The sequence below is a fragment of the Neobacillus sp. YIM B06451 genome (assembly GCF_032667185.1).
Classification (GTDB): Bacteria; Bacillota; Bacilli; order Bacillales; family Cytobacillaceae; genus Bacillus_D.
This window is the reverse complement of record NZ_JAVFKJ010000002.1, coordinates 173,015-403,700: the sequence shown is the minus strand read 5'-3', so window position 1 is coordinate 403,700 and position 230,686 is coordinate 173,015. Positions and strand designations below refer to the sequence as shown.

The window sequence follows — 230,686 nt, the reverse complement described above, 5'->3', positions numbered from 1 at the left end:
ACAAAGGGAAATTTACGATATCGTCCGAAAATCAACCGAAACTGGCGTTGCTGCAGCTAAAGCAGGTATCCCCATTGGCCAAATTGATCGTGCCGCCAGGAATGTTATAAAGGAAGCCGGGTACGGACAATATTTTAATAACCGGGTAGGCCACGGCCTTGGAATCGAAGTTCATGAAGAACCTTCCGTGCACGAGAATAACGAGCTAGTGGTAGAGAGCGGACTATTATTTACCGTCGAACCGGGCATCTATATTCCTGGATTCGGTGGGGTGCGAATTGAAGAAAATGTCTATATCAATGAAGACGGAACCGCAAGATTGCTCACTACATTTCCAACAGAGTTAATGAGAATTGGCTAGGCGGTGAAAAAATAGAAGTCAACGGTACGATACCGCTGACTTCTTTTTCAGGTGAAAAGTTAGTTCAGCTAAAAAAGCACTGCAAAACAGAGTCGAAGGAAACTCTGTTCGCAGTGCCTTTTATGTTTAATAACTCAACGATACTTTTACCGGCTCGTCGCCGAATTTTACTTCAAAGTGGTTCATATTTTCGCTTAGCGGGCCATATGCAATCTGCCGGACAAGTACGTTTTCTTTGATGAGACCTTCAAACCGCTGGAGTATGTCCTGTGTCGTTTCGGTTGCCAAGAAGGCAATGCCGATATACTGTTCAACCGACAAATCCATTTTTTTGCGTGTGTCCTGGATTGCCCGGATTAAATCCCGAACCTGGCCTTCTTCGAGGAGTGCAGGGGTTAGTTTTACATCCAACAAGACCTTCAGCTGCTGATCGCCCGCAATTTCGAACCCCGCAGCAACAACGTGGTCGACTTGGACGTGTTCCTTATCCAATGTAACCGCCTGTCCGTTGGCCTCAACTTCCAGCCTGCCAGTTTCCAGCAAAACCTTCTTTTCTGAGGCGGGAATGTGCTCAACATACTCTTTGACGAAATTTACAAGTTTTCCGAACGCCGCACCCGCTGTTTTAAAATTAAGTTTTAAAACGATGGATTCATACTTGGACAAATCGTCCGTATAAACAACATCCTTCACATTCAGTTCATCTTTGATGATGCCAGTATAGCCGTCCAAAGCACGTTCTCCGTCCTTACGCCACACAATGAGCTGCTGCAAAGGCTGCTTAACCTTCAGATTGCGGGCATTGCGGATGCTGCGGCCAAGCTCGACAATTTTCAAAACAGCCTGCATATCTTCCTCAAGCTCTGGAGCAATCATTGACAGATTGGCCTTCGGATAATCCTGCAGATGCACACTCTTCTGGTGCAGCTTCAAATGGATATCCTCGGCAACATAAGGGACAAATGGAGCTAGCAGGCGGCTGAGTGTGCTCAGTGTTTCAAAAAGTGTTGAATAGGCACCAACCTTATCCTCCGAAAGTCCGCTCGCCCAAAATCTCGTTCGCGACCGCCGTACGTACCAATTGCTCAGTTCGTCAACAAAAGCCGCAATCTCACGGGCAGCTTGGGTGAATTGGAACCGGTCCATATGAGTATTAACTTCCCTGACTGTCCGATTTAACCTTGAAAGCACCCATTGATCCAATATTGTCCGCCTGCCTGTACGGTCCGGATTATAGGAGAAGCCGTCGATTTTCGCATACAGGGCAAAGAATTTATACGTATTGTCCAGTGTATCAACGAGTTTGGATTTGGCATCCTGGACAATCTTTTTCGAAAATCGCTTCGGATTCCACGGCGAACTATCGACTAGGAACGCCCAGCGCAGGGCATCCGCCCCGAATTCCTTCATAAGCTCATCCGGGTCCAGAGCGTTTCCTTTGCTTTTGGACATTTTCTGGCCTTGTTCATCAAGGACATGGCCAAGCGACAACACGTTTTTATAAGACGCTTTTCCTGTATAAAGAGTCGAAACCGCCAGGAGGCTATAGAAGAATCCTCTTGTCTGGTCGATTCCCTCGATAACAACATCCGCCGGGAACTGAGAATGAAATTTCTCCTTGTTTTCAAACGGATAATGGTACTGGGCAAACGGCATTGAACCGCTATCGAACCACACATCGATGACCTCAGGGGTCCTGTACATAGCCCCGCTGCATGTAGGGCATGTGCATTGGACATCATCAATATACGGCTTGTGAAGCTCGATATCGTCCGGCACTTCGGTTACCGCAAGTTTTTGGAGGGCGTGGATACTGCCAGGCGCTTCCTCATGCCCGCAAGTTGAACACACCCAAACATTTAAAGGAGTTCCCCAATACCGGTTCCGGCTGATGTTCCAGTCCACGAGGTTTTCAAGGAAGTTCCCGAACCGGCCCTCTTTAATGTGGTCAGGAAACCAATTGACTCCGGCATTGTTGGAGAGCATTTTTTCCTTCAACGCGGACATCTTGATAAACCAGCTGTCGGTCGCATAGTAAAGCAAGGGAGAGTCGCAGCGCCAGCAGTGCGGATAGCTATGTTCGTATTTCTCTTTATGAAAAAGCGTTCCTCGTTCGGCGAGCATTTTGATGATCTCGACATCGCAATCCTTTACAAATTTTCCAGCGAGCTCCGTGACTTCAGCTGTATAACAGCCACGCGCGTCGACGACATTGACAAAAGAGAAGCCATTTTGCTGGACGGTTTTATAGTCATCCTCGCCGTAAGCAGGGGCGATGTGGACAATCCCGGTCCCGCTGTCCTCGGTCACATACTCCGCCATCACAACCTGGTGGCCTTTCTCAACCCTTGCATAATTGAATGGCGGAACATAACGCGTCCCCTCAAATTCACGGCCACTAAGTTCACTCAGAAGCTCGTAATCCCCGAGCACCTTTTCAGCGAGCGATTTAGCAACCACATAAACCTCGCCATCCTTTTTTGCCCGGACATACGCCAAATCCGGATTCATTGCCAGCGCGACATTTGCTGGCAGCGTCCATGGCGTAGTCGTCCAGCCAAGGAAATATTCATTCTCCCGATCTTGCAGCTTGAATTTCACGGTGGCTGATAAATCCTTCACGTCTTTATAGCCCTGGGCAACCTCGTGCGAGCTTAATGAAGTCTGGCAGCTCGGACAGTAGGGCGACACCCGGTGGCCTTTGTAGAGAAGGCTGTCGCTGTGCACCTTGCCGAGGATGTTCCAAACACTTTCGATATAATCATTGCTAAGCGTTAAATATGGCTGATCCATATCGACCCAATAGCCCAACTCCTCTGTAAAAGAACGCCATTTTTTCTCGTACGTGAACACGCTCTCCTTGCATTTTTTGATAAAATCCTCAACGCCGTACTTCTCGATTTCCTGCTTTCCGGAAATGCCAAGCTGCTTTTCGACGCCAAGCTCGACAGGTAGTCCGTGTGTATCCCAACCAGCCTTTCGTTCAACGAGGAATCCCTGCATCGTCTTGTAGCGGGCGACCACGTCTTTAATTGTCCGTCCAAAAGCGTGGCCAACGTGCGGAAGCCCATTGGCTGTTGGAGGCCCTTCGTAAAAGACAAACGGAGTATAGCTTTGCCTCAGCCGAACCGATTCCTTGAAGGTATCCTTTTCCGTCCAGTAGTTCCGAATCCGTTCCTCACGCAGGACAACGGATTCCTGTTTTTCATTAGAGTTCATCGATATCGCTCCTTTTTTAAAAAAGTATTATAAAAGCACACAAAAAAACCCGTCCCAAGCAAGGGACGGGGTTAACCGCGATACCACCCTAATTCTATTGATCCGATCAATAGCACTTAGCAACGTACAATCATACGCGTTCCTTGTAACGGCGGACTCCCGTCCAGGCTTACTGCATGTTCAGCCTGGCTTCTCAGAGAGGATATTCACGTAACACTCGAACGCCGGCTTGCACCAAAGTGCCGGCTCTCTGTGGATCAAGACGAAACGCTACTTTTTTCTCATCAACGAATTTGTATGCTTTTATTGGAATTTATTGTAACAATTTAAGGTTAGACCGTCAAGATTTTAATTTAAACGGCAATTATTGAGTATAGTTTATGTTAAAATTAGTCAAATGTGATTTTCTAACGGGCAAACGAATGTTTTCGGGAAGTTTTTTTAGGGAGTCCGGTAGTAGGTTTCGGCAAAAAAACGCCGAGATTGCGTAGGTCTCAGCGCAAAGAAAATAGAATTGTGAGGTTGGTAAATCGCTTTTGATACGGTTTAGGGATTATGGCTGAACGGCTAGGCTGCTTGATTTTGGAAACAGGTTAGTACCAAATTGTGGCTCCAATTATGATTAATAAGATGAAAAGAACTATGATTAGAGCGAAACCGCCACCGTAGCCAAAGCCACCTCCATAACCATAACCGTAACCGCAGCCGCCGTAACCAAAACCACCACCATAACCGAACATGAACAACACCACCTTTAGGAAGAAGATACCATACCATATGTCACGATTCTGGGTTAGGTATAGGCATAAGCGGAGCATTCGAATTTTAAAATCATAAACCTGGGAGAACCCCTAATCCAGGTTGTTGGGCATTGCTGCGTTGTTGCATAAGTTTCATAAAAATCTACCGTTGGGAGAGAAACCGTGTGAATCAAAATATAGAAATTAGGACGGCAACGGCACAAGATGTTGGCGGACTTTATGAATTAATGAGAAAGTACATTGTCGATTTTTATAAGCAGCCTGATCCTGGTGAGGAAAAGTTAAAGGGCTTGATCACTCATTTACTTGAGGCGCCTGCGAGTGGGCTGCAGTTTGTAGCGGAGGAAAATGGAGAGTTGATTGGGTTCGCTACATTGTATTTTACATTCAGCACCCTGAAAGTAAAGCGGCAGGCAATCCTGAATGATTTATATGTAATTCCAGGGGCGAGAGGGAAAAAGGTTGGGGAAAGGCTGTTCCAAGCCAGTTTGGAGTACATCCGTGAAAACGGCTTCGCGTCCATGACATGGGAAACCGCAAAAGACAACCTGGTAGCCCAATCACTTTACGAAAAAATGGGCGGAAAGCAATCGGAGTGGCTTGTTTACGAAATTAACTAAGGCAAAAAAGATGGAGGGACCAAATTTCAAAATGGCAAAAAAACTGATCTATTATTTCTTTATCCTAATCTTTTTTGTGATCTACTTTAATATTTTTAGTTTTTTTTACAGACGTATTGGAATGTTAATTGATCCGTCTTTTCTACACGTATTGGTGATGGTGCATATTTTTGTATCAATCGTTATTATTGTCCCTGCTTCAGTTGCCACGACAAGAAAGGTTTTCGATATTATTAAAAGCACGTAAGTCTCAAACTCCCTGGAGGCAGTAATGAGGAAAGAGGATTTTTAATTCTTTTGTCCGTGTCCGATTTTCGTCCTCTTGTTCATTTGGTTTGGCGATTTACCAAAGAGATCGATTCTTCCGCTTCAGGAATGATTAGGTTCTCGTTCTCTTCTGTCGATGAACTTTTTGGGGAAATTAGGCCGCGTGTATACAACTATATGAATCCCCGTGTCAGTAAAAATATTTGACATTTCCATAGGGAGTATATTATATTTGCATTAAATAGTTGAATAGTTCTCCTAAAGGGGAGTAGCTTTTACAACAAAGTCGTCACTGCGGAATGCTGCCATTCCCGGCTTTGTTGGCAACATAACCGTTGTTAGCAAGACCTTTACCTATTGGTAGAGGTCTTTATTTGTTTAAAAAACCTTTACCACATCTGGTGAAGGTTTTTTTATTGGGTAATTTTCAGTCGGGAGGTAAGAAAATGGGAAATAGCCTGCGCTTGCTTTTGGCCGTAGTGAATGAAGTCATTAACTAAAACTGTTTGGTAAATGACGAAGTAAGAAAGTAGACGATCTCAATCAACATCACAACAACAAGTGAAAGGGGAAATAGCGTGATGAAAAAAGTAAAATTATCTTTTTCCGAACTGATAAAGAAAAACAAAGAAGAGCTTCTGAAAGATAAGGCACAAATAGAAAAAATTGAAAAGCGTATTGATGATAAATACGTTAAGTCCAACTCATCAAGATTCTAAAGGAGGAATAAGTCTAAATGGAACTTTCGATTTTATTAGAGTACGGCTGGGTGCTATTGCTTTTAATTGCACTAGAGGGACTATTAGCCGCTGATAATGCACTTGTTTTGGCTATTATGGTCAAGCATCTTCCAGAAGAGGAAAGAAGGAAGGCACTGTTTTATGGACTTGGAGGTGCATTTGTTTTCCGTTTTGCGTCACTATTTGCGATTTCCTTCCTTGTCGGTGTATGGCAGGTCCAAGCGATAGGTGCCCTGTATCTGTTGTTTATTGCGATCAATCATATTGTTAGAAAATTTGTTGTAAATAAAAGCAAAGATATGAATGAAGGAGTGGAGAAAAAGAAACAATCAGGGTTTTGGGGCACTGTTTTAAAAATAGAATTGGCCGATATCGCGTTTGCAGTTGACTCTATTCTTGCAGCAGTTGCACTTGCAGTTACACTTCCAAATACTAAACTTCCCCAAATCGGCGGACTAGATGGAGGGAAATTCCTCGTTATTTTTGCTGGAGGAATTATAGGTTTAATTATAATGCGCTTCGCTGCTAATTTCTTTGTAAAATTGCTTAATACGAAACCAGGCTTGGAAATTGCCGCTTTTCTCATTGTCGGTTGGGTTGGGGTAAAGTTGTCTATTTTAACATTATCACACCCAGAGGTGGCAGTATTGCCTGAAGGATTTGCTCATTCACCTGAATGGAAGATAACATTTTATGTTGTACTCGTTCTAATAGCATTAAGTGGATGGTTCCTTTCAAAGGATAAAAAAGAAATACATTCCGGAGAACAATTGCATGGAGATGTTTAAATCTCTAAGTTTTATAAGTCCGGGTTATATAAATGAGCATCTGAACAATCTGGAACAAATTGAACAGTGCCGGAGGAAATATATAAAAGCTTAAACGAATGAGGAGGGCATTCCTTGTTACTGAGGAAATTAATGTCACGTTTAGGGATAGGTTCAGCACAAATCGATCTTATCTTGCCTAAGAAAACTTATAAACCTGGTGAAAGGGTTCAAGGGTATTTCTTAATCAAAGGCGGTACTGTTGAACAAAAACTAAAACGAATCGAATGTGATTTAGTTATGATTGATCGCTCTAAGGGTAAAAAAAAAATTATAGATTCAGGCACCGTCTTGTCGTCCAGGGTTATTTTTTCAGAAGAATTGAATAAAATATCCTTTACTTTTAATCTTCCAACATCTATCCAGGTTTCTACAGAAGATATATCGTACTATTTTAAAACAAAGCTCATTTTTAACGAAGGTGTGGAGAGCAGAGACCAGGATATTATTCAAATTTTCTACTAAATCGTTCGTAAATGTACATTGATTGGACGCTATGTGGATAACCGATATTCTTTCACGAGACTTTAGACAAGTAAAGCAGGGTACACTAAGTTGGACGTAGTAATTTTTATATTTTGTCCTTTAAATTATGCCAGGCTAAACAAAACAACAAGATCTAAAAAAGATGAAAAGAGGTAAAAAATGTTTAAAAAAATAATGAGGCAGATCAAACAACTCACCCGAGGCAGCAGCGAGCGAAGACATGGTCATTATTACGGGGGCAGCAGTAGCAGCAGCCGAAAGTACAAACGTTCTCCAATGAGTGGAAGTAACCGCTACAAACGGAAGGGCCGGAGCAGTAGCTAATCTTCCCCTTTTATGGTTTATGTGATTTTTGTATAGCTTTAAGTGCAGAATGAATATCTGCAGAAATCTCACTAATATTCGAATAAGGTTCGCTAATTCCTAAAAGCCGTTTCAGCAAATGTACAGTTTCCTTTTCTAATGAAAGTTCTTCCGTCCAAGGAAGAGCTTTCTTATTTTTTGAAGAGTAGGTTGTATAAAGCAGATATAAAAGTATTTCTCCTAAATCATAGTAGTCCTGTTGTTTCAATTCTAAGATACCTTCTTGTTTTTTCGGTAAAGAATTAATTGGCGATTGAACAGAAGAAACCGAGACTCTCTGCTTAGACAACCCAAAATCGATTAAAAAGGGCTCGTTATTTTTTAGTAAAATATCTGGAATACGTAAATCTTGATGGTAGATGTCTTTCTTATGCAGATAATCGACTAATTCGAGCAGCTGACTGAGAATTAGTAGTGACTCTTTCTCGTTAAAAGTTTCCTCACTTAAGAAAACTAGGTCTTCCAAATTGTCACCTTCAATGAAATTCATTACATAAAATAAACAGTCATTATCTGAAAAAGCTTCATATAGGATTGGCATATTTTGATGATTCAGTGTATGCAACAAAAGGGTTTCACTTTTAAACAGCTCAACCTCTTTTTTGTTGCGGCGTTTACTTGGACGAAGCTGTTTGACCACTCTAGTCTCTTGTGTCTTCATGTCTTTGCAGAGATAAACAATGCCGTAACTTCCTGCCCCAATAGCGCTCAAAACCTTGTAGCGGCCGTTTAATATCGTCCCTTCTTTAATAGGTTTATCAATAAAAAACTGGAAAATTTTTCGGATTAAACGCAAGATTGAAACTTCCCTCACCTCTTCTTTAAAAAGACCGTATCAATCGTATCAGCCGATATCTAGGTAGCTTATTCAAGTTTTATAACTGTCATTCCTCGAGAAACTTGGAGTTAGCCTGAATTGATTTTAGCTGATTTAACCCCGTTTCTCCAGCAAGGCATTCATTATGTCAGTATCTGGGAAAGGGAAAGATAGTAGCCAGCCAAATAGAGAAGGATTAATCATCTAGACAAAGAAAGTATTAATAGCAAACATTTAACCAATTATATTACATAGTAGGAAAAGGAGCTGAATTCCTAATGGCTGGTTTTACTAGAGTTAAAGATATCTTGGAAAATTATCAATCTTCGGTTTATGAAAAAGATGTTGAAAAATTCTTATCTGCATACTCTGCTGACATCCATATGTATGATTGTTGGGACAACTGGGAGGTTAAGGGGGTTACCGGATTAAGGGACATGGTGACAGGGTGGTTTACTGGTTTAAGTGAGGAGGGTGTTTATCTTAAAGTAACGTTTACAGATTTAGTAGTGGAAGAAAACTCGGATCTGGCATTTGTCCATTGTGCTGTTACATTTGCGGCTCATAACGAAGAATTTGGAGACAAACTCCGTGAGATAACAAACCGTTTCACCTATTGTTTGAAAAGAGAAAATGATGCCTGGGCCATTACTCATGAACATTCATCACTGCCGATCAATGGTGAAACTGGGACAGGGGTTTTTAACTTGAGGTAACACTTTGGAAGTACAACATTCGCACGATAGATTATAGCTGCCAATTCTCCAAAAAAATGAGTGGCAATCGGATATTTCGAAAGCCACTCCATTCATTTTCTTAGATATGATACGCGGCGCAAATCAGCCCGAAATAAGTGGGCACTTCATAAGAAAGGAATTCGACCTTTCTCTCCTCAAAAGGAATGGCCCCCGCGAGAATCAGCGTTTGCCAGATTCCGTCCGGCTTTGCTGCTTCGATATAGTCCTCTTGAAATTCAGCCATTTTCTCCAAATTATTCGCTTTGATCAGTTCAACCGTTTCTTCGTCAAACTGCCGTGCTGCAGGGTCAAAGCCATACGGTCCATTGGCGTCATGGGCATGTGCCCAATCGCAGCTCGCAATCAGACCGACCCGTTTCCCGGATTGTGTGACAGCTTTCTGCATTGATTTTCCAAAATCGATATGTTCCTCGAACGACATCTCCCTTGACGGCGTAATTACAACAACCGGAACATCCGGCATAAAGCGGAGCGGAACCATCGCACCCCAGTCGAGCGGGAGGCAGGAAATCGGGCCTGCCGACGTCCCATAATTGATTGTCGAAGCCGGCACGCCGTCAGCCGCCGCCTGTTCGTTGATCATTCTCGCGAGCTCCCGGTCAACCTTTTTCTCCATTGAAAAGCTTTCTTCATTTTCTTCTAAAAATCCTTCCATCCTTTCCGAATCCGCTATCGAAAACCGTCCGTTGATCCTCGTCCCATGCGGCGTCAAGACGATTATGCTGTCTGGGCGGGCGCTGCTCATCCATTCTCCGAGCTTCACCATATTTTCTCTCGTTTTAGCCATCCGTTCAGGGTTGGCGCCTTGCAATTCAGGAATAATTTCGCCTCCGTGCGGAGTGATACACGCAAATACAAATGGATTCATGCCAACAACCACCTTAAAGAGTATGATTTACTAATTTGCTTAGGGTAGGGCAGAATCCTTCTTTTAAAAAAGAATCAAGTAGTAAGGCTTAAAGAGGGGAATTTTGGAAAAGTGGCGAATAGGTATGGAAGGAACAAGGACTGGCTAGAGGCAATTTTACTAGAGATTGCACGACTATAAAATTTCTAGGAGGAAACGTATGTTCATCGTAAATGTGGAAGGCGCAATCAATAAGAATGGCAAATGGCTGCTAGTTAAGCGCAGTGAAAAAGAGGAGCATGCAGGGGGTTTGCTTTCCCTGATCGGCGGCAAGGTGGAGAAGGAAGGAGCTTCAATTGATATTTTAGAGAGAACACTTCACAGGGAAATCGGTGAAGAAGTGGGCATTGAAGTCGCCAATCTGCGATACGTTACGAGTTCTTCTTTTGTAACGGATAGCGGACTGAATGTCGTTAACGTAGTTTTCGTTTGCGACTATAAATCCGGCGAGGCAATTGCAAAGTGTCCGGATGAAGTGGATGAGGTTGTGTGGATGTCGACACAGGAAATCGTTGGCCATCCCGCTATACCGGTCTATTTGAAGGACTATATTAATCTTGCGGATAAACTGGTTGGGGGAAATCCTGCTGCGGTTTTGTAAGAGAGGGTGATTCAGATGGACAAGGCAAACGGGTAATCCCTGTTACTCATCCTGACTGAAGTGTCATCGAATCCGAAATTTGGGCATACAAAGTCACACATCCTGATTTGAGTGACTTCCTATCCGGAAATTGCTCAAACAAAGTCACACATCCAGGTTTGAGTGACTTCCTATTCAGAATAAGCACAAACAAAGTCACACATCCAGATTTGAGTGACTTCCTATCCGGAAATTGCTCAAACAAAGTCACACATCCAGGTTTGAGTGACTTCCTATTCGGAATATACTCAAACAAAGTCACACATCCTGATTTAATTGACTTCTTATCGGGAATTTGCTCAAACAAAGTCACATATCCTGATTTAATTGACTTCCTATCGGGAATTTGCTCGAACAAAGTCACACATCCTGATTTGAGTGACTTCCTATCCGGAAATTGCTCAAACAAAGTCACACATCCAGGTTTGAGTGACTTCCTATTCGGAATATACTCAAACAAAGTCACACATCCTGATTTAATTGACTTCTTATCGGGAATTTGCTCAAACAAAGTCACATATCCTGATTTAATTGACTTCCTATCGGGAATTTGCTCGAACAAAGTCACACATCCTGATTTGAGTGACTTCCTATCCGGAAATTGCTCAAACAAAGTCACACATCCAGGTTTGAGTGACTTCCTTTTCAGAATTAGCCCAAACAAAGTCACACATCCCGATTTGAGTGACTTCGTTTTCAGAATTTGCTCAAACAAAGTCACACATCCGGATTTGAGTGACTTCCTTTTCAGAATTTGCTTCAATCAAGTCACACATCCCGATTTGAGTGACTTCGTTTTCAGAATTTGCTCAAACAACGTCACACATCCGGATTTGAGTGACTTCCTTTTCAGAATTTGCTTCAATCAAGTCACACATCCCGATTTGAGTGACTTCGTTTTCAGAATTTGCTCAAACAACGTCACACATCCGGATTTGAGTGACTTCCTTTTCAGAATTTGCTTCAATCAAGTCACACATCCCGATTTGAGTGACTTCGTTTTCAGAATTTGCGCAAACAAAGTCACACATCCGGATTTGAGTGACTTCCTTTTCAGAATTTGCTTCAAACAAGTCACACATCCCGATTTGAGTGACTTCCAATCCGGAATTTGCTCAAACAAAGTCACACATCCGGATTTGAGTGACTTCCTTTTCAGGATTTGCCCAAACAAAGTCACACATCCTGACTTGAGTGACTTCCAATCCGGAAATTGCTAAAACAAAGTCACTCATCCGTGGGTTATGGGATAACCAGGGGGATTAAAATGCCTAGGGAGGTTTATCAGGTGATTATGACGGGTCAAAATGCCAGCTTCAGCAAATGCCTAGCAAAAATGAACAAATTCCTTATCCCCCTAATCTTATTTTTGGGGATTAAAGGGACAATCTTTCATACTGGCTCATTTATAGACTTGGTTATTGCATTATTTTTATTGGCTGTTTTATGTAGTTCAAACGGAATTATAGGAATTCTAAGTAAAACCAACAAACAAGAAATAATCGGAGAATTCTTTGTAGCGGTGGTTCTGGTAATGACCTGTGCTTACTTTGTGCTCATCTATTTGTCAAACCCCCTGGTGGAGTAGACTTTTAACGGGAGGAAAATATGTCTACGTACTATTACTTTAAATGCAATAAGTGTAAGCGAATTGGCGGATTTTATTCTCGTCAGGCAGGGGGCTGGGGGAACTTTGATATTATCGATTCCTTTAAGTTTTTAGCCCTGCATACCGATATGTGCGGCCCGAAATTTATCAGGGTGATATCGGAACACGAAGAAGATTATGAAATGGATACGAACGCGGAGAAAATGGATTTTTACCGCAGCCAAAGTATCAACTATTTTCCAGGCTCGAATGATTGGGAGTTTATGAAGAAAAATTCTCGTAAAAACTTTGATACTATCCATGCATTATGGATTAAAGAGGAAATAAAGAATCTTTTCCCCGATAATGAAGTCATAATTAAAGGATACATAAATGTTTGTGATTTCAAAGTAACTCGAAGCGAGCAATATTTTTATAAAGCAAGTATCAAATCTGAGGACGGCAGGGAGTTTACCTTTACAAATAGAGGTAAAGAATTGCCTGATGAGTATACAAAGTACATCATTCACGGTGAAGTCATTCCAAAAAATCGACTCCGCCTTATTCGTAAACACATTGGTAAAATTAAAGGGGAGTATGTGTCTGTTTTTGATATGAAAGTAATTAGGGGTTAAAGCGTTTTTGAATATACCCAAGGGGTCATTTGTTCATGTTTAGGGATGGAGGAGAACTGTTTGAAACTCGGTAACGCTAACCAAATTTCTTCTTTATGGGGAATTCAGGTTCAAGAATGTAAAGCTTTATCGGAAAGAGCAACACTAATAATAACTAGCGCCGAACAGAAGTTCATTTTGAAAAAGAAGGGTAGCACCCAGGAAATTCAGAGGGAAATAAAACTGCTAGAACATCTGAAAGATAATAAGTTCATCGCTCCATATCCAATTACCACAAGTTATGGAGAAGTTTATGCCTCCTGGCAAGAGCATAACTATTGCTTATATCCTTTCTTGGAAGGTAAGTCCTTTAAGATAAAAGAAGCTTTGGAAAATCCAGAAGTTCCCCGCCTTCTAGGTGAAACGATTGCTCATACGAACAAATTAATGAGCAACTTTGATAGGGTTGAAGATTATCCTGATAAAAACTTATATAAAATGGTTTACGGTTATGCGGTCAAAGAAATCGTTAAGGCCCAGGAATCCAGGGACCTTAAGATGCTTTTTAAAGAATTAGAAAATGGCCTAAAAGAGCATGTTGGAGAGCTGCCAAGGCAGCTCATTCATCGCGATGCACACATACATAATATATTATTTTTCGACAATAAACTTAGTGGGGTAATAGATTTCGAAATAGCTGAGGTTAATGTCAGGATTTTCGATATTTGTTATTGCTGTACGAGCATCTTAAGCGAAGTTTTCCATAATGAATCTCTAAGGGAAAAATGGATGCTTTTTGTTGGGGAAATTGTAGCAGCATATAACCGGGTAAATCCTATATCGATGATTGAGCTTAAATCTATCTGGTATGTAATGCTTAGCATACAAACAATATTTATGGCTTATTTTATAAAAGATCCAAGTGTATATGAATTAAACAAAGCTATGTTTAAGTGGATTTATGGCCACAAGGATAGGATAGACACAAAGGTGTTATTTTCTTTTTGAAAAATCTCCAAAATTCATCACAGTAGTATATTTTTTGGTCAGGAAACCCAACTTTCATTTTCATTTATTTTTTCATAATTGACGTCAATATTAACCTAGTTTTAACTGGATGGGTATTGTTGATGATACAAAAACTCTCAAGATTCTATTCTGGGTTGAACAATCTCCTTAGAGAAAAAAACCGGAGAACCAGTTTGATAGGACAAGCTTTTCAAATAACAATTTGAGCGTGTAAATTTTTTTAAGGTAAAAAGAAATCCTCCCCTGTTCAACAGGGGAGGTTTGATTAAAAATTCCCGAAAAGTGGCCTTCTTGGCCCAAGGTGTCTCCTTCGGTTTTCGGGCTCTTTTTTTTGATCTTTATGCATTAATTCCTCCAATTTTTTAATGGCGAAGGAAAATTCTTCGTTGGTCATTTCTTTTCTGGCTAATGAGGAACAGAGCAAGGCATATGCAATTGCCTTTGTATCAATTTGGATGTTTACATTCACGTCTACATTGGAGTTTCCGCTATGCCCGATTTTTGAACTGTTTTCATTCTTATCCTGGGATTTCGTGATGATCTTTTGGATTTGGTCTTCGGAAACCTCGACATTTTGCCTTTCCGAAATCTCCACATTTTGCCTTTCCCTTGACTCTGACATACGTTTCCCCTCACATTCCCAGAACCTTAGAAATCAAAAGATTCCCTTTGATCCTGTTCTTGTTCTTGGTCTTGTTCGGTTACGGCACTAGAACGTACCCTTGCCGCGGAATCGGCATCTACGTTGATGTCCAGGCAAATTTTCGCGTTGCCGCTTTTCCTTATTCTTGCGATGTTTTTGTTTCGGTCGAAATTCGTTACGTCGTTTTCATTTTCTACATCTATTTCATTTTCGAACTCATTTTCGACATCGACGTCAACATCAACTCTTTCCCTGACGTTATTATTTCTATTTCCAGATGAGAAATTACGACTGCGACTTTCTGACTCATCATGAAAATTCCTAAATGAAGAACTTTCCTCAACCCTTGAATGTCTGTCCCTGCTCCTCCTGTCTAACCCGGGAAACCAGCCTTCCATAGATATTCCTCCTTTTTCACTGTATCTTGGCCCCATTGATGGATACCATACTTCTCCCATAGAAAAAAACCTCCTTTGCATGTTTATTACCAATGTATTCCGTATATGGGAAAGAGTATGGACAGCTGCATCAGAAAAGGGGATTTTTTTTATTATATTCAGGATTTTTATTTTTGTTTTTTCCATGTTTGTACTAGGATAAATGTCCATATCTTTTCGGGATCGATGAATAGACTGTAATTACAAACGATAAGGAGGGAATTATATTGGCTGGAAGACGAAGGAATGAAACTGATATCAGGACAGATGTGGACGTCGATTTTGACAATCAGTTAGACAACAGGACCGACGTTGACAATGAGAACAGGGTGAAGAACCGGGATTTCAACACCAACGTTGCCAAAATTGAAGACAGCGGAAACGCGAAAATTGATTTGGATATCCGGGTGGATTCCGATTCTAAGGCTCGCGTGCGTTCTCGTGCGGAAGCTGACCAGGATCAAGACCAGGAACAGCGTCAACGCCTAGAGGACTAAATCAATTTATACGCCCGCCATGTTGCATGGCGGGTTTTTAGTTGTTTGAAACTATCCAACCATTTCCATAAAAATAGTTCCGAGATCATATTCACCTCCTTATTCAGGATGATTTATCCTGCCGCGGCCAAATAGAAATCCATTCCAATTATCCAAGTAATTCTCCCCCTTTTCAGTTCCTAATAATCTAATCTTTGAAAAACTAATTGAATGGATAAAATGCCGAGGACATGTCCACATTTTTTGGAACATGCCTTAGCTGCCCAAACCTGCGAACTGAACTGCGTAACAGACCTACACAACTGCGATGATGAAAAAAATGGGGAGGATTATCGAAATTTTTGTGGAATTTTATAACAAGGGTCAACGTGTTTCGACACTATTTTTCACAAAAGCAATATACATAGAGGAGAAGGACATTTTGGACAAAATTAGAGAATTGGCACTCCCCATGAGTGGACGGGTGATTGTAATCTCGGATATTCACGGGGAAATCGGGCTTTTAAAAGAGCTTTTAAAGAAAGTCGAGTTTAGCAGTGATGATTATTTAATCATTAATGGTGATCTTTGCGAGAAAGGCGGCAACAGCAAAGAGGTTGTGCGTTATGTGATGGAACTCGCGGCCGCTAATCCCAATGTGAATGTCATAGAAGGGAATTGCGATGCGCTCGTGGAGCATCTGCTAAAAGAAAACCCGAAGCTGCTAGATTATTTGGCTGCCAGGGGAAATACCCTTATTGGGGAATGGCTTGATGAGGTTGGTTATGAACTTAATGAACATTCGACCATCCAGGAAGTGAAGGAAGTATTGCTCCGCCACTACCGAAAAGAATTGGAGTGGCTAACCAATTTGCCGACAGCCATCGAAACGGATCGCTACATCTTTGTCCATGCCGGCTTGGAGGACAGGGAGGATTGGGAGGAGACCGAGCGAAGCAATGCGCTGGCCATGCCTTCTTTTTTGGAAAAGTCGCACCGCGCTGGCAAATTTGTGGTCGTTGGGCATTGGCCTGTTGTGAATTACTCAACCGATATTCCGTCCGACAATCCAATTATTGATGATGCGAAAAAAATAATCGCCATCGACGGCGGCAACGTCATCAAGCCAACCGGGCAATTAAACGCCTTTATCATCGAGCGGACTGCGGAAGGCGATTCGTTTTCCCATCTGTACGTGGACAAGCTGCCAGCCAGGGTTGTCACCAAGGACTTCGTTGCCGAGGAGGCAATGAAGGGATCCATCAACTATCCGTTCTACACGATCGTTCCTGTTGAAAAAGGAGAATTCTTCACTATGTGCAGGCAACCCGAAACGGACAAGCTCCTTCATGTAAAAAACGAATATATCATACAAAATGAAAATGGAGATTTTACAATAAAAGCGGATGTATCCTGCGCCCAAATCAGTGTAAGCAAAGGGGAAATCGTGTCTGTCATAGATGAGGGCTGCGCCGGATATGCGCTAATTAAAAAAGGCGGCAAGACTGGGTGGATTCCGAGTGAGTGCCTGGGATAAGATGGACATTGTAGATTTACTTAAAAATAAAACCATTAAAGTACGAGAATTGCCGAAATGGGGAGCGTATTTACGTAAGGAATGGGAAACCCAGTTCGCAAACCATCTAAGTGACGAAGAAAAGAGCGCAATCTATTTATTTAATCATGGCGGGTATTGCGGCTATTTATGGCTCAGTTATAAAAAGAAAGATTGTCTTGAAGCTGAAAAGGCCGAAGAAGCGTTTAACAATGAACTTAAAAATGAATGTTATGTCTTCTATCAAAGATCAGATTATGCATTGCAACTTGAGAATGCAAGAACGCTAAGTACCTCAGACTTATTTCATGAAACAGACATTGATATGTACATAGTAGATAAACAGTTTCGTTGGACTTTTGTCATAACCCACGAAACAGGGTGGTGCGGTCCTTATTTTAGCAGAAGGTAAGGACTGTATCGTTGCTAAGTGAAATTCCGTATACTCTTTGGAAAGAACGGAGGCAAACGTGATTATCCCAACAATTCTTCGTAATACTTTAGGAATAATAGGATTTCCTTTTACAATATGGAACTTGGCGATGGATCGGAAAAATAGGGTCAAGCCGCCTGGCCAGATTATTAAAACGAAAAACTCGGATATCCATGTGATTGTGACGGGTGAAGGGCCGATAACAGTTATTCTGGAAGCTGGATATACGTCTGTTTCAATTGATTGGTGCTATGTTCAGCCGGAGATTTCCAAGGTTGCCCGTGTCATTTCTTTTGATAGGGGGAACTATGGGTGGAGCAGAACAAAGCGGAAAACAATGACTTCTTTGGATAGCGTTGAGGAAATACGAGAAGTGCTGGACCAGCTTAAAATCAAGCCGCCATATATTTTGGTCGGACATTCTTATGGCGGTCTTTCAATGAGATTGTTTGCAAGCATGTATCCGGATGAGGTGGCCGGACTTGTTTTGGAGGATACGGTCCACGAAAGCCAATACTTGTTAACACCGGAGAATGCAAAGCGAATCAATAAATTCAGGAGACTTGTAGCTACCGGGTATGTTACTTCCCTTGTTGGTATTCCGAGAATGTTGAAACAGAAAATCGGCAGGAAGTTTCTCGAAAAGAGGTATGGTCAATCGCTGAACTACATCGGGTATACATTAGGGGCCTATCAATCTGCCTATCGTGAATACCTAGATTCCGAAAAGTCTGCCCAACAACTCATTAACGCCAATCCTCTGAGGCCAAATTTACCCGTCTTCGTGATAAGCGCAAAAAAACAGTCGGAAAGTTGGAAAAGGGACCAACAGTTATTGTTGAATTTAACGGAAAACACCGAGCACATTGAAGCAGACACCGGACATTCCATTCACCTTGAAAACCCTGGAATTGTGATAGAGAGTATTAAAAAATTAATAACCAATAGGCCAGTTTAGATGAGATTGTTTTTAGGGGGGCAATATTAAAATGACTGAATTGAAAACGTCTATAGACATAGATACACATAGGAAATTAGCAATCAGCTTATTCAATTATACGTGGGACTTAATCGAAAAGATCGAACGGAGTGAAGCAGACAACGAATCTATGATAAATGCAGCCCATGCTTCGCGTTTTCATTGGGGAATAGCGGGCAACCCGCTGAATTTTGCGAGGGGCGAATGGCAAATTTCACGGGTATATTCGCTCATAGGGAGAGCTGAACCCGCACTCTATCATGCGAACAAATCCTTGGACCTTTGTTTAAAAAATAATCTTGGCGCATTTGATTTAGGTTTCACATATGAGGCGCTGGCCCGGGCCTATGCCGTACAGGGTGACAAGCAAAAACGGGACGAAAACATTTCATTGGCCAAGCAGGCAGCTCAGAAAGTACAAGAGGACGGAGATAAGGTATGGCTTTTGAAAAACATAGATACAGTTGCCTCGCTTTCCCTTCCAAAATGGGAGTAACCGCTAAAATGTAGAAATTTCGAGAGGTGATGGGGCAGTGGTTTATTTTCTAATTCTTATTTCCTTTATTATATCTTCGGCGGCCTCTGTCCTTTTTTTGAAAAAGAATAACAACAAGTGGTTAGCATTGTTAGTGGCATTTTGTTTAAACACCTTATTATTAGGAACAGCAACGTGGGTTTTCTACCTGACAAGAGATGAGGTAAGACTATTTGGCATTGGGACGACTAACGTTTCACAGTTGATACTATCAATCCCACTCATCACTTGGATTAATTTGTACATACTCGAAATTGCAAAACGTAAACTGGTGAATAACAAGGCCCTATAAACACTTTTTGAATGTTGGAACATTTAGCCGCCTTTTCGTATATAGGTAGAAAAAGGAGGGGTTTTTTGAAAAGGTTCCTTTATTACTTAACAAGCACAATTATTATCTGGATTATATTTTATATGGGAATGAAGTTTCATATCCAACTAAAAAAGGAAGCTGAACTCACTTTCAATATGTTTCCGACTTTGATTTTTACAATTGTTTCCCCTGTCGTGATTGGGATGCTGCTGCGGATTCCAAAGCTGATTCTGGAGATTTTTGCAAAAAAGAAGTGGACGTTTGATTGGGTTAAAATTGTCGTAGTTGGGCTGCCCGCACTTTATGTGGGGATGGCACCGTATTTATATTACACTCCAATGGGAGACTACATGCCTTTTGCGGCAGTGTTCGCATCTTTAGGGGCTTCCACCATAACGACAGCGGCTGGGGTTGTTTTTGGATATGTTTTATTGGACAGCTTGAAAGAAAACGATTGAATCTATGTAAAACGTCCGCCAGAGTTCTCTTGGCGGACACATTTTATGAAGTTTTCCACTTAACTTTTAATAAAAGAAAAATGGAGCAACAGCAGCGCCGGTAAAGCCGCCGAGGAATCCTCCCGCAAATCCTCCCGCAAATGCCGGACCGAAACCGCCACGGAAGCGAGGACCGTATCGGTAAGGAGGATAACCCCTGAACCTAGGACCATACCCATATCGATAATAACCCATTCTATTCACTCCTTTAATAGATTGCGTTGCTTTCACCAAATGGGTCAAGCAACCTTACTCCTACTATATGGAATTCACCTTGAGCCTGTACTCAACAAATGCGGAGATAAGAGATATATTTTTAAAAAAGGCCTTTGAAGTAGGGATCGATCTACTGTTTCATTGGCAAAAGAAATGGGTGCTTTACGATGAAAGATTTTCACTGCTGTGCGACCTGCAGGCATTTCCGGACCGAAAAAAAGGCGGAAGGCATGAAATATTCATGTAGCCGGCTCGGGTACGAAACAAAACCGAATTATAAATTCAATTGCTGGACTCCAAAAGAGCATGTGCAAGAGCTGATCAACAAGGGAAACATGGACAAGGCGGGTGGTTAAAAGAATCCGTATATAATAGGGCGTTCCAAAGAGGAATACGCCTTTTTTTGTGGAATAAAGTTAATTAGATAATGGGTTATTTTTCCTTAAAGGGGGTTTCTTTTGAGTAGCTGGCTGTGAGGCCAACTTTGTTGGGGATAGTATGGAATCGCCTCATTACACCCAGCCGCAAAATTGGCCGCGGGTGAGCAGTTTGGCTGGGGCTTAAAAATCCGGCCTGCCCACTATTTCAAGGGGAAAAATAGAGGGCCAGGGTTAGCGTGGCGAGACAGGGATTTTAACTGAACCGATAAATATTTTTTAGGGGGATTTATGGAAACCGTATTTCAGAACGAATACACCGTAACAAAAGAGCGTTTCATGGAATGGGCCAAAAATCCAATCCAGAGAAACTATTTCTCCGTATTTTGGCTTTTATTCACAATAGTAACATTTGTTCTTTCTATTTATTATTTCTTCATTCATGACACTGCATTTTCTTTTTTCTACCTTGTATTAACGGCATATTGTGTCTACAGAGGTTTTTTTAGGACAAGAATGTTCACGGCAAGACAATATAAAGCTCTAACAATCGTTCAGCAAGGTAAAGAGTGGGACCGAGTAATCCAATTTGCGGACACTATATTGGTTTCTGATGGGAACAATACGATGACTTTGCAATGGAATCAAATAGTAAAATTAATTGATCAAAAGAACGAATTGATTTTAGTTTTTCCTAAGGGGATGGGAATCAGGCTTGATAAATCAGGTTTCACAAAAGGTTCTCAGGCCGAATTTTTGGAAGTCATCAAAAATAAAAATATTCCTATTACTACAAGAAGATAATAAAAGAAATAGAAAGCCTTTTTCCTGGGAAAACACCTTCTCTAAAAAATTGAAGTTGTTCTCTAAAAAAAATAAATGTTATTCTAAAACCGCCATATTGCCACTGGGTATGTTATACTGTAAACAACCTTTTAAGCTTTAAATTTTTTAACATTACCGGCACCATGCCCCTGCTCGAACGTTGAGCAGGGGTTTTTTATTGAGAATTTTTTTATAACAAAAAAACAGGCCCTCAGAGAGCCTGTTTTGAGTATCCAAATTTATGATTAAGCTTTTTGAACGTTCGCAGCTTGAGGTCCACGAGCGCCTTGCTCAACGTCGAAAGTTACTTTTTGGCCTTCGTCTAGAGATTTAAAGCCTTCACTTTGGATAGCAGAGAAGTGTACGAATACATCGTCACCGTTTTCGCGTTCGATAAATCCAAAACCTTTTTCTGCATTAAACCATTTAACTGTACCTTGTTCCATTTTTATTGCCTCCTAGTGCGTTAGCGCACAATGTGTTACTATCTCTGCCCAAAGTGACTTCAAGACGAAAAGTCGAAACTCATACAATCCTTTACACCGAACAAAAATAATTCTTCTTCATCATAACAGTAGTCAGAAGAAATAGCAAATGAGCCAAATAGACTATCTTCGGTCAAGGCATTTATTTTAATGAATCGATCGTGTGCCTTAATGCCTAATCAAAGGATTTTCTCGAAGTTTAATATACATCTTTTATCAAAGTGGTTGGAATTATTATGGTAGGAATCCCTCCTTCTGGTAAAATAAAGGTATAGGATGAAAAGGGGGCAGAGTTATGAAAGTTTGGATAAAGCCACTTTTACTGATTGCAGCTGCCGTACTACTGTCGTCAGGTTGCGAAGCCAAGGCCGGAACCGAAGTCCAAATAAAGATGAAAAGCTTTGAGGAACAAAGAGAAATTTTGGAGACGTACACACTGGAGGATTATAAAACCATTTATGAAAATGTCCTGAATGAAGCGAGCAGGCTGGAAAAGGACGAGAATTTGCAAAAGTGGGTTATCCGGACATTGGTCCAGGAAAATTTGCTTTTTAATACAGACTTATCCGATAAGCAAGTGAAGGCGCTCGCCAAACAGGCCATGGAAAAGGATAAACTATGGAAATCAATCGCTAAGGATCAATATGAAATTAAAGCCAGTGATGCCGAAATCGACCGCTATATCGAGGCGGGACCGGACACAAGCGACCTGCCGCAGCATCTCGCCATTGCGGAAACCATGAATATGAACCTGGTTGAGTACAACCATAACTTCGACCGCGATATTTATGAAAAAGCAGTCATCTGGCAAAAGTTAAAACCAAAGCTCGAGAAGAAATATAACACTACAAACAACGAAACACTTGTTGAGAAATTCGAAGAAGAAGTAGAGAAAAACTATAAAAAATAGTTTTTTTAAGAGGGATTGGCATAAGCCAGTGCCTTTGCTTTTTATAAAGGATAGCAAGTAAACGTGTTTTGACCGCGGAGGTGGGGAAATGGCCATCCTGAATGCTATTAATCTAGTTAAACATTACGGGAATGAAGGCGATGAAGGCTTTACGGCTGCGTTGCGTGGCGTGAGTTTTTCAATAGAAGAAGGAGAATTCATTGCGATCATGGGCCCATCGGGAAGTGGTAAATCAACGCTGCTTAATTTACTCAGCGGTATTGATAAGCCTACTTCAGGTGAGGTTGTGATTGATGGACAAACTATTAGCATGATGGAAGGAGAAAAGCTTGCCTTGTTCCGGCGGAGGCAATTGGGGTTCGTCTTTCAGGATTTTAATCTCTTGGATAGTTTGACAGTGAAAGAAAATATCATTCTCCCAATGATACTCGAAAAGAAAGAAGCCGAAGAGATTGAAAAAAAAGTTCAGGATTTAACAACCCTTTTTGAGATTGATTCAATTTTAAACAAGTATCCCCACAGCATATCGGGAGGCCAGCAGCAGCGGACCGCTGTTAGCCGGGCCCTCGTAAATGAACCCAGTATTCTTTTCGCTGATGAACCGACGGGTAACCTGGATTCTAAATCAGCGGCAATCATTATGGAATGTTTTGAGAAAATCATTCATGAGCTTTCAACTACGGTGCTCATCGTAACGCATGATATTTTTACGGCAAGCTACTGCCAAAAGATTGTCTTTATTAAGGACGGCCTCATCCATTCCACGATTGAAAGGAAGGGAAACAGGAAAGAATTCCTGGCTCAGATTATTGAGAACCTGGACATTGTGGGAGGGAAAACCCATGTCCTTTAGTAAAATCGTTTGGAAAATGGCGAAAGCTAATTATCAAAAGTACATTTTTTATCTCTTATGCAACAGCTTTGCAGTCATGTTTTTCTTCATGTTTTCAACCCTCTATTTCAATAGCCAAATAGTCCAGGTAAAGGAATCGCAATCGATTCAATATGTTCTCGCCGTTCAGGGGGCCGCGCTACTCGTATTCACTGTTTTTTTCATAAGCTATGCGCATGGCATTTTTATAAAAAGAAGAAAAAGTGAGTTTGGCCTTTTCATGACATTGGGAATGTCGAACCGGGATATTACAAGATTATTGCTGTTGGAGAACGGAATCGTTGCAATGTTATCCATTCTATCGGGCATTTTCGCTGGTGCCCTGTTTTCGGGTCTATTCTTTACCGTATTAATAAAAAACATCGGGATTCAAACCATCTCTTTGGAACTCACGGCAAAAATGTTTCTATCGACTATCCTTGCCTATTTAATGGTCTTTTTTACAGCGGTAGGAAAGTCACTATTCCAAATCCTTAAAGGAAACTTATTGCAGACCATGAAAAGCGACAAGGTTGCCGAGACTATCAAAATGAAAAGCCCAGTTATTGGCGGAGCAGGATTTGCGATTGTGATTGTGTCAATCCTGGGACTTTATTATACATATTCGGATTCTATCCACGGCGGCGATTATTTGCTGATTTGGGCGATGGCAACCTTTATCGGCCTGTACATTTGCCTGTTTCAATTCACAAGTTTTTTAATTGGACTAACGAAAAAAAGCAAACCATTCTATTATCGCGGCATGTTACTACTGTCCAGTTTGAATTATAAGTTTAGGCGGTTAACCTCTATCCTCATGCTCGTTACCGTCCTAATAATGGTAACAATCCTGTATAGTACGCTTATTTTATCAACATACATACTGGACGAAAAGCGGGTGATATCGGAAAATCCATTTGATATAGCCTACAGTGAAACTGAAAACCAAACTGCACAACCCTTTTTTGATTCGGGGAAAAATCCATTGAAAACACATCTCCAGCTGCCTGTCTTTCGTTATGATCTTTCGTCAAATGATTGGTCGGAAGGAGAGTTTGTTTTCATGCCAGTGGGCGAATTTAATAAAATTTCTTCACTCAATATGGACCTGAAACGAAATGAATACATCTATTTCGCCAATGTGGACCCACAGAATTTGGATGTAAGCAATGCGGCGGAGCGGGAACTAAGTTTGCAACATCCTAATGGAAGAATCACCTTCATGTTGAAGGAAACCATTGCGGCAAAAAAAATGAACAATTTATCAGCTCTCTACGAGGTGAGAGTTGTAAATGATACTGATTATGAGCTGCTAAAAGAGTCGATGGCTGGTGAGGAATTAAAGATTCATTTACTGAATGTGGCCGACTGGACAAAAACAGGCCCGTTCGTCGAGGAACTGGCCAACAGCCTCGGCACTGGACTAGTGGCTTCGAAAATTGGCGATCACATACATAATAAACAGTCAAATGGCATCCTCTTTTTCGTATCAACCTTTTTAAGCGTTTTATTTTGCTTCGGTTCGTTTAGCTTGCTGTATTTGAATTTGTTTTCCGACATTGATCGAGAAAAAGAGAAGTATAAGAAACTCAACTCCATAGGAATTACTCCAAAAGAAATGAAGAGAAACGTTTCCTGGGAAATTACACCCATATTTTTTATTCCGATGGTTGTAGGGACAACGTTGGCTCTTCTGTACTTTATCGCCATGGCCAAGGACATTGGAGGGATAATGAAAAACCAGGAATTGCTGCTCCACTTTTTCCTCGTTGCCGGCATCTATTTTTGCATTCAACTAGGATTCTTCCTTTTTACAAGGAGAAGAATATATGTTCATCTAACATCTTCATAAAAAATGACTGGGGGAAATAGCATGGCAATGCCAACACATATCGCAGCAGCTGGAGGAATCGTCGAGAACACACAAGGAGAAATCCTTTTGGTGAAAACACACAATCAAGGATGGGTATTCCCTGGCGGGCAAGTCGAAGTCGGAGAAAACCTGATTGATGCGGTAATCCGGGAAGTAAAGGAGGAAAGTGGTATCGATGTTGAGGTTTCCCATTTGATTGGGGTTTATTCAAACACGGCCACTTATAAATGGTATGACGGCGTAACGGATGTACCGACTAAGGTCATGTTCGATTTTGTTTGCAAATTCGTTGGCGGTGAGTTGGGGATATCGGATGAAACGACAGACAGCAAATGGGTTCCCAAGGAGAGCGTCCTCGATTATATCGAAACGCCTGCAATCCGCACCCGCTACCAGGCATATTTGGATTTCGACGGGAAAACCACTTACATGGAATATGTGACGAGTCCCGAATTTGTTGTGAAATTGAATCGGACTGTTTAAGAAAGAAGAAACGCTTGGGAATTACCTGGGCGTTATTTATTTATGGTAAAATTCGGTTTAAATAGTGAGCGGCGTTTGCCTGAAGGAGTGGCTAGTTTGTTAAAGGTGTTGAAGGAAAAAGTAAGGAATCTCAGTGAAAACGAAGCGAAATCCCTTTTATTCCTCATTTTGCTGAGAATTGAAATGGCTGAGGAGACAGAAGCCTCGGATGAACAATTAAGTAAAGTTCTAAGAGAAATTTATGCTGATTTTTTGAAAAATAATGCTGGCCATTCCAATAGCGAGAGCGTTCAAAGTCCGGCTGCTTTTCATATTGTGTTTGGCGAATCAACTCTCCACATGCTAAAGCATGTGCTGAAAACAGCGGGAAAGGCTGATAAGGAACAAGTTATCGGGTTTCGGGATTTATTTGCAATCGGGCCTTTGACCGGGCTGGATGAAGAAGCCGGTATAAGCAACAGGCATGAGTGGCTCAAAAATCATATTCATAACGACCGGGATTACCTTGATGAATATATATCGAAGATGAAAAAAGCCATTGAAGCGCTTAAGGCTATACCTGAAGGCGTTCCAGTTTATGTGTGGGCTGGGGAAAACGCGCACGAACAAACTGGTGTCGGGTTCGCCATGCATTTGTTAAGAGGAAAAAAGAATGACGTCTCGCTATTCAATACAACAGCACGCTTTAGAGATAAATATAATACTGAAGAAATAGAGTACAGGCCGTTGCATACCGGCGAATGCCACCCGGAAAAATTGTGGTCCATTTTTGAGGAAAATAGAAACAACATGTCAATCACCATGGAAAATCGGCTTAAATTTGAAAGCGAATGGAAGGAGATATCAGAAGGGGATGCTGTCCTAAGGATTTGGGAAGCGGGGAAAGTATGCAATGTTGGGGAAGATTATTTCGATCAGATTTTAATAAGAATAGCACAGGAGCTGAGTCGCAAGAAATTGGAAAAGGACTTTTGGATGGCTGCGAGGATTATTGGTGAGGCAATCGGCCAAATTGAGCAATATGTAGGTGATGCTTTTTTGGAATACAGGCTGAAGCATCTAATCGCGGAAGGCGTTTTTGAAGTCCGGGGCTCGACGCAGGGAATGAGGTATTATAGTGTAAGGCTACGGTAGGGGAATAATGGGTATTTTATTTTCTTCACTACTGTTTGAGACATAGACTGCCAAGCGGTCCAGCTTTTTCTGGAAATAATAGTTGTGAATCGGGACACAGGGGGTTCCTAGAACTTGGTGTGGGTCCCGATTCTTGGTTTTTCGGGACACAAGCAGGTACTAGAACGTGATTTGAGTCCCGATTCTTGTATTATCCGGAACCAAGCTCGCTACGAATGCAATGTGGAGATTCTGTCCCCTTCCTCACTCCACTTTTTTGCGTATGAAAAAGGCGATGATGCATAACAAAATCCCTAAAAGTGTGGTTACGTACGGGTACAGCATAGGGAAGAAGAGGGTTGGGTACATCTGCAAAATATCCGATTGGTAGCCCATTGCCATTCGTGAGGTACCGGAAGAGTTAATTAACCGGACTGCTAGCGGATTTTCACTCCGAGAAAGATAAGAAACTTTCTCTTCTTTGATTTTTTCATCTATCCAAATGATTTTCCAGGCGCGGTCATCCATTGGGGCATCATCATCGGTAAGCCGTTGGACAATGGCGATCCTGTCGTTTACTGTTAAAACTTCGAACCAGGAATAATAGCGCCCTCCTTTATCGCGGTTGGATAACCAGATTTCATCCGGATTCGTAACCTCTTTCCCATCCACCAGTAGATGCAGTTTCACAATATCGCCTGCTGGTACTCCTTCTTCCAAATCCCAATGAGTTAAAGAGGCTTTTTTCCCAGTCGGCTCTTCAACGATTTTTATTGAGCGGCCGTTTAATTCAATATCCTGCGTATTAATATGGCTTGGAAAGCCTTGTTCATAATTGGCAAGGCCAATTTTAAATTGTTTCATTATTTTCGAACCAATCACGTGTTCTCTGGCCATCTGAAACATCGGCGACGCGGAACTAACAATCAACAACAGCCCAACCAGCAACAAAAACTTCCGCATTCCAATCCCTCCTAATTAAACCAATTATACTAAACTATTATAGGCGTGGTGTTATATAATGTTAAAATAGTAATAATGTGGTTTAATGAAGCGGCGGCGCATCCTATTTTTCATGTACTAGTAGCAAAATTCCCTCTAAAATATACAAAAGGCATGTGGAGGAGGTATTTCAGTGGCTGACAAAAAGAGCATTGATGTTGAGCAATTGAATATTGTGGATGAAAACGGGACGGTGAGGCTGCGGCTTTTCAACAATCAGAATATCCCGCCGGCAATCATGGACGGGGAAGACGTCCTTCCAGGTCATCGACAAAATGATCCAATCGCGGGACTGATGTTTTATAATGCTGAAGGTGACGAGGCGGGTGGCCTTATATTCGGAAGCGAGCGGGATGAAAATGGCAATTATACATCGTCCGCAAGTTTGACGTTCGATCAATACAAGCAGGACCAGGTTGTTCAAATGCACTACTACGGGGAAAATGGAAACAATACATATGGCTTTTCAATTTGGGACCGGCCCAACAGCTCGTTAAAAGACCAGATTAAAAGAGACCTTGAAATCAAAAATTCCAACATTCATGAGGACGAGAAGCAGGCAGAACGGGACAAGGTGTGGCAAGGCCATACCCACCGAGCATTTATGGGAAAAACAGCAAATGGAGATGTCAGGGTTCAGCTCTCTGACAGCAAAGGACAGCCGAGAATCCGCATGATTGTCGATTCGAACGATGTACCGAGAATGGAATTCCTCGACGGAGATGGGAACGTGATTTATAAATTGCCTCCTGAATAAGGGAAACCTTTTTATTTTTTTACTTTTTTCCATGCCAGCAAAACGGCGATAACCTGCGGAATCAAACTTATAAGACTGACAGTGAGCAAAAGTGAATTGGCTGTAAAAGGTTTAAAATAATATCCCCATCGATCAACCCCGGCCATCTGGTTGGAAAAGTAAAACGATACGCCAGCCGACAAAAGGTTCCCGATTAATATAAGGAATGGGTAGCCTTTCAATTTGCTAATAAAAGCAAGGATGGCAGGCCCTAAAATCAGCAGCAGGTAACCAAGCATGGAGCCGTCTTTGTAATCCTGATACATGGCAAAATAGCCAAACGGAAAGCAATAAGCAATCAAAATGAAATAAACCCAAATCTTTTTCATTTTGCACCTCTTTTTGGTGTAATTTTACACTAATTGTAACTTATTTTATTGAATTATTCAATTATTTCCAATCGTTTGTTTTGAAAAAATTGAGGGGGAGACCAAAATCATGTTTTTTCGAAGGAAATTTTATATCGTGAAAAACGAGTTTGTAGAAGTTTTTAATAAGCATTTCAATGAAACGAATTTGCCGAACCAATTAAAGCATGGGGCGCGGCTAGTCGGCAGATGGATGGTGCCGAACGACGAAAACACAACCGAGATTTTTGCCATCTGGGAATATGATAACTATGAGAAGTACCAAGAAATCGAAGCCAATGTACGGAGCGATCGCGAACATGTCAAGCGGGTCAACCGGTGGTACGAAGCAAACGGCGGCAGGGATTTTGTAATAGGAAAATATATTTTGAATGTAAGAAACGAAGAGTTGAAGACTACTTTATTTTTAAAATGAAAACCTCCCAGCTTGACCTAATAAAAAATTCTGACTATTATTGTTGATATATCAACGTTCTTGCGGAGGCGGGTCCATTGGATGAAAACAAATACATTGGACTCTTAATTCGGAACGCGGACTTGACGATAGCGAATTACGTCAAGAAGCAGCTCGAGCCGTTCAACCTTGCTCCCGAACAGAATCTAATCATGATGATGCTGTGGGAAAAGGACGGGATTTCCCCGAACGAACTGTCCCTGCGCCTGAAAAAGGACAAGGGCAATATCGCGCGCATGATCGGAAGCCTCGAAAAGAAGGGGTACATAAAGCGAATCGATGACCCTTTCGACAAACGCACGTTCAAAGTTCATTTAACGGAAGCAGGTAGGCAGCTTGAATGCAAGGTGGCCCCTATTTTGGATGAGGCCAGCCGGACCGTGATGAACGGGATCAGTGCGGAACAAACGCTGCAACTTCAAAAGATTTTAACAAAAATTATACATAACATTTCTGGAGGACATTCATCATGAAAATCGTGGCAATTGTAGGAAGCATCAGAAAAGATTCATTGAACATGCAACTGGCAAAAACAATGCAGGAACGCTACCAAGACAAGCTCGACATCGAAATTGCGGACATCCGCTCGTTGCCTTATTATGATCAGGACGAGGAAAACAACCCACCACAGGCAGTGAAAGAGTTTAAACAGAAAATCGCAAACGCGGACGGGGTCATCATCATCACCCCTGAATACAACTGGTCAATTCCAGGAGTTTTGAAAAACGCCATTGATTGGGCTTCCCGCGTCGAGAAGGTATTCATCGGCAAGCCGGTATTCCCGATGGGCGTAACCATGGGTGCGCTCGGAACGATCCGCGCGCAATTGCATCTGCGTGAAATTTTGACTGGCCTTCAGGCAAAACAGATGCCGCCTGCAGGAAACGAAGTGCTCATCGGCTTTGCCAACCAGAAATTTGATGCCCAAACAGGCCGCTTGGTCGACGAACAAACACTCGGCTTCCTCGACAGCAAAATCGAAGTGTTCATTGATTTGATTAAAACGGCTTAACCTAGTTTTGGTGTTACTGCTAAAAAAACAATGTGTATACGTTGAAATGCGTTCCCATTATGAATGGGGGCGCATTTTTATATTTCGTTTTATAAAATTTGCTAGCTTATGTTTGGACAGTAAAGTGAATTTTCAAGGGATAGTTGTCCAAAGATGCCTCATTCTTGGACAAAGAAATGAATTTTCATAGGTTGATAATCCAAAGTTGCTGGATGTTTGGATACAGAAAAGGGGTGGGGATTTAGACAGAGCCACAGGCTTTCTAATTGTCCGAGTTCAATCTGTTTACAATCTCTTTTTTCCAAATTTTATGTTATCATTTATTAAACAAATACACATAGGGCATTTAAATTTTCAACAATAAACCGCTCGCTCAATGATTTAATTTCCTCACACAACAACAACCGTTCTCCATATTTAAGCGCTCTTCCGAATCGGGCAGTTTAAAACTTAAAAAACCCTCTTTTAACTTCAAAAAAATTAAAAGGATGTGGGATCGTGATTCATGCAAAAGATGTTTTATCCGATCAGCTTCTGGCCAATGCGAATGACCCCAGCTGGTATATTCCTTTTTTACAGTCAGTGGAAAATTTGAGTGAAGAACAAGCCTTTTGGATACCGGATGAAGGAAGCTTCAGTATAGCAGAAATCGTTCAGCATCTCCTTTACTGGAACCAAACGTGGCAAAACCGGTATCAAAGCGGCAATGTAAACTCTGTGCCACCCCTTTCAAGCAATCAAGAAAGCTTTATAATTCCGGACAATCAAACGTTTGTTGATTTAAAGAGCGAGTTAGTAAACGTGCTGCTTCGATGGCAGGATCTATTAACAATCGAGAAAGTGGAAAGTGATGCAGTGGGTTTCCCTGTAAATGCACAGTGGTGGGGAATACTCGCAAATTTAACAACCCACAACGCCTATCACATTGGCCAAATTATATATATTCGTAAATTGCAAAAGAGTTGGCCGATCGAATTATAGTTAAGAACGAGTAATGTAAAGGTGCCACTTCTGAGGGGATGTTTTTAATATGACCAGACTACCATCCATAAAACTAAGGCCGTTAACCATGGATGACTTCAACTTTGTTTTAGCCTGGAGCATGGACGAGAGATTTTGCCTTGCAAACGGCTGGGAACAAAACAGGGACAAAGATAAACTTTACAAATGGTGGCTTCGTTGTGTTAAAAATGAAGCCGACGACTTTATCCGTATGGGAATTGAATATAATGATAGGTTAATCGGGTATGCGGATTTGGCCTCCATACAGGGGCATACGGCCGAATTGGGAATCGCGATTGGTGAAAGTGGGCTATGGGGACAGGGGATAGGAGTAAATGCAGCACGGTGCATGATGGAGTTTGGTTTTGAAAAGCTTGGCATTACTGTCTTTACCGCCGAAACACACGAAAGCAATGTCCGCTCAGGAAAAATGCTTAAGAAACTAGGCTTCAAAGAAATCAGCCGGATTGGCTATGAAGAATACATGGGAACGGATAACCGGCTGGTTCAGTACCAATTTAAAATGGTATGAAGTTCTGACAATATAATGAGATTTAAATGATATAATTTATCTTCCAAGGCTATAGACTAGGCAGGTTTGAAATGAAGTTATTTACATTAAAGACTAATTTTCATGGTTATAAAAAAGGAACAGAGTTTTATCTTATCGCGGAGTCGGAATTCATCGGGGTGAAGGATTTTGTTCTAAGAACGACGGATTTAACGGGCCGGGTATCGATCAGTGAGGATGAACTTCGTAAGAATTTTCTTTTTGTAAAAGACCTTACAACGAAGATTTATTGAAATCCAGCTACAAATAGGCCTCCTCATTACAAGGCATTAATCTCTAAGGTCTATTTGTTAATTTAATAGGAAATTTAAAAAACATTCCTTTGAAACGAAGAATGTTTTTTTATTGCTCATAATGCTGTATAACGATAATAAAATAACAATAAATGATAATAATTTATTGTAAAACGATAAATATCCTGTTAAAATAAATTGAAAAATGAATATGTGAGGTGCTTTTTATGAAACGCGGTTCAACACTTTTTTTAAAAACAGCTGTTATGGTTATGGGAATTCCGGTTCTTGCTTTGGGTATATTCGGGTTGTATTGGTTAGTAAGAAATCCAGCGAATCCAGATTATGCTCATATCCTGTATCCTATTGTCGCCGGCATGTATATATCAGTTATCCCGTTCTTCGTTGCATTGGTTCAGGCATTTAAACTGTTAAGCTACATTGACAGGAACGAGGCTTTCTCCCAACTGTCTGTTAAGGCTCTGAGGAACATCAAATTCTGTGCAATGACAATCAGTGGTTTGTACGTAATTGTTCTGCCGTTTGTTTTTATGGTAGCCGAACTTGACGATGCCCCTGGTCTCGTCATTATTGGAATGGTCCCAATCTTTGCTTCAATGGTCATCGCGGTCTTTGCCGCTGTTCTCCAAAGACTTTTACAAGAAGCGATCAATATAAAATCAGAAAACGATTTAACGGTCTGAGGTGATAACAATGGCGATTATAATCAATATTGATGTGATGCTGGCAAAAAGGAAAATGAGTGTAACAGAGCTCTCAGAAAAAGTTGGAATCACCATGGCCAACCTTTCTATATTGAAAAATGGAAAAGCAAAAGCGATTCGCTTATCCACATTAGATGCAATTTGTAAGGCATTGGACTGTCAGCCTGGGGATATTTTAGAATACCAAAGTGACGAAGACAGTGAAAGATAAAAGCAGGGATGCTATCCAATTCAATAAACAATTGCGTTGATCCAGGAGGATTAACGCTTTTTTTATGGAATAACTTATTGAGCGGGGGTTGGATTTTTATGACGAATGAAAAACAAAGACAATTATTTGAAACTCTAAAGTTGATTAAAGACCAGTGGGTAGAGATCTCTATCATTAAACATGAGAACTGTTTAGAAAATAAAGAAGCCCAAAACGAAATTATTGAAGCAGTCCTTTATTCAGTAATGGAAATGATAGATGGTTACAATGATAACCTCACCTTTTCTCTTGATTTAATCGACAAAGATACAAAGCAATCACTAAAAGAAGGCATTGAACTCCACGATCAGTTCATGAACTATTTGTACGAAGCGGAAAAAGAACGCTATTGAACAGGCAAAGCAGCATTGGAGGAAATCCGTATGTCGGATTATGTAATTAAATTAATCCCTAGGCAACCTGAATTTACTCCAAGTTTGAGCGAGCTTAAAGAAGCTGAGTTATTCATTCAAACTATTACGGAATACTTCAGTGACATACAAGTAATACTTACTGATGAGGTGCGATTCATCGACCAGGGCGAAAATTGTGAAAGTATCAGCTGTCAATTTTGCCATAATGGCTTAAGTGTTGATTGGTGGCAGGATGCAATGGCAGAAGCATATACGTCTCAATTCAATAATCTGCAAGTAATTGTTCCTTGTTGCAAGAAGGAATCTTCGCTAAACGATTTACACTACAAGTGGAATGCGGGATTCGCCCGGTTTTCAATAGAATTTTATAATCCCATCGCTGCTGATTTTGACACCATATCCACTAAATTAGAAGAGGTACTTTCCTGCAAGTTCAGAAAAGTGTTGGCATATTATTAGGTGGCGAAGCATTGAGTTTAAGGTAAAGGGTAATAAAATGCTGAATATTTAGGTTCTCTATAAGTACAAAAAGGGTGGGGCATAGTAAGCCTGACATAAAATTAGAATACCATTTCAGAGGTAAATCCAATTTTGAATAAGATTTTAATTTTCCCAGTAAAGGATGTGATGAATTGAATAACGAATCGGAAAAACGGATGAAAAAGAAGTTGACCGGGCCTGAACAAGTTGCGGAATTTATGGCTAAACTTGACCATCCTCTTAAGGAGGAAATTGAGGAGGTCCGGAAAATAATCTTGAATAGCGATACCCGAATTACAGAACATATTAAATGGAATGCACCGAGTTTCCTCATTGAAAATGACGATCGAATAACGTTCAACCTGAAGGGAAAAGGGTTTTTTCGCCTCATTTTTCATTGTGGGGCAAAGAAAAATCCGGAAACCAAAAAGGAACCACTGTTTGTTGACCACACGGGGCTATTGGAATGGCAGACAAATGACCGTGCTTTAGTGAATTTTTCTAATAAAAATGATGTGAAAGCTAAGGAAGAAAGGCTCAGAACAGTAATCGGGGAATGGATTCGGATAACTGTTAATTAAGGAAGTGCCACATGCCGCTTCCGATGGGTCGGGGATGTTAATCAACCCTGATTAATATTTTTTTAAAAAAACAGCCCTTTTAATGAGAGCTTAGCAATAAACTACCAACAGTTTAGGCGTTTATTTGGGCTTCAGCAGGGAATAACCAATTAAGATGCATAAAATTGGGGACATGACTCCATAATTAGTAAGAAAAGAATTAGGGGGCATTGGAATGGCGAAAAAAAGAGCTAAAATCGGTGATCAAATATCATTTACGCGTAAGGACCACGATTTAGAAGGAACTGTTGAAATTGTAAGAGACAACAGCGTGATAGTGGAGGTTTCTAAAGAATTCGCGGATAGATTGGGCTATGATACAACTAAAACTGTAGTCAAGCATTCGAATTACATGATTGTATCCTCTCCGGAAACGGCATAGGACAATGTCATGGAAATAAGTTCATTATGGATGAAGTGCCAGCTATCTAACATGGCTGGCACTTTTCAATGTGTTTTGATTGTGTTTATTAAGACAGCTTCAGAAGAGTTTCCCTCTCGAAACTTTCTTCCTCATCATTAAAAGAGTAAGCGTACCAGTGTTTCATTTTCAAAGTAGAACCTAATATTCATACCCCACGTACGTTCCGCCAATGAAATCGTGAACGGCTCTCTTGTCCTCTCGGAAAATCACCATAAACAAACTCACAAGGCTTGAAATACCAAACGTTACAGAGGACAAAAGGAACTTGCCGACAATTTCACGTAAAATCATATTCTTTAACGTTAGTGGCTGATCATCTACTCGCATAATTCTTATTTTCATCATGCGTTTCCCGACAACATAGCCATTCCATACAAGGGGTAAAACCGTTAAATACAACAAATAAATCAAATTAGAGGTCCAACTTGTTCCTGAGCTATCCCAAGCCGCTCCTGATAACAAGGCAATCAACAAACCTAGTGGCAAAGCAACAAGTAAAAAGTCTATAATATCCGCAAAAAACCGTAATCCAAAACCTGCTGGCGAATAATTCATTCAGTTCACTCCTAACATAAGATGTTTTAATATTTCACTCCGTTTTAAGAACTGCTGCGATAACCCAAATTGTAATGTTTACGAAAAGGGTGATGAAAAAAATAAAGTAAATCAATTTTTTTGTGCCCCTATCCTTTCCGGCTAAAAAGAAAAGAATATTTATAAGGATTAGTAAAAGCCCAATGCCGCCAAGGATTTTGGCGAGTAAAAATAGTTCCATCGGCACTCCTCCTACCGCATGGTTCTAAAAGCTATTTTAAAAATACTCCTACACATTTCGAATAGGGAACGAAGCCTTACACTTCCTGTTACTCTTTAGCCCCTTTCCAAATGAACAAGCCGACAATTCCTGCAACCCCCACCACTGGAAGCCACATCAGAAGGGTACGGACTGGCACTGGCCTCTCCATCTCTTTCCGGAGATCCACCTGTTTCACTGGGGAATCACCCTGACCGAGGAATGTTAAATCCTCATGGGCTTTTTCCACTTCCACAGTCCTGTTACATACCTCGGAGGTTAACACTTCCTTATTTTTAAAATCGGGATTTTCCTTGGCGTAGACCAAGTACTCTTTACCTTCATTAAAATCAATACTGCATGAAGTTTGAATGAACTCGAGAATAACCTGGGACTCTGAAACGCCTTTCCACGTGCCACTAACCTCAAAAAGAACTTTTTCAGTTGGAGAAGTAGATCCAACCCCTTTTTCCTCTTTAATGCCAATGACTTTTCCCGTGAAAACGGCAGCCGACTTTTCAAACTCTTCTCCTACAGGTCGCAGATCCGCACACTTGCAAGCATAGCTCACCGAGGAACCAACCGTAATCATAAAGACCCCAACAGCCAAACAAGCAGCAAAAACACAAAACCTCTTAACCATTCAATCCCTCCTAAATACGGTGAAACTGGGGAAGTATCGTTTGCTTCATTTTTCGGAAAAAAGAAGAGGAGAAAAGTAGAACAGGGGGTATTCTGATTTTCAAAGTAAAGATTTAAAAATTTGTAATATATGTTATAATTTTACCATAATTCGGAATTTAGCAAAACTTTACGAGGGGAGGACACATTAGCCAGCAATAAACCGTAGGACAAATTTTAAAAGGGGGCGGAAAAATGATAAATCTTGCAGGTATAGAGAGAAAAACTTCGCAGTACATACTGGTCATTTCCATCATGCTATTCATAGGAAGCCTATTCATGCCATTTATTCTTGTTAATCTCATCCAGAAAGCGCTCTACAACACAAAGGAAATTATGTATTTCAAGACCCCGCCATCATCTTACGTAACGTTCGGGGTAGGAATGATGTGGATTGCACTTGTCCTGCTGGTCTTTGTGATAACTAAAAAGAAATTTGAGCTCGGGAAGCTTAAGTGGCTGTCGCTTTTGTTTATCCCGCTTAGCATCCCATTCTTCATGTTCAGCATCGAGAACTATTATTACCTTGACAAAGAAGGGATTCATTCAAACGAACTAAGCAGTTATAAATCGGTCGAGACGTTCCGATGGGATGAAATAAAAGAGGTAAAGGAAATATACGCAAATGAAAAAGGGATGACCAAGACCAAGGCATACAAATTCATCACAAAGGATAACCGCGTGTTTGAATTGCCGCATCATAAAAATATAATTCCATTCCGAGCCGGATTAATGGATATGCTGCGGGAAAACAAGGTAACGATAACCGATAATTACGATGAGTTGTAAAAGTGTCAATGAGGAATCCATCCTTCCTTCAAACTGCTTCATAATGTGCTATTCTTATGGGAAAGATAGCTTGAGGAGTGGTGAGTGATGGGCATGATTGCTAGTTTTTTTAGGGTTTCTCCCAAGGCGCTGCAGGTTTTAAAAGCAAATCCGGACGAGGCGGCGGACCTGATTTTTGAAATGGAAGAAATCGAGGAGCTTGAGCTCGACATCGATAAATCGTGGCATGGCATTTACTTTTTATTGAGCGGAGTGGCAGACCTGGATGAGCCAGCTGACGGGCATATTGGCAGGGCAGTGCTTGGCGGACACGAACTTGGCGAGGACTATGGCTACGGACCGCTCCGTTATTTTGAACCCGATGAGGTTGCGGACATTTACAACGAATTAAAAGAGATTTCTCCGGATGAGTTTGCCAGCCGATTTGATCCGAAGAAGCTGAGCGATCACGGAATCTACCCGATGCACAAAAAATGGAGCGAAGACGACAAAGCGTATCTCGTCGAAAACTACGACTTCCTCCTCCGCTATTACGAAACCGCGGCAAACAACAACGAAGGCATGCTGATGTTGATTCAATAAGGGCCGTTTTTTGTGAAAAATACAATTAGTATAGGTGAAAATCTTTTTTCATCCTATTTGTAAAGGAAGCCTTCCAAACGAAGGCTTCCACTTTTTTACCTATTATAGCCATTTGAACCTTTTACAATAGAAGCGTAAAGCTCAAGCGCCGGCCGAACAACGGAGGGGCTAATCCCTGTCCTAGTGTAAATCCGTTCACTCCATTCTTCATTCGAAGTTAATGGAGAGTCATGAAATAAGCCTGCATTTGTGCTTAGAAAACTGCCCCAATTGTAAAATTCCCAATGCTGGACCTCATCTTCGCTGTGTACCCGCATTTCGCATAGAGGTGGGCTTAATAAATTTTGTGAATAGTGGCCGGCTTCAAAAAGCTCGTCTTCTTTAATTTTACTTAAGGAGTAACTCTGGCGGCTAATCTTTCCGTTAGGACGATGATACGTAATCTCAAAGTCAGTTGCAGAAGAACTGACTTGCACGTTCGCTGCCGGGAAAAAACCGGATACAGGTTCCCGTGCAAAATCCGGACTCGAGCTGTCGATTAAAATTGGGAGGATCCATTGGTCCCCAAGGTCGCACAAATAGCGGTACCCATCGACATAGGCAAGAACCCCGACATGGGCTTCGGGGGTACCGAAGTCTGAGCCAATCGCATGCGCTTCAATCCCGACATCCTTCAATTCATGCAAAAGCCAAATCGCTAAATCGAAACAGTTTCCACTCGTGCCAAATCGGCTTCTGTGCTCAATCATCTCACGAACAGTCCGCTGCCTGCGCCCCGATGGCTGATTATAAAACCAAGCCTTTGTCAATGTTTCCATAGGAAACCCATCAAACAACTGCCAAACCTTTAATAAAGAATCTGGTGGAACCAACCGAACCCCTCCTCAAAATGTTTACTTAATTTTACCATGCAGTGAAGCAGGGGACGTACCTCAAGCTTCAGTAGTAAAATGGCGTATTTCTTTTCGGTAAGCGAAAAATGCAGGTGGCAGATATAATTAATGAGGCAGGATACTTACTCCTGCCTCATGATAAAGCCAACGTAAAGTCGACAATTACTTGCTCGGATACAATTTGATAGCCCAAGCTTTCATACACCTTAACAGCAGGAATGTTTTCTGCCAATACTCCCAAATAAACATTAGATGAAAGCTGTTTGCCCAGGTGAGTGAGCTGGCTCGTTAGGAGTTTAGCGATTCCTTTTCCTCTGTGATCCTCCCGCGTAACAATGTTTCCAAGCTCTACAAGCTGAGAATCATAAAAATGGAAGCCACCAACTGCAATAAAATCTCCACCATTCTTAATGCCGAGGAAAGGGCACTTCTCAAGTTCGCTCTGTGTAAAAAATCTCATACCTCCTTTACACAAAAAATCCATTACCTGGGGAAACTCCTCATCTTTGACCAGTTTCGCTATATCCGATGTTAGCAGTTTCGACTCATCTTGATGCTTCATCGTAAAAAACTTTTTCGGTCTGCCTGCGATGAGGCCAAAGGAATGAAAAAGTTGAAGATCACTTGGGCAGAGAATTGTTCCACAAATAGCATTTTTCTCAAGTTGAAAAGTATCCCGTGTAAAAGATACGAGTTCCGGGAAAAAGACTTTTTCCTCGTTTATACGGTGAAAAGAGAAAGCGGGAAAGGACAGTTCATTTAGGTAGGCAAGGACAGCCATGAGATTGCTGTCTACAAATTGACCGACAAATTGAGCTTTTTCTTTTCGCTGGCTTAAATAACTATAAAATAACAGATGCTTGTCACTATCTATCGTACCGATTATTTGACTAACAGCTTCGTGTGTAAGCAATCGATGAGAAATCATTAGAATCCCTCTTATTCAGTTAAACTTTAAAACTAATTATACCAATTAAAATTTTTCAAAACTCCCCCGTTAGCGTGACAAGAAATTGACAACTAAAAAAGAAGACTACGAGTAGCCTTCTCAAATGAATGATTCATACCGGGATTTACCCCTATCATTATTACTTCTTTTTTAAATATGAAGCAGCGGATAGATCCGTCCTCGCTTCAAACTCCCAAAATGAAACTCGGATTCTGCCTCATGTTCTTAGAACATCGGCTTGGCAGGGTCGAGTGCCAAAACAGGCTGGCCGTCTACCTCGATCCAATAGTAATAGTGGTCGACTTCTACGCCTGTTGCATCAGTTAAACCAGTATGTACAGATTCCTGAAGCTGGAATGTCGTATCGGCAGTTTTCAATGAAGGAAGTTTAAGGCCGGTTTTAATCGATATGGTCTTGTCGGACCCACTTAAGTAGGCAGCTCCCGCCGTCCCCGCGAATACGGTTTGTAGTGCGAACGCAAGCGTCATAACCAATATAAGTCTCTTCATGCAAATCACCTCCTTTCAAGTTAGCTTTCTTTTAAAATTGAAAAAAACGCATCTATGACGTCCGGATGGAACATGGTGCCTTTATTACGGGACAATTCCTCAAAGGCCTCTTCACGGGTCATCCCTTTCCTGTACACGCGGTCGGTCGTCATCGCGTCAAACGCATCCACTACAGTAATAATCGCAGCCTCTGTCCGGATTTCGCGGCCATTCAGCTGATGAGGGTAGCCCAACCCGTCAAAGCGCTCGTGATGCTGTTCCACAATTTCGCCGGCCTTGATTAAATCTGGATTGTCCGTTTCGGCTAAAATTTCTCTTCCCCAAACAGTGTGCATTTTGATAATGTCATACTCTTCGTTCGTCAGCTTTCCAGGCTTATTTAAGATTTTATCCGGAACTTTGACTTTACCTATATCATGCAAAAAGCCGGCCAAATTCATAATATAAAGCTCATCCGAATCCATTCCCATCACTTTGCCGAGCTTCATCGACAGTTCCTTGATTCGGTCGCAATGGTGGGACGTATAGCCATCCTTCTCCTCCACACGGATGGCGAGGTCCATCATATCCTTCACCGAATTACTATAAAAATGGAACTGCGGCTGAGAGGTAACATATAAAAACTCCACTTCCGTTTCGGCTGTGAAAATCATGTGCTCCTTCACCGGGCAGGCATTCACCGAATCACCATGCTCCAGCACGACTTCCCCGGCGGACGACGCCATCAACAACCGCCCCGACATAACAGTCAGATGCTCAAGAGCCGTCCAGTCATCAGCAGGTGCCATCGCCCAGCGAGCGCCAGCATACAGTTTATGGAGAATGATCTCCGTCCCGTCCCCGGATGCGAGCAGGGAGAGTTCCATATTTTTCATCATCACTTTATTAAGCGGATTTTTCTTCACGATGTTCATACAAATCCCCACTTCCAAACCCTTTTAATTTTGAAAGAAAACCATGTAGAAAAGGGGTGATTACTGTCAAAAAAATTGTTAAATAATGAATATAATACCATTATTATTACAGTAAAAACAGGGGGTATTCCAAAAAATAAACCACCTCCAAAAAACTCGCCAAATCCGAATCTTCAGATGCATGATAGAAGCAAAGTGAAGCAGGGGACGTTTTTTCTCAACCATCTAAATTAAGAGAGAAATGGTCTTCCAATAGGCAGTTAATTACCTGTTAGGCATTAAAACTTCCTAATTAGGCATTATTAATGCCCGATTAGGCAGAATTCTTTAAGAAACTCTCCCATATCGGTTTAGGACAACAGAGTGAATCAGATCCGTCCCTGTTGCACCAGCATCACTTATTTGTTGCGCTAATTTTCAAAATATTTTATTATTAGAGGTAGCAGAACTCATTATTTTCCAGTGCAATTTTTTTTGCTGAAAAAATGAATGAGTATTCATTCAAATTTTGCCGAAGGGGGAGACACTTGTGATTCAACCGATTAAAAAGGCTGCCGTGCTTGGCTCGGGGGTCATGGGCTCGGGAATTGCCGCCCATCTCGCCAACATCGGAATCCCGACACTCTTGCTCGATATCGTCCCGCGCGAGCCAAACGACGCCGAAAAGGCGAAAGGCCTGACACTTGAGGACAAACAAGTCCGCAACCGCATCGCGGCAGAAGCACTCCAAAAGCTGCTCAAGCAAAAGCCGGCCCTGCTCACCGTCAAAGAAAACCTGAACCTCATCGAAGCCGGAAACCTGGAAGACGACCTAGCCCGCCTCAAGGAAGCCGACTGGATCATCGAAGTCGTCACCGAAAACCTCACCATAAAGAAGCAAGTCTTTGAAAAAGTCGACCAGCACCGGAAGCCGGGCAGCATCGTCAGCTCGAACACATCCGGCATCTCGGTCGAAGCGATGGCGGAAGGCCGTTCCGAGGACTTCCAAAAACACTTCCTTGGCACCCATTTCTTCAATCCACCGCGCTACTTAAAATTGCTTGAAATCATCCCGACACAGCACACCGACCCAGAAGTCCTCACCTATATGAAAACGTTCAGCGAAGATGTGCTCGGCAAAGGGGTCGTCATCGCGAAAGATACGCCAAACTTCATTGCGAACCGCATTGGCACGTACGGCCTGCTCGTTACCTTAAGGGAAATGCTGAAGGGCGGCTACTCGGTCGGCGAAGTCGATTCTGTCACTGGCCCGCTCATCGGACGCCCGAAATCCGCAACCTTCCGAACACTGGATATTGTCGGCCTCGACACGTTCGTCCACGTCGCAAAAAACGTCTACGACCAGGCACAAGGCGAGGAAAAGGAAGTATTCGACGTTCCTCCGGTCATGTTGAAAATGCTTGAAAACGGCTGGCTCGGCAGCAAGTCCGGACAGGGCTTTTTTAAAAAAGAAGGAAAAGATATTCTCGAACTTGATCCAAATACTCTTGAGTATGGCCCGCGAAAGAAGCTAAAGACACAGGCCACCGAGCTTGCCAAGCAGGAAAAAGGCTCAGCGAATAAATTGAAAACGCTTGTATACGCAAAGGGCGACCGAGCCGGAGACCTGCTATGGAACATTTTTAGCCCGGTCCTGCTCTATTCCGCCGAGCTTCTTGGAAAAATTGCCGACGACATCCCGTCGATTGACCGCGCGATGAAATGGGGCTTTGGCTGGGAGAAGGGCCCATTTGAAACATGGGATGCGATCGGCGTTGAGCGCGCCGTCGCGAAAATGAAGGAACAGGGCGAGCAAATCCCGCAATGGATCGAGGATATGCTTGCAGCAGGACATACTTCTTTTTATAAAAACAATACGTACTATCATAACGGTGAATACAAACCGCTTGAAGTGAACCCGAAAGCAATTGACCTGAAACAAATCAAAGAGGAAAAAGGCGTTATCAAAAAGAACTCCGGCGCAAGCCTGATCGACATCGGGGACGGCGTCGCGCTGCTCGAATTCCATTCGCCGAACAATGCAATCGGGCCTGACATTCTCCAGATGATCAACTGGTCGATCGACGAGGTTGAAAGAAACTACAAGGGGCTCGTCATCGGTAACCAGGGAAAAAACTTCTGCGTCGGCGCGAACATCGCGATGATTCTAATGGAAGCCCAAGACGATAACTTTTACGATCTCGACATGGTCGTCCGCCAGTTCCAGAATACAATGATGAAAATCAAATACTCAAGGAAGCCAGTCGCCGCGGCACCATTCCAAATGACACTCGGCGGCGGAACCGAAGTCAGCCTGCCTTGCGCCCACATCCAGGCATCGATGGAAACGTACATGGGCCTCGTCGAAGTCGGCGTAGGACTCATCCCGGGCGGAGGCGGAAACAAGGAGCTTTATCTCCGGTATTTGAACGCACTCCCGAAAGGCGTCGATTTCGACTTAATGAAAGTTGCCTTCAAAGTATTCGAAACAATCGCCATGGCAAAAGTCTCAACATCAGGCGACGAAGCCGGCGAACTCAACTTCCTGAGGCCATCCGATGGCATATCCGTCAACCCGGAGCACCAGATTTACGATGCGAAGCAAGCGGTCCTCGCCCTCCATGAACAGGGCTACAAACCGCCAGTCCGAAAGAAAATCCCGGTCGTCGGCGAAACTGGCTACGCGGCACTCATCCTTGGCGCACAGGCGATGCAGCTATCCGGCTACATCTCCGAACACGACATGAAAATCGCCAAAAAACTCGCCTACGTACTAGCCGGCGGAAAAGTCCCATTCGGCACCGAAGTCGACGAACAATACTTGCTGGATTTAGAGCGAGAAGCATTCCTAAGCCTCCTCGCCGAACCAAAATCCCAGCAGCGCATGCAGCATATGCTCCTAAAAGGCAAGCCACTGCGTAACTAAGATGAAGCAGGGGAAGGATTTAGATTTTAATAACCAACCAGTTTACAAGTGAAACAGCTTCGTGAATCGCAATCAATATAACCGGCTTTTCGTTTACAAGCTGGCGGATATACTCGTTTAATCTGACCAAATTAAAGTGGCGCGAATACTGATAAAACCAATTGCTGATAAAGCGCGTTTAATTACTGATAAACCACCGCCGTTTACTGATAAACTATCGCCATTTACTGATAAATCGTAGCTACTTACTGATAAACGGTTTTCAATTACTGATATACGCATCGAACCGTTAACACCCGGTTGGACCTAGTGAACTTGGTAAAGGATGCATTTCATCAGTGAGTTACCATCAATAAAGCTGGCTTTTCGTTAACAAATTGGCGGGTAACTCAGGAATCAACTAAATACTGATAAATGGTCGGCGAATGCTGATAACCCTCTGCTGTTTACTGATGAACTACTGCAATTTGCTGATAAACAGCAGCCATTTACTGATAAGCCGTCTTCAATTACCGATAAATGTGATAAACGCGCTAAACCCGTTGATAATCAACCAACCACCAGATTAATAGAACACTAGAACGAAAGAGAGGGAACCCAATGAGAGAAGCGGTCATCGTTGCCGGAGCCCGCACCCCGGTCGGAAAAGCGAAGAAGGGCTCGCTCGCCCAGGTTCGCCCCGACGACCTCGGAGCGCTCGTCATCAAGGAAACCTTGAGGCGGGCCGGCAATTACGAAGGAAACATAGACGATGTCATAATCGGCTGCGCGATGCCGGAAGCGGAGCAGGGCTTGAACATGGCGCGTAACATCGCGGGCCTGGCCGGGCTCCCGTATGAAGTCCCGGCCATCACCATCAATCGCTATTGTTCGTCCGGTCTGCAGTCAATCGCCTACGCCGCGGAGCGAATCATGCTCGGTTACGCAGACACGATACTTGCCGGCGGGGCGGAATCGATGAGCATGGTGCCGATGATGGGCCATGTCACCCGCCCGAATGTAAAGCTCGCCGAGACGGCCCCGCAATATTACATGAGCATGGGCCATACCGCAGAAAAAGTCGCAGAAAAGTTCGGCGTCACCCGCCGCGATCAAGATGAATTCGCCGTCCGCAGCCACGAACGCGCCGCTCGCGCCCTTCAGGAAGGCAAGTTCAACGATGAAATCGTCCCGGTCGATGTTACTGTCCGTTCAGTCGGCAGCGACAACAAGCTGAAGGAAAAGACGTTCCAGTTCGCACAGGATGAAGGCGTTCGCCCTGATACGAATCTTGAAACACTCGCAAAACTGCGCCCGGCATTTGCACTGAACGGAACCGTCACAGCTGGGAACGCCTCGCAAACAAGCGACGGTGCAGCCGCAGTCATGGTCATGGAGCGAGAAAAAGCCGAATCCCTAGGCCTGAAGCCGCTCGCAAAATTCAGGTCGTTCGCTGTTGGGGGAGTGCCGCCGGAAATTATGGGCGTTGGCCCGGTCGTCGCCATCCCGAAGGCGCTTAAGCTCGCCGGCCTCGAAGTAAGCGACATTTCGCTGTTCGAGCTGAACGAAGCTTTCGCCTCTCAGGCAATCCAGGTCATCCGCGAGCTGAACCTTGATGAGAATAGAGTCAACGTGAACGGCGGCGCGATTGCACTCGGCCACCCTCTTGGCTGCACAGGCGCAAAACTCACATTATCCCTAATCCACGAACTGAAGCGCCGCAACGAACAATTTGGTGTCGTCACAATGTGCATCGGCGGCGGCATGGGCGCAGCCGGAGTATTCGAACTGCTTTAGCCGGACAAACGATTTCAGCCACCCCGGTGCGCCGGGGATGGCTTGTTTAAAAAGAATTTGAACCAAGCTGGTACAGCGGCCAGGTTCATAAATCTTCAAATCGGTTCATAAAAGTGCAAAACCGGTTCATAAATTTAAGAATCGGTTCATAAATCGCATAACCCGGTTCATAAATCCATAAACCCGGTTCATAAAAGCTAGCAGCTACTAGCACCCAAACGAACAAAGTACAAAAAACACACCAACTCGGGGCAGCCAAACCCAAAACCCAAAACCCAAACCCAAACCCAAAACCCAACCCAACTCAACTCAGACCCAATCCCAACAAAGTCACGCCCCAACCACCAAACAAACTTTTCTTAAAAAGAAACGGAGGAATCACAATGACGACCAACCAGCTCGGCGAATCAATTAAAGGCGGCAGCTTTTTAATCGAAGACGTACCGTATGACCGTGTCTTTACCCCTGAAGATTTCACCGACGAGCATAAAATGATTGCCAAAACCACCGAAGAATACATCGAAAAAGATGTCATGCCGCATATTGAACACATCGAAAACCACGAGTTCGACCGCTCCGTCAAGCTGCTTAAGCAAGCAGGCGAACTTGGCCTTCTAGGAGCCGACGTCCCGGAAGAGTACGGCGGCCTTGCTCTTGATAAAATCAGTTCCGCCCTTATCGCCGAAAAAATGGCTCGTGCCGGCGGCTTCTCAATCTCCCACGGTGCCCATGTCGGAATCGGTTCACTGCCAATCGTTCTTTTCGGAAACGAGGACCAAAAGCAAAAATACTTGCCAGACCTCGCAACTGGCGAAAAACTGGCGGCATACGCCCTGACCGAGCCGGGTTCCGGATCTGATGCACTCGGCGCGAAAACAACCGCAAAACTGAACGACGAAGGAACGCATTACGTTCTGAATGGCGAGAAGCAATGGATCACCAACTCTGCCTTTGCCGATGTTTTCATCGTCTATGCAAAAATCGACGGTGAGCACTTCTCGGCATTCATCGTCGAGCGCGACTTCCCAGGAGTATCCGTTGGAGCCGAGGAAAAGAAGATGGGCATCAAAGGCTCATCAACCCGGACACTTATCCTACAGGATGCACAGGTTCCAAAAGAAAATCTATTAGGCGAAGCGGGCCGCGGCCACATCATCGCCTTCAACATCCTGAACATCGGCCGCTACAAGCTCGGCGTCGGCGTCGTCGGCGGAGCAAAGCGCGCACTCGAAATCACAATCGAGTACGCGAACCAGCGACAGCAATTCAAAACGCCAATCTCGCAATTCAACCTGACAAAGGAAAAATTCGCGACAATGGCTTCGAAAATTTATGCAGCCGAAAGCTCTGTCTACCGGACAGTCGGCCTATTCGAGGACCAGATGGGACGCCTCACCGCGGAGGAAGCGAAGGACGGACTCCAAGTCGCAAAATCAATCGCCGAGTACGCGATTGAATGCTCGCTTAACAAAGTCTTCGGCACCGAAACACTCGATTACGTCGTCGACGAAGGCGTCCAAATCCACGGCGGATACGGCTACATGGCCGAATACGAAATCGAGCGGGCCTACCGCGACTCCCGCATCAACCGAATTTTCGAAGGAACGAACGAAATTAACCGCCTGCTCGTCCCAGGCACCTATATCCGTAAAGCAATGAAAGGCGAGCTTCCGCTTTTCCAAAAAGCCCAGCAGCTTCAGGAAGAACTCATGATGATGATGCCGGAAGAACCGGGTGACGAGCCGCTCGAGCAAGAAAAGCATCTCGTCCGAAACGCGAAGAAGATCGGTCTTCTTGCAGCCGGCCTCGCCGCGCAAAAATATGGCAAAGCCCTTGAGCAGGAGCAGGAAATCCTCGTCAACATCGCCGATATCATCTCCAACGCCTACGCAATGGAATCGGTGGTACTCAGGACTGAAAAGGCAATCGCCAAATCAGGCCTTGAAAAATCCAGGCAGAAACTACTGTACACTCAAATCTTCTGCCAGGAAGCATTCAACGAAATCGAGCAGCACGCAAAAGAAACACTCGTCGCAACCGAAGAAGGCGACACCCTGAGGATGCTCATGTCTGCACTCCGTAAATTCACGCGCCACACGCCAATCAACGTCATCGCCAAGAAACGCCAAGCCGCCGACCGCCTCATCGAAGCCGAGAAATATGTAGTCTAATAGATTAAAAAACCCCACTTTACCGAAAAGGCAGAGTGGGGTTTTGTATTTACATAAACAAGGAGGCTTTATTATCTTTTAAGTATGGTAGGGCTTCACAGCATCAATAATGAGAGAGGGAAAAACAAGTTTATCGTGGTTTCGAGGGTCATACTTCTTGGAACGAAAAATTACACCATCAAATCCATACCATTCATTTTGATGAAAATTCCCCTCCTCATCACAGTATTCAAGCAATTTAACTTTATATCCAGCACTTTCAAACATTTTGGTTAATATCTTATAATTGTAAACTATTTTATGGCTTGCCGCGGGGTGGTCATTTGGGCCAGGCCCTCCGACTTGTACAATATTTTGATAAGATTCATCTGAAAAATAACCATCAGGTACTGCACAGCGAATATAGCCAAAAGGTTTTAGATAGTTAAAACATATTTTTGCCGCCACTAGACCTTCCTCATAAGTAAGATGTTCCCAAACGTGTTCAGCCAGAATAGCTGTTAATGAACTTTTATTGAACTTGTCGTGCCATGTATTTTCGTCTAATAAATTTAAATCATCTTCCTGTGAATGATGCCAGCCTGGATTATTATTATACTCCCCCGCACCAATTACCAGCTTAATTTCTTTCTGTTTAAAATCCCGCTGTTTCATACTTAATGCTTTATGAACCGCCCAACTTTGATGTTCGTGGAATAAAATTTTTATGGCTTTAATCGGTTCTATCCATACAAGAAAGTTATCTTCTTCTGTTGGTTTACTTACCTGCTTACCAGTTTCACATAAATAATAATAACCTTCGCTAAGGTAATATTTAAATTCATTTGTCGAATAAAAATATCTTTGGGCACATCCTAAAAACTGGCCAATCTCAATATCCATTCCCATTTCTTCAAGGGCTTCCCTTTTTAAACATTCTTCGTGTGTTTCATTATTTTCTATCCCGCCACCAGGCAGAAAATACTTATGATCACCTGTTTGGATAAGGGCGATTTTCTCCATCCTGCTATCAAACATTAAACAATAAACAGCAGGCCTTTTTATATAATCGATACCTTCTTCTTTAAGCCCAAATGTAATGAAATCCATAATTTAAATCTTCCCCGCCCATGTACAATTTAGCTAGCTGTATTATTTTTACGGAAAAAATCTTCATGTATGCCTTGTCATTGCTTTCTCTGATATTTAAATACACAACAATCTATTAACCTGAGCCAATGTTAAAAGTTCAAACCAACGTGCTGTCTTATTTCATCCAGCAATTCTTTATGCTTTGAAGTTGTGACGAGAGGATTTTCTAATGGTTTGTCGACATCCTCGTGTGTAAAGATGAATGTCCCGTCACCTAGCACAAAAAAAGAATAGGGCACCATTTCCCCTCTCTCCGAGTCGTCCCCTGTATGGAAGCTGAACATATACGTATCCGGCGACTCAATACGAACTTTTTCCTTGGCTTCCTTAACTTTTAAGCCTTCAACCATCGATAAGATTTCCTCTGCCTTTTGAGGGTTTTTAACTGTTCTATTTTTTATGTCTGAAAGATTTCCTATTCCCTTTTGAATAACGATCTCTTGCAATTGAACATCCTTATTCATTGAAATACTTACTTTCTTACCGGTATACCAATCTATCAGGAATACGATTAAAAGCAAGCTGATTATAAATACCACTACGCTTTTTTTCCTCACCCGAACCTCCCCCTATCTCTATACAATTTTACCATAATTCGACAAAGCTGAAGGGTAATTTCGAATGAATAAACTCGGGGAAAACGGTCTGGCTCGCCATTTATCATAAATTCCAAAAAAGAAGAGAACAATACGGAAAGAAACAATCTTTACAACCCCTAATGACTTTGCTATGATATTGAATAATTTAAAATCCAAATACTGTAATCGCGATGACGAGAAGAGTAGATAATACGAATTCTTCACAGAGAGCTCCGGGTGCTGAAAAGGAGCAAGAATTGTTTATCGAACCAAGACTCTGAGCATTCACATTGGAACTTCCTTGGAAGGGATAGTGTGGCAGGAGCTCCTGTTATAGAGCTAGGGTATAAGTATCAATTGATACCGTACCCGAAGAGGATAATATGGAGACATATTATCGAACTGGGGTGGCACCGCGAATCATAAATCTCGCCCCCAAGGCTGAATCGTCTTGGGGGTGGGATTTTTTTATTGGAAAAAAAGTTCAACTTTTTAAAACGGAGGGATAACGATGAATAACGATGAAACCTACAATAGTCTTGAAAAGATTGTGGACGAAGATGTTCGGAATGGTGCGTATAAGAGGAATGTTTGCACAAGATTTCCGCCCGAGCCAAACGGTTATCTTCATATCGGAAGCGCCTATGCAATTAATATGAATTATATGATTGCCAAACGATTTAATGGGGAATTCAACCTTCGCTTCGATGATACCAATCCATTAAAAGAAGATATCGAATATGTGAATGCAATTATTGAGGATATCAATTGGTTGGGCTATTCCCCAGGCAATCGGATATTTTATGGCTCGGATTATTCGTATGATCTATTTAACGCGGCGATTCATTTGATTAAAAAGGGCAAAGCGTACATTTGCGAATTGTCACCTGAAGAAATCAAGGAATACCGAGGGACTTTGACTGCGCCGGGTAAAAAAAGCCCTTATCGAAACAGGCCAATTGAGGAAAACCTTGAACTATTTTTAAAAATGAAAAATGGCGAATTCCCGACCGGTTCGAAAGTGTTAAGGGCAAAAATCGATATGGGGTCGCCAAATATGAACTTAAGGGATCCGATTCTTTATCGGATTATCCATGCAAACCACTATCGAACAGGGAGCGATTGGTGCATCTATCCAATGTATGATTTTGCCCATCCGATCCAGGATGCGATTGAAGGCGTTACCCATTCATTGTGTTCCATTGAGTTCAAGGACCATCGCCCGCTTTACGAATGGGTTCTAAACGAACTGGGAACAGAGGAACCTCCAAAACAAAGGGAATTTGGCAGAGTGAACATAACAGGTGTTGTCACAAGTAAACGGTATTTGCGGGAGCTGGTTGCAGGAAACTTCGTTGATGGGTGGGATGATCCAAGGCTGCCAACATTAAGAGGCCTTAGACGGAGAGGCTTCACTCCCGAAAGCATCCAATCGTTTGTGAATGAAATCGGCTTTGTGAGGCACCAGAGCATAGTTGACTTTGCGATGCTTGAAAGCATACAGCGCAGCCAGCTAAAAACGAAAGTGAATAGTGTAATGGCTGTCCTAAATCCCCTTAAAGTTACAATAACGAATTATGATGAAACCCAGACCGAACTTTTATCGATTGAAAACAATGGAGAGAATCCTGAACTGGGCAGTAGGAAAGTGCCTTTTTCAAAAGTCATTTATATTGAAAAAGACGACTTCATGGAAGTTCCCGCAAAAGGTTATAAACGATTGTCCCCGAATGAGGAAGTTCGCCTAAAAGGAGCCTACATTATTAGGTGCAATGAAGTGATCAAGGATGAGAATACAGGGGAGGTAATTGAACTTCTTTGTACGTACGATCCAATAACGAAAAGTGGAACTGGTTTTAACGGAAGGAAAGTGAAGGGCACGATCCATTGGGTATCAGCCGAAAACTGTGTTTCCGCTGAAGTAAACCTGTTCGATAAATTATTTGAAAATGAAGAAATCGTAAAGGATCCCGAAAAAACATGGAATGAAAAAATTAATCCATTGTCCAAGATTGTCCTAAAAAAATGCAAAATCGAATCCTCTATCCTAAACGCAACCATGGAGGATCGGTATCAGTTTTTCCGGCACGGATACTTTTGTTTAGATAAAAACTCAACAGACAAAAAGTTGGTTTTCAATCGCATCGTCTCACTGAAGGATTCCTGGAAGGGAAAACAAGGATAAAAAGGGGCACTGAAGCAGGGGACGTATACCCTGCTTCATTTTTCTGGGCCCACGTTAATAATTATTCTTCATATGCACCAGAAGGACTAACGCTTCCAATTGTTGAATAATTGAGGAAGGAAAAATGGTTAAATGACGAAGTGGAGGCGAAGGAATGTTAAACGAGGTTAAAGGAAAAGGAGAGACTATTGATTTATGTTAAAAGAACTTCAAGATGTTTCTAATTTGTTCACGATTGATAAGTATGCCAATTCTTTTGGTAGATTAATAAAAATAACAGCAAAAGAAAAGCTTGTCCACGCCGATAATATTTCTTTATTTAATAATAACTTTCTATATTCCTTGAGAGTAAACATTAATGAACTCCATAACGTTGTATATATGGAAATGGATCCACTGGGTAAAATTGTGAGAGTAATCAAGGAAACAGAAGGAATTTTACCCAAAGTATTTATTGCGCCAAACAACACTATATGGTGCTGCATTCTTGATGCTATCGATGAAAGAGAGCTAGTCATTCCACTATTAAACCGTCACGTTTTGGGAAAGGTTCAAAAATACCGTTCCTTTGTCGGTGACTGGATAGGAAATAGTAATAACACAGTGTTGTTTTACAATAGAAATCTTTTTGGAGACAAGCCAGATCAACTTTTGAAACTGGAATTTATGGGGGATTCCATTATAAAGAGGGAAATAGTCAAAATTCCCAATCCACCAAACAATAATGCTTTAATTGAACAAAAAAACATCCAATTGATTGGATGGGATAAAGGGAGAGTACTGCACCGTGTTGTAGATTTAAAGGGCCATATTATTCAGGAACGGTATCTGGAACTGGATGACATGGATGATGTAGTTGGAGTGAGATTGAGTTTTAAAGAAAATTCAACGCTAATTGGTTTTAAAGAAAATATGCTATTTATCTTTACTATTGATTCTGATGGAAGTGTTATCAAAAGAAAGCTAATAGAGTTAGAAGAATCTGCAGGAATCTTCTATAGCATTATTACGGTAAAATTGATTAATTCAGAAAGCTTTTTAACTAATTTTGTAGGCGAAAAGTTTAATGGGTGGGCACTTATTAGCAATGACAGCATCGTGGAGTGCTATATGAGCAATGAGGGGGAACCTTATTATAAAGACATTATCTCTAATACGGTAATAGAACTACCTGAATTAGATGAAAACAAATTAATTGTATCTGGTTTAAATGTAAATAAAGGAAATACATATCAGGTAGCGATATATAACAAACATGAGGAAAGAGAACTTTTTATTCTTTCAAGGAATTTTTAGTTCTTAAATCATTTCAAAACAAGGGGACAAATTGATGCGGACGATTTATGTTAATTGGGGTGGACATCATGTAAAACTTACCTGGATTCCCCGGATGGTACTGACTGAGTCTACCAAAATTACAAGTGTTCATGCAGTGTGCATGAAGGATGGTAAGGTTTTATTGGCTCATATAAATGATAGAGGTTTTAATTATCCAGGTGGGCACCTTGAGGCAGGGGAGAAAGTGGAGGAAACGATAGTAAGGGAGGCCTACGAAGAAGGATATGTAAAGGGAACGATATCATACATAGGTTCTATCGAAGTAAGCCATGAAGAAAATCCATCGTTCGATCCAAATGGAAAATACCCTTTAATAGGATATCAGGCTTTTTTCAGAATGGATATAGTTGAATGTTTGCCTTTTCTGCGTGAACATGAATCCCTTTTCCGAGTCTGGGTCGAACCCTCCGAAGTGCCATTCGTCTTAAACGATCATGAGCTTTCAAAAATAATCTTACATGATGCTTTAATATTAAATTCTCAATAACCCCCTTTTTGGGCTACTAAAGATTGTTAATGAGATACATAAAAGGAATTTGAATTTTAGACTTTTAACAAAATTGAAAGCGAGGGTTTGCAATGCTAGAATTACAGGATCGTTTAAAAGAATTCACTGAAGTGCATGATGAATTTATCCGGGATTGGAACGATGCAATGAGTTCAGGTGACACGTCTTCAGTAGAGAGAATGGCGGAAGATTATTATGTTGCTTTTTTTAGAAGTGGAAATGAAAAACCGATTATATATTCCAAACAGGAAGCGGTAAATGGCATGGAACAATCGGTTAAACACTTCTTGGGTGCAAATAAGAGGTTTGAGAACAGGGTTATTCGCTTAAGGAATAACGAAAATACTGTGGTATTTTACGAACAGCTTATTGTAAAAGATGAAGAAGTCTTGGCAAGATTATTTACTATTGAAAATTGGCAACGAATTAACGGAAAATGGATGATAATAAGGGAAACGGAAGAACATATTAATTAGCCTTGCTTCAATAAACCTCATCGCCAAAAGCGCCAAGCTACCCGAATCCGCATCGAAGCAAATAAGTATGTTATCATGCTAAAAGAAACAAAAACGAAAAGGGGCAGTAAGTTGCTGCCCCTTTTGCTTCACAACTATTATAAGGAGGCAACAAAGTATGAACATAATTGTTACAAGTGTATTCGTCCAAGATCAAGACAAGGCCCTGGAGTTTTATACTGAAAAGCTTGGGTTTGTTAAAAAGACAGACGTGCCCGCAGGCAAATATAGATGGATTACGCTCGTTTCTCCCGATAACCCAGATGGTACCGAGCTTTTACTGGAGCCCAATGACCATCCTGCCGCCAAGGAGTTTCAAGAGAGGATTTTCGCCGATGGCATCCCAGCAACTATGTTTGGGGTTGCGGATGTTCGTAAAGAATACGCTCGATTAACGGAAAAAGGCGTGAAGTTTACGATGGAGCCGACTGAAATGGGGCCAGTCACCATAGCTGTCCTGGACGACACATGCGGCAACCTGATTCAAATCGCCCAAAAGTAAATGATTTCTTTGTTTGAGCAAATGGCTGTCCCTAGGGCGGCTTTTTTTTTGTTGAACAACTAACTAGTAAAAAGGATAATAAACCTATAGTTAGGAAGGAGTTTATGGCGAAAATGATTTCTTTGAGAAATGTTCAACCTACAGATTTAGAACAGCTTTTACATATTGAGAACGAAGGGTTTTCAAAAGAGGAAGCGGCCACGAAAGATGCATTTGTGGAGAGGATTCGGTTGATACCTGATACATTTATCGTCGCGGAAAAGGATGGGGAAATCCTTGGATATATTAATGGTCCTATAATTAATCAACCTTACATAACCGACGACCTCTTTGAAAAAATTACAGAGAATCCGAAAAGTGGAGGCTTTCAGAGCGTCCTAGGATTAGCTGTGTCCAAACAGGCAAGGAACCAAGGCATCGCAAAAATCTTGCTTAATAAAATGGAACAGCTTGTAGAAGAAAATGATCGAGAAGGAATCACGTTAACGTGCAAACAGGATTTGGTGCCGTTTTATGAAAAATATGGATTCTTTAACCATGGCCTGTCAGAATCGCAGCATGGCGGAGTACGCTGGTTCAACATGGTCAAATTAAGGGAGAATATGGATTAATTGCCCCCCTGAGTAGTAATGCGAGGAAAAAGAAAAACCGTTCAGTTGCCTGAACGGTGAAATGTGCACTAAATACAAGTTAAATCCCGGTTTTAACCCCGAAACCTACTAAAATTAAGCCAGTGGATTTTTGGAATACTTTCTGGAATTTGGAGCTATTCAACCATTTTTTTGCGTAATCCATTACATACACAAGGATTAGAAACCATATTACAGCGAGTGATGTAAGGATGGATGCCAACACAATCAATTGCTGATTGACATTTCCGTTCAAATCGATGAATTGAGGCATCACTGTGATATAAACCAAAACAGTCTTTGGATTAAGGACATTGCTAAGTAATGCTTGCATAAATGACTCTTTATTTTTCCGGTTCGAAGACTGGGTAGGTGCATTTATTTGTCCTTGGATTTCCTCTAAAGAAAACGTACTTTTTGAAAAAAAACTTTTAATTCCCAAATAAATTAAGTAAGCAGCTCCCAAATATTTAATTGTACTAAAAAGAATGACGGACTTGGCAATGACTACAGATAATCCAAGAATGGCAATTAGCGTCCAAAAAGAAAGTCCTGTTGCCATTCCAAGAACCGTATAGCGTCCAGCCCTTGTACCGTAACCGAGGGTGTTTTTCACCAGGAGCATTGTATCTGCACCAGGTATAACAACCATCATGGCAACAATTGAAATGTATGTAAGTAAGCTATCCATATTTATTCCCCTTTCTTTTTAGAGTGGCTACTCTGAGAACTAATTTAAATGAGTATATCAGAGAATTAAGAAGTACCCAACAATTTTGTTAAAATAATAGTTACTAAGAGAGCAGCCATTTTATTCCGAAGGGGTTATAAAAGAAAGTTTTTTCGATACATTAAAGAATCAAAGTTTTACTGAATAGGAGGCGAAGTGTATTAACTAAAGTGACATATTTGTAAAGTGTTTCCTAACAAATGAATCATACCTTAAGATAAAAGGAGCAAATGAATATGGCTTACATTGAAGGCCTTGAAGGGTTCGATATAAAAATTGCTACGAAGGACGATAGCAGCGAAGTTATTAAAATGTTAAAAAGAATTGCTCAATGGATGAAGGATAATGAAATAAACCAGTGGAGGTTTTTGTTAGAAGGAGGTGACGATGAAGAGATTGAACAAGCCATATCCAATCATGAAACGTATATTGTTTTGAAAGATAACGATATTGTGGCTACATTTACTCTCTTATCTGAACAAAGTGAATGGGACAGGGATATTTGGGGAGAGGATAATTCCTCAAAAACACTTTACCTGCATAGGCTTGCTATTCTCCCAGCCTATATGAAGAAAGGGTTAGGCAAAAGTATTTTGGCCTGGATACAAAACAATGCAAGTGACAAAGAATATCTTAGATTGGATTGTGTTGCTGAAAATATAAAATTAAATAATTTTTATATGAATAATGGATTTGAACTTGTCGATTTAACGGACGGCCACAGCAAATATCAAAAATCTTTAAAAAGAAATTAGGAATTATTCGACTAACAAGATGCGGGGATCCCTGAAGGATTGCCGCATTTTTTGTTGAACTTCTTTCATTTATCAAATGGAAAGAATAATGAATCCATCTGGAATTTCATACGTATAGTATTGAACAACTATTAGGGGATGATGCTGTGGATATAGCTGATATCTATTTGTTGATTGTCTTTTCAGTACCGATATATGTACTTTTAATTTTGACATATTTTTATCCGGAAGAAAGTATGTTGTTCGGTAGAAGATGGATGTTTAAAGAAGAGCCAGAAATAAGTGAAGGGGCAATCCGATACACCAAAATAGCGGCAATTGTTTCATTAGTTGTGCTTACAATCGTATTGGTAACAAACATTTTCTAACAAAAAGGAGTTTTACTAGAGAGCATGAATTAGGCGTCTTTTTTAGTGTAAAGCAATAACTATTCAACTTTCTTATGGTAAAATCAGGTTATATTGTTAGACGAAATAAAGGGAGGATGTAAATGGCAAAGAAAAAGAGTGAACTGTATGAATGGGTTAAAACAATAATAATTGCACTTCTTATAGCTTTTACTGTTCGGACTTTTATCTTTACCCCCATTGTAGTTGACGGTGCTTCAATGGAACCTACTTTGCAAGAAGAGAATCGGATGATCGTGAATAAAATTGGAGAACCAAAAAGATTTGATATTATTGTATTTCACGCACCTGATGGTAGGCAATATATAAAACGTGTAATCGGGCTCCCAGGTGACAAGATAGAATATAAAGATGATGTCTTGTATGTAAATGGGAAGGCATATAAGGAACCTTACTTAGAAAAATTCAAGAAAAAACTAGGTGGCGGACATTTAACAGGGTCTTTTACATTAAAGGAAACAGCAGTAGGTGCTGATACAGTTCCTAAAGGGCATCTTTTCGTTTTGGGCGATAACAGAATAGATAGTAAAGACAGCCGAGGTATCGGGGCAATCTCGATGGAAAAAGTAATAGGAACAACAAAACTGGTTTTTTATCCAGAAATTAAAATTATTAAGAACTAAATAATCATCTAATGCAATCATCTGTGATTGCGCTTAATTATTCAATAGGGCCTTGATCCAAAAGGATTAAGGCCCTTTTTTGGACCATTGAAAAAACAATTAAGGAGAATAAAATAGAATGGGCCCCAGCTGGACCCATTCTCCTTTCTACCTCTATTGTCTGATCAACTGTATTTCTTTAAATGCTTGATGCAGATTGGATTTAACCGTTAATTGATTAAGGCTTAACCCAAGACTCACAATCGTTTGGGCCACCTCTGGACGTATCCCGGTAAGGATCGTTTTTACGCCGATGAGCGATAAAGCACTTATTACCTTTAGCAATTGATCTGCCACCATCGTATCAATGATTAGTACCCCTGATACATCCAATATTAAATGCTGTAAATTTAATTTGCTTGCCTGTTCCAGTGTCTTTTCCATTAACAATGCAGCTCTTTCCGTATCGATATTGCCTATCAATGGAAGGACGCCTACTCCTGGTATAAGTGGAACAATTGGGACAGACAACTCCATAAAGGCCCTTTTGGCATTGTTTAAGGATTGTTGGAAATGATGGACGAAAGTTAAGCTAAAGTAATAGACTGCATGATCTAGTAAAGGATCTATTAATGAAATGATTTTAAAAATAGAGTCAGCTGACAGATCCATGTCTGAGCTGAATTCTTGTATAGATTTCCAAATGACCTTCCTATAATCGCTGGAGTCTTTCAATGCCTCATCTAAAGGCGCACCTAGATTAAAGATAAAACTACCCGCTCTTTCTCCCCATTCCTTAACACGATCAATGGATAATTGTTCATTGTTATCAATAAGGGCTCGTCCAAAAATCTCAATAAAGTCAGCCCTCACCTGCATAATTTGCTGTTCAATCTTTTGAAATTCTCTTTTTTGTTCAGGTGTTAGCTCTAACTTTGAAAATCTTATATTATGTACTTCTTTAGCAATGTCATATTTATTATTAACAATGGCCTCTCCTAAAAGTGCTAAACGCTCGCTCATGTCGTCCCCCTACAAAAATAATTTGTTAATATTCTGTTTTTTATTATTACATATCAAGATTCTTTTGACGAATATAAAGACAGTAGGAATGTTGTTAATGAAATAACAAGATACGGGTATCACCAACCAACGAATGTGTTGATTTAGAAAGGATTAACCGCTGTTTTTGTTGAACTGGTTACTATACAAGAGGGGTAGGAGGATTGAAGAAGGAAATTCTCCAAACTTGGAAGAATCTATATTCAAAAATATGTTAAGGAGATTGTGAATTATATGGAATCCAGTAGTAAAAGCGAAGTGAAGCTAAGAGATATCACAGCGGATGATCTTCCTATCTTTTTCGAACAACAATTAGATCCAACGGCGAACTATATGGCTGCCTTTACACCTAAAGACCCAACTGATAAGGACGCATTTTATGACCATTGGACAAAAATTATCGCTGACGAGACCATCACAATTAAGACTATATTATTCAATGGCATTGTCACTGGACACGTGTCGAACTTTGAACTGTTTGGTGTACCCGTTGTAAGCTACTGGATAGGGAAAGAATACTGGGGTCAAGGTATTGCAACTAGAGCATTGTCAGAGTTTCTGAAGCATATTAATGTTCGTCCGCTCTATGCCCGTGCCGCTAAAGATAACCTTGCCTCCATTAGGGTATTAGAAAAGTGCGGGTTTATAATCACTTCTGATGATAAGGGTTTTTCCAACGCAAGAGGTCAGGAGGTTGAAGAATTTATTTTGAGGCTAGAACGTTAGGTTATGTTATTAATACGGAAATGCGTTTGGGGAGGTTGTTGACTAAGGAACTTTCTGTTTTTTTACCTAACTAATACTTTAATCCAGGAGGGATTAGCCAACAGCAAAGCGAACAACCGTTAAAACCAAATGTAAGAAAAGCGACATATTCTTCCGAATGATTGGCTCTCCCAAACAGTTATAATTTGTTTAAAATTTCCTTTTGGGAGGGGCGAGAAAATGAATGAAATAGAGGCTTGGTACGATACTGCATATGACGAATGGCAAAGGCTGGAGCGCCATAGAATTGAATTTGATATTACGAAACGGTACCTTGATGATTTCATTAAAGGGAGTAGCCTGGATATTTTTGATATAGGCGGCGGCCCAGGCCGGTATGCGATGTATTTGGCAGAAAAAGGCCATAATGTAACCCTATTGGATCTATCAAGTAAAAACATTGAAGTTGCGAAAAGAAAATCTTTTGAGAAAAATATCACTTTGAAGGATTATATACACGGGAATGCTCTGGATCTGGATGAATTTCAGCTTCCATTCGATGTCATTCTTCTAATGGGTCCACTGTATCATTTGACAAAGGAAGCCGACCGAAAAAAAGCGGTTGAAGGGGCATTAAGATTATTAAAGCCAAATGGAATAATGATTGCCTCATTTATTTCAAGTTATGCTCCGATTCAGGATACCTTATCTCACTTATATCCGATAGAATCGGTCCAAGGGTTGATGGATTATTTGCAAAACGGTGAAAATAAGGATGGAAAAGGCTTTACGACCGCTTATTTCGCTGCCCCACGAGAAGCTAGAGAATTCATGAACAGCCACGGATTGAAGGAGTTGCTATTTGCAGGTATCGAGAATATCCTGGGCTGTAAGGAAAACGAAATCAACTCCTTGGATGAGTGTGAGTACAGGAAATGGCTAGACATATGCTACCATCTCAGCAGGGATGAAAATTTATTGGGCACTAGCCAACATCTTTTGTATATTGGACGAAAAGAAATGCTATAAATGCTTAACCGTTCGGGTGGATTAATCCAAGCAGGATTGTCGCACTGTATTGTTGAAAATTGTTATTGATAAAACGCAGTATGAAGTAAAAAAACCAAATTTATAATTAGAAACAAAAGGGGTAATGGGATTCGTGTCCCATTACCCCTTTTTATTAGGGTTGATTTAAGTAAGTGGAAAACAAGAGGAAATAATCTCTTTTTGTCGAATAACCCTTAATAACAAAAAAATCAAAGGAAATGAATGATGGTCCATACTTTATCATTTGAAAATTTTCAAAAAGCCCGAAGTTATCTTATGAATCACGGAAGAGATTTAGAGCAGGAGTTGTTTCGTTTTCATTTTGAGAATGGGAATCCACAAAACGCGGTCGCCTTATTACTGCGATATCAAGGGGAAAACGGCGGATTCAGGAATATGGGAGAAGGCCACTCAGCGATTCCAAATGGAATAGATACGAGTATGGCATTTCAGTGCCTTAGCGAAGTCGGCGCATCTTCGAGTGATGAGGTTGTCCAAAAAGGCATGCAATACATTATGGATTCCTATGATCATGAACTGGGATGCTGGCATCCGAGGCCAAACGAAAGAAGCAAGGGGTGGACGGACAACCCTTGTGCTGAGCTAGTAGGCTTCTTGTATGAGTACCGGGATTTGGTCCCGGAAGATTTTCTAAAGGATGTTACGGAACATGCCATCGATAATATGAGCACCATCCACACCTCGGAAGAACCAAGGCAATTTTACTTCCTGGAAGCGCTGAGTTTGTTTCGGTTGGCAATTCGAATTGATGAGCTATTCAAGTCTTTTATTTTGGAAAAATTAAAGAAAGATATTATGGAAATCATTGAAACGGACTCTAGCAAATGGTCCACCGTCTATTGCGCGAAACCATTCTTCTTTGCATCTTCACCTGAGAGCCCACTGTTCCTTCCGATAAAGGAGCATGTTATTAAAAGCTTGGAGAATGAAATCAGCACTCAATCAGAGAACGGCCATTTCATTTTGAATTGGAATACCGACGAAGAAGGGGCGAAAGTTTGGAAAAGCATTTGGACAATGGATGTTTTGAAGGCTTTGAAAAACCATAAAATGATCGATTTATAATGACAAAAGAGAGGTTTAATCATTGAGCAACTTTCCTGAAAGCAGTTATGAAAAAGCCAAAGTTTTCATAAAGTCAAAAGCACGGGAGCTAGAACGTTCCCGGTTCGAATTTATTTTTGAAAATGGTAGCAAGGAGAGCGTCCTGCAAGAACTTGAAAAGTATCAAAATAAAGACGGGGGCTTCGGACATGGCATTGAACCGGATTTTTGGCTCCCTCTTTCATCTCCAATGGCAACATGGGCCGCGGGTCAGATTTTGATGGAAATTGGCGCGGATAAAAATGAACCAATCGTTCAATCGATGGTTTCGTATTTAGCCAATTCAATTGATAGTGAAACTGGAATGTGGCATTCAGTACTTCCCGAAAATAACGATTATCCGCACGCACCTTGGTGGCACTGGCATGAGGAAGTCCAAGAAAATTGGTCGTTTAATCCAAGTGCGGAACTGGCTGCGTTTCTTGTTCATTGGTCGGCTGAACAAAGTGAAGCGGCGGAACTCGGTTGGCGTGTTATTGGAAAAGCGATAGATCACTTAATAAGCAAAAACGAAATGGACAAGCATGAAATCAACAATTACCAGGCATTGGTGGAAATAATGAAACCTCATCAGGCCACTTTTGCCTCAAAATACAATTATTCTTTGAATGAAGTTTCCGAGCAAGTGATGATGCTTGCGGAGAACTGTGTAAACAAGGATGTTTCAACCTGGACTCAAGGCTATCAACCACTGCCTTTGGATTTTATTGATACCCCTGAACATCCCCTTTGTAAAAGGCTGGGCTCATTGCTTGAGGAGAATCTTGATTTCTATAGACAGCAAATGTCCGACGAAGGAATCTGGGATATCTCATGGAGCTGGGGGAGCTATCCAGAAGAATATGAAATCGCACGAGGACATTGGAAAGGGATTCTAGCAGTTAACAGGTATAAGCAATTAAAGGCGTTTGGTAATTTGAAATAATGTTTTGCAGACTTTCTTGTTGGATTCAGAAAAAAATACTCACTGTAAATTCCAATGTAGATTATTGACAATTGGAGTATAGTGTATTAATGTATCACTAATTAAAACCACATATTGTAAAATGCGATGAAGAGGAAGAGTAATTAATCACTCGATTAGTAGAGAGCCCATGCCGGTGGAAATTGGGTATTCGAGCTTAATGAAAGAAGCCTTGGAGCAGTTGACTGAAAGATAGGAGTAAGTCTGCCGGGAATTTCCCGTTAATGGAATGTGCAGCAGGAAATGAATTGCTGCATAATAAGCGGGTTTTTAACCAATTTAGGTGGTAACGCGGAAGCAAGCCTTTCGTCCTTTACAAGGATGAAAGGCTTTTTATTTTGATCGAGGGGGATTTACTATGTCAAATGAGAACATGGCAGAATTGTTATTTCCAGATGTCCAACAGTTGCCTGCGGATATATACTCACAGTATCCGCCAAGAAATTTGTCTTCATCGGCTTTTGTAACACGCTTTGCACCGAGTCCAACTGGTTCTTTGAATATTGGCGGGCTTTATGCAGCATTAATTTCCGAAAGGTTAGCCCACCAAAGTAATGGAGTCTTCTTCCTAAGGATTGAGGACACAGATAAGAAACGTGAGATAGAAGGCAGCATGGAAAACATCATCAATGCTTTGTCGTATGCAGGGATTGATTTTGATGAAGGGCCCCTCCTTTCAGGTGACGAGAAGGGGGCGTATGGACCGTATAAACAAAGCTCCCGGATCCAAATCTATAAGGTATTTATTAAGCATCTAGTCCGAAACGGATTAGCCTATCCTTGCTTCTGTGATGCAGACGATTTACAAAAAATTAGAATTAGCCAGCAGAACTTAAAAGCAACAACAGGTTATTATGGCGAATGGGCTAAACATCGGGACATTTCTTTTGACCAGGCGAAGGAAGAGATAAAAAATGCCAAACCGTTTGTTATAAGGCTTAAATCCCCCGATTCGTCAGACATGCGAATAACGTACCACGATTTGGTGAAAGGCTCGATTGAGTTCCCTGAAAATGATCAAGATATTGTGATTATGAAAATGGACGGTTTACCAACCTATCACTTTGCCCATGCCATAGATGATCATCTGATGGGCACAACCCATGTCATAAGAGGCGATGAATGGCTTTCTTCAGTCCCAATCCATCTTCAGTTGTTTGAAATTCTTGGTTTTAGGACACCGGAATACGGACATATTGCGCCAATCATGAAGCAAGTCGGATCTTCGAAACGCAAATTCAGTAAACGGAAGGATTTGGATGGAACCGCTGAGTTTTACAAAGAACAAGGCTACCCAGGAATCGCAATAAGCGAATACTTCATGAACCTTATCAATTCCGGCTTTGAAGAATGGCGGATGGCAAATCCTAATAAATCATTCAAGGACTTTAGTATCTCTACTAATAAAATGAATGCCAGCGGTGCTTTATTTGACATGGATAAACTAAACGACATCAGCAAGGATGTTATCTCCAGGCTGCAGGGTAAACAAGTATTTGACGATTTATGCGCGTGGACAAAGGAATTTGATCCTGAGTTTTATACTGTAATTGGCAAAAATGAGGAATACACAGTAAACATTCTCAATATTGGCCGAACAACCGAGAAACCGAGGAAAGATTATTCAAAGTGGTCAGATGTGAAGCCAATGATTGCTTTCTTTTACGACGATTTGTTTAAAGTGGATATACAGAGTGGCTATACGTTACCCGCAAATGTAAGTGTGGAGGCTGCGAAAGAAATAGTACGGGGCTTCAGCAAAACATACAGGTTCAATAATGAAAAGGACGCCTGGTTCCAAGAAATAAAGGAACTTGCCGGGAAGCTAGGATACGCAAAGGATATGAAACAATATAAAGCGAGTCCTGACAATTACAAAGGGCACGTTGGCGATGTAGCAATGGTAATTAGGGTAGCCCTAACTAATAGAACCAATACACCTGATTTGTTCGATATTATGAAAATAATGGGGGAAAAAAGGGTTCTTTCAAGAATGCAGAGGTTTTTAGGCGAATCCATTTAATAGTGTCCAAATTTCCAAACATAAAAGGCTATTATAATGGCAAGTGAGTCCCAAGCTGCCTCATGTTTGGACAATAAAGTGAATTTCCAAGGGAAGTGTGTCCAAAGCCACCCGATGTTTGGACAGCAAAGTGAATTTTCAAGGGAAGTGTGTCCGAAGCCACCCGATGTTTGGACAGCAAAGTGAATTTCCACGGGATGTCTGTCCAAAGCCGCCCGATGTTTGGACAGCAAAATGAATTTCCAAGGGAAGTCTGTCCAAAGCCGCCCGATGTTTGGACAGCAAAATGAATTTCTAAGGGATGTCTGTCCAAAGTTGCCACATGTTTGGACATAGACTCTAAAATTCATAGCCTCTAATTCCAAAGCAGTTCCTTTTCATTATTTTGCAGAGTGAAACCACCCATCGATTGCCGAAGGACTGGCAAGCTGAACATAAGCTTAAACGGAAGGGGAAACCTAAGGTCTGGTTTTAAAAAGAAATACTATATACCTGGTGAAAATATCAAAAGATTGATTGACTCCAACGAAGGCTGTATTGCTACCAACAGAATTACAGTGGACGGGTGCAAAGTTGGTTTTATGTACCGAGATGAGCCTTACCAAAATGGTAATCCGGATAGTGGCTGGAGATTCATGGCGGGTGATGAAAGTGACGAGTATATGGATAACCCTGAAAACCATGCGGTCTATAAACTTAACACTATTTGCAATTTCGACAGAGACATAATTCCGCTGCTGAACTCAGCTCCAGGGGACTGCTTATATTCGTGATGAAAATGGGGAACTGGTCCTTGATGATGAGTGGGAAAGAACAGAAGAATAATTTATGAGAACAAGCCGCCGATTTAGGCGGTTTTTCTATGCCTTGTACAGTAGCAGCCGCTATCAAAAGATCAGGTTTCTTACCTTAAAAATAAGAGGATATACCCGCTGTTTATAGAATAATTCAATGAAGAAACAATTAATGCACACATTGAAAAATCATTAGGAGAACGTGCGATGCTCACACTTTATATCACCAGACACGGGGAAACTGTGTGGAATACGGAAAGAAGGATGCAGGGGTGGCTGGACTCTGCTCTAACGGAAAATGGCATTGGGAATGCAGTCTCTTTAAGCGAGAGACTAAGAGATATAGAATTCCAAGCAATCTATTCAAGTTCAAGCGGGAGAACGAGGGCTACCTCTGAGCTCCTAAAGAAAAACATATATATTCCTGTAATCTACGATGATAATCTTAGGGAAATGAACCTGGGAAAATGGGAAGGCCAAACCCTTGACTCAATCCAGGGGACGTATCCAATTGAGATTGACCATTTTTGGAACGCTCCCGAGCGGTTTAAGCCTGTGGGTGGAGAAACCTTTAGTGCCGTTTACGCAAGAGCACTAATGGCCCTGGAAAGGATTAAAGCGGATAATCAAGTTGGAAATATTCTTATCGTCACTCATTCAGTAATGATAAAAACCTTGCTGTCTATTTTCAAAAACTCGCCAATTGAAAATTTGTGGGATCCGCCTTTTATACACGACACAAGCCTTACAATCGTTGAACTGGACGGAAGAGAATACAGGCTAGTGTTGGAGGGAGATATCTCTCATAAGACGCCTTTTGTAGTTTAAATCATTTTATAGGAAACAGCATGGCGCGGATAACATCCCTAAAGGACATCTTTTCGTCCTGGGAGATAATAGAAGGATTAGTACAGACAGTCGTGACATTGGTGCAATATCGATGGAAAAGGTAACAGGTACAACTAAACTTGTTTTCTATTTGAAATAAAAATCATTAATAACTTATTTCTGCGGAGGGGGTTCCAATTAAATTGTTAAAAGAAAATGGATTTGCGTTTCTCGATTTTATTAATATAAAAGAGACAAGCATAAAAGACTATAACCCCTTGGCAGGTTCCTTTGCAGTATTAATGTGCGAAGGAAAGTACCTTTTATGCTATAACACCTTACGCAGGCAATGGGAACTCCCCTCAGGGAAAAGAGAAAGTTATGAAACCCCAAAGGAATGTGCCATAAGAGAGCTACATGAAGAAACAGGACAGTATGTTACCAATCTAGAGTTCAAAGGTTTATTAAAGGTGAAAAATACATTGAACGGCAACATAAAATATAACCCCGTTTATTTTACAACAATTGAACAACTGCAACCTTTCAAAGAAAATGAAGAAACATCTGAAATAAAACTTTGGGATTTAAATGAAGAAATAGGCTACATCGATTCGGTCGATGTAAGAATTTTTGATTACCTTTGAAATTAAATAATATGGGCCTGGTGAACTAGGGATATCTAAAAGATGTAAAACTCTTTTTGCCGGAAGGGAGGGGCTCCTCTGAAAATAAGAAGGGTCTTTGTACTGCTTTTATTTTTAATTTTACTAATCGGCTGTGAGAGTGAAGAACAAGGTTTTAAGAAAGCAATCCCAGCTGATAGAATTGATTCTATCGTCCATCTCGAAGAAGTTAAGCACGGGAGAGTACTTTTTTATGTACCAAATATAAAGGGAAATCCGCCCGCTAAGGCGAGTTTTGAGGCCCTATTTATGAAAAATAACCTTTTTGGGTGGGAGCCAACCTTTGATAGGGGCGGAACATCCGGAACATTAGAGAGGAATCTATACAGTCAATACCTTCCGAAGTACAGTCCCAAATCTCCATTCCCGATGCTTTTTGGAGAAATAACGAATTCAGCAATTAAAAAGATTAAGATTGAATATGGAAATACGCCAAGTGTTATAGAGCCTAAAATAGTCACAAAAAATGAAAAAACATTCTGGTTTGTGTTTGTTGAAGAACCGGAAGAGAAAGAAACCTATATTATCAAGGGATACACAAACAGTGATGAATTAATCGAAACCATTACACAAGAATCAGATTAGCTAGCCGCACTTCAGTCAGCCTGGAGTGCGTTTTTATTTTCATGGATAAACCTTGTGTCTATTTTTCCAAGTACAAAGGCTTGTGGATAGACCGACGAATATGATGGTGACACAGGATAACAAAAAGGTATCTTTTGAGATTAATAGTCCGCCCAAAGCAATAACAAGAGAATCGATGATAAAAATCATAAACCCAACATTGATGTTAAACAACTTGGACAAAAATTGAGCCAGTAAATCTGTTCCGCCTGTGCTTGTATCAAAGCGGAGCATGATTCCTATACCCAATCCGACAAAAATCCCTCCAACAATCGAACTTAACACAGGAGGTATAAATGGAGTGTGGGAAGCTGCAAACAAATCGATAATAAACGATGAGAAGAGCATTCCATGCAAACTATTATAAAAATAACTTCTGTTAATGAACCAAGCCAATGTAAATATGGGGATGCTTAAAATAATGATTGAAAAACCCGCTTGAATCCCGGTCAAATAGTTGATAATGAGGCCAATCCCAATGATTCCGCCATCAAGCAACTCAAACGGGACAAGGAAAAAATTAATCCCGATGGACAAAAAGGAACTTCCAATAAAGATTACGACCATTTTTTTGAAAAAGAACATAATAAGCCATCTCCATTGTAGGACATGTCCATATTATATGTTCCTTCATCATAATTCTTGATCGGTTTAGAACCTACTTTCCGAAAAAAACACTTCCTGTCAGCCCCCATAGTAAATAAAATTTAAAGAATACAAGCTTCAAAGAATTTTGGCGATTTTTCCGTTTAAAGGGGTAAGCAATTGATTTTATAGTTCGTTTTGTTTGATAGGTTACGTCCTTCGATGTAAAATCAAGCAATAACCATAACGTTATAGTTTGGAGGGTTTCACTTGGGAACGAGAAATTAAAGATTGGTGAATTAGCTGAATTGACAAATGTCACCAAAAGAACCATCGATTATTATACAAACATGGGTCTTTTAAAAGCAGAACGTTCCGCTTCAAATTATCGGTATTATGATCGAAGTTCAATTGAACGAATTGAGCTTATTGAACAGCGTAAAAAACAAGGGAAGTCATTGGATGAAATAAAAAGGGAAATAATAAGCAAGTATTCTGAGGAAGTCGATATCCTTGAACTTCGGTTAAAAATTAAGCACCTGGACGAAGATGTAGCCAAGGTTATTTCCAAGCTACAGGAATTCGACGATGTTAAACCGGAGGATATAAAGAAGAGCCTATCTAAAGAAAGTATCTCTTTGATCCAATCACTGCTTGTATTGCTCAATAATACATAAGGGCAATAATGTGTGGCCTGGTTTGAGCCATAGTAAATTCAAATACATTAGGAGGTGTATGTCTTACTAACGTAAGACTGCTCGTTGACGACAATTAACTTATTTCTTATAGCTTTATTGATTGCTTTAACCGCTTTTTTCGTTGCCACCGAATTCGCGATTGTAAAAGTAAGGTCCTCTAGGATAGACCAACTCATTGCCGAAGGGAGAAAAGGTGCAACAGCGGCCAAAAGGGTAACAACCCATCTTGATGAGTATCTATCTGCCTGCCAATTGGGAATCACCATTACAGCATTGGGACTTGGATGGCTAGGGGAACCGACTGTGGAAAGAATGCTACACCCGGTTTTCGAGTATTTCCAGCTAAACGAAGCCATAACTGGGGTTTTGTCTTTTGCAATCGCCTTTGCCCTTGTAACGTTCCTGCACGTAGTGATTGGGGAACTGGCCCCTAAAACGGTAGCCATCCAAAAGGCTGAAGCAGTCACGCTGGCCTTTGCCGTACCAATCATTTGGTTCTACAAAATCATGTTTCCATTTATTTGGGCATTAAACGGCTCTGCCCGTGTCATTATTCGTTTATTTGGCTTGAAGCCGGCATCCGAAAGTGAAACCGCCCATTCAGAAGAAGAACTTAGAATTTTATTATCTGAAAGCTATAAAAGCGGTGAGATAAACAAGAATGAATTGAAGTACATGAACAATATCTTTGAGTTTGATGAAAGAGTAGCCAAAGAAGTCATGGTTCCCCGTACTGAAATTGTGACAATCTCTATTAATGATTCTTTTGAGGCCATAAAGAATATTATCCAAACAGAAAGATACACACGCTATCCTGTCGTGGATGGAGACAAGGACCACATCCTGGGTTTCATTAACGTGAAGGAATTTTTAACAGCAAACTTCACCAAGAAATTAAATCCAGAACAAATGAACCTTCATATGTTCATAAACCCTGTCATTTACGCAATTGAAACAATACCAATCCATGATTTGCTCATAAAGATGCAAAAGCAACGGACGCACATTGCAATTCTTATCGATGAATACGGCGGTACATCAGGGCTTGTCACGTTTGAGGATATTATCGAAGAAATTGTAGGAGAAATCAGGGATGAGTTTGATGAAGATGAAGTGCCCAATATTCGAAAATTAAGCGAGGACCATTACATTTTTGATGCCAAGCTTTTAATAGAAGATGTGAACAAGCTGCTGCTAACAAACTTTTCTCATGAAGATGTAGGTACCATTGGCGGCTGGTTCTTGTCTCAAGATGCCGACACAGACATTGGCAGTGAAATTGAGGCTGAAGGGTTCAAATTCAAGGTTATAGAGATGGATGGCCATCAACTTCGCTATTTAGAAGTCGTGAAAATATAAAGAATAACCAAATGGACAGCGTAAATCATCAACATTACGCTGTCTTTTTTATGTTTGGAATCTTCGACCGCTGTACATATTTGGCTACATATAGTGGTGGTGTCTTTTGGATTTAGTCCTGGAAGGATTAAGGCACCTCTTTGTTGAAATCTTTAATAAGATAAATAACATGGGGAGAAGAATAATGAGGACAACTGAATTGCCAAAAGTCTTATTAAGGGAATTGACTCTAAATGATGTAGAGGATCGATACCGATGGTGTCTTGATAAAGAAGTAACGAAACATTTAAATATGCCTGAAAAGTACCCTCCGTTCAGCAAAGAAGAAACTGAGGCTTGGATTAAAATGTGCATAAATAAAACAAACGGGTATGAACAAAAAGCAATTATGACTGAAGAAGGTAAACACATCGGTTGGATAGATTTAAAGAATATCGATAAGTTAAACAAGCACGCGGAATTAGGAATCGCATTAGGAGAAAAAAGTTATTGGGGCAAAGGATATGGGCTATCCGCGATGCATGAAATGCATCTTTGGGGATTCAATCAATTAGAGCTTAACAAGATTTGGCTCAGAGTAGAGATTGAGAATGAAAAAGCGATTAAATCTTATAAGAAAATGGGCTACGTAGAAGAAGGAATCTTAAGACAAGACAGATTAAGAAACGGCCAATTTGTGGATCGTCTAAGAATGAGTATTCTAAAACAGGAATTCTTTAGCTGAAAACTTCGTTTGTTCCTTGTGGAGCAGTTACATATTAAACTGCATTCCTGCATCGGTTGGAGGACATTCGCTAAAGGAGAGGTGTACTTAATTTAAAGAGAATCAGATTGTGAGAGGAAATAAAAATGTCTATATATAGGAAAAGCAACTTAAACCTAGTCCAATTTGATAAAAGTGATATCCCAGGTTTAATTGCATTGTCTGGGTCTGTTCGATGGGATTATGATCAATATGAAATTGCAACTGTTATGTCATCGGGAAAAATATTTGGCCATAAAAATGGTAAAGGGGAAATTGTTTCTAGTTCCGCAATTATTCCATATGATAATAAATTGGCTTCAATTGGGATGGTAATAGTTAATAAAGAATTCAGAGGACTAGGTTTGGGGAAGGATGCAACACAAAAATGCATCGACTCTGTTTCACCCGATTGTTCCATCATGTTAATTGCAACTGAAGAAGGAAAACCTCTATATGAAAAAATAGGATTTAAAACAGTCGGCCACGTTCAAAAATTTCTGTGTGATAGCTACATAACTCCTAAATCTTTAAAACCGAACAGTGTTTCCATTGTAGATTACAGTGAAAATGACTTTATTGAAGTCTTAAATTTGGATAAAGCGGCTTTTGGGGATAAAAGAAGTAACTTTCTTCATTACAGAATTAATCAATCTAAACAATGTTTAGTAGCTAAAGATACCAAAGGAAAAATTGTTGGTTATGGACTATCTATTTTAGGACCAGAGAATCTGCTGTTAGGACCTATTGTGGCACCTGACTTTCAAACAGCTGCTTTATTGCTTGATAGGTTAGCTTTTAAACATACAGGTAAATTAAGGATTGATGTGCCAACTGGTAATCAGGATTTTCTGCGCTTTTTGGAGCAATGCGGTTTTAAAAACGTTGCCACACCGCCAATCATGATGCTTAATTCTGTTAGTCTTCCAGTTAGAAACAGAAACTATTACGGAATTGCCGCTCAAATTTTTGGGTAGAACAGGATTATCAGATAGAGCCCAAAGAGGTTCTGAACGTTTACGCTATGAACCTAGTATAATCGTAATCGAAGGGGGCAATAATTATGAAAGAAGAACAATTATTTGAGCAAATGAAATTGTGGCGTAAATGGACAGTTGAATTGCTTCGTACAATTCCTGAGGAGATCGTGGACAAGATTCCGAACAGCCATAATAACAACATCCACTGGAACTTTGGACATATTTTAGTAGGCTGGGACCACACGATGTTTCCATCGGTCAATGAGGAGAGGCGACTCCCATTGTCTTATCATCTCATGTTTCCGAGAGGGAGCAAGCCGGAAGATTGGACAGAGCAGCCTCCGTCAATGGATGAATTAATCACTCTTCTGGAGGAACAGCCGAACCTTATAGAAAAAGCATGCAAGGGCCATCTCGATAAACCATTAAAAGAACCTTTCTTAGGCCTGAAAACAGTGGGAGATATGCTTGTTTTTCACATGAACCATGAGAATCTGCACATGGGAACAATAAAAAGTATGAAGCAGATTCTTTTAAAATAACTGCTTTGGTGGGTTGGTTTAAAATCACTAAGTAATATGGGGGACTTTATGAAACGATTAGTAACACTGTTAATTGGTATTGCCATTATAACTGGAGCAGGTTTTTATTATTATGAAAATGTAGATAACCATTATCATACTCTACAAGACTTTTATGATTTCCCAGTTCCCAATGATGCGACTTTGGAAAACGATAGTGTAAAAGGTAAACATTATATTTGGGAGCCATCATCAGGTACAAGTGTCCCAATTAGTTATCGCTTTGTAATTAAAAAGAACGGTTGGAAAGAAATAGACCAGGACGGCCATCTTGTTACTTATGAAAAGGGTGGGCAACGAATCAATCTAGCTCTTGCACCAGATTATATCGGTATTCTTAAAGTGTCTAATCAATAACCACGGGTTATCAAATTCAAGTTATTTTACAACAAGCTGGCAGGAATCAGTACGATAGACCGACTTATACAAAGGATAAAGAAAATAATCGAGAAAGCCAAGAAGGAAATACATAATAACTAATAACCGATACCTTGAACCTCGGGGTTTTAATTGATTTCTTTTAAGTTTTTGAAAAAGAGGTGGCTCATTGAAAAAACCAAACTTATTAGATATTGCGGCTTGGATCTCTGCAGGGGCTTTTGTCGTTATAACGGTTTTATATTCAACTAACTTTCCTGAACTATTACCCTTCTGGAGATTTTCCCTCATACTGTCTTTTACTTTAGTTGGTATAAGGAACTACAAAAACAAGAATAAGAATGGATTAATCGTGATCGTTATCTGTTTCGTTTTATATGTTTTAATGGACTTGGTTTTCGGGGTTTTTAAATAATTTCTTATTCAGCGGTGATTTGATTCAAGAAGGTTTAAGGTCTTGTTTTGTTGAATTCTCGAAATATAACAATATACGGTTATCCTCAACCAATAGAGGTGTGGATCCAGGAAGGATCAGCCGATAACGAGTACGTGAGTTAATGCTGCCATTTATGGCGGCTTTTTTGTTAATAGACTATGTTTCATCCATCCTACACCACTTTTGAAATTAGGATAAGTAAAAGTAAATTAAACACAGAGCTATACCTAAGTTGTTACTAAGCTATAATTAGAATAATCAATAAAATAATAAAAATCGCTACTTGCTAAAAACGGGTGATAATTATGTATGAAGGTAAACGCATTTTAATTATTGAAGACGATCAAGAGATTAGTAGACTACTGAGTGTAATTTTGGCAAAATCGCACATGGAACCGGTCGCAGCTTATTCGGGTACAGAAGGTTTGTTGCAGCTGCAAAATAACACGTTTGATCTAATTTTATTGGATTTGATGCTACCGGGCAAAAGTGGGGAGGAACTAATAAAAGAAATCAGAGAAAAGAGTTCTATTCCCATTATTGTCATATCAGCCAAAGTCGATATTGAGAATAAAGTAAACGTATTGAAAATGGGTGCGGATGATTACATAACCAAACCATTTCATCAGGAAGAAGTGATGGCCCGAGTCGAAGTCCAATTACGAAAGGCAAGTTCCCAACCGGTGCTGTCAGCGGAAATAGGATGGCGTGAGCTCAAAATCAATACGGAAAAACGGTCTGTAACGTTAAAAGAGAATGAGCTGCAGCTGACGAATGCTGAGTTTGATATTTTAACATTTTTCATGAACAATCCAGAGCGTGCCCTTTCGAAAAAGGAGATCTATGAAAGCATCTGGAAAGGGACGTATTACGGGGATGATAATACGATCAGCGTCCACGTCTCTAACCTCCGCAAGAAAATCTCCGAAATGACTACTGAAGAATATATTAAGACCATTTGGGGAGTAGGTTTTATGCTAATTTGAATTCTTTAAGATTTCTTTATGTTTTGCTTAAAGGATTTTAAAGGCTTCTAAGCTAAACTGGAAACAACAAGGGATTAGTGAAGGAGTCGAAAAGATGAATACCATCATTCAGACGTATCAATTGACGAAAAAGTTTAAGGATGATGAGGTCCTTAAACCTCTTGATTTCTCGGTAAAAAAAGGGGAAATCTGTGCGCTAATTGGAAAAAATGGCGCAGGCAAATCAACGTTATTCAAAATTCTTGCAGGCCAATTATTCCCGACAACTGGGGAGATTCAGCTCTTTGAGAAATCTGGTAAAGAGAGCGAGAATGAGAAAAAAAGAATGGGTTTTATGATTGAAACACCTGCATTTTTCCCGGACTTTACCGCAGTTCAAAACCTGGAATATTTCCGGATTCAACGGGGTGTCATTGAAAAGAAACGGATTTATGAAGTCCTGGAAATTGTCGGTCTGGCAAATGAAAAGAAAAAACGATTTAAAGATTATTCCATGGGGATGAAGCAGCGATTAGGTATAGCCCTTTGTCTCTTAAGCAACCCCGATTGTTTAGTTCTTGATGAGCCCATCAATGGGTTGGATGTCGAGGGGATTATGGAAATCCGCAGATTATTGTTGAAGCTCAATCAGGAAAAAAATATAACGATAGTAATTTCCAGTCATATTTTAACGGAATTGAAATTGTTAGCGACTCGTTTTGTTTTTATCAAAAATGGTGTAATCGTTGATGATTTAAGCAAGGAGGCTCTGGAAGAGAAGAGCAGGAAACAAATTCTCCTAACGGTGGATGATTCAGTGAAAGCAGCACAATTATTAGAAAGAGCCTATGCAGATATCCAGTTCAAAGTCCTTCCAAATCATGCCATCACGATCCAAAATCATGTAGAGAGCAGTGGAGCTATCAATCGCCTTTTAGTTGATAATGGTGTGATGGTGAAGGAGTTTCGCATCGAAGCTCTGAATCTAGAGGAATACTTCTTAGGATTAGTGGAGGGGAATAAAAATGATTAATTATCTGAAAAGCGAAAGTTATCGTCTGCTGCGTAAAAAAGGGCCGCATCTAACAGGTGTAATATGTTTATTTCTGATTGCCGCTGCAGCCGCCGTCCTTTATTTTTCTGGTCAGTCTGATCCGAATTTTCGTTACGCGACCAGTAAATTTTTCTATTCAAATGTGGTTGGTAGCGGATTAATGATTATAATCGTAGGGCTAATCTATAATTCATTTCTCACTGGAAAAGATCTGACTCTGATGAAGCAATCGATTTCTTTCGGTATTTCTCGAAATACTATCTTCTGGTCTAAGTTAATCCTGACGTTAAGTTATTTTCTGCTGATCTGTGTCGTTGGGATAATTTTTATGGCTGTATTAGGTGAGAATATATTTGCTGGGGATAATCAGGCGATAAGAAATTTTCTGCTAGCGTGTGTCAATATGGCACCAATTGTCCTAAGCGGATTTTTCCTAACTCATACGTTGAAGATGCTTAGGGTTGGAGATGTTTACATTATTATCGTGGTGTTCTTTATTTTTGGACTTTCCGGGAACATGCTGCGGGTTTTCCGTCCGATTTCAGGCTTAAACGAGTTATATAAATATGCACCGCATTCATTGTTAAAGGATAACTTAATGAGTTTCTTGGATGACGCAGTCCAATTCGATTACAAATATTGGGTTGTGGGTATCGGCATTTCCGTAATTTCTTTACTCATTGGAGCAAAAAAGTTCGCAACTAAAAACATCGATTGATGGTGAAGGGATGATTGAAAGTGGGCAGCTGGCTGATTATACTGATTTTGGTTTTCCTGTTGATTGTTGCCGTCTGCATGCTTCTGCTTTTCCATTGGGATGTCAAAAGGATGACAAAGCAATTAGAGGAAATCAGTGAAAATTTCGGGACAAATGAATTAGTTCGTACAAATACCCATAATAAAAACTTGGCCCGATTTGCTGCGGAAATCAACCAGCTGATTCACTTATTCAAAGAGAACCAGCAGTCCGTCGAGAGAAGAGAAATGGAACTAAAGCAAGAAATCACAAATATCTCCCATGATTTACGAACGCCTTTAACATCGATTAAAGGATTTTCAGAGCTATTAACAGACCCATCTATATCTGAAGTAGAAAGGAAAGAGTTTTTAGAAATTATTCAGAAGAAAATCGATAATCTTACTATGATTGTAGATTTGTTTTATGAACTCTCTCAACTCGATTCCTCGGACAAGAAATTGACCATTGAAAAACAGTTTCTAGATCAAATTGTTGTGGAAACGATGCTAATGTTCTATGAAGATTTTGAGAAAGAGCAGCTAGAGGTACAAATGGATGAAGGTCCTGTACCCGCTGTTCTTGCTGACAACAAAGCAACCGTACGGATTGTAACCAACATTATTCAAAATGCTTTAACATATGCCAAAAGTTATTTGAAAATTAGCTTCGTAGAGGAAGAAGACTATATTTGGCTAAGGGCAGTAAATGATGTTGAGAACATGAATGCTGCGAAACTCCAAGAGATATTTAATAGGACATTCAGGCTGGATTCTAGTCGAACGGGTACTCATCTTGGATTAGGGCTTCATATCGTTCAGCAACTTGTTACCCAGCAAGGAGGAAAAGCGGTTGCTAATGTCCATGAAAATGAATTTATTTTAGAAGTATCGTTTAGAAAGTGGGATTAGGTAGGTTTTGATAAGCAGGTTTTAACTTAGTCGCTTTAGTCCACGAAGGATTAAGGCCTTTTTAATGAAAATGGGCTCCGGCTGTTTGCAGGAATCGTTGTTGGACATATCCATGACAAAAGGTGTGATTTTAGCCTTTTGATTGTCAGATACCCGAGCTTATTCTGATGAAATACATAATAACTAACCTAACTAGAAGGAGTTGAGGTTTTGAAAAGGTTGGTCATTATTACAGTAGGTAAAACCCATTCCGGAAAAACTACATTTGCAAGGGCCTTAGAAAAACAGTTACATAACTCTTTTGTAATGGACCAGGATAACCACGCTGAATTTATTAATACTTTTTATAAAAATCTACAGCCAAAGCAAGGACCTAATACTCTTAAGCATTCTCTTTCAAAGCTTATTGTCGATTATGCCAAAGAAAATACGGATTTTCACCTGATTCTTTGTAACTCAAATCGAAGTCGAAAAGGACGATACTACTTGCTTGAAGAGTTGTTTGCTAGTGAACAGTTTATTCGAATCTTGGTTCATTTCGATATTCCTGATGTTGTTCTGCATGAACGAGTGATTAATAGCCAAAGAAGTACGAATATATTCCGGGGGGCATATTCAAATTTCGAGGAAGTTCTGGTTAGACAACAAATTGAATCTTTAAATGATGATGTTGTTGATCCAATAGAAGGTGATGCAGACCATTTATTTGTAATAAAAGATAACGAAAATGTTAGTCAGGTTATAAATAAAATTGTTCAAATTGCTGAAAGGTCACACTCGGTAAAATAAGTCGGTAAAAAAATTTGTTTAATTTCCCTTATGAGGAGAGTAAAAAAAAGCATATAGCGGAGGGGATATCTTATTGATACTTTGATTTTGCTTGTAGTTATCTTCATCTTAATACTGCTTAATGTTACTTTTGTTATATGTTTCAAAAAAGGAAAATTAAGTCTATATGTATCGGGCACCATTATAATTATACTCGCACCAGTCATTGGATTATCCAGTGGCGCATTATTCCTTCACTTTTATGACTGGAGTTCCGGGGGGACAGGAGAAGGAGCCGGCTATGGCGGTGCTATTTTGGGTCTTTTAACTTTAGCGAATGGAATTCTTATTCTCATAATTGGATTCATACGATCAATTGTCATGTGCGTGAAAAAAGAATATTGAAAGTTGTCACTGGATTAAAAGTGGAAGAAGCAGGTTAGGTTTGTGGGAGACAAATAAAGATTAAGTTTCCAAGATTTTTAAATAATTTCTTTTTGAAAGGGTGCGATGACCAAGGAAGGAAATCCGCCTTTTTTTGTTGAAATTATTACCAGGACGGTTTTGCTCAATATGAGTAAACCTCTTTACGAACCCAGTTTAGTTTATTGGGCTTGCTAAAAGTAAAGTGCATACCATTTAATCAGTTTACAAGCAGTTGATAAACAGAAATGCCTGATAAGCGTTGGGGGAATCGAGTAATGAGGGAATTATTCAGAGATAGAAAATTTGTGTTTCTTTGGTTGGCTCAAGGGGCTTCGGGTTTAGGAAGCACTTTTGCAACTTTTGCTGTATCGTGGCTAGTCTATGAAATGACAGGTTCAAAGATAGCGATGGGGAGTATTTGGCTAACCTTCATGCTTCCTAATATCGTCATTCAAATGTTTGCGGGCCCGTATTTGGATCGATGGGATCGTAAAAAAGTAATGATCTTTTCAGAGTGGTTTCGGGCAGCCGTATTTCTCATTCCAGCCATCCTATTACCGCTGGGTTTGTTGGAATTCTGGCATTTGTACATGGTATCAATTGCTATTGGGCTGGCGCAGCCTTTGTTTTATCCTGCTAGCATGGCCTATACTGCTGATATTTTACCAAAGGATAAATTATCGAAAGGGAATTCGATTCTAGAAGGCACAGGACAACTGTTGACTCTTTTGGGTCCAACATTAGGGGGCATCATGATATCCGCATTTAGTGTCGAGCTCGTTCTCATCATCCTTATACTTGCGTTAGGAGCTGCAGGATTATTACTAATGTTTAATCCCAGCTCTACAAAACAACGTGTTGAACAAAAGGAAAGCTGGTTTATTCAATTCAAAGAGGGGCTTCAATTTTTTCGAGTTTACCCTGTATTATTTTGGGTTGGAATCATGATGATGGTCTTTAATTTTTGCTCAGGCGCTGCACAGCCAATGTTTTTGCCTTATATTACCGATGAATTAGGTGGAACGGCTTTTCAATATGGATTGTTTACATCAGCCTTTTCATTCGGTATGGTGTGTGGTTCATTGCTAATGGGAATAGTGAAGGAACCCAAGAATCGGAAAAAGGTCATGCTAGGCTCGTTACTTCTGAATGGTTTATTTTTAATCGGGTTAGCTTGGACCCCCTATTATGGATTAGCGCTAGTTTTTTCACTTGGGCAAGGTTTATTTGCGATTATTTTTAACATCAATAATACAACACTGTACCAGCGCAGGGTTCCTGAACATTTGCGGGGCAGAGTCTTTTCAGTGAGGATATTACTTGCCCAGGCAGGGGTTCCTTTTGGTGCGGCATTAGGAGGATTGTTTGCAGAAGCCTTCTCCATTCCCTTATTATTTACGGTTCTTGGGATCATCACCATAATAACGAATATAACGTGCTGGCTACACCCTATTTTTGGAAAACTAAACGATCAAGAGATACACTTGGAAATAGACAGTAAATCCTTATCATGAAAATGTCTCCATCACCTGCTTTGATCCCGTGGATTAAGGCGTTTTTTTTTGAATTCCTTATTGGAAGGTGAATTATAGGAGACAGCCTAAAGTCGTAGTTTATTTAAACCAATTTAATGAGGTTATGAATTGGCTTCTGCAGTACAATATGGCTAAACTTATACAGAAAGAGCGTGTTAGTATGAAAAACGGTATTTATTTAGCCTATTTGAGTGCCTTAACGAATGCTTCCATTGTTGGATTATCATTTCTGTTTACTAAGAAGGCTGTCACACTATCTAATCCATTAGATACATTAGCTTCCCGTTTTACGATTGGTTTCTTCACGTTAACATTATTAATTGTGTTAAAAATAATAAAGTTAGAGTTTAAGGCCACAACATACAAAAAACTGTTACCCTTAACACTCCTTTATCCAACCCTTTTCTTTGTCTTTCAGGCTTATGGTCTCGAAACGGTTCAGTCATCAGAAGCAGGCATACTATTCGCAACGATCCCTATTTTAACCACAATATTAGCTGCATTTTTTTTAAAAGAACGAACGACAATTTATCAAAAAATCTCAATTTTCTTTTCCGTATTTGGAGTCGTATTTATATTCATTATGAAAGGAACTTCATTTTCTAATACAAATTGGAATGGGGTCCTTCTCCTTGTAGCCTCCTGTTTATCATTATCAGGATATACTGTCCTTACCCGCTCTTTAGTAAAGTCATATAAACCAATTGAAATCACATATTTTATGTTAATGGTAGGTTTTTTCTTTTTTAACACACTATCGATATCCAGGCATTTAATAAGTAAAAATTTAAATTCAATGTTAATCCCATGGTCTGATTTAAACTTCTTTGGCTCTATTCTCTTTCTCGGGATCTTAGCTTCATTCGTAACTTCATTGTTATCTAATTATATTCTATCTAAGATTCCGGCTTCGCAAATGAGCGTTTTTTCGAATATGTCTACCGTTATTTCAATCATTGCCGGGGGATTAATTTTGAATGAAGAAATATTTTATTTCCATATAATCGGCTCATTATTCATTATTTTTGGCGTAATCGGGACGAACCTATTAAGGGAAAAAACAATTCGTAACAAAGTAAAAAAGAGTGCCTAGCAATGATCTTGGCTAAAGGGCCGCTTGCGAAGAAAATTAATGAAGCAATAGGTAAGCATTCCTGTAATGAAGGTATTTGTAATCGAATATTGCATACTTTGTTTTATATACAAAGATATCAAAATTTAATTAGTCCAAAGGAGGAATTAATTTGAGCGAACTTAAACTGATTAATACTTATAAAAATGAGCTTCAAAAATACTCTTTGGAACAGCTAAGATATAAATCTGAAGAAGAGGTTTGGTCTATTGGGCAAATGTATGACCATTTAATCCTCGTTGCCCATGAGTATCTAGACAATATGGAAACATGTGCCACGTTAAATAAAGAACAGCCCCTTGGGAAGACGGAGTTTGGTGAGCATTTATTTAAGATTGGAGGGTTTCCGCCAATTAAAATTAAATTACCGGATGAACTAAACGCTCCACCCAATAATTCAGATAGCAATCACGTTCTTATCAGCAGATTGGATCAAGTAATTCTAAGATTAAGTCAATGGGAATCGAAAGTGGATAAGATAAACCCAAATTATAAAGTCGAACATGGAGGGTTCGGATGGCTGAATGCAAGGGAATGGTATGATTTGGTCGGAATGCATTTTCGTCATCACTTGCGCCAAAAAGATGAGTTAGAACAAAGGCTTGCTTAGTGAGGTTGTTTATGATGAAAATTAACGCATTTTAATGCTTGACCTAAACCAGGCTAGGTAAGAATCGTACTTAAACCATTGGGTAGCTTTAGTCCAAGGAGGATTAAGGCGCTTTTTTGTTAAAAATTCGCGTAGGTTTCCTAGAGTAAATTAATTCGAAAAGAGGCTTTTAAATGAGTGTCAACTGTTTTGAAAATAATTTGGAGAAGTATGAAGATCCCCTGAAATACGATGAATTATACAATGATTACAAAGAGGACTTGAACTATATTTTAGAATGTATAGAGCAGGAGACTTCTCCTATTATTGAATTAGCCTGTGGAACAGGACGTTTAACCATTCCTATGGCTAAAAGAGGCCTTAAAATGGTCGGTGTCGATATTCATGCTGGCATGCTAAATTTAGCAAAACAAAAGGCCGAAAAAGAGAGGTTAAACATTCAATTTTTGCAGCAAGATTGCACGAAGTTGAATTTACATGACAGGGTACCTTTGATCTTTATGACCGGAAACTCATTTCAACATTTCTTAACAAATGAAAGTCAGAACGAGCTTTTTCAATCGGTAAAGAGTCATTTGCAACCAAACGGCGAATTTATTTTCGATACACGAAATCCAATATTAGCTGAATTGGCAATTGTGGAAGAATCGGAAAAACGCTATACAAATAGTGATCATCAGCTAGTAATTGAGAAACATCGCGAAACCTATCATCATCAGACGCAAATTTTGCACTGTACGACAACATATGATGTGGTAAAAGAAGGGCAAATAATTGAATCAAAACAGGATTCTATTTCCCTAAGGTATACTTTTCCGATGGAGTTAGAAAGAATCTTAGCCGAACACGGATTTGAACTGGTTTACCTGTATGGGTCGTGGAAGAAGGATGCATATACTAAAGATAGTGTTTCGATGGTTGTCCATTGTAGGCTTGGAGCTTAACTTGTAATTCCAGGAGGATTAAGCACCTTTTTTGTTGAATTCCTTATTAGCGTTGAGCGGTTCCCATGACGAAATTAAGGAGGGCCATAATGAGTAAATTCAGTTTGTTCGGTAAGTTTACGGTACAAGAAGGCGAACGTGACACAATGGTAGATATTTTGTTAGAAGCAGCAGAATCCATGAAGAATCTTGAGGGATGCGAGATCTATCTTGTAAATATTTCTGAAAGTGAACCAAATTCTGTGTATGTTTATGAAGTGTGGAGCAATGAAAATGCCCATCAAGCGTCTCTTAGCCTTGAAGCTACCCGAACATTAATAAGCCGTGCGAAACCACTTATTACCGGAATGGAAAGAATCAGCACCTTAATTACAAAAGGTGGGAAGGGCATTTCATCTAATTAAAATTAAACTCCATAAAGTAGAACGGGCGGTCATTGTGGCATCTTTAGAAAACAAGTAGTTGGTTAACTTTATAATACGATAGGATAATTAGGCTACCTGTTCGGGTAGTCTTTTTTTCCAATATTAAAAGGAAATTTTTTAGCTGTAATACTTTGAAAAAATTATACCATCTTCAACGCTGAGCACTTTGATCCGAAAAGGATTAAGGCGCCTTTTTGTGGAATTCTTTAAGGACAATTTTTTAATAATGATTAGTTTGAAAAATTCATTAAGAATATAACATGTACTAATGAAGGAGAGATTATATTGGATTTTTTTTCTGAAAAATTCCCTGATGATGCAGATGGACAAGTTTTGAAAAATCTATATGAGGATGGCGTTGATTTTAAACAACCTCAAAATGTAGATTTTTTTGTTGCGGTTCCAGATAAAGAAAGTGGTGAAGCAATATTAAAATTATTGAGGGAGGATGGATTTAATAGTGAATTAGAACAAGATGAAAAATCAGAAGAGTGGACTTGCTACTGTTTTGTAAGAATGCTGTTAAATCACCAAGATATTATTGATATACAAAAACGTCTTGATGAATTATCCGAACCTTTTGGGGGATATTCGGATGGATGGGGAGTAATGGTAGATTAAAGTATATATGCTTCTTAACTATTATGGTGCTTACCTTAAGGGCTGAATGCCAAAAATGCAGCCTTATCTTATTCAATTAATGAAGGTGATTTAAAGTATCCATGAAGCTGAGCCTCATTAGTGATTATCCCGTTTTTGAAGAAGTCCTAATTGTTTAGTTTAACCAGATAAAACTGTTTTTTAGGTGGGGTAATATGATCTTGACTTGGCAACCAAACTGGTATGAATTAGACCAAACCATAATTATCGGTGATACAGATTACTTCTATCTAGATAAAGATGAAAAAACATTTGCAAATGATTTAGTTTCCTCTGAAGACAAAGAAGTTCGCGGGGAAATTATACAGATTACTCATCGTGAGCTAGGAGAACGGTTGGGGGTACTGACGATTGGTTTAAGCTATAAATTCTTTTTAAAAGATGGTACATTCATTCAAGTAGATGCGGAAGAGAATATAGGTGAGATTGAGTACCCAAACGATATTAAAGTAAATGATTGGATTTTAAATGTGGAATTAAATGTTCTTGAAGTGACCGGTTTGTCATCTCTAGAGAGATCAAAAAGAACAATGAAACACGAACGATTAAGGCTGGAAAAGGAAAGAAGAGAAAGGTATAAACGCTTATTGAACATTGATAAGTTATAATGCTTGTTAAAACCGATGCGGTGATCCATTAAGGATTACCGCATATTTTGTTAAACTTCTTTTTAAACATACGAGCAGTTCAATGGAACAAGGGTTTGAAAGAATCAATGGTATAATTTCGAAAAGGAGTGTTTTAAAGATATGAAATTAAAAATTTTAGATCAAACTTTTTCCGTTTTAAAATATCCTCCAACCGAAATAATACCATCTTGGGCATTAAACTCTGATGTATTCTCTATTACGAGAACAGATGAGGAACTGTCTATCGTATGTCCTTCAGAATGTTTGCCCATGAACGAAGTTTTTACGGATGCTGAAAACGATTGGAAGTGTATTAAAGTAGAGGGAGTTTTAGACTTTAGCTTAACTGGAATATTATCTTCATTAGCAAATCCATTAGGCGAAAATAACATCAGTATCTTTGCTATTTCAACCTTTAATACGGATTACCTGCTTGTTAAAAATCATTCAATTGAAAAAGCAAGAGTCGTATTAGAGAATGAAGGTCATACTTTTCACGATATTGAAAAGGTTCTTCGCACTAACTGATCCTTTGGTTTAAGATTTTGGCTGTTAGTTTTAACAGCCTTTTTCTTATTAACGGTGTATAAAAAAATGGTAATGGGTGGTAACTAAATGAACACCATCTTAAAAAGGAAATGAAGCTGCACACCTCTCCTATTTATGAAGTGAATTTGTTGTTTAGCATTCATCTTAAACCAACGGGTGTAATCGAGGAAGTTTAACCGGCCTTATTGGTGACCTCCTTATTAAACAGCTAGGGGAGTTTTGTTTAACAAGAATAGTGACATAGTTTTAATTAATCAAAAATTAAGGACGATGTAGGGCGTCCCTTTGGAAATTGAAAACATGGTAGAAAACTGTATAAAAACAGCAATTTAGTTTGGTGTCGCCACTTATGAAGCTGGGGAAAGTCTAAGAAAAAGAAATCATTTATACGATAAAATTTAAAGTCGTAAGAAGTAAAATCGGGTTGACAGTTGATGATAAATAAAATATTATTGATGTATTAAATATCGTTAAATCCCGATATAACGAATTGTTTAAAAGGAGGAATAAATATTGATAAATGAAGAAATCCATCAATTTCTTAGAGCACTTGCAAGTGAAAAGCGACAGGAAATTATGTTTTTGTTTTTGGAGAGAAATGTAGTAACTGTAAATGAAGTTTCAGATTTAGTCGGTATAGGTCAATCCACTGCCTCCGAACAATTAGCGATATTAAAAAAAGCAGGTTTACTTTTATCTCGTAAGGATGGAAAGGTTGTATATTATTCACCCCATAAAAACAAAATTATGCAGCTATTGCATGACTTTAATCAATTAATGACTAACTGCTGTAAATAGAACATGTAGGAATATCTATATGTTCATTTTTTGATAAAACATATCGTTAAATTGCGATATATAAAGGGGCATATTAATTGATGAAATCATACGATTCAATTGTAATAGGAGCAGGACAGGCGGGTTTAGCAGCGGCGTATTACTTACACAAAAAGGGTTTAAAGTATCTTGTTCTTGAAGATAGTAATCAAACTGCTGGTTCTTGGACTAAATATTACAATAGTCTTAGATTATTTTCACCTGCACGATACTCATCGCTTCCAGGATTCAAATTTCCTGGGAATCCAAATCGATACCCCACAAAGGATGAGGTTATTTCTTATCTTAATCAATATGCCAATCATTTTAACTTAAATATTCGAACTGAGGAAAAAGTTATAGAAGTGAGAAAAGAGGGATCCTCTTTTGTAATATCAACAGAAAATGAAAATGTATATTATTCAAAAACCGTCATTTCAGCTACTGGTGCTTTCTCTTGTCCAAATATACCAAAAATTGATGGAAGTGAAATATATAAAGGGAAAATAATTCACTCTAGCCAATACAAAAATGCAGATGAGTATGAAAATCAAAACATAGTTGTAGTTGGTGGCGGTAACTCGGCTGTTCAAATTGCCTATGAATTATCAAAAGTTTCAAACGTATCAATCGCCACTCGAAATCCGATAACATTTAAACCCCAAAGAATTCTTGGAAAGGACATTCACTTTTGGTTTAAAGTAACGGGGGTAGATATTCTTCCTTATGGTCGAAAATTCTCTATGAATACTTCAATTATAGATACGGGGATATATAAACAAGCCATATCAAAGGGGAATCCCGAGAGGAAAATTATGTTTAAAAAGTTTACTGAAGATGGGATAATATGGGGTGACGGAAGGGAAGAAAAAGTGGATACAATTATTTATGCCACTGGTTTTCGTCCTAATGTCAACTATCTATCATCTTTAATAAATGCAATTGATTCATTTGGAAACCCAATACACAATAAAGGTGTAAGTACCACAATCTCTGGCCTATATTATATAGGCCTTTCTGGACAACGTTCATTTTCTTCTGCAACCATACGTGGAGTTGGATCAGATGCAAACTATATAGTTAAGAAAATAACAAAGTTAACCGTGGTAGCATTCTTGTAATTAAACTTAAGTATGTGGAGGCATTTTACCGAACCCCCGGGTAATCTTGCCGAATCCCGTGATAATCTTGCCGAATCCCCGGGTAATCTTGCGGAACACCCGAATAATCTTGCCGGACCCCCGGGTAATAATGCGGAACACCCGGTTAATCTTGCCGAACACCCGGGTAATAACGCCGAACACCCGGATAATAACGCCGAACCCCCCGGGGAATCTTAAACACAGAAAAGCAGTGGATTCTAATCGTATCCACTGCTTTCCATTTTCCTTAATAGACTCTATCACCGTTAAAAATCGAATTCTTTACTATCGCATAGTCGACGTTCCGGATGGCGGATAGCTTGTTACCTCCAGCATACGAAATCGATGATTGAAGGTCCTGCTCCATTTCAATGAGAGTGTCCTTGATCGGGCCCCTATACTCAACATGCATTTTCTTGCCTTCGACGTTCTTTCTTTCGCCTTTTTGAAATTCGGAAGCTGAGCCGAAATATTCTTTATAAAGCTTTCCGTGAATTTCAACTGTTTCTCCAGGTGATTCTTCATGGCCGGCAAAAAGCGAACCAATCATGACCATTGACGCTCCGAAACGGACCGATTTTGCAATATCGCCATGTGTACGAATACCGCCGTCCGCAATAATTGGTTTGCTCGCGGCTTTTGCGCACCATCTTACCGCAGCCAGCTGCCAGCCGCCGGTTCCGAAACCTGTTTTAATTTTCGTAATGCAGACTTTCCCAGGTCCAATTCCAACCTTTGTCGCATCCGCACCCGCATTTTCCAGTTCCCGTACTGCCTCTGGTGTTCCAACATTGCCTGCAATCACGAAGCTTTCAGGAAGAATCTTTTTTATATGCTTGATCATACTAATGACCGAATCGGAATGGCCGTGGGCAATATCAATTGTAATATACTCAGGAATTAATTGTTCCTCTGCCAATTGCTCAATGAACCGATATTCGTCTTCTTTTACCCCAACACTAATAGAAGCATATAAACCACGAGATCTCATATCTTTTACAAAATCAATTCGCTTCTCAGGCTGAAAACGATGCATGATATAGAAATAGTTGTTCTCTGCCAATTTAATTGCCAGGCTCTCATCAATAATGGTTTGCATATTTGCCGGTACTACTGGCAGCCTAAACGTACGACCGCCAAAAACTACAGATGTATCACATTCAGAACGGCTTTTTACAATCGATTTCGCCGGAATAAGCTGAATATCCTCATAATCGAAAACAGTATCCATTTCCTAAACTCCCCCTTTGAAGTCGTAAAGAAAAAAACAAGTTAATTTCTATTTCATTTTAGATTTTAAAACACAATTATCAGTTTAATAGACGAATGATTTATTGTCAAATAACATGAATGTTCGTAAATTAGTCGTTATTTAATTTATTCGAAAATTTGACCATCAATAAGAATTCAGGAGCTTTATTCCAAGAAGGATTAACCCTTTTTTTGTTGAATTCTTTAAGAAACCGGTTCGTCGGAGTTATAAAGAGGTCAAAAAGGCGACTTTGAAAAGGAGGAAATGTTGATGTTGTTTATGCTGATTGTGAAAGCCTCGAAGAATTCGGAAGCAGGAAATCTTCCGAGCCCTGAGCTCATGGAAGCGATGACGAAGTACAATGAGGAATTAATTGAGGCAGGCGTACGGGTTATGGCTAAAGGGCTCCATCCAAGTTCAAATGGGATGCGCATTTCGTTTCCGATACCAGGGGAAAAGCCTGTGATTACGGAGGGGCCGTTTACGGAATCGGATGACTTAGTAGCCGGGTTCATTCTGATTGATGTGAACTCGAAGGAAGAAGCCATCGAATGGGCCATGAGGATGCCTGACCCGCAAGGCCATGGCGAAGGCCAGATTGAATTACGGCAAGTATTTTAGGCACGGTAGCTGACCGAGGATTCGTAAGACTAAGGTACTTGTTAAAATAATTCCCGGGTGGCGATGCTTTTATATGGTTAATCTCGCTGACATAGTATCTAAACTGGACACTGAACTCGAAATACAAACATTTGGGAAAGATGCTTCTTTCAGCCGGTTCATCCCGATGGTTTATGAGCCTATTGGTTTTGATTGGAAGGCAGCTTTTGAAAAAGACTTCGTAGAGTTATTTAATGGCTTGATGATCAAAGGGGCTGAAAATGTCGAGAAAATTTTCCTAGCTGTTTTTCCTACCGATCAGGTATTGGAACGGTTTATTGAGGAAGCCGATAGCGGTGACTTGCTCTTCATGCACCATCCCTTATTAATGGAATGTGGAGATCCCAGAGGAGACTGGGGACGAGGCTTCGTGCCAATCCAGGAGAAATACATCGAGCAAATGAAAGCGAAAAATCTCTCCGTTTATACTTGCCACATCCCATTGGATTGCCATAAACAATTAGGGACAAATGTTGCTATCGCAAAAATGCTGAACGCGAAACTTCTTGATGAAGAATCAGTAAGAGCGAAAAGTGAGTATGTCTTATATTGTACGATCGAAAAAACAAGCACCGACAATCTGATTGCTGATTTGGAAACTATTTTCGAAATTCCCTATGTTGATTTTGAGGGTAAGAAGAAAACCGATATTGAAAAAATTGCGGTCGTTGCCGGCTGCGGTGATGTCGTGGATTGGATGAAGGAAGCCGAAGAAAACGGCGTTCAAGCTTATATTACCGGCGAAATCCACTGCCATATTGATAATGACTATGGCAGGCAAAAATACAAACGAATGATGGAGTATGCTTTGAATACCTCAATGTCATTAATCGGCGTTTCCCATTCGGCATCAGAATATCTGGTCCATAAAACCCTGATCAAGGATTGGTTTGAGGAAAACTTTAATCTAAAAACAGTTTTACTCCCTCAGGAAAAATGGTGGTTTTAGCTCCATAAATTCAAACAAGAAATGGAGAAATTATTTGATGGTAGGTATGACGCTCTGTCTGATAAAGAAAAATAATGAACTGCTTTTATTAAATAGAAACTCTTCGCCAGCGAAGGGGCTTTGGAATGGTACAGGCGGGAAGATAGAGGGTGATGAAACTCCGTTGGAATGTGTAATTCGAGAGGTTTATGAAGAAACATCAATAGATATAAGGAAGTACCAAATAAACTACAAAGGGAAAGTCACTTGGACAGTAGATAACAATGACGCTGGAGGTTTTTATATATATCTTGTTGAGGTTCCATCTGACTTTAGTTATAAAACCCCAATAAAGACGGAGGAAGGTATTTTAGATTGGAAAAGCATAGATTGGGTGCTATCCGAAAATAACCTCGGTTTAGGTGAAGCAATACCGAGATATCTTCCTTTTGTTTTGTACGATGACAGCCCATATGATTTTCATTGTACATTATTAAAAAACAAACTAATTGATTTCACGTACAAAATAATGGAGGAAACCGATTGTGCAGTAAATATTTTAAATGAAAGGGTGCCTTAAACCAGGAAGAATTTAGGCGCTTTTTTTGTTAGGTTTCTTATTGAGCTTAAATTGGCCGGTTTAAAAAAGAGTTTGGTAGCAAACGGCCTTTATACAGTTTCATTTGCATGTTGGTATTTCATCGGAACCAAATTTCATCCGGCTTTTTAGTGGTTGGAATTCTTTTCTGATTCCTGGAAAATTTAATTGCAAAACGGCATCTTAAGATTTAATTTATAAGACACCTCTTTAACGGGCATATTAAATAGCATTAATTTACCGTTTTAAATTTGGAGGTATAAAATGCCTTATGTAACCGTGTTAGGTAAAGGAAAGTTTGAAGTCGAGACGGGAAAAAAGTTAGTTTTGGCACTGGAGGAAAATGGGGTACATATACTTCACCGCTGTGGAGGAAAAGCAAAATGTACAACTTGTCGAGTAGAAATTTCATCAGGTGAATATTTGGATGTAACCGATATAGAAAAAGAAGCCTTTGACAATAAAGATATAGACTATCAATTGATAGATGATTGTTTACGGTTATCGTGTCAAATCCGTGTGATAAGCGATATTACGGTTCGCCCTATCATGACAGTTGAAAATTCCGGGCTTGATGCAGGCCCGAGACCAATGGATTGAATGAACCCAGAAAACTCTAGTTTCTTCAGCCAAAAAACCTTTGGGCAAAACCTTCAATTTTATAAAAGCGAGTTCGATGCCAAAAGCACCGAACTCGCTTTTTTTATAGAAGGTAACCTTTCACTCGCCAAAACCATGTGATCGAAATTTCTTTCTTATTTTTAAAATTTGCATGAACGCTTCTGACAATACCAGTCCAACCGCAATGCTACCTGCCGTCATAATGGCTTTTACGGCATTCTGAATTCCTAAGTTGTAATGGTCTTCAACAAAATGTCTTGTTGCCTCAAAGGCTAAGCCACCTGGTACTAGCGGAAGGATACCTGATATGCTAAATACAATGACCGGGGTCTTATAGAATTTAGCAAATATCTGGCTAATGACGCCAATGGAAAATGAGGCGATTAATGTAGCTTGCACTGTATCATAATCATGGTTCATCAACGCACTGTGCAACAGTCTGCCTGCCATACCAACAATGCAACATTGCACGATATTCTTTTCCGGTACATTAAATATTACGGCAAAGGCACCTGAAACAATGAAATTTGTGAACAGCTGTATAATCATAACCGTGTTTTCCTCGATTTAATTAAAGAGTGTAAAAACAACCGCTACACCCGCCCCAATGGCAAATGCAGTTAAGGTTGCCTCTGCTCCTTTTGATAACCCAGAAACAAGATGGCCGGCCATTAAATCTCTTACAGCGTTAGTGATCAGAAGGCCAGGTACTAGCGGCATTATACTTGCGACAATAATGTTAGGAAGGTCATGTCCGAAACCAATATAAGAGAAAAGATAGGACGTTAGGGCCACGATTAGAGCGGCTAAAAATTCTGTAAAAAATTTAATGTCTACTAAATGATGTATATAACTTACACATAAAAAACCAGCACCACCTGCGATGAATGCAGAAAAAAAGTCATGCCATTGCCCATTAAACAAGACGAGGGAGAAGCCACTCACGACGGAAGCTGCGAGAATCTTTACGTATTGAGGATATTTTAGATTTTCTTTTTCGATTTTCCTTAAAGTACTGTAGGCCTCCTCAGCTGAGATTTCTCCGGTACTAATTTTCCTGGATATACCGTTTACGATAATGACCTTGTATAAATCAGTAGACCGTTTTGAAATTTGTGCTAGTTTCGTTTGGCCAGCTCCACTTAATGAAAAAACAATACCGGTCGGTGTCACATAACTGTTTGTGTAGTTTGCCCCTAAAGACCATGCAATCCTCACCATTGTATCTTGAACCCGGTATGTCTCAGCTCCGCTTTCCAACATAATTTTTCCGGCAAGTAAACACAATTCCCCTAATTCATTAGGATTCATTTCTTTATCCAACTGTTAACAACTCCTAGATACATTCGTTCGACTTTTAAAAAAGACGATAAACAGCGTATTTGGTGGTATTGTCTCCTAATGGTCAATTTTACATTCTCATTAGGACCATCCGGGAAAGTTGGATAGTTTGGGAAGAGAATCGGTTAACAAACTGGTTCTCTTTTCTATTATTAAAAGAAGTCTTCATCATGAAGTTCTGCGGTTCGAAAAATCTCGGATTCAGGATACTTTCCTTGTGTTTTTATCACTTGATGCGTAAACTGATTGTAACGAAAGGAAGTGAGTCATATTGAGAAAAAGCACCCTTGGTTCACTCATTTGGTTGCGGATTGCCCGGTTTACACATCAAAGTAATTTATTATCAAATGATTTCCTAAAGCAGTTTGGAATAACGGCTGCACAGTTTGATGTATTAAATCAGATTTCTACCTATCAGCCGATCACACAGAGTCAGCTGGCTGTAAAAGCAACGGTGTCGGAGGGTGGGATTTCACGTATGCTCACCCGGCTTGAGCAAGAGGGATATATACAGCGTAAGCAGGACTGGAAAACGAAATGGATTACCCTTTCTTCAAAAGGGGAAGCTAAAATGCATGAAGTATTTGAACACCAGCTTGCCTTCCAAACTTCGATTGTCAATGATTGCTTGACAGAGGAAGAGCAGAAAACACTCTATATGCTGATGACAAAATTACAAAAACATACGGAAGATAAAATCAGAAATTAAGTATCAGTGCTAAGTATCATTTTTTTATCTATCACTTGATTAGTAAACCGAAAAAGGAGGAATAGCTAGCTATGTATAAAATTCCGGGGCATCATCACATTTCAATGATTACAAAAAACGCGAGTAAAAATAATCATTTTTACCGGCACGTGCTTGGCTTGCGCCGTGTGAAAATAACAGTGAACCAAGATGAGCCCTCGATGTATCACTTATTTTACGGAGATAAAACAGGCAGCCCGGGTACTGAACTATCATTCTTTGAAATTCCAGCAGTTGGCCGTACTCACCGAGGTACAAATGCTATTACTAAAATTGGTTTACTCGTACCATCAGAAGCTAGTTTATCCTATTGGAAAGCGCGTTTTGAGGAACATGGTGTGTATCATGGCGAGGTTACAACGTATGCCAATCATCCAGCTTTACACTTTGAGGATCTTGAAGGTTTACGTATGGTCCTTCTCGTCTCAAACGGTGCGAAGGTAGAGCACTGGGAAACGTGGGAAAAATCCGAGGTCCCTGCCGAACATCAGATTCAAGGAATGGGCTCTGTGGAAATGACGGTAAAAAGGCTGGATAAACTGGCACATACCCTGACAAACATGTTTGGCTATACCGAAATAAGCCGCACCGATGACGAAGCCATTTTTCAATCAGTCAAAGGAGAGGTATTCGGAGAAATCGTCGTGAAGTATTTGGATGGGCCGTCTGAACGGCCAGGCCGTGGCAGTATTCATCATTTGGCGATTCGTGTAAAAAACGATGAGGAGCTCGAATTTTGGGCAGACCAAGTACGTGCACGCGGATTCCATTCGTCCGGTATCGTAGATCGCTTCTACTTTAAGAGCCTCTATTTCCGTGAATCAAATGGAATTCTCTTTGAAATCGCAACCGATGGGCCAGGCTTCACAATTGATGGAGACATCGAAACACTTGGTGAAAAATTGGATTTACCGCCATTTTTAGAAGAACGTAGAGCTGAAATTGAAGAAAATCTAAAACCCATTGAGGAGTATTAATTTTTTAAAGGAGTGATCTAAAAGTGACTAGTAAAATCGTGAAAATACAAAAATTAGGATTTCCATGGGAAACAGAAGATCCGTTCCTTATCACAGTCCATCACAAAGATGCATATCCTCCAGGAAATGACGAGCAGGGACCTAACGTTTCATTGGAAGGCAGGAATCTTGGCCAGGACTTTACGTTGCGAGATGGTTTTAGAATGTATCATGGCACAACGGTACCGGGATTCCCTGCACATCCCCATAGAGGTTTTGAAACCGTAACTGTCACTCTTGAAGGTTTAATTGACCATTTTGATTCATATGGGTCCGCAGGGCGATTCGGGAACGGCGATGTTCAATGGATGACAGCAGGGAAGGGCTGCCAGCATACTGAAATGTTTCCCCTCGTCAATCAGAACAAAGGCAATCCACTTGAATTCTTTCAGATATGGCTGAATCTGCCTGCAAAAAATAAATTCGCTGAACCTGAATATAAAATGTTATGGGCTGAGGATATACCCGAAGTACAATCGGCTTCTGCCAATGGACAGACAACGACTGTTAGAGTGATTGCCGGAAATATGATGGGTAAGTCTGGTTTAGAACCAAACTCTGCTTCCAGGGCAAACGATAAAAACAATCATGTGGGGATTTATGTTATTCGTATGGAGCCAGAGGCAGTCTTCACCCTGCCGTCCGTTTCAGCGACAATGACCAGAAATCTATACTATTATCAGGGAGATAGACTAAATATAGACGGAACAGTGATTGAAAAGTACAATCGTGTAAAGCTTGCTGGGAATGAGGAAATCACGATTACAAATGGACCATCTGAAAGTTATATGCTGCTGCTGGAAGGTGAGCCGATACAAGAACCTGTCGTATCCTATGGACCGTTTGTAATGAATACTGAGCAGGAAATCCGCGACGCACACACGGAATATCAAAAAACACAATTTGGAGGCTGGCCATGGGGCCGCCCAGATCCAGTGAATAAGCGTGACTCAGGAAGATTCGCACACCATGCCGATGGAAGAGTTGAAAAAAGGTAACCACTATTTGTGAGGTTAGTACTATGAACTAAAACCTTTAACAAAAGATAAAAAGAAAGCGGAAATTCTTGTGTAAAACTTAGCTAAGAAAAACACGAGAATTTTATTAGTTAAATCCTGCAGATTACAATGTCTCTAGAAATAAAACTCCCCCAAACATTGCTTAAGAAAGTAGTGATTGGGGGAGTTTTTCGTAAATTAACAATCCTAATCTCAATTTCCCCAACACTACGACCTTTTAATTGATTAAATAAATTTCAACCGGAAATTAGTTGGATGACGAGTAAGTACTTTAATCCAAGAAGGAATAAGTACCTTTTTGTTGAATTCCCTAATAAGGTAAAATGGTCATTTTTTGACGAACTGGAGGAACCGAATGAAGAAAGGACAAATCCGTGCAATCGCTATTTGTGTGTTCAGAAAAGATGAGTCATTCCTAGTATGTGAAGGCTTCGACGAGGTAAAACAAGAATACTATTATCGGCCGATTGGTGGAGGAATCGAGTACGGCGAAACAAGTTTAAATGCATTGAAGAGAGAAGTGCTTGAAGAAATTGGGGCAAGCATTACGAACATCAACTTCCTAGGGGCAGTTGAAAATATATTTACCTATAACGGTGACCTTGGACACGAAATTGTCTTTGTATATGATGCCGAATTTGTTGAAAAGTCCTTTTATGAAAAATCTTCTTTCGTGGGGTACGAGGATAACGGCGCACCCTTCACATTGTATTGGAAGCCAATAAGCGATTTTACAAAAAATCAATTAAGGTTGGTTCCAGAGGGATTATTAACTTTACTAAAGAACGCACAATAGGTTAGAGTGGAAAGATTTAAATTCTTTTAATCAATCGTAAGATCTTAGGGAGCAGGGAAACTGGTGGTGAGGTGAGATATGGGCATACAGGTAATAGAGGGTTCAAATCTTAGTTCGGTTATTTTTATTCGGGACTACATTCAATTCGTATTTGAAGGAGACGAGGAATCATATATTTTAACTTCTTTAGTGGATGAAACAGTTGTAAAAGAAAATAGCACTTTTACAAGGCAAAATGAAGGTTGGCGAGACGCATTATGCTCTTTAATTAACAAGGTTGTAAAAATAGCAATCGAGGATGAAGGAGTCTCCCTTCATGTACTATTTGAAGATGGAGATAAATTAGAGGTTAAGTTGATTCAAAAGGATTTAAGTTTAAAAGGAAATGAAGCTGCGCACCTTTCCTATGGAAATGAAATGATGGTTTGGCATTCTACTTAACCAAACGTGTGATCGAGGAAGATTAATCGATCTTTTGGCGAAATCCTTCTTAAGCTACCGCAGGTTTTTTACAGGAATAGTTTTAAATAACCAATAATTAAGGCCGATGGAGGGCTTGCCTTTGGAAATTAATAACTTGGTAGAAAACTGTATAAAATCAGCAATTGAATTTGGGGTTGCCACTTATGAAGCTGGGGAAAGTGCAAGAAAGAGAAATCATTTATACGATAAAAATTTTAAAAACTTTAAAACATTAAAAAGCCTTGGAAGCAAAGGAATTGATGAATTAGAAAAATTGCTTGAACACTCAAGTGACTACGTTAAATATAGTGCTGCCACACATTTACTCTCAGTAAAAGAAGAAAAGGCAAAAATGGTTCTAAACAGACTGGTTAGCAAACCTAAAGGTTTTGGATTCAATGTTGATATGTTAATAATTGAGTGGGATCAAGGTAATTTAAGAGAATATCTTGGTTAGGAGATAATCCAATAACCTTTTATATAAATTTGTTTTTAAAAGGTGGTTTTATATGGAGTTATATGAGTGGATAGAAAAAGTAAATAGCCGAGAAGATTTAGTTAAATTCATAAATCTCTTAAGAAAGGATTTACAAATGAATAAGGATGAGTGGGAGAATGCAAACCTCGCCGATTTTTTGGAAGCAATGGAGGCTTGGGTTAATGATATGGAAGGATTTTATCCGAATGCCAATCAAGCAGTTTCCGAAAAACAATCCTGGAAGATGATTGCTAATATCCTTTACGCTTCAAAGATGTATGAATAAATTGATTAGACTAGTGCTATTCTTCGAGAAGGAGAATAGCTTTTTTTTAACGAAATAATGGGTAGGATTAATTACTATTCATAAAATAATTCCATACAAGAAACAGAGGAAATATAGAAAAAATTATTAAGGGAATAGGATGAGTACTCATGGCAAAGTATGAAAAGACAATTATTGGCCAATTCGAAAAAGTGGTTAATCATTTGCAAAGAGATATTGGGAATAGTGGAATTAGTATGAGATTAGTTGATGAAAGCAACTACACGATTGGAGATACTAAAATAGCGGTTCGAGTTTATGATAAGTATTATATGAGAAATGGCAACAGGGCAAGTTTGAGCCTTACTGTAGTAGGTGACAACGGTGCTATTTTTATTTCGGCAATTGGTGCTGGCGGAGGACAAGGTGTTTTTCTAAATTTTAGTCTTGGTGCGGAAGCTGATATGGTGGCAATAGTTCAAAACAGTATAGAACAAATGGAATAATAATCGCAGTTTTCGTATAATGCGAACTGGTGCTTCGATCCAAGAAGGATTAAAGTGCCTTTTTGTTGAATTCCCTTTTGAGCTAAGTGGGGGCTTAGAGGACCAAACAGAAAAAGCATTGGAGCGAAAAAGAATGGAATTAGAAAAGGCTATTGCTTTACGGAAGAGTGGTCAACATAAAGAATCAAATAAATTGCTTAGGAAACTTGTGCAGGAGTTCCCTAATGATGCATCAATTAACTACCAATGTGCATGGAGTTTTGATTTGTTAGGTGAAGAAGCGAAGGCAGTTCCCTTTTATGAAAAAGCGATCCAATTAGGGTTACCTTCAAAGGAATTGGAAGGAGCCTTATTAGGATTAGGGAGTACATATCGGACATTAGGCGAATATGAAAAGTCAAAAAGTATATTTCTAAAGGGGATTGAAGCATTCCCAGAAAACAGGGCCCTTCAGGTGTTCTGTTCGATGACCTTATATAATTTAAATGAACATAGCAGAGCAATGGAGTTGTTGCTGAAATGCCTAATCGAAACAACAACCGATGATGAAATAGTAAAATATAAAAGAGCAATTGATTTCTATTCAGATAAATTAGATGAGATTTGGAAGTAATTTTTGAAAAGCGGTTCTTAAGCTTTAGAAGAATATTTAATAAAGGAAGTGCAGTATGAAATATACGTGTCCTTGTTGCGGATATAAAACCTTAGACGAAGAGCCACCAGGTACGTATGACATTTGCGGTATTTGTTTTTGGGAAGATGATGGAGTTCAGTTCAATGACCCGGATTATGAGGGAGGAGCCAATTTCCCCTCTTTAAGGCAAGCTCAAAAAAACTTTCTTCTATTTGGCGCTTGTGATGAATCTTCTATTGAATCTGTTAGAAAGCCAAATGCCAACGACGAAAAGGATCCAAATTGGAGACCATTTGTATAGTGGGTTTTTTTAAAAATAAATGCATGGTTACTTATTTTCAAGGAGGTAAAGCATGGATTGCTTTTCAATGAAAGATCCAGCGTTAAAGGAGCAAAGGTCGCCTAAAGATACCCTAGCGGCGGGTCGGCGCCATACCATTGCGCTTAAATCTGACGGAACGGTGGAGGCGGTTGGTGATAATAAATATGGCCAATGTGATGTAAGCGGCTGGCGGGATATTGTGTCGGTAGCGACTGGTAATGTTCATATGGCGAAGAACACAGGAAATGCTCATACAGTCGGTCTTAAATCTGATGGTACTGTAGTAGCTGTCGGTTGGAATAAGCATGGCCAATGCGATGTAAATGACTGGCGCGATATTGTAGCGGTAGCGGCGGGTTGGCGTCGTACTATTGGGCTTAAAACGGATGGCTCGGTGGTAGCAGTGGGCCGGAATAATGAAGGTGAATGCAATGTGAGTGGCTGGCATGATATTGTTGCGGTGGCGGCGGGTGACTGGCATACAATCGGCCTTAAATCGGACGGTACAGTCGCGGCTGTGGGTAATAATCGGTATCACCAATGCAATGTAAATAGCTGGCATGATATTGTTGCGGTAGCGGCGGGTTACCTACATACAATCGGCCTTAAATCGGACGGCAAGGTGGCGGCTGTTGGTGATAATAAATATGGCCAATGTGATGTAAGCGGCTGGCGCGGTATTGTAGCAATAGCGGTGGGCAGTAATCATACCATTGGGCTTAAAACGGACGGCACGGTGGTGGCTGTGGGATGGAATGAGTATGGCCAATGTAATGTAAGTAATTGGCGCGATATTGTGGCGATTGCTGCGGGTTGTGGGCATACCATAGGCCTTAAAACGGACGGCTCGTTGGTTGCTGTCGGTGATAATGAATATGGCCAATGCGATGTAAGCGGCTGGCGGAGCATTTATTTTCAAGGTTCTCAACAATGATTCGCCAGCCCATAAAAGCTAAACTTATTGCTGAGGCTCCGGTAACTAATAGTAAACATTTCATTGAAGTATAAAACCGAATAATATTAGCGGTACTGAATGAGGGGGGTAAAAGTCATCCAATCCAAAAAATTGGACGCTCAAAAACAGGGACAATGAATCGCCCCTGTTTTCCTCTCAAAATAACAATACTCTCATTAAGATTGCTATTACCCAATATGGAATAAGGAAAATGCCGTACGTTATGAATAGCTCAGTAAACTAAATTGTTTTATTTTTTTAAAAAAGTGAATGAGCATGGGGATGGAACCGACGGTGTTAAATACAAAGGAGCCCATTATAGCACTTTCCAGCCAGTCATTTTTTTCGGTGGACATATAATATCCCAATGCCATCGCACCCCATAGTAGTAGGTGTAAGGGTAAAAAATGCTTATTATAGCGGTAAAGATGATTAACCATGGGCTCCCTCCTTCGAAGAAACCTTTGCTATTACTCCTCGAATTCCACATCACCTTGAATGACATCAACTTTCTTCTTGGCCTCAATAAATTCAGTCATTTCCTGCACTGAGGATTTGGCCAGTTCAAACGTTCCGCCATCGGAAGAATCCAAACTTTCCATATAGCCTTTTCCGTTTGATGTAATCCATAAGTGATAGCCTGTGTAGTCTCCCTCATTTGACAAAATATTAATTGTCAAAGACGGCTTAGTACGTATAATTTTATCGGCATCCATTTTCTTAGCATCATGAACGGCATCGACAAAAACACTTTTGTCTTCCTTGTGCAACAATACTTCAACTTGTTGGTTCTTTACTCCGTTTTCCCAATAGTTAACATCTACCTCAACAACATTATCGACTTCGCTTGTAAAAACGGCTAACAAAAATATAACGATACGAAAAAGAAAGAAAAGATGTAGCATTAAGCTCTCTCCTTAAAAGTACTACTTAATTGTTCTATAGCTAAGTGGGCGTCTGGTTCACTATTTCAATTTTCTTTTGTAGATAAACCATTATCTCAATACCCTTTTTAACGGACAAGACATCATTCATGCTTTTTGAAAGATTATTTTCAACAATTCAGCAATGTGGACGAGGAAATTTAAAGGATTTGAAAAAACTAACAAGTCCTGCTTAATTCCGCCTTGTAAATTTTCCGCTTTTGGACAAAATATGGTACGGGACAGTGCTGCCGTAAAAAATTGCACTTCCCTATAAAAAATATGGGAGTGAAATATGATGGCTGATACCAATGGTAAACGTAAGACTAATGATGTCGGGTCAATCGCATTTAATGTTGGGGCTGTTCCTGGTGATACTATGGCTTCTGCTCTTGATCCATTTGGTTCCGTTGCAGGTGCTCCTACTGCTGGCCGATCGCTTGAGAACAGGTCGGGGGTAGGCATTGTTGATGCGAACGTGGATGGGTCCAAAACAAAAGATTCGAATGAATAAAGCCATCCTTTAACCGAGGGGTTATGGCAGACGGTGGACTTCCTAAATGGGAGTCCACTTTTTTTCAATTTTGGCAAGCGGCCAGCAGTAAAATCTCCGGATATCCTCTCTTCGAATAAAACTAGCGTGTTGGTTTAGGAAGGATTAACGGCCTTTTTGTTGAATTCCATTATAATGCAATTATTTCATGTTCCTGGTCGGTCCAACAATCTGCCTCAAAATCGGCCATAAAAAGGATGGGGAAAGATGAAAGTTTTGAAGAAGTTAAGGGATGGATATGTAATTAGGCATGCGAATAATATTAAGATACCTCAATTTCCTTTAGATAATCGAATTAGAAAGAGAATAGTTTTTTCGGGAAGAGTGCAAAAAGTAGGATTTCGCCTGGAGTTATTTTGTATTGCCGAAAGATTGAAATTAATCGGCTGGGTAAAAAATTTAGAAGATGGAAGTGTTGAAGCTGAATTGCAGGGGGAAGAATCGAAAATTCAGTTCTTGGTCGATTGCATGCAGTCATTGAAACGTGCATCGGTAAAGCAATTGAAAATTATTGATGTCCCTATAACTGAGGATGAAGAAAGCTTTAAAATAGTTAGATAGAGTATGGTTATTTAGCACTTACAAAAAATATAGATTTAATTGTGCAGGAAATAAAAATAGGAGGGGATTTTTATGTTTTTATCGTCTTTCCCAAGTCTTTATACGGTAGACATCAACCGTTCTTTGGCATTCTACCGGGATCTTCTTGAATTTGAAGAGACCTTTCGCTTTCCGGATAAAGGAGAGCCCGAACATGTTGAACTTCGCCTTGGGAACTCCTTAATAGCCTTGACAACCTATGAAGCAGCGAAGGAAGGCAGCGTGTCTGCGCCTACCCCGGGCCACCCTTTTGAGCTTACAATTTGGGCTGAAGATGCAAATCAGGCAATTGATCGTCTGCGTACGGCCGAAGTACCAGTAATCATCGAACCGAAAGTTCATAAGGCCGGAATTACTCGTGCGTATGTATCGGATCCTGATGGTAATTGGATAGCGATCGTTTCCCGCAAAAAGTGACAAGGTGATTGGTTAAAAATTCGCATTATGAGGCTAACCAATTCTTCCAGGTTGGCCTCTTAATACGAACGCAGTAGAAGTGAAGTAGAATCCTTTACGAAAACAGCTAATTATAAAAAGGAGTTTTGAAAGGAAGATTTATATGAGTTGGGATACTTACCAGCGAGCCATTTATTTAATGGAACAATATGAAGAAGAGTGTGATTTTGTAGGGGCACGATCAGACGAACTAATTAGTAAAGCTGAAGATGCATTAGGTTTTCTATTTTTACCTATATATCGGGATTTCCTTAAAAAATACGGTGCAGGAAGCTTTGGTTCACAAGAATTCTATGGTGTTATAGACGATGATTTTAAAAACTCCACTGTTCCAGACGCAATATGGTGTACCCTTACTGAGCGTGAAGATAGTAACCTTCCAAATCACCTACTTGTTATTTATGATACTGGGATGGGTGAATTGATTTGTTTGGATTTTAAAAAGATTAATGAAGTGGGCGAACCACAAGTAGTTTCATATTTTCCAGGGTTTGATTTGGATAAACAGGATTTTACTGTTGTTGCTCATGATTTTGGTGATTTTTTATTGGACATGGTTAATAGAGAGCTTTCTTATGGAACAAATGGGGGCTAAGTAAGCAGAACTAAGATGCAGAGGGATATAACCTCTTTTGTGGATTTTTTACTCGAATACAGGATCAAAAAAATTAAACCGAATTAGTCATGGGAAAAAGTGCGGTGAATTGGTTGAAAACCTTCAAAAAAACGTTAAGGAAAATTACTGTAGAGAACAGACAGTATTATTATCTGGTTAATGATAACCCAAGTTCAGAAAAACAAAACATTAAAATCTTTCCATCCAAATATAAATCTACTTTTATCGAGGTGTTTTTTAATTGGGGCAAAGATGCCTGGTCAATTAATCTTCATAAACCAAGCGTTTGTGCAGCTTTAATTAAATATGCATTAACTCAAGGGTGGCAACCGGAACAAAAAAATAATAAGTTTAAAGTAGAAGATGGCCATTCTCTAATTAGCTTGTTAGAACTCGAGAAATTAAGTAGGGAGAGGTAAAGGGTTCCAAAAATATTAATAATGAGCTATTTGCTAGCTTCGTTAAGAGATAGGGTGAGTTTTATTGTTAAATCGTGTGATTCAACAGTTTGGGTTACAGATACATTCACTCAATGAAGTAGAAGATTCCCATAGTTCAACAGTCTATAAATGTTCGTTGTTTAATGGTGAAACTGTTTTTGTGAAAATACCCTATACAAAATTAAAATTTCAGCGGGAGTTAGAGGCCTATGAAATATTGAAGGGGAGGGTCGCTATTCCAGAAATGTTGGAGTATTGGCCTGGTGATGATGAGTGTCCGGGTGCTTTTTTATTATCTAAATTGAAAGGAAAGCCGTTAACACCTGATACTTCGCACAGAGTAGCATATGAAGTTGGGATCCTTCAAGCCGGGATGCATTCGATTCATCCGCCTGCAGGGAAAGTATTAACTGGCATAAAAAATGAATTTCCAAACTGGTCTAATTTTATTGAACGTCAATTTTATAGTTTTGCAGAAGACGTAAAGGACGTATTAGAGCCCCGGCTATACGAACAAGCCATTGTTAAATTTGAGACAATGAAACATGAACTTCCCTCTCCAGATGGTCCAAGTTTTGTACATATGGATTTCCGTCCGGCCAATATCATTGTTGATGGCAATAAGGTTTCCGGAATCATCGATTTTGAGAGTGTACGGTTTGGTTCAACAGAAATTGATTTCACCAAACTGTACCGTGATTATTTAAGCTTCGATCCTGCATTGTATCAGTTCTATCACGAAGGTTATAACAGTGTGAGGCCATTAATTGATTTGAAAATCGTGTTGCCTTTTTACCAGTTTACAGATGCCTTCAATAGTATCGGGTGGTGCAAACGCCGGGGGATTGAAAAGAATGCTTTGTTCTTTGAGAAGAATGTAGCGCTTTTAAAGAGTTTTTTACATATCTAATTCCTCACCAAAAAGCCCCTTTGACTCAAAATGAATCAAAGGGGCTTACTTATAATCTAATTATGTACCTTTTTAGTATCTATTCGACTCAGACAGCAGAAAGCCTATAAGCCATGGGCCGAACCCCAACATCTAATCCTTAAAATGTGCTATTTTAGAATTTGATTATATTTACTTAGAGATTCTTCAATTTCTTACCCAGTTTTGAAATACAAAAAGGGGAAAATCTAATGATTACAAGAGAAAAACTTGAAAACAATCAAGTTTGGCTATATGCCATGGTACTAATAATAGCAGCCGGCTTTGGATTATTGTCTCCTGATGTTGGAGCAAAATTAGATAGTACGATTTCTTTCGTCATCGCCATCCTCATGTACAGTATGTTTTCACAGATTCCATTTGTTTCTTTAAAGAAAGCATTTGTAAACCGCCGTTTCATAGGGGCTTTGCTGACTGTTAACTATATTGCAGTACCGGTTGTAGTATGGCTTCTTTCAAAGATGCTGCCAGATCATCCACCGTTGTTACTTGGAGTCTATTTAGTTTTACTGCCCCCTTGCATCGACTATGTCATTGTTTCACTGCACTTGGCCGCGGCAATGAAAAGCTGATCCTGATGTCAACTCCAATCCTCTTCATTACGCAAATGCTCCTTTTGCCTCTCTATTTAGGGCTGTTTATGGGAGGGCATGTCGCAGGAATCGTTGAACCGGGTCCATTTCTGGAAGCCTTTTTCGGACTCATCGTCATTCCCCTGGGAATTGCTATTGCCGTTCAGCTGCTTGCAAGAAAAGCACCTGTGGGCAATGTATTGGAACTATCGGCCTGGTTGCCTGTTCCGTTTATGGCACTTACTCTTTTTGTTGTCGTTGCGTCTCAAATTGGAAAATTATCTGCCTACATCGACCTAATTATTAAAGTCGTTCCGATATATGTAGCTTTTATGATCATCGTACCGATTGTTTCTCGATTTATCGCCAAGTGGTTTAAGCTCGATACAGGAGCAGGCCGCGCCCTTATCTTTAGTGGTTCAACACGCAATTCGCTTGTCGTTCTTCCTCTCGCCCTGGCGTTGCCAGACGAGGTAAGCACGTTGGTGGCGGCAGTAATCGTCACCCAGACGATTGTTGAGTTAGCGGGTGAATTAATTTATATACGAGTAGTACCTAATTTCATTTTACGTAACGAAACAATTTAATTTTTGGTTCTTCATCATAAGTGTTGGTTTATTATTTAATTTCTTTAATATGACGATTGGAGCGGAAGATGCAGCAACAAAAAGTTTATTTTCCAAGAATGTGTATCATTTTCATGCTTTTCTTCTTGATTGTTCCCACTGTATTAACTGGGACTGGTGATCCGGCTTTGGAAAATAATAAGAATGGATTAATTCATTTTTTGGAAAAGAAAATACCGAATTTTGATAAAAGCAAAATTATATATGTTGTGGCTGATAAAAATATGGCTAAACATGATAAGACAGAACAACTACAAAAGGCTTTAAAGCAAGGAGCTGGAAAAGTTATCGTTTTGCCATATGGCAGCTCTTTTAGAATCAGTGGCTTAGAAATACCCGAGAATACTACTCTAGTTGGGTATGGAGCAAAACTATACAACGATGAAAAACATCAAACCCTTTTGACAATTGGCAATGGGGTAAAGTTATATGGGATTGAGCTCCACGGTGCGGGCAATACAAAAGCAGATCCAAAGGGAGTCGGAATAGCAATTCGAGGAGCAGACGCAGTTAACTATGTCAAAAATATTGTTATAGAAGATTGCTTTATTCATGATGTTGGTTTTTATGGTATTCTTGCAGAATTTGCAGATAATGTAAGGATTTCAAATACAGTTATCCGTGATGTTGGTTTTGCTGGAGTAGGCGGATTGTCTGTCCGTAATATGCATATTAACAAGAGCCATATAAAATCAATCTCGCCAGGAAATAAAGGAAATGCATATGGAGTCTTTTATTCTCGAAAGGGTGCTGAGAGTAACTTAAAGGCGCATCCAAGGAGCACAAATAGTTCGGTGACGAACAGCATCATTGAGGACATACCGTTATGGGAGGCCCTTGACACTCATGGCGGGGAAAATATTACGTTTAACAATAATACGATACGAAATACAAAGGTTGGCATTGCATTTGTAAACGCAACAGGAAAAGGCGGGAAGGAGCTATTTAGTTCCCAAAAATGTACGGCAAAAGGGAATCGGATTGAAGGAATCGGTAAGGGATATGGGATCATTGTGGCTGGTGCTCCATATGATAATAGTAGTGGCTGTACCATTGAAGGTAACCATTTAATAAAGGCGGGCCAGCAGGGAAATAGTAGCTCTGGCGCAATCCAGGCTTCCTATACTAGAGGGTTGGTTATAAAAAATAATACATTGGTAAAGTCCTACGCAAATGGTATCCACCTGTATACTCATAATCAGCAGTTTTCAGTTACTGAAAACAGAGTGGAGGATGTACAGGATTCTTTGTATAGGACGCCTTCTGCGATTGCCTTTCGTTCTGGCCATAATTCCGGTACGATTGCTGGGAATAATCTTATAAAGAAAAACGAAAAATTAAATCGCTACGTATCGATTCGTGGAATCAATATAACCACAAACACAAATATGAACCTGGTCATAGGCAAGAATACAAATAACTATGTTCTTCCTATAGCAGGAGGAACAGGTAACCATGTAAAGTACAGTTCAAAATAATTATTTTACCAGGTTCCAGTTATAAGCCAGTTTATATAGGGGGTTACCGAAAAACGGTAGCTCCTTTTTTAGTGCAGTAAGTAAGTGTTACATGTGGTAAAAACAATCATTAATCCCTTCACTGCAACCCTATATTGTGATATTTCTAGGTGATATATCTAACTTGGCGAGATGATGTAATCGTTTGCATTTAAATGGAATTATGAAGTAAAATGAGGATAATTCTATTTGGATGGAAAGGATGCAGGAGAACACGTATGCCAACATTTACTTTGTAATGATCAATAAATTGGATAGCATCGCCCTCAAAAAAACCAATGTTTTTTCCCAAGGGGGTAGTATGCCCATTTTACTCATTACAAAGGAACCAAGCGATCCTGTAGTCTCGTTACGAAAGGAGGTCCTTGTGTAGGATCTCCTTTTTTATTTTTCCAATTTAATTTTATGGTGGGCTGCAAGATATCCAAATAGATGCTTGCGTTCCTTTATCTTTTTAAGAGGTGAAGGATTAATGTCAAATATAACACTCCGCTGGAGACTTTCTCACATACCAGAACAAGCTGTAATGAAGCACTGCAAAATGTGCGGCAAATTATCAGTTTTTACGGATACAAATGTGCGAAGGCATAACGCAAACGGAAAAAGCATATACCAATTTGCGATTTACAAATGCGAAAAAAATCATACGTGGAACAAAAAGTTAGCTATATATAAAACGTTCTCAGAGCATGTTGTTGAAATTGAGGAGCAGAAAGAAGAATCTTCAATTATGTCAGCCATTCCAATAACCAGCATGGCAGAACAAGGAGTAAAGGAGATACACATTGTACTAGATGATGTGATAGGAAAACATAGAATTGATAAAGTGCTTGCAAACCAAATTGAGGATTGGAGCCGATCACAGATCGTAGAAAAGATTGAAAAGGGTTCGATTCAATTAAATGAACAAGTCATTAAACCTAGTTCAAGATTGTCAACGGGTGAACGTATTTCTATTTTCATTTGATAAGAAAATTTAGCAAACGAACAGGGGGTTAATCCATGAGGTTAACCCCCTTATTGTTTTTTCCTGTTCAAACAGGGAGGATAGTGCAAACTAAATAACGAATACTTCTCTATAGGATATATTTAAAGCCGGATTGAAAAGAGAGGTAGCAATGAATAGGCAAATTGAAATTACCGAGGCCATCAACTATATCCAAACGCACCTATATGATCAAATAACTCTCGACAAATTGGCCAGCCATGTATCATATAGCCCTTATCATTTTAGCAGGATTTTTAAAGAGGAAACGGGCCTGCCGCCTTTGTATTTTGTTTCCTCGATGCGCTTGCAGCGGGCAAAGGAATTGTTGTTGAACACAAACATGAGTGTCCGGGATATTAGCCTGGAAATTGGACAGCAAAGTTTAGGGACCTTTACGACCAGGTTTACGAACAGTGTCGGGGTAACGCCCGCGCATTTCCGCAATACCCAGGATGAAGCGGAAATCCTTCTGAACTCCCTTCAGCGGCTGGATGGAAAAACTGACCCTCTACACAGTGCCAAAAATCCCTTATCTGTAAAAGGAACTGTTTTTACGGATGAGGAGTTTGAAGGAGTCATTTTGGTCGGATTATTTCCGAAGCCTATCCCGGAAGGCATGCCGCTTTATGGCACACTTCTTTTTTCGCTTGGTGAATTTCAGTTTAACAACGTAAAACCCGGGCTTTATTATTTATTTGCAACCTCTGTTTCATGGGGGATGGACCCGAGATCCTTCCTGATTCCCCACACAACGTTAAGATACAAGCCAACAGGTCCCATATTGGTTAACGGGAATGAACAAGTCCCGCACCAGGATCTACACCTCCGAGCAGCCCAACTAGACGATCCCCCGATTCTCATCTCGATTCCCAGATTGATGAATAACTTCCTTCAACGAATAAAAGATAGCAATCGAAAAGAAATACGAACATACTGACGGTGTTAATATAGGTATATAGTTGATTCAACTCTAAATTGAAAGGTGGGTAGTGGTAAACTAAACCCCTTGTCCATTATTGAATGATGCGAGGGACAGAAATGTTTTTTACCTAGGAAATCCCATTAAAAACATTTAATGAAAGAGGTTGAAAAAATGTTTACTCTAGTTGGCCAGATCATGCTGTATGTAAATGACCAGGATGGAGCGGTGAAATTCTGGACGGAAAAGGCTGGATTTGTCGTAAAATCAGACGAAAATAACGGCCAAATGAGATGGATTGAAATCGCCCCTGCGAATGATGTTGAAACAACCATTGTCCTCCACAACAAAGAACTTATTGCAATAATGGAGCCTGAATTAAATCTTGGCACCCCTTCATTAATGTTCTTTACTGATAATCTGGACAATTTATATGAGAGCTTATCATCGAAGAACGTAACCGTCGGGGAAATCGTAAATATGCCTTCAGGCAGGGTGTTCAACTTTGCGGATGATGAAAGCAACTATTTCGCGGTAATGGAGAAAACCAAATAACTAATACGAAAAGTGGAGGGATAAGAAATGGGAGTCCAATCCAATCAAATTTTTGTTAACCTGCCAGTAAAAGACTTAAACAAATCAATGGAGTTTTACAAGCAAATTGGGTATGAATTTAACCCACAATTCACCGATGAAAAAGCAGCGTGCATGATAATTGGCGAAAACATTTATGCAATGTTGCTCGTCCAGCCTTTCTTTCAGTCGTTCACGAAAAGGGAGCTGCCAGATGCAAACGAAACGACTGGAGTAATCCTAGCCCTTTCCGCTGCAAGCAGGGAACAGGTGAACGAAATAGTCGACAAGGCTGTGGCAGCCGGTGGAAAAGAGGCAAGCGAGCCAAAAGACCAGGGTTTCATGTACTACAGGAGCTATCAGGACCTGGACGGACACTATTGGGAAGTCATGTATATGGATCCTAATGCAGTAAACAGTTAAAAAGGTTCTTCGCACAAAAAAACCACTCCTCGGAGTGGTTTTAGCGCTGTATTATACTGTTGCCCGGTTAAACGATGCAACTTGCTGAATGAGCTGGTATTCCAGCTCTTCGTTTTTCTTTTCAATCCGATTTCCGATTAAGAAGACATCAATTAGAGCCCATAATCCCAAACCGCCTAATGTTAATGTCATTCCAATTCCCATACCGATGTCGCCCGCATAATAACGGTGACCGCCAATACCTCCCAGGAAGAACCATAGGGCATACGCAATACCCTTTGATTTAGCCTTCTTATTCATTTCGGATTGGACCATGACCAGCTGTTCAGATGATAAATCCCGTTTAAGCAAAAGATTGTTATTCATTTTTTCCCCCTGGAGATTTTATGTAGTAAAAATATAAAAATATCATTACAGGAATAATTATACAGCATCGAAACTTGTAAATAAATATCAAATCTTGGCAAAAGTTGAGGTTTTAATCATTTAGAGCTTGGAAATAGGTAACGGAAGCTCTTTAGAAACTTACCAGCAATGAAATAAATACAGCAATTGAGGGTGAATGACGGTGAAAAAGTACATACTTTATCTATTTTCATATGTCCTGGAATACCTCTGGTTTCCCTTTTTTGTATTGTTGTCCTTTTATTCCAAAAGAGGAGGCGATCTCAACCTAATAATTCACTTCTCCGAGTAATCCTTCAAATTAAACCGGCCCTTTATTAACCAACTGCCAAAACAGAGGAGTTTACGTTTAGCTAAACTTTATCGCTTAAACGGATTTTGAGTGACACCTTTTCAGGATTTCGGCAAATCTTTGTCCCTCATCCGGATTTTTCTCGTTCAAATAGGGAACCTCCAAGCCTTACGGCTTTGGTTCCATTCAATTACAAAATAAAAAAACCCCACTCCAACCAAAAAGTCGAAGTAGGGTTCCTAAACCAATATTTATTCCGGCCGCAGCTTATTACATCCCAGTCCCAGGCGCCTGCATATCATCAAGCTCAATCCCGCGCGAGTGCTTCGTAGGATTCCAGCTTTTATTCTTAAACGTAATCAAGCTCCACACAAACAACGGAATGTAGCTAAGGTTAAACAGGAACATGCTAATAAAGCTCCACACAAAACTCACCTTTTGCAGCGAATCCTTCACAATCGTAAACGCCACATAGTAGAACTGGAACAAGAGCATCGTTACCCAAACATACCACGGCATAATTGGAGTGAACCAGTCCGCATCCATAAAGATGGACAAGTAAATCACAATAAGGGTCATCGTATTAAGCACGATCTTCCCAGGGTTCAGCAAGTACAGCACCCCGTCGAACGCCTTAATATCCAACTTCGAAACACTTCTCCACAGCAATTTCGGAGTGTATTTGAAGCACACATCCCAGTGGCCGCGGGCCCAGCGCAAACGCTGAACACAGGAAGCAACAAAGCTTTGGGGCTTCTCATCAAACACCCTTGCGAAGTGGCACCAGTGAGCTTTTACGCCTCGCAAGAGACATTGCATTGTAAACTCCAGATCTTCCGTCAATGAACGTGCCGACCAACCGACCTCGTTAAAAAGCTTCGTTTCGACGACGAAACCAGTCCCGCCGACCGCATTCCCAAGGCCAATGTGGCTCTTCGCCAGCTGCCAAGCCCTGTTCATGTAATAATAACTTGCCGCATACGACAGGCTGACCCAGTTGTCATTCGGGTTTTTCGAATCCAGATAACATTGGATCAAGCGGTGGCCCGCATGCAAATGATTGTTCATTTCCTTCAAAAAGTTCGGAGACACAAGGTTATCCGCATCAAAAAACGAAATCCCATCAAAATCCGTTACCAAGCGGTCGCCATACGTATCCACCGCATACTTAATCGCATACGGCTTACCTTTTGGCTCACCGGGAAGATAAGAATGCTCGAGCACATTTGCACCCAACTCACGCGCAATCTTCGCGGTATTGTCATCACAGTTGTCCGCAATGACGCAAATCTCATACAACTCTTTCGGATAATCCAGTGACTTCAAATTCTTCACAAGCTGCCCAATCACGCTCTCCTCATTATGTGCCGCAACCAATAGAAGGAACCGCTTCGATGGAGCGAACTCCTTCAGCTTCTTTGGCTTTTTAAACCCCCAGAAGCTAATCACCAACCAATACGTCCAGAAAAACAACAACACATACTGCAATGTGTCAATAATAACAGGAACCGCCATTTCCTTTATGAACCCCTCTCAACCGTATTTTTATCTATATCAATATCATCACGCCGTAAAAACGCGGCGCCTAAAACCCGAAGCCCAAACCGCGCAACAGGCACCAACTTCCGCAACCGCGAAGGATTCGAAAGCATCCTGTAGCCCCACTCAAGCCCAAGCCTCTGCACCCAAACAGGAGCACGCCGCTCTCTCCCCGCAATCACATCAAAACTCCCGCCAACACCCATCACCACACGCGCACCGAACCGGCGCTTATACCGATGAATAAACAAATCCTGCCGCGGAAACCCCAGTCCAACCAACAACAGGTCCGGACCGAAATCACGAATCCCCTCGACAATTTCGTTTTCTTCATTTTTTGAAAAAAAACCATGGTGATAGGCGAACGAAACAAGCGGGAAGTCCTTCTTGAGCCTCGCCGCCGCATCGTGGATGGCAGATTCCTGCGAACCAAGCAGGAACACGCGAATCCGTCGGTGCTCGTTCGCGCGAAGAAGCGCCCAAATCAGGTCATAGCCAGTGACTCGCCCCGGAAAAGCGCCGCCGGCCACTTTGCCGGCCAACAGGATGCCCACTCCGTCCGGGGTTAAAAAATCGGCCCCGTCCGTAATCTCTTGCAGTTCCGGATCCCGGAGGATTTTACCGACGATTTCGGCATTCACCGTCATAACATGGAAGGGACCAGTGTCGGGGGCCGCCAGTTTTTCGGAAATAAACTCAGTTGTCTCCGAGAAATCCTTGTCGGAAACCTCCAATGAAAATATCCGCGTCATCGAACGACCCCCTTTACAATTTGTTTTTTTATTTGAAAATTCAAACGATTTAGGTCTATTGGATGATAAACAACAAACTACATTATATTACGATATAAAAATAAAAAACAATGGATTTGTTTCCACTCTGGGTAATTACTGTATATTTAAGCGTTTTCATGATGTTTTGAGTAAATTTTTTGTTACATGGCTGTAAATTTTGTTATACTTGAAAAATAATGATATAGGAAAGAATGCTCACATTCCTCCCGGCAACAAACCCGGGTAAAAAGTATGAAAGCACCAGGTGCAGTTGAAACTACAACTAACCTGCGAGGTTTTCAGACCCTGGTATTTAGGGTTAATAGATCATTGAGTGGAGAGATGAAGTTGTCAAACGAGAAACTGAAAATAATGACTGTATTCGGAACGAGGCCAGAAGCCATTAAAATGGCGCCATTGGTTAAGGAACTGGAAAAAACAGCGGAAATTGAATCAATTGTGACGGTCACCGCCCAGCACCGGCAAATGCTCGACCAGGTGCTGGACATATTTCAAATAACCCCAGACCATGACTTGAATATAATGAAGGAACGCCAAACACTTGCTGGCGTGACTGTAAGGGCGCTCGAGGGGCTGGACAGCGTTTTAAAGGAAACGGAACCGGACATGGTGCTTGTCCATGGCGATACATCCACGACCTTCGTCGCGAGCCTCGCCGCTTTTTACAATCAAATTCCAATCGGCCACGTCGAAGCTGGCCTCCGAACATGGGACAAGTATTCCCCGTATCCAGAGGAAATGAACCGGCAGCTGACCGGGGTAATGGCCGATTTGCATTTCTCGCCGACAAGCCAGTCCCGGGAAAACCTGACCGAGGAAAACAAGAAAACCGATGCCATTTTTGTCACCGGCAATACCGCTATCGACGCGCTGAAAACGACTGTGAAGGAAACGTACACCCATCCGGTCCTTGAGAAGCTCGGCACTGACAGGCTCGTCCTTATGACCGCCCACCGCCGCGAAAACCTCGGCGACCCGATGGAAAACATGTTCCGCGCCATCAGCAGGCTAGTCGCGGAGCATAGCGATATTCAGGTTGTCTACCCTGTCCACATGAACCCGATCGTCCGCGAAACCGCGAACAGGATCCTCGGGGACAACCCGCGCATCCATTTAATTGAGCCGCTCGATGTGATTGATTTCCACAACTTCGCGGCCCGTGCGTACCTCATCCTGACTGATTCCGGCGGGGTACAGGAGGAGGCGCCGTCATTAGGCGTGCCTGTCCTCGTCCTGCGTGACACGACCGAGCGGCCGGAAGGAGTAAAGGCGGGCACGTTAAAGCTTGCCGGCACGGATGAACTGACCATCTACCGTATGGCGAACGAATTGTTGTCCGACGAAGCCGCCCACGAGCAAATGGCCAAAGCGTCAAACCCGTACGGCGACGGACAAGCCTCCGCCCGGATTGTTGAGTCAATCCTATATTACTTCGGCCTCAGAAACCAAAAGCCGGAAGACTTTCAAGTGGAAACCGGAATCCAGCACGTTCAGCAATAGGGAAAAAGTAAAGTCAATTTGAGGGTTCAGTAAACCTGAATTGGTCAATAGGATGTCTCTAAAGAACAATTTGATGGTTCGTTATGGATGGTTCTGTCAATAGGAATTAATCTCAAGACCGATTATTGGGTTCATCCTGCATTAATCGCGATATAAACCAGCCACTCCCCGGCAGCACCGCTTAGCGGGGTGCGGTTCATAAAATGCCAATCCTGGTTCATAAATCTAGAATGTCGTTCAAAAAACAGTCAAACCGGTTCGTAAATCCAGAATGTGGTTCGAAAAACAGAAACAGGTACTTTAAACTAGCGCATGCTACCGCCAATCACTTAAAATAGAGAGAAAACACACCTTGGGAGAACACTACACAATGAAGAAACTACTGATCATACTAGTATCCCTCTCTGTGCTTGGCGGCGGCGCTTACTGGATGGTTGTTTCGCAACCGAATAAAGCCCAAGACATACTGGTTCAAGCGCCGAAGCCTGCGGTTGCGAAGCCGACCAAAGAGAAGCCAACGAAAGAGAAGCCGTATGTGGAGGAGTTCACCGGCGGGGATTTTTATGTTCTTTGGAAAAATGAGCAGAAAAGCCGGACGCTTAACCCGGACAACGTAACCGCTATTACGAGTACAGCTACAACCACCACTTACACCAACAATTGGAACGGCTTTCAGCTGAGCTTCCCAAAAGACTGGGAAATCGACATTCGACAGGCGTCCAATTACACAAGGCTGTTCACGAAGGATTTCCGGATCGACCTGACCGTGCAAAATGTCGACAAAGCGTGGACCTCGCCAGTTGGCTATATCACATCGACAATCGAGACGCTAAAGCCAAACATCACCGCCGACAAACGGTGGAATCAGCAAGGCTTCTCAGCACGGCAAATCAATTACACGAGGCCGGCCATCACGGGTATCGACCATGACATGAACCAGTACAGCTATCTGTTCTTAACAAAAGGGAACCGGGTGTTCTCTTTCCAGTTAAAAACGGACGAGCAGCATTTCGAGTCGATGAAGGCCGCGCTGATCCAAATGGCATCAACCTTAAAAATTGTTTCTCCCATCGAGATGGACCTGAATACTGCGATCAAAGCGAACCCGCCCAACCCGGAAGTACGGCTAAAGCATAAATTGGATTCGCTCATCATCCCGAAAAACCATTTCGTCATGGGGGCTTACCTGCCGAAATCGAGGGACATTGACGCCCTGAACGAATACCTTGAAAATCCGCTCGGAGCGCAAATGTTTTATAAGCCAATTGACAACGGCTATGACGAATACACGAAAGAGCTGCTCGATAACGACCGGCTTCCAATCGTCACCCTTTTATATGAAAAAGCCAATTCAACCACCAACGCTGATGTCGTCGAAAACATCATCAATGGAACCTATGATAAAAGTCTGCTCACCTGGGCGGAATCAGTAAAAAGTTTAGATGGCCCGGTCCTGTTCAGGCTTGGCAACGAAATGAATGGTGATTGGTCCGAGTGGTCCCATAAGAGCACATACAACGATCCCGACCTGTACAAGCTCACTTTCAGGCATATCGTCGAACTGTTTAAAAAGAACGGAACGGACAATGCCTACTTCGTCTGGAACCCAAACCATGTGTCATCCCCATACTTTGAATGGAACGAAGCGCACATGTACTACCCTGGCGATAAATACGTTGATTTCGTCGGCATGACATCGTACAACTTCGGTAAAACCCAGTGGAACAATTACCAGAGCATCCATACACTATACGAAGACCTATACTGGGAATACTCCCGCTCCTATTATGAAAAACCATTAATGATAGGGGAGTTTGCAGCCGTCGAAACTGGTGGCAACAAAGCAGAATGGATAACATCCGCATTTGATGAGATCCCGCGCTCTTATCCAAATATAAAAATCGCAGTCTGGTTCGACCAGGCGCATGGTCCATTTGATTTCCGTATCCGCACCTCACCCGCCAGCGCCGAAGCGTTTAAAAAGGGGATGGCTCAGCCGGCGGTTGTGAAGGGCTTGAATTTTAGGGAATAGCCAATGTCTTTAGAGCAATAAAGATGTGTATATTACGTTAGTAAGTTCTAAAGATGAGAAAAGGAATACCAAATTTGAATGAAAAAAGCGGGATTCGACAACTAAATAGGACAAGCTTTTCGTTTATATTCCTTTATACTAATCGCAAAAATGTTAGGTCGGTGGTCATAAATGGAGAACCCTTTTTTCGTAAGAGGATGTTTTTTTGGAATTTTAATCTCCATACCACTATGGTTACTAGTGATTTTCGTCATTAAATGGATTGTCTAATTGTATAACTGAATGCAAAAAAGAGCAGCCGGATTAAATATTCCGTCTGCTCCTTTTTTATATTGAACTCTTACTTCCCCGTAAAATACTTAATCAAATACTCTCCCCAAAGTTTATGCCCTTCGGCGTTTGGCTGGCTTGTCTGCAGGTTAAGATACGATTTGATTTCCTCACTGTTTGGGTCGGGCCATTCTTCCCAATGGTTAAGGTAGTCTAGGCCTTTTTCTTCTGTGTAAGTTTCCAACTCCTGAACCTGTGTGAGATAGTACTTCGGCTTAAAGATCGGATTCGCTGGCTGCAGGATGAATACCGTGTCAGGCAATTCAGCATTTACTTCTTCGATGATCGTCGTTATGTTCCTTAGTGATTCTTCCATGAAAACTTCGCCATTGTCGTTAAGGAGAAACGGCTCCCACACAACCATGTCGGCTCCGGAATCAATAATCTCCTTCTGCCACTCTGCCGTGAGTGCATCCCTTGTATTGGTGTTCGTTTCAACCACTGTTATCTCAATATTTTTCTCTCCATATGTACTGACCAACTCATTCTTAAGCAAGAACGCCCATCCATCAGGTTCTTTGCCTAGAGCATCTGAACCTGCAAATACAATTTTAAACGGACGCTTGGCTTCCATCGCATTTTGAAAGCTTTCCCTGCTATCCGCCGGCCAGTTCACAGTAGCATCCTCGAATTCCCATCTAGGTGCAGCCTTCTCGGTAACAGCCGTTTTTTCAGGAGGTTTAACCGCAGTGGCTGTTGGATTGCCTTCCTCCTTGGCGCCAAGTGTCCTCCAATGCACATTCCCTGCTATTAAAATAGCAAAGCAGGCAATAGCCAAAAGCGTGACAATAAAATTTTTCATAACCGTCCCCCGCAAAATCTAATCTTTTTCCCTTTTTTATGTGCAATTAAACTAACAAATTTACCCATATTAAAAAATATCTTTCTTTTTTCTCAAGAAATTGTTAAATTAGCATAGAATGGATTTAAAAAATCTGCCAATTTATTTTAAATTATGACAATGAATGATAAATTTTACAACAAAAATTTCGAGCTGGGGGAGCAACATGGAAGAAACAATCAGTTTAAAAGAATTACTCGAGACTTTGAAAAAACGTATAAGGATGATCCTTGGTATCACATTTGCGGTAGTCTTCATTAGCGCGCTTGTGAGCTATTTTGTTTTAACGCCAATTTATGAGGCTTCAACGCAAATCCTGGTCAATCAGGCCAAAAACGAACAGAGTGCGTATAACTACAATGAGGTGCAAACAAATTTGCAGCTGATTAATACGTACAATGTAATCATTACAAGCCCGGCAATTCTTGATCCGGTCGTGGAGAAATTGGACGGCGATTATACGACAAGCCAGTTGCATTCGAAAATTACGGTCGGCAGTGAAAAGCAGTCACAGGTTGTTAATATCACCGTCCAGGATGAAGATCCACAAACAGCCGCTAAAATTGCCAATACAATCGCCGAAGAGTTCAAAGACAAAATCGTCTCAATTATGAACATCGACAACGTAAGCATTTTGTCGCCTGCAACCGTAATGGATGGTCAGGCGCCTGTAAAACCAAAGCCGCTACTCAATGTTGCAATCGCGTTGGTCGTGGGGCTCATGCTCGGAGTAGGCCTTGCATTCCTGCTTGAATACATTGACAACACAATTAAAACAGAACAAGATGTCGAGAAACTATTGGAAATGCCTGTGTTGGGAGCAGTCGCAATTATTGGGGATACAAGAGAATTGGATAGTCGAGCAGAAAGAAAATTAAGAGCTTGAGGTGTGAATAGTGGTTTTGAAAACAAATAAAAAAGCAAAATTCGAGAATAAGAGAAAGCTAGTTACAAAGGTTGACCCAAAATCGCCGATTTCCGAACAATACAGGACAATCAGAACGAATATCCAATTTTCATCAGTGGATCAGGAAATCCATACATTGATGGTAACCTCTTCAGGTCCAGGGGAAGGGAAATCAACGACGATTGCCAATTTGGCCGTAACGTTCGCCCAGCAAGGTAAACAGGTGTTACTTATTGATGCCGATATGCGGAAACCCACGATGCAATATACATTTAATGTTTCCAATACAGTTGGATTGACGACCGTATTGACCGGGCAGGAAAACCTGAACCGAGCCGTAAGGCCCTCCGATGTGGACAATCTCTACATTCTAACGAGCGGCCCCATCCCGCCAAATCCGTCTGAACTTTTGGGATCAAAGGCGATGAAGGCTTTTTTTGAAAAAGCGAAGGAAGAGTTCGATATGGTGTTATTCGATACTCCTCCTGTCCTCGCAGTAACCGATGCACAAATTTTGTCGAACCAATGCGATGGGACGATTCTGGTTGTTAATAGCGAGAAAACGGAAATAGATAAGGCAACCAAATCAAAGGAACTTTTGGTTGCGGCGAAAGCAAATTTGCTCGGAGTTGTTTTAAACAACAGGAGGATAGACTCAAAGAATCAGTATTACTATTACGGGACAAAGTGACAACTTTCGACATTTTCCACCCCTTTACTAGGTCGAAAGATGGGGATATGATGAAGATATAGGTTTTTTTGAAATTTAATGGAAATTTAATCGGGAGGTGTTATCAATGATTGACATTCATTGTCATATATTGCCGGGAGTTGACGACGGGGCGAAGTCGATAAGGGAAAGCCTGGAAATAGCTAGGGCTGCGGTTAGTGAAGGAATCAAGACAATCGTTGCGACACCTCACCATAAAAACAATCGGTATACAAATACAAAACAGTCTATCCTTGAACAGGTTGGGGAGTTGAACGGCCATCTTCAGCTTGCGAAGATTCCTTTAACGGTGTTGCCCGGCCAGGAAGTCAGGGTATATGGGGAGCTAATTGAAGATTATGAGAGGAATGAAATTCTAACTCTTGCAGAAACGCAATACCTCTTTATAGAATTCCCCTCCGACCATGTCCCGAGATACACAGAAAAACTGATCTACAACCTGCAAATGAGTGGCCTTACCCCAATCATCGTCCATCCGGAACGAAATCAGGAACTAATCGAACGGCCTGGAATCTTGTATTCCCTTGTAAAAAACGGGGCACTTACACAAATAACAGCTTCCTCACTGGCAGGGTACTTTGGGAAAAAGATCAAGAACTTTTCTTTCCAACTAATTGAATCCAATTTAACCCACTTTATTGCCTCGGATGCCCATAATACTCATTCGAGGGGATTCAACATGCGAGAAGCATACGAAGTACTAGAGGATACATACGGCAGGGAACTGTCCTTCATTCTTCAGGAAAATGCAGACTTGCTTTTACTTGATAAGAACATCTATAAAGAAGTACCGGAACCAATCAAGAAAAAGAAGATATTTGGCATTTTTTAACTCACACCAAGATCAACATAAATTCGGCAAATGCTGAACGGAGATGCCTCCTATCCGTTATCCATGGAGGCACTCGGTTATGCAGTGGGAGGCTTTCCTCCTTAGACGCCCGTCGTCGATTGCATAGTGTGAGGACGGGTTAGATGCCCATCTATTTTTACTTATCGGTAGATATCTAATGAAAGAATAGTGGTGTGAACGAAACTATTTTTTCATTAGGTATTTATTTTTTATCAACAGTATAGAGAAAAATAGAATTAAGTAGGGGGAAGAGGGTTGAAAAAGGTAAGGAAGGCTATAATCCCGGCTGCTGGATTGGGAACTAGGTTTTTACCGGCCACAAAAGCGATGCCAAAGGAAATGCTTCCAATTGTAGATAAGCCCACAATCCAATATATAGTTGAGGAAGCTGTCGCGTCAGGCATTGAAGACATTATCATCGTTACTGGAAAAGGAAAGCGTGCAATCGAAGACCACTTCGACGCTGCACCTGAACTCGAACAGAACCTGATCGAAAAAGAAAAGTTCGATATATTGGACAAGGTTCGTTACTCGACTAATCTTGCCCATATTCATTACATCCGTCAAAAGGAACCAAAAGGCCTTGGCCATGCTGTGTGGTCAGCTCGGAAATTTATCGGGAACGAGCCGTTTGCTGTCATGCTTGGTGATGACATCGTTCAGAGCGACATTCCTTGCCTCCAGCAGCTGCTTACGCAATATGAAGAAACATATTCCTCTGTCATCGGGGTTCAAACCGTCAGCGACAAGGAAACGAATCGGTACGGAATTATCGATCCTTCCTCTCAAAAAGGCCGCCGCTTCCAGGTCCTGAACTTTGTTGAAAAGCCAAAACCAGGAACGGCTCCCTCTAATCTTGCGATAATGGGCAGGTATATCTTAACTCCAGAAATCTTTATGTTCCTTGAAAAACAGGAAAAGGGTGCCGGAGGAGAAATCCAATTGACCGATGCGATTCAACAGTTGAATAAGATTCAGCGGGTTTTTGCCTATGACTTTGAAGGAACGAGATATGATGTAGGAGAAAAGCTCGGCTTTGTAAAAACAACACTTGAATTTGCCTTAAACCATGAAGATATAAAAGAAGAGATGATTCTTTATCTGAAAGAACTAGTTTCGACGTTTGAACAAGAAAAAGTATTTATATAGGGAAAGAAGGGAACGTGGTTGGATAACCTGGCAAAAACAAATACCGTTTTTATTGAATCGCAAAAACCTTATCCAATACAACTGAACAAGGGGAGACTCTATCCTTATAGTAAACGGCTTTTTGACATAGTTGGAGCCTTGGCTGGCCTGATGGTACTTAGTATTGTTTTTATGTTTGTTGCCATTTTGATTAAACTTGAAGATCCCAAAGGCACAGTCATCTTTTCCCAAAAACGGATTGGCCTAAATGGAAAAGAGTTTAGGATTTATAAATTCCGCTCCATGGTATCGAATGCAGAAGAAAAACTTGCGGAATTGTTGAAATACAATGAGGTATCCGGTGCGATGTTCAAAATGAAAAAAGATCCCAGGATTACGAGAATAGGAAAATTTATCCGAAAAACAAGCATCGATGAACTTCCTCAATTATTTAATGTGTTAAAAGGGGATATGTCTTTAGTAGGGCCGCGTCCGCCGCTTCCGCGTGAAGTAGAGGAGTATACATCCTATCACAAACAGAGGTTGTTGGTTATTCCTGGCTGTACGGGCCTTTGGCAGATAAGTGCCAGAAACAGTGTCGGCTTTGAAGAAATGGTCCAATTGGATCTTGAATATATTAAAAAATGTTCATTTATCTTTGATATGAAGATTATTTTGAAAACAGTTCTTGTTTTGTTTGGATCAAAAAACGCATTCTAGAAAAGAAGGTATCGCTATGATGAATAAACATTCAAAAGTATATGTTGCTGGACACCGCGGTTTGGTAGGATCAGCACTGGTAAGAAAATTAACCTCCCTTGGTTATGAAAATGTAGTCTTAAGGACAAGCGGAGAACTTGATTTAAGGGATAAAAATGCTGTTGACCAATTTTTTGAAACTGAAAAACCTGAATTTGTATTCCTGGCTGCCGCCAAAGTAGGCGGTATTGTTGCTAACAATGAATACCCGGCGGATTTTATTCGGGACAATCTTCTAATCCAAACTAACGTTATCGATGCTTCCTACAGGAACAATGTGGAGAAGCTTTTATTTTTAGGTAGCACTTGCATCTATCCCAAAATGGCCCCTCAGCCCCTAAAAGAAGAGTATCTACTAACCGGTCTACTTGAACCAACAAATGAACCGTATGCAATTGCAAAAATTGCTGGCATCAAAATGTGTGAATCGTATAACCGCCAATACGGCACAAAATATATTTCGGTCATGCCGACTAATTTATACGGGCCTCATGATAATTTTGATTTGCACACATCACATGTATTACCAGCACTTATACGTAAATTCCATGAGGCAAAAGAAACCAATGCTCCTCAAGTAGAAATCTGGGGTACAGGCACCCCAAAACGCGAGTTTCTATACTCTGATGATCTTGCGGATGCTTGTGTTTATCTCATGAATAACTATTTCGCCAATGAAATTGTAAATATCGGAGTTGGCGAAGATATCTCCATTAAGGAATTAGCAGAGCACATCAAAGCGGTAGTCGGTTTTAATGGGAATTTAGAGTTTGATACATCCAAACCAGATGGTACTCCAAGGAAACTGGTTGACGTATCAAAATTAAACTCTCTGGGCTGGAAGGCTCAAACCTCATTAAATGATGGTTTGGAGAAAGCTTATCAGTGGTTCCTTGAAAACAAATTAATAACCTATATAAAATAGAAGAAACTCAGCGGAGGATACAATGAAAAAAGCATTAATTACAGGTGTAACAGGACAGGACGGGTCCTTTTTAGCAGAATTACTTTTAGAAAAAGGATACGAGGTACATGGTATTATTCGAAGAAGCTCTTCCTACAATCAAGAACGTTTGGAAGATATCATGACAGAAGAGGAATCGGAAGCCCTATATAACAACATAAACTTTCATCTACATTTTGGGGACGTCACCGATGCACTGAATATTATCAGAATCATTGGGGAGATTCAGCCCGATGAAATTTATAACCTTGCAGCTCAGTCTCATGTAAGAGTTTCATTTGATATGCCAGGATATACTTTAGATGTGGATGCAAAAGGAACTCTAAATATTCTAGAAGCGGTACGTATCCTTGGATTAACAGAAAAGACACGGGTTTACCAAGCATCGACTTCTGAATTGTTCGGAAAAGTACAAGAAGTGCCACAAAAAGAGACAACTCCATTTTATCCAAGATCTCCTTATGGCGTTGCTAAGATATATGGATTTTGGATAACCAAAAACTATAGAGAGTCTTATAAAATGTTTGCAGTTAATGGAATCTTGTTTAATCATGAATCTGAACGAAGAGGCGAAACTTTTGTAACTAGAAAAATCACCCTTGCTGCAGCAAGAATTGCTCAAAAAAAACAAAAAAAATTAATGCTTGGGAATTTAGAATCATTACGGGACTGGGGTTATGCAAAGGATTATGTTGAATGTATGTGGTTAGTTCTTCAACATAAAGAACCCGAAGACTTTGTAATTGCAACAGGGAAAATGCACTCTGTTCGAGAGTTTGTTGAATTAGCGTTTAAGCACGTTGGAATAGAAATCAAATGGGTTGGAAACGGATTGCACGAAAAAGGAATAAATAGTTTAAATGGTGATGTAATTGTAGAAATAGATCCGAAGTTTTTCAGACCAGCAGAAGTGGATCAACTTCTAGGTGACCCAACTAAATCAAAGAATTTATTAGGTTGGAATCCTACTAAAACTTCATTTGAAAATCTAGTTAAAATTATGGTCGATGCAGATATGAAAAAAGTTGAAAGGGAAAATATTAACAAAAAGTCCTTTGATTAAGCCGGCTTTGATTTCCTACAATATGAATAAAAGTTATGTATTTACTATTCTACCATTTATGTTTTGCGAATTTAATTAAAGACAGAGAGGATAGTAACAGTTGTTTAGTCCTATTAAAAGAGAAATTAAAAGATTGTTTTATAATTTTAAAGAACGAAGAAAATCTATTTTATTGAAAAATAAAGTAATAATAAATAAAGAAACTAAATTAGCAGGAAATAATAAAATATATTCAGGAACAAATATAAGTAATAGTTTCATAGGTTTTGGTACTTATATTTCTAATGATTGTGATCTCCGTAATACAGTTATAGGTAGATATAGTTGTATCGCTCCAGATGTAAAAGTAGTCTTTGGGTCACATCCCATTACTAAATTTGTAAGTATTCATCCAGCCTTTTATTCAACTCATTGTCAAGCAGGATTTACCTTTGTAGACAATAATAAATTTTTTGAACATAAATTTGCTGATGTTTTAAATTCTAAATCAGTTATCATAGAGAATGACGTTTGGATTGGTCAAGGAGTACGAATAATGGCAGGGGTAAAAATAGCAACTGGTTCTGTAATTGGTGCAGGAGCGATAGTAACCAAAAATACAGAACCTTATAGTATAAATCTCGGAATTCCAGCAAAAAAAGTGGGTTATAGATTTGATGAAGACCAAATAGAGTTTTTATTGAAATACGAGTGGTGGGAGAAAGATATGTCTTGGCTAAAAAATAACCAACAATTATTTGAGGATGTAGAGTTACTATATGAAAAGTTTTGTAGTAAAAAAGATTGATATTAAGTTGAGAGATTCCTTATCAAAGACAGTTAGTATAAATACCTTATACACGTTATTTTTTAAAATTTTAACAGTTATTATTAGCTTTTGGAGTATTAAAGTCGCTTTTGAATTTACTGGTTCACAAAAATCCTATGGTCTATGGTTGACAATTCTATCAGTATTGAGTTGGATCAACCTAGTAAATGGTGGAATAAGCAATGGATTACGTAACAAACTAGCGGAAGCCCTGGCAAAAAAACAAGTGAAGAATGCTAAGGAATATGTATCAACAAGTTACGCGTTTATTATATTTATTTCTTTATTTTTTTGTTTATTATTTACTTTAGTTTCACTTGTAGTAGATTGGAGAACAGCATTCAATGCATCTTTTTTATCTCAAAGTGATTTTCAGTTTTTAATATTAACGCTCATAATTTCTTATTTTATTCAGTTAATATTTACTACTGTACATGCTATATCATTAGCGTTTAATCGTTCAATGCTACCTACAATGTTTATGTTTATTTCTAACGCAATATTCATGATCGCCCTATATATCCTTGGTTACTACAATATAAAGGGAATCTTAGTTCTTGGGATTACTTACAGTTTTTCAAATATAGTGGTACTGTTAATTGCCAATGTGTTTTTATTCAGAAATCAATATAAAGAAATAAAGCCCGATATTAGTATGGTGAAAATAAAATATGTTAAGGATTTGATGAATACTGGGATTAAATTTTTTCTTTTGGAAATCTTTGCAGTTATTATTTTTTCTTCCGACAGTATTGTAATTACTCATACCGTTGGCAACAATGATGTGGCTACCTATCAGCTTGTTTTAAAGTTGTTTAGTGTTTTTACTATTATATCGAGTTCAGTAATGATTCCTCTTTGGTCGGCATATACTCATGCTTATAGTAAAGGCGATTTGAATTGGATAAAAACTACTTTGTCAAAAAATATAATTATTTTCTTTCCTTTTGGAGTTGGTATATTATTATTTTCTCTTTCAATTAACAGTATATTGAAATTTTGGTTGGGTGGAGATGTTGTTGCCTCAGAAGAGTTAATATGGATGTTAGCAATATACACGATTATTTCAATTTGGTGTAATATCTTTGCTTATTTCTTAAATGGAATAAACAAAATAACTGGCCAACTTATTACTGTTGGGGCGGGTGCTATAACAAATATTCCTCTATCAATTTATTTGGGTCAGTATTTAAATTTAGGATCACCTGGTGTAATTTTAGGTACAATAATTTGTTTACTTCCGTTTGCTATTTTGGGACCGATAGAAAGTTATTTGCACATAAAAAGAAAAACTTAATATGTGCTCATTTGTCTTTTTGGGAGGATAATGTGTTCAAATATGTTTATTCCGTTATATTGTGTATCTTTTTGTTCTTTTTAGTCTTTTTCTCAGCAAATGATTTTGCTTTGTTACAGCAAAATGAAACTTCTATTTATTCTCAAAACTATGCTGGGTTAAAAATTGTTGACTGGTTTTCAATTATATTAATCGCATTGGGAGTTATTAATATTTTTTATAATAAGTTTATTTTTGTTAGTAAGATTCAAAAATCATTATTTCTTTTCTTAATTGCAGTTTTATATGGAATCTTAATTGCTATATATAACAAAAATAGTCTTGATTTAAATCAAATAGGATTGCAAACATGGAAATATATCATTTATGCATTTTTTATTGGACTAACTTTAATTAATTTTAAGTTCACTGAAAAACATCTTCTGTTTTTTGTAGAGTATTTTTTATTGCTGGCTTTTATAAAATCAAGTACTGGATTAATTAACTATTTTAGCGGAAATGGACATAATTTTTATTTTCTCGGAAAAATAGTGTTTTCCACAGTAGACACTCTATATATAATTTGTGTTGCTTATTTCTATGTTTTGAACAGGATAATATTCAAAAATAATAAGAAGTATTACTTTATTTATATAATCGTCTTTTTGCTAGTTATTTTATTCTCTTTAAAAAGAAATTTTCTTTTAATAATAACCGTGGGTAGTTTGTTAACTTTAATCTTTTCCACTTTAAAAGGAAAGGCAAAAATAATCTTACTCTCTCTTTTAGTTTGTCTATGTATGTTACCGAGTGTTTTTTATGGGGGGATAGATATTGATACAATATTTATGCGGATTAAAGGAATTAACATATTTAATGAAGAGAATAACTTAAATAAGTTAACCTCTGACAACGGTCATTTAGATGATATATATGATGGAATAGATAATGTTAAGAAGTCTCCTATATTTGGACAGGGGTTTAATACATTTATTGAAAGATATAGAGTTACCTGGCAGGAGTCCTCAACCTTTCTTCATAATGCTTATCTAACCGTGTGGATAAATATGGGGATTTTAGGGCTGGTTTTATATATTAATATTATTTTCACCATATTTAGAGATGGTTTTACAAATTTTTATAATACTTCCAGTGAAAATAAAATAATAAAGTTATTTTTAATGCAAATAAGTGTATCCATTTTTATAGATGGTATAGCTTTTGCACCAATTTATACTTTCCCAACTATTTTCAATATAATTATTATTCTTATTAGTATTGTTATTCTGTTGAAAATTAAAAAAGATAGTAAACTAGGAGAATATTATGGAAAATAAGGTAGCAATTTTAATACCTATTTTTAATGGTATAGCACATACATTAAAATGTATCGAGTCAATAAAAAAATCAAGTTTTACAAATTATGAAATAGTAATAATTGATGATGGCTCGGAGGATAATTCATCAAAAATAATTAATATGAAACATCCCGAAATAACAATTATAAAAGGAACTGGAAACCTTTGGTGGTCTGGCAGTATGAATAAGGGTATTGAATATGTTCTTGAAAATCTTTCTGAATATGACTACGTACTATTACTAAATAATGATAATATAGTAAAAAAAAATATGATTATAGAGTTAGTAAAAGCTGCTAAGTATAATAAAGATACTGTAATTTGTTCAAAAGTACTCTTAATGGATGATCCTAAAAGACTCTTTTTTGCGGGGGGCTATAGTAGTATAAGAAAAGGGGGGTTGTATTCAAAAGGATGTTTTGAAATAGATGGGGATTTATTTTCGAAAGATCAATTAGTTGAATGGTGTGGAGGTATGGGAGTACTTATACCTATGAAAATTATTAAAGAGGTTGGCTTTTTTAATAACACTGATTTCCCTCAATATTATGGAGATGCTGATTATTTTTATAGAATTAGACAAAAGGGTTATAAAATATTATATAACACATCTAGTATATGTTTAAACAACCGTGATCAAACAGGTATCTATATAAAAGATGAAAAAGTTACTTTGGAAAATATAAAAGGTATTTTATTTAGTATAAAGTCACCAAACAATTTAAAAGTTAATATTAAGTTCTATTTTAGTCATTTTAATATTTTTAAAGGTGTTAGTATGTGTACTGTTCGATATGGTGTATTAGGCCTTAGAATACTAAAAAGAATTATTAAATATAATTTACGAATTATTTGAGGGTGAATATGAGAATTTGGATGCTACCTAAATATAATGTAACTAATAAATATAATGAGCTATTATCTAGTAGCTTGGAGAAAAAGGGGGTCGATGTATTTCATTTATTAAAAAAAGATATATTAAAAATTAAAAAAAATGATATTGTCCATATACACTGGCCCCATTCCTTATACCAAAGCGATTATAAATTAATTTTTATCTTAAAGAGTTTATTGCTATTAAACTTTTTTTTCTATCTTAAGACTAAAAAAGTTAAACTAGTTTGGACAATTCATAATTTATATCCGCATAAAATTAAGTATCCCAAATTAGAAAAATGGATTAGACAATTAATAATAAATCAAATGGATTTGCTATTTGCAAATGGTCATTTGCTTAGAGAAATTATTCTTAAACATTATAAGATAAATGAACAAAAATTAAAGGTATCACTTCATGGGGTTTATGAGGGAGTATATAAAAGGCAAGGTTTAGATTGCAGGGAAAAATACGGTATACCTAAAGGTAAATTTGTGTATTTATTTTTTGGCACTATAAATAAATATAAAGGATTAGAGAATTTAATTCGTAATTTTAAAAAAATACAGGACGAAGAATCAATTTTACTAATAGTTGGCAAACTTAGTGATGATTCATTTCACTTAAAGAAAGAAATAGAGGAAGCAGAAAATATAATTTCAGATTTCAGATTTATTCCGGACGATGAAATTGGAGATATCATATATAGCGCTGATTTGGTTGTTTTACCCTTTAAAGAAATTACAACATCGGGATCAGCAATATTAGCATTAACTTTCAAAAAAAACTTATTAGCCCCAAATTCACCATTTATAAATGAATACTTTGGTAAGTTGGCTAAAACCTATGAATCTAACCATGAAGATAGTTTGTATAACGCCCTAATTACTGCAAAAGATCAACAGAATGATTTTAAAGAAGAGCTTTTTAATCAAAAGTTAGCTGAATTGAATTGGGATAATATCACTGAAGAAATGTTAAAGGAATATGGGCATATAAAAAATTAAATATTCTTTAGTAAGAGTAATAATATATTCAACAAAAATTGTAACTATCTAGGCAACGTAGGCGAGTAGTTGAATTTCCCACTGTAGCCCGACTATAGCGAACACCGAGCAGCCATTAAGTGCGCACCAATTTGCAAAAAAGGACCAAACAGGGCCTTCCGGAAAGAATGAAGCCTCCCTCAATATGGAGAGGGGTGGGAAATTTGCACCCCTATTTACAGCGTGCCAGCATATTTTCCCTGGAGTAGTGGCCTAGTTTTGTTAAGATATCTGGAAACATCTTCTAAACAAGGCAACCCTATTTTCCTCCCTCGCCACTCTTTCTAGGAGACTTGAGAAGACTATCAGGAAAGATTAATTGCCCTTTTCCAAGCGGAAGAGGCAGGCATACGGGCTGAAAAAGAAAGGGGCCAATTCCGTTTCAAATAAGGCTGGACAGTCAAATCCGGATGAAACCTTCAGGATATCAAAGGGTTACATGATTCCATTCTCGAACAAGGTGAGGAGAATGGCGAGAAATTCTCTCTGAAAAGAAACCTGGTGAACGGAGAAAATTAAGAAACCGAAAGAAAAATCCGGTAAATTTGTCTCTACCAGGACGATATCTTTCGGTTTCTCCTGATGAATATATTCCATTTGACAATAATAAGGATGAAATGGTCATTCGATTGATACAAGTAAACAAAAATTTCTCGATCGTTTCGATGTGAGAATGGGATATTCGATTTACTTGAATCCATAGTTTTATTTCAACTGTCTAAATACATGAGAGAAATCTACTTGAATCCCCTGATTTTAGTTAATCAGGGGATATTCTGTTTTTACGCCCTGAGTAATAACCGAAAATTTTATTAATTATTCACTTCTAATCATTATAACAGAAAATGGAGGCGAGATTTAAATGAGTAACTATCTAATTATTTCCCCTGTACGAAATGAAGCTAATATCATAAAAAATACTTTAGAATCTGTAATTAACCAGACTATTAAACCAATGCAATGGATTATTGTAGATGATGGCTCAACTGATGGTACTTATGAAATTGCAAGCGAATATCAACAAAAACACAATTGGATTAAAGTAATAAAAAAACAGAATAGGGGATATGCAAAGTTGGGAGGTGGAGTAGTAGAAAGTTTTAATTTAGGCCTTAGCACTACTGATATTAACAAATATGATTTTTTAGTTAAATTAGATGGTGATTTAAAATTTGAGGTGGACTATTTTGAAAAGTTATTTACTTATTTTAAAAATAACCCAAACCTTGGTATTGCAAGCGGATTAACATACTTTGTTAGTAACGAAAAGTTAATTAAAGAAAATGCCCCAGACCATTATGCTATTGGACCATCAAAAGTTTATCGAAGAGAGTGTTTCTTAGAAATAAAAGGTTTAGTAGAAGACCTTGGTTGGGATGTAATTGATGTAATTAGGGCGCAAAATTTAGGTTGGAAAACTAGGAATTATCCAGATTTAAAATTAATTCACTTAAGACCAATGTCATCAAAAGCTGGTATTGTAAGAGGAAGATTTAGAAATGGATTAACCGATTATTTAACAGGTTATAATCCGCTTTTTATTATTGCACGAAGCATTTATAGAATATTTCATTATCCTTATATAATTGGTGGAATCATGATTTTTTTAGGTTATATATATGGTTTTTTGAAAATTCGAAAACAGTTAGTAACAGATGAAGAGAAAAAGTTTTTTCAAAGGCAACAATTAAAAAGGTTAATAGGAATTAAGCCAAGATAAGGGGTAGAGGCGTGATTAGTAAAATTTCTATTTTTAACATTAATTTCGACAATCAAAATATGGCTGAAGTAGTTAACTCAATAGCAAGAACTATTGAACAAGATAACAAAATGTTTGTAGTTACGCCGAACGTTGACTTTATTGTCCGGATTAAAAAAGATAGGGAATTTAAAAAAATTATTAAAAATGCTGATTTAATAATACCTGATGGTATGCCCATAATATGGCTTTCAAAATTAATAGGGCAACCTCTAAAAGAAAGAGTTACAGGAGCGGATTTACTTACTGTTCTTAGTAGAGAAAGTTTTGAAAAGGGCTTTAAACTATTCTTATTAGGTGGTACAGAGAGTCTAAACAAATTAGCTGTAATTAAACTAAGACAGAAATACCCTAATGTTAATATAGTTGGTAATTTTTCTCCATCTTTTAACTTTGGCGAGAAAGAAAATAAATTAATAATTGATAAGATTAATAGTTCTGGTGCCAATTGTGTGTTTGTTGCCCTTGGATCCCCTAAACAAGAACATTGGATAGAAAAACATAAAGATTTAATTCAGGCTAATGTTTTCATAGGCTGTGGGGCAGCAATTGATTTTGCAGCTGGTAAAAAAAGAGCTCCACTTTGGATGCAAAATTCAGGACTAGAATGGTTATATAGACTAATAAAGGAGCCAAGAAGACTATGGAAAAGATATATATTAACTGATTCTAAATTTATTGTGATTGCTATGAACGAAATAATAAAAAGGAAACTGAAAAGAAACCAAAAGTAATGAGGGACAAGAATTTGAATACTAATAGAAACAATATTAAAAAAGGTATTGCGGTATCTAGTATTGGTGATCCAAGTTCTCCAAAGACATGGTCAGGTACTCCAAGCGCAATATGTAAAGAGTTGGAATCTCGAGGAATATATCACGTCAAGGTAAATTCAGAAATTAATCATAAAATATTTAAAAAAATAGTTGCATTATTTTCTAAATTGTATTATTTAGGTGCAGAAGAATGGAAAAGAGGTAGAATAGGAAGATATTTTACAGCACAAATTGCTAATAAGGCCATTGAAAAAAATAATATAACTAAATTACTGCATATGGGTACATTGGATTTACCTTTCATAACACATAATAAGAAGCTTGAACATTATCTCTTTTGTGATTCGACTTGGCACCTCTGGTCAAAATATTCAACAGATATGAAGGGGTATTCAAAAAAATTATTAAAAGATGCTGAGAAGTTAGAAATCTTATCATATAACCAAATGACACACATATTTTCTATTAGCGAGTATGTAAAAAAGGACTTAATAAATCATTATGGTATTAATAGTGATAAAATTACAGTAGTTGGGACCGGAAGAGGTAAATTAAAACCGTATTTTGGTCCAAAAGACTATTCAAAAGGTCATATCTTGTTTGTTGCAAAAGGTAGGTTTAAAGATAAGGGATTGGACCTTCTCTTAAAAGGGTTTGAGTTAGCCTTAAAGAAAAATTCTTTGTTAAAGCTAATTATTGTCGGAGATGAACAGTATAAAAATTTTGTTGGAAATTTACCAAACGTTAAAGTTTATGGTTATGTAGAATGGCATCAACTTCAACATTTCTTTGATACTGCTACCCTTTTTGCCATGCCCGCTTTAAATGAGCCGTGGGGTCTAGTTTACCTTGAAGCTCTTGCATGTAAAACTCCCATAATTGGTTTGAATAGAAATTCTATTCCCGAGATAACAAAAAATGGCGAATTTGGTTTTATTATTAATGAAACAGCACCCGATGAATTGGCAAATATTATTCTACATGCATATTCTAATCCTTCACTTCTGAAGGAAATGGGAGAAAAAGGGCAAGAGTATTGCTTGAAGCATTTCACTTGGGAAACTGTTACATCGAAAATTTTGGATAAAATGGAAATTGAAAATTAGTAGGTAGAGGGCGGGATATACATGAATAGAACAAAAAACTTCATGATAATAACTAGCATATTTTCTCCCACAAAGGCTGTGGAAAAATTTTCTAACATATGTGATTGGTCTTTAATAGTGGTTGGCGACAAAAAGTCTCCTAATTCATGGGCACAAGAGAATACCATATTTTTATCCGCGGGTGAGCAAAAAAAATTAGATTATCAATTAATAAATTCACTACCATGGAATCATTATTGTCGTAAGATGATAGGTTATGTATATGCAATTAAACAAGGTGCTGATTACATTTATGATACCGATGATGATAACATTCCAAAGTTGAATTGGGAAATACCCAGGTTTGAGGGTGAATATCTAAAATCAAATGAAAATCTAGGATTTATAAATATATATAAATCCTTTACTGAACAACACATTTGGCCTAGGGGATTACCTCTTCAACTGATTAATGATTATAAAGCGACCTTAGAAGAAAATTCGCTTATAAAAAACAAATCTAAAGTTGGAGTTTGGCAAGGGTTAGCAGATGGTGACCCAGATGTAGATGCAATTTATCGACTGACCAATAATGAACCATGTATCTTTAAAGAAAGAGACCCGATTGTTCTAGCTAAAGGAACTATTAGTCCGTTTAATTCACAGAATACAGCCTTTTATAAGGAACTTTTTCCGCTTCTGTATTTACCAGCTTATGTAACTTTTAGGTTTACCGACATACTAAGAGGATTGGTGGCACAACCCATTATGTGGGCTGCAGGGTATGAATTGGGTTTTATGAATGCGACAGTTTTCCAAGAGCGTAATCCTCATAATTATGTTAACGATTTTGAATCAGAAATTCCATGTTATTTGCATGGGGAAAAAGTTATTGAATTAGTTGAGGGAAGTATTAGTTCATCCAAGTCTGTAGTAGATAATTTATACAATGCTTATGAAACTCTATGCAATAATAATATTGTGATTTCCAGTGAAATTGAAGTGTTGTCAGATTGGTTAAAAGATATTTCCTAAATAGTATAAATTTATAATAAAAATTATCAAATAAAATATTATTATAACGGGCTAACGCTCGTTATTTTTTTTGGGAGAGTTAAGAATGAGGTTAATATTACTTTCAGGTGGCTCTGGAAAGCGGCTATGGCCTTTATCAAATGATACAAGATCAAAACAATTTCTAAAAGTTTTAGAAGGGGCTAGTAATGAAAAGCAATCAATGGTACAACGTGTTTGGAAGCAATTAAAAAATGTTGGTCTTGTTGACTCCGCAATAATTGCAACTTCTAAGATGCAAAGAGATATGATTCATAGTCAACTTGGGGTGGATGTACCGCTAATTATGGAACCTGAACGTCGTGATACTTTCCCAGCAATAGTATTAGCGGCATCATATTTGTATTCCATTCAAAATGTTTCAGAAGAAGAAACAGTGGTTGTATTACCTGTCGACCCTTTTGTCCATGACCACTTTTTTGAAAAGATTAAAGAATTGGAGAAAGTACTATCTGAATCAAATGCAGAATTAGCTTTAATAGGAGTTAAGCCAACATACCCCGCATCTAAATATGGGTATATCGTTCCTAAAGAAATATCTAAAGTAAATAGTTTTATTACAGTAAATCGATTTATAGAAAAGCCTAATCATGAAATAGCTCAGAAAATTATCGATATGAATGCCTTATGGAACTGTGGTGTATTTGCATTTAAATTAAAATTTTTAATAGAAAAATTGGTTGAAAGGAGTATTCCTCTTAACTATGATGAGTTGGTTCAAAATTATGAAGATTTACCTAAAATTAGCTTTGACTATGAGGTAGTAGAAAAGGCTCAGCATATTGTTGCACTTCCTTATGAGGGATATTGGAAGGACCTTGGAACTTGGAATACATTAACCGAAGAAATGGCAACTACACAGTTAGGTAAAGGGGTTCTTAGTGATGATACAGAAAATACTCATTTAATTAATGAGTTGGATATACCAGTAACAGTTATTGGGGTAAAGGATGTTGTAGTAGCAGCAAGTCCGGATGGTATCTTAGTGGCAAATAAAGCTTCAAGCCCAAATATTAAAGACTTAATTGGTGGTTTTAATCAACCTCCAATGTATGAAGAGCGAATTTGGGGTTGGTCACGGGTACTAGACTATGCAAAATATGATGATGGAAATGAAATGGTAACAAAACGCATTTGTATCCTCAAGAATAAAAACTCCAGCTATCACTATCATAATCTTCGTGATGAAGTTTGGACTATTGTCCGTGGAGAGGGAGAACTTGCATTAGATGAATATATTACCAGGGTGAAAGCAGGAGACATTATTCATCTACCAGCAGGCAAAAAGCATGGCATTAAAGCTCTTTCTGATTTAGAGTTTGTTGAAGTTCAGACTGGTATAGGTATTAGCGATGAGGACTTTACCAGACATTATTTTAAATGGGAAGATGTTATAGCTCATTTTAGTAAATCGAAGGCTAAAGTAATACTGTAAAGCACAGGGGGGGAATAACTTCCTTTTTTTTATGGTTAAATTAAATCAAAAATAGAAGGTGTGAATTAATGAATATAGCCGTAGCGGGTACCGGGTATGTTGGTTTAGTAACTGGCGTTTGTCTTGCTGCACACGGCCATAGGGTTACGTGTGTTGATATAGATAAGAATAAAGTTGCGCTAATGAAATCAGGGGTATCCCCGATTTACGAGCCTGGCCTGGAGGAATTGATGAATAAAAACAGGGAACGATTAACTTTTACTACCGACTATGAAGATGCATACAGAAAAGCGGATGTGGTTTTTATTGGAGTTGGAACTCCTGAAAAACAGGACGGATCTGCTAATTTAAAGTACGTATACAAAGTTGCTGAACAAATTGCCCAAAGTGTTGAGCAAGATAGTATCATTGTAGTGAAGTCAACCGTTCCTATAGGAACAAATGATAGGATAGAGGATTTAATTAAAAGCAAATTGGCTAGAAATGTTCGGATTTCAGTTGCATCCAATCCTGAGTTTTTATCACAAGGATCAGCTGTAAGGGATACAATGCATGCCTCCCGTATTGTTATAGGCGTGGAAGACGAGTATACTGGGGAAGTTTTAAAAGAAGTGTATAAGGATTTTAGTACGCCTGTTGTCATTACAAACAGGAAAAGCGCCGAAATGATTAAATATGCTTCAAATGATTTTCTGGCGTTGAAAATATCTTTTATTAATGAAATTGCAAACCTCTGTGAGAGTGTTGGCGCTAATATTGAAGATGTTGCGCTTGGAATGGGCTTGGATAGCAGAATTGGAAATCAGTTTCTTAAAGCGGGCATCGGCTATGGGGGCTCTTGCTTTCCTAAAGACACTAAAGCCCTGCACTGGCTGGCAAGTTTTCATGATCATGAAATTAAAACAATTAAGGCTGCAATTGATGTTAATGAGAACCAAAAGTTAAAACTCATAAAAAAATCGCGAAAGTATTATGACAGCTTGAATGGGCTGAATGTGGCTGTTTTGGGGCTTACATTCAAACCTCGTACAGATGATTTGCGAGAGGCCCCAACGCTTGTGAATATTCCGTTAATGCTAGAAGATGGAGCAAACATTAAGGCATGGGATCCTGTAGGAGTAAATAATTTTAAGAAATTTTATCCAAATGAAGTCGCTTATTGTAATTCAATTGAAGACACTATAAAAGACGCGGATATCTGTTTTATTTTTACTGAATGGGATGAAGTAAAGGATTTTGATTTGGACAAGTATAGCAAATATATGAAACATCCTATTATTCTCGATGGACGGAATTGCTATGACTTAGCAAGTGTCAGGAAAGCAAATATAATTTATGATTCTATTGGGAGAGAGACAATCTACAATCTTAGAACAGTATTAGTTTAAGTTCATTAACAATCATAGTTTCACTGACTTTGTCCCTCGCCAGGCTTTGGCGGGGGGTTTTTGTAATGGAGAAAATTGAAATGAAGAACTCCTTTTGGATCTATGTAGCGACTATATGGGTAATCGGGTATTTTTCTTCACTCAGCTCCCGTAATTTACGAGAGAAAACACCGTTAATATCAAATGAAGCAGTGAATCCTATAAAAAATCTTAAATTTATATCACAAGGAACAGCAGGGAATGTGAAAGTTTTAAACTTGGCACTTAGGAGATCTACACACGTTCTAGTGTTTGGTTTTCTTGTCTTCCTGCTCGTTATATTTTTTGTAAGTCCCGTTGTCCGTATTATTATGCTTGATTGTGACGGTTGCTTAGGCTGCTAAAGATGAGTGGCAGCATCAATTATGGATTTGGGACTTGACGGGTTAGGGGTATTCCTCTTTTTTGGTAACTTTTATATTTCACAGAGAAAAGGTGAAGGGGTTAGGTAATGGAGCCTTTATTTTTTGAACCGGATTTTAAGGAGCGGATTTGGGGCGGGGAAAGGCTGAGGGATTTTGGTTATAACCCCCCTTATCCCCAAACGGGGGAGTGTTGGGCTTTTGCAGCGCATAGCAACGGCAATAGCCGAGTAAGGAATGGCGAATTAAACGGCCTGTCCTTAAACGATCTTTGGGAAGGCAACCGGGGACTTTTTGGGAATATTGAATGCGACCGCTTTCCACTTCTAATTAAAATACTCGATGCTTGTGACGATTTATCGGTTCAGGTTCATCCGGATGACACCTACGCACGTGAGAATGAAAATGGGGAACTTGGTAAGACCGAATGCTGGTATATTATTGACTGCGAAGAAGGCGCGGAGATCATCTATGGCCACCAGGCAAAAACAAAGGAAGAGCTACAACTTATGGTGGCTAACCGAGAATGGGATCGGCTGCTAAGAAGGATTCCTGTGAAGTGCGGCGACTTTTTTATGGTGCCAAGCGGGACTATCCATGCAATCGGCAAGGGGATTGTAATCCTTGAGACCCAGCAAAATTCGGATACCACCTATCGTGTTTATGACTATGACCGCAAAGACAAGGATGGCAATCTTCGTGAACTGCATATTGAGCGCTCGTTAGCGGTAGCGACTGTACCTTCGATTGATCCAAAGGTTGAACCGCTTATTCAAGTTAAGGATGGCGTGACAGTGACTACCTATGTTCAAAACGAGTATTTTACAGTCCATAAATGGGAAGTCGATGGTCAAGCCACTCTTCAACAAAGGAAGCCTTTCAAACTCGTAAGCGTTCTCAATGGGAATGGCACACTTTTAAAGGACAAGAAGGAATATTCGTTTAAGAAGGGCGATCATTTTCTTCTGCCGCATGGGTTTGATGAATTCAATCTTGTTGGAAAGGCGGAAATGATTGTTTCGCACTTATAAATTCAATGAGTGCAGTTTAGTAGAGTAGGTGATGAGAAATGCTTATTGGAGCGATTGGAGCAGGTGTAAAAAAGTTTGTCTGCGGGGTTGGCCGGCCTGATGGGATTATCATAGATTTCACCGTAATTCCTACTTTAACACCAGAAGAAACTCTTTAGGAAGTGATGGCATTCTTCACTACTTTTAATCTGGAAGGGTTAGGTGTAGGAACATTTAGAGCTGTTAAACTCGATGTAAGTAGTAAAACTTACGGGACCATTCCGAATACCTCTAGGAAAATGACGTTGATATCCACTTTATCATATTCTTATTGAGCATTTAGTGATTCCTGTTCCTTATGGATAACGACGTGAGGGCAACTGCTTTAGCCGAAGCGGGATGGGAGCGGCAAAGGGCCTGGACAATTGCGTTTATATTGGGATTGGAGTTGGTTTGGGGTTGTTTCTGAAGGGAAGCTGCTGCACGGTATGGGCCACCGGAGATAGGGCATATCATTGTGCACCGGGAAGATGGCGACTTTTTTCCAATGGGTTACTTTGTAAACTATGTGGGTACATTTATAGTAGAAACTATAAATGGGGTGTTGGAGAAATGCTAATGTTATTGATTGGCCTTTTTATTGGTTCATTTGCAACAATCTCCACGATGAGCTTAATGTTGGCCGCCAAAAGGGGCGACGATAGATTGGGTTATAATTCACATAATAAAATGTAGCAGTCCTTTTATGGGCTGCTACATTTTGAGAAGCGTTTTTATAAATATGTTTCATCCTCGGCCCGGACTCTGATTTTTCTGGCGGGTGTTCCATAGGCAACAGCATATGCACCGATATTTTTAAGAACGGTTGACCCGGCGCCGACCACTGTATGCTCGCCAATCGTAATATTATGAATTACATTTGCTCCTAGTGAAACAGTTGAATGGTCGCCCACTGTAACACCACCGCCAAGTGTTGCCCCAGGGGCAATGCTGACAAAGTCACCAAGCTGGCAATCGTGGTCAACGGATGATTTTGTGTTAATGATGCAATGGTCGCCAACTGTGGTAGCACTGTTTATGACTGTATTAGCCATAACGGCTGTTCCATTGCCAATCGATACATAATTTCCTATAACTGCTGAAGGATGGATGGCACGAATGAATTTAAAGTTTTTATCCATTCTTAGAATATCATTCACCATATTACGTCGAGCCCCGTTTTCCCCAAGTGCAACGATTCCTCCGGTAATGGTATGCGGGTGCGTTTTTAATATCGGTAAATCGCCAATAACGCTATACCCCATAATTTCTTCCCCAATTTCACGGGCTCCATCAATGATCCCAATAATACGGTAACTGCCCATCATTTCAAGGATATCGATAATCACCTTGCTATGTCTCCCTGACCCAAAAACAACAACATTCTCCAATTCTGTTCATTCCTTTTGTAAGATGGTCCGTATATCTTTAATCTATCAAAGTTTGACAAAAAAGGATAACCATTTTAAGAGAACTAGAATAATTCCTTAAATAATTCTTAAACGAAACTGCCAATTTCAAATAAAAAGACAGGTGCTTATTTACACCTGTCAAAACTTTATTTCAGTTCCAATTGGTCCTTGAGATCGTTTTGAATGGATTGTCTGACTTCATTAGGAACAAGGTAATAATAAATTCTATTGATTTTTGTGCCAGTCCCCTTCAGCTCCATTTGCTGAACGTCTTTGCCCACATCTTTGTAATTCTTTTGGATTTCAACCATCTCATTAAAGGTTAGGTTGGTTCGTACATTTTTGCCAAGTGCTCCAAAAATATCTCCGAAATTTGTTAAACTTTGAAATGAAGCCCCTCTATTAATAACAGCCTGGATGATTTGCCGTTGCCTTGATTGCCGGCCAAAATCCCCACGTGGATCTTCGTATCTCATACGCGAATATTTTAGGGCAGTTTCACCATTTAAATTAATTTCCCCTTTAGGAAAATGTTCGCCTTCATAAGTAAAATCAAGTGTATTGTTAACCCTTACCCCGCCTACAGCATCAACAATATCCTTGAACCCTTCCATGTTGATTTGGACATAATAATCAATTGGGATATCTAGGAAGTGTTCTACTGTATTCATGGCCATTTCAACCCCGCCAAAGGCATAGGCATGGTTGATTTTGTCCTCTCTCCCGCGGCCGACGATTTCAGTTCGCGTATCCCTTGGGATGCTCAGCATTTTAACTGATTTATTATTTGGATTAACTGTCAGGACAATCATGGAGTCGGAACGCCCTCTGTCACCTTTCCTCTCATCCACTCCAAGCATAAGCACAGAAAACGGCTGCTGCTTTTTTAAAGTTATCTTTTCTTCCCGCTTTTCGGATTTCTCTCGTTCCAACGGCTGATGCATCGTATCCACAGTACTTGTTAGTGATCTATACACAGTAAAGGCGTAAGTGCCAACTGCTAAAAACAAAATGAATAGACTAATAAAAACAATTTTAACCCAACTTCTCTTTTTCTTTTTTTCTGCTCTCATTTTACCCTCCGATGTCTAATACGCCTTCTCTCAGAATAGCAAAAAATTGGGGTTTTATCTATGAGAATTTCAATTAATTTACAAGGTTCGGCAAATATTAGCAAAGTGAGGGTTAGGGTTTGGACATTACCTTTCTTAATATCAATCTAGCAATTCACATTCCCCTACTCTTCATCATCAAAGACGAAGTCTTCCTTACGCTTCCTCCCTAAGGCAGATTTTTGATTTAAATAGATGGGATTACAGTGTTTCTGTAGAAAACAGGGGGCGGGAGCTGTCGACTACTGGGATATAGAGCAACACTAAGGGTTTTTCTTTTGCAAGGAGGGGGTGGTTTAGATCCCTGGGTTCAATCCAATTGTTTATGGGGCGAACTGATAAGGCTGCCAGGGAATGATTTCTACTGCTATGGAAATAAAAAACGAATCCGGGACGGTTTCGGATTCGTTTCAAGTTTATTATGTTAATCAAGTTTTTTTGTTGCACTTTAAACTATCGATATACTATATCTACACGCAGTTCTATGTAAAACTGCTTATTGAATTTTTTCGATTGTCGCACCGAAAAATTCCTGCACATTCGTTGAGCCGCCAGATACATTTTCAAACGAATAAGCACCTAAAGGCAATCCCCAGAAACGTGCCCGATCCTCTTCTAGTAAATCTCCAGTACTCTTATACATAATGACTTCATAAGAGTTTCCTTCATCATCCATTATATGGGTGACAGAAACAACATCACCGTTTTCTAAATTCTGTTCTTCAACCGTAATGACATCACCTTCAAATGAAACGATCTTTTCAAAATAAGGTGATGGATTTTTATTTAGAAGTTTGTAATTGACTGAGGAGTCTACCATACTTTTTACCTTTTGTATGTCCGCATCAGTTTTTGCAGGGAAGAGTGTATGATTATTAGCGATAAAATCATATGATACTTGTCCTAACTCAAGTGCATCTTCTGTGATGATTGGAAGGTCATGTGCCAATCCATACGCGTAAGCTTCTTCAGCAGAAATGGTTGCTTTTGTTTCCTGAGAAGTGGATTCTTCGGATTCCGTTTCCTCCGAAGTTGAATCATCCGATTTCGTTTCGTTGTTCTGTTCAGCGGTTTCTTCCGATTTTTTGTCGTCACCTGACTTAGCAGATGAAGTGTTTGCATCGCCACTGCATGCGGATGCTACAACTAGCAGAAATACTGAAACTAAACAAAGTACTAATTTTTTCATCTTGATACCCCCTAAAATAATTCGTATTACTAAATTCCTAGGACAATTATACTAGAAGAATACCAATATTAATATAGATTGTAGGAAAGGTTTGCTAAATATGTTGCTTTTGTGAAATAAGCGACATGAACTAATGGTTGGTATTTATTTATAACGAGGTCTTTTATGAGGGAGTTAAGTAAGCTAGCTTGTGACTTTGCATTACTTGTCAGAAAAAGTCGAATGTATTCCCTTTAATAACCTATCTCGCAGTAGTAAAATTGGACTAAGAATCTGATAAAGGCAAACCTATTGAAAAATTGGGACGCAAAGTCTCAGGTCTAAGGTATTTTTACTATGACGGCTGGATTACCGGGTTTATTCAGTAGAGGAGTGTGTTCTACATGTTTAAGTCCATTGTTTGTTTCCTGCGCAGAAACCATAAATATTCCTACTACACCAGTGAATGTCTGAGATGTGGAAAAAAACGATACAATTAACAAATGTAAACTCGAATAATGGGCTGCCATTATTCTTTTTTTTTGCCCATTCCCGTTCTTACTTCATCATTAAACCATGGGGACGGTTCTTGTGGCTTTTTGGTCAGTAAGCAAACCATGAGAAGGGTACTTTTAGACCAGAATAACCCTCCCTGTGGAACTTTTTTTTCAATATATGCTACATTATAGATTAGCAAAAGGATGGGAGTTTTTTTCAATGAATGAACAGAACAATGCTTTGCCGCCAAAAACGTGTGAGATTGAGCGTCTTATTACAATGGAAAATGACATCAATAAAGTGCTGGAAGGCAAGAAAACGGCTACGCGCCGTAACGGCCGTTATGCGGATGTAGGCGAAATCATGGAGTTAAAAGGAAAGAAATTCGTCGTGGACAATGTCTATTCCCAATCACTGGGAGAATTGACGGATGCAGATGCCGAGCGCGAAGGCTTTGAAAATGTAGAAGCGTACAAGCAGTCGATCCTATCTTATCATCCGGGAATGCCTTGGCTTCCGCAAATGCGCGTCTGGGTGCATGAATTCAGCCCTGTTGAAGAATAAGAAATGGATTTATTGTACCGAATCATTATTTATCTTCACGTCGCAAGCGCGATTGCGTCAATTGGGCCTTTCTTCATTTTGATGCCCATTGTGAAAAAGTTGCCTGATGCTGTGGAGAAAGAACTGGAGGTCTATTTGGCTTTGTTGAAGTCAGTCGTGCGGCTGTCTAAGCACGCCGGCCATGTACTGGTTGGAACAGGAGTGCTGCTCGTCATCCTCGGCCCCTGGACATGGAAAACACCGTGGATTGTCGGAACCCTGGCGCTGCTGTTCGCCTCCCTCTTTTTCCTGGCACGGGCATTCTCGCCAACACTTCGGAAATTTGCCGAAGAAGGTGCAAATAAAATAGCACTTACCGCAAAACTGAAGCGCACCATCTGGACCTACATAATTTTGTTGATGGCAATGCTCTGGTTCATGGTCGTGAAGCCGGATTTGTGGTGAAGATGGGTCATGGGGACGGTTCTCATGGCTTATAGATGCCGGAAGAACTGTTCCGGTAGCTTGCTTAACTCTGCCAGTAGTGTTATTTACAATTGCCCAAACGATTGACGCCCCCTTTAGGCCTGCTGGCGCGGGTCTAAAGGGGGCGTTTTTGAATGGGTAACCTTGTGTATTTTTTGCCTGTCTGTGAAATGTGTGTATGGTGTAGACCATGGGGACGGTTCGGATGGTATATACATGCCAGAAGAACCGTCACCGTGGCACCAGCGGGTCTGACACTTTTTTTCCTAAAGCTATGACACAAGATCGGCACCGCTCCCGTCTAATCTTACAGGAGGGGTAAAAATGAAAAAGTGGATTATTTTCGGCGGGATTTCGCTGCTGTTTATTGCCGGTCTTTCTTACTACTTTTCAACGCAATTCAAGGTGGCAAATGCGTGGGACGGAGAAGGAGAGGCCATTGTAATGGCCAATAAGGTTTGGAGCATTCAGTTTACCGAAAAAGTCGCGAAGGAAAGCCTTCATTCTGATTCAATCTATGTTCTGGATGATCTAGGCAAGAAAATCAAAACAAAACTGTCTCTAAGCGATGATCAAAAAACGATCTATATTGACCCTCCTGGAGACGGGTATCCTCTTGACGCAAGATTTTACACATTAAATTTTAATAAAGACCTCCAATCTTCGGCAGGGAGAAGCTTGGGAGGGATTAAATCATGGAAGTTTGTTGTAAAACAAAAACTTCCTGTCATCGGATCGAAGGAAAAGTTGAATGGTTATTTTAAAAATATATTGAAGCAAGAAAAAACTTCGGGCGGCTGGTGGTTTTCGAGAGATACAATGGAGTCGTCCATGAGTGACGCAAAATCATCCGCGGATACAGCTAATCAGGCAGCCCACTCCGAAACGAACAATCAAGTCCAGGGAGTCGACGAAGCGGACCTTGTCAAAACAGACGGAAAGCATATTTTTCAGGCGGAAGAAAATGAAGTCCGCATCATTCAGGCTGCGCCCGAAGAGGATATGAAGCTTTTGTCGAGGATTTCCTATAACGGAAAGTTTATGCCGTACCAGCTTTTTTTACACGAAGAGAAATTGGTCGCAATCGGACATTCGTATCACACGAATGCGAAACCATATGAACAAGTGGCTAAGGATTCTAAGATTGCCCCGATGATGCAATCAGCAAAGGCAATCATCTATGATGTGAAAAATCCGGCTAAACCAGTCCAGGTACGGGAGGTCGAGCTGGAGGGAGGCTATGTGTCGGCGCGGAAAGTGGAAGGGATTGTGTATCTGGTCACCAGGCACCATCCTGATTACTGGTTGCTGCGCGAAAACGAAGCTATTGATATTCGTCCGAAGTATTCGGATACAGCAACAAAGCCGGCGGAACAAATCGTCAGTTATGATGAAATCAATTATTTCCCGGAATCCAAAGAGCCTAATTATACAATGATTGCAGCGATCGACCTCAATCATAATGGTAAAAAAGCCGCTGTCACCACCTACCTTGGAAGCGGGGAACAAATGTATATGTCAAAGGAAAATCTCTATCTAGCGATTGCGAATTGGGCCGAGCATCCGCGGGGTGATTGGTCTCAGATGACGGCACCAGATACAACGATCCATAAGTTTTCGGTCAAAGGGATGGACGTGGAATTCCAGGGGTCGGCATTAGTCCAGGGCACCGTGCTCAATCAGTTTTCAATGGACGAACATGATGGCTATTTCCGTGTCGTGACCACAAAGGGATATGCATGGGATGAAAGCAGGCCATCCTCCAATGCTCTATATATCCTGGATAAAAATCTGAAGCCGGCGGGAAAGCTTGAGTCACTGGCGCGGGGTGAGCGGATTTATTCTGCGAGATTCATGGGCGATCGCATCTATATGGTCACCTTCAAGGAAACGGATCCGCTTTTCGTCATTGAGGCAAGCAATCCAGCAAAGCCAAAAGTGCTCGGGGAACTGAAGATTCCAGGGTTCAGCAACTACCTGCACCCTTATGATGAAAATCATCTGATAGGATTCGGGCATGATACGAAAATAGTGACGGCAAAAGAAGCGGGTGCCCAGCCGATTATCCTGACTGACGGCGTCAAAATTTCGATGTTCGATGTTAGTGACATGAGCAATCCAAAAGAGAAATTCACAGAAGTCATCGGCGGGAGAGGGACGCATTCACTGCTGAATCATGACCATAAAGCACTGCTGTTCAACAAAGATAAGGGTTTGTTTGCCTTCCCGATTTCCGTTTATCAAAACAGCAAGGCAAATGAATACGATCAAATTTTCGAGTCCCAGGGAGCCTATGTATACAATATCGATCCGGAAAAAGGATTCACGCTACAGTCGAAAATTACTCATATGGACAGCGAGAAGCCATCTATTTATGAGGAATACAATACAGAGATCAAGCGGCTCCTGTATATCGGTGATACCCTGTTCGCGCTGTCACCAGAAAAAATCACAAGCCATGATTTGAAATCGTACAGAAACATCGGAACTCTCGGGCTGAGATAATCATGGAATCCACCGGAAACCAAAGGGACGGTTCCGGTGGATTCTGAAACATGACCAGCATCCAAGCAGGAAGCACGGAACTTTTCTAATTTCCATTGCTATACTAATGCTTGGGGTGGAAGGAGTTTGCTTTTTTTAAACTGGTAAATGGGTTTTGTCAGAGCCCTACAAGTTCATGATTTTCTTTGAAATGAAAACCCGGCCATTAAGACCGGGTTTATTTGTTTTCTCTCAAAAATAAAAGCTAATCAGGGATATGGTTCAAGATGGATTATTTTGACGGGGAATTCTCAACACAATCGAAGATTCAGTCCAATCCTCTACAAGACATGGTCCAAATGAACGGGTTTTGGATTCCGAAGAATATGCTGAAATAGAGAGCCCGCGAAGACCACCCCGCGCATAGGAAGGAAGGTAAAAGCTATATACCATGATATTACGAAGAATAATGAAACGAAAGGGAGATGTTAAAAACGATTCCTGCAGGCTAAGGGTCTTATATCAGAATAACTGTAACCAGAAGTCTGATAACATTGGATACTTTTTAAGAATTTTGTTAAAAGGAGAGCTACTATGAGATTGACTTAAACAGTTCAATTATAAGTATAGATTACCCTTTTTATATTTGTACTATTATCCAACATTATAGGGAGTTTTTTTGAATCTTAGGTCCTTTTAACCGTATTGTGGAATTATTTTCTAAAAAAATATTGCCAAATAGGTAGTTTTACTTATATAATTATTTTGGAAAATATAACCTTTGAAAATAGCATATAAACGAAAAGGCAAACCACTTGAAAAATTGGGACGCAAAGCTTTAGGGGCTAAAGTCAGAAATGATTATGCCAGCCAGCTACCGAAATCTAAACAAAGACATTCGGTAGCTGAATGTCTATTTTTTATTTTCCGAATAACAATTATGGGGGTTCATCATGAAAAAAAGAAGTTTGGTATTTTTGGTAGTAATCTCTTTCGTTTTTGGGACACTCTTTTCTTCAAACGTAACAGAAGCCGCAAGCGAATCGATTTCTTCACTACAGAAACAAATTAAATCCTTACAAACTACAGTAGCATCCCAGAAAAAACAAATAGCAACAAAAGATAAACAAATCAGTGATTTAAAAAAACAGGTTGCTGCCAAATCTAAGGAAGCTGATTCCTACAAAAGTTATGCCGTAACACCTCTAAAAACTAAAATCGCTTATAAGGGAAATATTCAAAGTGGTAATTTTCAAACTGCAGGAGTTTCTGTACCAAGAGTGCTAGCTTATAAAGGAATTATGTATGCGCCTGTAAATGCAGTTGGTGATCTATTAGGTGACAAAGCATTCTACAATAAGACGGTGGATACAGTTTTCTTTGGGACAAATCTAAATGGAAGTTACATGTCTGATATTTTAAAACCTTATTATGCAACTTCTACTGTAAATACTAATAAAACTATGCAGATTGCTGGAAAAACTTATACAAAGGGATATAGTATGGAATTCTATTATTCCGACGGGGCGGATAAATACTCATTAAATTTAGATGGTAAATATTCGAAAATAACCGGCTTAATAGGTATTGATGATAATTCAAGAAACAACTACGATACTAATATAGAAATTGTTGGAGACGGAGAAGTTCTTGCTTCTGTTAAACTTACACAGGGTGGACTACCAAGTAACGTAGATGTAGATATAGCTGGTGTTAAGAAATTGGAAGTAGTAAAAGCAGATAATAAAAGCGGTTGGATAACAATAGATCTCGCTAATGTAGTTATTAAGTAATTGCCAACCAAACTTTTATGAAGAGGCTGTTTCAAAAGGTTACTTTTGGGGCAGCCTCTTAGTTGAACCCGCCTGAATTTTACATTCGGGCGGGTTCGTTTTTTCTATCAACCTCGGGTTTCTAGTGCAGGGGGGATGGTGAATGGCGGGTATTTGCTGTCTTACTGCCAAAGGAGGGCATGGGGTATGGTCCGATTTTTCCTAAAAAGGGAAGTTGGATAGGAAGGGAAAATATTTTTAAAAAATTCAAAATGTTTTTCTGTTTTCATCTATAATAGAGTTGCGCTTGGGTTTTCTTCTTCCTAAAATGGCTAGTAAATGGGAGTCGAGGATTTGAAGATGTATCTAAAACATAGAGGGATAGGGGAATTGATTTGAAAAGGTGTTTGCTTATTTTAATCATTCTTTTTTTACAAGGCTGCAGTGAGAGCGGGAAGGTTTCGGATAAAGGGGAAGGGAACAATCCGATTAGCACGAATGAGGCTCTTGAAACCGAGGAGACGGATAATGCAGGGAGTATTACTGTCGCCGCAAGCGTCTATCACTGGCAGGGAAACTATGATACTGGTTTTGCTGTTAATGAGAATATCAATTTAGATAACGATGAGTTTGTTGAAACAGTGGAAATTTCGGGCGGAAAGCCGGAAGGGGATTCAACAGTTCCGGATGATTTTTACATAAGAATAACGGATACCAATAAGAACACTGTTTTGCCCCATATCTCTGAAAGCGGTTCACCACATGTATTTTCCATGGATATGAACAAAGATGGATACTATGAATTTATTATCAGTGACAGTTACAGAGGCCCTGCCACCTCTGAAGTTTACACGTATAACGGGGAAGAAATCATACTAATCGCACATTCAATTACTGGAGACATCAAGTCTGTTGAAAATGACAAAGTCCTTTTATCTACCGGGGTGGAGCTTTCGTTCAATGGCAAAAACGTGGTTAATCAAAAAGGAGCGGCTGTGGGAAAGAGTTTGTACGCTTCGGAAGAGGATGATGTACACGAAGACGAGGAAGTAGCCCCGGAAACAGTCGAAACTGAAAAAGAGACTACAGAAGCAGTCGCCACAGAAGAGCCAACCAATCATACCATTTTGATGAAGGTAAACCCCGAAGAGTTTAAGGTTATTTTCAATAACACGTATAAAAAGGTTTATAAAGAGCTCACCCCATCCTTACAAAAAACAGTTGGGAACACAAAAATTCCGGAAACTCTCATAACAGGGGAGTATGACTGGGGCAATAAAGTATTTACATACTACTTTAATAAAGATTTAAGAGTCACTGGATCGATTAACGAGGATGGTACAATCAAAGTGGTTGGACTGTATAAGGAATTGCCCGAGGAGGTAACCTTAAATATAAGTGAAGAATTGTTGATGGCAAACGCGCAACATGCCATTGCCCAACAAGCCCTTATTCGATCAGTCAGCGAGGGTACAACGAAGCAAGATGTAGAACAAATATTTAAAGGGTTCGTCGAGGAATACAAACAAGCGAGTGATACACCGACCGTGGTCTATGAGGGAATCAAGTATAGTGATATTACAGATAAAGAAAATCCGAAGAGGCATTTTAATCTGTTTACGATCATGTTGGAAGGGATGGAGTAGGCGGCAACTGCTGCCTCGTCCGCTCGTGAAAGGCGTTCTATTAAGTAGTTCTTCAAAAAAGGACTTCCCCTGTCGATCTAAATGGTGCAAAATATAAGGAATTAAATGGATTGGTCAAATATGTAAAAAAACAGTATACTATTTTTAAAGGAGGGAATTTCTTGAAAATAAGATTGGCAGATTTTTTGATAAAGGAATTTAATCCTGATAATAATATGGAGCTTGATATTGAATGGATAATTGGTTATTCGAATCGCGAGAATATGAGAAAACTTAATTATCATGAGATAAAAGAGGTTTCGGATAATTATGGATTAATTGAGGTACCTGACTCAGTATGGCGAATGGTATCTAGAGAAATAAATAATGAAGATTTTGACCAAATTGAGAAAGCTATAAATCTGTTGTATATTTCTCTCTATGTTCTTGGAGGACGTAATTGATGAGTAACAATAGTGTCTTGGATATTTCCTTGCAAAAAAGTTTAGATGATTTAAATATGTTACAGGGTAATTTAGAACAATTACAATTACAAATTGAAGATATAAAGAAGATGCCCAAGAAGTTGCTTGATACAAAACTCCAAATCACGGATATACTGTTCGTACTAATGGCAGGGGTGACTGGAGGAATCTTTTCTTCCTCTGATAAGCTGGATAAATTCCTTGATAAAATTCATGAATCTTCTAGTAAAAAGGACTCGTTTGCGGGGAAGCTTTTTCATCATGTTGGCGATTATATAGATAGACCAAACGGTGATAAGTTTCTTACAAGAGGAGGGACAAATCCTGAGGTTCCCTTTCATCGAGTTCTTTTTGGACATGATGTTTTCTCTATACGCAGTGATAATCCTTTTCTTGTTACTGCAGATCAATATGGTCTGCTCAAGGGGGTAACGCAAGCTGTTCGTCATTTGATTGCCGACACTTTCTCCAAGCAGGGTCTTCCGCTTCCCGGTCACTCTTTTTTTGACTTTACCAAAGATAATGGAGGGACAGGAAATTATTTAATCGAATTGACCAAGAAGATAACAAAGGACGCAAAACTTGCCAATCCAGGTGGGGAAGTCATAAAGCATGGTGAAGCTTTTAATCATTTGTTTACCCTAAGGATGCAAGATCTAGCATCACACGGAATAACCTGGGGACTATGTCAGAGCTATTTTAAAGCGTGTAATATTAAGGATAAGATCAGGAAGTCGCAAATTAAAATCCTTGCATATTTTATTTCCTTTGTAACGAATTTCTTTGTAGGGATGAAGAAAACTGGCGGTATTCCCTATATCAACTGGCCCACTCTTGTATTACTAGTAAAAGAAATTGCTTCTTTTTACCATTTGAATTGGATGGAAATTAGGGAGTTAGAACAAATAACCGTTAAATTAGTTAGCGAAAATAAACAAATTGAGGCAATGGTTTATGAGACGGGGTCAAGTTTAGTAAGTTATGAAAGTGGCATAGATTATATCCTGGAAATAGAAAAACAAGCAAAGATATATGCCAATTTAGTAGATTTCTTTGAGGAGGATTTATAATATGCCAGTTCCATTCTTGATCCCGATTATTGCTGGGGTAGGTGGAGTGATTCTAGGCGCTCTGTCCAGACAGCCTGAAGTCAACCGGTTAAAGAATCAAGTAAAAACTTTGCAGGCAGAAATTCAACGGCTTCAAAGAGTGATAAAAGAACAAGACAGACAAATCAAAGAATTAAAAGTTCGCTATAGTACGCTTAAGGCTTATCATTTTATTGAAAAGTCCAAACATAAATCAAAAATTAAAGGTGCAATAATGTTCCAATATTGTTTCAAGGAATATATGGATTTACTTATCATGCAGGCACGCAGCAGCAAAAATCAACTTACCGAAGAAGAACTGTACTTCTTTAATATTTTTGAAAGAATGACTAATAATACTGAAATAACAATAGAAGAGAAAATGTTTCTTCGCGGGTATATTAGGGATAAATACAGCTTTCAAATTGACCGTATGATAGCACCGAATAATGGGGACATAATTGAAAAGGTGGAAAACTTCCATGTGGCTTAATTATACTTTTTGGTATTTGTTAATTTTGCTTAAGTATATATTGGTTGGTGGTATTTCATCAATTATTATTGGTATATTTTTTCCTATAGCAGGCTGGGTGGTTGCGGGTTTGTTTCTAATTGGAATGTTTCCCGCTGCAACAAAAGATTTCAAAGAAAATCGCCTACCGAAAATCCGCAAAAATAATATTAAAAAAGAGTATGCAAAGATTAATATCGAATTTAAAGGGTTTGAAGAATCTTTAAGAAGTTTTAAAAGGGAATGGAATTAATTAAGTCCTTGGTTGGTAAACTATGAGGGCAAAAAGGGGACGGTTATTGTCCGCCAAACCGGCAACCAAGAACCGTCCTCAATTTTTGCCTTATTTATAAATCAAGAGGAAGTCATTTTTAGATTTAATTGGTTGTATAATCAAACCGAATGAGTCTTTGTTGTAGTTTGCTACCGGGATTCTGGTTATGTCGAATTGGACGATTACGGAATCGGAAGTACCATTATAATTTGTGAATTCAGGATCGATGTCAGTATATGCGATACACGATTACTTTTTCACATAGGATGCCCAAAGGTTAGACCGTGATAATAAAGAAGGTTCATTTGTTATCGAATAAAGTGCTTTAAGCTGATAAATATGAACTGCGTGATATCCTATTGCAACATGAGGTTTTTTAGTTTTCATTGTATAGTAAGAAAGGTCATACATCGTAAAACCGCCCATGTCATACTTAGGAAGAACCTTCTTTAATGACTGAATCCCTCTATTGAATAGAGAGTTAGCCTGTTGCTGACCATAATCGCCTTGCACTTCCAATTTAGACCAATCGTACAATCCTAACAGAACAAACATGTAGCCATTGAGAGTGTAGTTGTTTTTAGGGGTAACATATTCCTCGAACCAAATATAGTCTTTCCACTTTGAACTGATATCCCCGAGGTCGGTCATAACTCCGCCGTTTGTTTTAGATACTTGAAGAAACTCTAGAGACCTTTTTCCTGCTTCCAGATACTTTTTATCATTGGTTAGGCGGTAAGCTCGCGAATAAACACTTAATGCTTCTCCTTGAGGCATTGCAGATACCCATCCCGGCTTGTAATTGTAATTGTATTCCGGTTTCTTGAATGGAAACGCATAACGGAAGGAACCGTCCTTACTTTGCATGGAAATTAAAGTGTCTGCATATTTTAAGAAATTTTTTCTAGTGTTTACATCCCAGTTTCTCAAGTACCTACCATGCTCCGCCAGAGCAAGATTACTCAATGTAACAGGGTTATAAAATGGCTTTCCATAATAAAATATCATAGGGATGCCGTTTTTATCGTATGATACTCTTCCTCCCTCTTCTAAATTTTTCTTACTGTAATTCAAGTAATCGCCAGTGACACTATAATTAGTCATGTAAGGAGTGTAACTGTGACTACTAACATTATAAGTCTCTTGAGAATTTTTAGCATGAGTCGACAAGATGGCCGCACTTGCTTCATTATCCATAAAAGAGAATAGTACCCCCGTTACCGCTAATGTTTTGATTATTAATTTTATCATTCCCGTACCCCTAAACTTTTCTTTTTATATTTATTTCCTGACCGTACTTATTTATAAAGCCATCATTTAGACATGCGAACACCTCTCCGAACGGCCCTAAATTTTTGGCTTATTTATAGATTAATAGAAAGTCATTTTTTGATTTCGTTGGTTTTATAATCAAACCGAAAGTGTCTTTATTGTAATTTGCTACTGGAATTCTGGTTATGTCGAATTGGACGAGTACCGAATCTGCAGTAGAATTATATTTTATGAACTCGGGATCTATGTCAGCATATGCGATATAGGAAGTCGGTACATTGTATAGCTCGTTATCGGTTTTTTCATAGTTGAAAACCAGCGAAATGGAGCCTATTAAGTCCTTGCTGCGGAAGCTTTCCCAGTTTGCTTTTGAAAGGCTGCTGCCTTTTTTAATTTCGATGGTTAGCTTTCCTTCCTTTGTAATTTGCGGGTAGTAAAGCTGATAGTGGTTTGTATTTGTTAACGGGTCATTTGGGTATGAACCTTCACCAATAAACAAGGTTTTGTATTTGTCTGTTACAGACTGTGTGCATTTTCCTACCCGGTCAACCGCATCCTTTTTGTCTTTTGAAGGTGTCTCGTATTTTATATCGGCTTTTTTGACATAATGACCGCCACCAAGGCCATATAACCCACCGGCCAATGGCTTATAATTATAGATCCTGTAAATTTCCCCTTTTTTTAGCTTCTTGGTTGGTGTCAATTTCGTATTATCGGACAGCTTGTATAATTGCGTGTCTTTTAAGATGGTAGCCCGTCCGATTTGGCCTTTCTTCAATTCATCCTTACCCCACATTACTTTTGTGGATGGGTAAGGTGCAATGAAATGATAGCCTGGGCCGTTGTATGCGATAACCGTATATTTACCCCCTTTTTCCTCTTTCGCGTAAACTGAACCAGATTTCCAGCCCTCTCCACCCAATATCATATTTCTTCCATTGAAAAGATCATCCATTTTGGCAATCAGAACTTTTTCGGATAGAGGAAATCCTAATAAGGTAAAGAGTTTTGCCGAATTGGCCCAATCCTTCTTTTCTATTACACTGGTAAATATTTTAATTCTTTCCTTGTCCTCAGCACCGTAGGTAAAAATCGGGAAACCTTTCCCATCAGTCACCATAAAAACATCATTATCCAAACCCCCATAACGGATTTGGTATCCCATTTTATCGATTTCTTTATGAATCTTTTCAACATACGGGTTACATTTCTGGGTACCTGCTGACGCGGGTAAAGCAGGTGCAACACTTAAAAGAAGGAAAATACTCAGCAAGATTCCAAAAGCCTTTTTCATTGTTTTAACCTCCGACTGGACAGTTTGAGTTTCGTTACAAAAATGAATCTTTGCCTAATGAAAATTAGTTGATGTTTTTTCTGACCCTGTTCCAAAGATAGGGACGTTATACTTCTCTTCTAATTTATTCATCGTAAGCTCTTCTTCCATGAAAGCCTCCTATCCTTTAATAGGAATATTGTACCATATCTATTACTGGTTCTTATTTTGATATATTAAAAGTTTTGGGAACCAAGTAGGGAATAAAGATAAATCTTGTCAATTTCTGAACGACATACAGTGGACCATGGGGACGGTTCGGATGGGATTGGTCACAGCTTTTGTTTAGGAGTGTTTATTGTTGTAAAGGGGTTGAAAGTTTGGGCCCCCGTTAGAACCGCTAACACGATTCTGACGGGGCGTTTTGGTGTGCCGGTTGGCAAATTCAGAACCGTCCCTTGTTTGCCTTGGTAGGCAGCCGGGAATGAGAGTTATAACGACTAACTGGGAGGGACGGCTATGAAGAAGGCGACGCTTATGGCGGTTGGGGTTATGTTGGCCGGATGCATGGGAATGGACAATTCCCCGTCGCCGCCGGAGGAGCGGAAAAATGAAGCGATGATTGATGCCCCTCATATCTCACAGTTGCCAGAATTTGATCGGGGCTGTGAGGTGACCTCTTTAGCAATGATGCTTCAGCACGCGGGGGTTAAGGTTGGAAAAGAAGAGCTTGCTTCCGAAGTTGCAAAGGTGCCCTTTGAAGAGGACGGGAAAAGAGGCCATCCTAATGAAGGATTTGTCGGGAACATGGAAACCTTTGATGAACCAGGGATCGGCGTCTTCCATAAACCAATCGCAGAGCTTGGAGAAAAATACTTGCCTGGAAAAATTGTTGACCTGACTGGCCAGAGTTTTGATGAAGTGCTGGACCATGTGGCAGATGGGCGCCCGGTCTGGGTGCTGGTGACAAGTACTTTCAATACCGTACCAGAAAGTGAATGGGAGGTATGGGATACAAAACAAGGGGAAGTGAAAGTCACCTATAGATGGCATTCCGTGCTTCTGACCGGATATGATGAAAACCATGTATATGTAAACGACCCGCTAGATGAAAAGAACCGAAAACTTCCGAAAGAAGAATTCGTTGCAGGCTGGGAGCAATTTGGCAACCAGGCGATTACTTATCTTGAATAGTTGGGTGCTTAAAAAGCGCATGACTTATACATGATCTGCGCTTTTGATAAAGGTGCCCGCGACAAATTTTGAGTTGATCATTGAGAAACAGGTATAGTTGTATTTTGAAGACGTATGGATCATAAATCCATGCGTTTTTTTGTGCTAATTGACGATGTAAATAAATTTAAAAAAAGTTGAACTCACTTGACGATTCAGTGGGGGGAAGGCGAATGGCGTGTATTTGCTGTCTGGCTGCCATAGGCAGGCAAGGTGTATTGTCCACTTTTCCCCAAAAGGGCAGTTGGATTGAATGTCGAAAATTGTTGTATGCAGAATTATCCACTTTCTGTATAATGTGATTAATCCACACTAGTAAAATATTACATTCGATTAAGGAGGAGGAACGTGGAAGGTATTACAATTAAAGAAGGATTGAAAAATATGGATTTTGAGAAGGTTACTGAAATGCTTTCAAATGCATTTTGGTGTAAGGGAATAAAAGTTGACGAAGTAATAAAAGGTGCTGAAAATTCCGCATTAGTTGTTGGAGTTTTTATTGATAATAATCAGATAGGTTATGCAAGAGTGATTTCCGATAAAACAAGATTTGCATATATTCTTGATGTGTATGTTCATGAAGACTTTAGAAGAAATGGACTTGGCCAAAAAATGGTTCAATACATACTTAGTCATGAAGAATTAAAGGAAGTATATCAATGGCTATTAATTACAAAGGATGCTCATGGTGTTTATAGTAAAGTTGGTTTTAATCCAATTTCACGTCCTTTGGATTGGATGGAGATCAGAAAGGATAGACCGATTAATTCTTAATAGGGCTCTATTAAGTTAGTTACTGATAATGCGTTAAAAACGAAGATCAGCAGGTAGTAAAATTAAATTTAATTAAATTTGAAGTAAGTTAATGGGGGACTATGATGAAGAGATTACTCAGCATGTGTATTGCATTTGTTATAGGGATTGGGATATTTAGTGGAGGAATGGTTGTTAACGCGTCTGGAGTAAATAAAGAAGGTAATAGTGCAAATAATATAGCGAATGGTGGAGAAGTAACGAAACAAGGGGATTGGATATATTATATTCATCGCAACGGAAATAGGGGTTTATATAAGATAAAGACGAATGGGACGCAAAACACTTATTTAAATGTAAAAGGTGTCGATCAGTTAAATGTAATAGGAGATTACGTTTATTTTGCAAGTATGACAGAGATTGGAAAATTGTATAGGATAAAGACGAATGGAACTGGGAAGCAGAGTTTAAATGTATGGGGAGAGTATTTTGTAGCGGTAGGGAACTGGATATATTTTCATAATTTAAAAGATGATTGGAAGTTGTATAAGGTAAGTTTGGATGGAAAGAAGTTAGTAAAGATAAGCAATGATGCTGCGGCGCAGATCCATATAGTAGGGAATACTATTTATTATACGAATCATAGTGACGGGGAGAAATTATATAAGATAGGTGTAGATGGGAAGAATCGGGTTCGTTTAAATAATAAAGACATGCATATACAGAATATGACTGTGTATAAGGGGTGGATTTATTATGGATCGAATCAGAAGTTTTATAAAATGAGTGTGGATGGTAAGAAAAGAATACTGTTATCGAATGACCATCCAGGTCTTATAAGTGTGGCAAATGACTATGTGTATTATATGAAATTAGGAGAAAAGGATGGAAGTGTGAATGACCGTGCATTGTATCGGATGAAGATAGATGGAACGGGAAAGAAGCGGTTGGTAACTGGACAGACAACGAATTACAATGTAGTGGATGGATATATTTATTACATAAAGTGGGATCATAATTTGGATGATGGGAAGTATTATCATTATCGGATGAAATTAGATGGTACAGGAAATCAGTTATTTATGGGAAAGAAAGAGGTCGTAAAACCTGTAGAAATAAAGGAACCTGAGTTGTATGTGAATAATGTATTGGATAAGAGGGGGTTTCATGAGAATTCGGGAGTATTGTATTTGCCGATAGACACGATTGTTAAGAAGCGTGGGTATACCTATGAGTATGATGAGGATTATATGTCGATGACATTGACAAAGAACGGGGAAGTCATGGTAATAAATTTAGGGAAAGAGATTTTTTATAAAGATGATAAACTGTATGAGGTATCAAAAAGAAAAGGAACGTATGGGTATGTGGCAACTCCCATGTTTGTAAATAATCATATGTATGCACCGGATGATTTTTTCACTATTTATTTTGGGGCAGTTGTAAAACAGGAAACTGTGAATGGTTTGAGGAAGGTTTATGTTTCGGTGAACTAAGGGGTTAGGAAGGAGTGGGCAATTGTATGTTAATTGGTCACTCGTTTTTTATAATTGTAAAAGTAGTTGGGTTCTAATTCGCTTTAAGTAATATTTGATTTTTTAAAAATTCCCACAAATATATTGAATCTTCAAATTTGCTATGATACCATTAGGTTTGAAAGAGCTTACATTCTGACATTTAAATACTTATTCATTGAGATTGTGACTTTCGAAGGGCTGCGTCCAAGTAGGGCGTGGATTTCGGCTAATTTTCGTTAGGCAAGACTCAAAACAAATTTTTCGAAATTTGTTTTGGGTCTTTTTTTGTTTATCGATGTATAGAGTCGGCTTTTTCGTAAAACAAACCACACAGCCATGTATCTACGGAAAGGAATGAAGGCACATTGAAAAAAATAATGAAAGATTTTAAATCGATTTTTTCAAGTGAAACAGACACGGTTCCAGGGGATATTCCTGTCTATTCGCCAGCCTATGGAGAGGCCATCGTCTTGGCAGAGGTAAACGACCCAGTTTTTAGTGAGGGTATCATGGGAACTGGCTGTGCGATTCTTCCTGAGCAAGGCGAGCTTTATTCTCCTGTCTCTGGTGAGGTTACGGCGCTTTTTCCTACCTACCATGCAATTGGAATCAACGGGGACCATGGTGAAGAAATCCTTTTGCATATCGGGGTGAACACCGTCGAGATGAATGGCGAGGGATTTACCCCATTTGTGAAAAAAGGCGATCGGGTGGATGTAGGCACATTGTTAATCAAATTTGATTTGCAATTAATAAAAGAGAAAAGGTATGACCCGGATATTATGGTTATTCTTCTGAATTCAAATGATTATAAAGGGATTTCCTTTGAACCAAAACGAATCCAATGTGGGGAAGCCTTGTTTTCTGTGAAGAGTAGTTAAACGAGGAGGAATCAAGATGATTATTTCCAGGCTAATGAACAACAATGCCATTGTTGCACTGGATGATCAGGGTAACGAGGTGATTTTATTTGGAAAAGGAATTGGCTTCCAAAAAAAAGCGAGGCAGCGTGTGGATGAAGCCCAAATCGAAAAAAAGTTTGTCCTGGAAACGCCAAATGAGATCCATTACCTTGAGGAATTGATGAGGTCCATTCCGCAACCTTATATAACTGCCACGAATGAAATTGTCGAGACGGCGAAGAAAGAGCTTAATACCAATTTCAAAGAAAATAATTTGTTTATATCTCTCGTTGACCATATCGCTTTTGCGATAGAAAGAAAAAAGTCGAATGAGTCTATCGAAAACCCGTTGCTGTTGGAAATTAAAAAGTTCTATCCAAATGAGTTTAACGTTGGACTTTGTGCATTGAAAATCATTAAATCGCGTACAGGCATTATGCTGGATGAGGACGAAGCGGGCTTTATTGCGTTTAATATAATGAATGCTACTTTAAATGGCTCCACAACTAGCGCGAGGGAAATCACGATTGTGATCACTCATTTGGTTTCAATTATTGAATCTTGTTTTCAACTAGAACTGGATGTAAATTCAGTATTTTATATTCGGTTTATTACACATCTGAAATTCTTCCTTTACCGTCTGTTTTCCAATAAAGAATACAGGAATAATGATGAATATTTATATGAGGTTACAAAGGATAGATTCAAGGTGGAATACGAATGTGTAAGGAAAATTGCTGGGTTTTTAAAAGAAAAATACAACTATTCTGTACCGAATGCGGAACTAGGGTATTTGTTGATCCATATCAATTCGATGATTATTCATAACAAAAAGTAGCAGTAATGGCTAATTGCGCATAGGCCGTTATGTATAAAGCGAGACGTCGCTTTTAAATGCTTGCCCAATTAATTAAAGGAGGTTTTGAATAATGGATACTGTTCAATTGGCTAAAAGGATTTTCGAGCTGGTTGGAGGAAATGAAAATATTTCATCGGTTACTCATTGCATGACTAGGCTCCGGCTTGTTGTGAAGGATAAAGCAAAGATACAGCATGACGAACTAAGCGGAATGCCAGAAGTTATTAAGGTGATGGATTTCGGCGGACAGTATCAAATTGTCCTCGGAGCAATTGTTGATGATGTTTACAAAGAATTTTTAAAACTATGTGATCGAGCAGGAGGTTTCGGCGGCCGTCCGGAATCAAGCGTATCGGGCACTGAGGCGAAAGGCCCTGGCGAACGAGGGAAGCAGAAGGTTATGGATAATCTGATTGGGACTTTGTCAGGAATCTTTACACCGCTTATCCCTGCTATGCTGGGCATGAGTTTCCTGAAGGTTCTCTGTATTATCCTTGATGTCTTTTTTGGTGTAACTGATTCCAACACTACCTATGCAATCTTAATGACGCTCTCGGATTCTTTCTTCTATTTCCTTCCGATGCTCGTCGCTTGGTCGGCAGCTCGGAGATTCGAAACGAATATCGGCGTTGCACTGATTATCATTGGGCTGCTGCTGCACCCCAATTTCCTTAAGCTTTTGGAGAACAGTGATGTTTCTTTCCTGGGCATCCCTGTAACAAATGTATATTACGCCAGTTCAGTTCTGCCTGCTATTCTATCAGTCTATTTGCTTTCAAAAGTTGAGTTCCTGCTAAAAAGGATCATCCCGAAGGCTCTGAATTCAATTATGGTTCCGTTTATTAGTTTACTGGTAGTTGCTCCTGTAACCATCTTGGTTCTCGGCCCGATTGGAAATTGGACAGGAACGTTTATCACTTCTATTTTCACATCACTCTATCAATTCAGTCCTATATTGGCCGGGGCACTCATTGGCGGTACATGGCAAATCCTGATTATTGGCGGGATGCATATCGTTATCCTGTCGTTAGTAACTGTTCCGAATATCGCGACCCTTGGCAGGGATACCGTTATTGTCACTCATGCACCGAGCCTTATGTGCCAATATGCGGCGGGTCTCGCGGTTGCACTGAAAGCAAAAGATCCAAAAGTGAAGAAAACGGCAATGACCCTGACGCTGACAGGCTTCTTTGGAGGCAGTATTGTTGAGCCGGTTATGTATGGTATCAACTTGAAGTATAAAAAACCTTTTTATTTCGTCCTTGTCGGCGGCGCAGTCGGAGGGGCGATTGCCGGAGGAAGCCTTGCCGGTGTAACAGCACCTGTTGCATTAAGTATTTATTCACTGCCGGCCTATTTCGGGGTTGGATTTACCGGACTTATGATTGGGGCAGCTGTTGGAAGTCTGATTACGTTTGTTCTAACTTACCTATTTGGGATCAATGAAAAAGTGGAAGTCGCAAGTTCCAAAGGTGAGAGTGCAGTGCCCTATACTGCGTAAAATATATCGTTGGGGGTTTTAAGATTGATGAAAGTTACAGATATCGAATTTACATCAGCGGAGCATGTTATAGAAGAAATCGAAAATATGAATGTGAAAGGTGGAAGCCCTTTTGGCAGGGCGGCTGCCTGGGCATATAAATTATGCTGTGACCAGGAAACTTTTACGAGCAAGCAAGAACTGAAAACAAGGTTTGATCACATTTCCTCTGAGATGCTGAAACTGAAGCCAACCATGGCGACCATATATAATTCGAAAAAACTAGTTTATGAGCTGTTAGACTCGTTTGCAGACGATGTAGCGGTTTTAGACATTCAACGGGAAATAAGCGGGCTTTGTTCACGAATCATTGATTACTCTTTAGAAGCTGTAGAGAAGCTTGGTGCATACGGGGCAAATATGATTAAAAATGGTGACATTATTATGATGCATAGCTATAGCAGTGCACTGATGAGCATTTTTATCCAGGCTGCAGATTCCGGTAAAAGGTTTAGTGTCATCTGCACAGAATCCCGCCCGCTAAGAGAATCGAGATTAGCTGCGAAAATCTTACAAAGCCATGGGGTTCCTGTCACGTATATTACGGATGCATCCATATGGGAGTTTATGCCTGAATGTGATTACATTATTGCCGGCGCGGATACGATTACGTATGACGGCAGCGTTGCCAATAAGATGGGGACCGCGTTAATTAGCAAATTGGCCAAGCAGTGCCATAAAAGGTTATACATTGCCAGTGAAATTTACAAAATTGATTTGCGGACACTCGAAGGCCACCAGGTGGAACTTGAGCGGCGCACGATTAGCGAAGTTATTCAAGCAGGCGATTTTGATAGCATGGATGGAATTGAGGTAATTAATCAATTTTTTGATTTAACGTACGCAGGAGATATCCATTCAATTATTTGTGAATTTGGCGTAATTCCGCCTTCCATGGTTGCTGATTATTGGACTAGGCTGGAGAATATAGTTACGACTGTGAAAGAAATTAATTTTTAGATTTCTTCTGGATAGTTTTCGTTGAATGATAAGGCCCCCGATATAACCGTTTCCGCGGTTGCATCGGGGGCTTCTATTCGTTCATTCGTGCAATCCCTAGAGATTATTCCTTACATAAATCTTTTCATTCTCAAATTTATCTACATAATCATCAAGTCCGTGATTTTCAAAAACACTTATTTTTTTATCTATAGCATCAATTATCAGTTGCTTATACTCTGTTAATATATCTAGATACTGAATCGTAATATCGTTATCTAGACAAAATTCCACATATTTTTCTAAATGTACACCTGTATTAATATTAGACAATTTACTTGTGTCAGGAGAATAAACAAAATCATACTTTTCAAAGTAATTCTTCCAACATTTTAGAGCATTATTCATGCTAAATAAGCCCGATTCTGTATCTCCATATATTTCTGCCATTGATACAAAACTATCATTAAGCCCTAATGTAGCTGCCTTTTTATAATACTCCAGAGCGATTCGGGGATTTTTTTTGCACCCTTCTCCAAGATTATGCATTATCGCAACATGCCATGCACTGTAAGCATGTCCCAAGTCAGCTGCTTTTATAAAATACTGCAGAGCCTTTTCATAATCTTCAAATTCGTCATCGTATCCATAATAGTAGGTTTCTGCTTTTTCATATAACTCCTCGGCTAAAGTGTTTTGAGATGTAGTTTCATAATTTGTTTCACTCAAGCCAGCAAAATTATGGTTATTTACATTTTGAGCTACTGACTGGATTAATTTTATTGATTCATGAATAGAGATATCAAAAAATTCTCTGTTTTTCGAAACTCTATAGCCCTCCTGTTCAAGCAAGCCATGTATCATTTTTTCAGCTTTAGAACAATCATCAAAAAACTCTTTATAAACTAAAGTAAACGGAGTTGGAATTCCAGTAGCACTTGATAACTCATCAACCCTTTGGGCGGGGTCCCTTTTTGTTTTTCCAATCTTAACCATACCTTGAAGTGATGGATTGATTAGTACATAAATATACCCGCTCTCAAATTCACTATGTGTAGTTTCTTGTTTTTCCTCTTTGTTTTCATTGTATCTTTCTGAGGCTAACTTATAAGCAGTAACCTTGCTTAACAATTCTTGTGCGTCTAATTCGATATCATCAAACAACTTTTCTATAACAAGATATAAAGCAATAACGTTTGCTCTTTCATCGGAATCCTTCCCAAATAAATTAACATGCAGGTAAATAAGTCTATTTAATTTATCATTCTCATCTTCTAAATCGGTAAAAATAAAATCCATCTTGGCTTCAAATTCATTAATAAGGATCCTGGCAATTTCATTTGCTGTCTCAACATTCATACGTATCCTCCCCGTCACCACGGAACTATAAAATTATAATAAAATATTACCATCTAACACATTTTTTAACTATAGTGTTTGATGTTAGTAATTTATCCCAATTAATTATGAAGGTCGTAAAACATTAAAGTAAAACTTGTCACCTATTAAAAGAAAGGTTAGCAAGAGGGAGTCTAGAAAGATTTGCTGCCCTGACGTAATGGGACAAAGCATTACGGGGTAAACCTTTTGTTTTAACGAATGATGCCTTTTTAAGACCTTCCTTTGATTTTCTATTGTTGTATAATTATGTTAATTGATAAATGCTCATTTCTGTTTTGGAGGTTCGTTGATGGAAAAAGGAAGAGTGTATTTTTTACCGCTCATGATCATTTTTATTTTTCTTTTAGTAGGATGTTCGGACAACTCAGCAGGAAAAAAGGAACAAAGCAATAATTTAATAGCTTACTCAAAAGATGGAGAGAAGTTATTTGAATTAGCCTCAAATCCAGTGCTTGAAAATGGTAAATATTTTTATTACTGGACCTTTTATCAACCGATTGATGTAAAAGGAGGGCTGGTGAGCTTTACTCTAAAATGCTTGGACTGTAAAAATGGCTCATTTACACATGGCTACTATAATTTCCCCCAATACCATCCAGATAAAATTAGTGAAAATAAGCCATTTAAATTAAAAGGAACTGGACCGCAATTATTTAATGGAAAAAATAGAATTAGGGTTTATGCTGAGAACTTTTCAAAAGACCTCTATGGCGAGTTGATCGTAGAATCATCTGGGGAAAGTATAAAGCCGGAGGACGAAGGTGAGTACTACTTGGAGGAAGGTGGTTCTGCAGTTTTAGAGGAACAATCGACAGTTGGAGAAGAGCTTGAAGTACATAATGATGAGAGAGAAATTGAGATTGCCAAAGACAGAGTGAAGCCCCTTGTCTGTAAAGAGGCGGATGACGATGGGGTTTGGACAACGCTGTTATTCACAGTTAACAATACGAGTTATTATTATTTCATAGATGCACGCTCTCAAGGAACCTATGCCGGGATGTATGGTTGTTCGAATAATCAAGTTGCCTACACTCTGATAAACCCATATAAGGATGATGAGAATAATTTAAATAAAGGATTATTTCTACAGAATATTTTTTATAAGGATAACTGGATCTATTTCTCTAATTCATTTGGAAATCATTCAGCTATTTGGAAGATGGCGCCTGATGGGAGCGAAGTCTATAACCTTAAGTCATTTGATAATGGAGCTTCTATCGAAATTACTAAAATCGAAAACGGAACCATTTATTATGTTGTAAATGAAAAAGATGCTGGAGAAATAAGTGTCGAATAAAGTAACTGAATTTATGACTGTGTGACATATTATTGTAGGAAGTGACACTTATCTGCAAGGGTTCGATTGTGGTCAGAGCGTTCTTGGTTTAACTATTGTTAATATGAAAGTGGGGGAATTATGCAAATTGATTTTAGTCCTTTGAAGCCTTTTATGAATGAATTGCTACTGAATCTTTTTCTGGTATTGTTTCTTCCTTTTGTCCTTGCTCTTTTCTTAAAATTACTACTAATAAAGATGAGAGTACCGAGAAGGGCTTCGGGTACAATTGCTAGTCTTGCAATGTTATATGGAATTTATAGAATGTTTATATTTGTAACATAGAAGTGATTTATCATGGCAGGTCACCTCATAACATAGTGTTCTTTATATAAAGGGAATTTTAGTTGATTGGAACGGAGGGTGGCGACTCCTGCGGGAGTAGCGGGATAGTCGAGACCCTGGACTGAGCGTAGCGAGGGAAGCGGCTCGGCCCCGCCCGCGGAAAGCGTCCACCCGGAGTGGAAATCTAGACACACTGTTGTTTCAAATAATATTTTAAAGTAAAAAAACTGTAGACAAACCCGGATGCATTCAAGTTTGTCTACAGTCTGAAATGGCATACGCATTGACGTATGCCATTTTCCTTTATTATATGGATTCATACTTTGTGTTCTTTTTCAACGTAGCTCTTATTTGTAACTATAGATATGATAATCCTTGTTATAATAATTATTTTTAAATTCTATAAAAAATAAACCGTATTTAAAATTATCCAGATCATGAGAACGTTCCCAATTATAATTTTTAGGAATCATTGTTTTTCCTATAAGTTTTCCGGACTTATTGTATTTATTTACGCTTACCGGTGCAGTAAGATTTAGGTAGTACATATTTTTGTTATTATCAGTATTAATGATTAAATTCTCAACATCAAATCCTATTGCTGATGACGTTGCATTGGGAATCACACTTTTTTCTGTCATTTTGTTGGAATCATACCATTCACATGTCAGAGCGGCATTTCTAGTATCCTTATAAGTGATTAACAATTGTTCCTTTTCATTAAATAGTATCTGCCCTGTTTGATAGGGATTAATTATTTGTTTACTAAATAATTCGTTTCCATTCACATCGTATACAACTATTATAGTATTCAGCATTTTACCATGAGCTTGATATGCAACGGCAAGTTTCCCCCCCTTTGAGAATGAAGCGCGAAGTAAATAATAATTTTCTGGAGGAGTCAATTCCCGTACTAGTTTATTATTTTTATAAATTGGATATCTTTTTTCCATGTTTCCGAATATCACATGGCCACTCGGACCGTAAAAGGCGTAACCATTTGCCTTTGAAGACCAGATTGTCTTTCCGTTTTTTGTATCGATGTTCATAATGAACCAGTTTTTCCCGTCATTCCCGTTTAAAAAAAGGCTTCCCTGGTCTAGTAAAGCGAGCTTTGCATACCCTGTAGGTACTTCCCTCTTCCATTTTTGCTTTCCTTTTACATCTAGAGAAACAATGTAGGTTTTTTTACTGCCAACTTTCCCGTGCTCCTCAATTAAATAAACTAAGCCATCTTTATTAATCACCGAGCTATTTATATACGGAGACTTATATTTGTATAAAGTTTTTCCTTTTGAATTAACAAGTTCATATTCCAGATATGTACTAATTCCTTTAAAACCGTTTGGCCCAAGGGTAACATTCGCTGTATTCTTAGCTTTTGGTTTAGTCCAAGACTTTACTACAGAGTCCGGTAAAGAGGCGGCGTCGGTACCTCCCGCAAAGAAAATGCTGAAAAAAAGGAAAATAGCCAAAGAAATTTTGATTTTCATCATTTTGAATCCCCCTTGTTCCTTAAAAGGAATATATTCAACATTTTACCTTAAGAGGCAAATCATAGTAAATCCTTCTTTTGGAAAAAGACAAGACTTCCAGTATGTCGCACCAGTTGGAGCCGCTATCACGGTCCTAACTGGGGCGTTTTTCTCTGGGTTATTCTCGGGTAAGGTGCGTTCAGGGTGGATGGTGAACCATGGGTATCTTCTGTCTGGCTGCCGAAATGAGGCTTGGTGTATGGGCCAATTTTCCCAAAAAGAAAAAGATCTTGTATTTTTTAACTTTTCAAAAAACGGTGAATCTAGTATGGTTGGGATATGGGGATGGGTGAATTCGATGCTAAATCTAAGTACACAGAAGAGATTGTTTATTATGTTTTTGGTCGTGGCATTGATTCCGCTGTTGACGCTGGGGATCATTTCGTATGATCAGTCTTCTAAAGTGGTGAATGGGAAGCTCTCAAATTATAACCATTTTGCCGGCGAGAAGATTAAAACGCAGCTTGATCAAATATTGGAAGATATGTATTTTAGTGCGGCGGAAATCGAGCAGTATTTGAGGGATAATACTTCTGTTAATTTACAGCATCAGGAGCCCCAAACGTATGAGGACTTTAAAGAAGTGGATAATTTGCAGAGGCTTTTGCAGGCGCATAAAAAATCGAACATCCGCGGTATCTATATCATTACTTCGTCGGGCTATTACTACGGAGATTATGATTTTATAATAAAGGAATTTAAAAAGCAGGATATTTGGAAAAGGACAATTTGGAGCGGGGATTCGGAAATGGGGATTTACCAACCGAGCCATCTTAAAGAAAATCAAGTTGATCATGTCCTTGGCTTAGTTGTTCCATTGAAGTTTTCTTACGGTGTTTTAAATAATAGCTATCTCTTGATTGAAACGGATATTGACGATGTCTATCACTTGATGGAGGTGCTGGAGGAGGATCTCCAATCCAGGATCACAATCCGAAATGAATTGGGCCAAGCCATTTATCATTCAAAAAGTTCGGAGGCAGACTCGGCCGACGATATACTATGGAAAGAGAATACAAGCATTAATAATTGGGAGGTTGAGATCCGCGTACCCCGTGATAAGTTTTATGAATCTTCCCAAGTCATATTGAAAATGGTTTCGATAGGAATTTTGTTCGCTTTTATCCTGGCTCTCATTCTTTCCTATGTTTTTTCCAATCAGTTTTCAAAACGGATTTTCAAGCTGAAACTGGCTATTGATGAAGTAAGCAAGGGAATCTTCGACACAAAATTATTGGCTGACGGTAAGAAGGATGAAATCGGCAAACTTGGCAGCCATTTTAACAGGATGGTTGAAAAAATCAAGCAATTGATGGAAGAGGTAAGGGAGAAAGAATCGACCAAGCGGGAAGCTGAAATGAAAGCGATTCATTATCAAATTAATCCGCATCTTCTCTTTAACACGTTAAATACCATCCAATGGAAGGCCCGGATGGATGGGAATGTGGAAATCGGCAAGATGCTCATGCATCTGACGAAAGTGCTGGAAAAGAACTTGGATCCAACGATTGAACTGATTCCGTTAAAAGAAGAGTTACAGTCGCTTCAGCATTACTTTGCCATTCAAGAATTACGATATGGGAAAAACTTTACGTTTTCACTGAAAATGGACGGGCATCTTGAAAAAGGGCTGATTCCTAGAATGACCTTGCAGCCGATGCTTGAAAATATTTTTTTCCATGCATTCGAGGATGGAACGGGGACGATCGGTCTCGAGTTTTTAGAGACTCTTTCCTATTTTCGACTCGTTTTAAAGGACAATGGAAAAGGCATCCCTCCGGAAAAGCTGGAATTATTATTTACACGGCCAAATGAGAAGGGGCGCGGCGGGATCGGCTTATATAATGTGAGGCAAAAGTTTTATATCCATTATGGGACTGATTTTCACATCAACACCGATTCGGTGGTTGGCAAAGGTACCACAATTTCGATAACTTGGCCAAAAAGGTGGGTGGATGAGGATGACAAGAGCAGCAATCAAAGTGTTGATTGTGGATGATGATACGATTGTGCGCAGGGGATTGACAGCAACTGTCGATTGGGAAAGGTTTGGGATGGCCGTTGTCGGCGAGGCGCCGAATGGAAAACGGGGCTGGGAGGAATTTTTGCGCCACGAACCGGATGTTGTCATTACCGATATCGTCATGCCGGAGGAGAATGGGCTTGAGTTTTCGCGGAAAGTAAAAGCGAGCAGGCCGCGTACGAAAATTCTGCTGCTCAGCTGCCATAAGGATTTTGAGTATGCCCAAGAGGGGTTAAAGCTTGGGGCATCCGGTTATTTGTTAAAAACAGATTTCGATGACCAAGAACTAAGCCAATTCCTTTCCTCTTTTCAAAATGAACTGTCAGAAACCGCGACAAAGCCAGAAACTGATTACTCAGGCCTTCCAAAGGCTGTTCAACAAGCAATCGAGTATATTGCCAGGAATTTATCAAACCCGATGACCGTGGAGGACATTGCCGATGATATAGGAATGAGCAGAAGCCATTTAAGCACGTTGTTTAAGAAAAACTTGGGCTGCAGCATCCATTCCTTTATTGAAGGGAAACGCCTCCAGCTTGCAAAGCAGCTATTAAAGGGAACGAATGTGACGATTCAAGAGGTGGGCGAGCAAATTGGCATTTTGGACGCCAAATATTTCAGTAAATGGTTTAAAAGATGCACTGGACTTCCGCCATCTGATTACCGAAACGAACAAAAAGACGAGAACTAGCTAACAAAAAGACGATTTTCGGGAAAACCGGAGAAAATTGCACGAAAATTCAAACAAATAGAAGTGTTTAACCGCTTTCAGGAAAGATACAATGAAAGCGGTTACTTTTTTAATAGTTAAAAAACTATCGAAAAGAGGGGTCTTATGAAAAAGAGGAATGTATTGTTTTCTGTGCTGGCTGCAATCGCTCTCTTGTTGAGCGCGTGCAGTTCGAACACATCGTCCGGAGCGGAGAAAAAGGACGGAAAAACGGTTTTGCGCTTTGCCACTTGGGATGCGGGGAATACACTGAAAATCCAAGAGGATATCGCAAAAGCTTTTGAAAAAGAAAATAAAGATGTAAAGGTGCAGGTCGAGGCTTACGGAGATGGGTTTGATCAAAAGATTGCCGCTTCATTCGGGGCAAAAAATCCCCCAGATGTAATGTATATGTGGGATTTTACGACGTACCACCATTCGCTTGAACCGCTTGATGGATATACTGAGGAAGATTCCGAACTTAACATGGACGATTTTTACGAGGGTCTGTTTAACTATTCAAGAGTGGACGGAAAACTTTATGGAATGCCGGCCGGCTTCTCCACAATGGTTGTTTATTATAATAAAAAGCTTTATGACGAGGCGGGGATTCCTTATCCACAGGATGGCTGGACATGGGACGATTTTTTAGAAAATGCCAGGAAGCTAACGGATAAAAGCAAGAAGCAATATGGCTTTGCGGTAACGTCCGAACCGGACCCGTACGATTTGCAATGGTTGGTTTGGAGCAACGGAGGCAGCTTCATCTCGGAAGACGGCACGAAAATTGATGGAGTCATGAATAGCAAGGAAACGGTTGATGCGCTTCAAATGTACGGCGATATGATCAAGGAAGGAATCGCTGTATCGACGGGCGGAGCGAATCAACAAACCGCCAGCGAGATTTTCAAAGCGAACAAACTTGGAATGCTTATCAATGGCGTTTGGTCTGTAAAAAGTTATCAAGATGCGAAGGTTGATTTTGGAACGGTGACGGTGCCAGCGTTTGGTTCCAAGCCTGTAAAAGGATTGATTAACTCATCATCGATTTCAATAGCGAAAGATTCAAAGCAAAAAGAGTTGGCCTGGAAGTTTGTAAAATTCTTCTCTTCCGAACAGGCAATCAAAATGAGAACAGCAGACCTGCCTGTCCGAAAAAGTGTTGCTGAAGAAACAAAAGTAACGGAAGATCCATTGTATAGCCCATTCTACACGATGCTGGAAAAAGCGGAAAATTCACCGGCATTCCTATTGAATAAAAATTGGAACGAGGTAAACCGCAACCTGTCCGCTGCAATAAATGCGGCGATGATTGGACAGGATACAAAGCCATTGCTCGATAAAGCCGTGAAGGATTCGGAGAAATATTTATCAAAATAATTGGCAAAGGCTCCACAACCACCAACGTGTTGTGGAGCCTTCATAAAATGGCAGAGGAGGCATTCGATGAAATCCGGCTTAAGTATTGGCACTGGCACTGCACACCCGGCAATTCAGGTTAAGAAGCAAAGGAAATGGGGCCAATTGGTCCCCTACCTGTTTATTGCACCATGGATCATTGGCTTTATTGTGTTTACGCTTGGACCGCTATTGTTTTCACTTGTGATTAGCTTTTTTGATTGGCCGATTGTGGGGGAAGTGACATTTGTCGGGTTTGCCAACTACATAACGATGTTTACCGATGACCCACTGTTTTGGCATTCCTTATGGATTACAGTGAAATATTCGATGATCTTCGTTCCATTGAATATTACCTTGGCCTTATTGCTGGCTGTTTTACTGAATCAAAAGGTAAAGGGAAGCTCGCTTTTCCGAACGTTTTTCTATGTTCCCTCCGTTATTTCCGGCGTTGCGCTGGCAATGATCTGGCGGACGGTCTTTGATGGCGAATACGGTATATTGAACTACTTGCTTTCGTTGATTGGCATTGAGGGGCCAGGATGGCTGAGTGACGCAAAATGGGCACTCGGTGCGATGGTGATCGCCAGTTTATGGGCCCAGGGGACGATGATGCTGATTTTCCTGGCGGGTTTGAAAAATATTCCCCAGGATTTATACGAGGCAGCGGAAATCGATGGGGCAGGGAAGATTTATAAGTTTTTCAAAATTACCATCCCATTGTTATCACCGACGATTCTTTTCAACTTGATTATGACGATTATCGGGGCATTTCAAACCCTGACGCTTGCACTTGTGTTGACAGGCGGCGGCCCGATGCAGTCGACCTATTTCTATGCAATGTATGTGTACGAAAATGCGTTCAAATATTACAAAATGGGTTATTCATCGGCCAATGCGTGGATCATGTTCCTAATCGTGCTGACTTTAACGATGCTTGTTTTTAAATCATCGAGCATGTGGGTGTTTTACGAAAGTGAAGTCAAAAATAAAGAAAAGTAAGGAGGTGCCGATTCCGGATGAAAGGGAAAATGCGTATCCAGAAAATCATTGTATATGGTTTGTTGATTGCCCTGTCGCTCTTATTCCTTTTGCCGTTTTTTTGGATGGTGATGACCGCGCTGAAAGGCCCGGTAGAGCTTAGCCAATATCCGCCGAAATTCATTCCTTCCGTATGGCATTTCGAGAACTTTGCCAAAGCATGGAACAGCCAGCCATTTAATACGTTCCTGGTGAATAGTTTGACGGTCACGGTGATGACGACCATTGGGCAGATTATATCCTCCACCCTTGTTGCGTACGGTTTTGCGCGGTTTCAATTTAAAGGGCGGGATACGCTGTTCATTATTTTGCTTGCGACCATGATGATTCCATGGGAAGTAACGATGATCCCTCAATATATGGAATTTAATATGTTTGGCTGGATCAACACGTTGAAGGCATTGATTGTTCCTTCCTGGTTCGGTTCCGCGTTTTATATATTCCTGCTGCGGCAATTCATCATGTCGATTCCGAAAGAATTGGATGAAGCGGCAAAAATGGATGGGGCGAATGTATTCCAAATCTATTACAAAATCTATTTGCCGCTCGTATGGCCGGTCATCGTGCTGATTGCGGTATTTAATATAATAGGCAGCTGGAATGATTATTTAGGACCGCTGATTTTCTTGAATGACCAGAGCAAATATACGTTGACGCTTGGTTTGGCACAGTTCAAAGGGGTTTATGACGTGGATACGAACGGCCTCATGGCGGTTACGTTCCTGATCAGTCTTTTCCCGCTTATTTTGTTCTTTTTTGCGCAAAAGAAAATTGTCGAGGGAGTGCAGACTACTGGGTTGAAATAAAAGTTTGCTGCGGACTACTTGATTAGAGTGTGTGGATGAATCTTGGTTCATCCATTTTTTTTAGCGACACCTTTTCGGCATTGGGGCTCGACTATGTCTCTCATCCGGGTTTGAGCGACACCTTTTGGGGTTATGGGCTCGACTTTGTCTCTCATCCGGATTTGAGTGACTTTCTTTTTGAATTTTGCTCAATCAAAGTCACTTATCCTGATTTGAGTGACTTCCTTTTTGAATTTTGCTCAATCAATGTCACTTATCCTGATTTGAGTGACTTCCTTTTCGGATTTTGCGCAATCAATGTCACTTATCCTGATTTGAGTGACGTCCTTTTCGGATTTTGCCCAATCAATGTCACTAATCCTGATTTGAGTGACTTCCTTTTCGGATTTTGCGCAATCAATGTCACTTATCCTGATTTGAGTGACGTCCTTTTCGGATTTTGCCCAATCAATGTCACTAATCCTGATTTGAGTGACTTCCTTTTCGGATTTTGCCCAATCAATGTCACTCATTCTGATTTGAGTGACTTCCTTTTCGAATTTTGCCCAATCAATGTCACTTATCCTGATTTGAGTGACTTCCTTTTCGGATTTTGCCCAATCAATGTCACTTATCGTGATTTGAGTGACTTCCTTTTTGAAATTTGCCCAATCAATGTCACTTATCCTGATTTGAGTGACTTCCTTTTGGAATTTTGCCCAATCAATGTCACTTATCCTGATTTGAGTGACTTCCTTTTTGAAATTTGCCCAATCAATGTCACTTATCCGGATTTAAGTGACTTCCTTTTTGAAATTTGCCTAATCAATGTCACTTATCCTGATTTGAGTGACTTGCTTTTCGGATTTTGCCCAATCAATGTCACTTATCCGGATATGGGTGACTTGCTTTTCGGATTTTGCCCAATCAATGTCACTTATCCGGATATGGGTGACTTCCTTTTCGAATTGTCCAATCAATGTCACTCATCTTCTGGGCGAATCTTTGTCGCTCATCCGGATTAGTGCGACACTTTTTTGACTAAATCTATTTATTTTGTTTTTAAGAAGGAAGTGAAAACATGTTTGATATTAATAAAATCCCTTTCAGCCGCTATGGTTCGTTTATTACGATTTCACCGAAGCATAGAGGGGGCGGGGATGGGGCGCTTTATATTCGGAACATCCGGAACGGGGATAATGGGTTTGGCGAGGTGTTCCGGGTTGATTTGGTCCGGGATGGCGAGCCCAAATCGTATGAGTCTGAAATGTATCCGAGTTTGCTGCGCCTTAAATCGGCGGAAGGCTTTGCGGAATTTTGCATTTCGGAAGCACGGGTTTTGCAAATACGGAGCGTGGGGGTTGGGGTTAGGCTGACGGGGATTACGGGTGCTTATGATTATGCAGCCCTTGTGGGCGAGAACCGCTGGGAAGTCAATCATTCGTCTCAGGAAATGCGTTATATGCTTATGACAGTTAAGGGGCGGATTGAAATGGATGCACCGTTCAAGGAGCAGCGCTGTGAAAAAATCATCGTGAATCTTCTTCCTGGACCGTCGACGGAGATGGAATGTGTGATGGAGGAGTATACGACTGTGTATCGGCCGAGATCCTATGTTTCTTTTTCAAAAGGGCAAGAGATCGTTGAAAAGGAGTACAAGTCATGGATTCAGCGTGTTCTTTCGGTGCCAAATGAGTATGCGGAAGGCCGGGACCTGGCTAGCTATATTACATGGTCTTGCGTTGTTTCGGCTGAAGGGATGTTAACGAGGCCGGCGATGTACATGTCGAAAAACTGGATGACGAACATTTGGAGCTGGGACCATTGTTTCAATGCGATGGCGCTAGCGAAACATTCGCCGGAACTTGCCTGGGACCAGTTCATGATTTTCTTCGACCTGCAGGATGAATCAGGGATGCTTCCGGATTTCGTCAACAATCGCTTTGCATTGTGGAATTTTACAAAGCCTCCGATCCATGGCTGGACATTAAGGCGGATTTGGGAACGAACCGATTATGTGAATGCTGAGAAACTGAAGGAAGTATACGAGCCGTTGGCCAAATGGACGAATTGGTGGCTGGCGTACCAGGATAGTGATGGGGATGGCATACCGCAATATAATCACGGTAATGACAGCGGCTGGGATAACAGCACGATTTTTCGAATGGGGCCTCCGGTGGAAAGTCCTGACCTGTCTTCGTTTTTAGTGCTGCAAATGGACGTGCTGGCGGAAATCGCGGAGAAGCTGGGCCGCGAAGATGCAGCTGAAAGGTGGAGGCGGGAATCCGAGGGACTATTGGCGAGAATGGTTGATCATTTCTGGGACGGCGAGCGGTTTGTGCCGAAGAAGTCCGGCACGCATGAAGTGATTGAGTCAGACAGCCTTGTCCTCTTTATTCCTATCATTCTTGGAAAAAGGCTGCCGGCTGGGATTCGGGAAAAATTGGTCGATGGAATTAAAAATAAAGGCTTTTTAACAGAAAACGGTTTGGCGACAGAGCTGCCGTCAAGCCAGTTCTATAAAGAAGATGGCTACTGGCGGGGGCCGATTTGGGCGCCGACAACGATGCTGGTGGTGGATGGACTGCTGTCGGCGGGTGAAAAAGAGCTGGCACTTGAGATTGCTAGGAGGTTCTGCAGGATGGCTACAAAATCCGGGATGGCGGAAAACTTTAATGCGTTGACAGGTGCGGGTTTACGGGACCCGGCATTCACATGGACATCAAGCGTGTTTTTGATGCTCGGCAATTTCTTGCGGGAAAATGAGGGGGCAGTTCAAGGATAAGGTTGGGTTCTTGGATTAGAGTGTGGATTGATTCGGGATAAGAGTGGGCGCTCGTATTACAAATCCATACTTGCTGATACGAGGGACTTGTTTACTGATAAAAAAGATTTATTTACTGATAAAAGAGATTTATTTACTGATAAAAGAGATTTATTTACTTATAAAAGAGATTTATTTACTGATAAAAGTGTGTTACTTACTGATAAGAAAGTCCTACTCTCTGATAAGAGTGGCATACTTACAGAGAAAAGTGGCTTACTCGGTGCCATGCTCCCCGCGTAGCCGCTATTATTCTGTAAACGCCGTCCATCAATGAGCCTTTAAATTTCAATTTCGAGCTTTTCCATTTTCCTGTACAAGGTTCGGATGCTGATTCCTAAGTCCTTTGCGGCCTGTTGTTTTCCTAGATAAGTGTTTTCGTAAGCCTGTAATTTTTGGATAATTACTTCGCGTTCTGCTTGGGCTAGGCTAGGTTTTGGACTCATCATTCTTTTGGATTGGATGTGCCGGCTTCCTGCCAAATTTGTCAGATAGGGCGGCAGGGAATCCTTTGTCAACTTACTCTTTGATTCTATATTCATGCTGTACTCGATGACATTTTCCAGCTCGCGCAGATTCCCCGGCCAGTGGTAGGCGGAGAGGATTTGCATGTATTCCTCTGTAGGGGAATCAATCATTTTTCCGGTGCGCGCTTTTAGCTTTTTCATAAAGTGGATGGTCAAAAGCTCTAAATCTTCCATTCTTTCGCGGAGGGGCGGAATCGTGATCGGGATGACATTGAGCCTGTAAAACAAATCGGATCGGAAAAGCTTTTCATTTATTAGCTCGTCAACTGGTTGGTTGGTGGCCGAAATTAGCCGGACTTCTACTTTTTTCGAAGTGGTACCGCCGACGCGCATGATCATCCCGTCCTGCAGTACCTTTAATAGTTTCGGCTGCAGGCTCAATGGTAGATCGGCAATTTCATCCATGAACAATGTTCCTTTATCGGCCAGTTCAAAGTAACCCTTTTTTCCGTTCTTTTTTGCATTTGTAAACGCGCCTTCATCATAGCCGAATATTTCACTTTCGAATAAGCTTTCTGGAATTGCGGCACAATTCAATTCGATGAACGGCCCTTTGTTTACAAGGCTCGTTTCATGAATATATTGGGCCAGTAAACTCTTTCCGGTGCCGGTTTCGCCCGTGATTAAGACAGATGAGGTGCTATTGTGGATATTCTTTATTAAACTCCGAATGTTTGTAAGCGCTTCACTTTTTCCGAAAATATAATTCCCCATGGCGGAATAGCGATTATCAACCGCTTTAAACACATCGGTATCCCGTACGATTGAAATAATGATTTCTTTTAGCCTAGAAAGCCAATCAATATAGTACTCTTTATTTTCAATAAGTTTGAATTCGTTTTCCGGTGAGAAACTGACAAATGACAAATAGCCGTATTTTTTCCCATTGATGATCATGTCCTGAATCAGTTCTGCTTTGGATGGACAATGATTAATAAAATGGCAGCCAATACACGATTTCATTTTACCTGGCTCATGAAGGAATGTTATATGGTGCCCATATAAATTGTTGAAAAACGGGGTATGAACCTTTGTCCCTTTCTGCAAAATATATTCCTCTGTGGCGGCAATTAGTTCACCTTTCGGATTGAAGTAAGCAATATCAACATGCAGCAATTTCGAAAAGGCTTGGATGACTTTTGAAATAGAGTTTAATAAAGGCATTCTTATACCTCCAATGACTGTTCCTATCCCTATCTTATCGCAATTGTATGAATATTCAAATGATATTTGCCAACTTTGACTTCGGTTTGTCATTTCTGACATATGACAGGAGTGGCTTCTTTTAAAAAAACAAAACGAAAGTGCTCTATTTATCGCCTTTTTTCAGAAAATTAAAAGTTGGCACACTACTTGCATAGTTAATAAGGGTGAAAGATAGTTTTTCAATCGAAGCATATTTAGAAAGGATGGGAAACTAGTGAATTATGAAGAATTATTAGGAATCAAAGATAAGGTTGCGGTGATTACCGGCGGTGCCTCCGGAATCGGGCTCGCTACTGCTGAGCTTTTTGCCGAAGCGGGAGCAGCCGTCGCGTTGCTTGACATTAACGAAGAGCGAGGCGGCGAGGCCGCAAAGGAATTGCGTGACAAAGGATATAAAGCAGAGTTCTTCAAATGTGATGTCACTTCGGCGGCGGATTGTGAAAGGGCAGCCTCCGAGGTAGAGCAGCAGTTTGGCAAAATTGACGTTTTATTTAATAATGCCGGCTTGATTCGCAGGAAAACGGTCGTTGAGCATACGGAAGAGGATTGGGATTTGGTTATCAATGTTTCTCTAAAAGGAGCATTTTTACTATCAAAATATGTGATTCCAATCATGGAGAAAAACGGCGGGGGCAGCATTGTCAACACAGGATCTGGCTGGGGCTTAAAAGGCGGCGATCAGGCAGCTTCCTATTGTGCAGCAAAAGCAGCTGTGGTGAATTTGACGAAAGCAATGGCAATCGACCATGGGAAACAAAACATCCGTGTAAACTGCGTTTGCCCAGGGGATACGGACACGCCTCTATTGCGGGACGAAGCAAAGCAATTGCATGTTGATGAAGCGAAGTTCCTTGATTCATCGGCGGTTGGACGGCCGCTCGAGAGAATTGGCACCCCGCGTGATATTGCAAAAGGCGTGTTATTTTTGGCGAGCGATATGTCTTCCTGGGTGACAGGGACCGTTTTAACAGTTGACGGCGGCGGCTTGGCATAAATCAAATGTAAAAGGAGAGAAAATGATGAGAAAAACAGCACATCCATACATACCGAATACCGTTCCTGAAGTGCAGAAAGAAATGCTAAAGGAAATCGGGGTCGAAACGATTGAGGAACTCTTTGTCGGAATACCGGAGGAGCTGCAATTTAAAGGGGAATTGAATATTCCGGAAGCGCTACCGGAGTACGAGCTGAAAAAATATGTAGAGGGAATTTTAAATAAAAATAAAACAACCCATGAGTATTTGAATTTCCTTGGTGCCGGCTGCTGGAACCATTTTGTTCCGGCTGTGTGTGATGAAGTGAACCAGCGCGCCGAATTTGTGACCGGCTATGCGGGTGATCCGTACGAGGACCACGGCCGATTCCAGGCATTGTTTGAATATCAGAGCCTAATGGCTGAATTGGTCGACATGGATGTCGTGAATGTCCCGACCTTTGATTGGGCGCAGGCGGCGGCGACTTCAATCCGCATGGCCTACCGAATTACCGGAAGATCTGAGGCTTTACTGCCGAAAACCATTTCACCTGACCGGTTGAAAATTATTGAAAACTACTGTTCACCACAAGTTACTTGTATTCTCGTAGATTACGAGGAAGATTCCGGACAAATCAGCTTAAGCGATTTGGAAGCAAAACTTTCGGAAAATACTGCGGCGGTCTATTTCGAAAATCCATCGTATCTTGGCTTCATCGAAACGAAGGGACAAAAGATTAGCAATCTCGCAAAAAATGTTGGGGCAATTACGGTTGTTGGTGTTGACCCGAGTTCGCTCGGCGTCCTTGAGCCACCAAGCCATTACGGTGCAGATATTGTCTGCGGCGATCTGCAGCCGCTTGGCATGCATATGAATTACGGGGGAGGCCATGCCGGCTTTATTGCCACACATGATGACCTAACCTTTATCAAGGAGTACCCATCGCGGTTATTTGGAATCGCACCAACTGTTGTAGAAGGCGAGTATGGTTTTGGCGACGTGTATTACGACCGGACATCCTTTGCCCAACGAGAAAAGGGGAAGGAATCCGTCGGGACACAAACAGCCCTTTGGGGAATTACAGCCGGGGTTTACCTATCGCTGCTTGGCCCGAATGGCATGTATGAGCTTGGAAAAACGATTATGCAAAAATCCCAGTATGCGATGGGTGAAATCGGGAACATCCCGAACGTCGTTGCATCCCGTTTTGAATCAGCCAACTTTAAAGAGTTCGTCGTTGATTTTAACCGGACAGGAAAAACAGTGAAAGAAATCAATCAATATTTATTGGACAACGGAATTTTTGGAGGAAAAGATTTATCGGAGGAATTCCCGGAGTTTGGCCAGTGCGCACTGTTTTGTATCACTGAAATTCATACGAAAGCCGATATCGACCGTTTAGTCCAAACAATCAAAGACTCCTTGTGATCGAATCGTAGGTCATAAGCCAAAAAGAAAGGAATGGTGTACGTGGAAAGGATTAAAAGAGGCAAAGTTAGGCAATTCCATCAGGCAAAATGGGATGAGCCGATTATTTTTGAACTTCATCAAAGCGGTGAGCGGGGCGTTGCATTGCCAAGGGTTGAGAGAGGAATTGAAGAAAAAGTTGGGGATGGGGTTTCCTTCATTCCTGGAGAAATGGTTAGGAAACAAAAACCGAATCTCCCGGAGATTGCCCAAAACCGGGTATTGCGCCACTATTTACGGTTGTCACAGGAAGTGCTGGGCTCTGCGTTTAACGTAGAAATTGGCCAAGGTACGTGCACGATTAAATACTCTCCGGAAATTAATGAGGCAATCGCGGCATCACCGAAAATGACGGAGCTCCATCCATTACAGGATGTCAGTACGGTACAGGGAATTCTTGAAATCACCCATAAGTTGGACCTCGCCTTACGTGAGGTTTCGGGGATGGACTATTTCTCTTTTCAACCGGGGAGCGGCACCCAAGCATTATTTGCGATGGCGTCGATCGTTCGCGCATACCACGAAGCAAATGGCGAAGCGGACCAGCGCGATGAAATTATTACAACAATATTCTCCCATCCTTCGCAGGCAGCAACCGCAGCCGTAAAGGGTTATAAAATCATTACGCTTTATCCAGACGAGGATGGGTTTCCGGATCTCGAGAAGCTGAAAGCGGCCGTATCAGAAAGAACAGCTGGATTTGTTGTCGCGAACCCTGAAGATACCGGCATCTATAATCCAAAGATTAAGGAATTTACTAGGATTGTCCATGAAGCGGGCGGGATTTGCTATTATGACCAAGCAAATGCCAATGGGCTCCTAGGGATTACAAGGGCTAAGGAAGCCGGGTTCGATATGTGCTTCTTTAACCTTCACAAAACCTTCTCCACTCCGCATGCTTGCGGTGGTCCGGCTACAGGTGCCTTGGGCGTTGTCGACAGGCTTAAGGAATTCTTGCCGGGGCCGATTGTTGAAAAAGACGGCGATCAATATGTGTTGAATGATAATCTGAAGCACAGCATCGGAAAGGTACGTTCGTTCCAGGGAGTTCCGCAGCACGTCCTTCGCGCCTATGCCTGGATTCGCGCCCTTGGGCCGGATGGACTAAAGGAGGTGGCGCAGGTTGCCGTGCTTAACAATAATTATTTGTACCATAAAGTCCTGAAAATTAAAGGGGCAAGCGCGCCATATATCAAAGGACAAAGATTGGAGCAGGTCCGTTACAGCTGGGAGCAGTTAACGAAAGACACCGGCGTGACGACCGATGATGTCTCCCGCCGGATGGCTGATTTCGCCCATCATTATTGGACGAGCCACCATCCTTACGTCGTACCGGAGCCGTTCACACTTGAACCGACAGAAACTCCATCAAAGGCCGATTTGGACGAGTACATCGCATCATTGACCCAGATATCCGAAGAAGCCTATACCAATCCGGACCTCGTTAAGTCTGCACCGCACAACAGCACGAATCATCTTATCAAGGACAATGATGATTTTGATAACCCTGAAAAATGGGCCATCACCTGGCGTTCCTATTTGAAAAAAACGCAAGCACCGGAGAAGGTTGAGTTGTAAAAGGAATTGAAGGCTCTTCACCGCAAGTGCTGGTTTATTAACTGAACTTTTTGGTTGGTCGATTGGAGCGGAAGGTGGATCGACACACGGAAAGCGAAGCGCTTGTATGTAGGTTGAAATATAGTTTGATTGGAGCGGAGGGCACCGACTCCGGCGGGATGCAGCGACAAGGTTGAGACCCCACAGGCGCTTGCGCCGAGGAGGCTCCTTACTGCTCCTGCGCCAAAGAATATTCGAAGATGCTTTCTTCAGCTCGTCGCAAATCTGCTTGATGCATTTCAAGATGCCTCTCATGAAGAAATTCCAGGTAGTTGCTTTGGCGCCCCGCGGAAAGCGTGTGCCCGGAGTGGAAATCAAGCGTAAATCAACTTTATTTACAAAAACCACTTTTAGCGGTGAAGAACCAAAATGCAAAGCGGAAACTGTTATTTTTTAAAAAAAAACAAAAAAATCCATTCGAAAATGGGGAATGAAACATGAAAAAATACATGTCCATTATGCTAGTCCTGCTTCTGGTTTTGCTCGCGGCTTGTTCCAATAAATCCGGCGACGAGGAAACGGCATCCGCCGATAGCAAAAATCCAAAAGGCACGATTACTGTTTGGGGCTGGGATGTTGCCGCTGCGACTCTGGAAGCATCGGTTAAAAGCTTTCAAGAAAAGTATCCCGATGTAAAAGTGAAAGTGGAGGATTTCAACAGCGATGACCTCTACTCCAAGTTAACGGTTGGCTTGGCTGCGCGCGGTTCCGGCCTTCCGGATGTTGTATTGGTGGAGGATGAGCGGATTCCGGGGTATGTCCATCAGTTTCCACAAGGATTTGTCAATTTAAGCGAGCTTGGCTACGACAAGCATAAAGATTTATTTAATGAGGCGAAAATAGCGTCTGTCCAGGATCAGGATGGAAACTTCATTGCCGCACCTTGGGATATCGGCCCAGCCGGAGTGTTCTATCGTGTAGATCTTTTCGAACAGGCAAATGTCGATCCAAATTCGATCGAAACTTGGGAGGACTATATTGCCGCTGGCGAGAAAATTAAAGCTGCGACTGGCGCCGAGCTGCTGCCAATCGATGTTCCAAATCATGATGGCGTTTTTGCGATGATGATGCAGCAGCAGGGCATGTCCTATTTTGATAAAGATAACAAAATTGCCTTGCAATCTCCTGAGGCGATCCGGGCGATGAAGACTATCAAGGAAATGTATGACAAGGGATTAGTCCTGCAAAACAATGGTTGGGATGGGATTGTCACGGCAACAGTAAACGGATCGGTAGCGACCGTCCCATACGGTGTTTGGTATGCCGGGACCATCATGGACCAGGCGCCCGATTTGAAAGGGCAATGGGATGTATTCTATCTGCCAGGATTTAAGGAAGGCGGAACCCGATATGCAAACGTTGGGGGTTCCTCCATACTGATCCCTGCATCAACCAAAAACCAGGCTGCCGCCTATGCATTTGTGGATTTCTTTACAACTGATAAAGACGCGCAGCTTCTGGGGTTTGAAAAATACGGGCTGTTTCCATCTTTGAAGGAGACATATGACGCACCGCAATTCACTGAAAACAGCGAGTACTTCAATAACAGCCCGATCTTCAAAAAATTCGCTGATATTGTAGACCAGGTGCCAACAGTTTATTTGAACGAAAATCTTGCTAAGGCGAGCAGCGTGACAAGAGACGCCCAAGCAGCGATTGTGCTTGAGAATAAATCAGTTGAAGACGTTTTAAAGGATGCCCAAAAACAATTAGAAAACCAAATTAGATAATGATTCTATTCGAGAAATGAGAGAGGGATATTTCTTCTCTCATTTCTAGCAATTTTTTAGGAAGGGGACCGTGGGGGATGAAAATACAAATAGAAAAGTCCGTGAAACCAGGCGCAGCCCTACAAGTGAAACCAAGAAGAAAATTAATTACTCCTAAAAGTGCCCCGTATCTTTTTATTGGTCCTGCGTTTCTTTTAACGCTAGTATTTACGGTTTATCCGATCATATCGTCGTTCATTTTAAGCTTTCAAGAGGTTCGGGGAGTGGAAAAAACGTTTGTTGGATTTGCAAACTACACCAGGCTTTTCCAGGATCCGATTTTTTATAAAGCTTTAATCAATACAGCGCAAATTTTGATTATCCAGGTTCCAATCATGCTCTTTACTGCCTTGTTAATCGCTGTCGGGCTCCATTCCTCCATGGTTAAGGCAAAGTCGTTTTTCCGGATTTCCTATTTCATGCCGTCCATTACCGCGCTTGTTGCCGCATCGATTGTCTTCATGATTTTGCTGGACGAGCGTTATGGATTGGTCAATTATGCCCTGTCATTTTTGGGGCTTAAGTCCATTCCCTGGCTGACATCGCCTGTTTGGGCCAAAATTTCAGTCATTCTAGTTATGACATGGAGATGGACCGGTTACAATATGGTCATTTTTCTTGCCGGCCTGCAAAACATCCCCGGTGAATTATATGAAGCAGCCAGTATGGACGGGGCGGGGAAAATAAGGCAATTCTTTATGATTACGATTCCTCAGTTAAAGCCAGTATTTATTTTTACAGTCGTGATGTCCACGATTGGTACCTTGCAGCTTTTCGATGAGCCGTTTATTTTGACAAATGGCGGCCCTAACAGCGCCACCATGACGATTACCCTTTATTTGTACAACGTCGGCTTTAAATATTTTGAATTTGGATATGCCTCAGCCATCGCCTATGTTCTTGTGATCATTACGGCGATTATTTCTCTGATTCAGATGAAATTGGTAGGTGACTTCAAAGAATGATCCATTCAAAAAACACTCCGAAAAAAGTTGTCATTTATCTTTTGCTGATGATTGGCGTGATTTTATCGATTGCCCCATTTTATTGGATGGTGATTGGTTCAACGCTTCAGTCGGGAGAGATTTTCCGTGTGCCGCCTAAACTTTTGCCCGGTGATCATCTTTTGAAGAACTTTGAATCTTTGAACGAGGCGTTGGGGATTGGCAGAATTTTTTGGAACTCTCTATTCATTGCCCTTGTGTACACATTCGCGAGTACGCTGATCAGTGCGATGGCGGGTTATGCGTTTGCAAAATTCCAATTCAAAGGGAAAAACCCATTCTTTTTTGTTATCTTTTGTTCACTGCTGATCCCTGCTCAAGTGACATTGATTCCGATGTTTGAATTGATGGTGACCTTGGATTGGCTAAATACATATCAAGCCATCATTTTGCCTACCCTTGCCGCGCCATTTTCCATTTACTTGATGAGGCAGAATATGAGAGCGGTACCAACTTCGCTTATTGAGGCAGCCAGAGTGGATGGAGCAGGAGAATTGAAAATCTTTTTTAGGGTTATTTTACCCGTAACACGTCCAGCGCTCGCCGCGGTAGCCATCTTCCAATTCATGTCGCAATGGAACAGCCTGTTATGGCCGCTCATTACCTTGAATTCAAAAGAAATGTTTACGTTGCCTGTCGCCCTTTCAAGCATAATTGGGATGGCGCGTATTGACTATGGCCAGCTCATGCTCGGAACAACTTTATCGACGATTCCGATTATGATTTTCTTTTTAATACTGCAAAAACAATTCATCTCCGGCATCCTTGGAGGGTCGGTGAAAGAATAGTCTTTGAAAGGAGAAAAGGATGAAGAATTTAAAGAGATGGGAAGACATTAAGACTGATGGAATCAACCGGCTGCCTGCCCGGGCGCACTTCTTCAGTTATCCGAATAGGGAAGCAGCGGTTGCGAATGAACCGGAAGCTAGCCGTTATTATCAGAAGCTGAACGGTACATGGAGGTTCTTATTCCTGGAGGCGCCTGAATATTCTCCGGAAGGTTTCTTTTTGGATGAATTTGATGCAAATGCATGGGATGAGATAGCTGTTCCCGGCAACTGGCAGCTGCAGGGGTATGGGAAGATGCATTATTCCGACCTTTGGTACAATTTCCCGATTATTCCGCCGCGTGTGCCAACAGAAAACCCGACCGGAATTTACCGCCGGGAGTTCGAGGTGCCAACGGATTTGAACGGGGAACAACTCATTCTTCGTTTCAATGGGGTCGATTCCGCCTATGAAGTGTATGTGAACGGTGAGTTTGCCGGATACAGCAAGGGCGCAAGAATTCAGGCGGAATTCGATATCACGGATCTTTGCCGTGCCGGGAGCAACAGTTTAACGGTCCGGGTGTTTCAGTGGTCGGACGGGACGTATTTAGAAGACCAGGATATGTGGTGGCTAAGCGGAATTTTCCGTGATGTTGAACTTTATACGCGGCCAACTGCCGGGATTTATGATTTTTCCGTAAATACCGAATTGGACGGCGACAATCAGGATGCGGTTTTGTCTGTTTCTGTTAAACTCACGGAACATAGTGGCCAGACGATAACGTATGAACTGCTCGATTCCACCGGCGAGCGGGTATTTCTTGAAGAGAAAAACGGGGATGAAGCTTTCAGCCGGTTGGTTGAAGCCCCGTTAAAGTGGAGTGCGGAAATTCCAAACCTTTATCATCTTTATATGACGGTAAAGGACAGTGCCGGCGAGACGATAGAGGTGATCCGCCAGCAAGTCGGCTTTCGTTCAATTGTGGTATCCGGGGAAACATTCCTCGTCAATGGGGTTGCCATTAAGCTCAAGGGTGTCAACCGCCATGATTATAACCCGAAGACGGGCCGTGTTGTGGAAAAAGAAGAAATTGAGCGCGATATTATCACGATGAAGCGCCACAATATTAATGCGATTCGGACGGCCCATTACCCAAACGCTTATTACCTTTATGATCTTTGTGACGAATACGGTATGTATGTAATCGATGAAACCGATCTGGAATGCCATGGATTTGAACTGACCGGGAAATATGATTGGATCAGCGATGATCCAGAGTGGGAATTGGCTCATGTTTCGCGGATGGAACGGATGATTGCGCGCGACAAAAACCATCCTTGCATTATCATGTGGTCGCTTGGAAATGAATCATCCTTTGGGCATAACTTCCGTGCGATGGCAAAGCTGGCGAAAGAAATGGACCCAACCCGCCTCGTCCATTATGAAGGGGACCGTGAAGCGGAAGTCACCGATGTTTATAGCACCATGTATACATGGCTGGAGCGGAACGATGACAGGCTGACGATGAATAAAATCATTGAAAAATCGAAGAAGCCGCATATTCTCTGTGAGTACGCCCATGCCATGGGGAACGGCCCCGGCAATTTAAAGGAATATCAGGATTTATTTTACAAACATGAGAAGCTTCAAGGCGGATTTATTTGGGAATGGTTTGATCATGGAATTGAAACCGTTGCTGAGGATGGCTCTGTGTACTATCGCTACGGCGGCGATTTCGGCGATGATCCAACCAACGGGAATTTCTGCATTGACGGGCTGATTATGCCGGATGGAACCCCGTCACCAAGCCTGCTTGAGTATAAAAAGGTGATTGAACCGGTTCAGACGGAGTGTGTGGATATTGAAAAACGGCTGTTCCGCCTGATTAACCGGTATGATTTCATTGGCTTAAATTATTTGGAGTTAACCTGCTCGTTGTTTGAGGATGATAGACTTTTAGATTCATTTGCAGTGGAACTTCCTGAGGCAGGCGGGCGTGAAACCGCGGAAATCCAACTCCCTTTAATGAAGGAATTTGAAAAAATCAACGGTGCAAAGTATTATTTGGTCTTTTCATATAAACTTAAAGCGGACACGCCTTGTGCGCCGAAAGGACATGAGCTGGCGAACGCCTCGTTTGAGCTTCCTGGGAAAGATAAGCTGCCGAAGGTACATGTAGGCGGTGGCTCCGGCCTACAGGTGAATCGGGAAGGTGCGTTCGTAACAGTAAGCGGAGAGGGCTTTTCGGTAACGTTTGATCGTGTAAAAGGGGCTTTGAAAGAGGTTGTCCGCAACGGAAAGGTTCAGCTTGAAAGAGGGCCGCAATTCCAGTTCTGGCGCGCCCCGATTGATAACGATATGTACTTGCTGAACGATTACCGCACGAAATACTTTATGCATTTGGGCCATGAAATCGTCGAAGAGGTCCAATACGGGTTAAGGGACGGGGTATTTGAGTGGCAGACGGATGCTCTGTTCGGGACAACAAACAGTTCGTGGCATTATAAGCTCCAATATTGTTACAGAATCCATGAGGACGGCGATATTGAATTCCGGATTAATGGGATTGCTTCGGGTATGAAGGAAAATGCACCAGCCATGATTCCACGGCTCGGGGTAAAAATGGTCTTAAATAACGATTTTGCTTTTGCCCAGTGGCGCGGCAGAGGACCAGGAGAAAGCTATGTAGATTCCAAGGAAGCGAATCACTTTGGCGTTTATCAAAAAACGGTGGATGAGCTGTTCACCAATTACGTAAAGCCGCAGGAAAACGGCAACCGCTCCGACTGCGATTGGGTTAGCCTCACCGACCAAAATAAGAACGGTGTCATTTTCACCACAAATGAGAAGTTTGATTTCAGTGCATCGCGATATGAAATTAGCGACCTTGAACATGCAAAACATACGATTGATTTGAAGCCCCGCGACTATGTCGTCCTAAATCTGGACTACAAGCAAAACGGTTTAGGAAGCAACTCCTGCGGCCAAAACCAGCTGAAAAAATATCAATGCGGCTTCGAAGACTTTTCGCTAGCGTTCCGAATGACATTATTTAATGAAGAAGAAATCACGGCTGTTGAACTCGGGCGGGTTGGGATGATTGGGGGAAGTGTCGCTCCAATCCCATTGAGTGACAAAGATTTGGCCAAAACCTGAAAAGATGTCGCGCAAATCCTGATGGGCGACAAAGATTAGGGCAATGGTTGAAAAGGTGTCGCACAAACCCGGATGAGCGACAAAGATTTGGGCAAAAGCCGAAAAGGTGTCGCACAAATTCGGATGAGCGACAAAGATTTGGCCAAAACCTGAAAAGGTGTCGAACAAATCCGGATGAGCGACATAGATTTGGCCAAAACCTGAAAAGGTGTCGAACAAATCCGGATGAGCGACATAGATTTGGCCAAAACCTGAAAAGGTGTCGAACAAATCCGGATGAGCGACATAGATTTGGCCAAAACCTGAAAAGGTGTCGCCCAAATCCGGATGAGCGACAAAGATTTGGCCAAAAGCTGAAAAGGTGTCGTACAAATCCGGATGAGCGACAAAGATTTGGGCAAAAGCCGAAAAGGTGTCGCACAAATTCGGATGAGCGACAAAGATTTGGCCAAAACCTGAAAAGGTGTCGTACAAATCCGGATGAGCGACAAAGATTTGGCCAAAACCTGAAAAGGTGTCGCACAAATCCGGATGAGCGACAAAGATTTGGCCAAAAGCCGAACAGGTGTCGCACAAATCCGGATGAGCGACATAGATTTGGCCAAAATCCGAAAAGGTGTCGCACAACTCCGGATGAGCGACAAAGATTTGGCCAAAAGCTGAAAAGGTGTCGTACAAATCCGGATGAGCGACAAAGCTTTGGCCAAAACCTGAAAAGGTGTCGCACAAAACCGGATGAGCGACAAAGATATGGGCACAGGCGGATCTGGAGTCGCTCACATGCGGATGAGCGACAAAGATTTGGCCAAAACCTGACAAGGTGTCGCACAAATCCGGATGAGCGACAAAGATTTGGCCAAAAGCCGAAAAGGTGTCGCACAAATCCGGATGAGCGACAGAGATTTGGCCAAAACCTGAAAAGGTGTCGCACAAATCCGGATGAGCGACAAAGATTTGGCCAATGGTTGAAAAGGTGTCGCACAAATTCGGATGAGCGACAAAGATTTGAGCAAAAGCCGAAAAGGTGTCATCAAGGCACGAGTTTCTTCTATATATATGGTGATTCTATTAAAGCAAAGGACGTATCTATTGTTTCATTTTTATAAGTTAAGAAACATCGAACAGTTTTCAATAAGTCGGGCTAAATGATTGCGCCCCCGTCAGAGCTGCTGTAGCGGTTCTAGCGGGGGCATTTTTCTTTAATTGCGAATGGTGTGTATTTGCTGAAAGGCTGCCGGTTTGGCTGGCTTGGTGTATTGGCCAATTTTTCCAAAAGGCTGATTTTATCCCTAACATGTTCTGCGTTAGAGAACTAATTTTTTTCTTCTGACCCATTGTGTGGCAACCCACTTTTCTCCAGTTATGACAGGCATTCCGCTATGGAGCGTTAATTCATTTAACGCCTGTTCTTCATAAAAATATTCAAAGTAAACGGCCATTCCTTTTTTGGGTGTAACGGAAAAGTTCAGTCGGGGGAAGACTGTTTCGCCGCCTTCTTCCACATCGTTCAAATACATGACGAGGGTGCTGATACGGTTATTTTCCACTGCTCTGCTTTTAGATGAAAAATAATCAAAATGCGATCTGTACTCTTGCCCAGGGAGATAATGGAGAACTTGAATTTCCTCACCATGTTCGATAGGAATACACATAATCTCTGAAACTCTTCTTTCGATTTTTGCGACCAATTGGTTTTCCATTTTATCGAAAAACATGCCACTGCTGGTTCGAATCTCATTTTCTATATGATTCTCACTAATTTTTGAACGCTTCATTCGATCTTTGGCTAAGACAATCAACTCATCACATTCTTTACTATCCAACACATTATCCAGGACCACGATCAATGGTTCCTTTATTTTTGCAATGATAGTTATGGCTCTATCTTCCGTATAGATTGTACTTTTTTGGTGATTGAAAATCGTTTGTTCTTTAGCTAAGTTTGACATATTGCTATCACCCCAGTTATACCAATTTATAGCAATTATACTATAAGAGTTTTGAATTCATAAAAAATTTAGAATAAAGACCATGGGAAAGACCATGGGGACGGTTCCGAAGGCTTATAGATGCCAGCAGAACCGTCCCGGTGGCGGTGCCGGTGGTGGTGATGCTTCAATAAGAATTAAAAGCGAATACTTTCCATTCACCATCCTCTTTTATCATGGCAAGTTCCGCATCTCTTTGTTCTCCTGAGCTAAATTGGAATGTAGCATATATGTTTATCATGTCATTTTCGGTCTTTTCTTCTTGTGTAATCCGGTAGTCAACTAAATCGTCACCACCGGTTCTATGAGTAAAATTTCTCATAGATTGATAAATCCAGCGCTCATCACCAAGTTGTTCTAACATGTATTCTTTTCCTGAGTTTGACCATAACTTTTCGGCCTTATCATAGTTTTCAACTTGTGTAGCTTTAATAAAATCATTCGCTACATCTGAAGGAGATTGCTTTCCAAACAAAATAATAGAAGCCACAATAATAATGCCTATTATGGCCAATCCTTTTTTGCTTTTTAAAACAGGAAAGTTAGTAATTAGGTTTTCGAAAAAACTGTCAGTTCCAGTTAACTTTTTGCCGCAATTCATACAGAAGTTAGCGTTATCTTCAATCTTATCTCCACAATTGGAACAATAATTTATTTTGTGTGGGGAGGGCATACTTGGTGGTTTCTCCTCGACATTAACTATATTATGGTTGGAAATTAAATCAGTCATCTTTCTTGAAATGGCGGAAGCAGTAACGAATACAATTAGAGAAATTAGTGCTATAAAAAAACCTTGTTTCAACGAAGGTTCCCATTCCCAATACACACTGTAAAAGAAGAAATTAAGGTAAGTAACAATTAATGCGATAGCAATAATGACTGTACTATTTTTATAAACCTTGTATTTCCTATTTCGATAAATTCTATATATCGTTATACCGCTTAAAATTGGTAATAAGACTGAACATAATATAAGTATTTGCAATAAATTCACAGTTATGGTATCCCATACACCGTATTCCCATGAAGAAATAAAAACGGACTCGTTCTCGATCAACAAAACTTTCCATAAAATTTTAAAACTCATAAATAAGGATCCACTCTCATCCGCTGATGTAGTAAACCAAGGCATAAAGTAGGACATCATTAATAACAGTAGGGATCCGATTTGGATAATTTTTTCTTTTAATAAATTGGCCAACACTTTAGCACCTCATCCAGTTAGAATCATGAACCTTGAACGCACAGTAGTGCCCATTGAAATTACAATCATTCCATCCATATCTGTTAGACGCCTCTTATCGCAAAACAATCAACGAATACCAGTCCCATCCTAAATACATAGTAAAATTTTACCGCAAAATACACACATAAAATCTAAAGTAAGATTAACTAAATTCTATGGAAAATATGGCACCGAAATAAGATTCCTAATGAAACTAGTATCGTCTTGATGATCCTTAGCGGTAGGGTGAAAGGAGGGGATTTTTTGGTTGGCGGCTTGGTTTATGGGCAGATTTCCCAAAAGAACCGTAATTGTAATATTTTGTATAATAGGAAGGAATAAAAGACCAGTTCTCGAATTAGTTGTGTAAGAGAAGCGATGGTTTTGGACCTGGGCGATACTAGAGGAAGCGCGGTGCTGGTGGTTTTAGTTGTGGAGTATTATGGCTGTTTGTGTGGCTGGAGTTACCGGCATGTGTATGGCGTGTGCAGGCGGGCGAGAAATTCGAAAAATCATAAGTAGGGAGCGATGTTGGTGCTGGAAAAAATCAAAGGCGGATTAATTGGGTTTGCTGTAGGTGACGCCATGGGTGTGGCAACTGAATTCATGAGTCCAGCCGAGATTAAACGGAAATATGGGGTGGTGAAGGAGATACTTGGCGGCGGCTGTTTTGGTTTTGATCGCGGCGAAACTTCCGATGATACTGCCATGACTATAGCTGTAGCTAGGGGTATCATTGCGAACTATGCCAATCCAATTGAGGAAATCGGCAAGGAATTTCTGGCCTGGAGGGCAACGAAGCCAAAGGATATCGGGATCACGATTTCGACGACTTTCTACCATTATGAAGGAGACTGGTTCGCGGCGGCAGAGGCGGCTCATAACCAAATAGGGGTAAGTGCCGGGAACGGATCGCTAATGAGGTGCCTGCCAATTGCTTTCGCCTATTCGGACCTTAACAAAGTCGAAGAGGTTTCAGCCCTCCAGTCGAAAATGACCCATCACGACGAGGCGGCATCGGAAGCGTGCATCATCTACAACCGTATCGCAAGAAGGGTTCTGCTCGGTGAGGAGTTAACGGCTTCGATTTTAACTGAAATAAAAGGCACCCGCTATGATAATGATTACGGCAGCGAACCCGATTGCCCGCCAGACGGCTATGTTGTCCATACGCTAAAGTGGGTATTTTACTGGCTGCTTAACCGGGAAAGTTATGATGATGTGATTTTTGGAGCCGTAAATTCCGGGGATGACAGCGACACAATCGCGGCCATCGCCGGTGGGCTGAAGGGCATCGAAGTCGGAAGCGGAAGCATCCCATCCAAGCATACTAATGTCCTTAAGGAACGGGAAAATCTTGAGGAACTGGCCGAAAGTCTTTTTGAAATTAGGGGCAGGGAAACGGCGGGAGTTTAGGTTTGATGAGAATGTAATTTGGCAAATAGTGGGTGTATTTTGGGGTTAGGAATAGTATAAGTGATAGGTGGTGAGTGGTATGAAAAACGACTATGAAGTTAATGGAGATATTACGATTGTGTATATTAATAGAACAGAAGGAGAACAGATTGAGGTAATTATAGATACAGAGGATTTAGAAAAAGTTAAGTCCTTCCCCAATTCATGGGGAGCGACAAAGGTACGAGGCAGTAGATGGCTAATAAAGGGTAAAAATAAGGTTAGAAAAAACATTCCACTGACCCGCTTTATCTTGGATGTAACTGATAATTCACCGGTTAGATTTATTAATGGCAACCAGTTGGATCATAGGAAAAGCAATTTAACAGTTGGTTATGAAGAAGTTCAAATTACAAAAGGCAATGAGTATGAGGTTAAAGGTGATATCGCTTTTTTAAAGTTGAATAGGCGGGATGGATCTTCAATAACCACTCAGATTGATGCCGAGGATTTACAAAGAGTACTAGAAAAAGGAACGTGGTTTACCGAATGGCATTCCGACTTCGAAAACTATCTGGTTCATAATGTTACCTACTGTTATGTTAACGGTAAAAAGCACCGAAAGAAAACGACTCTTCATTCTTTTATCATGGGAGTGGATAACAAGGAACCCATCAGGCATGCGGATAAAAACACCTTGAATAATTGCAAAGCAAACTTGAAGGTTTATAGCAGGGATATGATGAATGATTACGAGGAAATGGAAAATGATACAGTTGCTATTATTTTGAGGGATAAGCATGGCAAAGAAAAAGCTAGAACATTAATTGATAAAGAGGACTTGGAACGAGTGAAAACAAATGGATATACATGGGTCCATTTTAAAGGAAAAGGATATCCTTATGCTGTTTCTTATTCCCCAGAAGGACGAATTTATTTGCACAGATTTATTATGAATACTCCTGATGGGATGGTAACCGACCATCTAAACCATAATACATTGGATAATAGAAAGAGCAATTTAAGGAACGCGACTATTAGCCAGAATCAGCAGAACAGGGCAGGATCTAGAAAAGGAAGTAAAAGCGGGGTGCGAGGAGTTTCTTGGGATGAAACCAACCAAGATTGGATTGTGAATGTAAAGGGAATTTACTACGGAAGGTTTAAAGATATTGAAGAGGCAAAGAAGCTTGCACAAGAAAAAATTGAAGAACAGATGCCATTTCTAAAATGAGACATTAGATCCGGCCCATGTTTCACAAACCTAAGAATTGGCCCCGTTATAACCGCTAGTACGGTTACCATAGGGCCTTTTTTTGTTGGGTAGAATGGCGAATGGGGTGTATTTGATGGCAGCTTCCTAAATGGCGGGCTTGGTGTATTGTCCAATTTTCCCAAAAAGAGCATTTAGCGATAAAATTACTCTGGAATGATTTGTACAATTTGGTCTCTAGGAGATAAAACGATGAGGATTTTAACTTGGAATGCGGCAATGGCATTTAGGAGTAAGATTGAAAAAGTGGTTCCTTTCATGGCGGACATACTCGTTATTCCGGAATGTGAAGCTCCTGAAAAATGGGCAAAGAGCAGGTATGTAAACGACCTCTATCAATTTGAATGGTTTGGGGAAGACCGGAACAAAGGTATTGGGGTAATGACATTGAATGACTCGTACCAATTAGAAGTTCACCCATCTTACAATGAAGAGTTCCGCTATATCATTCCTCTTAAGGTGACAGGCAGAGAAGAATTTACATTGCTGGCAGTGTGGTCACAGCGAACAAAAGGCACCTTTCAAAGTTACATTGGCCAAATTTACTTGGCATTGCAGTATAACAAATCCTTGCTTAACGCTCCATCCTTAATCATCGGTGATTGGAATAGCAACAAAATTTTCGATTACATAAAGAGGGTTGGGAATCATACAAAGGTTGTGGAAATGTTAAGTCATTATGGGATTAGCAGCTTATACCATCACTATTTTAATGAAGAACAAGGAGAAGAGTCCAAGCCAACTCATTATTTTAGGAAAGAGGCTGCGAGCCCATTCCATATAGATTTTGCTTTTGGATCGCAAACATTTATAAATCGTTTGATATCCGTAGAAGTAGGGACGTATGAAGATTGGATTAGACATAGTGATCATTTACCGATATTTTTAGAGATACAAGATATATAGGTTTTAGGAGGCTTTGCTATGCAAAAAACTATCAAGTATAACTTAAATGAGGAAACACGGAACTTTATTTTAGCTTTTGAAAAATCTGTGCCAAGCGGGAAGGTTTATAGTAACAAAGAGCTGGTAGAACTCTTTCATCAATCTCCCTATTACAATGAAGTAATTGAAAAATACTACAGCACCGCTGTTTCGAAAGCAATATGGTGGGCTGTAAAACGAAGTGCTCGTTGGGTTATCGATAGGGGAAGCTATACAAAAAATTAATTTGTAGGCGGCTCCTAACTGCTCATGCGCCCAAAAGAATATTATGTTTTCTTCGCTAATTATTAGCACGGAAGAAGATATGCGGTGCGATATTACTGTTCCAAATATGGTAAAATGAAGAAAATCCAAATATGAATAGAGTGACAACCATGTTTAACGAGTTATTAACCGCATTAGGTCTAGCGATCAGAGCTACTCAAAATCATATCAATCAAAATCTCTTAAAAGAACTGGTTAATTTAGAGAAACAACAAGGCCAAGTGCTGGAGTCTTTGCATCATAATATTGAAGCTCTGCAAATTGGGCCATTCCATTCAGGTATGGCTTGTCTCTGGGATGCGAAAAAGGAACATCGCACCAATAGGGAACGTTATGAATTAGTCCAGCAAGCGAAGCAACATTTCATAACCAGCCTTGGTATTTACGAAGCGAAGCCATATAAAAATTATAAAGACCTCTTTGTCCTTGGGTATATTCAAAGCTATATAGCGGTTAGTTGGGCATTATTGGGCAAGGTTGAGGATTCAAAGGATTGGTTGAGTCTTTCTAAAGAATCTCTTCAGGATTCACTTAGTCAGCAAAATGAACTCATAAATAATCTGAGAAAGGAAGCAGAGAAACAAGATTTTGATGTAGAATGGTCAATTATGGGTGGAGCTTCTTTGCCAGCAATAGTGAGGCCTTTTGCTGGAAAGTCTGTACAAAATAAGATAGATAAAAGTCGGAAGACTAGAGAAGAACTTAATACGACTATTGCATTTAAGAGAAATACAGAAGAGTATGCAAATTTCATTAATCAGTCACTTGATATTTTGACTATAGAATCCGAAATTCAGTCTGATGGTGCAAATTATCGCAAGTATATCCCCGTTGCTCAGGTGCTGATTTCAAATCTTGCAAACTCAGAAACGGTACAGAATGATAAGTTAAAGAGCGGATTAACTAAGGTAAGCAGCCTGCTAAATCGGATCTCGAAGGAGTGAACTAAAGGGCAAGCTGGGTGTGAAATGGCTTAAGAGAGGTTTCTATTCTCTCCGTTACTTTTTAACATCGTTCTCTAACCGACACCATGATTTTGATAATCCAGAAATATTAGAGCCCCCGTATTAACAGCTGCCGCGGTTAATATGGGGCTTTCTTTTTCGTGGTTGTTGCGAAAAAGAGTAGTTGCTTATAGCCTATATTTTGTATGGAAGCTGGTTTTGTAATTTTGGGATTTAAACTGAAGGGAGTTTGTTCATAATTGGGGGGGGGAAGGCGGCTTGGGGCCGCCTTCGGTTTGTACCAAATTACTGTTGAAGAAAAGATTTGGTGTTTGCCCGAACAAAGATCATAGCCCCGACAAAAATTTCAATTAATGCCGAAACCAGAGTGTGTTTTTGCCCGGACAACGCTTCTACATTTATTAGTATAGACCTTAATTATTAAGGTTGTTTTAACAGTTTATGAAAAAAAGATTAATAAATTGAAAACAGTAGATTTTTTAAGAATGTTCTTCGCGAAGGGTACGGTTTAATTTAAACTTGTCACCTTACCCTAAACAGCATTCGCTGAAACTGCTTCTTTTGGATGAATTCTTATTTTCCACCTGAACTGTTCCTCCTATTTTGTGCGTAAAATTTTGGCAAATAATTAGAGATTCCTCTCTATTAAAGTTTTTGCACAAAATGAGTAAACTTATATTGTCTGATATTTCGGACAATTTAATAGTTTTGGAGGGATTCGATGAAAATTAAGAAGAAGGTTGTAGCTTTTTCACTATCTGGGCTGATGGCTTTTGGCGGAATTTCTGCGGTTGGCCTGCCTGTTGGCGCGGTGGGCAATGGTCCCAGTGCTGGAAATGGGTCCATCCAGACATCGATTTTACATACTTATGAAAGTATGGTTGAGTACCTCAAAACCCAGGACGCAAAGCAGGCTGCAATGGAACTTGAGATTATCGGTAAAACAGTGAATGGCCGGGATATTTACATGGCGAAGTATCTTTCCAACCCTTCTAATCCGACCATACTGTTCCTGACACAGCAGCATGGCAATGAACAGCTTACAACCGAAGGCGCGATGGAATTTATCAAGCATCTTGGAACAGGAAAAACAAAGGACGTTTTGCAAAATGTAAACGTTCTCATTATTCCGATGCTGAATGCGGATGGCGCTATGGGCGATGTGAATTTCTCTTTAGATAATTACCTTGCAGACGGTGACCGCCATTTGACGCGTTACAACGCAAATGAAGTGGACTTGAACCGCGAGCATGACAAAGCCACGTCTGCGATGGAGCCTGAAGTGCGCGCGCTCCATGAAAATGTATTACAAAAGTATAAAATTGATTATATGATCGACCTGCACCACCAGGGTACGAGGAGTGAAACGGAAGGAGAATTAGTTTCCGGATCCATCCTCTATCCGACGAACGAAAATGTCAAACCTGAGGTTCTTGAAAAATCCAAGAAGCTTGGGGCCATTGTCTATAATGAACTTGAAAGCAAGGGCTGGGGGCATATCGGCAAATATGTTGGAGGGTCTGATGAAAGAATCGGACGCAATGGAGCTGCTGTCCGTTACGGTATTTCAACGCTCCTTTTCGAAATGCGCGGGATGTCCGACCATTACATTGAATCCTATGCCCTCGGCCAAAAGAGCAATGGCTATCTCATCAAACAAACGGTTGAAACCTTAGATGCAGCTGTAAACGCAATCGCCGACGGATCGATTGAAAAAGCAGACATTAGCTTCTGGGAGACCCTACCTGAACAAAAGAATAGGGCTTCTGAAGAAGAAGGAGAAGAATAAAAAATACAAGAAATGACGTGTGCAAGTTCACACGTCATTTCTTATGTCTATTATCAATAAAGCACCCGAAAGCGGAACTCATTAGTTGCAGGGGGTCAGGCTTATTTTAATGAGTTGCGATTTTTCAGGACTTCTTGGAGGCGGTCAGGAAAGTTAGTGAACATGCCTGTCACGCCCCAGTCGAGCAGTTTTTCCATATCGGCTGTTTCGTTAACTGTATATGGGTGGATCAGAAGGCCGCTGTCACGGACTTTTTGTACATAGGCTTTATCGATTGCGGCATAATTCATGCCAAGTCCGATGCTATAAGATTTGTACTCTACCAGTTCTTCATCTGTTAAAGTTGCAGGTTGATCGTACCAAAGTAGTTGAACCAATGGAATGGATGGATCAATTTCGTGGACCATTTTCAGGCTGTCCGCGCTGAATGATTGAATGATGACTTTGCTGGAAGGCACATTTTTCCCTGTCAATTTATACTCGTTCAGGATTTCTACCAGTTTTTCTTCCATGCCAGGGTAAACTTCAGGAGATTTTGTTTCAATGTAATAGCGGGCGCCAGAGCCGAATGTTTCAATGACTTCCTGCAATGTTGGAACTTCAAGGCCGACGTACTCAGGCTTTGCATACTCCGGATATTTTTCGTTGAACCAAGAACCAGCATCAAACTGCTTAATTTCCGCGAGTGTAAAGTCCTTAACAAGGCCGGTTCCATTCGTAGTGCGGTCCACCGTTTCATCATGCATGGCAATCAGTTCGCCATCTTTGGTCATTTGGAGGTCAATTTCTATGTAGTCGCCTTTCATTTGCTGGCCGAGCTTGTAAGCAGGTAGTGTATGCTCAGGAGCATGGCCAGATGCACCGCGATGCGCAACATTGAGGATTTTGTTGGGATTAAGAGAAGGCTTAATCAAATCCGCTGCCTGTACATGGCTGACAGCTCCAGTTCCAATACCGACAAATGCTGCAGACATCATGACATTTCTGAAAAAACTTTTCATCATCATTTAAAATCCCTCCATTCATTAGTCTCTTTAAGCTTAATAAACGTAAATGAATAGAGTGTGAAGGGGGAATAACAATATAGTTACAAAATTGTAAATAGTGAAAATGCTATTTTTTGCATTGTTGTTTTCACATGGTTTAGTGAATGGAAAAGTTTAAAAAGGATTTAGGCAATACAGAACAAAGAAATTTATTTTTTAATGGAGAAGTATCGTTTGGTGTTTCAATTGTGAATTGATTTTAAAATCAGGTCTGGCTAAAGCGAGTATCTAAATAAGAAGCTCCGATGTCGTCCCCTGCTTCGGAAAAAAGGTCTGAAAAGAGCGCGGCTTTTCCCCAGTAGTTGAATGTCGCAAAGTGTTCAATTTTATACAGCTTACATAAGCTAGGAGCGGGAAAGATAGAAATATAGTGCAATGCTTTGGGGGGATTGGGATGATAAGAGAGTTGGAAAAAGCCGAGGTTAGTTCTGTTATATTCATGAGAGATTATTTACAGTTTTTCTTCGAGGGGGAGCGGGGAAACGGTATGCTTACCGCCTATGTTATGCCGGAACTTTTTGTTACCGGGCGGAGATTTGACAGTACGGTTCCTGGTTACCGGGATTCACTATGCTCATTTATTACCCGAAAGGTGAAACGGTCCGAAATGGAGGAGTGGACAATCAAGTTGGTTTTCGATAATGATGACAGGCTTGAGATCCCGCTGCAGGAAGCTGATGCAATGGGAATGGAAGCGGCGATGTTACGCTTTGATAATGAGATTTTGATATGGTAGTGTACCATGGGGACGGTTGGGATGGCTAATAGATGCCAGAAGAACCCTCCCGGTGGAGTTCCGGTGGAGATGAGTTGAGTTCCGGTGGAGTTCATTTGCTGATAAGAGGTTCTTATTTACTGATAACATGCCCTCATTTACTGATAAAGGAGCTTCACTTACTGATAAAAGAGTCTTACTTACTGATAAAGGTGTCTGGTTGCTGATACGAGGGTCTTACTGAGTAGAAGAGCGGCCTATTATGGGATAAGAGCTATGCCTTCAGCAAGACAGTTTTAGGTTAGAGGAATGTCACTCCCCTATAATAATTACACCCACTTTATTGGAGGAAATAAAGTGGGTGTTTGCATTTTGTATAGTTGATGTGTTTTTAAAATGGCAAATCTTCATGGTAAGATGAATATTTACTCACCTTCAAGTAACTCCATTACTTTTCGGTCAAACTCCTCATCTGAAAGTACTCCTAGAGCGTTGGCGAGTATGAGATTTTCCTCTTCCTTCGTCAACTGTAGTCCTTCGATTGCAAGAGATCCCTTTACAGTTTTTAAGTTTTCTTTTACTTTAAGTCTTTTTATTTCAGCCAATTTGCATCTTCCACCCCTCCGAAAATTATCAAGGCGAAATGGCAGTTCTGTTTTTGAAATGTGTCCAGCAATTTCCCGATTTGTTAAGGACCCGGTCTTTTTGTTATTGGTCTTTCTCTTAACAGTAATGGACATATAGAACTCTCCTTCAGTATAGAGTTTTCAGTGATTGAATTTTGTCAATTTCTATACCTTAATTATAACATTTTTCCCTAAATGAAGACTTTAAAACAGTTGAGGAAATACTGGTTTAGCAGCATCCGATAATTTCTGAGCCGATCACTTTGTATGAGCCAATTTTCCCCAAAACCTGCATGGAAAAAAACAAAAGGCACAACAGGGAGTAAAAAGTCCCGGTTGTGCCTTTATCATTGCTTTATGCTGAAGTGGTTATTTCCTCTATTTCCTGAAGCTTGTCCACGAGGGCTTTTTTCATGTCCCTGTATTTGCTGGAGATGCTGCCGGCGGAAATTCCAAAAGCTTCAGCCAGTTGCTTTTGAGAAATCGAGACAGGAGCCGGACTGTGTGACAGAACTAAATAGATGAGTGCAGCTGTATAGATTTGAGGGTTCCGGATGGTGGGATTTGTTTTTTCGCTGTATTGGGACCAAAGCGTTAGGCCAAGGTTGACCAGCGTCTTTGATTCATCTAGTTCTTGTGTGTATTCCTGGTATGCTTCCGCTACTTCACGGTGTTTTTCCGATGGCCATTCCCATCCGTCCATAAGGGTGACGGGTTCCGGGAACATAAAGCGGTCAAGGACGATAAGAAAGGAATCTTTCATGAAGAATTTAGGATTTCCACTTCCGGTTTTTTCATATAATGCGAGTATTTCTTTTTCAATTTCATCCGCAAAGTTGGCGGGGATGTTAAAAAAGGTCCCTAAAAACACCGCAGGTTCTGAAGGAAGGACAGTTGCCATCAAGAGGTCCCCTTGTTCCGGTAGATATTCCTGTTCAAGTAATTTTACTGGGTACGTTTCTTTAGTGAAACTATCTTCTACAGTTAGGACCTTGCCATTGTCCAAATTGATTGCCCTAAAGACAGATGGGTAGCTGTTTCGCCAAGCCTCGGCCATTTCTTTTACCTTTGGCCTAGAAATGGTTTTGGAATAAGTGTCGAGGTAATCATCCATGACCGTTTTTCCGTTTTTGAGATGGGAAGTGGCAAACCATGTAAGGGCGCAAAATTCAAACACCTCGGTTGCTTCGTCCGGAACGGGGTGGTTATCGTAATGCTCCTGTAAATAATTTTGAATTTCGTCTTCGTAGTTACTCCATGTATATCGTATTATATTTGCTTGGAGGTCTTTCAATTCTTTGTCGAGCATCTGGTCCAATTGCACAACCGCCCCTTTGCCGCAGCATTTCTTGTACTTCTTACCGCTCCCGCATGGGCATTTTTCATTTCGGCCTATCGTTGTTGACACTACTTGCTCATCCTTTCGCATGCTTTGTAACTTAACTATCATAGCATAAAGCTGGAGGAAGGCAGGTTGGCAATCCTTGGGGTATGGCGTATGGAAAGGTAAATAGTGATGAAGTAACTTTATATATGTAGTAATGGGTTTTGGAAATTATAAAATTAATAATAATTGTACTCGATTAGATCTCTCGGAGAATAAAACGATGAGGATATGAACTTGGAATGCAGAAATGGCATTTAGAAGTAAAATTGAAAAAATGTATCATTTCATGGCAAATATACTCCTTATTTCACAATACAAGTAACCCCAAAAATGGAATAAGGCCCTCCTATTCGATTTACATACCCACCATGACAGCTGTGACCAAGTAATCCCCATTGCTCCCTCACTGGTATGAATAAGCTATACCTAATCCATGCACTTGATAAAGTCAATGTTTTAGAATTTATTAAAGTAGACATTCATAAGATAACAATAGTGACAGTGCAGCAACTCTGGTATGAGTTAATATTATTTGTTGAAGAATCAATGCAGGCTGAGCATCCAAAAGGAATTTTGGGGTAATTATCGTGTTCAATTGTTGGCTTTTTCCCAAATTTTAAATTTGATATAACTTATATATTCCTTAAAGTCATCTTTGTTAATTCCATCCTCAATCGCTTTTTCAATCATTTTTTTCCATTCTGGGTCTAGGTTCTTGATATCATTATTGTCTAAATCAAGTTCCTCCTGGTTCAATCCAGTAAGTAAGAACACAATAGAAACGTCCAAAGGTTTAGCTACTTTCAATAATAAATGAATAGAAGGATTTTTATTAAGATCTCTTTCCATCCCGCTTAAATACGATTTAGAAACATGTGCTAGTTCAGCTAGTTCGCTTAATGAAAACCCCTTTTGTTCCCTTAGTTTTTTTATTCGCTCTCCAATCATAGAGATTCTCCTTTTATGCTTTTATCGGGTTAATGATTATAACTGGTATTATAAAATAAAAAAGGTTCGTTTTAAAGAATTGTTTTATTGCAAAATTATACAATAAAAATGGTCATTAAACATTATTTTGAAAAATATAAACAATGGAATTTTTCATTAAGGTTACTTAAAAAGTATCTAAAACCACTCTTAATCCAGTATATTCAAGGGTTTGACACATAATTGCTGAATAAGAAGTCAATGTTGAATTTTGTTGATATATACAATTAATGGTAAAAATCCGAAAAAAATGTTTATGGGGAATCCCATTGACTTGTTCTTTATATGGAATTATTATTAGCATATATTAAATATAGGCCACGGACTGTCGTGATAAATTTTCCATTTAAACAGAAGTACTTTCTTAAGTTAAAGCATTTTAATCTCCGAAAAGTGGTGAAAACGTGTGGACAAAGAAATCAATATAAAAAAAATATTTAACATTATTAGGAATCGTCTTTGGATTCTACTTTTAATAAGCTTTATTTTCACATCTTTAGGGGGAGTTTACAGTTTCTATATGGTGAAACCGCTTTACAAAACATCTTCTAAATTGATCGTGAATGCAGATGATAAGCTTATGAACACTCTAATAGTTATGGTTAAAGAACCGGGTTTTTTGGTGCATGTAGTAAACGAGATGGATCTAAATACAAGCCCAGAAGAGTTAAGCCGCCGAATTTCTGCTGGAAGTATTGGGGGTTCATCAATAGTGGAGATCTCTGTAATTGACTCAAGCCCGGAGATGGCAGCTGATATTGCCAATACTGCCTCAAATGTATTTAAACGTGAAATGGAAAAAACGTTTGGATTGAATGATATGAGTATTTATTCTGAAGCAAATATCAATTCAGTTCCCATTAATGTCAATCATGAAAATAAAATTGTGCTTAGCTTTATTATTGGAATTATTGCAGGTATCGGGTTAATTTTCTTATTGGATTTCATGGATAACACTGTAAGATCAGATACGTTGGCAGAACAACTACTAGAGGCGCCCGTATTAGGGAATATTTCGAAAGTGAATAAGAAAAACACCGCTCAAAAACAGAATAATCAGGAAAAAATGGAAATAAGGAGGCATTCGCTTGAAGCTAATGAATAGAAAATCGTCCTTTCCAAGTAAGAAAATTAGTTTAGTGGCTGCAACTAATCCAACCTGTAAAATATCTGAACAATACCGAACCATTCGTACAAACTATCTTTCATCAATTGATTGCATGAATGCAAGGACAATCCTTATTACCTCTGCAAATGAACAAGAAGGGAAGTCAACATTTGCTGCAAATTTTGCAATTTCTTTGGCCCAGCAAGGAAAAAAGGTTTTATTAATCGATGCGAATTTACGAAATCCAATTCTGGATTTTTCTTTTAAGATGGAAAATTCTATTGGGTTGAGCAGTGTATTAAAGGGAAGGGTCAGGTTTGAGGATACAATTGCCAAAACAGATATAAAAGGCGTAGACCTTTTAACTAGTGGACCAATTCCTTTAAATCCTGCAGAACTTCTTGGCTCCCCAAATATGGAATCCCTAATTTCCACAGTAGCTGGATTATATGATGTGGTCCTATTTGACACTTTCTCAATATTAGAGGTTTCTGACGCGAAAATTTTAGCAAATCAATGCGATGGCTTAATAATTGTGATTCAGTCAGGAGAAACGAGCGTTGATGACATAGTGAAGATAAAGAGACAATTGGAACACTGTAAAACCAAGTTATTAGGAATCATATTAAATGAGACCAAATAAAGGACTTACTTAGGATTTTTTTAATCTTTTTGTTCTAAATAGAGAACAATATAATACTTTATAAAGATAGATTAAACTAGGTGATATCTCCTTACCGTTATCAATGGAGGTACTCGGTCATGCTGTGGGTTGGAAGTAACCTTAGACGCTGGTCGTCGAGAGTATGATGTGAGGAGGGGTTAAATGCCCCATGTTTTATTGAAATCTTTCCTTTTGAGATCTCCTTAAGATCTTATAAGGAAAGATTTTAATTTTATTTATAAATATTCTAATAGTTTAATTTTAGGGGTGGGAAAATGACATATAAACAAAGGTTGTCTTTTTTTATTTTAGCAGATACCTGCATTGTATTGACCGCTGTTTTTTTTAGTAGGTTCCTGGTGGACGCTACGGTCCATGTAGTGACAGTCCCAATTGTAATAATGGCTTTATCGATTCTAATCAGTCATCATATTCTTTCGTTAAAATTTCATTTGTATAAAAAGGCTTGGGAATATGCAAGTATTGGCGAACTGATCACTATTTTCAAAGTAGTCACAGGGTCCATCCTGATAGCATCATTATTTCAGCAACTAGTAATACATAATTTATCTTTCAGGCTTTTGGCTGTAACATGGCTGCTTCATATTTTTCTCATAGGAGGATCCAGATTTTGCTGGAGAGTGTTCCGAGATTCTTTTATTAACAAAGAGGGGAACAAGAAGAAAACACTGATAGTAGGTGCTGGGGCAGCCGGATCGATGGTGGCGAGACAGCTTTTGCAAAATCGTGATACAGAACTTATTCCGGTGGGATTTATTGATGACGATCGTAACAAGCAAAATCTTGATATCTTTGGCATACCCGTTGTCGGGGGAACCAACCAAATAGAATCCATTGTCAAAATCCAAAATGTTGAAAACATTGTAATAGCGATACCTTCGCTTAATAAAAAGGAATTAAATTCTATTTTTAAAGAATGTGCAAAAACAAATGCGAAAACACAAATTCTACCGATGCTTGAGGACTTGGTTTCGGGGAAGGTATCTGTCAATCAATTTCGCGATGTACAAGTAGAAGATTTGTTAGGCAGGGAGCCTATCCAACTTGATATAGAAAATATTTCAGGATACCTGGCCGGGAAAACGGTCCTTGTCACTGGCGCAGGGGGATCCATTGGTTCGGAAATATGCCGGCAAATTGCGCCATTTAATCCTGCAAAGCTTATATTGTTAGGCCATGGTGAAAACAGTATCTATTCAATCGAAATGGAATTGAAGGAGAGTTATCCAACATCTTCAATAGAATTCATAACAGAAATTGCAGACCTTCAGGATGCAGAAAAAATGAATAATATAATGAGTTTCCACCAACCTGATGTTATTTATCATGCAGCAGCTCATAAGCACGTACCGTTGATGGAGCGAAATCCTGAGGAGGCATTAAAAAATAATGTGATCGGTACATTGAATGTAGCAAGGGCGGCATGTTGGAATGGTGTAAAAACGTTTGTGATGATTTCTACAGATAAAGCAGTAAATCCAACTAGTGTAATGGGAGCAACCAAGCGCTTAGCTGAAATGATAGTCCAGGAAATGGACAACATTAGCTCTACAAAGTTTGTGGCGGTCCGATTTGGCAATGTGCTTGGAAGCCGTGGCAGTGTCATTCCTCTTTTTAAACGCCAAATTGAAAAGGGTGGACCTGTAACGGTTACTCATCCGGAAATGATTCGGTATTTTATGACGATACCCGAAGCCTCCAGGCTAGTGATTCAAGCGGGGTCTTTAGCAAAGGGCGGAGAAATTTTCGTCCTGGACATGGGAGAACCAGTTAAGATTGTTGACTTGGCCAAAAATTTAATAAAGCTATCAGGCAATTCAGTTGAAGAAATCGGAATTGAATTCACGGGAATACGGCCAGGTGAAAAGCTATACGAGGAGCTTCTAAAAGAAGATGAAGTTGATGAGAAGCAAATATATCCAAAAATTTACGTTGGTAAAAGATTGGAAGTGTTTATTGATGAAATATATCATTTGATTGAAGCATTTCCTGCTTTAGAAAAAGAAGAACTTAGAGAAAAACTATTGCTACTTGCAAATGGGAAAGTGGCTTCCAAGCCGCTGTTATCAAAAATAGTTTAGGAGTGTTTATATGAAGGTCAAAAAAGCGATTATTCCTGCGGCTGGACTAGGTACGAGATTTTTACCAGCAACTAAAGCAATGCCAAAAGAAATGCTCCCTATCGTAGATAAACCAACTATCCAGTACATTATTGAAGAAGCGGTAGAATCCGGGATTGAAGACATCATCATCGTAACGGGTAAAGGAAAAAGAGCGATTGAAGATCATTTTGATCATTCATTCGAGTTGGAGCAAAATCTATTGGATAAAAAGAAATTTGATTTGCTTGATGAGGTTCAAAAAGCTTCAAAACTAGTCGATATCCATTATATTCGTCAAAAGGAACCAAAAGGCCTGGGGCATGCGATATGGTGCGCGCGTAAATTTATTGGGAACGAACCTTTTGCTGTATTGCTGGGCGATGATATTGTCCAATCTGAAAAACCTTGTTTGAAGCAAATGATTGAACAATATGATCGATATAATGCTTCCATTTTAGGAGTCCAAACCGTACCATTTGAAGAGGTTCAAAGATATGGGATTGTGGATGGAAGCCAAATTGGAGACCGTTTATATTCAGTTAATAATTTGGTGGAAAAACCGAAACAGGATTTTGCTCCCTCCAACCTAGCTATTTTGGGACGCTACATTCTTAACCCAAGAATTTTTGAGATTTTAGAAACCCAAACGCCTGGAGCAGGCGGAGAAATCCAGCTCACCGATGCCATTGCAGGCTTAAATCAATTTGAAGCCATTTATGCTTATCATTTTGAAGGCGTTCGCTATGATGTAGGGGAAAAAATGGGGTTTATAAAAACAATGATCGAATTCGGTTTGCAACGCGATGAGTTAAAACAAGAATTACTTGATTATTTATCAGATATAGTTGAAAAAACCAAAGTGAAGGTTAACTAAAGCTGGTGAATGAAGTGAGAAGAATTCTCTATATCACGACCTTGAGTAGAACAATTAATTCTTTTTTAGTTCCTCATATTGAAAAGCTAATTGATGAAGGCAACATCGTTGACTGTGCCTGTTCAATCGACGAAGAAGTGGATAAACACCTAACCAAGCGAGGTGTTAGGTTTTTTAATGTGCCTTTTACTAGAAACCCATTAAACCCGATGAACGGAAAGGCTTTTATTGACCTGGTGAAGATTCAGAAACAATTTAATTATGATACCGTCCATGTCCATACACCGATAGCTGCATTGTATGGAAGGCTGTTAAAGCTAAGATTCCCAGAGCTAAAAACGATTTACACTGTCCATGGGTTCCATTTTTATAAAGAGGCCCCAATCGTAAATTGGGGGATTTATTACCCTATAGAGAAAGTGATGGCTCATTATACGGATACGATCATTACAATGAATTCCGAAGATTATGAGCAGGCAAAGAAATTCAAGGTGAAGGAAATTCATAAGGTCAATGGCGTTGGGGTAAATTTAACTTCCTATCGTGGCGATTTATATGATCGAAATGAGATAAGAAAGGGTTTAAGTCTAAAAGATGGTGACTTTGTCATCATCATGATTGCAGAAGTGAACAAAAATAAAAATCATAAACAAATGATTGATGCAGTAGATATACTGAACAAAAAAGGAATTCAAGTAAAAGTGATATGTGCAGGTGATGGCCCACTTCTAAAGAGCCTAGTAACGGAACTTACGGAAAGGGACCTACAAGATCAGATTCAATTTTTGGGCAATCGAAATGATATTACGGAGCTTATCACAGCCAGTGATCTTGGTATGCTCATGTCCTACCGTGAAGGACTTCCAAGAAATATCATGGAGCTGATGGCCTGTAAGAAACCTGTAATTGGGACAAAAATAAGAGGAATACGGGATTTAGTTGAAGATGAAAACTCTGGATTTTTAGTAAACGTTGGTGATGCAGATGAAACAGCAAAAAGAATTGAGGAGCTTTACAAGGACAGAAGTTTATTAGAGAAAATGGGTTCTAATGCTTATGAATCGATACAAAAATATGATGTTAACCAAGTTATTGCCCATCTTGTCGAGATATACGGTGTGAACAATCAACGAATAAAGCAAAGGTTGACAAAAAACATTTCATAAAGGTGTTTGTATGGAAAATAAAATAACTCAAGGTAAGTATGAAACATTTAGTCCTCAAAATATACTTATCTTGACCATGCTTCTGTTTTTTAGTTTTACATCTTTAAGGTTTGGTGCCTTTGGAGTTGGAGAGTTGCTTCTATTGTTTTTTTGTATTTTGCAGTTGGCCGGGCAAAAGACGATTCTTGTATCGTTTCATCACCATTTCTTTTCTCTATTTTGGGTATTCTTTCTTTGTTTTATGACTTTTGGCTATGGAGTCAATACCTTTTTAGAAATTGCACCCCGGCATGTAACATTCGATTATAAGGCTTATGTTGTTATTTTATTTTTATGTTTTACATTCGAAACCTTGTTTAAAAAGAGTAATTTTAAAAGTCTCTATAGTTTATTACGTTTTCTTTATTTTGGGGGACTAGTGGTTATTGGAGCTTTATATCTGATTTATTTATCAGGTACAAGAGTTTTATTCGGCTTTTATTTAACCTATGCTGGTTCTCACATTTTCTCTCCATTTGCTAATGATTATCATCAGTTTGCTTATTTTGTAGCTCCCTTGCCATTTATTGGCCTCTATTTAATGGTCAATGAAAAGAGATTAAGTTTAAAGGTACTAGCAATAGTAGGTATCATTTTAAGTGTATTAATTGGATTGTCGACCACATCTTCCACATTGGTTTCAGCATGGGCAATTTCTACCTTAGCCTTTTGTATATTTGGGGCAGGAAAAATAATAAGCAAACTAAATATGTCAATTAGCATCATGTTCGCGTTAATTTGTTTAATAATAGTCATTGCCCTTTTTAATTATGAAACAATTCTTGGAATGGTCCAAGATTTCTTTCATGGTGATTCCAATGGAGAAAATAGGCTTGTTATATGGAGTAATGCTATTAAATCCTGGTTGTACTCACCTATATTCGGATTAGGTCCTGGATCATATGCTGGTTCCTACGTGTTTGGGGGATTTGAAGCTCATAATACCTTTTTGCAAATATTGACTCAAAGCGGGATCGCTGGGGGATTGGCGTATATCCTTATGGTTACAAAATTAACAAAAAATACTTATGTAAATACCTTTATCTTATGTTCAATCATTTCTTTAATAGCTTATGGCTTAGGAATAAATGATTTACGGCGCACCGTCCTCTGGTTCTATTATATTTTGTTCTATTATCTAGTGTTAAAAAGCAAAGGGGAATATTAAATGGAAATCCCATTCCTTTCAACTGTCATACCGGTATATAATGCTGAAAAAACAGTTAGCCGTGCCATATACAGTATTTTATCTCAAGATTTCTACAATATGGAAATTATTATTATAAATGACGGCTCTACTGATCGAAGCCTTGAGATCTGCCAAAACATCGCGCGAATTGAGCCAAGAATAAGGCTTTTCTCGATTGAAAATTCTGGTGTCAGCAATGCTAGGAATTTAGGGATAGAACAAGCACAAGGAAAGTATATTACGTTCTTGGATGCAGATGATTATTATATGGATGGCTATCTTAAAGTGATTATGGCAGAGATAGAGCCAAACACACAATTGGTTCTATTTGGTTACAATGTCGTACGTGGCGGAAAATCGTATCCATGTACGTTTCCAGAAAAAATGGATTCACAGTTTAGTACTCAGGCTCAGTTTAGGAAAGCGGCCATAACCTTAATAGAAAATGAATTGATCAATGCTCCTTGGAATAAAGTTTATTTAACAAGTTATATAAAAAATAACAAAATCAACTTTCCTGTTAACATTGATATTGGTGAAGATCTAAGATTTAATTTATTAGTTATTAAGAACATTAATTATGTTAAAGTATCTAACCAAATGTTAGTCAATTATACAGTGAAAAAAGGTGAAGGCCTAGTGTCTAGGTATAGACGGAATCGTTTGGAGATACGGCTTTCCTTGCTGCGTGATATTAGAGATATGTTCGAATATTGGGGACTGTTAGAGGAAAATAGATCGATGTTGGATCGAATGCTTTTAAAAGATTTTATGGCAAGTTTTATGGATTTGTATAAAAAAACCTGTAACTTTTCGTACAAGGAAAAACTCGATTTTATTAAAAGCAGTGTATATAAAGAAGATAAAGTTTTAAAAAGTTGCAGTACACCCGATTTATTAACCCAATTTCTCAAACTAGTAATCAATACAAAAAATAGTGCAATAATCTTATTCTTTGCCAGAATAATGAGCTTAAAGAGAGGGTTCTGATGAAAATAAGTGTCATTGTCGCAGCCTACAACATTGAAAGTTATATAGAAAAATGTTTAGAATCCATTATTGTACAGACATATAAGGATTTAGAAATCATCGTGGTTAACGACGGATCAACGGACAACACTCTTCATTTAATAAGTAATTTCTCAAAGATAGACTCTAGAATTGTTGTGATTGACAAAGCAAACGGGGGGCTTAGTTCTGCAAGGAATGCCGGACTAGAGATTGCATCGGGTGAGTATATAGGGTTTGTTGATGGTGATGATTATATCCATGAGGAAATGTATCAAAAGCTTTTACTTTTAAGCCAAGAAACACAAAGCGATATCGCTGTTTGTGGGCACATTCGGAAATATTCCAATAGGGAAGTGTTTTCAAATTCAAAGAAAATCATACACTACTCTTCTGAAGAAGCATTGTCAGAACTGATTTCCAGTAAAAAAATACATGATTATGCTTGGGATAAGCTTTATAAAAAGAAGTTATTCGAAAACATTAGATATCCAATTGGGAAAATGTATGAAGATGTATTTACCACTTATAAATTATTTATCAAAGCGAAGAAAGTGGTATACATTGATGAACCTTTATATTATTACATCCAGAGGGATGGAAGTATATTAAGAAAGGGTTTTAGTGAAAAACAGTTTCATCAACTCGAGGCACTGGAGGAAATGAAAAGGTTTCTCATTGAAAATCGTATTTACCATTATGAAGAAAACCTTGATGCAAGAATTTTAAACGTAAAGTGTCGGATGTTATTTGATATAAGTGCTGGTAATGCCATAAAGAATACAACAAAACATAAGGATACAGCAAAATTTCTTATAAAAACAATCCGGGCGAAATCAATTAAGGACCTATTCAACAAAAGGGTTTCTTTGTTTAGTAAAATAATGATGATTTTGTCGCTCCACGGTTACTGGACTGTTCAAATGACCATGAGATTATATCCGGTAAAAACCCTTATTGAAAGAAGGGTAGGGTTAAGGTAATGAATAAAAAGGTTTTATTTGTCCTTGATCGAATGGTAATGGGTGGGGTTGAAGTCCTCTTACTGGATATTTTAAGAAGTCTTGATGCAAAGAAATATAGTATCACCGTTATGAGCTTATTCGACGGTGGAGAACTAGTACATGAGTTGCCCAAAACGGTAAATCATGTTTTTTTATTTAAAAAACAATATAAGGGTATTTACCGATTATTACGCTTTATTCCCCCTCGCCTTCTTTACAAAAAATTAAACAATCAGGAATTTGATATTGAAATATCCTTTAAAACAGGAATACCGGAAAAAATTGTGGCAGCTTCCCGTAATCGCCAATCGAAAAAAATTGCATGGATACACGGGGATATGGAGTATCAGAATTTTGGTCTGGAAAGCCATATAACAAAGAAAAAGCAAACCGAGTGCTACAACAAATTTGACTTTATCATTACTGTATCGGAAAAATGCAGACGTGCGTTTATGAGTGTAACACAAACGGAAACCCCAGTTGAAAAAATCTACAATGCGATCATACCCGGAAAAATAGATACAAAATTGAGTGAAGATGTAACAATTTCGATGGACAAAAATCTGATCAATCTGATCACAATTGCCCGGTTACATGTAGATAAAGGAATTGATAGGTTAATAAGAGCATTTTGTAAAGGATATGCAAAAAACAATAGGCTGCGCTTATACATCATAGGCCACGGGCCAGAGGAAAAAAAATTAAGGAAACTGGCACAAGAATTAAATGTACATGAGGCAATATGCTTCCTGGGAAAAAAATTGAACCCATATGTTTATTTAAGAGAGGCAAGTATATATATACATCCAGCTCATAGTGAACCTTTTGGCATTGTGGTTATAGAAGCTTTATACATGGGGCTTCCAGTCGTATCGACTAAATGTGGAGGACCGGATGAAATATTGAGCAATGGCAAATATGGCTTATTAGTGGAAAATTCACAAGAAGGATTAAATGAGGCGCTACTAAGGATTGCGGAAAATCATGAAGAGATCCTTTCATTAAAGAACGATTCTAAATCACGTGCAAGCCATTTTACGATGAATAACATGATGGAAGAGGTTATCGGCTTATTGGATGAAAAATAAAATCTATAAGTAAGGAAGAAACATATGGAATATCGTTGTATAGTGTCAGTCATAGTCCCTGTTTACAATGCAGAGAAATACTTATCAAGATGTATTGAAAGCATCCTTGGCCAAACACTCTCATCAATCGAGTTGATTCTCATCAACGATGGTTCTACCGATCAAAGTGCCGGAATTTTCAACTACTACGCTTCGCAGGATGAAAGAATAAAAGTCATCCATATTGAAAATAACGGACCAGGAAATGCCCGGAATGTTGGCTTGGAACATGCTAAAGGCAAGTATATTCAGTTTACAGACAGTGATGATACGTTACCGCCTAATTTTCTAGAAGTGCTTCATAATCGAATGGAAACGGAAAATCCGGATTTAGTTGTTTGTGGCAGTAAACTTGTAAAAAATAATCGTGAAATTGACAAACTAACCGTATGTGAGTTTGAGAGTTATCATGACAAGCCCATCATTGAATTGTTCGTAAACTTGCTTGAAAAAGGATTAGCGTATTCTTCATGGAATAAATTGTATCGCAAGGAACTAATTCGAAATCATAAAATTCGCTTCGGAACAGAGTTTCATTTGGGTGAGGATGCTATATTTAATATCTCCTATTTTAGGAATTCAACCAAAGTTTCTTTTGAGCCCGGTGTTTCATATGAATACCATCAAAATGAAGGCAGCCTTGTAAATAGATATCTACATAATAAATTTGAAATCCAAAAGCTGCTTTACGGATTTTTGAGAAGCCTTATTAACGGGGTACCCTGCACTCATCTAAAGGAAGGTTTAATTCTTTATTACCAGTATGAATTTGCCTTCGCGTTTATCAATTATTATTTACCAGACTGCCCAATGAATTCAATAGATCGAAAAAAAATGATAAGTATGATGATAAAAGATGAAATAGTGCAGGAAATTTTTGCATTACCGAATCATCGCAGTAATTTACAAAAAATGATACGAAGGCTTGTCCGGCTTAAAAGTGCAACCTTTATGGACCTATTTTTACGAGCATATAGAAGGAGATATTTATAATGCTGCATGTAAAGACCCCTTTAGTATCAATCATCATACCAGTATATAATGCCCAGAAATTTCTGCAACGTTGCATTGATTCCGTTTTAAACCAGACTTTTAAGGATTTTGAATTAATACTTGTAAATGATGGTTCAAACGATAGCAGTGGTGAAATTTGCGATTTGTATTGTGAGCAAAATGAACGTGTACAAGTGCATCATATAAAAAACGGAGGTCCATCAAGAGCTCGTAATCATGGTATGGCACAAGCAAAAGGTAAATATATAACCTTTATTGATGCAGATGATTATGTTAATGCGTTTTTTTCTGATACAGCAAATAAAGTAAAGTCAGAGGATTATGATTTAATTGTAGCGCCTTTTAGTATCGTAAATCCCATCGGGGATTCTGTTGAATCTTTCCAGTATATAGAAAAATCATTTTCAAGCAATGAAAGAAAACAAGATTTTTTAAAAGCGATCTGGTTAGGCAAACCTCTTTTTGGTAGTTGTTGGAACAAGTGGTATAAGAAATCAATCATATGTGCAAATGGCATAGGTTTTATGAATGATTTTTTTATCGCAGAGGATTATCTTTTTAATCTGCATTTTTATCGAAAATGCCAATCTGCAGTATTAGTGAGTTTTCCTTATTATCTGCACATTCAGCATGAGAATAGTGTGACTTCAAGAATCTATTATAATCGGTTTGATATCGCAAAAACTGTTTATATCGAATCATTAAAGTTATTGGGGGATATTAACATACATGACCACCATTCCAGAACCTTTGTGGAAGAAGCATACCTTAGCGGGGTTCTAAGGGCGATGTTCGATATCGCAAAGACGGAAAATAAACTCACATTTAGAGAAAAGATAACAGAGTTAAAAAAGTACTTAAACGACGAGGAAGTGCGCACTCTTGCAGCCAACAACAAAAACTATACTTTCAACCGTTGGGCTTTTTTCTGTTTAAAATATCAGCTACCCATGTTTTATTATTCCTTATTTAAGATTAGAAATTTATTGAAAGGCTGACCTATGAGTAATCCTAAAATTAGTATTATTATTACAATTTATCAAGTTGAACAGTATTTAGTCCGATGTATTGATTCGGTTTTAAATCAGACATTTAAGGACTTTGAATTAATACTGGTGGATAATGGGTCGACGGATGGGTCTTCACACATATGTAATAAGTACAAACAAAAAGACAGCAGAATTAAATTTATTCAGAAAAATCATGGTTCGATTGCTTCTGGACGGAATTTTGGTTTAAAACATGCAAAAGGCGAATTTATCCAGTTCATGGACGCGGATGACTCAATCGATGCTGGTATGTTGGAGAAAATGCATCAGTCCATTGTTCAATATAATGCGGATTTAATTACCTGTGGTTACAAAAAAATGTATAAGAATAAAAACGCTGAAGAGTACTTTGTTTCTTGTGAGGTTGAGGATCGGGTATTTAAAAAACAAGATTTCTTATCAGTGTGCGCCAAATATTGTGAGAATTTTATACTATATTTTGTATGGAATAAACTTTATCGTGCTGATATCATCAAGAGCAATGGCATTTGGTTTGATGAGTCGATTACACGAAGTGAAGATGTTCTCTTTAATTTCGACTATATAAAAAAGGCTAATAGGTTTGTTTTCATAAAGGACCCTCTATATATTTATAATCGTTCTAATGTAAATTCAACATCCAAAGGCTTTCATATTCAGGATGTTGAAATGCAGAGTCTAACCTATAACCGAATTCGAAATTATCTTATTAAACAGGGTGTCTATCAAAGTAATGAGCGCAATTTAGAACACCAATATGCGGTGGCCATGTTTTCTCTAATTGCACAGGCATATTTAACGAGTTTGAAGGTGCCAAAAAAAGTTAGACGGGGCTATATAGAAAGCATATTGCAAAAGAGTTGTACTAAAAAAGCATTGCAACACTTCTCGAATAGTGGTTTCTTATCTAACATCATAAAGTACAAACTTAATAAGTCGATCATGTTCACAGATTTCATATTCAGTATTTATTTCTTTTTGAAAAAAGGAAAGCTTGCAGATTAAGCTTTCTTTTTTTATTGTTGGCGGCAAATAGAAGTTAATGGGGGTAACTATTATGAAAGTTGTTATTTTAGCGGGAGGCTTTGGAACGCGGATTAGTGAGGAAAGCCACTTAAAACCAAAACCAATGATTGAAATTGGAGGTAAACCGATCCTCTGGCATATTATGAAATATTATTCTTCGTTTGGTTACAATGATTTTATTATTTGTTGTGGCTATAAGCAATATGCCATAAAAGAGTTTTTTGCAGATTATTACTTACACATGTCTGATGTAACTTTCGATTTTTCAGCTTCCAACAAAATGATTGTTCATAATAATAATACGGAGCCTTGGAAAGTTACCTTAATTGATACCGGTCTTACAACCATGACAGGTGGGCGTATTAAAAGAGTGAAAGACTATATTGGCAATGAGCCTTTTATGTTAACTTACGGGGATGGCGTATCCAATGTTGATATTAATGAGTTAGTTAAATTTCATAAATATTGTGGAAAAATGGCAACGATTACGGCAATCCAACCAGGAGGCCGGTTTGGGATGCTGGATATTGATAAAGAGGAACAGATTAACAATTTCAAGGAAAAATCCAAAGAAGATGGTGGCTGGATCAATGGAGGATTTATGGTGCTAAACCCGGCAGTGATTGATTTCATTGAAGATGATACGACAGTATTCGAAAACGAACCATTAGAGACATTAGCTGAAATAGGTGAATTAAAGGCTTATAAACATTATGGATTTTGGCAGTGTATGGATACATTGCGTGATAAGGAGATGTTGGAAAGTCTTTGGAAACGTGAAGAAGCTCCGTGGAAAGTGTGGGATAAAGTTGAACTTTTACAAGGGTAAGAAGGTATTTGTGACGGGACATACCGGTTTTAAAGGGACATGGCTATGTAAAATGCTTATTAATAAAGGAGCAAAAGTAACCGGATATGCCCTACAGCCTCCCACTGAACCGAACTTGTTTACACTTAGCGGCATTGAAAGTGAGATGAATTCGATCATTGGAGATATAAGAGACTTAAAAAAGCTGAAGGTAGCTTTCCATGAGGCAGAACCGGAAATCGCCATTCATCTTGCCGCACAACCTCTAGTAAGAGATTCTTATAGCGATCCCCATTATACGTACGAAACGAATGTTATGGGAACAGTAAACTTTCTTGAATGTGTGAGGGAAAGCAAAACGGTAAAATCGGTACTAAATGTCACGACTGATAAAGTGTATCAAAATTATGAGTGGGAATGGGGATATAGAGAAACGGATAGTCTAAATGGCTATGACCCTTATTCGAACAGTAAATCTTGTTCCGAAATCATAACCCAGTGCTATAAAAACTCTTTCTTTTCAAATACTGATATTTCCATATCGACTGCAAGAGCAGGAAATGTCATTGGGGGAGGAGACTTTTCGAATGATCGGATTATTCCAGATTGTATTCGGGCAGTAATAAACAATGAACCGATTATAGTAAGAAATCCAGCATCAATCCGGCCTTATCAACATGTATTAGAACCACTTGTAGCCTATTTATTAATAGCTAAAAAACAATTTGTTGATAAAAAGTACGAAGGTTATTATAACGTTGGCCCCAATGAAAAAGACTGTGTTTCAACAGAAACACTGGCGAATCTATTTTGCCAGGTATGGGGCAAAGGGGGACGTTCGATCAATAAGTCTGATGGAGGCCCTCATGAAGCCAGCTTTTTAAAATTGGACTGCTCAAAAATAAAAAAGACATTTGGTTGGGAACCAAGATGGAATATCGAAACAGCCATCGAGAAAACAGTCGAATGGACTAGGGTTTATATCTCTAAAGGGAATGTGGCCCTAATGATGGATAAACAAATTTTAGAGTTTATGGAACCTCAAAAACATGAGTATTCAAAAATGTCGGTTAGGTGATAAAAATGAAAAAGGCGATTGTAACAGGTGCCAATGGATATATAGGAAGCGCACTTATTAAAGAATTACAGAAAAATAATATCGAAGTCATCGCAGTCATAAGGAACAGAGACTCAAAACTGGATACTCTGCCGGAATATACAAGAGTCGTATACTGTGAGCTTAGGTCGATCTTCGAATTGAATGAGTTAGTCCCGGATCGCGATATTGATGTTTTTTACCATTTGGCCTGGCAAGGAACGAGCGGCAGTGATAGAGCCAATTACGCATTACAGTTATCAAATGCTCAATTTACTTGTGATAGTGCCATGGCAGCAAAGAAATTAAACTGTGGAAAATTTATTTGTACGGGAACGATTACTGAAAAAATAGCAGAAAATGTTTTAAATATCGATGTGAAGGCAGAGAATACGATTTATGGTATTGCTAAACACACTACACATTGTTTATTAGAAATTTTATGTAAAAAACTTGAGTTGCCATTTGTATGGGCTAGATTGTCCAATATATATGGCGGCCATAATTTAACCGGTAATATCGTTAGTTATACCCTCCAAGAACTGCAAAAGGGTAATAAACCTTCCTTTTCGAAGGCGGAACAACCTTACGATTTAATGTATGTGAAAGATGCAGCCAGAGCTCTTTATCTTGTGGGTAAAGAAGATAAAAGCAGGGGCTGCTATTTTGTTGGAAGTGCTGCTCCTCGGATCCTAAAAGAATATCTACAGGCAATTAAAGAAGTTTATGGCCCTAATGCCCAACTAGGACTCGGTGAAAGGCCGGAAGATGGATTGAAATATGAATTGGATTGGTTTGATACAACGGATTTGGTAAGGGATACAGGATTTAAAGCTGAAAAAACATTTGAAAAAAATATACGAGAAACCATTGAGGAAATGAAGAGGGATGCGCAATCAGTATAAAGGAGGGTTAATCAAATGATTCAAAGATTCTCATTTGAGGAGTTGGATTTAAAGGGTTCGTATTTGATTAAACCTTTTGTAGCTCATGACGAAAGAGGTTATTTCATTAAAGATTATTCAGAAGAGGTGTTCATTGATAATGGAATTGGACATGAGTTAAAAGAAGTATTTTATACGAGTTCTGAAAAAGGTGTAATTCGTGCAATCCATTTTCAAAGAGTGAAAGAACAAGCGAAACTGGTTCGTTGTCTAACCGGGAAAATATACGACGTCATTGTTGATTTAAGAAAAACCTCACCAACTTATGGACAGTGGCGAGGTTTTTATCTTTCTGGCGAGACCAAAGATTCCCTTTACATACCCAAAAATTTTGGGCATGGCTATTTGGTGATCGAGCCATCAATCGTTTCCTATAAATGCTCAGAAAAGTTTTATGAGGAGTATGATGATGGGATTAAGTGGGATGATCCCGAATTGAAAATTAAATGGCCATTGGAATTAGTTGATCATAATATAAACTTTTCTGAAAAGGACCGACACCTCCAAAGTTTTAGTGAATTTAACAGAAAGTTTCAGGCTAAGAAGCGAGGGTTCGAAGAGGTGAAATAAACAATGGATAAACTATTTACAATTTCAATTGCGTTAGTTACATATAATGGTGGAAAATTTTTAGAAGACCAATTAAAAAGTATACTAAACCAATCAAGGTTGCCAAATGAAGTAGTTATCTGTGATGACCGTTCTTCAGATGGCACAATTCAGATTTTGGAAAAATTCGCAAAAACAGCTCCTTTTGACGTTCGTATTTTTATAAATGAAAAAAACTTGGGGAGCACCAAAAACTTTGAGAAATGCATAAATCTTTGCCATGGGGATCTAATTTTTTTATCGGATCAGGATGATTATTGGTTAGAGGGTAAACTCCAAAGGATTGAACAAGAATTTTTACGTAATCCTTACCTGAAACTAGTTTTTACAAATGGAAACGTAGTGGATAAGGAGTTGGGATTATTAGGATATACTTTGTTCGAATCATTGGGATTTGATAAACGAAAAATGAAAAAAATTAATCAGAATAAAGAGTTCGATGTTCTAATGTCTAGAGATGTAATAACAGGATGCACAATGGCGTTTAAGAAAAATGCTTTAAAAGTGAACCGATTTCCAGAAGGGTGGATTCATGATGCCTGGATTGGACTTGTAATTGCTGCAATTTATCCAGGCTCAATCAAATACCTAAATGATCCTTTAATATACTATCGACAGCATGGGTCTAACCAAGTTGGTGCATTAAATTGGTCAAAACTAAAGACCAAGCAATCGCTTTTAAGCTATATAAAAAAAAATCAATTTGATCAAATAGAGAAGGCATATAGGAACTTGCAGAATATAAAAAACAACATGTCAACATTTAAAATAGTGATACAAGATAAAGCAACCCAAAAGCGATTTAATAAACTTTGTCTGCATTATGAGAACAGAATGAAGTTGAATCGAAACATTATCAATAACCTTAACATTACCTTTACTGAATTTATTACTTTTCGTTATTTTAAATTCGCAAGGGGTGCCCTTACATTGTTTCGGGATTTGTTTTTTAATCGGAAAGTAAAAAGTATTCATCATTAAGGAGTATAATCCAGTGGATAAAATACTAGTTAGTATATGTTGTATTACTTATAATCATGAAAAATTTATTGCGGATGCAATAAATAGTTTTTTGATGCAAAGTACGACCTTTAATTTTGAAATCCTGATACATGACGATGCTTCTACAGACAAAACTGTAGATATTATTAAAGGATTTGAGGAAAAATTTCCAAACGTCATAAAGCCCATTTATCAAACAGAGAACCAATACTCCAGAGGAATACATGTTGAAAATATAAATGTTGATAGAGCAAAAGGAAAATACATCGCTTTTTGTGAGGGAGATGATTATTGGACTGATCCATATAAATTGCAGAAGCAAGTAGAGTTTATGGAGAAGCATCCTGAATGCAGTTTATGTGTTCATGCTGGCAATGTAGTTTCAGCAGCAGACAAAAAATATATTAAAGATAGCCGTCCAAGCAAAAAGAATAAGGTTTATAGTACAGAAGAAATAATAGAATTTGGCGGTGGTCTTTTCTTATCAAACTCAATGCTTTATCGCAGAAATTTAGACCTGATTAGCCCTGAATTTTTTCTAAACGCACCTGTTGGGGATTATCCGTTGGCCATCAATTTATCCTTACAAGGGACTGTTTATTATATGGATGAAAAAATGTCCGCTTACAGGGTAGGGGATAGCGGATCATGGACAGTAAATAACTTTTCTTCAATTGATAAAAAAATCAGGCATTTTGAAAGAATTACAATCATGCTTGATCAATTAGATCATTATACAAATTTTAAATATGAAGAAGTTATTATACGAACAAAAAAGCGTATTAAATTTTATCTTCTACTTGAACAAAAAAAATTTAAGGAAGCTTTGAGGGCAGAATTCAAATTCATTTATTCTAGGTTCGCGTATAAGGATAGGATGCGGTTGTATTTACAGGGATACTTTCCTCGAATATTAGTATCACTAATTACTGTAAAAAGGATATTAAAAATATGAACATTGAAATTACCAAAGCAACCGTAATATCATCTTTGTTTTGGAAGTTTACGGAGCGTATGGGGGTCCAAGGCATCCAGTTTGTTGTATCTATCATCCTAGCACGAATTCTAAGTCCAGAGGACTTCGGTACCATTGTGCTAATTACGATATTTATTGCTATTTCTGGGGTACTTGTTCAAGGCGGTTTTAATACTGCACTAATCCAAAAGAGAGACGTAGATGATTTGGATTATTCTTCAGTATTTTATTTAAATCTCTTTGTATCAGGTCTAATATATACTGGTCTTTTTTTTGCTTCTCCCTTTATAGCAGAATTTTATAAAGAACCCCAGCTTGTATATGTGCTAAGATTTCTGTCATTAACTTTATTATTTGCCCCATTTAACTCAATCCAGAACGCCGTTTTGGGAAAAAAAATGCATTTTAAAAAGCTATCTATAAGTAATCTGGGTGCAATCGTAATTTCAGGCACAGTAGGCATTGTAATGGCCTATTGTGGATATGGTGTATGGGCATTAGTATTGTCACAATTAACTAATCAATTTTTCATTACGCTTATCCTTTGGTTTACTGTAAAATGGCGGCCGAAATTACTCTTTTCAGTTAAAAGAGTAAAAATGCTCTTTTCATTTGGATGGAAGTTAGTAGCTTCGGCATTGATAGACACATTGTATTTAAATGTGCAGAGTCTAATTATTGGCAAAATGTTTAGTCCTGCCATGTTAGGAATTTATAATAAAGGCGAGCAATTTCCAAGCTTAATTGTAAGTAATATTAATGGTTCTATACAGTCTGTGATGCTGCCGGCTATGGCTTCTAATCAGGATAACAAAGAAAAAGTAAAAGAAATGGTACGAAGATCAATTGTTACAAGCTCTTTCGTGATTTTTCCTATGATGATGGGCTTGGCTATTGTGGGGGAACCACTGGTCAGAATTCTGCTAACAGAAAAATGGTTGCCTGCTGTTCCTTTCTTACAAATATTTTGTGCTTCATATGCATTATGGCCAATTCATACGACTAATTTACAAGCAATAAATGCTCTAGGACGAAGCGATATTTTTTTGAAATTAGAAATAATAAAGAAAGTTCTAGGAATCATAATTTTAGGATTGAGTATACCTTATGGAGTTTATGGAATGGCGTTAGGCACATTAATAGGTGGAATCATTTCTTCTTTAATCAACGCTTACCCTAATTCAAAGTTACTAAATTATAGTATTCAAGAACAGTGGCAAGATATTATTCCATCCTTTATTTTATCTGTTTTTATGGGTGCAGGAGTATACGCCATTAAATTATTGGGGTTTAGTGATGTTTTTACTCTAATATTACAGATGCTTATAGGGATATTTTTTTATTTTGGAATGGCTCAAGCATATAAACTTGAATGCTTTATATATATAGTTTCGACAGTGAAACAAATTTTGAAAAGGAAAAAGGCTGTTTATTTAACTAAATGAATGGGGGGGGGTTAATCTGAAGATTGGAATTATGCAACCATACATCTTCCCTTATATTGGATATTGGCAGTTAATAAATGCGGTGGATAAATTTGTGGTCTATGACAATATTCAATTTACAAAGAAGAGTTGGATAAGAAGAAATAGAATTTTATTAAATGGTAAGGTTAAACAATTTACATTGCCCATTAAAAAAGACTCTGATTATCTCGACGTTAAAGAAAGATATTTATCCGATTGCTTTTCGGAAGCACAACAAAAGTTACTCTCCCAGATAAAACAGGGTTATAGAAGAGCACGTTATTTTGAGGAAGTGTATCCACTGATTGAGGAATGTTTAACCTATGAGAGTAAAAACTTATTTGAATTTATTTATCATTCAATCATTAAAATTGCTTACTTCTTAGATTTAGACACTGAGATAATAATATCATCGAATATCGACATGAATAATTCTTTACAAAACCGGGATCGAGTTATAGAAACATGCAAAGTTTTAGGTGGTGATATTTATATCAATCCTATCGGAGGGATTGAATTATATAAAAAAGATGATTTTTTACTTAATGATATTCAATTGAAGTTTATTCAGTCGTTTCATACCGAATATAAGCAGTTTGATAATGAGTTCATCCCAAACCTTTCAATTATAGATGTGATGATGTTCAATTCAAGGGAGAGTATAAAAGAAATGTTACATGAAATTAAGTTAATTTAGGAAATAGAGGTTGATCGACTTTGGATGAATTTCAAGAGACTCCCAAAGAAAGCTTACGGATTAATCAGATTGCAAGTATTGATGAAGTTAAGGAAGCAATTAATTATTTCAATATGGTTTTTACTCCGACTTTGTCACAACGTTTTTCTGATTTGGATAAGTATTCTGAGAAAATTTTCCAATATGCAAATATTTGTGTTGTTAAAGAAAATAAACGATATAAAGGCCTATCTGTGTTGTATGCAAATAATACTGAAACTAAGATGGCCTATTTGCCACTCATGGGAGTAATACCTCAATCTCAAAATAAAGGTATAGGACGTTTGCTAATAAGTGAATGTATAAATATTTCGAAAAGGAAGGGAATGGAAAACTTAAAATTAGAAGTTTTCTTATCAAATATAAAAGCAATAAACTTTTATAAAAATGCTGGCTTTAATTTCCTTGAGAAAGCCTCTTCGGAATCAATTTATATGCTTAGAAAATTATAAAATTGGTCTTTTACTATTTGATTGTTAGACATACTTAACAGTGTTGATTTTTATTCGGATATTTTATGTCCAATAATATCCGAGCAGCGTACCGAGTCAAGTAATAAATCGACATATATAGAGGGAGGGCATTATGAGTATTAATATATATTTAAGAGCATTCGAGTACGATGACTTATCGTTTATAAATAAGATTCGAAATGATAATGAACTATTCGAATATACACTTGGAAATAAATATTATATTTCGTCAGTTTGGGATAAAAACTGGATCGAGGATAAAATTTTGAACAATAGTAACCAATTATATTTAATGATTTGTTCCGCAGAATTAAATGAACCCATTGGGTATGGTGCTGTAACAAATATTGATTATGTCAATAGAAAAGCTGAATTGGGAGGCATACTTATTGCAAAAGAGTTTGCGAGTAAAGGATATGCAACACAGGCCTCAAAACTGTTTATAGGACATCTCTTTGAGGAACTAGGATTAAATATGCTGTACACTTTTATAAGGGAAGATCACATAATATCGTTAAGGTTGGCTGAGAATTTAGGTTTAAAAAAACAAGGGTTACTACCTGACTACGTCTACAAAAGAAATAAATTTCACAATGCTTATATACTTACCCTATTAAGGTCTGATTATGAAAAAAACAAGGGATAAATAATAATCAAATTAGGGAAGAGCTTAACAAACATAGATCAACATAATCAAATGGATTGAAAAAATTACTGTTGAGGGTGAGTGGACTTGAAGGTGATATTTTGAAGTTAGCTATCATGCAACCTTATTTATTTCCATATATAGGTTATTGGCAGTTAATAAATGTAGTTGATAAATTTGTAATTTTTGATGATGTGAATTTTATCAAAGGCGGTTGGATTAATAGGAACAATATATTGGTAAACAAACAACCCAAACAAATCCATTTAAAGTTATCGAAGGTAAGCCAAAATAAAAGAATTAATGAAGTGGAGCTGCTCCAAAACAATGAATCAAATATAGATAAGTTATTAAAGACGATTGAAACTTCCTATAAAAAGGCGCCATTTTTTAATGAAGTATTCCCGCTAGTCGAGAAAATATTAAAATATGATGAAAAGAGTGTAGCCCTTTTTTTGGCGTATTCGATAAAGGAAGTATGTGATTATTTAAAAGTAGAAACATCCCTCATCTTGTCATCGGAGGTTAAGAAAAGTAACGTGTTACGCGGTCAAGATAAGATTATTGATATTTGTAAACGGCTGGGTGCCCAACAATATATAAACGCAATAGGAGGAATGGAATTATACACTTCCAATTTTTTTGATTCTAAGGGAATCCAATTAAGGTTTTTAAAAACGGAAGAAATTATATATACACAATTCAACCATGATTTTGTAGGCAATTTATCGATCATCGATGTTATGATGTTTAATTCTATAGATGATATCAAAATCATGTTAGAACAATACAAGCTGGTATCTGATGATGAAGAAGCGTATATGCTTTTTAATGGATAACATTGTATGGGTATCGCTGAGTTAATATATTGATAGACGACGCTTATTTAATCGTGAGAAGGCGTCGTCTTTTTTTTGTCATAGAATCGTATGTGAGAGGAAGTTAATAATGAAACCTATCCAAGTAACCAGGTCCTCTATGCCTGCTTTCGAGGAGTATATAGCAGAAATCAAAGACTTATGGGAAAGCCACTGGCTAACCAATATGGGTGAAAAACATAAACTTTTTGAGAAACAATTAGCTCACTATTTAGATACTCCCAACGTGACATTATTTGCTAATGGTCATCTTGCATTGGAGTGTGCGATAGCTGCCTTAAATTTAACTGGTGAGGTGATTACAACCCCCTTTACGTTTGCGTCCACAACTCATGCTATTGTGAGAAATGGATTGAAGCCAGTTTTTTGTGATATTAACTTAAAGGATTATACATTAGATACGGATAAACTTGAAAGTCTCATATCAGAGAAAACCTCTGCTATCCTGCCTGTTCATGTTTATGGGAATATCTGCAACGTTCAAGATATAGAAAGAATAGCAAACAAATATAATCTCAAGGTAATCTACGATGCTGCTCATGCTTTCGGAGTTACGGTTAATGGAAAAGGAGTAGCTAACTTTGGTGATGCATCCATGTTTAGTTTTCATGCTACTAAAGTATTTAATACCATAGAAGGTGGAGCAATAACATTTAAGAATCCCGCTTTACGAAAAACACTGGATGATATTAAGAACTTTGGTATTACTGGACCGGAATCTGTAGAGTATGTTGGCGGAAATGCCAAAATGAATGAATTCCAAGCCGCAATGGGTATTTGCAATCTACGTCATATAAAAAGGGAGATAATGAAAAGAAAGGCTGTGGTTGAAAGATACAGAGAAAGTCTAAGTGATATTAAAGGGATTAAGTTAGTTGAACCTCAGATTGATGTGGAAAGCAATTACTCCTATTTTCCAATAGTATTTAATAAGGAAATAATGGTTCGGGATGAAATTTATGAATTGTTAAGGAAACACAACATTATTGCACGGAAATATTTCTACCCTTTAACCAATAGTCTTAATTGTTATCAAGATCGATTTAATTCTAATGGAACCCCTGTTGCCAAATATATAGCAGAAAGAGTATTGACACTCCCACTTTATGCCGATTTAGCATTAGAGGATGTTGATAGAATTTGTAAGATTATTATCAGTGGGAATACCGATAAAAAGAATTTAAATATTAATCAAATTGGGAGAGAAAGAGTAGGAATTATCCGATAAAACTTTGAAAATTATTATATTCAAGCATAAAAAATATAGATATTCAATGTTAAGAAGGTTGATGGAGGATGAGAAGTATTTATATGGATTCACGCTGGGGCAATCTTCAGCAAGAGAAAGAAAATGGTGAAGCTATAACTTATACCTTTAAAAAGAATGGAACAAAGATTATTTACCCATTTATTAAACGTGAAGCAGGGATTGTTGATCAGAATAAATATTTCGATTTGGTTACCCCAAGAGGTGTTTGCGGGCCATGGATTGAAGACTTTGATGAAAAAAATGTAAAAGAGTTGGTTAGTGAGTTTAATGATGAATTCAGCCATTTTTGTACCAAGGAGAATATCATTGCTGAGTTTATTCAATTCAGTCCTTGGTTAAACCATTCAAGTTTCTTTAATAGTATATATCAAATTAGACCATATGGAATCCGTTATTGCACTGATTTAACAATCGACTTTTTTAATAATGAATATAGTAGTAAATTAAGGAATGCAATTAGAAAGGCGGAAAAAAATGGAGTACAAATAATTATTGAAAATCCTAACAAAGATGTTATAGGTGACTTTTTGAAACTCTATTCTTTTATAGAATCAAAATACAAAGTCAGCGGTTATTATACCTTAAATGAATCTTATTTAAATTATTTTGTTCATGCATTTTCTGACAAAATCGTGTTTGCAAGTGCTATGTATGAGGGGAAAGTTATTTCATCAACAATAAACTTATTGGGTGAAGATATAGCACATGGAATTTATGCAGCCCACCACCCAGAGTATACCTCCTTCCAAGCAAACAGTTTATTAATATATAAATTATCACTCTATGCGGCTGAAAAAGGATTAAAGATTTTTGATTTAGGTGGGGCAAAAATGGATAGTCCCTTAGAAAAATATAAGCGTAACTATGGAAAACAATATCAGTATAAAGTTGGAACAATAATTAGAAACCATGAAATATATAATATTCTAGTAGAACAAGCTGGGGGAAATAATAAAGAATACTTTCCACAATATAGAAGCGGATCCTAAGATAGGTAGCTGAGATTATTGAATGAAAGATTTGGAAAATTGTAATAAATGGAGTATCAACTATTAATTTTGATTATGGCTAAGAAATTATAGAGGGGAGATTAAAAAGTGAAGGGCATTATCTTAGCAGGTGGAAGCGGTACCAGGCTTTATCCGTTAACAATGGTTACAAGTAAACAACTGTTGCCAGTCTATGACAAGCCTATGATTTATTATCCTCTATCAACTTTAATGCTTGCTGGTATAAGAGATATATTAATCATTTCAACTCCTGAGGATACTCCAAAATTTGAGGTTTTATTGGGTAACGGAAACCAATTTGGGATTAATCTTGAATATAAAGTACAACAAAGCCCGGACGGATTAGCCCAGGCTTTTTTAATTGGTGAACAGTTCATTGGGGATGATTCCGTTGCCATGATTTTAGGCGACAATATTTTCTATGGCCATGGGTTTACTCAAATATTAGAACGTGCCGCCACGCGATATGAAGGCGCAACTGTGTTCGGATACAATGTCAAAGATCCCGAACGTTTTGGAGTAGTGGAATTTGATGAAATGGGAAGGGCTATTTCAATAGAAGAAAAACCACTAATTCCAAAGTCAACATTCGCTGTTACTGGTCTTTATTTCTATGACAATGATGTAGTTGATATTGCAAAATCAATAAAGCCGTCTGCTCGCGGGGAATTGGAAATTACTTCAATTAACGAAGAATATCTGCGGCGGGGAAAACTTCAAGTTGAGTTGTTAGGCAGAGGATTTGCTTGGTTAGATACAGGGACACATGAGTCTTTACTGGAAGCATCTACGTTTATTGAAACCGTTGAGAGACGACAAAGCTTAAAGGTAGCATGTTTAGAAGAGATTTCCTTCCGGAAGGGTTATATTTGCAGGGAGAAGTTACTCGATTTAGCTAAACCTTTGAGCAAAAATGAGTATGGGCAATACTTATTGCGTCTTGCGAATCAATCTTCATTTGATAACAGTCTAGTAGGTGTATAGAATATGAATTTAATCGAAACTAGGTTACAGGGAGTAGTAATCGTAGAGCCCAATTTATTTGGTGACCATCGTGGCTGGTTTATGGAAACGTATAGTGATGCCATTTTTAAAAGAGCTGGAATTGAGGTTCGATTTATTCAGGACAATCACTCATTTTCAGCATCAAAGGGCACGTTAAGAGGGTTGCATTATCAATTAAATCCGAAAGCACAAACAAAGCTTGTCCGGTGCACAAAAGGGGCCATTTTCGATGTTGCAGTTGACATTCGTAAAGGAAGTCCCTCATTTGGACATTGGTTTGGAACTGAATTAAGTGCAGAAAATAAAAAGCAACTTTTTATTCCAAAGGGATTTGCCCATGGGTTTCTTACATTGACCGATCATGTTGAAGTTCAATATAAAGTAGATGAGTTCTATGCCCCAAAGTATGAGTGTGGAATTAGGTGGAATGATCCTTCGATTGGGATTGACTGGCCTGTCGATGCTGCTCCTGTGTTGTCTGTAAAGGATGATAAAGCACCAAACCTTAGTAAAGCAAATCTCAATTTTACGTATGGAGAGTAAGGAATGAAGATTCTGGTTACAGGTTATACAGGACAATTAGGATATGATGTCGTCCATGAAGGTCGAAGACTTGGCTTAGAAATGGTCGGTGTTGGTTCGAAGGATTTAAATATTACCGATGAGGTAGCTGTTAATAGATATGTAACCACGGTTCATCCTGATTCTATTATCCATTGTGCAGCCTATACAGCAGTTGATAAGGCGGAGGATGAGAAAGAAACGTGTTGGAATGTAAATGTTAACGGGACAAAGCACTTGGCAAATGCGGCAAAAGAAATAGGGGCAAAGTTTATGTTGATTAGTACGGATTACGTATTTGATGGGAACGGTGAATTTCCATTAGTAGAAATGGATTGTCCCCATCCACTAGGGTATTATGGGCTGACTAAGTATGAAGCAGAGCAAATTGTACAAAAACTGTTAGAAAATTGGTTCATAGTAAGAATATCCTGGATTTTTGGAGTAAACGGAAAAAACTTTGTCAGAACAATGTTACACCTATCTGAAACCCGAAGTGAACTAAATATAGTTGGTGATCAAGTTGGTTCTCCAACAAGTACCAAGGACTTATCGCAGTTATTAATATCCATGATTCAAACAAATAAATATGGAATTTATCATGCAACAAATGAAGGATTTTGTAGCTGGAGAGAATTTGCTGAAGAAATTTTTCGTTTAGCTGATAAAAAGGTGAAAGTCAATTCAATAACTTCAGAACAGTATGCTGCCAGGGCTATTCGTCCAAAAAATTCTCTAATGTCCAAACAGAAATTAGTTGATAATGGTTTCAAGCCATTACCGCACTGGAAGGATTCATTAAAAAGATATTTGGAATCATTAACACTTGAGGTGAAATAATGGCACGGAAAAAAATCCTTGTAACTGGCGGTGCCGGTTTTATTGGTGGGAATTTTGTTCAATACATGGTGAACAAGTACCCAGCATATGATGTATATAATCTTGATGTATTAACGTATGCTGGTGATTTAACCAAACACCGGAATATTGAAAATAAAGATAATTACTTCTTTGTAAAAGCGGATATTGTGGATCGCGGCACGATTATTTCGCTTTTTGAAAAGGAACAGTTTGATTATGTAGTCCATCTTGCCGCCGAGAGCCATGTGGACCGTTCGATTACAGACCCGGGAGTATTTGTTCGAACGAATGTATTAGGGACACAAGTTTTACTAGATGCCTCAAAACATATTAATGTGACTAAATTTGTTCATGTTTCTACTGATGAAGTATATGGTGAATTAGATTTTGACCCAACCACATTTTTTACAGAAGACACTCCATTGCAGCCCAATAGTCCTTATAGTGCAAGTAAAGCTTCATCTGATTTACTGGTCAGAG

At 39.5% G+C, this 230,686-nt stretch carries 245 protein-coding genes, 3 pseudogenes, 2 riboswitches and 3 other annotated features (2 of these 253 cut by a window edge); of the genes and pseudogenes, 200 read left to right on the top strand and 48 right to left on the bottom strand.

The genetic code is table 11. The features are described 5' to 3' along the window. Positions 1 to 361, top strand: partial view of a M24 family metallopeptidase gene (locus RB160_RS06595; protein ID WP_316569434.1) — the end only. The gene continues 746 nt to the left of window position 1, outside the view; the window shows 361 of its 1,107 coding nt (coding positions 747-1,107); its start codon lies beyond the left edge, outside the window; the stop codon is at positions 359 to 361. Positions 362 to 487: 126 nt separating this feature from the next. Here RB160_RS06595 and ileS read toward each other — a convergent pair whose 3' ends face one another. Both ileS and yjcZ read right to left on the bottom strand, forming a co-directional pair. Next, the gene (gene ileS / locus RB160_RS06590; RefSeq protein WP_316569433.1) at positions 488 to 3,580 is read right to left on the bottom strand and encodes an isoleucine--tRNA ligase; all 3,093 of its coding nucleotides are present in this window, start codon (positions 3,578 to 3,580) and stop codon (positions 488 to 490) included. A gap of 58 nt (positions 3,581 to 3,638) precedes the next feature. Beyond that, positions 3,639 to 3,877 (bottom strand) — a binding site (T-box leader). Positions 3,878 to 4,173: 296 nt separating this feature from the next. Next, positions 4,174 to 4,320, bottom strand: a complete 147-nt coding sequence (gene yjcZ, locus RB160_RS06585) for a sporulation protein YjcZ (RefSeq protein WP_316569432.1) — start codon at positions 4,318 to 4,320, stop codon at positions 4,174 to 4,176. 185 nt (positions 4,321 to 4,505) lie between these two features. Between yjcZ and RB160_RS06580 the strand changes: the two genes are divergently transcribed. From RB160_RS06580 to RB160_RS06565, 4 genes are all read left to right on the top strand, one after another. Further along, positions 4,506 to 4,961 carry a GNAT family N-acetyltransferase gene (locus RB160_RS06580; RefSeq protein ID WP_316569431.1) on the top strand — a complete coding sequence of 152 codons (456 nt, stop codon included), beginning with the start codon at positions 4,506 to 4,508 and terminating at the stop codon, positions 4,959 to 4,961. 848 nt (positions 4,962 to 5,809) lie between these two features. After that, a complete protein-coding gene (locus RB160_RS06575) occupies positions 5,810 to 5,947 on the top strand; it encodes an FbpB family small basic protein (RefSeq protein WP_316569430.1) in 138 nt (45 codons plus the stop codon). A gap of 17 nt (positions 5,948 to 5,964) precedes the next feature. Further along, positions 5,965 to 6,756 (top strand): TerC family protein, encoded by a 792-nt coding sequence (locus tag RB160_RS06570; RefSeq protein ID WP_316569429.1) that lies wholly within the window; start codon positions 5,965 to 5,967, stop codon positions 6,754 to 6,756. Between the two features lie 114 nt (positions 6,757 to 6,870). Then, positions 6,871 to 7,260, top strand: a complete 390-nt coding sequence (locus tag RB160_RS06565) for a sporulation protein (protein WP_316569428.1) — start codon at positions 6,871 to 6,873, stop codon at positions 7,258 to 7,260. A 355-nt stretch (positions 7,261 to 7,615) separates the two neighbouring features. Here the strand turns inward: RB160_RS06565 and RB160_RS06560 are convergent, their stop codons facing one another. Next, positions 7,616 to 8,440 carry a serine/threonine protein kinase gene (locus RB160_RS06560; RefSeq protein ID WP_316569427.1) on the bottom strand — a complete coding sequence of 275 codons (825 nt, stop codon included), beginning with the start codon at positions 8,438 to 8,440 and terminating at the stop codon, positions 7,616 to 7,618. 299 nt (positions 8,441 to 8,739) lie between these two features. On the opposite strand from RB160_RS06560, the gene RB160_RS06555 reads away from it, so the two are divergent. Next, positions 8,740 to 9,177 (top strand): YybH family protein, encoded by a 438-nt coding sequence (locus RB160_RS06555; RefSeq protein ID WP_316569426.1) that lies wholly within the window; start codon positions 8,740 to 8,742, stop codon positions 9,175 to 9,177. 100 nt (positions 9,178 to 9,277) lie between these two features. On the opposite strand, the gene RB160_RS06550 is transcribed toward RB160_RS06555, so the two are convergent. Beyond that, the gene (locus RB160_RS06550; protein ID WP_316569425.1) at positions 9,278 to 10,087 is read right to left on the bottom strand and encodes a DODA-type extradiol aromatic ring-opening family dioxygenase; all 810 of its coding nucleotides are present in this window, start codon (positions 10,085 to 10,087) and stop codon (positions 9,278 to 9,280) included. A 199-nt stretch (positions 10,088 to 10,286) separates the two neighbouring features. Between RB160_RS06550 and RB160_RS06545 the strand changes: the two genes are divergently transcribed. The 5 genes from RB160_RS06545 to RB160_RS06525 all read left to right on the top strand — a co-directional run bounded on the left by RB160_RS06545 (position 10,287) and on the right by RB160_RS06525 (position 13,976). Next, positions 10,287 to 10,727, top strand: coding sequence for an NUDIX hydrolase (locus RB160_RS06545; protein WP_316569424.1), 441 nt, complete (start codon positions 10,287 to 10,289; stop codon positions 10,725 to 10,727). 107 nt (positions 10,728 to 10,834) lie between these two features. Further along, a complete protein-coding gene (locus RB160_RS06540) occupies positions 10,835 to 11,986 on the top strand; it encodes a hypothetical protein (protein WP_316569423.1) in 1,152 nt (383 codons plus the stop codon). Positions 11,987 to 12,033: 47 nt separating this feature from the next. After that, positions 12,034 to 12,354, top strand: a complete 321-nt coding sequence (locus RB160_RS06535; protein ID WP_316569422.1) for a hypothetical protein — start codon at positions 12,034 to 12,036, stop codon at positions 12,352 to 12,354. Between the two features lie 20 nt (positions 12,355 to 12,374). Continuing rightward, positions 12,375 to 12,989: a hypothetical protein gene (locus tag RB160_RS06530; protein WP_316569421.1), complete on the top strand. Its 615-nt coding sequence runs from the start codon at positions 12,375 to 12,377 to the stop codon at positions 12,987 to 12,989. Between the two features lie 60 nt (positions 12,990 to 13,049). Beyond that, positions 13,050 to 13,976, top strand: a complete 927-nt coding sequence (locus RB160_RS06525) for a phosphotransferase enzyme family protein (protein WP_316569420.1) — start codon at positions 13,050 to 13,052, stop codon at positions 13,974 to 13,976. Positions 13,977 to 14,262: 286 nt separating this feature from the next. Here the strand turns inward: RB160_RS06525 and RB160_RS06520 are convergent, their stop codons facing one another. Next, on the bottom strand, positions 14,263 to 14,619 hold the full coding sequence (locus RB160_RS06520; RefSeq protein WP_316569419.1) for a hypothetical protein: 357 nt from the start codon (positions 14,617 to 14,619) through the stop codon (positions 14,263 to 14,265). 26 nt (positions 14,620 to 14,645) lie between these two features. Beyond that, entirely contained in the window at positions 14,646 to 15,098 is a 453-nt protein-coding gene (locus tag RB160_RS06515) for a hypothetical protein (RefSeq protein ID WP_316569418.1), read from the bottom strand. 206 nt (positions 15,099 to 15,304) lie between these two features. Here RB160_RS06515 and RB160_RS06510 point away from each other — a divergent pair, with 206 nt between their 5' ends. The 6 genes from RB160_RS06510 to RB160_RS06485 all read left to right on the top strand — a co-directional run bounded on the left by RB160_RS06510 (position 15,305) and on the right by RB160_RS06485 (position 19,826). After that, positions 15,305 to 15,574, top strand: coding sequence for a hypothetical protein (locus RB160_RS06510; protein ID WP_316569417.1), 270 nt, complete (start codon positions 15,305 to 15,307; stop codon positions 15,572 to 15,574). Between the two features lie 421 nt (positions 15,575 to 15,995). Next, positions 15,996 to 17,090: a metallophosphoesterase gene (locus RB160_RS06505; protein ID WP_316569416.1), complete on the top strand. Its 1,095-nt coding sequence runs from the start codon at positions 15,996 to 15,998 to the stop codon at positions 17,088 to 17,090. Between the two features lies 1 nt (position 17,091). Continuing rightward, complete coding sequence (locus RB160_RS06500; protein WP_316569602.1) at positions 17,092 to 17,520, top strand: DUF4275 family protein; 429 nt, start codon at positions 17,092 to 17,094, stop codon at positions 17,518 to 17,520. Between the two features lie 130 nt (positions 17,521 to 17,650). Next, positions 17,651 to 18,499, top strand: coding sequence for an alpha/beta hydrolase (locus RB160_RS06495; protein WP_316569415.1), 849 nt, complete (start codon positions 17,651 to 17,653; stop codon positions 18,497 to 18,499). A gap of 31 nt (positions 18,500 to 18,530) precedes the next feature. Continuing rightward, entirely contained in the window at positions 18,531 to 19,016 is a 486-nt protein-coding gene (locus RB160_RS06490; RefSeq protein ID WP_316569414.1) for a hypothetical protein, read from the top strand. 396 nt (positions 19,017 to 19,412) lie between these two features. Then, entirely contained in the window at positions 19,413 to 19,826 is a 414-nt protein-coding gene (locus RB160_RS06485; RefSeq protein ID WP_316569413.1) for a hypothetical protein, read from the top strand. Between the two features lie 66 nt (positions 19,827 to 19,892). On the opposite strand, the gene RB160_RS06480 is transcribed toward RB160_RS06485, so the two are convergent. Then, entirely contained in the window at positions 19,893 to 20,060 is a 168-nt protein-coding gene (locus RB160_RS06480) for a hypothetical protein (protein ID WP_316569412.1), read from the bottom strand. Positions 20,061 to 20,311: 251 nt separating this feature from the next. Here RB160_RS06480 and RB160_RS06475 point away from each other — a divergent pair, with 251 nt between their 5' ends. Together RB160_RS06475 and RB160_RS06470 are read left to right on the top strand one after the other, a co-directional pair. After that, a complete protein-coding gene (locus RB160_RS06475) occupies positions 20,312 to 20,437 on the top strand; it encodes a hypothetical protein (RefSeq protein ID WP_396954669.1) in 126 nt (41 codons plus the stop codon). 312 nt (positions 20,438 to 20,749) lie between these two features. Beyond that, a complete protein-coding gene (locus RB160_RS06470; protein ID WP_316569410.1) occupies positions 20,750 to 21,262 on the top strand; it encodes a YcxB family protein in 513 nt (170 codons plus the stop codon). A 266-nt stretch (positions 21,263 to 21,528) separates the two neighbouring features. Here the strand turns inward: RB160_RS06470 and cspC are convergent, their stop codons facing one another. Then, positions 21,529 to 21,729 (bottom strand): cold shock protein CspC, encoded by a 201-nt coding sequence (cspC, locus tag RB160_RS06465; RefSeq protein WP_053367965.1) that lies wholly within the window; start codon positions 21,727 to 21,729, stop codon positions 21,529 to 21,531. Positions 21,730 to 22,063: 334 nt separating this feature from the next. On the opposite strand from cspC, the gene RB160_RS06460 reads away from it, so the two are divergent. The 5 genes from RB160_RS06460 to RB160_RS06440 all read left to right on the top strand — a co-directional run bounded on the left by RB160_RS06460 (position 22,064) and on the right by RB160_RS06440 (position 27,039). Beyond that, on the top strand, positions 22,064 to 22,678 hold the full coding sequence (locus RB160_RS06460; protein WP_316569409.1) for a hypothetical protein: 615 nt from the start codon (positions 22,064 to 22,066) through the stop codon (positions 22,676 to 22,678). 88 nt (positions 22,679 to 22,766) lie between these two features. Beyond that, entirely contained in the window at positions 22,767 to 23,531 is a 765-nt protein-coding gene (locus RB160_RS06455) for an ABC transporter ATP-binding protein (RefSeq protein ID WP_316569408.1), read from the top strand. Next, entirely contained in the window at positions 23,521 to 25,401 is a 1,881-nt protein-coding gene (locus RB160_RS06450; RefSeq protein WP_316569407.1) for an FtsX-like permease family protein, read from the top strand. The genes RB160_RS06455 and RB160_RS06450 overlap by 11 nt, the downstream gene beginning before the upstream one ends. A 21-nt stretch (positions 25,402 to 25,422) precedes the next feature. Then, positions 25,423 to 25,905, top strand: coding sequence for an NUDIX hydrolase (locus RB160_RS06445; protein WP_316569406.1), 483 nt, complete (start codon positions 25,423 to 25,425; stop codon positions 25,903 to 25,905). Between the two features lie 105 nt (positions 25,906 to 26,010). Beyond that, on the top strand, positions 26,011 to 27,039 hold the full coding sequence (locus RB160_RS06440) for a DUF1835 domain-containing protein (RefSeq protein WP_316569601.1): 1,029 nt from the start codon (positions 26,011 to 26,013) through the stop codon (positions 27,037 to 27,039). A gap of 243 nt (positions 27,040 to 27,282) precedes the next feature. Here RB160_RS06440 and RB160_RS06435 read toward each other — a convergent pair whose 3' ends face one another. Beyond that, entirely contained in the window at positions 27,283 to 27,981 is a 699-nt protein-coding gene (locus RB160_RS06435) for a hypothetical protein (RefSeq protein WP_316569405.1), read from the bottom strand. Between the two features lie 172 nt (positions 27,982 to 28,153). Here RB160_RS06435 and RB160_RS06430 point away from each other — a divergent pair, with 172 nt between their 5' ends. Continuing rightward, positions 28,154 to 28,777 carry a hypothetical protein gene (locus tag RB160_RS06430; protein WP_316569404.1) on the top strand — a complete coding sequence of 208 codons (624 nt, stop codon included), beginning with the start codon at positions 28,154 to 28,156 and terminating at the stop codon, positions 28,775 to 28,777. Between the two features lie 11 nt (positions 28,778 to 28,788). Here RB160_RS06430 and RB160_RS06425 read toward each other — a convergent pair whose 3' ends face one another. After that, positions 28,789 to 29,145 (bottom strand): hypothetical protein, encoded by a 357-nt coding sequence (locus tag RB160_RS06425; RefSeq protein WP_316569403.1) that lies wholly within the window; start codon positions 29,143 to 29,145, stop codon positions 28,789 to 28,791. Positions 29,146 to 29,254: 109 nt separating this feature from the next. Between RB160_RS06425 and RB160_RS06420 the strand changes: the two genes are divergently transcribed. The 12 genes from RB160_RS06420 (at position 29,255) to RB160_RS06365 (ending at position 35,287) form a co-directional block, all read left to right on the top strand. Beyond that, on the top strand, positions 29,255 to 29,599 hold the full coding sequence (locus RB160_RS06420) for an NIPSNAP family protein (protein ID WP_316569402.1): 345 nt from the start codon (positions 29,255 to 29,257) through the stop codon (positions 29,597 to 29,599). 77 nt (positions 29,600 to 29,676) lie between these two features. Then, entirely contained in the window at positions 29,677 to 30,111 is a 435-nt protein-coding gene (locus RB160_RS06415; RefSeq protein ID WP_316569401.1) for a MarR family winged helix-turn-helix transcriptional regulator, read from the top strand. Further along, positions 30,108 to 30,650 (top strand): NADPH-dependent FMN reductase, encoded by a 543-nt coding sequence (locus RB160_RS06410; protein ID WP_316569400.1) that lies wholly within the window; start codon positions 30,108 to 30,110, stop codon positions 30,648 to 30,650. The genes RB160_RS06415 and RB160_RS06410 overlap by 4 nt, the downstream gene beginning before the upstream one ends. Positions 30,651 to 31,148: 498 nt before the next feature. Beyond that, positions 31,149 to 31,631 (top strand): DinB family protein, encoded by a 483-nt coding sequence (locus RB160_RS06405; RefSeq protein ID WP_316569399.1) that lies wholly within the window; start codon positions 31,149 to 31,151, stop codon positions 31,629 to 31,631. Between the two features lie 49 nt (positions 31,632 to 31,680). Further along, on the top strand, positions 31,681 to 32,184 hold the full coding sequence (locus tag RB160_RS06400) for a GNAT family N-acetyltransferase (protein ID WP_316569398.1): 504 nt from the start codon (positions 31,681 to 31,683) through the stop codon (positions 32,182 to 32,184). Between the two features lie 71 nt (positions 32,185 to 32,255). Beyond that, complete coding sequence (locus RB160_RS06395; RefSeq protein WP_316569397.1) at positions 32,256 to 32,456, top strand: hypothetical protein; 201 nt, start codon at positions 32,256 to 32,258, stop codon at positions 32,454 to 32,456. Between the two features lie 227 nt (positions 32,457 to 32,683). After that, a complete protein-coding gene (locus RB160_RS06390; protein WP_316569396.1) occupies positions 32,684 to 33,160 on the top strand; it encodes a DUF2975 domain-containing protein in 477 nt (158 codons plus the stop codon). 10 nt (positions 33,161 to 33,170) lie between these two features. Then, positions 33,171 to 33,392, top strand: a complete 222-nt coding sequence (locus RB160_RS06385) for a helix-turn-helix domain-containing protein (protein WP_316569395.1) — start codon at positions 33,171 to 33,173, stop codon at positions 33,390 to 33,392. A 98-nt stretch (positions 33,393 to 33,490) separates the two neighbouring features. Further along, positions 33,491 to 33,784 (top strand): hypothetical protein, encoded by a 294-nt coding sequence (locus RB160_RS06380; RefSeq protein WP_316569394.1) that lies wholly within the window; start codon positions 33,491 to 33,493, stop codon positions 33,782 to 33,784. 30 nt (positions 33,785 to 33,814) lie between these two features. Then, positions 33,815 to 34,264 (top strand): hypothetical protein, encoded by a 450-nt coding sequence (locus RB160_RS06375; protein ID WP_316569393.1) that lies wholly within the window; start codon positions 33,815 to 33,817, stop codon positions 34,262 to 34,264. A gap of 173 nt (positions 34,265 to 34,437) precedes the next feature. Next, the gene (locus tag RB160_RS06370; RefSeq protein WP_316569392.1) at positions 34,438 to 34,866 is read left to right on the top strand and encodes a DUF1801 domain-containing protein; all 429 of its coding nucleotides are present in this window, start codon (positions 34,438 to 34,440) and stop codon (positions 34,864 to 34,866) included. A gap of 214 nt (positions 34,867 to 35,080) precedes the next feature. Further along, positions 35,081 to 35,287: a DUF2187 family protein gene (locus RB160_RS06365; protein WP_316569391.1), complete on the top strand. Its 207-nt coding sequence runs from the start codon at positions 35,081 to 35,083 to the stop codon at positions 35,285 to 35,287. A gap of 180 nt (positions 35,288 to 35,467) precedes the next feature. Here the strand turns inward: RB160_RS06365 and RB160_RS06360 are convergent, their stop codons facing one another. The 3 genes from RB160_RS06360 to RB160_RS06350 form a co-directional block, all read right to left on the bottom strand. Beyond that, a complete protein-coding gene (locus RB160_RS06360) occupies positions 35,468 to 35,884 on the bottom strand; it encodes an RDD family protein (protein ID WP_316569390.1) in 417 nt (138 codons plus the stop codon). A gap of 34 nt (positions 35,885 to 35,918) precedes the next feature. Then, positions 35,919 to 36,104, bottom strand: a complete 186-nt coding sequence (locus RB160_RS06355; RefSeq protein WP_316569389.1) for a hypothetical protein — start codon at positions 36,102 to 36,104, stop codon at positions 35,919 to 35,921. Between the two features lie 88 nt (positions 36,105 to 36,192). After that, the gene (locus tag RB160_RS06350) at positions 36,193 to 36,765 is read right to left on the bottom strand and encodes a hypothetical protein (RefSeq protein WP_316569388.1); all 573 of its coding nucleotides are present in this window, start codon (positions 36,763 to 36,765) and stop codon (positions 36,193 to 36,195) included. A gap of 233 nt (positions 36,766 to 36,998) precedes the next feature. On the opposite strand from RB160_RS06350, the gene RB160_RS06345 reads away from it, so the two are divergent. Further along, complete coding sequence (locus tag RB160_RS06345) at positions 36,999 to 37,592, top strand: hypothetical protein (protein WP_316569387.1); 594 nt, start codon at positions 36,999 to 37,001, stop codon at positions 37,590 to 37,592. 87 nt (positions 37,593 to 37,679) lie between these two features. Then, on the top strand, positions 37,680 to 38,174 hold the full coding sequence (locus RB160_RS06340; RefSeq protein ID WP_316569386.1) for a YfbM family protein: 495 nt from the start codon (positions 37,680 to 37,682) through the stop codon (positions 38,172 to 38,174). Between the two features lie 95 nt (positions 38,175 to 38,269). On the opposite strand, the gene RB160_RS06335 is transcribed toward RB160_RS06340, so the two are convergent. The 4 genes from RB160_RS06335 to RB160_RS06320 all read right to left on the bottom strand — a co-directional run bounded on the left by RB160_RS06335 (position 38,270) and on the right by RB160_RS06320 (position 41,440). Further along, on the bottom strand, positions 38,270 to 39,046 hold the full coding sequence (locus tag RB160_RS06335; protein WP_316569385.1) for a hypothetical protein: 777 nt from the start codon (positions 39,044 to 39,046) through the stop codon (positions 38,270 to 38,272). A 154-nt stretch (positions 39,047 to 39,200) separates the two neighbouring features. Beyond that, positions 39,201 to 39,995, bottom strand: coding sequence for a GNAT family N-acetyltransferase (locus tag RB160_RS06330; protein WP_316569384.1), 795 nt, complete (start codon positions 39,993 to 39,995; stop codon positions 39,201 to 39,203). Positions 39,996 to 40,241: 246 nt separating this feature from the next. Next, positions 40,242 to 40,526 carry a hypothetical protein gene (locus RB160_RS06325; protein WP_316569383.1) on the bottom strand — a complete coding sequence of 95 codons (285 nt, stop codon included), beginning with the start codon at positions 40,524 to 40,526 and terminating at the stop codon, positions 40,242 to 40,244. A 20-nt stretch (positions 40,527 to 40,546) separates the two neighbouring features. Further along, entirely contained in the window at positions 40,547 to 41,440 is an 894-nt protein-coding gene (locus RB160_RS06320; protein ID WP_316569382.1) for an HD-GYP domain-containing protein, read from the bottom strand. A gap of 529 nt (positions 41,441 to 41,969) precedes the next feature. Between RB160_RS06320 and RB160_RS06315 the strand changes: the two genes are divergently transcribed. Then, entirely contained in the window at positions 41,970 to 44,345 is a 2,376-nt protein-coding gene (locus RB160_RS06315; protein WP_316569381.1) for a 3-hydroxyacyl-CoA dehydrogenase/enoyl-CoA hydratase family protein, read from the top strand. Between the two features lie 117 nt (positions 44,346 to 44,462). On the opposite strand, the gene RB160_RS06310 is transcribed toward RB160_RS06315, so the two are convergent. Further along, entirely contained in the window at positions 44,463 to 44,627 is a 165-nt protein-coding gene (locus tag RB160_RS06310; RefSeq protein ID WP_316569380.1) for a hypothetical protein, read from the bottom strand. Positions 44,628 to 44,945: 318 nt separating this feature from the next. Between RB160_RS06310 and RB160_RS06305 the strand changes: the two genes are divergently transcribed. Both RB160_RS06305 and RB160_RS06300 read left to right on the top strand, forming a co-directional pair. Next, entirely contained in the window at positions 44,946 to 46,121 is a 1,176-nt protein-coding gene (locus tag RB160_RS06305) for an acetyl-CoA C-acetyltransferase (RefSeq protein WP_316569379.1), read from the top strand. 383 nt (positions 46,122 to 46,504) lie between these two features. Continuing rightward, positions 46,505 to 48,292 (top strand): acyl-CoA dehydrogenase family protein, encoded by a 1,788-nt coding sequence (locus RB160_RS06300; RefSeq protein ID WP_316569378.1) that lies wholly within the window; start codon positions 46,505 to 46,507, stop codon positions 48,290 to 48,292. Positions 48,293 to 48,370: 78 nt separating this feature from the next. Here the strand turns inward: RB160_RS06300 and RB160_RS06295 are convergent, their stop codons facing one another. From RB160_RS06295 to RB160_RS06285, 3 genes and pseudogenes are all read right to left on the bottom strand, one after another. Beyond that, positions 48,371 to 48,946, bottom strand: coding sequence for a class I SAM-dependent methyltransferase (locus RB160_RS06295; protein ID WP_316569600.1), 576 nt, complete (start codon positions 48,944 to 48,946; stop codon positions 48,371 to 48,373). Between the two features lie 66 nt (positions 48,947 to 49,012). Beyond that, a pseudogene (locus tag RB160_RS06290) lies at positions 49,013 to 49,381 on the bottom strand (NUDIX hydrolase); the annotation flags it as partial. Positions 49,382 to 49,512: 131 nt separating this feature from the next. Continuing rightward, positions 49,513 to 49,980 carry a hypothetical protein gene (locus tag RB160_RS06285; RefSeq protein WP_316569377.1) on the bottom strand — a complete coding sequence of 156 codons (468 nt, stop codon included), beginning with the start codon at positions 49,978 to 49,980 and terminating at the stop codon, positions 49,513 to 49,515. Between the two features lie 203 nt (positions 49,981 to 50,183). Beyond that, positions 50,184 to 50,441 (top strand) — a binding site (T-box leader). Between the two features lie 71 nt (positions 50,442 to 50,512). Here RB160_RS06285 and RB160_RS06280 point away from each other — a divergent pair. The 6 genes from RB160_RS06280 to RB160_RS06255 all read left to right on the top strand — a co-directional run bounded on the left by RB160_RS06280 (position 50,513) and on the right by RB160_RS06255 (position 55,660). Beyond that, positions 50,513 to 52,186: a glutamine--tRNA ligase/YqeY domain fusion protein gene (locus tag RB160_RS06280; protein ID WP_316569376.1), complete on the top strand. Its 1,674-nt coding sequence runs from the start codon at positions 50,513 to 50,515 to the stop codon at positions 52,184 to 52,186. A gap of 195 nt (positions 52,187 to 52,381) precedes the next feature. After that, on the top strand, positions 52,382 to 53,482 hold the full coding sequence (locus RB160_RS06275) for a hypothetical protein (protein ID WP_316569375.1): 1,101 nt from the start codon (positions 52,382 to 52,384) through the stop codon (positions 53,480 to 53,482). A 34-nt stretch (positions 53,483 to 53,516) separates the two neighbouring features. Beyond that, positions 53,517 to 54,011, top strand: a complete 495-nt coding sequence (locus RB160_RS06270; RefSeq protein ID WP_316569374.1) for an NUDIX domain-containing protein — start codon at positions 53,517 to 53,519, stop codon at positions 54,009 to 54,011. A 92-nt stretch (positions 54,012 to 54,103) separates the two neighbouring features. Further along, complete coding sequence (locus RB160_RS06265; RefSeq protein WP_316569373.1) at positions 54,104 to 54,508, top strand: hypothetical protein; 405 nt, start codon at positions 54,104 to 54,106, stop codon at positions 54,506 to 54,508. Positions 54,509 to 54,665: 157 nt separating this feature from the next. Further along, positions 54,666 to 55,049, top strand: a complete 384-nt coding sequence (locus tag RB160_RS06260) for a VOC family protein (protein ID WP_316569372.1) — start codon at positions 54,666 to 54,668, stop codon at positions 55,047 to 55,049. A gap of 113 nt (positions 55,050 to 55,162) precedes the next feature. Then, positions 55,163 to 55,660 (top strand): GNAT family N-acetyltransferase, encoded by a 498-nt coding sequence (locus RB160_RS06255; RefSeq protein WP_316569599.1) that lies wholly within the window; start codon positions 55,163 to 55,165, stop codon positions 55,658 to 55,660. Positions 55,661 to 55,739: 79 nt separating this feature from the next. On the opposite strand, the gene RB160_RS06250 is transcribed toward RB160_RS06255, so the two are convergent. Then, on the bottom strand, positions 55,740 to 56,369 hold the full coding sequence (locus RB160_RS06250; protein ID WP_316569371.1) for a homoserine/threonine efflux transporter: 630 nt from the start codon (positions 56,367 to 56,369) through the stop codon (positions 55,740 to 55,742). A gap of 275 nt (positions 56,370 to 56,644) precedes the next feature. Between RB160_RS06250 and RB160_RS06245 the strand changes: the two genes are divergently transcribed. The 3 genes from RB160_RS06245 (at position 56,645) to lepB (RB160_RS06235) (ending at position 58,193) form a co-directional block, all read left to right on the top strand. Then, positions 56,645 to 57,163: a GNAT family N-acetyltransferase gene (locus tag RB160_RS06245; protein ID WP_316569370.1), complete on the top strand. Its 519-nt coding sequence runs from the start codon at positions 56,645 to 56,647 to the stop codon at positions 57,161 to 57,163. A gap of 146 nt (positions 57,164 to 57,309) precedes the next feature. After that, entirely contained in the window at positions 57,310 to 57,531 is a 222-nt protein-coding gene (locus tag RB160_RS06240; RefSeq protein WP_316569369.1) for a DUF6199 family natural product biosynthesis protein, read from the top strand. Between the two features lie 122 nt (positions 57,532 to 57,653). Further along, a complete protein-coding gene (gene lepB, locus RB160_RS06235; protein ID WP_316569368.1) occupies positions 57,654 to 58,193 on the top strand; it encodes a signal peptidase I in 540 nt (179 codons plus the stop codon). 153 nt (positions 58,194 to 58,346) lie between these two features. Here the strand turns inward: lepB (RB160_RS06235) and RB160_RS06230 are convergent, their stop codons facing one another. Then, on the bottom strand, positions 58,347 to 59,195 hold the full coding sequence (locus RB160_RS06230) for an STAS domain-containing protein (RefSeq protein ID WP_316569367.1): 849 nt from the start codon (positions 59,193 to 59,195) through the stop codon (positions 58,347 to 58,349). Between the two features lie 273 nt (positions 59,196 to 59,468). Between RB160_RS06230 and RB160_RS06225 the strand changes: the two genes are divergently transcribed. From RB160_RS06225 to RB160_RS06185, 10 genes and pseudogenes are all read left to right on the top strand, one after another. Further along, positions 59,469 to 59,960 (top strand): GNAT family N-acetyltransferase, encoded by a 492-nt coding sequence (locus RB160_RS06225; protein WP_316569366.1) that lies wholly within the window; start codon positions 59,469 to 59,471, stop codon positions 59,958 to 59,960. 219 nt (positions 59,961 to 60,179) lie between these two features. Continuing rightward, positions 60,180 to 60,968 carry a class I SAM-dependent methyltransferase gene (locus RB160_RS06220; protein WP_316569365.1) on the top strand — a complete coding sequence of 263 codons (789 nt, stop codon included), beginning with the start codon at positions 60,180 to 60,182 and terminating at the stop codon, positions 60,966 to 60,968. A 297-nt stretch (positions 60,969 to 61,265) separates the two neighbouring features. Next, positions 61,266 to 62,075, top strand: coding sequence for a prenyltransferase/squalene oxidase repeat-containing protein (locus RB160_RS06215; protein ID WP_316569364.1), 810 nt, complete (start codon positions 61,266 to 61,268; stop codon positions 62,073 to 62,075). 22 nt (positions 62,076 to 62,097) lie between these two features. Beyond that, a complete protein-coding gene (locus RB160_RS06210) occupies positions 62,098 to 63,039 on the top strand; it encodes a prenyltransferase/squalene oxidase repeat-containing protein (RefSeq protein WP_316569363.1) in 942 nt (313 codons plus the stop codon). Between the two features lie 117 nt (positions 63,040 to 63,156). Next, positions 63,157 to 63,395: a binding site (T-box leader), on the top strand. A 41-nt stretch (positions 63,396 to 63,436) separates the two neighbouring features. Next, positions 63,437 to 65,101 (top strand): glutamate--tRNA ligase, encoded by a 1,665-nt coding sequence (gene gltX / locus RB160_RS06205; RefSeq protein ID WP_316569362.1) that lies wholly within the window; start codon positions 63,437 to 63,439, stop codon positions 65,099 to 65,101. Between the two features lie 392 nt (positions 65,102 to 65,493). Further along, complete coding sequence (locus tag RB160_RS24110; protein WP_483870176.1) at positions 65,494 to 65,874, top strand: DUF2185 domain-containing protein; 381 nt, start codon at positions 65,494 to 65,496, stop codon at positions 65,872 to 65,874. Between the two features lie 228 nt (positions 65,875 to 66,102). Then, positions 66,103 to 66,723, top strand: a complete 621-nt coding sequence (locus RB160_RS06200) for a histidine phosphatase family protein (RefSeq protein WP_316569361.1) — start codon at positions 66,103 to 66,105, stop codon at positions 66,721 to 66,723. Between the two features lie 22 nt (positions 66,724 to 66,745). Further along, positions 66,746 to 66,883 (top strand): annotated as a pseudogene (lepB, locus tag RB160_RS06195) (signal peptidase I); the annotation flags it as partial. 43 nt (positions 66,884 to 66,926) lie between these two features. After that, positions 66,927 to 67,367, top strand: a complete 441-nt coding sequence (locus RB160_RS06190) for an NUDIX domain-containing protein (RefSeq protein ID WP_316569360.1) — start codon at positions 66,927 to 66,929, stop codon at positions 67,365 to 67,367. 288 nt (positions 67,368 to 67,655) lie between these two features. Continuing rightward, a complete protein-coding gene (locus tag RB160_RS06185) occupies positions 67,656 to 67,991 on the top strand; it encodes a hypothetical protein (protein ID WP_316569359.1) in 336 nt (111 codons plus the stop codon). 39 nt (positions 67,992 to 68,030) lie between these two features. Here RB160_RS06185 and RB160_RS06180 read toward each other — a convergent pair whose 3' ends face one another. Continuing rightward, on the bottom strand, positions 68,031 to 68,615 hold the full coding sequence (locus RB160_RS06180; RefSeq protein ID WP_316569358.1) for a YitT family protein: 585 nt from the start codon (positions 68,613 to 68,615) through the stop codon (positions 68,031 to 68,033). Positions 68,616 to 68,866: 251 nt separating this feature from the next. On the opposite strand from RB160_RS06180, the gene RB160_RS06175 reads away from it, so the two are divergent. From RB160_RS06175 to RB160_RS06070, 22 genes are all read left to right on the top strand, one after another. Continuing rightward, on the top strand, positions 68,867 to 69,292 hold the full coding sequence (locus tag RB160_RS06175) for a MerR family transcriptional regulator (RefSeq protein ID WP_316569598.1): 426 nt from the start codon (positions 68,867 to 68,869) through the stop codon (positions 69,290 to 69,292). 84 nt (positions 69,293 to 69,376) lie between these two features. Continuing rightward, on the top strand, positions 69,377 to 70,672 hold the full coding sequence (locus RB160_RS06170) for a hemolysin family protein (protein ID WP_316569357.1): 1,296 nt from the start codon (positions 69,377 to 69,379) through the stop codon (positions 70,670 to 70,672). Between the two features lie 184 nt (positions 70,673 to 70,856). Continuing rightward, positions 70,857 to 71,396 (top strand): GNAT family N-acetyltransferase, encoded by a 540-nt coding sequence (locus tag RB160_RS06165; RefSeq protein ID WP_316569356.1) that lies wholly within the window; start codon positions 70,857 to 70,859, stop codon positions 71,394 to 71,396. Positions 71,397 to 71,521: 125 nt separating this feature from the next. Further along, positions 71,522 to 72,391 carry a GNAT family N-acetyltransferase gene (locus RB160_RS06160; RefSeq protein WP_316569355.1) on the top strand — a complete coding sequence of 290 codons (870 nt, stop codon included), beginning with the start codon at positions 71,522 to 71,524 and terminating at the stop codon, positions 72,389 to 72,391. Between the two features lie 86 nt (positions 72,392 to 72,477). Beyond that, entirely contained in the window at positions 72,478 to 72,936 is a 459-nt protein-coding gene (locus RB160_RS06155; RefSeq protein ID WP_316569354.1) for a DinB family protein, read from the top strand. Positions 72,937 to 72,984: 48 nt separating this feature from the next. Further along, positions 72,985 to 73,332, top strand: a complete 348-nt coding sequence (locus tag RB160_RS06150) for a hypothetical protein (protein ID WP_316569353.1) — start codon at positions 72,985 to 72,987, stop codon at positions 73,330 to 73,332. A gap of 190 nt (positions 73,333 to 73,522) precedes the next feature. Further along, positions 73,523 to 73,768, top strand: coding sequence for a hypothetical protein (locus RB160_RS06145; protein ID WP_316569352.1), 246 nt, complete (start codon positions 73,523 to 73,525; stop codon positions 73,766 to 73,768). 326 nt (positions 73,769 to 74,094) lie between these two features. After that, positions 74,095 to 74,775, top strand: coding sequence for a response regulator transcription factor (locus tag RB160_RS06140; protein WP_316569351.1), 681 nt, complete (start codon positions 74,095 to 74,097; stop codon positions 74,773 to 74,775). 94 nt (positions 74,776 to 74,869) lie between these two features. After that, positions 74,870 to 75,787, top strand: a complete 918-nt coding sequence (locus tag RB160_RS06135) for an ATP-binding cassette domain-containing protein (protein WP_316569350.1) — start codon at positions 74,870 to 74,872, stop codon at positions 75,785 to 75,787. Then, positions 75,780 to 76,526, top strand: a complete 747-nt coding sequence (locus RB160_RS06130) for an ABC transporter permease (RefSeq protein ID WP_316569348.1) — start codon at positions 75,780 to 75,782, stop codon at positions 76,524 to 76,526. Before RB160_RS06135 ends, RB160_RS06130 begins: the two co-directional genes overlap by 8 nt. 20 nt (positions 76,527 to 76,546) lie before the next feature. Then, positions 76,547 to 77,455: a sensor histidine kinase gene (locus RB160_RS06125; protein WP_316569346.1), complete on the top strand. Its 909-nt coding sequence runs from the start codon at positions 76,547 to 76,549 to the stop codon at positions 77,453 to 77,455. A 210-nt stretch (positions 77,456 to 77,665) separates the two neighbouring features. Then, positions 77,666 to 78,244 (top strand): AAA family ATPase, encoded by a 579-nt coding sequence (locus tag RB160_RS06120; RefSeq protein ID WP_316569345.1) that lies wholly within the window; start codon positions 77,666 to 77,668, stop codon positions 78,242 to 78,244. Positions 78,245 to 78,924: 680 nt separating this feature from the next. Further along, positions 78,925 to 80,163 carry an MFS transporter gene (locus RB160_RS06115; protein ID WP_316569344.1) on the top strand — a complete coding sequence of 413 codons (1,239 nt, stop codon included), beginning with the start codon at positions 78,925 to 78,927 and terminating at the stop codon, positions 80,161 to 80,163. Positions 80,164 to 80,344: 181 nt separating this feature from the next. Beyond that, entirely contained in the window at positions 80,345 to 81,277 is a 933-nt protein-coding gene (locus RB160_RS06110; RefSeq protein ID WP_316569343.1) for a DMT family transporter, read from the top strand. A 151-nt stretch (positions 81,278 to 81,428) separates the two neighbouring features. Beyond that, positions 81,429 to 81,926 (top strand): DinB family protein, encoded by a 498-nt coding sequence (locus RB160_RS06105; protein ID WP_316569342.1) that lies wholly within the window; start codon positions 81,429 to 81,431, stop codon positions 81,924 to 81,926. A gap of 173 nt (positions 81,927 to 82,099) precedes the next feature. Continuing rightward, a complete protein-coding gene (locus RB160_RS06100; protein WP_316569341.1) occupies positions 82,100 to 82,870 on the top strand; it encodes a class I SAM-dependent methyltransferase in 771 nt (256 codons plus the stop codon). Positions 82,871 to 82,959: 89 nt separating this feature from the next. Beyond that, positions 82,960 to 83,274, top strand: a complete 315-nt coding sequence (locus RB160_RS06095) for a putative quinol monooxygenase (RefSeq protein WP_316569340.1) — start codon at positions 82,960 to 82,962, stop codon at positions 83,272 to 83,274. A 306-nt stretch (positions 83,275 to 83,580) separates the two neighbouring features. Then, positions 83,581 to 83,916: a ribonuclease E inhibitor RraB gene (locus RB160_RS06090; protein WP_316569339.1), complete on the top strand. Its 336-nt coding sequence runs from the start codon at positions 83,581 to 83,583 to the stop codon at positions 83,914 to 83,916. A 194-nt stretch (positions 83,917 to 84,110) separates the two neighbouring features. Beyond that, positions 84,111 to 84,563, top strand: coding sequence for a hypothetical protein (locus RB160_RS06085; RefSeq protein WP_316569338.1), 453 nt, complete (start codon positions 84,111 to 84,113; stop codon positions 84,561 to 84,563). 141 nt (positions 84,564 to 84,704) lie between these two features. Then, positions 84,705 to 85,112: an ACT domain-containing protein gene (locus RB160_RS06080; RefSeq protein ID WP_316569337.1), complete on the top strand. Its 408-nt coding sequence runs from the start codon at positions 84,705 to 84,707 to the stop codon at positions 85,110 to 85,112. Between the two features lie 534 nt (positions 85,113 to 85,646). Next, a complete protein-coding gene (locus RB160_RS06075) occupies positions 85,647 to 85,931 on the top strand; it encodes an ArsR/SmtB family transcription factor (protein ID WP_316569336.1) in 285 nt (94 codons plus the stop codon). Positions 85,932 to 86,011: 80 nt separating this feature from the next. Next, positions 86,012 to 87,070: a flavin-containing monooxygenase gene (locus RB160_RS06070; protein WP_316569335.1), complete on the top strand. Its 1,059-nt coding sequence runs from the start codon at positions 86,012 to 86,014 to the stop codon at positions 87,068 to 87,070. A 268-nt stretch (positions 87,071 to 87,338) separates the two neighbouring features. On the opposite strand, the gene guaC is transcribed toward RB160_RS06070, so the two are convergent. Then, on the bottom strand, positions 87,339 to 88,322 hold the full coding sequence (gene guaC, locus RB160_RS06065; protein WP_316569334.1) for a GMP reductase: 984 nt from the start codon (positions 88,320 to 88,322) through the stop codon (positions 87,339 to 87,341). 291 nt (positions 88,323 to 88,613) lie between these two features. On the opposite strand from guaC, the gene RB160_RS06060 reads away from it, so the two are divergent. From RB160_RS06060 to RB160_RS06045, 4 genes are all read left to right on the top strand, one after another. Then, complete coding sequence (locus tag RB160_RS06060; RefSeq protein ID WP_316569333.1) at positions 88,614 to 88,964, top strand: YciI family protein; 351 nt, start codon at positions 88,614 to 88,616, stop codon at positions 88,962 to 88,964. 73 nt (positions 88,965 to 89,037) lie between these two features. Then, the gene (locus RB160_RS06055) at positions 89,038 to 89,952 is read left to right on the top strand and encodes a Nif3-like dinuclear metal center hexameric protein (RefSeq protein ID WP_316569332.1); all 915 of its coding nucleotides are present in this window, start codon (positions 89,038 to 89,040) and stop codon (positions 89,950 to 89,952) included. Positions 89,953 to 89,989: 37 nt separating this feature from the next. After that, the gene (locus RB160_RS06050) at positions 89,990 to 90,511 is read left to right on the top strand and encodes an NUDIX domain-containing protein (RefSeq protein ID WP_316569331.1); all 522 of its coding nucleotides are present in this window, start codon (positions 89,990 to 89,992) and stop codon (positions 90,509 to 90,511) included. Positions 90,512 to 90,793: 282 nt separating this feature from the next. Further along, positions 90,794 to 91,129 carry a 2Fe-2S iron-sulfur cluster-binding protein gene (locus RB160_RS06045; RefSeq protein ID WP_316569330.1) on the top strand — a complete coding sequence of 112 codons (336 nt, stop codon included), beginning with the start codon at positions 90,794 to 90,796 and terminating at the stop codon, positions 91,127 to 91,129. Between the two features lie 120 nt (positions 91,130 to 91,249). Here the strand turns inward: RB160_RS06045 and RB160_RS06040 are convergent, their stop codons facing one another. Further along, complete coding sequence (locus tag RB160_RS06040; protein WP_316569329.1) at positions 91,250 to 91,699, bottom strand: threonine/serine exporter family protein; 450 nt, start codon at positions 91,697 to 91,699, stop codon at positions 91,250 to 91,252. An 18-nt stretch (positions 91,700 to 91,717) separates the two neighbouring features. Next, positions 91,718 to 92,473: a threonine/serine exporter family protein gene (locus RB160_RS06035; protein WP_396954668.1), complete on the bottom strand. Its 756-nt coding sequence runs from the start codon at positions 92,471 to 92,473 to the stop codon at positions 91,718 to 91,720. A 289-nt stretch (positions 92,474 to 92,762) separates the two neighbouring features. Between RB160_RS06035 and RB160_RS06030 the strand changes: the two genes are divergently transcribed. The 11 genes from RB160_RS06030 to RB160_RS05980 all read left to right on the top strand — a co-directional run bounded on the left by RB160_RS06030 (position 92,763) and on the right by RB160_RS05980 (position 99,671). Beyond that, positions 92,763 to 93,200: a MarR family winged helix-turn-helix transcriptional regulator gene (locus RB160_RS06030; protein WP_316569328.1), complete on the top strand. Its 438-nt coding sequence runs from the start codon at positions 92,763 to 92,765 to the stop codon at positions 93,198 to 93,200. A 71-nt stretch (positions 93,201 to 93,271) separates the two neighbouring features. Continuing rightward, positions 93,272 to 94,216: a ring-cleaving dioxygenase gene (locus tag RB160_RS06025; RefSeq protein ID WP_316569327.1), complete on the top strand. Its 945-nt coding sequence runs from the start codon at positions 93,272 to 93,274 to the stop codon at positions 94,214 to 94,216. Between the two features lie 23 nt (positions 94,217 to 94,239). Next, a complete protein-coding gene (locus RB160_RS06020; RefSeq protein WP_316569326.1) occupies positions 94,240 to 95,253 on the top strand; it encodes a pirin family protein in 1,014 nt (337 codons plus the stop codon). Between the two features lie 376 nt (positions 95,254 to 95,629). Next, positions 95,630 to 96,070, top strand: coding sequence for an NUDIX hydrolase (locus tag RB160_RS06015; protein WP_316569325.1), 441 nt, complete (start codon positions 95,630 to 95,632; stop codon positions 96,068 to 96,070). 78 nt (positions 96,071 to 96,148) lie between these two features. Continuing rightward, positions 96,149 to 96,511 (top strand): hypothetical protein, encoded by a 363-nt coding sequence (locus RB160_RS06010; RefSeq protein WP_316569324.1) that lies wholly within the window; start codon positions 96,149 to 96,151, stop codon positions 96,509 to 96,511. Positions 96,512 to 96,632: 121 nt separating this feature from the next. Beyond that, positions 96,633 to 96,989, top strand: coding sequence for a DUF2019 domain-containing protein (locus RB160_RS06005; RefSeq protein ID WP_316569323.1), 357 nt, complete (start codon positions 96,633 to 96,635; stop codon positions 96,987 to 96,989). Positions 96,990 to 97,041: 52 nt separating this feature from the next. After that, on the top strand, positions 97,042 to 97,296 hold the full coding sequence (locus RB160_RS06000; protein ID WP_316569322.1) for a DUF7660 family protein: 255 nt from the start codon (positions 97,042 to 97,044) through the stop codon (positions 97,294 to 97,296). A 149-nt stretch (positions 97,297 to 97,445) separates the two neighbouring features. Further along, complete coding sequence (locus RB160_RS05995; protein ID WP_316569321.1) at positions 97,446 to 97,781, top strand: DUF6054 family protein; 336 nt, start codon at positions 97,446 to 97,448, stop codon at positions 97,779 to 97,781. A gap of 133 nt (positions 97,782 to 97,914) precedes the next feature. Further along, positions 97,915 to 98,394: a tetratricopeptide repeat protein gene (locus RB160_RS05990; protein WP_316569320.1), complete on the top strand. Its 480-nt coding sequence runs from the start codon at positions 97,915 to 97,917 to the stop codon at positions 98,392 to 98,394. Between the two features lie 55 nt (positions 98,395 to 98,449). Then, on the top strand, positions 98,450 to 98,716 hold the full coding sequence (locus RB160_RS05985; RefSeq protein ID WP_316569319.1) for a CPCC family cysteine-rich protein: 267 nt from the start codon (positions 98,450 to 98,452) through the stop codon (positions 98,714 to 98,716). A 52-nt stretch (positions 98,717 to 98,768) separates the two neighbouring features. Then, positions 98,769 to 99,671, top strand: a complete 903-nt coding sequence (locus RB160_RS05980) for an RCC1 domain-containing protein (RefSeq protein WP_316569318.1) — start codon at positions 98,769 to 98,771, stop codon at positions 99,669 to 99,671. A 242-nt stretch (positions 99,672 to 99,913) separates the two neighbouring features. Here the strand turns inward: RB160_RS05980 and RB160_RS05975 are convergent, their stop codons facing one another. Both RB160_RS05975 and RB160_RS05970 read right to left on the bottom strand, forming a co-directional pair. After that, positions 99,914 to 100,132: a hypothetical protein gene (locus RB160_RS05975; RefSeq protein ID WP_316569317.1), complete on the bottom strand. Its 219-nt coding sequence runs from the start codon at positions 100,130 to 100,132 to the stop codon at positions 99,914 to 99,916. 30 nt (positions 100,133 to 100,162) lie between these two features. Beyond that, positions 100,163 to 100,597 carry a hypothetical protein gene (locus tag RB160_RS05970; protein ID WP_316569316.1) on the bottom strand — a complete coding sequence of 145 codons (435 nt, stop codon included), beginning with the start codon at positions 100,595 to 100,597 and terminating at the stop codon, positions 100,163 to 100,165. A gap of 313 nt (positions 100,598 to 100,910) precedes the next feature. Here RB160_RS05970 and RB160_RS05965 point away from each other — a divergent pair, with 313 nt between their 5' ends. From RB160_RS05965 to RB160_RS05910, 12 genes and pseudogenes are all read left to right on the top strand, one after another. Beyond that, positions 100,911 to 101,129, top strand: coding sequence for a hypothetical protein (locus RB160_RS05965; protein WP_316569315.1), 219 nt, complete (start codon positions 100,911 to 100,913; stop codon positions 101,127 to 101,129). Between the two features lie 246 nt (positions 101,130 to 101,375). Next, a complete protein-coding gene (locus tag RB160_RS05960) occupies positions 101,376 to 101,729 on the top strand; it encodes an acylphosphatase (RefSeq protein WP_316569314.1) in 354 nt (117 codons plus the stop codon). A gap of 72 nt (positions 101,730 to 101,801) precedes the next feature. Further along, positions 101,802 to 102,185: a VOC family protein gene (locus RB160_RS05955; RefSeq protein WP_316569313.1), complete on the top strand. Its 384-nt coding sequence runs from the start codon at positions 101,802 to 101,804 to the stop codon at positions 102,183 to 102,185. A 142-nt stretch (positions 102,186 to 102,327) separates the two neighbouring features. Beyond that, a complete protein-coding gene (locus RB160_RS05950; protein ID WP_316569312.1) occupies positions 102,328 to 102,819 on the top strand; it encodes an SMI1/KNR4 family protein in 492 nt (163 codons plus the stop codon). Positions 102,820 to 102,923: 104 nt separating this feature from the next. Continuing rightward, positions 102,924 to 103,259, top strand: coding sequence for a hypothetical protein (locus tag RB160_RS05945; protein WP_316569311.1), 336 nt, complete (start codon positions 102,924 to 102,926; stop codon positions 103,257 to 103,259). A gap of 64 nt (positions 103,260 to 103,323) precedes the next feature. Beyond that, positions 103,324 to 104,190: a phosphotransferase family protein gene (locus RB160_RS05940; RefSeq protein ID WP_316569310.1), complete on the top strand. Its 867-nt coding sequence runs from the start codon at positions 103,324 to 103,326 to the stop codon at positions 104,188 to 104,190. Between the two features lie 230 nt (positions 104,191 to 104,420). After that, a pseudogene (locus RB160_RS05935) lies at positions 104,421 to 105,388 on the top strand (arsenic resistance protein). Between the two features lie 68 nt (positions 105,389 to 105,456). Continuing rightward, the gene (locus RB160_RS05930; RefSeq protein ID WP_316569309.1) at positions 105,457 to 106,905 is read left to right on the top strand and encodes a right-handed parallel beta-helix repeat-containing protein; all 1,449 of its coding nucleotides are present in this window, start codon (positions 105,457 to 105,459) and stop codon (positions 106,903 to 106,905) included. Between the two features lie 511 nt (positions 106,906 to 107,416). Further along, positions 107,417 to 107,911 (top strand): S4 domain-containing protein, encoded by a 495-nt coding sequence (locus tag RB160_RS05925; protein ID WP_316569308.1) that lies wholly within the window; start codon positions 107,417 to 107,419, stop codon positions 107,909 to 107,911. Between the two features lie 151 nt (positions 107,912 to 108,062). Further along, complete coding sequence (locus RB160_RS05920; RefSeq protein WP_316569307.1) at positions 108,063 to 108,869, top strand: helix-turn-helix transcriptional regulator; 807 nt, start codon at positions 108,063 to 108,065, stop codon at positions 108,867 to 108,869. A gap of 156 nt (positions 108,870 to 109,025) precedes the next feature. Further along, complete coding sequence (locus tag RB160_RS05915; protein ID WP_316569306.1) at positions 109,026 to 109,406, top strand: VOC family protein; 381 nt, start codon at positions 109,026 to 109,028, stop codon at positions 109,404 to 109,406. A 27-nt stretch (positions 109,407 to 109,433) separates the two neighbouring features. Continuing rightward, positions 109,434 to 109,847: a VOC family protein gene (locus RB160_RS05910; protein ID WP_316569305.1), complete on the top strand. Its 414-nt coding sequence runs from the start codon at positions 109,434 to 109,436 to the stop codon at positions 109,845 to 109,847. A 51-nt stretch (positions 109,848 to 109,898) separates the two neighbouring features. Here the strand turns inward: RB160_RS05910 and RB160_RS05905 are convergent, their stop codons facing one another. From RB160_RS05905 to RB160_RS05895, 3 genes are all read right to left on the bottom strand, one after another. Continuing rightward, complete coding sequence (locus RB160_RS05905; RefSeq protein WP_316569304.1) at positions 109,899 to 110,213, bottom strand: TM2 domain-containing protein; 315 nt, start codon at positions 110,211 to 110,213, stop codon at positions 109,899 to 109,901. Between the two features lie 601 nt (positions 110,214 to 110,814). After that, the gene (locus RB160_RS05900; protein ID WP_316569303.1) at positions 110,815 to 112,059 is read right to left on the bottom strand and encodes a glycosyltransferase family 2 protein; all 1,245 of its coding nucleotides are present in this window, start codon (positions 112,057 to 112,059) and stop codon (positions 110,815 to 110,817) included. 5 nt (positions 112,060 to 112,064) lie between these two features. Continuing rightward, on the bottom strand, positions 112,065 to 112,835 hold the full coding sequence (locus RB160_RS05895) for a WecB/TagA/CpsF family glycosyltransferase (RefSeq protein WP_316569302.1): 771 nt from the start codon (positions 112,833 to 112,835) through the stop codon (positions 112,065 to 112,067). A 393-nt stretch (positions 112,836 to 113,228) separates the two neighbouring features. Between RB160_RS05895 and wecB the strand changes: the two genes are divergently transcribed. Together wecB and RB160_RS05885 are read left to right on the top strand one after the other, a co-directional pair. After that, the gene (gene wecB, locus RB160_RS05890; protein ID WP_396954678.1) at positions 113,229 to 114,377 is read left to right on the top strand and encodes a non-hydrolyzing UDP-N-acetylglucosamine 2-epimerase; all 1,149 of its coding nucleotides are present in this window, start codon (positions 113,229 to 113,231) and stop codon (positions 114,375 to 114,377) included. Between the two features lie 370 nt (positions 114,378 to 114,747). Continuing rightward, a complete protein-coding gene (locus tag RB160_RS05885) occupies positions 114,748 to 116,409 on the top strand; it encodes a glycoside hydrolase family 26 protein (RefSeq protein ID WP_316569301.1) in 1,662 nt (553 codons plus the stop codon). A 340-nt stretch (positions 116,410 to 116,749) separates the two neighbouring features. Here the strand turns inward: RB160_RS05885 and RB160_RS05880 are convergent, their stop codons facing one another. After that, the gene (locus RB160_RS05880) at positions 116,750 to 117,541 is read right to left on the bottom strand and encodes an SGNH/GDSL hydrolase family protein (protein WP_316569300.1); all 792 of its coding nucleotides are present in this window, start codon (positions 117,539 to 117,541) and stop codon (positions 116,750 to 116,752) included. 205 nt (positions 117,542 to 117,746) lie between these two features. Between RB160_RS05880 and RB160_RS05875 the strand changes: the two genes are divergently transcribed. From RB160_RS05875 to manA, 20 genes are all read left to right on the top strand, one after another. Beyond that, complete coding sequence (locus RB160_RS05875) at positions 117,747 to 118,466, top strand: YveK family protein (protein WP_316569299.1); 720 nt, start codon at positions 117,747 to 117,749, stop codon at positions 118,464 to 118,466. Between the two features lie 10 nt (positions 118,467 to 118,476). Next, positions 118,477 to 119,178 (top strand): CpsD/CapB family tyrosine-protein kinase, encoded by a 702-nt coding sequence (locus RB160_RS05870; protein ID WP_316569298.1) that lies wholly within the window; start codon positions 118,477 to 118,479, stop codon positions 119,176 to 119,178. A gap of 106 nt (positions 119,179 to 119,284) precedes the next feature. Further along, positions 119,285 to 120,049 carry a tyrosine-protein phosphatase gene (locus tag RB160_RS05865; protein ID WP_316569297.1) on the top strand — a complete coding sequence of 255 codons (765 nt, stop codon included), beginning with the start codon at positions 119,285 to 119,287 and terminating at the stop codon, positions 120,047 to 120,049. Positions 120,050 to 120,325: 276 nt separating this feature from the next. Then, positions 120,326 to 121,219, top strand: coding sequence for a UTP--glucose-1-phosphate uridylyltransferase GalU (galU, locus tag RB160_RS05860; RefSeq protein ID WP_316569296.1), 894 nt, complete (start codon positions 120,326 to 120,328; stop codon positions 121,217 to 121,219). 51 nt (positions 121,220 to 121,270) lie between these two features. Continuing rightward, positions 121,271 to 121,918, top strand: coding sequence for a sugar transferase (locus tag RB160_RS05855; RefSeq protein WP_396954676.1), 648 nt, complete (start codon positions 121,271 to 121,273; stop codon positions 121,916 to 121,918). Between the two features lie 19 nt (positions 121,919 to 121,937). Beyond that, positions 121,938 to 122,882: a GDP-L-fucose synthase gene (gene fcl, locus RB160_RS05850; RefSeq protein ID WP_316569594.1), complete on the top strand. Its 945-nt coding sequence runs from the start codon at positions 121,938 to 121,940 to the stop codon at positions 122,880 to 122,882. Between the two features lie 22 nt (positions 122,883 to 122,904). Continuing rightward, positions 122,905 to 123,984: a GDP-mannose 4,6-dehydratase gene (gene gmd / locus RB160_RS05845; RefSeq protein WP_316569295.1), complete on the top strand. Its 1,080-nt coding sequence runs from the start codon at positions 122,905 to 122,907 to the stop codon at positions 123,982 to 123,984. Positions 123,985 to 124,084: 100 nt separating this feature from the next. Further along, positions 124,085 to 124,771, top strand: a complete 687-nt coding sequence (locus RB160_RS05840) for a CatB-related O-acetyltransferase (RefSeq protein WP_316569294.1) — start codon at positions 124,085 to 124,087, stop codon at positions 124,769 to 124,771. After that, positions 124,743 to 126,089: a lipopolysaccharide biosynthesis protein gene (locus RB160_RS05835; protein WP_316569293.1), complete on the top strand. Its 1,347-nt coding sequence runs from the start codon at positions 124,743 to 124,745 to the stop codon at positions 126,087 to 126,089. The genes RB160_RS05840 and RB160_RS05835 overlap by 29 nt, the downstream gene beginning before the upstream one ends. 32 nt (positions 126,090 to 126,121) lie before the next feature. Further along, complete coding sequence (locus RB160_RS05830) at positions 126,122 to 127,405, top strand: O-antigen ligase family protein (RefSeq protein WP_316569292.1); 1,284 nt, start codon at positions 126,122 to 126,124, stop codon at positions 127,403 to 127,405. Beyond that, positions 127,395 to 128,282: a glycosyltransferase family 2 protein gene (locus RB160_RS05825; protein WP_316569291.1), complete on the top strand. Its 888-nt coding sequence runs from the start codon at positions 127,395 to 127,397 to the stop codon at positions 128,280 to 128,282. Before RB160_RS05830 ends, RB160_RS05825 begins: the two co-directional genes overlap by 11 nt. 8 nt (positions 128,283 to 128,290) lie before the next feature. Beyond that, the gene (locus RB160_RS05820) at positions 128,291 to 129,310 is read left to right on the top strand and encodes a glycosyltransferase (RefSeq protein WP_316569290.1); all 1,020 of its coding nucleotides are present in this window, start codon (positions 128,291 to 128,293) and stop codon (positions 129,308 to 129,310) included. A 901-nt stretch (positions 129,311 to 130,211) separates the two neighbouring features. Next, entirely contained in the window at positions 130,212 to 131,069 is an 858-nt protein-coding gene (locus tag RB160_RS05815) for a glycosyltransferase family 2 protein (RefSeq protein WP_316569289.1), read from the top strand. An 11-nt stretch (positions 131,070 to 131,080) separates the two neighbouring features. Further along, positions 131,081 to 131,842 carry a WecB/TagA/CpsF family glycosyltransferase gene (locus RB160_RS05810; protein WP_316569288.1) on the top strand — a complete coding sequence of 254 codons (762 nt, stop codon included), beginning with the start codon at positions 131,081 to 131,083 and terminating at the stop codon, positions 131,840 to 131,842. 14 nt (positions 131,843 to 131,856) lie between these two features. Continuing rightward, positions 131,857 to 132,990 (top strand): glycosyltransferase family 4 protein, encoded by a 1,134-nt coding sequence (locus RB160_RS05805; RefSeq protein WP_316569287.1) that lies wholly within the window; start codon positions 131,857 to 131,859, stop codon positions 132,988 to 132,990. A gap of 21 nt (positions 132,991 to 133,011) precedes the next feature. Next, entirely contained in the window at positions 133,012 to 134,004 is a 993-nt protein-coding gene (locus RB160_RS05800; protein WP_316569286.1) for an STELLO glycosyltransferase family protein, read from the top strand. An 85-nt stretch (positions 134,005 to 134,089) separates the two neighbouring features. Further along, positions 134,090 to 135,478, top strand: coding sequence for a sugar phosphate nucleotidyltransferase (locus RB160_RS05795; protein WP_316569285.1), 1,389 nt, complete (start codon positions 134,090 to 134,092; stop codon positions 135,476 to 135,478). Positions 135,479 to 135,546: 68 nt separating this feature from the next. Next, the gene (locus tag RB160_RS05790) at positions 135,547 to 136,866 is read left to right on the top strand and encodes a UDP-glucose dehydrogenase family protein (RefSeq protein ID WP_316569284.1); all 1,320 of its coding nucleotides are present in this window, start codon (positions 135,547 to 135,549) and stop codon (positions 136,864 to 136,866) included. Positions 136,867 to 136,931: 65 nt separating this feature from the next. Next, the gene (locus tag RB160_RS05785) at positions 136,932 to 137,249 is read left to right on the top strand and encodes a hypothetical protein (RefSeq protein ID WP_316569283.1); all 318 of its coding nucleotides are present in this window, start codon (positions 136,932 to 136,934) and stop codon (positions 137,247 to 137,249) included. A gap of 107 nt (positions 137,250 to 137,356) precedes the next feature. Further along, the gene (manA, locus tag RB160_RS05780) at positions 137,357 to 138,298 is read left to right on the top strand and encodes a mannose-6-phosphate isomerase, class I (protein ID WP_316569282.1); all 942 of its coding nucleotides are present in this window, start codon (positions 137,357 to 137,359) and stop codon (positions 138,296 to 138,298) included. Positions 138,299 to 139,050: 752 nt separating this feature from the next. Here the strand turns inward: manA and RB160_RS05775 are convergent. The 3 genes from RB160_RS05775 to RB160_RS05765 form a co-directional block, all read right to left on the bottom strand. Next, positions 139,051 to 139,707, bottom strand: coding sequence for an acetyltransferase (locus RB160_RS05775; protein WP_316569281.1), 657 nt, complete (start codon positions 139,705 to 139,707; stop codon positions 139,051 to 139,053). A gap of 167 nt (positions 139,708 to 139,874) precedes the next feature. Then, positions 139,875 to 140,801: a polyisoprenyl-teichoic acid--peptidoglycan teichoic acid transferase TagU gene (tagU, locus tag RB160_RS05770; RefSeq protein WP_316569280.1), complete on the bottom strand. Its 927-nt coding sequence runs from the start codon at positions 140,799 to 140,801 to the stop codon at positions 139,875 to 139,877. 535 nt (positions 140,802 to 141,336) lie between these two features. Next, the gene (locus RB160_RS05765; protein ID WP_316569279.1) at positions 141,337 to 142,029 is read right to left on the bottom strand and encodes a hypothetical protein; all 693 of its coding nucleotides are present in this window, start codon (positions 142,027 to 142,029) and stop codon (positions 141,337 to 141,339) included. A 271-nt stretch (positions 142,030 to 142,300) separates the two neighbouring features. Continuing rightward, a riboswitch (cyclic di-GMP riboswitch) is annotated at positions 142,301 to 142,385 on the top strand. 340 nt (positions 142,386 to 142,725) lie between these two features. Between RB160_RS05765 and RB160_RS05760 the strand changes: the two genes are divergently transcribed. From RB160_RS05760 to RB160_RS05720, 9 genes are all read left to right on the top strand, one after another. Beyond that, a complete protein-coding gene (locus RB160_RS05760; RefSeq protein WP_316569278.1) occupies positions 142,726 to 143,070 on the top strand; it encodes an ASCH domain-containing protein in 345 nt (114 codons plus the stop codon). Between the two features lie 3 nt (positions 143,071 to 143,073). Further along, a complete protein-coding gene (locus RB160_RS05755) occupies positions 143,074 to 143,514 on the top strand; it encodes a hypothetical protein (protein WP_316569277.1) in 441 nt (146 codons plus the stop codon). 345 nt (positions 143,515 to 143,859) lie between these two features. Next, on the top strand, positions 143,860 to 146,040 hold the full coding sequence (locus tag RB160_RS05750; RefSeq protein ID WP_316569276.1) for a beta-propeller domain-containing protein: 2,181 nt from the start codon (positions 143,860 to 143,862) through the stop codon (positions 146,038 to 146,040). A gap of 774 nt (positions 146,041 to 146,814) precedes the next feature. Beyond that, positions 146,815 to 146,901: riboswitch (cyclic di-GMP riboswitch) on the top strand. A gap of 71 nt (positions 146,902 to 146,972) precedes the next feature. Continuing rightward, entirely contained in the window at positions 146,973 to 147,812 is an 840-nt protein-coding gene (locus RB160_RS05745; protein ID WP_316569275.1) for an NPCBM/NEW2 domain-containing protein, read from the top strand. Between the two features lie 374 nt (positions 147,813 to 148,186). Further along, complete coding sequence (locus RB160_RS05740) at positions 148,187 to 149,437, top strand: hypothetical protein (RefSeq protein ID WP_316569274.1); 1,251 nt, start codon at positions 148,187 to 148,189, stop codon at positions 149,435 to 149,437. A gap of 161 nt (positions 149,438 to 149,598) precedes the next feature. Beyond that, entirely contained in the window at positions 149,599 to 149,880 is a 282-nt protein-coding gene (locus RB160_RS05735) for a hypothetical protein (RefSeq protein WP_316569273.1), read from the top strand. Then, entirely contained in the window at positions 149,880 to 150,971 is a 1,092-nt protein-coding gene (locus tag RB160_RS05730) for a hypothetical protein (RefSeq protein WP_316569272.1), read from the top strand. Before RB160_RS05735 ends, RB160_RS05730 begins: the two co-directional genes overlap by 1 nt. A 1-nt stretch (position 150,972) precedes the next feature. After that, on the top strand, positions 150,973 to 151,482 hold the full coding sequence (locus RB160_RS05725; protein WP_316569271.1) for a hypothetical protein: 510 nt from the start codon (positions 150,973 to 150,975) through the stop codon (positions 151,480 to 151,482). Then, the gene (locus tag RB160_RS05720; RefSeq protein ID WP_316569270.1) at positions 151,472 to 151,753 is read left to right on the top strand and encodes a hypothetical protein; all 282 of its coding nucleotides are present in this window, start codon (positions 151,472 to 151,474) and stop codon (positions 151,751 to 151,753) included. The genes RB160_RS05725 and RB160_RS05720 overlap by 11 nt, the downstream gene beginning before the upstream one ends. 270 nt (positions 151,754 to 152,023) lie before the next feature. Here RB160_RS05720 and RB160_RS05715 read toward each other — a convergent pair whose 3' ends face one another. Both RB160_RS05715 and RB160_RS05710 read right to left on the bottom strand, forming a co-directional pair. After that, entirely contained in the window at positions 152,024 to 153,025 is a 1,002-nt protein-coding gene (locus RB160_RS05715; protein ID WP_316569269.1) for a D-glucuronyl C5-epimerase family protein, read from the bottom strand. 109 nt (positions 153,026 to 153,134) lie between these two features. Beyond that, the gene (locus RB160_RS05710) at positions 153,135 to 154,340 is read right to left on the bottom strand and encodes a hypothetical protein (RefSeq protein WP_316569268.1); all 1,206 of its coding nucleotides are present in this window, start codon (positions 154,338 to 154,340) and stop codon (positions 153,135 to 153,137) included. A gap of 498 nt (positions 154,341 to 154,838) precedes the next feature. Here RB160_RS05710 and RB160_RS05705 point away from each other — a divergent pair, with 498 nt between their 5' ends. From RB160_RS05705 to RB160_RS05675, 7 genes are all read left to right on the top strand, one after another. After that, entirely contained in the window at positions 154,839 to 155,513 is a 675-nt protein-coding gene (locus tag RB160_RS05705; protein ID WP_316569267.1) for a C39 family peptidase, read from the top strand. Positions 155,514 to 155,900: 387 nt separating this feature from the next. Next, positions 155,901 to 156,326: a GNAT family N-acetyltransferase gene (locus tag RB160_RS05700; RefSeq protein ID WP_316569266.1), complete on the top strand. Its 426-nt coding sequence runs from the start codon at positions 155,901 to 155,903 to the stop codon at positions 156,324 to 156,326. A gap of 104 nt (positions 156,327 to 156,430) precedes the next feature. After that, positions 156,431 to 157,801, top strand: coding sequence for a DUF5050 domain-containing protein (locus tag RB160_RS05695; protein ID WP_316569265.1), 1,371 nt, complete (start codon positions 156,431 to 156,433; stop codon positions 157,799 to 157,801). Positions 157,802 to 158,187: 386 nt separating this feature from the next. Further along, a complete protein-coding gene (locus tag RB160_RS05690) occupies positions 158,188 to 158,703 on the top strand; it encodes a PTS sugar transporter subunit IIA (RefSeq protein ID WP_316569264.1) in 516 nt (171 codons plus the stop codon). Positions 158,704 to 158,719: 16 nt separating this feature from the next. Continuing rightward, on the top strand, positions 158,720 to 159,562 hold the full coding sequence (gene licT, locus RB160_RS05685) for a BglG family transcription antiterminator LicT (protein WP_316569263.1): 843 nt from the start codon (positions 158,720 to 158,722) through the stop codon (positions 159,560 to 159,562). 91 nt (positions 159,563 to 159,653) lie between these two features. Then, positions 159,654 to 161,084 carry a PTS transporter subunit EIIC gene (locus RB160_RS05680; protein WP_316569262.1) on the top strand — a complete coding sequence of 477 codons (1,431 nt, stop codon included), beginning with the start codon at positions 159,654 to 159,656 and terminating at the stop codon, positions 161,082 to 161,084. Positions 161,085 to 161,111: 27 nt separating this feature from the next. Next, positions 161,112 to 162,083, top strand: a complete 972-nt coding sequence (locus tag RB160_RS05675; RefSeq protein ID WP_316569593.1) for an eIF2B alpha/beta/delta subunit family protein — start codon at positions 161,112 to 161,114, stop codon at positions 162,081 to 162,083. Positions 162,084 to 162,179: 96 nt separating this feature from the next. On the opposite strand, the gene RB160_RS05670 is transcribed toward RB160_RS05675, so the two are convergent. Continuing rightward, on the bottom strand, positions 162,180 to 163,421 hold the full coding sequence (locus tag RB160_RS05670; RefSeq protein ID WP_316569261.1) for a GIY-YIG nuclease family protein: 1,242 nt from the start codon (positions 163,419 to 163,421) through the stop codon (positions 162,180 to 162,182). Positions 163,422 to 163,752: 331 nt separating this feature from the next. Between RB160_RS05670 and RB160_RS05665 the strand changes: the two genes are divergently transcribed. Next, positions 163,753 to 164,760, top strand: coding sequence for a hypothetical protein (locus RB160_RS05665; RefSeq protein ID WP_316569260.1), 1,008 nt, complete (start codon positions 163,753 to 163,755; stop codon positions 164,758 to 164,760). Positions 164,761 to 165,431: 671 nt separating this feature from the next. On the opposite strand, the gene RB160_RS05660 is transcribed toward RB160_RS05665, so the two are convergent. Next, positions 165,432 to 166,580: a hypothetical protein gene (locus RB160_RS05660; RefSeq protein ID WP_316569259.1), complete on the bottom strand. Its 1,149-nt coding sequence runs from the start codon at positions 166,578 to 166,580 to the stop codon at positions 165,432 to 165,434. Positions 166,581 to 166,818: 238 nt separating this feature from the next. On the opposite strand from RB160_RS05660, the gene RB160_RS05655 reads away from it, so the two are divergent. From RB160_RS05655 to RB160_RS05620, 8 genes are all read left to right on the top strand, one after another. Beyond that, a complete protein-coding gene (locus tag RB160_RS05655; protein WP_316569258.1) occupies positions 166,819 to 168,618 on the top strand; it encodes a sensor histidine kinase in 1,800 nt (599 codons plus the stop codon). Beyond that, a complete protein-coding gene (locus RB160_RS05650) occupies positions 168,575 to 169,333 on the top strand; it encodes a response regulator (protein WP_483870175.1) in 759 nt (252 codons plus the stop codon). The genes RB160_RS05655 and RB160_RS05650 overlap by 44 nt, the downstream gene beginning before the upstream one ends. Before the next feature lie 144 nt (positions 169,334 to 169,477). Then, on the top strand, positions 169,478 to 170,731 hold the full coding sequence (locus tag RB160_RS05645; protein ID WP_316569257.1) for an ABC transporter substrate-binding protein: 1,254 nt from the start codon (positions 169,478 to 169,480) through the stop codon (positions 170,729 to 170,731). A gap of 66 nt (positions 170,732 to 170,797) precedes the next feature. Further along, positions 170,798 to 171,751, top strand: a complete 954-nt coding sequence (locus RB160_RS05640; protein ID WP_316569256.1) for a carbohydrate ABC transporter permease — start codon at positions 170,798 to 170,800, stop codon at positions 171,749 to 171,751. 17 nt (positions 171,752 to 171,768) lie between these two features. Next, positions 171,769 to 172,596: a carbohydrate ABC transporter permease gene (locus tag RB160_RS05635; RefSeq protein WP_316569255.1), complete on the top strand. Its 828-nt coding sequence runs from the start codon at positions 171,769 to 171,771 to the stop codon at positions 172,594 to 172,596. A 35-nt stretch (positions 172,597 to 172,631) separates the two neighbouring features. Further along, entirely contained in the window at positions 172,632 to 173,600 is a 969-nt protein-coding gene (locus tag RB160_RS05630; RefSeq protein WP_316569254.1) for a hypothetical protein, read from the top strand. A gap of 56 nt (positions 173,601 to 173,656) precedes the next feature. Beyond that, the gene (locus RB160_RS05625; RefSeq protein WP_316569253.1) at positions 173,657 to 175,360 is read left to right on the top strand and encodes an amylo-alpha-1,6-glucosidase; all 1,704 of its coding nucleotides are present in this window, start codon (positions 173,657 to 173,659) and stop codon (positions 175,358 to 175,360) included. A gap of 87 nt (positions 175,361 to 175,447) precedes the next feature. Further along, complete coding sequence (locus RB160_RS05620; RefSeq protein ID WP_316569252.1) at positions 175,448 to 175,642, top strand: hypothetical protein; 195 nt, start codon at positions 175,448 to 175,450, stop codon at positions 175,640 to 175,642. Positions 175,643 to 175,680: 38 nt separating this feature from the next. Here the strand turns inward: RB160_RS05620 and RB160_RS05615 are convergent, their stop codons facing one another. Then, positions 175,681 to 177,090 (bottom strand): sigma-54 interaction domain-containing protein, encoded by a 1,410-nt coding sequence (locus RB160_RS05615; RefSeq protein WP_316569251.1) that lies wholly within the window; start codon positions 177,088 to 177,090, stop codon positions 175,681 to 175,683. A 256-nt stretch (positions 177,091 to 177,346) separates the two neighbouring features. On the opposite strand from RB160_RS05615, the gene RB160_RS05610 reads away from it, so the two are divergent. The 7 genes from RB160_RS05610 to ebgA all read left to right on the top strand — a co-directional run bounded on the left by RB160_RS05610 (position 177,347) and on the right by ebgA (position 187,890). Further along, positions 177,347 to 178,126 (top strand): SDR family NAD(P)-dependent oxidoreductase, encoded by a 780-nt coding sequence (locus RB160_RS05610; RefSeq protein ID WP_316569250.1) that lies wholly within the window; start codon positions 177,347 to 177,349, stop codon positions 178,124 to 178,126. A gap of 25 nt (positions 178,127 to 178,151) precedes the next feature. Then, complete coding sequence (gene gcvPA, locus RB160_RS05605; protein ID WP_316569591.1) at positions 178,152 to 179,534, top strand: aminomethyl-transferring glycine dehydrogenase subunit GcvPA; 1,383 nt, start codon at positions 178,152 to 178,154, stop codon at positions 179,532 to 179,534. A 42-nt stretch (positions 179,535 to 179,576) separates the two neighbouring features. Then, positions 179,577 to 181,151, top strand: coding sequence for an aminomethyl-transferring glycine dehydrogenase subunit GcvPB (gene gcvPB / locus RB160_RS05600; RefSeq protein ID WP_316569249.1), 1,575 nt, complete (start codon positions 179,577 to 179,579; stop codon positions 181,149 to 181,151). Between the two features lie 476 nt (positions 181,152 to 181,627). Next, a complete protein-coding gene (locus RB160_RS05595; RefSeq protein ID WP_316569248.1) occupies positions 181,628 to 182,920 on the top strand; it encodes an ABC transporter substrate-binding protein in 1,293 nt (430 codons plus the stop codon). 77 nt (positions 182,921 to 182,997) lie between these two features. After that, positions 182,998 to 183,924 (top strand): carbohydrate ABC transporter permease, encoded by a 927-nt coding sequence (locus RB160_RS05590; protein ID WP_316569247.1) that lies wholly within the window; start codon positions 182,998 to 183,000, stop codon positions 183,922 to 183,924. Then, positions 183,921 to 184,751, top strand: coding sequence for a carbohydrate ABC transporter permease (locus RB160_RS05585; protein WP_316569246.1), 831 nt, complete (start codon positions 183,921 to 183,923; stop codon positions 184,749 to 184,751). The genes RB160_RS05590 and RB160_RS05585 overlap by 4 nt, the downstream gene beginning before the upstream one ends. 19 nt (positions 184,752 to 184,770) lie before the next feature. Further along, a complete protein-coding gene (gene ebgA, locus RB160_RS05580) occupies positions 184,771 to 187,890 on the top strand; it encodes a beta-galactosidase subunit alpha (RefSeq protein ID WP_316569245.1) in 3,120 nt (1,039 codons plus the stop codon). On the opposite strand, the gene RB160_RS05575 is transcribed toward ebgA, so the two are convergent. The 3 genes from RB160_RS05575 to RB160_RS05565 all read right to left on the bottom strand — a co-directional run bounded on the left by RB160_RS05575 (position 187,783) and on the right by RB160_RS05565 (position 191,079). After that, the gene (locus RB160_RS05575) at positions 187,783 to 188,874 is read right to left on the bottom strand and encodes a hypothetical protein (protein ID WP_316569244.1); all 1,092 of its coding nucleotides are present in this window, start codon (positions 188,872 to 188,874) and stop codon (positions 187,783 to 187,785) included. The genes ebgA and RB160_RS05575 overlap by 108 nt on opposite strands. A 320-nt stretch (positions 188,875 to 189,194) precedes the next feature. Continuing rightward, positions 189,195 to 189,839: a 2OG-Fe(II) oxygenase gene (locus RB160_RS05570; protein ID WP_316569243.1), complete on the bottom strand. Its 645-nt coding sequence runs from the start codon at positions 189,837 to 189,839 to the stop codon at positions 189,195 to 189,197. 166 nt (positions 189,840 to 190,005) lie between these two features. After that, a complete protein-coding gene (locus RB160_RS05565) occupies positions 190,006 to 191,079 on the bottom strand; it encodes a zinc ribbon domain-containing protein (RefSeq protein ID WP_316569242.1) in 1,074 nt (357 codons plus the stop codon). Positions 191,080 to 191,631: 552 nt separating this feature from the next. On the opposite strand from RB160_RS05565, the gene RB160_RS05560 reads away from it, so the two are divergent. The 6 genes from RB160_RS05560 (at position 191,632) to RB160_RS05535 (ending at position 197,734) form a co-directional block, all read left to right on the top strand. Continuing rightward, a complete protein-coding gene (locus tag RB160_RS05560; protein ID WP_316569241.1) occupies positions 191,632 to 192,519 on the top strand; it encodes an ADP-ribosylglycohydrolase family protein in 888 nt (295 codons plus the stop codon). Positions 192,520 to 192,598: 79 nt separating this feature from the next. Continuing rightward, on the top strand, positions 192,599 to 193,732 hold the full coding sequence (locus RB160_RS05555; protein ID WP_316569240.1) for an HNH endonuclease: 1,134 nt from the start codon (positions 192,599 to 192,601) through the stop codon (positions 193,730 to 193,732). A 231-nt stretch (positions 193,733 to 193,963) separates the two neighbouring features. Then, positions 193,964 to 194,677, top strand: coding sequence for an endonuclease/exonuclease/phosphatase family protein (locus tag RB160_RS05550; RefSeq protein ID WP_316569239.1), 714 nt, complete (start codon positions 193,964 to 193,966; stop codon positions 194,675 to 194,677). Between the two features lie 18 nt (positions 194,678 to 194,695). Further along, on the top strand, positions 194,696 to 194,941 hold the full coding sequence (locus RB160_RS05545) for a hypothetical protein (RefSeq protein WP_316569238.1): 246 nt from the start codon (positions 194,696 to 194,698) through the stop codon (positions 194,939 to 194,941). Between the two features lie 149 nt (positions 194,942 to 195,090). Then, positions 195,091 to 195,924, top strand: coding sequence for a hypothetical protein (locus tag RB160_RS05540; RefSeq protein ID WP_316569237.1), 834 nt, complete (start codon positions 195,091 to 195,093; stop codon positions 195,922 to 195,924). 742 nt (positions 195,925 to 196,666) lie between these two features. Further along, positions 196,667 to 197,734, top strand: a complete 1,068-nt coding sequence (locus RB160_RS05535; RefSeq protein WP_316569236.1) for a M14 family zinc carboxypeptidase — start codon at positions 196,667 to 196,669, stop codon at positions 197,732 to 197,734. A gap of 101 nt (positions 197,735 to 197,835) precedes the next feature. On the opposite strand, the gene RB160_RS05530 is transcribed toward RB160_RS05535, so the two are convergent. After that, complete coding sequence (locus RB160_RS05530; protein WP_316569590.1) at positions 197,836 to 198,735, bottom strand: glycerophosphodiester phosphodiesterase; 900 nt, start codon at positions 198,733 to 198,735, stop codon at positions 197,836 to 197,838. A gap of 439 nt (positions 198,736 to 199,174) precedes the next feature. Here RB160_RS05530 and RB160_RS05525 point away from each other — a divergent pair, with 439 nt between their 5' ends. Next, entirely contained in the window at positions 199,175 to 199,516 is a 342-nt protein-coding gene (locus RB160_RS05525; RefSeq protein WP_316569235.1) for a hypothetical protein, read from the top strand. Positions 199,517 to 199,920: 404 nt separating this feature from the next. Here RB160_RS05525 and RB160_RS05520 read toward each other — a convergent pair whose 3' ends face one another. From RB160_RS05520 to RB160_RS05510, 3 genes are all read right to left on the bottom strand, one after another. Next, positions 199,921 to 200,235: a hypothetical protein gene (locus tag RB160_RS05520; protein ID WP_316569234.1), complete on the bottom strand. Its 315-nt coding sequence runs from the start codon at positions 200,233 to 200,235 to the stop codon at positions 199,921 to 199,923. Between the two features lie 241 nt (positions 200,236 to 200,476). Beyond that, the gene (locus tag RB160_RS05515) at positions 200,477 to 201,529 is read right to left on the bottom strand and encodes a cyclin family protein (RefSeq protein WP_316569233.1); all 1,053 of its coding nucleotides are present in this window, start codon (positions 201,527 to 201,529) and stop codon (positions 200,477 to 200,479) included. 570 nt (positions 201,530 to 202,099) lie between these two features. After that, on the bottom strand, positions 202,100 to 202,456 hold the full coding sequence (locus RB160_RS05510) for a helix-turn-helix domain-containing protein (RefSeq protein WP_316569232.1): 357 nt from the start codon (positions 202,454 to 202,456) through the stop codon (positions 202,100 to 202,102). 445 nt (positions 202,457 to 202,901) lie between these two features. Here RB160_RS05510 and RB160_RS05505 point away from each other — a divergent pair, with 445 nt between their 5' ends. The 29 genes from RB160_RS05505 to rfbB form a co-directional block, all read left to right on the top strand. Further along, positions 202,902 to 203,600, top strand: coding sequence for a YveK family protein (locus RB160_RS05505; protein WP_316569231.1), 699 nt, complete (start codon positions 202,902 to 202,904; stop codon positions 203,598 to 203,600). Beyond that, a complete protein-coding gene (locus tag RB160_RS05500) occupies positions 203,593 to 204,246 on the top strand; it encodes a CpsD/CapB family tyrosine-protein kinase (protein WP_316569589.1) in 654 nt (217 codons plus the stop codon). Before RB160_RS05505 ends, RB160_RS05500 begins: the two co-directional genes overlap by 8 nt. A gap of 296 nt (positions 204,247 to 204,542) precedes the next feature. Beyond that, complete coding sequence (locus RB160_RS05495; RefSeq protein WP_316569230.1) at positions 204,543 to 206,369, top strand: polysaccharide biosynthesis protein; 1,827 nt, start codon at positions 204,543 to 204,545, stop codon at positions 206,367 to 206,369. A 10-nt stretch (positions 206,370 to 206,379) separates the two neighbouring features. Further along, complete coding sequence (galU, locus tag RB160_RS05490) at positions 206,380 to 207,264, top strand: UTP--glucose-1-phosphate uridylyltransferase GalU (protein WP_316569229.1); 885 nt, start codon at positions 206,380 to 206,382, stop codon at positions 207,262 to 207,264. A 14-nt stretch (positions 207,265 to 207,278) separates the two neighbouring features. Beyond that, positions 207,279 to 208,430 carry a glycosyltransferase family 4 protein gene (locus RB160_RS05485; protein WP_316569228.1) on the top strand — a complete coding sequence of 384 codons (1,152 nt, stop codon included), beginning with the start codon at positions 207,279 to 207,281 and terminating at the stop codon, positions 208,428 to 208,430. Positions 208,431 to 208,440: 10 nt separating this feature from the next. Beyond that, complete coding sequence (locus RB160_RS05480; protein WP_316569227.1) at positions 208,441 to 209,637, top strand: O-antigen ligase family protein; 1,197 nt, start codon at positions 208,441 to 208,443, stop codon at positions 209,635 to 209,637. Then, the gene (locus RB160_RS05475; RefSeq protein WP_316569226.1) at positions 209,638 to 210,648 is read left to right on the top strand and encodes a glycosyltransferase family 2 protein; all 1,011 of its coding nucleotides are present in this window, start codon (positions 209,638 to 209,640) and stop codon (positions 210,646 to 210,648) included. Beyond that, complete coding sequence (locus RB160_RS05470) at positions 210,648 to 211,649, top strand: glycosyltransferase family 2 protein (RefSeq protein ID WP_316569225.1); 1,002 nt, start codon at positions 210,648 to 210,650, stop codon at positions 211,647 to 211,649. Before RB160_RS05475 ends, RB160_RS05470 begins: the two co-directional genes overlap by 1 nt. Continuing rightward, positions 211,649 to 212,758, top strand: coding sequence for a glycosyltransferase (locus tag RB160_RS05465; protein ID WP_316569224.1), 1,110 nt, complete (start codon positions 211,649 to 211,651; stop codon positions 212,756 to 212,758). The genes RB160_RS05470 and RB160_RS05465 overlap by 1 nt, the downstream gene beginning before the upstream one ends. 24 nt (positions 212,759 to 212,782) lie before the next feature. Continuing rightward, positions 212,783 to 213,790, top strand: coding sequence for a glycosyltransferase family 2 protein (locus RB160_RS05460; protein WP_316569223.1), 1,008 nt, complete (start codon positions 212,783 to 212,785; stop codon positions 213,788 to 213,790). After that, the gene (locus RB160_RS05455) at positions 213,790 to 214,809 is read left to right on the top strand and encodes a glycosyltransferase family 2 protein (RefSeq protein WP_316569222.1); all 1,020 of its coding nucleotides are present in this window, start codon (positions 213,790 to 213,792) and stop codon (positions 214,807 to 214,809) included. Before RB160_RS05460 ends, RB160_RS05455 begins: the two co-directional genes overlap by 1 nt. Before the next feature lie 3 nt (positions 214,810 to 214,812). Further along, positions 214,813 to 215,844: a glycosyltransferase family 2 protein gene (locus RB160_RS05450; RefSeq protein WP_316569221.1), complete on the top strand. Its 1,032-nt coding sequence runs from the start codon at positions 214,813 to 214,815 to the stop codon at positions 215,842 to 215,844. A gap of 52 nt (positions 215,845 to 215,896) precedes the next feature. Then, positions 215,897 to 216,694 carry a glucose-1-phosphate cytidylyltransferase gene (gene rfbF / locus RB160_RS05445; protein ID WP_316569220.1) on the top strand — a complete coding sequence of 266 codons (798 nt, stop codon included), beginning with the start codon at positions 215,897 to 215,899 and terminating at the stop codon, positions 216,692 to 216,694. Next, positions 216,675 to 217,751, top strand: a complete 1,077-nt coding sequence (gene rfbG / locus RB160_RS05440; protein ID WP_316569219.1) for a CDP-glucose 4,6-dehydratase — start codon at positions 216,675 to 216,677, stop codon at positions 217,749 to 217,751. The genes rfbF and rfbG overlap by 20 nt, the downstream gene beginning before the upstream one ends. Positions 217,752 to 217,756: 5 nt before the next feature. Beyond that, the gene (locus RB160_RS05435; protein WP_316569218.1) at positions 217,757 to 218,674 is read left to right on the top strand and encodes an NAD-dependent epimerase/dehydratase family protein; all 918 of its coding nucleotides are present in this window, start codon (positions 217,757 to 217,759) and stop codon (positions 218,672 to 218,674) included. A 15-nt stretch (positions 218,675 to 218,689) separates the two neighbouring features. After that, the gene (gene rfbC, locus RB160_RS05430; protein ID WP_316569217.1) at positions 218,690 to 219,283 is read left to right on the top strand and encodes a dTDP-4-dehydrorhamnose 3,5-epimerase; all 594 of its coding nucleotides are present in this window, start codon (positions 218,690 to 218,692) and stop codon (positions 219,281 to 219,283) included. A 3-nt stretch (positions 219,284 to 219,286) separates the two neighbouring features. Further along, on the top strand, positions 219,287 to 220,303 hold the full coding sequence (locus tag RB160_RS05425) for a glycosyltransferase family 2 protein (protein ID WP_316569216.1): 1,017 nt from the start codon (positions 219,287 to 219,289) through the stop codon (positions 220,301 to 220,303). Positions 220,304 to 220,316: 13 nt separating this feature from the next. Then, positions 220,317 to 221,279, top strand: a complete 963-nt coding sequence (locus tag RB160_RS05420) for a glycosyltransferase family 2 protein (RefSeq protein WP_316569215.1) — start codon at positions 220,317 to 220,319, stop codon at positions 221,277 to 221,279. Next, the gene (locus RB160_RS05415) at positions 221,276 to 222,745 is read left to right on the top strand and encodes a lipopolysaccharide biosynthesis protein (RefSeq protein ID WP_316569214.1); all 1,470 of its coding nucleotides are present in this window, start codon (positions 221,276 to 221,278) and stop codon (positions 222,743 to 222,745) included. The genes RB160_RS05420 and RB160_RS05415 overlap by 4 nt, the downstream gene beginning before the upstream one ends. Before the next feature lie 31 nt (positions 222,746 to 222,776). Continuing rightward, positions 222,777 to 223,463: a WbqC family protein gene (locus RB160_RS05410; protein WP_316569213.1), complete on the top strand. Its 687-nt coding sequence runs from the start codon at positions 222,777 to 222,779 to the stop codon at positions 223,461 to 223,463. 20 nt (positions 223,464 to 223,483) lie between these two features. Next, positions 223,484 to 223,954: a GNAT family N-acetyltransferase gene (locus RB160_RS05405; protein ID WP_316569212.1), complete on the top strand. Its 471-nt coding sequence runs from the start codon at positions 223,484 to 223,486 to the stop codon at positions 223,952 to 223,954. Between the two features lie 133 nt (positions 223,955 to 224,087). Next, positions 224,088 to 224,621, top strand: a complete 534-nt coding sequence (locus RB160_RS05400; RefSeq protein WP_316569211.1) for a GNAT family N-acetyltransferase — start codon at positions 224,088 to 224,090, stop codon at positions 224,619 to 224,621. A gap of 77 nt (positions 224,622 to 224,698) precedes the next feature. Then, a complete protein-coding gene (locus RB160_RS05395) occupies positions 224,699 to 225,460 on the top strand; it encodes a WbqC family protein (protein WP_316569210.1) in 762 nt (253 codons plus the stop codon). A gap of 109 nt (positions 225,461 to 225,569) precedes the next feature. After that, positions 225,570 to 226,727: a DegT/DnrJ/EryC1/StrS family aminotransferase gene (locus RB160_RS05390; RefSeq protein ID WP_316569209.1), complete on the top strand. Its 1,158-nt coding sequence runs from the start codon at positions 225,570 to 225,572 to the stop codon at positions 226,725 to 226,727. Positions 226,728 to 226,795: 68 nt separating this feature from the next. Next, positions 226,796 to 227,758: a GNAT family N-acetyltransferase gene (locus tag RB160_RS05385; protein WP_316569208.1), complete on the top strand. Its 963-nt coding sequence runs from the start codon at positions 226,796 to 226,798 to the stop codon at positions 227,756 to 227,758. A gap of 108 nt (positions 227,759 to 227,866) precedes the next feature. Further along, on the top strand, positions 227,867 to 228,763 hold the full coding sequence (gene rfbA / locus RB160_RS05380) for a glucose-1-phosphate thymidylyltransferase RfbA (RefSeq protein WP_316569207.1): 897 nt from the start codon (positions 227,867 to 227,869) through the stop codon (positions 228,761 to 228,763). Positions 228,764 to 228,766: 3 nt separating this feature from the next. Beyond that, positions 228,767 to 229,327, top strand: coding sequence for a dTDP-4-dehydrorhamnose 3,5-epimerase (rfbC, locus tag RB160_RS05375; RefSeq protein ID WP_316569206.1), 561 nt, complete (start codon positions 228,767 to 228,769; stop codon positions 229,325 to 229,327). Positions 229,328 to 229,330: 3 nt separating this feature from the next. Next, entirely contained in the window at positions 229,331 to 230,185 is an 855-nt protein-coding gene (gene rfbD, locus RB160_RS05370; RefSeq protein WP_316569205.1) for a dTDP-4-dehydrorhamnose reductase, read from the top strand. Next, positions 230,185 to 230,686, top strand: the 5' portion of a protein-coding gene (gene rfbB, locus RB160_RS05365; RefSeq protein WP_316569204.1) for a dTDP-glucose 4,6-dehydratase. It continues 536 nt past the right edge of the window; only the first 502 of its 1,038 coding nucleotides appear in the window; it begins with the start codon at positions 230,185 to 230,187; the stop codon falls past the right edge of the window. Before rfbD ends, rfbB begins: the two co-directional genes overlap by 1 nt.

Excerpts from the sequence above, each read along its gene's own strand:
- ileS (WP_316569433.1), bottom strand. The coding sequence starts at position 3,580 with ATGAACTCTAATGAAAAACAGGAATCCGTTGTCCTGCGTGAGGAACGG.
- yjcZ (WP_316569432.1), bottom strand. The coding sequence starts at position 4,320 with ATGTTCGGTTATGGTGGTGGTTTTGGTTACGGCGGCTGCGGTTACGGT.
- RB160_RS06575 (WP_316569430.1), top strand. The coding sequence starts at position 5,810 with ATGAAAAAAGTAAAATTATCTTTTTCCGAACTGATAAAGAAAAACAAA.
- RB160_RS06570 (WP_316569429.1), top strand. The coding sequence starts at position 5,965 with ATGGAACTTTCGATTTTATTAGAGTACGGCTGGGTGCTATTGCTTTTA.
- RB160_RS06555 (WP_316569426.1), top strand. The coding sequence starts at position 8,740 with ATGGCTGGTTTTACTAGAGTTAAAGATATCTTGGAAAATTATCAATCT.
- RB160_RS06550 (WP_316569425.1), bottom strand. The coding sequence starts at position 10,087 with ATGAATCCATTTGTATTTGCGTGTATCACTCCGCACGGAGGCGAAATT.
- RB160_RS06545 (WP_316569424.1), top strand. The coding sequence starts at position 10,287 with ATGTTCATCGTAAATGTGGAAGGCGCAATCAATAAGAATGGCAAATGG.
- RB160_RS06535 (WP_316569422.1), top strand. The coding sequence starts at position 12,034 with ATGCCTAGGGAGGTTTATCAGGTGATTATGACGGGTCAAAATGCCAGC.
- RB160_RS06530 (WP_316569421.1), top strand. The coding sequence starts at position 12,375 with ATGTCTACGTACTATTACTTTAAATGCAATAAGTGTAAGCGAATTGGC.
- RB160_RS06520 (WP_316569419.1), bottom strand. The coding sequence starts at position 14,619 with ATGTCAGAGTCAAGGGAAAGGCAAAATGTGGAGATTTCGGAAAGGCAA.
- RB160_RS06515 (WP_316569418.1), bottom strand. The coding sequence starts at position 15,098 with ATGGGAGAAGTATGGTATCCATCAATGGGGCCAAGATACAGTGAAAAA.
- RB160_RS06500 (WP_316569602.1), top strand. The coding sequence starts at position 17,092 with ATGGACATTGTAGATTTACTTAAAAATAAAACCATTAAAGTACGAGAA.
- RB160_RS06495 (WP_316569415.1), top strand. The coding sequence starts at position 17,651 with ATGGATCGGAAAAATAGGGTCAAGCCGCCTGGCCAGATTATTAAAACG.
- RB160_RS06490 (WP_316569414.1), top strand. The coding sequence starts at position 18,531 with ATGACTGAATTGAAAACGTCTATAGACATAGATACACATAGGAAATTA.
- RB160_RS06480 (WP_316569412.1), bottom strand. The coding sequence starts at position 20,060 with ATGGGTTATTATCGATATGGGTATGGTCCTAGGTTCAGGGGTTATCCT.
- RB160_RS06475 (WP_396954669.1), top strand. The coding sequence starts at position 20,312 with ATGAAATATTCATGTAGCCGGCTCGGGTACGAAACAAAACCGAATTAT.
- RB160_RS06470 (WP_316569410.1), top strand. The coding sequence starts at position 20,750 with ATGGAAACCGTATTTCAGAACGAATACACCGTAACAAAAGAGCGTTTC.
- cspC (WP_053367965.1), bottom strand. The coding sequence starts at position 21,729 with ATGGAACAAGGTACAGTTAAATGGTTTAATGCAGAAAAAGGTTTTGGA.
- RB160_RS06460 (WP_316569409.1), top strand. The coding sequence starts at position 22,064 with ATGAAAGTTTGGATAAAGCCACTTTTACTGATTGCAGCTGCCGTACTA.
- RB160_RS06455 (WP_316569408.1), top strand. The coding sequence starts at position 22,767 with ATGGCCATCCTGAATGCTATTAATCTAGTTAAACATTACGGGAATGAA.
- RB160_RS06450 (WP_316569407.1), top strand. The coding sequence starts at position 23,521 with ATGTCCTTTAGTAAAATCGTTTGGAAAATGGCGAAAGCTAATTATCAA.
- RB160_RS06445 (WP_316569406.1), top strand. The coding sequence starts at position 25,423 with ATGGCAATGCCAACACATATCGCAGCAGCTGGAGGAATCGTCGAGAAC.
- RB160_RS06435 (WP_316569405.1), bottom strand. The coding sequence starts at position 27,981 with ATGCGGAAGTTTTTGTTGCTGGTTGGGCTGTTGTTGATTGTTAGTTCC.
- RB160_RS06425 (WP_316569403.1), bottom strand. The coding sequence starts at position 29,145 with ATGAAAAAGATTTGGGTTTATTTCATTTTGATTGCTTATTGCTTTCCG.
- RB160_RS06420 (WP_316569402.1), top strand. The coding sequence starts at position 29,255 with ATGTTTTTTCGAAGGAAATTTTATATCGTGAAAAACGAGTTTGTAGAA.
- RB160_RS06410 (WP_316569400.1), top strand. The coding sequence starts at position 30,108 with ATGAAAATCGTGGCAATTGTAGGAAGCATCAGAAAAGATTCATTGAAC.
- RB160_RS06400 (WP_316569398.1), top strand. The coding sequence starts at position 31,681 with ATGACCAGACTACCATCCATAAAACTAAGGCCGTTAACCATGGATGAC.
- RB160_RS06395 (WP_316569397.1), top strand. The coding sequence starts at position 32,256 with ATGAAGTTATTTACATTAAAGACTAATTTTCATGGTTATAAAAAAGGA.
- RB160_RS06390 (WP_316569396.1), top strand. The coding sequence starts at position 32,684 with ATGAAACGCGGTTCAACACTTTTTTTAAAAACAGCTGTTATGGTTATG.
- RB160_RS06385 (WP_316569395.1), top strand. The coding sequence starts at position 33,171 with ATGGCGATTATAATCAATATTGATGTGATGCTGGCAAAAAGGAAAATG.
- RB160_RS06380 (WP_316569394.1), top strand. The coding sequence starts at position 33,491 with ATGACGAATGAAAAACAAAGACAATTATTTGAAACTCTAAAGTTGATT.
- RB160_RS06375 (WP_316569393.1), top strand. The coding sequence starts at position 33,815 with ATGTCGGATTATGTAATTAAATTAATCCCTAGGCAACCTGAATTTACT.
- RB160_RS06365 (WP_316569391.1), top strand. The coding sequence starts at position 35,081 with ATGGCGAAAAAAAGAGCTAAAATCGGTGATCAAATATCATTTACGCGT.
- RB160_RS06360 (WP_316569390.1), bottom strand. The coding sequence starts at position 35,884 with ATGAATTATTCGCCAGCAGGTTTTGGATTACGGTTTTTTGCGGATATT.
- RB160_RS06355 (WP_316569389.1), bottom strand. The coding sequence starts at position 36,104 with ATGGAACTATTTTTACTCGCCAAAATCCTTGGCGGCATTGGGCTTTTA.
- RB160_RS06350 (WP_316569388.1), bottom strand. The coding sequence starts at position 36,765 with ATGGTTAAGAGGTTTTGTGTTTTTGCTGCTTGTTTGGCTGTTGGGGTC.
- RB160_RS06345 (WP_316569387.1), top strand. The coding sequence starts at position 36,999 with ATGATAAATCTTGCAGGTATAGAGAGAAAAACTTCGCAGTACATACTG.
- RB160_RS06340 (WP_316569386.1), top strand. The coding sequence starts at position 37,680 with ATGGGCATGATTGCTAGTTTTTTTAGGGTTTCTCCCAAGGCGCTGCAG.
- RB160_RS06330 (WP_316569384.1), bottom strand. The coding sequence starts at position 39,995 with ATGATTTCTCATCGATTGCTTACACACGAAGCTGTTAGTCAAATAATC.
- RB160_RS06325 (WP_316569383.1), bottom strand. The coding sequence starts at position 40,526 with ATGAAGAGACTTATATTGGTTATGACGCTTGCGTTCGCACTACAAACC.
- RB160_RS06320 (WP_316569382.1), bottom strand. The coding sequence starts at position 41,440 with ATGAACATCGTGAAGAAAAATCCGCTTAATAAAGTGATGATGAAAAAT.
- RB160_RS06310 (WP_316569380.1), bottom strand. The coding sequence starts at position 44,627 with ATGCGTATATCAGTAATTGAAAACCGTTTATCAGTAAGTAGCTACGAT.
- RB160_RS06305 (WP_316569379.1), top strand. The coding sequence starts at position 44,946 with ATGAGAGAAGCGGTCATCGTTGCCGGAGCCCGCACCCCGGTCGGAAAA.
- RB160_RS06300 (WP_316569378.1), top strand. The coding sequence starts at position 46,505 with ATGACGACCAACCAGCTCGGCGAATCAATTAAAGGCGGCAGCTTTTTA.
- RB160_RS06295 (WP_316569600.1), bottom strand. The coding sequence starts at position 48,946 with ATGAAACAGCGGGATTTTAAACAGAAAGAAATTAAGCTGGTAATTGGT.
- RB160_RS06280 (WP_316569376.1), top strand. The coding sequence starts at position 50,513 with ATGAATAACGATGAAACCTACAATAGTCTTGAAAAGATTGTGGACGAA.
- RB160_RS06275 (WP_316569375.1), top strand. The coding sequence starts at position 52,382 with ATGTTAAAAGAACTTCAAGATGTTTCTAATTTGTTCACGATTGATAAG.
- RB160_RS06270 (WP_316569374.1), top strand. The coding sequence starts at position 53,517 with ATGCGGACGATTTATGTTAATTGGGGTGGACATCATGTAAAACTTACC.
- RB160_RS06265 (WP_316569373.1), top strand. The coding sequence starts at position 54,104 with ATGCTAGAATTACAGGATCGTTTAAAAGAATTCACTGAAGTGCATGAT.
- RB160_RS06260 (WP_316569372.1), top strand. The coding sequence starts at position 54,666 with ATGAACATAATTGTTACAAGTGTATTCGTCCAAGATCAAGACAAGGCC.
- RB160_RS06255 (WP_316569599.1), top strand. The coding sequence starts at position 55,163 with ATGATTTCTTTGAGAAATGTTCAACCTACAGATTTAGAACAGCTTTTA.
- RB160_RS06250 (WP_316569371.1), bottom strand. The coding sequence starts at position 56,369 with ATGGATAGCTTACTTACATACATTTCAATTGTTGCCATGATGGTTGTT.
- RB160_RS06245 (WP_316569370.1), top strand. The coding sequence starts at position 56,645 with ATGGCTTACATTGAAGGCCTTGAAGGGTTCGATATAAAAATTGCTACG.
- lepB (WP_316569368.1), top strand. The coding sequence starts at position 57,654 with ATGGCAAAGAAAAAGAGTGAACTGTATGAATGGGTTAAAACAATAATA.
- RB160_RS06230 (WP_316569367.1), bottom strand. The coding sequence starts at position 59,195 with ATGAGCGAGCGTTTAGCACTTTTAGGAGAGGCCATTGTTAATAATAAA.
- RB160_RS06225 (WP_316569366.1), top strand. The coding sequence starts at position 59,469 with ATGGAATCCAGTAGTAAAAGCGAAGTGAAGCTAAGAGATATCACAGCG.
- RB160_RS06220 (WP_316569365.1), top strand. The coding sequence starts at position 60,180 with ATGAATGAAATAGAGGCTTGGTACGATACTGCATATGACGAATGGCAA.
- RB160_RS06215 (WP_316569364.1), top strand. The coding sequence starts at position 61,266 with ATGAATCACGGAAGAGATTTAGAGCAGGAGTTGTTTCGTTTTCATTTT.
- gltX (WP_316569362.1), top strand. The coding sequence starts at position 63,437 with ATGTCAAATGAGAACATGGCAGAATTGTTATTTCCAGATGTCCAACAG.
- RB160_RS06200 (WP_316569361.1), top strand. The coding sequence starts at position 66,103 with ATGCTCACACTTTATATCACCAGACACGGGGAAACTGTGTGGAATACG.
- RB160_RS06185 (WP_316569359.1), top strand. The coding sequence starts at position 67,656 with ATGAAAAATAACCTTTTTGGGTGGGAGCCAACCTTTGATAGGGGCGGA.
- RB160_RS06180 (WP_316569358.1), bottom strand. The coding sequence starts at position 68,615 with ATGTTCTTTTTCAAAAAAATGGTCGTAATCTTTATTGGAAGTTCCTTT.
- RB160_RS06165 (WP_316569356.1), top strand. The coding sequence starts at position 70,857 with ATGAGGACAACTGAATTGCCAAAAGTCTTATTAAGGGAATTGACTCTA.
- RB160_RS06160 (WP_316569355.1), top strand. The coding sequence starts at position 71,522 with ATGTCTATATATAGGAAAAGCAACTTAAACCTAGTCCAATTTGATAAA.
- RB160_RS06155 (WP_316569354.1), top strand. The coding sequence starts at position 72,478 with ATGAAAGAAGAACAATTATTTGAGCAAATGAAATTGTGGCGTAAATGG.
- RB160_RS06150 (WP_316569353.1), top strand. The coding sequence starts at position 72,985 with ATGAAACGATTAGTAACACTGTTAATTGGTATTGCCATTATAACTGGA.
- RB160_RS06140 (WP_316569351.1), top strand. The coding sequence starts at position 74,095 with ATGTATGAAGGTAAACGCATTTTAATTATTGAAGACGATCAAGAGATT.
- RB160_RS06135 (WP_316569350.1), top strand. The coding sequence starts at position 74,870 with ATGAATACCATCATTCAGACGTATCAATTGACGAAAAAGTTTAAGGAT.
- RB160_RS06130 (WP_316569348.1), top strand. The coding sequence starts at position 75,780 with ATGATTAATTATCTGAAAAGCGAAAGTTATCGTCTGCTGCGTAAAAAA.
- RB160_RS06115 (WP_316569344.1), top strand. The coding sequence starts at position 78,925 with ATGAGGGAATTATTCAGAGATAGAAAATTTGTGTTTCTTTGGTTGGCT.
- RB160_RS06110 (WP_316569343.1), top strand. The coding sequence starts at position 80,345 with ATGAAAAACGGTATTTATTTAGCCTATTTGAGTGCCTTAACGAATGCT.
- RB160_RS06100 (WP_316569341.1), top strand. The coding sequence starts at position 82,100 with ATGAGTGTCAACTGTTTTGAAAATAATTTGGAGAAGTATGAAGATCCC.
- RB160_RS06095 (WP_316569340.1), top strand. The coding sequence starts at position 82,960 with ATGAGTAAATTCAGTTTGTTCGGTAAGTTTACGGTACAAGAAGGCGAA.
- RB160_RS06085 (WP_316569338.1), top strand. The coding sequence starts at position 84,111 with ATGATCTTGACTTGGCAACCAAACTGGTATGAATTAGACCAAACCATA.
- RB160_RS06080 (WP_316569337.1), top strand. The coding sequence starts at position 84,705 with ATGAAATTAAAAATTTTAGATCAAACTTTTTCCGTTTTAAAATATCCT.
- RB160_RS06070 (WP_316569335.1), top strand. The coding sequence starts at position 86,012 with ATGAAATCATACGATTCAATTGTAATAGGAGCAGGACAGGCGGGTTTA.
- guaC (WP_316569334.1), bottom strand. The coding sequence starts at position 88,322 with ATGGATACTGTTTTCGATTATGAGGATATTCAGCTTATTCCGGCGAAA.
- RB160_RS06060 (WP_316569333.1), top strand. The coding sequence starts at position 88,614 with ATGTTGTTTATGCTGATTGTGAAAGCCTCGAAGAATTCGGAAGCAGGA.
- RB160_RS06055 (WP_316569332.1), top strand. The coding sequence starts at position 89,038 with ATGGTTAATCTCGCTGACATAGTATCTAAACTGGACACTGAACTCGAA.
- RB160_RS06050 (WP_316569331.1), top strand. The coding sequence starts at position 89,990 with ATGGTAGGTATGACGCTCTGTCTGATAAAGAAAAATAATGAACTGCTT.
- RB160_RS06045 (WP_316569330.1), top strand. The coding sequence starts at position 90,794 with ATGCCTTATGTAACCGTGTTAGGTAAAGGAAAGTTTGAAGTCGAGACG.
- RB160_RS06040 (WP_316569329.1), bottom strand. The coding sequence starts at position 91,699 with ATGATTATACAGCTGTTCACAAATTTCATTGTTTCAGGTGCCTTTGCC.
- RB160_RS06025 (WP_316569327.1), top strand. The coding sequence starts at position 93,272 with ATGTATAAAATTCCGGGGCATCATCACATTTCAATGATTACAAAAAAC.
- RB160_RS06015 (WP_316569325.1), top strand. The coding sequence starts at position 95,630 with ATGAAGAAAGGACAAATCCGTGCAATCGCTATTTGTGTGTTCAGAAAA.
- RB160_RS06010 (WP_316569324.1), top strand. The coding sequence starts at position 96,149 with ATGGGCATACAGGTAATAGAGGGTTCAAATCTTAGTTCGGTTATTTTT.
- RB160_RS06000 (WP_316569322.1), top strand. The coding sequence starts at position 97,042 with ATGGAGTTATATGAGTGGATAGAAAAAGTAAATAGCCGAGAAGATTTA.
- RB160_RS05995 (WP_316569321.1), top strand. The coding sequence starts at position 97,446 with ATGGCAAAGTATGAAAAGACAATTATTGGCCAATTCGAAAAAGTGGTT.
- RB160_RS05990 (WP_316569320.1), top strand. The coding sequence starts at position 97,915 with ATGGAATTAGAAAAGGCTATTGCTTTACGGAAGAGTGGTCAACATAAA.
- RB160_RS05985 (WP_316569319.1), top strand. The coding sequence starts at position 98,450 with ATGAAATATACGTGTCCTTGTTGCGGATATAAAACCTTAGACGAAGAG.
- RB160_RS05980 (WP_316569318.1), top strand. The coding sequence starts at position 98,769 with ATGGATTGCTTTTCAATGAAAGATCCAGCGTTAAAGGAGCAAAGGTCG.
- RB160_RS05975 (WP_316569317.1), bottom strand. The coding sequence starts at position 100,132 with ATGGTTAATCATCTTTACCGCTATAATAAGCATTTTTTACCCTTACAC.
- RB160_RS05970 (WP_316569316.1), bottom strand. The coding sequence starts at position 100,597 with ATGCTACATCTTTTCTTTCTTTTTCGTATCGTTATATTTTTGTTAGCC.
- RB160_RS05965 (WP_316569315.1), top strand. The coding sequence starts at position 100,911 with ATGATGGCTGATACCAATGGTAAACGTAAGACTAATGATGTCGGGTCA.
- RB160_RS05960 (WP_316569314.1), top strand. The coding sequence starts at position 101,376 with ATGAAAGTTTTGAAGAAGTTAAGGGATGGATATGTAATTAGGCATGCG.
- RB160_RS05955 (WP_316569313.1), top strand. The coding sequence starts at position 101,802 with ATGTTTTTATCGTCTTTCCCAAGTCTTTATACGGTAGACATCAACCGT.
- RB160_RS05950 (WP_316569312.1), top strand. The coding sequence starts at position 102,328 with ATGAGTTGGGATACTTACCAGCGAGCCATTTATTTAATGGAACAATAT.
- RB160_RS05930 (WP_316569309.1), top strand. The coding sequence starts at position 105,457 with ATGCAGCAACAAAAAGTTTATTTTCCAAGAATGTGTATCATTTTCATG.
- RB160_RS05925 (WP_316569308.1), top strand. The coding sequence starts at position 107,417 with ATGTCAAATATAACACTCCGCTGGAGACTTTCTCACATACCAGAACAA.
- RB160_RS05920 (WP_316569307.1), top strand. The coding sequence starts at position 108,063 with ATGAATAGGCAAATTGAAATTACCGAGGCCATCAACTATATCCAAACG.
- RB160_RS05915 (WP_316569306.1), top strand. The coding sequence starts at position 109,026 with ATGTTTACTCTAGTTGGCCAGATCATGCTGTATGTAAATGACCAGGAT.
- RB160_RS05910 (WP_316569305.1), top strand. The coding sequence starts at position 109,434 with ATGGGAGTCCAATCCAATCAAATTTTTGTTAACCTGCCAGTAAAAGAC.
- RB160_RS05905 (WP_316569304.1), bottom strand. The coding sequence starts at position 110,213 with ATGAATAACAATCTTTTGCTTAAACGGGATTTATCATCTGAACAGCTG.
- RB160_RS05900 (WP_316569303.1), bottom strand. The coding sequence starts at position 112,059 with ATGGCGGTTCCTGTTATTATTGACACATTGCAGTATGTGTTGTTGTTT.
- RB160_RS05895 (WP_316569302.1), bottom strand. The coding sequence starts at position 112,835 with ATGACGCGGATATTTTCATTGGAGGTTTCCGACAAGGATTTCTCGGAG.
- wecB (WP_396954678.1), top strand. The coding sequence starts at position 113,229 with ATGACTGTATTCGGAACGAGGCCAGAAGCCATTAAAATGGCGCCATTG.
- RB160_RS05885 (WP_316569301.1), top strand. The coding sequence starts at position 114,748 with ATGAAGAAACTACTGATCATACTAGTATCCCTCTCTGTGCTTGGCGGC.
- RB160_RS05880 (WP_316569300.1), bottom strand. The coding sequence starts at position 117,541 with ATGAAAAATTTTATTGTCACGCTTTTGGCTATTGCCTGCTTTGCTATT.
- RB160_RS05875 (WP_316569299.1), top strand. The coding sequence starts at position 117,747 with ATGGAAGAAACAATCAGTTTAAAAGAATTACTCGAGACTTTGAAAAAA.
- RB160_RS05865 (WP_316569297.1), top strand. The coding sequence starts at position 119,285 with ATGATTGACATTCATTGTCATATATTGCCGGGAGTTGACGACGGGGCG.
- fcl (WP_316569594.1), top strand. The coding sequence starts at position 121,938 with ATGAATAAACATTCAAAAGTATATGTTGCTGGACACCGCGGTTTGGTA.
- gmd (WP_316569295.1), top strand. The coding sequence starts at position 122,905 with ATGAAAAAAGCATTAATTACAGGTGTAACAGGACAGGACGGGTCCTTT.
- RB160_RS05835 (WP_316569293.1), top strand. The coding sequence starts at position 124,743 with ATGAAAAGTTTTGTAGTAAAAAAGATTGATATTAAGTTGAGAGATTCC.
- RB160_RS05825 (WP_316569291.1), top strand. The coding sequence starts at position 127,395 with ATGGAAAATAAGGTAGCAATTTTAATACCTATTTTTAATGGTATAGCA.
- RB160_RS05820 (WP_316569290.1), top strand. The coding sequence starts at position 128,291 with ATGAGAATTTGGATGCTACCTAAATATAATGTAACTAATAAATATAAT.
- RB160_RS05815 (WP_316569289.1), top strand. The coding sequence starts at position 130,212 with ATGAGTAACTATCTAATTATTTCCCCTGTACGAAATGAAGCTAATATC.
- RB160_RS05800 (WP_316569286.1), top strand. The coding sequence starts at position 133,012 with ATGAATAGAACAAAAAACTTCATGATAATAACTAGCATATTTTCTCCC.
- RB160_RS05795 (WP_316569285.1), top strand. The coding sequence starts at position 134,090 with ATGAGGTTAATATTACTTTCAGGTGGCTCTGGAAAGCGGCTATGGCCT.
- RB160_RS05790 (WP_316569284.1), top strand. The coding sequence starts at position 135,547 with ATGAATATAGCCGTAGCGGGTACCGGGTATGTTGGTTTAGTAACTGGC.
- RB160_RS05785 (WP_316569283.1), top strand. The coding sequence starts at position 136,932 with ATGGAGAAAATTGAAATGAAGAACTCCTTTTGGATCTATGTAGCGACT.
- manA (WP_316569282.1), top strand. The coding sequence starts at position 137,357 with ATGGAGCCTTTATTTTTTGAACCGGATTTTAAGGAGCGGATTTGGGGC.
- tagU (WP_316569280.1), bottom strand. The coding sequence starts at position 140,801 with ATGAGAGCAGAAAAAAAGAAAAAGAGAAGTTGGGTTAAAATTGTTTTT.
- RB160_RS05765 (WP_316569279.1), bottom strand. The coding sequence starts at position 142,029 with ATGAAAAAATTAGTACTTTGTTTAGTTTCAGTATTTCTGCTAGTTGTA.
- RB160_RS05760 (WP_316569278.1), top strand. The coding sequence starts at position 142,726 with ATGAATGAACAGAACAATGCTTTGCCGCCAAAAACGTGTGAGATTGAG.
- RB160_RS05755 (WP_316569277.1), top strand. The coding sequence starts at position 143,074 with ATGGATTTATTGTACCGAATCATTATTTATCTTCACGTCGCAAGCGCG.
- RB160_RS05750 (WP_316569276.1), top strand. The coding sequence starts at position 143,860 with ATGAAAAAGTGGATTATTTTCGGCGGGATTTCGCTGCTGTTTATTGCC.
- RB160_RS05745 (WP_316569275.1), top strand. The coding sequence starts at position 146,973 with ATGAAAAAAAGAAGTTTGGTATTTTTGGTAGTAATCTCTTTCGTTTTT.
- RB160_RS05730 (WP_316569272.1), top strand. The coding sequence starts at position 149,880 with ATGAGTAACAATAGTGTCTTGGATATTTCCTTGCAAAAAAGTTTAGAT.
- RB160_RS05725 (WP_316569271.1), top strand. The coding sequence starts at position 150,973 with ATGCCAGTTCCATTCTTGATCCCGATTATTGCTGGGGTAGGTGGAGTG.
- RB160_RS05720 (WP_316569270.1), top strand. The coding sequence starts at position 151,472 with ATGTGGCTTAATTATACTTTTTGGTATTTGTTAATTTTGCTTAAGTAT.
- RB160_RS05715 (WP_316569269.1), bottom strand. The coding sequence starts at position 153,025 with ATGATAAAATTAATAATCAAAACATTAGCGGTAACGGGGGTACTATTC.
- RB160_RS05710 (WP_316569268.1), bottom strand. The coding sequence starts at position 154,340 with ATGAAAAAGGCTTTTGGAATCTTGCTGAGTATTTTCCTTCTTTTAAGT.
- RB160_RS05705 (WP_316569267.1), top strand. The coding sequence starts at position 154,839 with ATGAAGAAGGCGACGCTTATGGCGGTTGGGGTTATGTTGGCCGGATGC.
- RB160_RS05695 (WP_316569265.1), top strand. The coding sequence starts at position 156,431 with ATGAAGAGATTACTCAGCATGTGTATTGCATTTGTTATAGGGATTGGG.
- licT (WP_316569263.1), top strand. The coding sequence starts at position 158,720 with ATGATTATTTCCAGGCTAATGAACAACAATGCCATTGTTGCACTGGAT.
- RB160_RS05680 (WP_316569262.1), top strand. The coding sequence starts at position 159,654 with ATGGATACTGTTCAATTGGCTAAAAGGATTTTCGAGCTGGTTGGAGGA.
- RB160_RS05675 (WP_316569593.1), top strand. The coding sequence starts at position 161,112 with ATGAAAGTTACAGATATCGAATTTACATCAGCGGAGCATGTTATAGAA.
- RB160_RS05670 (WP_316569261.1), bottom strand. The coding sequence starts at position 163,421 with ATGAATGTTGAGACAGCAAATGAAATTGCCAGGATCCTTATTAATGAA.
- RB160_RS05665 (WP_316569260.1), top strand. The coding sequence starts at position 163,753 with ATGGAAAAAGGAAGAGTGTATTTTTTACCGCTCATGATCATTTTTATT.
- RB160_RS05660 (WP_316569259.1), bottom strand. The coding sequence starts at position 166,580 with ATGATGAAAATCAAAATTTCTTTGGCTATTTTCCTTTTTTTCAGCATT.
- RB160_RS05655 (WP_316569258.1), top strand. The coding sequence starts at position 166,819 with ATGGGCCAATTTTCCCAAAAAGAAAAAGATCTTGTATTTTTTAACTTT.
- RB160_RS05650 (WP_483870175.1), top strand. The coding sequence starts at position 168,575 with ATGAGGATGACAAGAGCAGCAATCAAAGTGTTGATTGTGGATGATGAT.
- RB160_RS05645 (WP_316569257.1), top strand. The coding sequence starts at position 169,478 with ATGAAAAAGAGGAATGTATTGTTTTCTGTGCTGGCTGCAATCGCTCTC.
- RB160_RS05640 (WP_316569256.1), top strand. The coding sequence starts at position 170,798 with ATGAAATCCGGCTTAAGTATTGGCACTGGCACTGCACACCCGGCAATT.
- RB160_RS05635 (WP_316569255.1), top strand. The coding sequence starts at position 171,769 with ATGAAAGGGAAAATGCGTATCCAGAAAATCATTGTATATGGTTTGTTG.
- RB160_RS05630 (WP_316569254.1), top strand. The coding sequence starts at position 172,632 with ATGAATCTTGGTTCATCCATTTTTTTTAGCGACACCTTTTCGGCATTG.
- RB160_RS05625 (WP_316569253.1), top strand. The coding sequence starts at position 173,657 with ATGTTTGATATTAATAAAATCCCTTTCAGCCGCTATGGTTCGTTTATT.
- RB160_RS05615 (WP_316569251.1), bottom strand. The coding sequence starts at position 177,090 with ATGCCTTTATTAAACTCTATTTCAAAAGTCATCCAAGCCTTTTCGAAA.
- gcvPA (WP_316569591.1), top strand. The coding sequence starts at position 178,152 with ATGAGAAAAACAGCACATCCATACATACCGAATACCGTTCCTGAAGTG.
- RB160_RS05595 (WP_316569248.1), top strand. The coding sequence starts at position 181,628 with ATGAAAAAATACATGTCCATTATGCTAGTCCTGCTTCTGGTTTTGCTC.
- RB160_RS05590 (WP_316569247.1), top strand. The coding sequence starts at position 182,998 with ATGAAAATACAAATAGAAAAGTCCGTGAAACCAGGCGCAGCCCTACAA.
- RB160_RS05585 (WP_316569246.1), top strand. The coding sequence starts at position 183,921 with ATGATCCATTCAAAAAACACTCCGAAAAAAGTTGTCATTTATCTTTTG.
- ebgA (WP_316569245.1), top strand. The coding sequence starts at position 184,771 with ATGAAGAATTTAAAGAGATGGGAAGACATTAAGACTGATGGAATCAAC.
- RB160_RS05570 (WP_316569243.1), bottom strand. The coding sequence starts at position 189,839 with ATGTCAAACTTAGCTAAAGAACAAACGATTTTCAATCACCAAAAAAGT.
- RB160_RS05560 (WP_316569241.1), top strand. The coding sequence starts at position 191,632 with ATGTTGGTGCTGGAAAAAATCAAAGGCGGATTAATTGGGTTTGCTGTA.
- RB160_RS05555 (WP_316569240.1), top strand. The coding sequence starts at position 192,599 with ATGAAAAACGACTATGAAGTTAATGGAGATATTACGATTGTGTATATT.
- RB160_RS05550 (WP_316569239.1), top strand. The coding sequence starts at position 193,964 with ATGAGGATTTTAACTTGGAATGCGGCAATGGCATTTAGGAGTAAGATT.
- RB160_RS05545 (WP_316569238.1), top strand. The coding sequence starts at position 194,696 with ATGCAAAAAACTATCAAGTATAACTTAAATGAGGAAACACGGAACTTT.
- RB160_RS05540 (WP_316569237.1), top strand. The coding sequence starts at position 195,091 with ATGTTTAACGAGTTATTAACCGCATTAGGTCTAGCGATCAGAGCTACT.
- RB160_RS05535 (WP_316569236.1), top strand. The coding sequence starts at position 196,667 with ATGAAAATTAAGAAGAAGGTTGTAGCTTTTTCACTATCTGGGCTGATG.
- RB160_RS05530 (WP_316569590.1), bottom strand. The coding sequence starts at position 198,735 with ATGAAAAGTTTTTTCAGAAATGTCATGATGTCTGCAGCATTTGTCGGT.
- RB160_RS05525 (WP_316569235.1), top strand. The coding sequence starts at position 199,175 with ATGATAAGAGAGTTGGAAAAAGCCGAGGTTAGTTCTGTTATATTCATG.
- RB160_RS05520 (WP_316569234.1), bottom strand. The coding sequence starts at position 200,235 with ATGTCCATTACTGTTAAGAGAAAGACCAATAACAAAAAGACCGGGTCC.
- RB160_RS05510 (WP_316569232.1), bottom strand. The coding sequence starts at position 202,456 with ATGATTGGAGAGCGAATAAAAAAACTAAGGGAACAAAAGGGGTTTTCA.
- RB160_RS05500 (WP_316569589.1), top strand. The coding sequence starts at position 203,593 with ATGAATAGAAAATCGTCCTTTCCAAGTAAGAAAATTAGTTTAGTGGCT.
- RB160_RS05495 (WP_316569230.1), top strand. The coding sequence starts at position 204,543 with ATGACATATAAACAAAGGTTGTCTTTTTTTATTTTAGCAGATACCTGC.
- galU (WP_316569229.1), top strand. The coding sequence starts at position 206,380 with ATGAAGGTCAAAAAAGCGATTATTCCTGCGGCTGGACTAGGTACGAGA.
- RB160_RS05480 (WP_316569227.1), top strand. The coding sequence starts at position 208,441 with ATGGAAAATAAAATAACTCAAGGTAAGTATGAAACATTTAGTCCTCAA.
- RB160_RS05475 (WP_316569226.1), top strand. The coding sequence starts at position 209,638 with ATGGAAATCCCATTCCTTTCAACTGTCATACCGGTATATAATGCTGAA.
- RB160_RS05470 (WP_316569225.1), top strand. The coding sequence starts at position 210,648 with ATGAAAATAAGTGTCATTGTCGCAGCCTACAACATTGAAAGTTATATA.
- RB160_RS05465 (WP_316569224.1), top strand. The coding sequence starts at position 211,649 with ATGAATAAAAAGGTTTTATTTGTCCTTGATCGAATGGTAATGGGTGGG.
- RB160_RS05460 (WP_316569223.1), top strand. The coding sequence starts at position 212,783 with ATGGAATATCGTTGTATAGTGTCAGTCATAGTCCCTGTTTACAATGCA.
- RB160_RS05455 (WP_316569222.1), top strand. The coding sequence starts at position 213,790 with ATGCTGCATGTAAAGACCCCTTTAGTATCAATCATCATACCAGTATAT.
- RB160_RS05450 (WP_316569221.1), top strand. The coding sequence starts at position 214,813 with ATGAGTAATCCTAAAATTAGTATTATTATTACAATTTATCAAGTTGAA.
- rfbF (WP_316569220.1), top strand. The coding sequence starts at position 215,897 with ATGAAAGTTGTTATTTTAGCGGGAGGCTTTGGAACGCGGATTAGTGAG.
- RB160_RS05435 (WP_316569218.1), top strand. The coding sequence starts at position 217,757 with ATGAAAAAGGCGATTGTAACAGGTGCCAATGGATATATAGGAAGCGCA.
- rfbC (WP_316569217.1), top strand. The coding sequence starts at position 218,690 with ATGATTCAAAGATTCTCATTTGAGGAGTTGGATTTAAAGGGTTCGTAT.
- RB160_RS05425 (WP_316569216.1), top strand. The coding sequence starts at position 219,287 with ATGGATAAACTATTTACAATTTCAATTGCGTTAGTTACATATAATGGT.
- RB160_RS05415 (WP_316569214.1), top strand. The coding sequence starts at position 221,276 with ATGAACATTGAAATTACCAAAGCAACCGTAATATCATCTTTGTTTTGG.
- RB160_RS05410 (WP_316569213.1), top strand. The coding sequence starts at position 222,777 with ATGCAACCATACATCTTCCCTTATATTGGATATTGGCAGTTAATAAAT.
- RB160_RS05400 (WP_316569211.1), top strand. The coding sequence starts at position 224,088 with ATGAGTATTAATATATATTTAAGAGCATTCGAGTACGATGACTTATCG.
- RB160_RS05390 (WP_316569209.1), top strand. The coding sequence starts at position 225,570 with ATGAAACCTATCCAAGTAACCAGGTCCTCTATGCCTGCTTTCGAGGAG.
- RB160_RS05385 (WP_316569208.1), top strand. The coding sequence starts at position 226,796 with ATGAGAAGTATTTATATGGATTCACGCTGGGGCAATCTTCAGCAAGAG.
- rfbC (WP_316569206.1), top strand. The coding sequence starts at position 228,767 with ATGAATTTAATCGAAACTAGGTTACAGGGAGTAGTAATCGTAGAGCCC.
- rfbD (WP_316569205.1), top strand. The coding sequence starts at position 229,331 with ATGAAGATTCTGGTTACAGGTTATACAGGACAATTAGGATATGATGTC.